Annotated in this window: 174 protein-coding genes, 1 tRNA gene and 2 riboswitches (2 of these 177 cut by a window edge); of the genes, 84 read left to right on the plus strand and 91 right to left on the minus strand. The window is 63.8% G+C overall.

Annotated features, from left to right (window positions below; translation table 11 throughout):
• The 4 genes in view from ACFT1A_RS04365 to mptB are tightly spaced (at most 47 nt apart) and all read right to left on the minus strand, a layout consistent with a single transcriptional unit that may run on beyond the window.
• Positions 1 to 612 carry the start of a hypothetical protein gene (locus tag ACFT1A_RS04365; protein ID WP_378446119.1) on the minus strand. 783 nt of this gene lie to the left of the window's left edge, so 612 of the gene's 1,395 nt are visible here — the first part of the coding sequence; the start codon lies at positions 610 to 612; its stop codon lies off the left edge, out of view.
• Positions 613 to 659: 47 nt separating this feature from the next.
• A complete protein-coding gene (locus ACFT1A_RS04370; RefSeq protein ID WP_378445966.1) occupies positions 660 to 1,499 on the minus strand; it encodes an ABC transporter permease in 840 nt (279 codons plus the stop codon).
• Positions 1,500 to 1,513: 14 nt separating this feature from the next.
• A complete protein-coding gene (locus ACFT1A_RS04375; RefSeq protein ID WP_378445967.1) occupies positions 1,514 to 2,455 on the minus strand; it encodes an ABC transporter ATP-binding protein in 942 nt (313 codons plus the stop codon).
• Positions 2,452 to 4,206: a polyprenol phosphomannose-dependent alpha 1,6 mannosyltransferase MptB gene (gene mptB / locus ACFT1A_RS04380; RefSeq protein ID WP_378445968.1), complete on the minus strand. Its 1,755-nt coding sequence runs from the start codon at positions 4,204 to 4,206 to the stop codon at positions 2,452 to 2,454. The genes ACFT1A_RS04375 and mptB overlap by 4 nt, the downstream gene beginning before the upstream one ends.
• A 130-nt stretch (positions 4,207 to 4,336) precedes the next feature.
• On the opposite strand from mptB, the gene ACFT1A_RS04385 reads away from it, so the two are divergent.
• The 8 genes from ACFT1A_RS04385 (at position 4,337) to ACFT1A_RS04420 (ending at position 25,627) form a co-directional block, all read left to right on the plus strand.
• Positions 4,337 to 5,083, plus strand: coding sequence for a metalloregulator ArsR/SmtB family transcription factor (locus tag ACFT1A_RS04385; protein WP_076948451.1), 747 nt, complete (start codon positions 4,337 to 4,339; stop codon positions 5,081 to 5,083).
• 185 nt (positions 5,084 to 5,268) lie between these two features.
• On the plus strand, positions 5,269 to 6,729 hold the full coding sequence (sufB, locus tag ACFT1A_RS04390) for a Fe-S cluster assembly protein SufB (protein WP_317552895.1): 1,461 nt from the start codon (positions 5,269 to 5,271) through the stop codon (positions 6,727 to 6,729).
• Complete coding sequence (gene sufD, locus ACFT1A_RS04395; RefSeq protein ID WP_230815581.1) at positions 6,729 to 7,949, plus strand: Fe-S cluster assembly protein SufD; 1,221 nt, start codon at positions 6,729 to 6,731, stop codon at positions 7,947 to 7,949. Before sufB ends, sufD begins: the two co-directional genes overlap by 1 nt.
• Positions 7,950 to 8,011: 62 nt before the next feature.
• Positions 8,012 to 8,827: a Fe-S cluster assembly ATPase SufC gene (gene sufC / locus ACFT1A_RS04400; protein ID WP_378445969.1), complete on the plus strand. Its 816-nt coding sequence runs from the start codon at positions 8,012 to 8,014 to the stop codon at positions 8,825 to 8,827.
• A 5-nt stretch (positions 8,828 to 8,832) separates the two neighbouring features.
• Positions 8,833 to 10,098, plus strand: a complete 1,266-nt coding sequence (locus ACFT1A_RS04405; protein ID WP_003944865.1) for a cysteine desulfurase — start codon at positions 8,833 to 8,835, stop codon at positions 10,096 to 10,098.
• A 3-nt stretch (positions 10,099 to 10,101) separates the two neighbouring features.
• A complete protein-coding gene (gene sufU, locus ACFT1A_RS04410) occupies positions 10,102 to 10,602 on the plus strand; it encodes a Fe-S cluster assembly sulfur transfer protein SufU (protein WP_214886594.1) in 501 nt (166 codons plus the stop codon).
• On the plus strand, positions 10,599 to 11,021 hold the full coding sequence (locus ACFT1A_RS04415; RefSeq protein ID WP_003944963.1) for a metal-sulfur cluster assembly factor: 423 nt from the start codon (positions 10,599 to 10,601) through the stop codon (positions 11,019 to 11,021). Before sufU ends, ACFT1A_RS04415 begins: the two co-directional genes overlap by 4 nt.
• 338 nt (positions 11,022 to 11,359) lie before the next feature.
• Entirely contained in the window at positions 11,360 to 25,627 is a 14,268-nt protein-coding gene (locus ACFT1A_RS04420; RefSeq protein WP_378445970.1) for an amino acid adenylation domain-containing protein, read from the plus strand.
• A gap of 1 nt (position 25,628) precedes the next feature.
• On the opposite strand, the gene ACFT1A_RS04425 is transcribed toward ACFT1A_RS04420, so the two are convergent.
• Positions 25,629 to 26,486: a Ku protein gene (locus ACFT1A_RS04425; protein ID WP_378445971.1), complete on the minus strand. Its 858-nt coding sequence runs from the start codon at positions 26,484 to 26,486 to the stop codon at positions 25,629 to 25,631.
• 140 nt (positions 26,487 to 26,626) lie between these two features.
• Here ACFT1A_RS04425 and ACFT1A_RS04430 point away from each other — a divergent pair, with 140 nt between their 5' ends.
• Positions 26,627 to 27,598, plus strand: coding sequence for an alpha/beta hydrolase (locus tag ACFT1A_RS04430; protein ID WP_378445972.1), 972 nt, complete (start codon positions 26,627 to 26,629; stop codon positions 27,596 to 27,598).
• Between the two features lie 14 nt (positions 27,599 to 27,612).
• On the opposite strand, the gene ACFT1A_RS04435 is transcribed toward ACFT1A_RS04430, so the two are convergent.
• Positions 27,613 to 28,743, minus strand: coding sequence for a lycopene cyclase family protein (locus tag ACFT1A_RS04435; RefSeq protein ID WP_378445973.1), 1,131 nt, complete (start codon positions 28,741 to 28,743; stop codon positions 27,613 to 27,615).
• Between the two features lie 10 nt (positions 28,744 to 28,753).
• Positions 28,754 to 29,539 (minus strand): SDR family oxidoreductase, encoded by a 786-nt coding sequence (locus tag ACFT1A_RS04440; protein WP_378445974.1) that lies wholly within the window; start codon positions 29,537 to 29,539, stop codon positions 28,754 to 28,756.
• A gap of 129 nt (positions 29,540 to 29,668) precedes the next feature.
• On the opposite strand from ACFT1A_RS04440, the gene ACFT1A_RS04445 reads away from it, so the two are divergent.
• A complete protein-coding gene (locus ACFT1A_RS04445) occupies positions 29,669 to 31,300 on the plus strand; it encodes an ABC-F family ATP-binding cassette domain-containing protein (protein WP_020907739.1) in 1,632 nt (543 codons plus the stop codon).
• 60 nt (positions 31,301 to 31,360) lie between these two features.
• On the opposite strand, the gene ACFT1A_RS04450 is transcribed toward ACFT1A_RS04445, so the two are convergent.
• Both ACFT1A_RS04450 and acnA read right to left on the minus strand, forming a co-directional pair.
• On the minus strand, positions 31,361 to 31,927 hold the full coding sequence (locus tag ACFT1A_RS04450; RefSeq protein ID WP_214886600.1) for a TetR/AcrR family transcriptional regulator: 567 nt from the start codon (positions 31,925 to 31,927) through the stop codon (positions 31,361 to 31,363).
• 180 nt (positions 31,928 to 32,107) lie between these two features.
• Positions 32,108 to 34,909, minus strand: coding sequence for an aconitate hydratase AcnA (gene acnA, locus ACFT1A_RS04455; RefSeq protein WP_378445975.1), 2,802 nt, complete (start codon positions 34,907 to 34,909; stop codon positions 32,108 to 32,110).
• A 455-nt stretch (positions 34,910 to 35,364) separates the two neighbouring features.
• Between acnA and ACFT1A_RS04460 the strand changes: the two genes are divergently transcribed.
• The 8 genes from ACFT1A_RS04460 to ACFT1A_RS04495 all read left to right on the plus strand — a co-directional run bounded on the left by ACFT1A_RS04460 (position 35,365) and on the right by ACFT1A_RS04495 (position 44,099).
• Entirely contained in the window at positions 35,365 to 35,973 is a 609-nt protein-coding gene (locus ACFT1A_RS04460; RefSeq protein ID WP_378445976.1) for a DUF6676 family protein, read from the plus strand.
• A 451-nt stretch (positions 35,974 to 36,424) separates the two neighbouring features.
• Positions 36,425 to 37,972 (plus strand): NlpC/P60 family protein, encoded by a 1,548-nt coding sequence (locus ACFT1A_RS04465; protein WP_378446120.1) that lies wholly within the window; start codon positions 36,425 to 36,427, stop codon positions 37,970 to 37,972.
• 152 nt (positions 37,973 to 38,124) lie between these two features.
• Positions 38,125 to 39,321, plus strand: coding sequence for an AAA family ATPase (locus tag ACFT1A_RS04470; RefSeq protein ID WP_378445977.1), 1,197 nt, complete (start codon positions 38,125 to 38,127; stop codon positions 39,319 to 39,321).
• Positions 39,318 to 40,310, plus strand: a complete 993-nt coding sequence (locus tag ACFT1A_RS04475; protein ID WP_378445978.1) for a DUF58 domain-containing protein — start codon at positions 39,318 to 39,320, stop codon at positions 40,308 to 40,310. Before ACFT1A_RS04470 ends, ACFT1A_RS04475 begins: the two co-directional genes overlap by 4 nt.
• The gene (locus tag ACFT1A_RS04480; RefSeq protein WP_378445979.1) at positions 40,307 to 41,287 is read left to right on the plus strand and encodes a VWA domain-containing protein; all 981 of its coding nucleotides are present in this window, start codon (positions 40,307 to 40,309) and stop codon (positions 41,285 to 41,287) included. Before ACFT1A_RS04475 ends, ACFT1A_RS04480 begins: the two co-directional genes overlap by 4 nt.
• 70 nt (positions 41,288 to 41,357) lie before the next feature.
• Positions 41,358 to 42,107 (plus strand): 3-oxoacyl-ACP reductase FabG1, encoded by a 750-nt coding sequence (gene fabG1 / locus ACFT1A_RS04485; protein ID WP_007727875.1) that lies wholly within the window; start codon positions 41,358 to 41,360, stop codon positions 42,105 to 42,107.
• 57 nt (positions 42,108 to 42,164) lie between these two features.
• The gene (gene inhA, locus ACFT1A_RS04490; RefSeq protein WP_003944803.1) at positions 42,165 to 42,962 is read left to right on the plus strand and encodes an NADH-dependent enoyl-ACP reductase InhA; all 798 of its coding nucleotides are present in this window, start codon (positions 42,165 to 42,167) and stop codon (positions 42,960 to 42,962) included.
• Between the two features lie 84 nt (positions 42,963 to 43,046).
• Positions 43,047 to 44,099, plus strand: a complete 1,053-nt coding sequence (locus tag ACFT1A_RS04495; RefSeq protein WP_378446121.1) for a ferrochelatase — start codon at positions 43,047 to 43,049, stop codon at positions 44,097 to 44,099.
• Between the two features lie 11 nt (positions 44,100 to 44,110).
• Here ACFT1A_RS04495 and ACFT1A_RS04500 read toward each other — a convergent pair whose 3' ends face one another.
• A complete protein-coding gene (locus ACFT1A_RS04500) occupies positions 44,111 to 44,719 on the minus strand; it encodes a transcriptional regulator (RefSeq protein WP_378445980.1) in 609 nt (202 codons plus the stop codon).
• A gap of 106 nt (positions 44,720 to 44,825) precedes the next feature.
• Entirely contained in the window at positions 44,826 to 45,167 is a 342-nt protein-coding gene (locus ACFT1A_RS04505) for a metallopeptidase family protein (RefSeq protein WP_003944783.1), read from the minus strand.
• Between the two features lie 77 nt (positions 45,168 to 45,244).
• Here ACFT1A_RS04505 and ACFT1A_RS04510 point away from each other — a divergent pair, with 77 nt between their 5' ends.
• Both ACFT1A_RS04510 and ACFT1A_RS04515 read left to right on the plus strand, forming a co-directional pair.
• Positions 45,245 to 45,736 carry a hypothetical protein gene (locus ACFT1A_RS04510; protein WP_378445981.1) on the plus strand — a complete coding sequence of 164 codons (492 nt, stop codon included), beginning with the start codon at positions 45,245 to 45,247 and terminating at the stop codon, positions 45,734 to 45,736.
• A 238-nt stretch (positions 45,737 to 45,974) separates the two neighbouring features.
• The gene (locus ACFT1A_RS04515) at positions 45,975 to 47,684 is read left to right on the plus strand and encodes an enoyl-CoA hydratase-related protein (protein WP_378445982.1); all 1,710 of its coding nucleotides are present in this window, start codon (positions 45,975 to 45,977) and stop codon (positions 47,682 to 47,684) included.
• Here the strand turns inward: ACFT1A_RS04515 and ACFT1A_RS04520 are convergent.
• On the minus strand, positions 47,674 to 48,465 hold the full coding sequence (locus ACFT1A_RS04520) for a hypothetical protein (RefSeq protein WP_378445983.1): 792 nt from the start codon (positions 48,463 to 48,465) through the stop codon (positions 47,674 to 47,676). The genes ACFT1A_RS04515 and ACFT1A_RS04520 overlap by 11 nt on opposite strands.
• Positions 48,466 to 48,532: 67 nt before the next feature.
• Between ACFT1A_RS04520 and ACFT1A_RS04525 the strand changes: the two genes are divergently transcribed.
• The 3 genes from ACFT1A_RS04525 to ACFT1A_RS04535 are packed head-to-tail and all read left to right on the plus strand — an operon-like array spanning position 48,533 to position 51,117.
• Positions 48,533 to 49,360, plus strand: coding sequence for a DUF3097 domain-containing protein (locus ACFT1A_RS04525; protein ID WP_378445984.1), 828 nt, complete (start codon positions 48,533 to 48,535; stop codon positions 49,358 to 49,360).
• 42 nt (positions 49,361 to 49,402) lie between these two features.
• On the plus strand, positions 49,403 to 49,834 hold the full coding sequence (locus ACFT1A_RS04530) for an NfeD family protein (protein WP_003944877.1): 432 nt from the start codon (positions 49,403 to 49,405) through the stop codon (positions 49,832 to 49,834).
• Positions 49,834 to 51,117, plus strand: coding sequence for an SPFH domain-containing protein (locus ACFT1A_RS04535; protein ID WP_378445985.1), 1,284 nt, complete (start codon positions 49,834 to 49,836; stop codon positions 51,115 to 51,117). The genes ACFT1A_RS04530 and ACFT1A_RS04535 overlap by 1 nt, the downstream gene beginning before the upstream one ends.
• 39 nt (positions 51,118 to 51,156) lie before the next feature.
• Here the strand turns inward: ACFT1A_RS04535 and ACFT1A_RS04540 are convergent, their stop codons facing one another.
• Genes ACFT1A_RS04540 through ACFT1A_RS04550 form a run of 3 tightly spaced genes read right to left on the minus strand, consistent with a single transcriptional unit; the run spans position 51,157 to position 53,083 of the window.
• A complete protein-coding gene (locus ACFT1A_RS04540) occupies positions 51,157 to 51,690 on the minus strand; it encodes a hypothetical protein (RefSeq protein WP_095970155.1) in 534 nt (177 codons plus the stop codon).
• A 54-nt stretch (positions 51,691 to 51,744) separates the two neighbouring features.
• Complete coding sequence (locus ACFT1A_RS04545) at positions 51,745 to 52,341, minus strand: hypothetical protein (RefSeq protein ID WP_378445986.1); 597 nt, start codon at positions 52,339 to 52,341, stop codon at positions 51,745 to 51,747.
• A gap of 31 nt (positions 52,342 to 52,372) precedes the next feature.
• Positions 52,373 to 53,083 (minus strand): TVP38/TMEM64 family protein, encoded by a 711-nt coding sequence (locus tag ACFT1A_RS04550; RefSeq protein WP_378445987.1) that lies wholly within the window; start codon positions 53,081 to 53,083, stop codon positions 52,373 to 52,375.
• 433 nt (positions 53,084 to 53,516) lie between these two features.
• Between ACFT1A_RS04550 and mutA the strand changes: the two genes are divergently transcribed.
• From mutA to meaB, 3 genes are read left to right on the plus strand one after another with little or no spacing between them, the layout of a single operon-like run.
• Complete coding sequence (mutA, locus tag ACFT1A_RS04555; protein WP_378445988.1) at positions 53,517 to 55,412, plus strand: methylmalonyl-CoA mutase small subunit; 1,896 nt, start codon at positions 53,517 to 53,519, stop codon at positions 55,410 to 55,412.
• The gene (gene scpA, locus ACFT1A_RS04560; protein ID WP_378445989.1) at positions 55,409 to 57,661 is read left to right on the plus strand and encodes a methylmalonyl-CoA mutase; all 2,253 of its coding nucleotides are present in this window, start codon (positions 55,409 to 55,411) and stop codon (positions 57,659 to 57,661) included. Before mutA ends, scpA begins: the two co-directional genes overlap by 4 nt.
• Before the next feature lie 16 nt (positions 57,662 to 57,677).
• Complete coding sequence (gene meaB, locus ACFT1A_RS04565; protein ID WP_378445990.1) at positions 57,678 to 58,697, plus strand: methylmalonyl Co-A mutase-associated GTPase MeaB; 1,020 nt, start codon at positions 57,678 to 57,680, stop codon at positions 58,695 to 58,697.
• 62 nt (positions 58,698 to 58,759) lie between these two features.
• Here meaB and ACFT1A_RS04570 read toward each other — a convergent pair whose 3' ends face one another.
• The 14 genes from ACFT1A_RS04570 to ACFT1A_RS04635 form a co-directional block, all read right to left on the minus strand.
• A complete protein-coding gene (locus ACFT1A_RS04570) occupies positions 58,760 to 59,707 on the minus strand; it encodes a sulfite exporter TauE/SafE family protein (protein WP_378445991.1) in 948 nt (315 codons plus the stop codon).
• Between the two features lie 233 nt (positions 59,708 to 59,940).
• Positions 59,941 to 60,975 (minus strand): nucleoside hydrolase, encoded by a 1,035-nt coding sequence (locus tag ACFT1A_RS04575; protein WP_378445992.1) that lies wholly within the window; start codon positions 60,973 to 60,975, stop codon positions 59,941 to 59,943.
• Positions 60,968 to 61,444: an OsmC family protein gene (locus tag ACFT1A_RS04580; protein WP_230815609.1), complete on the minus strand. Its 477-nt coding sequence runs from the start codon at positions 61,442 to 61,444 to the stop codon at positions 60,968 to 60,970. The genes ACFT1A_RS04575 and ACFT1A_RS04580 overlap by 8 nt, the downstream gene beginning before the upstream one ends.
• A gap of 31 nt (positions 61,445 to 61,475) precedes the next feature.
• Positions 61,476 to 62,777, minus strand: a complete 1,302-nt coding sequence (locus ACFT1A_RS04585; protein WP_378445993.1) for a CoA transferase — start codon at positions 62,775 to 62,777, stop codon at positions 61,476 to 61,478.
• 19 nt (positions 62,778 to 62,796) lie between these two features.
• Positions 62,797 to 63,678: a 3-methyladenine DNA glycosylase gene (locus ACFT1A_RS04590; protein WP_378445994.1), complete on the minus strand. Its 882-nt coding sequence runs from the start codon at positions 63,676 to 63,678 to the stop codon at positions 62,797 to 62,799.
• A 3-nt stretch (positions 63,679 to 63,681) separates the two neighbouring features.
• On the minus strand, positions 63,682 to 64,770 hold the full coding sequence (locus ACFT1A_RS04595; RefSeq protein ID WP_230815612.1) for a hemolysin family protein: 1,089 nt from the start codon (positions 64,768 to 64,770) through the stop codon (positions 63,682 to 63,684).
• Positions 64,763 to 66,145, minus strand: a complete 1,383-nt coding sequence (locus ACFT1A_RS04600) for a hemolysin family protein (RefSeq protein WP_378445995.1) — start codon at positions 66,143 to 66,145, stop codon at positions 64,763 to 64,765. The genes ACFT1A_RS04595 and ACFT1A_RS04600 overlap by 8 nt, the downstream gene beginning before the upstream one ends.
• A 311-nt stretch (positions 66,146 to 66,456) precedes the next feature.
• Positions 66,457 to 67,893 carry a GuaB1 family IMP dehydrogenase-related protein gene (locus tag ACFT1A_RS04605; protein WP_378445996.1) on the minus strand — a complete coding sequence of 479 codons (1,437 nt, stop codon included), beginning with the start codon at positions 67,891 to 67,893 and terminating at the stop codon, positions 66,457 to 66,459.
• A 3-nt stretch (positions 67,894 to 67,896) separates the two neighbouring features.
• Entirely contained in the window at positions 67,897 to 68,778 is an 882-nt protein-coding gene (locus tag ACFT1A_RS04610; RefSeq protein ID WP_378445997.1) for a DMT family transporter, read from the minus strand.
• A 4-nt stretch (positions 68,779 to 68,782) separates the two neighbouring features.
• Positions 68,783 to 70,285 (minus strand): DEAD/DEAH box helicase, encoded by a 1,503-nt coding sequence (locus ACFT1A_RS04615; protein WP_378445998.1) that lies wholly within the window; start codon positions 70,283 to 70,285, stop codon positions 68,783 to 68,785.
• 62 nt (positions 70,286 to 70,347) lie between these two features.
• Entirely contained in the window at positions 70,348 to 71,805 is a 1,458-nt protein-coding gene (gene gndA / locus ACFT1A_RS04620; RefSeq protein ID WP_378445999.1) for an NADP-dependent phosphogluconate dehydrogenase, read from the minus strand.
• A 217-nt stretch (positions 71,806 to 72,022) separates the two neighbouring features.
• Positions 72,023 to 73,993 carry a DEAD/DEAH box helicase gene (locus ACFT1A_RS04625; protein WP_378446000.1) on the minus strand — a complete coding sequence of 657 codons (1,971 nt, stop codon included), beginning with the start codon at positions 73,991 to 73,993 and terminating at the stop codon, positions 72,023 to 72,025.
• 261 nt (positions 73,994 to 74,254) lie between these two features.
• Positions 74,255 to 75,208: a M56 family metallopeptidase gene (locus tag ACFT1A_RS04630; protein ID WP_230815619.1), complete on the minus strand. Its 954-nt coding sequence runs from the start codon at positions 75,206 to 75,208 to the stop codon at positions 74,255 to 74,257.
• A 25-nt stretch (positions 75,209 to 75,233) separates the two neighbouring features.
• On the minus strand, positions 75,234 to 75,647 hold the full coding sequence (locus tag ACFT1A_RS04635) for a BlaI/MecI/CopY family transcriptional regulator (RefSeq protein WP_003944876.1): 414 nt from the start codon (positions 75,645 to 75,647) through the stop codon (positions 75,234 to 75,236).
• Between the two features lie 177 nt (positions 75,648 to 75,824).
• On the opposite strand from ACFT1A_RS04635, the gene ACFT1A_RS04640 reads away from it, so the two are divergent.
• The gene (locus ACFT1A_RS04640; protein WP_378446001.1) at positions 75,825 to 78,398 is read left to right on the plus strand and encodes a bifunctional lysylphosphatidylglycerol flippase/synthetase MprF; all 2,574 of its coding nucleotides are present in this window, start codon (positions 75,825 to 75,827) and stop codon (positions 78,396 to 78,398) included.
• A 10-nt stretch (positions 78,399 to 78,408) separates the two neighbouring features.
• Here the strand turns inward: ACFT1A_RS04640 and ACFT1A_RS04645 are convergent, their stop codons facing one another.
• The 3 genes from ACFT1A_RS04645 to ACFT1A_RS04655 are packed head-to-tail and all read right to left on the minus strand — an operon-like array spanning position 78,409 to position 81,805.
• Positions 78,409 to 79,260: an ABC transporter ATP-binding protein gene (locus tag ACFT1A_RS04645; RefSeq protein ID WP_020907760.1), complete on the minus strand. Its 852-nt coding sequence runs from the start codon at positions 79,258 to 79,260 to the stop codon at positions 78,409 to 78,411.
• Positions 79,257 to 80,348, minus strand: a complete 1,092-nt coding sequence (locus tag ACFT1A_RS04650) for a FecCD family ABC transporter permease (RefSeq protein ID WP_378446002.1) — start codon at positions 80,346 to 80,348, stop codon at positions 79,257 to 79,259. The genes ACFT1A_RS04645 and ACFT1A_RS04650 overlap by 4 nt, the downstream gene beginning before the upstream one ends.
• Positions 80,345 to 81,805 carry an iron ABC transporter permease gene (locus ACFT1A_RS04655; protein WP_230815749.1) on the minus strand — a complete coding sequence of 487 codons (1,461 nt, stop codon included), beginning with the start codon at positions 81,803 to 81,805 and terminating at the stop codon, positions 80,345 to 80,347. The genes ACFT1A_RS04650 and ACFT1A_RS04655 overlap by 4 nt, the downstream gene beginning before the upstream one ends.
• 202 nt (positions 81,806 to 82,007) lie before the next feature.
• On the opposite strand from ACFT1A_RS04655, the gene ACFT1A_RS04660 reads away from it, so the two are divergent.
• A complete protein-coding gene (locus ACFT1A_RS04660; protein ID WP_378446003.1) occupies positions 82,008 to 82,790 on the plus strand; it encodes a hypothetical protein in 783 nt (260 codons plus the stop codon).
• Between the two features lie 236 nt (positions 82,791 to 83,026).
• Positions 83,027 to 83,455, plus strand: a complete 429-nt coding sequence (locus tag ACFT1A_RS04665) for a PaaI family thioesterase (RefSeq protein WP_003945020.1) — start codon at positions 83,027 to 83,029, stop codon at positions 83,453 to 83,455.
• A gap of 68 nt (positions 83,456 to 83,523) precedes the next feature.
• On the opposite strand, the gene ACFT1A_RS04670 is transcribed toward ACFT1A_RS04665, so the two are convergent.
• Entirely contained in the window at positions 83,524 to 84,939 is a 1,416-nt protein-coding gene (locus tag ACFT1A_RS04670) for an NAD(P)/FAD-dependent oxidoreductase (RefSeq protein ID WP_378446004.1), read from the minus strand.
• Between the two features lie 443 nt (positions 84,940 to 85,382).
• Here ACFT1A_RS04670 and ACFT1A_RS04675 point away from each other — a divergent pair, with 443 nt between their 5' ends.
• Positions 85,383 to 86,147 (plus strand): ArsR/SmtB family transcription factor, encoded by a 765-nt coding sequence (locus ACFT1A_RS04675; protein WP_378446005.1) that lies wholly within the window; start codon positions 85,383 to 85,385, stop codon positions 86,145 to 86,147.
• A 421-nt stretch (positions 86,148 to 86,568) separates the two neighbouring features.
• Here the strand turns inward: ACFT1A_RS04675 and ACFT1A_RS04680 are convergent, their stop codons facing one another.
• A complete protein-coding gene (locus ACFT1A_RS04680) occupies positions 86,569 to 86,880 on the minus strand; it encodes a hypothetical protein (protein ID WP_378446006.1) in 312 nt (103 codons plus the stop codon).
• Between the two features lie 52 nt (positions 86,881 to 86,932).
• Between ACFT1A_RS04680 and ACFT1A_RS04685 the strand changes: the two genes are divergently transcribed.
• The 5 genes from ACFT1A_RS04685 to galE are packed head-to-tail and all read left to right on the plus strand — an operon-like array spanning position 86,933 to position 92,366.
• Positions 86,933 to 89,020, plus strand: coding sequence for a glycosyltransferase (locus ACFT1A_RS04685; RefSeq protein ID WP_378446007.1), 2,088 nt, complete (start codon positions 86,933 to 86,935; stop codon positions 89,018 to 89,020).
• Between the two features lie 47 nt (positions 89,021 to 89,067).
• Entirely contained in the window at positions 89,068 to 89,340 is a 273-nt protein-coding gene (locus ACFT1A_RS04690; protein ID WP_378446008.1) for a PqqD family protein, read from the plus strand.
• A gap of 7 nt (positions 89,341 to 89,347) precedes the next feature.
• Positions 89,348 to 90,226 (plus strand): hypothetical protein, encoded by an 879-nt coding sequence (locus ACFT1A_RS04695; protein WP_378446009.1) that lies wholly within the window; start codon positions 89,348 to 89,350, stop codon positions 90,224 to 90,226.
• A complete protein-coding gene (locus ACFT1A_RS04700) occupies positions 90,205 to 91,335 on the plus strand; it encodes a nucleotidyltransferase family protein (protein WP_378446010.1) in 1,131 nt (376 codons plus the stop codon). Before ACFT1A_RS04695 ends, ACFT1A_RS04700 begins: the two co-directional genes overlap by 22 nt.
• On the plus strand, positions 91,332 to 92,366 hold the full coding sequence (gene galE / locus ACFT1A_RS04705; RefSeq protein ID WP_378446011.1) for a UDP-glucose 4-epimerase GalE: 1,035 nt from the start codon (positions 91,332 to 91,334) through the stop codon (positions 92,364 to 92,366). The genes ACFT1A_RS04700 and galE overlap by 4 nt, the downstream gene beginning before the upstream one ends.
• Here the strand turns inward: galE and ACFT1A_RS04710 are convergent.
• Positions 92,338 to 93,384 carry a hypothetical protein gene (locus tag ACFT1A_RS04710; RefSeq protein WP_378446012.1) on the minus strand — a complete coding sequence of 349 codons (1,047 nt, stop codon included), beginning with the start codon at positions 93,382 to 93,384 and terminating at the stop codon, positions 92,338 to 92,340. The genes galE and ACFT1A_RS04710 overlap by 29 nt on opposite strands.
• Positions 93,385 to 93,911: 527 nt before the next feature.
• Between ACFT1A_RS04710 and ACFT1A_RS04715 the strand changes: the two genes are divergently transcribed.
• A complete protein-coding gene (locus tag ACFT1A_RS04715; RefSeq protein WP_378446013.1) occupies positions 93,912 to 95,045 on the plus strand; it encodes a diguanylate cyclase domain-containing protein in 1,134 nt (377 codons plus the stop codon).
• Here the strand turns inward: ACFT1A_RS04715 and ACFT1A_RS04720 are convergent.
• The 5 genes from ACFT1A_RS04720 to ACFT1A_RS04740 all read right to left on the minus strand — a co-directional run bounded on the left by ACFT1A_RS04720 (position 95,034) and on the right by ACFT1A_RS04740 (position 124,106).
• Positions 95,034 to 95,507, minus strand: a complete 474-nt coding sequence (locus ACFT1A_RS04720; RefSeq protein ID WP_003945009.1) for a DUF5709 domain-containing protein — start codon at positions 95,505 to 95,507, stop codon at positions 95,034 to 95,036. The two genes, ACFT1A_RS04715 and ACFT1A_RS04720, sit on opposite strands and share 12 nt — an antisense overlap.
• Positions 95,508 to 95,580: 73 nt before the next feature.
• The gene (locus ACFT1A_RS04725; protein ID WP_378446122.1) at positions 95,581 to 96,786 is read right to left on the minus strand and encodes a lipase family protein; all 1,206 of its coding nucleotides are present in this window, start codon (positions 96,784 to 96,786) and stop codon (positions 95,581 to 95,583) included.
• 80 nt (positions 96,787 to 96,866) lie between these two features.
• Positions 96,867 to 123,440 (minus strand): non-ribosomal peptide synthase/polyketide synthase, encoded by a 26,574-nt coding sequence (locus ACFT1A_RS04730; RefSeq protein ID WP_378446014.1) that lies wholly within the window; start codon positions 123,438 to 123,440, stop codon positions 96,867 to 96,869.
• Positions 123,440 to 123,571 (minus strand): hypothetical protein, encoded by a 132-nt coding sequence (locus tag ACFT1A_RS04735; protein WP_378446015.1) that lies wholly within the window; start codon positions 123,569 to 123,571, stop codon positions 123,440 to 123,442. The genes ACFT1A_RS04730 and ACFT1A_RS04735 overlap by 1 nt, the downstream gene beginning before the upstream one ends.
• A 178-nt stretch (positions 123,572 to 123,749) precedes the next feature.
• Positions 123,750 to 124,106 (minus strand): hypothetical protein, encoded by a 357-nt coding sequence (locus ACFT1A_RS04740; protein ID WP_192804714.1) that lies wholly within the window; start codon positions 124,104 to 124,106, stop codon positions 123,750 to 123,752.
• Between the two features lie 189 nt (positions 124,107 to 124,295).
• Here ACFT1A_RS04740 and ACFT1A_RS04745 point away from each other — a divergent pair, with 189 nt between their 5' ends.
• Positions 124,296 to 124,634, plus strand: coding sequence for an RNA polymerase-binding protein RbpA (locus ACFT1A_RS04745; RefSeq protein ID WP_230815631.1), 339 nt, complete (start codon positions 124,296 to 124,298; stop codon positions 124,632 to 124,634).
• Between the two features lie 379 nt (positions 124,635 to 125,013).
• Here the strand turns inward: ACFT1A_RS04745 and ACFT1A_RS04750 are convergent, their stop codons facing one another.
• Positions 125,014 to 125,337: a hypothetical protein gene (locus ACFT1A_RS04750; RefSeq protein ID WP_378446016.1), complete on the minus strand. Its 324-nt coding sequence runs from the start codon at positions 125,335 to 125,337 to the stop codon at positions 125,014 to 125,016.
• 69 nt (positions 125,338 to 125,406) lie between these two features.
• Here ACFT1A_RS04750 and ACFT1A_RS04755 point away from each other — a divergent pair, with 69 nt between their 5' ends.
• Positions 125,407 to 125,583, plus strand: coding sequence for a hypothetical protein (locus tag ACFT1A_RS04755; RefSeq protein ID WP_378446017.1), 177 nt, complete (start codon positions 125,407 to 125,409; stop codon positions 125,581 to 125,583).
• Between the two features lie 10 nt (positions 125,584 to 125,593).
• Here ACFT1A_RS04755 and ACFT1A_RS04760 read toward each other — a convergent pair whose 3' ends face one another.
• A complete protein-coding gene (locus ACFT1A_RS04760; protein WP_378446018.1) occupies positions 125,594 to 126,439 on the minus strand; it encodes a hypothetical protein in 846 nt (281 codons plus the stop codon).
• Positions 126,440 to 126,504: 65 nt separating this feature from the next.
• Entirely contained in the window at positions 126,505 to 127,479 is a 975-nt protein-coding gene (locus tag ACFT1A_RS04765) for a helix-turn-helix transcriptional regulator (protein WP_378446019.1), read from the minus strand.
• A 134-nt stretch (positions 127,480 to 127,613) separates the two neighbouring features.
• Here ACFT1A_RS04765 and ACFT1A_RS04770 point away from each other — a divergent pair, with 134 nt between their 5' ends.
• Positions 127,614 to 128,009, plus strand: coding sequence for a RidA family protein (locus tag ACFT1A_RS04770; RefSeq protein ID WP_378446123.1), 396 nt, complete (start codon positions 127,614 to 127,616; stop codon positions 128,007 to 128,009).
• A gap of 51 nt (positions 128,010 to 128,060) precedes the next feature.
• On the opposite strand, the gene lnt is transcribed toward ACFT1A_RS04770, so the two are convergent.
• Genes lnt through ACFT1A_RS04785 form a run of 3 tightly spaced genes read right to left on the minus strand, consistent with a single transcriptional unit; the run spans position 128,061 to position 131,874 of the window.
• On the minus strand, positions 128,061 to 129,629 hold the full coding sequence (gene lnt / locus ACFT1A_RS04775; RefSeq protein WP_378446124.1) for an apolipoprotein N-acyltransferase: 1,569 nt from the start codon (positions 129,627 to 129,629) through the stop codon (positions 128,061 to 128,063).
• A 37-nt stretch (positions 129,630 to 129,666) separates the two neighbouring features.
• Positions 129,667 to 131,301: an amidohydrolase gene (locus ACFT1A_RS04780; protein WP_378446020.1), complete on the minus strand. Its 1,635-nt coding sequence runs from the start codon at positions 131,299 to 131,301 to the stop codon at positions 129,667 to 129,669.
• A gap of 12 nt (positions 131,302 to 131,313) precedes the next feature.
• Positions 131,314 to 131,874 carry an FxsA family protein gene (locus tag ACFT1A_RS04785; RefSeq protein WP_378446021.1) on the minus strand — a complete coding sequence of 187 codons (561 nt, stop codon included), beginning with the start codon at positions 131,872 to 131,874 and terminating at the stop codon, positions 131,314 to 131,316.
• A 250-nt stretch (positions 131,875 to 132,124) separates the two neighbouring features.
• On the opposite strand from ACFT1A_RS04785, the gene ACFT1A_RS04790 reads away from it, so the two are divergent.
• Positions 132,125 to 132,784 (plus strand): hypothetical protein, encoded by a 660-nt coding sequence (locus ACFT1A_RS04790; protein WP_378446022.1) that lies wholly within the window; start codon positions 132,125 to 132,127, stop codon positions 132,782 to 132,784.
• Between the two features lie 62 nt (positions 132,785 to 132,846).
• On the opposite strand, the gene ACFT1A_RS04795 is transcribed toward ACFT1A_RS04790, so the two are convergent.
• Positions 132,847 to 133,506 carry a response regulator transcription factor gene (locus ACFT1A_RS04795; protein WP_003945024.1) on the minus strand — a complete coding sequence of 220 codons (660 nt, stop codon included), beginning with the start codon at positions 133,504 to 133,506 and terminating at the stop codon, positions 132,847 to 132,849.
• A gap of 77 nt (positions 133,507 to 133,583) precedes the next feature.
• Positions 133,584 to 134,747 (minus strand): sensor histidine kinase, encoded by a 1,164-nt coding sequence (locus tag ACFT1A_RS04800; protein ID WP_378446023.1) that lies wholly within the window; start codon positions 134,745 to 134,747, stop codon positions 133,584 to 133,586.
• Positions 134,748 to 134,785: 38 nt separating this feature from the next.
• On the opposite strand from ACFT1A_RS04800, the gene ACFT1A_RS04805 reads away from it, so the two are divergent.
• The 4 genes from ACFT1A_RS04805 to ACFT1A_RS04820 are packed head-to-tail and all read left to right on the plus strand — an operon-like array spanning position 134,786 to position 139,367.
• The gene (locus tag ACFT1A_RS04805; protein WP_378446024.1) at positions 134,786 to 135,553 is read left to right on the plus strand and encodes a TSUP family transporter; all 768 of its coding nucleotides are present in this window, start codon (positions 134,786 to 134,788) and stop codon (positions 135,551 to 135,553) included.
• Between the two features lie 30 nt (positions 135,554 to 135,583).
• Positions 135,584 to 137,104 (plus strand): TldD/PmbA family protein, encoded by a 1,521-nt coding sequence (locus tag ACFT1A_RS04810; RefSeq protein ID WP_378446025.1) that lies wholly within the window; start codon positions 135,584 to 135,586, stop codon positions 137,102 to 137,104.
• Positions 137,101 to 138,462 (plus strand): metallopeptidase TldD-related protein, encoded by a 1,362-nt coding sequence (locus tag ACFT1A_RS04815; protein ID WP_378446026.1) that lies wholly within the window; start codon positions 137,101 to 137,103, stop codon positions 138,460 to 138,462. The genes ACFT1A_RS04810 and ACFT1A_RS04815 overlap by 4 nt, the downstream gene beginning before the upstream one ends.
• A complete protein-coding gene (locus tag ACFT1A_RS04820) occupies positions 138,462 to 139,367 on the plus strand; it encodes a TIGR01777 family oxidoreductase (protein WP_378446027.1) in 906 nt (301 codons plus the stop codon). The genes ACFT1A_RS04815 and ACFT1A_RS04820 overlap by 1 nt, the downstream gene beginning before the upstream one ends.
• A 7-nt stretch (positions 139,368 to 139,374) precedes the next feature.
• On the opposite strand, the gene ACFT1A_RS04825 is transcribed toward ACFT1A_RS04820, so the two are convergent.
• Positions 139,375 to 139,755: a PPOX class F420-dependent oxidoreductase gene (locus tag ACFT1A_RS04825; RefSeq protein ID WP_378446028.1), complete on the minus strand. Its 381-nt coding sequence runs from the start codon at positions 139,753 to 139,755 to the stop codon at positions 139,375 to 139,377.
• A 203-nt stretch (positions 139,756 to 139,958) separates the two neighbouring features.
• Here ACFT1A_RS04825 and ACFT1A_RS04830 point away from each other — a divergent pair, with 203 nt between their 5' ends.
• Positions 139,959 to 141,614, plus strand: coding sequence for a GMC oxidoreductase (locus ACFT1A_RS04830; RefSeq protein ID WP_378446029.1), 1,656 nt, complete (start codon positions 139,959 to 139,961; stop codon positions 141,612 to 141,614).
• A 39-nt stretch (positions 141,615 to 141,653) separates the two neighbouring features.
• Here the strand turns inward: ACFT1A_RS04830 and cobN are convergent, their stop codons facing one another.
• Positions 141,654 to 145,274: a cobaltochelatase subunit CobN gene (cobN, locus tag ACFT1A_RS04835; protein WP_378446030.1), complete on the minus strand. Its 3,621-nt coding sequence runs from the start codon at positions 145,272 to 145,274 to the stop codon at positions 141,654 to 141,656.
• A gap of 63 nt (positions 145,275 to 145,337) precedes the next feature.
• A riboswitch (cobalamin riboswitch) is annotated at positions 145,338 to 145,424 on the minus strand.
• Between the two features lie 74 nt (positions 145,425 to 145,498).
• Between cobN and cobG the strand changes: the two genes are divergently transcribed.
• The 10 genes from cobG (at position 145,499) to ACFT1A_RS04885 (ending at position 152,753) form a co-directional block, all read left to right on the plus strand.
• Positions 145,499 to 146,641: a precorrin-3B synthase gene (cobG, locus tag ACFT1A_RS04840; RefSeq protein ID WP_378446031.1), complete on the plus strand. Its 1,143-nt coding sequence runs from the start codon at positions 145,499 to 145,501 to the stop codon at positions 146,639 to 146,641.
• Between the two features lie 19 nt (positions 146,642 to 146,660).
• Entirely contained in the window at positions 146,661 to 147,287 is a 627-nt protein-coding gene (locus tag ACFT1A_RS04845; RefSeq protein ID WP_007729839.1) for a precorrin-8X methylmutase, read from the plus strand.
• A complete protein-coding gene (cobJ, locus tag ACFT1A_RS04850; RefSeq protein ID WP_378446032.1) occupies positions 147,284 to 148,771 on the plus strand; it encodes a precorrin-3B C(17)-methyltransferase in 1,488 nt (495 codons plus the stop codon). Before ACFT1A_RS04845 ends, cobJ begins: the two co-directional genes overlap by 4 nt.
• 26 nt (positions 148,772 to 148,797) lie before the next feature.
• Positions 148,798 to 149,157 (plus strand): HNH endonuclease, encoded by a 360-nt coding sequence (locus ACFT1A_RS04855; protein ID WP_378446033.1) that lies wholly within the window; start codon positions 148,798 to 148,800, stop codon positions 149,155 to 149,157.
• On the plus strand, positions 149,154 to 149,558 hold the full coding sequence (locus tag ACFT1A_RS04860; RefSeq protein ID WP_378446034.1) for a hypothetical protein: 405 nt from the start codon (positions 149,154 to 149,156) through the stop codon (positions 149,556 to 149,558). Before ACFT1A_RS04855 ends, ACFT1A_RS04860 begins: the two co-directional genes overlap by 4 nt.
• 104 nt (positions 149,559 to 149,662) lie before the next feature.
• A complete protein-coding gene (locus tag ACFT1A_RS04865) occupies positions 149,663 to 149,914 on the plus strand; it encodes a hypothetical protein (protein ID WP_021344304.1) in 252 nt (83 codons plus the stop codon).
• A complete protein-coding gene (locus ACFT1A_RS04870; RefSeq protein WP_322742449.1) occupies positions 149,911 to 150,243 on the plus strand; it encodes a toxin-antitoxin system HicB family antitoxin in 333 nt (110 codons plus the stop codon). The genes ACFT1A_RS04865 and ACFT1A_RS04870 overlap by 4 nt, the downstream gene beginning before the upstream one ends.
• 98 nt (positions 150,244 to 150,341) lie before the next feature.
• Positions 150,342 to 150,581 (plus strand): PLDc N-terminal domain-containing protein, encoded by a 240-nt coding sequence (locus ACFT1A_RS04875; RefSeq protein WP_378446035.1) that lies wholly within the window; start codon positions 150,342 to 150,344, stop codon positions 150,579 to 150,581.
• A gap of 457 nt (positions 150,582 to 151,038) precedes the next feature.
• A complete protein-coding gene (locus ACFT1A_RS04880; RefSeq protein WP_378446036.1) occupies positions 151,039 to 152,070 on the plus strand; it encodes a transcriptional regulator in 1,032 nt (343 codons plus the stop codon).
• A 44-nt stretch (positions 152,071 to 152,114) separates the two neighbouring features.
• Positions 152,115 to 152,753, plus strand: coding sequence for a prevent-host-death protein (locus ACFT1A_RS04885; RefSeq protein WP_378446037.1), 639 nt, complete (start codon positions 152,115 to 152,117; stop codon positions 152,751 to 152,753).
• Between the two features lie 133 nt (positions 152,754 to 152,886).
• Here the strand turns inward: ACFT1A_RS04885 and ACFT1A_RS04890 are convergent, their stop codons facing one another.
• The 9 genes from ACFT1A_RS04890 to ACFT1A_RS04930 all read right to left on the minus strand — a co-directional run bounded on the left by ACFT1A_RS04890 (position 152,887) and on the right by ACFT1A_RS04930 (position 160,175).
• Complete coding sequence (locus tag ACFT1A_RS04890; protein WP_378446038.1) at positions 152,887 to 153,669, minus strand: alpha/beta hydrolase; 783 nt, start codon at positions 153,667 to 153,669, stop codon at positions 152,887 to 152,889.
• 201 nt (positions 153,670 to 153,870) lie between these two features.
• A complete protein-coding gene (locus tag ACFT1A_RS04895) occupies positions 153,871 to 154,389 on the minus strand; it encodes a DUF1990 domain-containing protein (protein ID WP_378446039.1) in 519 nt (172 codons plus the stop codon).
• A complete protein-coding gene (locus ACFT1A_RS04900; RefSeq protein WP_378446040.1) occupies positions 154,386 to 154,745 on the minus strand; it encodes a VOC family protein in 360 nt (119 codons plus the stop codon). Before ACFT1A_RS04900 ends, ACFT1A_RS04895 begins: the two co-directional genes overlap by 4 nt.
• A gap of 10 nt (positions 154,746 to 154,755) precedes the next feature.
• A complete protein-coding gene (locus ACFT1A_RS04905) occupies positions 154,756 to 155,397 on the minus strand; it encodes a ScbR family autoregulator-binding transcription factor (protein WP_378446041.1) in 642 nt (213 codons plus the stop codon).
• 160 nt (positions 155,398 to 155,557) lie between these two features.
• Positions 155,558 to 156,457 carry a HAMP domain-containing protein gene (locus tag ACFT1A_RS04910; RefSeq protein WP_378446042.1) on the minus strand — a complete coding sequence of 300 codons (900 nt, stop codon included), beginning with the start codon at positions 156,455 to 156,457 and terminating at the stop codon, positions 155,558 to 155,560.
• A gap of 166 nt (positions 156,458 to 156,623) precedes the next feature.
• Complete coding sequence (locus ACFT1A_RS04915) at positions 156,624 to 157,391, minus strand: cobalt-precorrin-6A reductase (protein WP_378446125.1); 768 nt, start codon at positions 157,389 to 157,391, stop codon at positions 156,624 to 156,626.
• Complete coding sequence (cobM, locus tag ACFT1A_RS04920; RefSeq protein ID WP_378446043.1) at positions 157,388 to 158,137, minus strand: precorrin-4 C(11)-methyltransferase; 750 nt, start codon at positions 158,135 to 158,137, stop codon at positions 157,388 to 157,390. Before cobM ends, ACFT1A_RS04915 begins: the two co-directional genes overlap by 4 nt.
• The gene (cbiE, locus tag ACFT1A_RS04925) at positions 158,134 to 159,417 is read right to left on the minus strand and encodes a precorrin-6y C5,15-methyltransferase (decarboxylating) subunit CbiE (protein ID WP_378446044.1); all 1,284 of its coding nucleotides are present in this window, start codon (positions 159,415 to 159,417) and stop codon (positions 158,134 to 158,136) included. Before cbiE ends, cobM begins: the two co-directional genes overlap by 4 nt.
• On the minus strand, positions 159,414 to 160,175 hold the full coding sequence (locus ACFT1A_RS04930) for an SDR family NAD(P)-dependent oxidoreductase (RefSeq protein WP_378446045.1): 762 nt from the start codon (positions 160,173 to 160,175) through the stop codon (positions 159,414 to 159,416). The genes cbiE and ACFT1A_RS04930 overlap by 4 nt, the downstream gene beginning before the upstream one ends.
• Before the next feature lie 30 nt (positions 160,176 to 160,205).
• Between ACFT1A_RS04930 and ACFT1A_RS04935 the strand changes: the two genes are divergently transcribed.
• A complete protein-coding gene (locus ACFT1A_RS04935; RefSeq protein WP_378446046.1) occupies positions 160,206 to 160,631 on the plus strand; it encodes a PPOX class F420-dependent oxidoreductase in 426 nt (141 codons plus the stop codon).
• On the opposite strand, the gene ACFT1A_RS04940 is transcribed toward ACFT1A_RS04935, so the two are convergent.
• Positions 160,632 to 161,768 carry a M24 family metallopeptidase gene (locus ACFT1A_RS04940; RefSeq protein ID WP_378446047.1) on the minus strand — a complete coding sequence of 379 codons (1,137 nt, stop codon included), beginning with the start codon at positions 161,766 to 161,768 and terminating at the stop codon, positions 160,632 to 160,634.
• A gap of 37 nt (positions 161,769 to 161,805) precedes the next feature.
• Between ACFT1A_RS04940 and ACFT1A_RS04945 the strand changes: the two genes are divergently transcribed.
• Positions 161,806 to 162,771 carry a 5'-3' exonuclease H3TH domain-containing protein gene (locus tag ACFT1A_RS04945; protein ID WP_378446048.1) on the plus strand — a complete coding sequence of 322 codons (966 nt, stop codon included), beginning with the start codon at positions 161,806 to 161,808 and terminating at the stop codon, positions 162,769 to 162,771.
• 4 nt (positions 162,772 to 162,775) lie between these two features.
• Here ACFT1A_RS04945 and ACFT1A_RS04950 read toward each other — a convergent pair whose 3' ends face one another.
• The 7 genes from ACFT1A_RS04950 to pafA form a co-directional block, all read right to left on the minus strand.
• A complete protein-coding gene (locus ACFT1A_RS04950) occupies positions 162,776 to 163,591 on the minus strand; it encodes a DUF4333 domain-containing protein (RefSeq protein WP_378446049.1) in 816 nt (271 codons plus the stop codon).
• A 52-nt stretch (positions 163,592 to 163,643) separates the two neighbouring features.
• The gene (locus ACFT1A_RS04955; RefSeq protein WP_378446050.1) at positions 163,644 to 166,355 is read right to left on the minus strand and encodes a DEAD/DEAH box helicase; all 2,712 of its coding nucleotides are present in this window, start codon (positions 166,353 to 166,355) and stop codon (positions 163,644 to 163,646) included.
• A 48-nt stretch (positions 166,356 to 166,403) separates the two neighbouring features.
• Positions 166,404 to 167,432 (minus strand): twin-arginine translocase subunit TatC, encoded by a 1,029-nt coding sequence (gene tatC, locus ACFT1A_RS04960; protein WP_378446051.1) that lies wholly within the window; start codon positions 167,430 to 167,432, stop codon positions 166,404 to 166,406.
• A gap of 73 nt (positions 167,433 to 167,505) precedes the next feature.
• Positions 167,506 to 167,781 (minus strand): Sec-independent protein translocase subunit TatA, encoded by a 276-nt coding sequence (gene tatA, locus ACFT1A_RS04965; protein WP_378446052.1) that lies wholly within the window; start codon positions 167,779 to 167,781, stop codon positions 167,506 to 167,508.
• Between the two features lie 134 nt (positions 167,782 to 167,915).
• Positions 167,916 to 168,893: a helix-turn-helix transcriptional regulator gene (locus ACFT1A_RS04970; RefSeq protein ID WP_378446053.1), complete on the minus strand. Its 978-nt coding sequence runs from the start codon at positions 168,891 to 168,893 to the stop codon at positions 167,916 to 167,918.
• Entirely contained in the window at positions 168,893 to 169,903 is a 1,011-nt protein-coding gene (locus ACFT1A_RS04975) for a helix-turn-helix transcriptional regulator (protein WP_378446054.1), read from the minus strand. The genes ACFT1A_RS04970 and ACFT1A_RS04975 overlap by 1 nt, the downstream gene beginning before the upstream one ends.
• A 110-nt stretch (positions 169,904 to 170,013) precedes the next feature.
• The gene (gene pafA / locus ACFT1A_RS04980) at positions 170,014 to 171,372 is read right to left on the minus strand and encodes a Pup--protein ligase (protein ID WP_230815667.1); all 1,359 of its coding nucleotides are present in this window, start codon (positions 171,370 to 171,372) and stop codon (positions 170,014 to 170,016) included.
• Between the two features lie 144 nt (positions 171,373 to 171,516).
• On the opposite strand from pafA, the gene ACFT1A_RS04985 reads away from it, so the two are divergent.
• Positions 171,517 to 172,935, plus strand: a complete 1,419-nt coding sequence (locus ACFT1A_RS04985; RefSeq protein WP_378446126.1) for a phosphatase PAP2 family protein — start codon at positions 171,517 to 171,519, stop codon at positions 172,933 to 172,935.
• An 18-nt stretch (positions 172,936 to 172,953) separates the two neighbouring features.
• Here ACFT1A_RS04985 and prcA read toward each other — a convergent pair whose 3' ends face one another.
• From prcA to dop, 4 genes are all read right to left on the minus strand, one after another.
• Entirely contained in the window at positions 172,954 to 173,721 is a 768-nt protein-coding gene (gene prcA, locus ACFT1A_RS04990; protein WP_378446055.1) for a proteasome subunit alpha, read from the minus strand.
• The gene (gene prcB, locus ACFT1A_RS04995) at positions 173,718 to 174,596 is read right to left on the minus strand and encodes a proteasome subunit beta (protein ID WP_230815669.1); all 879 of its coding nucleotides are present in this window, start codon (positions 174,594 to 174,596) and stop codon (positions 173,718 to 173,720) included. The genes prcA and prcB overlap by 4 nt, the downstream gene beginning before the upstream one ends.
• The gene (locus ACFT1A_RS05000) at positions 174,593 to 174,787 is read right to left on the minus strand and encodes a ubiquitin-like protein Pup (RefSeq protein ID WP_003944925.1); all 195 of its coding nucleotides are present in this window, start codon (positions 174,785 to 174,787) and stop codon (positions 174,593 to 174,595) included. The genes prcB and ACFT1A_RS05000 overlap by 4 nt, the downstream gene beginning before the upstream one ends.
• Before the next feature lie 148 nt (positions 174,788 to 174,935).
• Complete coding sequence (dop, locus tag ACFT1A_RS05005) at positions 174,936 to 176,435, minus strand: depupylase/deamidase Dop (protein ID WP_378446056.1); 1,500 nt, start codon at positions 176,433 to 176,435, stop codon at positions 174,936 to 174,938.
• Positions 176,436 to 176,493: 58 nt separating this feature from the next.
• Here dop and ACFT1A_RS05010 point away from each other — a divergent pair, with 58 nt between their 5' ends.
• Complete coding sequence (locus tag ACFT1A_RS05010) at positions 176,494 to 177,051, plus strand: NUDIX domain-containing protein (RefSeq protein WP_378446057.1); 558 nt, start codon at positions 176,494 to 176,496, stop codon at positions 177,049 to 177,051.
• 50 nt (positions 177,052 to 177,101) lie between these two features.
• Here the strand turns inward: ACFT1A_RS05010 and ACFT1A_RS05015 are convergent, their stop codons facing one another.
• Both ACFT1A_RS05015 and arc read right to left on the minus strand, forming a co-directional pair.
• Positions 177,102 to 177,779 (minus strand): TIGR00266 family protein, encoded by a 678-nt coding sequence (locus ACFT1A_RS05015; protein ID WP_230815672.1) that lies wholly within the window; start codon positions 177,777 to 177,779, stop codon positions 177,102 to 177,104.
• 119 nt (positions 177,780 to 177,898) lie between these two features.
• Positions 177,899 to 179,674, minus strand: a complete 1,776-nt coding sequence (gene arc / locus ACFT1A_RS05020) for a proteasome ATPase (protein ID WP_003944870.1) — start codon at positions 179,672 to 179,674, stop codon at positions 177,899 to 177,901.
• 195 nt (positions 179,675 to 179,869) lie between these two features.
• Here arc and ACFT1A_RS05025 point away from each other — a divergent pair, with 195 nt between their 5' ends.
• The gene (locus ACFT1A_RS05025; protein ID WP_214886669.1) at positions 179,870 to 180,394 is read left to right on the plus strand and encodes a hypothetical protein; all 525 of its coding nucleotides are present in this window, start codon (positions 179,870 to 179,872) and stop codon (positions 180,392 to 180,394) included.
• Positions 180,395 to 180,459: 65 nt separating this feature from the next.
• Here ACFT1A_RS05025 and ACFT1A_RS05030 read toward each other — a convergent pair whose 3' ends face one another.
• Positions 180,460 to 181,383 carry a tRNA (adenine-N1)-methyltransferase gene (locus ACFT1A_RS05030; protein WP_378446127.1) on the minus strand — a complete coding sequence of 308 codons (924 nt, stop codon included), beginning with the start codon at positions 181,381 to 181,383 and terminating at the stop codon, positions 180,460 to 180,462.
• Between the two features lie 138 nt (positions 181,384 to 181,521).
• On the opposite strand from ACFT1A_RS05030, the gene ACFT1A_RS05035 reads away from it, so the two are divergent.
• Both ACFT1A_RS05035 and ACFT1A_RS05040 read left to right on the plus strand, forming a co-directional pair.
• Positions 181,522 to 182,412: a RecB family exonuclease gene (locus ACFT1A_RS05035; protein WP_378446058.1), complete on the plus strand. Its 891-nt coding sequence runs from the start codon at positions 181,522 to 181,524 to the stop codon at positions 182,410 to 182,412.
• A gap of 1 nt (position 182,413) precedes the next feature.
• Positions 182,414 to 183,223, plus strand: coding sequence for a thioesterase family protein (locus ACFT1A_RS05040; protein ID WP_378446059.1), 810 nt, complete (start codon positions 182,414 to 182,416; stop codon positions 183,221 to 183,223).
• A 46-nt stretch (positions 183,224 to 183,269) separates the two neighbouring features.
• Here the strand turns inward: ACFT1A_RS05040 and hisG are convergent, their stop codons facing one another.
• The 6 genes from hisG to metH all read right to left on the minus strand — a co-directional run bounded on the left by hisG (position 183,270) and on the right by metH (position 190,593).
• Positions 183,270 to 184,121 carry an ATP phosphoribosyltransferase gene (gene hisG, locus ACFT1A_RS05045; protein ID WP_095970083.1) on the minus strand — a complete coding sequence of 284 codons (852 nt, stop codon included), beginning with the start codon at positions 184,119 to 184,121 and terminating at the stop codon, positions 183,270 to 183,272.
• Between the two features lie 97 nt (positions 184,122 to 184,218).
• Positions 184,219 to 184,482 (minus strand): phosphoribosyl-ATP diphosphatase, encoded by a 264-nt coding sequence (locus ACFT1A_RS05050; RefSeq protein WP_003944933.1) that lies wholly within the window; start codon positions 184,480 to 184,482, stop codon positions 184,219 to 184,221.
• Between the two features lie 59 nt (positions 184,483 to 184,541).
• The gene (locus ACFT1A_RS05055) at positions 184,542 to 185,402 is read right to left on the minus strand and encodes a pseudouridine synthase (RefSeq protein WP_378446128.1); all 861 of its coding nucleotides are present in this window, start codon (positions 185,400 to 185,402) and stop codon (positions 184,542 to 184,544) included.
• Between the two features lie 57 nt (positions 185,403 to 185,459).
• Positions 185,460 to 186,320, minus strand: coding sequence for a rhodanese-related sulfurtransferase (locus ACFT1A_RS05060; protein ID WP_378446060.1), 861 nt, complete (start codon positions 186,318 to 186,320; stop codon positions 185,460 to 185,462).
• Positions 186,321 to 186,332: 12 nt separating this feature from the next.
• Positions 186,333 to 187,031: an HAD family hydrolase gene (locus ACFT1A_RS05065; protein WP_378446061.1), complete on the minus strand. Its 699-nt coding sequence runs from the start codon at positions 187,029 to 187,031 to the stop codon at positions 186,333 to 186,335.
• On the minus strand, positions 187,024 to 190,593 hold the full coding sequence (gene metH / locus ACFT1A_RS05070; protein ID WP_378446062.1) for a methionine synthase: 3,570 nt from the start codon (positions 190,591 to 190,593) through the stop codon (positions 187,024 to 187,026). Before metH ends, ACFT1A_RS05065 begins: the two co-directional genes overlap by 8 nt.
• Positions 190,594 to 190,761: 168 nt before the next feature.
• Between metH and ACFT1A_RS05075 the strand changes: the two genes are divergently transcribed.
• The 6 genes from ACFT1A_RS05075 to ACFT1A_RS05100 all read left to right on the plus strand — a co-directional run bounded on the left by ACFT1A_RS05075 (position 190,762) and on the right by ACFT1A_RS05100 (position 201,158).
• Complete coding sequence (locus tag ACFT1A_RS05075) at positions 190,762 to 191,616, plus strand: PAC2 family protein (protein WP_223257810.1); 855 nt, start codon at positions 190,762 to 190,764, stop codon at positions 191,614 to 191,616.
• The gene (locus ACFT1A_RS05080) at positions 191,613 to 192,776 is read left to right on the plus strand and encodes an MFS transporter (protein WP_378446063.1); all 1,164 of its coding nucleotides are present in this window, start codon (positions 191,613 to 191,615) and stop codon (positions 192,774 to 192,776) included. The genes ACFT1A_RS05075 and ACFT1A_RS05080 overlap by 4 nt, the downstream gene beginning before the upstream one ends.
• A gap of 146 nt (positions 192,777 to 192,922) precedes the next feature.
• Positions 192,923 to 194,008, plus strand: a complete 1,086-nt coding sequence (locus ACFT1A_RS05085; RefSeq protein WP_378446064.1) for a hypothetical protein — start codon at positions 192,923 to 192,925, stop codon at positions 194,006 to 194,008.
• A gap of 33 nt (positions 194,009 to 194,041) precedes the next feature.
• Positions 194,042 to 195,547 carry a TIGR02677 family protein gene (locus tag ACFT1A_RS05090; protein WP_230815680.1) on the plus strand — a complete coding sequence of 502 codons (1,506 nt, stop codon included), beginning with the start codon at positions 194,042 to 194,044 and terminating at the stop codon, positions 195,545 to 195,547.
• Complete coding sequence (locus ACFT1A_RS05095; protein ID WP_283304761.1) at positions 195,544 to 196,986, plus strand: TIGR02678 family protein; 1,443 nt, start codon at positions 195,544 to 195,546, stop codon at positions 196,984 to 196,986. The genes ACFT1A_RS05090 and ACFT1A_RS05095 overlap by 4 nt, the downstream gene beginning before the upstream one ends.
• On the plus strand, positions 196,983 to 201,158 hold the full coding sequence (locus ACFT1A_RS05100; RefSeq protein ID WP_378446065.1) for a TIGR02680 family protein: 4,176 nt from the start codon (positions 196,983 to 196,985) through the stop codon (positions 201,156 to 201,158). The genes ACFT1A_RS05095 and ACFT1A_RS05100 overlap by 4 nt, the downstream gene beginning before the upstream one ends.
• Positions 201,159 to 201,215: 57 nt before the next feature.
• Here the strand turns inward: ACFT1A_RS05100 and mshC are convergent, their stop codons facing one another.
• A complete protein-coding gene (gene mshC, locus ACFT1A_RS05105; RefSeq protein ID WP_378446066.1) occupies positions 201,216 to 202,457 on the minus strand; it encodes a cysteine--1-D-myo-inosityl 2-amino-2-deoxy-alpha-D-glucopyranoside ligase in 1,242 nt (413 codons plus the stop codon).
• Between the two features lie 10 nt (positions 202,458 to 202,467).
• Positions 202,468 to 204,657, minus strand: coding sequence for an MMPL family transporter (locus tag ACFT1A_RS05110; RefSeq protein WP_378446067.1), 2,190 nt, complete (start codon positions 204,655 to 204,657; stop codon positions 202,468 to 202,470).
• A 30-nt stretch (positions 204,658 to 204,687) separates the two neighbouring features.
• Between ACFT1A_RS05110 and ACFT1A_RS05115 the strand changes: the two genes are divergently transcribed.
• Positions 204,688 to 205,149 carry a MarR family winged helix-turn-helix transcriptional regulator gene (locus ACFT1A_RS05115; RefSeq protein WP_378446068.1) on the plus strand — a complete coding sequence of 154 codons (462 nt, stop codon included), beginning with the start codon at positions 204,688 to 204,690 and terminating at the stop codon, positions 205,147 to 205,149.
• Here the strand turns inward: ACFT1A_RS05115 and ACFT1A_RS05120 are convergent.
• The 4 genes from ACFT1A_RS05120 to ACFT1A_RS05135 are packed head-to-tail and all read right to left on the minus strand — an operon-like array spanning position 205,146 to position 208,211.
• Complete coding sequence (locus tag ACFT1A_RS05120) at positions 205,146 to 205,952, minus strand: SCO1664 family protein (protein ID WP_378446069.1); 807 nt, start codon at positions 205,950 to 205,952, stop codon at positions 205,146 to 205,148. The genes ACFT1A_RS05115 and ACFT1A_RS05120 overlap by 4 nt on opposite strands.
• A gap of 4 nt (positions 205,953 to 205,956) precedes the next feature.
• Entirely contained in the window at positions 205,957 to 206,556 is a 600-nt protein-coding gene (locus ACFT1A_RS05125) for a DUF3090 domain-containing protein (protein ID WP_030537532.1), read from the minus strand.
• Between the two features lie 55 nt (positions 206,557 to 206,611).
• On the minus strand, positions 206,612 to 207,307 hold the full coding sequence (locus tag ACFT1A_RS05130) for a histidine phosphatase family protein (RefSeq protein WP_378446070.1): 696 nt from the start codon (positions 207,305 to 207,307) through the stop codon (positions 206,612 to 206,614).
• 58 nt (positions 207,308 to 207,365) lie between these two features.
• On the minus strand, positions 207,366 to 208,211 hold the full coding sequence (locus ACFT1A_RS05135; protein WP_378446071.1) for an undecaprenyl-diphosphate phosphatase: 846 nt from the start codon (positions 208,209 to 208,211) through the stop codon (positions 207,366 to 207,368).
• A gap of 228 nt (positions 208,212 to 208,439) precedes the next feature.
• Here ACFT1A_RS05135 and ACFT1A_RS05140 point away from each other — a divergent pair, with 228 nt between their 5' ends.
• The 5 genes from ACFT1A_RS05140 (at position 208,440) to ACFT1A_RS05160 (ending at position 213,179) form a co-directional block, all read left to right on the plus strand.
• Positions 208,440 to 209,375 (plus strand): aldo/keto reductase, encoded by a 936-nt coding sequence (locus tag ACFT1A_RS05140; protein WP_003946175.1) that lies wholly within the window; start codon positions 208,440 to 208,442, stop codon positions 209,373 to 209,375.
• Positions 209,376 to 209,467: 92 nt separating this feature from the next.
• Positions 209,468 to 210,154, plus strand: coding sequence for a heme oxygenase (biliverdin-producing) (locus ACFT1A_RS05145; protein WP_378446072.1), 687 nt, complete (start codon positions 209,468 to 209,470; stop codon positions 210,152 to 210,154).
• Positions 210,151 to 211,158, plus strand: a complete 1,008-nt coding sequence (locus ACFT1A_RS05150) for a hemin ABC transporter substrate-binding protein (RefSeq protein ID WP_378446073.1) — start codon at positions 210,151 to 210,153, stop codon at positions 211,156 to 211,158. Before ACFT1A_RS05145 ends, ACFT1A_RS05150 begins: the two co-directional genes overlap by 4 nt.
• A 138-nt stretch (positions 211,159 to 211,296) precedes the next feature.
• The gene (locus ACFT1A_RS05155; protein WP_347873118.1) at positions 211,297 to 212,319 is read left to right on the plus strand and encodes an iron ABC transporter permease; all 1,023 of its coding nucleotides are present in this window, start codon (positions 211,297 to 211,299) and stop codon (positions 212,317 to 212,319) included.
• Positions 212,316 to 213,179 (plus strand): heme ABC transporter ATP-binding protein, encoded by an 864-nt coding sequence (locus ACFT1A_RS05160; protein ID WP_378446074.1) that lies wholly within the window; start codon positions 212,316 to 212,318, stop codon positions 213,177 to 213,179. The genes ACFT1A_RS05155 and ACFT1A_RS05160 overlap by 4 nt, the downstream gene beginning before the upstream one ends.
• Here ACFT1A_RS05160 and ACFT1A_RS05165 read toward each other — a convergent pair.
• A complete protein-coding gene (locus tag ACFT1A_RS05165) occupies positions 213,160 to 213,582 on the minus strand; it encodes a hypothetical protein (RefSeq protein WP_378446075.1) in 423 nt (140 codons plus the stop codon). The two genes, ACFT1A_RS05160 and ACFT1A_RS05165, sit on opposite strands and share 20 nt — an antisense overlap.
• Positions 213,583 to 213,765: 183 nt before the next feature.
• Between ACFT1A_RS05165 and ACFT1A_RS05170 the strand changes: the two genes are divergently transcribed.
• The 3 genes from ACFT1A_RS05170 to ACFT1A_RS05180 all read left to right on the plus strand — a co-directional run bounded on the left by ACFT1A_RS05170 (position 213,766) and on the right by ACFT1A_RS05180 (position 216,185).
• Positions 213,766 to 214,791 (plus strand): hypothetical protein, encoded by a 1,026-nt coding sequence (locus ACFT1A_RS05170; protein ID WP_378446076.1) that lies wholly within the window; start codon positions 213,766 to 213,768, stop codon positions 214,789 to 214,791.
• On the plus strand, positions 214,791 to 215,039 hold the full coding sequence (locus tag ACFT1A_RS05175) for a DUF5703 family protein (protein WP_007733391.1): 249 nt from the start codon (positions 214,791 to 214,793) through the stop codon (positions 215,037 to 215,039). Before ACFT1A_RS05170 ends, ACFT1A_RS05175 begins: the two co-directional genes overlap by 1 nt.
• A gap of 75 nt (positions 215,040 to 215,114) precedes the next feature.
• Positions 215,115 to 216,185: a quinone-dependent dihydroorotate dehydrogenase gene (locus ACFT1A_RS05180; protein ID WP_378446077.1), complete on the plus strand. Its 1,071-nt coding sequence runs from the start codon at positions 215,115 to 215,117 to the stop codon at positions 216,183 to 216,185.
• A gap of 58 nt (positions 216,186 to 216,243) precedes the next feature.
• On the opposite strand, the gene ACFT1A_RS05185 is transcribed toward ACFT1A_RS05180, so the two are convergent.
• Entirely contained in the window at positions 216,244 to 216,780 is a 537-nt protein-coding gene (locus ACFT1A_RS05185; protein WP_378446078.1) for a YbhB/YbcL family Raf kinase inhibitor-like protein, read from the minus strand.
• A 65-nt stretch (positions 216,781 to 216,845) separates the two neighbouring features.
• Positions 216,846 to 218,198 carry a M20/M25/M40 family metallo-hydrolase gene (locus ACFT1A_RS05190; protein WP_378446079.1) on the minus strand — a complete coding sequence of 451 codons (1,353 nt, stop codon included), beginning with the start codon at positions 218,196 to 218,198 and terminating at the stop codon, positions 216,846 to 216,848.
• A gap of 118 nt (positions 218,199 to 218,316) precedes the next feature.
• Here ACFT1A_RS05190 and ACFT1A_RS05195 point away from each other — a divergent pair.
• The 7 genes from ACFT1A_RS05195 to ACFT1A_RS05225 all read left to right on the plus strand — a co-directional run bounded on the left by ACFT1A_RS05195 (position 218,317) and on the right by ACFT1A_RS05225 (position 227,322).
• Positions 218,317 to 218,402, plus strand: a tRNA-Leu gene (locus ACFT1A_RS05195).
• 108 nt (positions 218,403 to 218,510) lie between these two features.
• Complete coding sequence (locus ACFT1A_RS05200) at positions 218,511 to 220,052, plus strand: SDR family NAD(P)-dependent oxidoreductase (RefSeq protein WP_378446080.1); 1,542 nt, start codon at positions 218,511 to 218,513, stop codon at positions 220,050 to 220,052.
• 206 nt (positions 220,053 to 220,258) lie between these two features.
• Positions 220,259 to 220,690 (plus strand): universal stress protein, encoded by a 432-nt coding sequence (locus tag ACFT1A_RS05205; protein ID WP_347872800.1) that lies wholly within the window; start codon positions 220,259 to 220,261, stop codon positions 220,688 to 220,690.
• 44 nt (positions 220,691 to 220,734) lie between these two features.
• On the plus strand, positions 220,735 to 221,985 hold the full coding sequence (locus ACFT1A_RS05210; protein WP_378446081.1) for a saccharopine dehydrogenase family protein: 1,251 nt from the start codon (positions 220,735 to 220,737) through the stop codon (positions 221,983 to 221,985).
• Between the two features lie 152 nt (positions 221,986 to 222,137).
• The gene (locus ACFT1A_RS05215; RefSeq protein WP_378446082.1) at positions 222,138 to 224,321 is read left to right on the plus strand and encodes a malate synthase G; all 2,184 of its coding nucleotides are present in this window, start codon (positions 222,138 to 222,140) and stop codon (positions 224,319 to 224,321) included.
• A 158-nt stretch (positions 224,322 to 224,479) separates the two neighbouring features.
• Entirely contained in the window at positions 224,480 to 226,174 is a 1,695-nt protein-coding gene (locus tag ACFT1A_RS05220) for a substrate-binding domain-containing protein (RefSeq protein WP_378446083.1), read from the plus strand.
• Positions 226,174 to 227,322 (plus strand): metallophosphoesterase, encoded by a 1,149-nt coding sequence (locus ACFT1A_RS05225; RefSeq protein WP_378446084.1) that lies wholly within the window; start codon positions 226,174 to 226,176, stop codon positions 227,320 to 227,322. Before ACFT1A_RS05220 ends, ACFT1A_RS05225 begins: the two co-directional genes overlap by 1 nt.
• Positions 227,323 to 227,344: 22 nt before the next feature.
• Here the strand turns inward: ACFT1A_RS05225 and gcvP are convergent, their stop codons facing one another.
• Together gcvP and ACFT1A_RS05235 are read right to left on the minus strand one after the other, a co-directional pair.
• Positions 227,345 to 230,203, minus strand: coding sequence for an aminomethyl-transferring glycine dehydrogenase (gcvP, locus tag ACFT1A_RS05230; RefSeq protein WP_378446085.1), 2,859 nt, complete (start codon positions 230,201 to 230,203; stop codon positions 227,345 to 227,347).
• A 53-nt stretch (positions 230,204 to 230,256) separates the two neighbouring features.
• Positions 230,257 to 230,386: riboswitch (glycine riboswitch) on the minus strand.
• A gap of 232 nt (positions 230,387 to 230,618) precedes the next feature.
• A protein-coding gene (locus tag ACFT1A_RS05235) for a MerR family transcriptional regulator (RefSeq protein WP_021344354.1) crosses the window boundary here: on the minus strand, positions 230,619 to 230,686 show its 3' end. It continues 487 nt past the right edge of the window; 68 of the gene's 555 nt are visible here — the last part of the coding sequence; the start codon falls outside the window, past its right edge; its stop codon occupies positions 230,619 to 230,621.

The following is a 230,686-nucleotide window of genomic DNA, read 5'->3' on the forward strand; positions in this document are numbered from 1 at the left end:
GAGAGCGATGCTGTGCGCGATTCGATCCGTGCCGACATACCCGACGGTGCCGTGCCCGGTGGCGAACCAGACATTGCCTTCCCAGTCCGGAGCGAGGCCGGTGACGTTGTCGTCGGCGGCAACCGCACCACTGAGATCGACGGCATCGGCGAGTTCCAGCCGCCAACTGCCGTCCGGATTCTGAGCGTGGGAAATGCGGACCAACTGACGATTTCCGTCGACCGCGACGAGGCGGTTCTCGTTGTCCAGGTAGGCGTAGACGCCGCCGAGGAGACTGCCCTTCGCGAGCGGCAGTTGCGCTACGGATCTACCTAACGGCGTGGCGTCGGCCTTCGGATCGATCAAATGGATGGTCGGGATCTGGCCGATCATCGTCGTGCAGAGCGAGACGATCATGCCGTCGGAACCCTGCAGGACCGTCGGGCAGGCGGCCATCATCGGGAAGGCGGTCACTTCGTGGGGGCCGGTTCCGGGTCCGGGCAGCGGAGTGACGTCGGACGAGCCCGCGTCACCGTGCATGGTGGAGGTACCGACGGGACCGAGGTACGGATTTGCAGGTGCGAGTGGACCGGACACCGAGGGAGTCGCCGTTGCGGGTCCGGCACACAACATCACTGTTGCGGCCACACAGCCGACGATCTGAGCTGTCCGTCGTGTACTCACGTGAACTTGAACCACCTTGCTGCGCAGACACCGGCCACCGCGGCCCAGATGAGAAGTACGAGAATCGAGAACCAGTCCATCGAGGTGTCGAGGGCCGCTTCGAGAGCGTGTGCGAGAGCACCGGACGGAACAATGCGCACCAGCGTGTGAACAGCGGTCGGAAGTTCGCCACTGGCGAAGACCACACTGCCGATGCCCACCATGATGAACCACAAGACGTTGGCGAGAGCGAGAACGATCTCCGCTCGCAAAGTGCCGCCGAGCAGCAGTCCCAGCGCTGCAAACGTGACAGTACCGATGGCAATGACCACTGCGCCGAGTACCAGTTCGGCGAACGACGGACGCCACCCCAACGCCAAACCGATAGCGCCGAGCAGCAATGCCTGCAGTGCCACGACGATGATGACGGCGGCGCTCTTGCCTGCGATGATTCCCCACCGCGGCAGCGGCGTTGCACCGAGTCGCTTGAGCGCGCCGTATCGGCGATCGAATCCGACGGCGATGGCCTGTCCGGTGAACGCCGTCGACATCACGGCAACCATCATGACACCAGGGAGCACGGTATCGACCCGAGAATCGCCCAAATCGCCGATCGGAAGTAAACACAGTCCGATGAGCAGGGTGATCGGGATGAACATGGTCAGCAGCAATTGCTCACCGTTGCGGAGCAGAAGAGTCAGTTCCAGTTTGGTCTGCGCCGCCAGCATGTCGGCCGCCGAACTGGGGCGGGGATCCGGCGAGAAAGTGCCCGGTTCGAAGCGGTTCTCGGCGAGCCGGCGTTCCCTGGCTCCGTTGGCAGTCCCACTGTTCTGGCCGTTCGCTGCTGTTTCGTTCATGACCTTGATCTCCGTCATCCCCTCAGTTCCCGGCCCGTCAATTCGAGGAAGACGTCTTCCAGACTCCGTTGATCGACGCGAATGTCGTTGATCAGCACGTCCTGATCGGCACACCACGTCGCGACTGTCGCCACGGTTGCCGGATCGATTGCACCTTCGACGACGTAGGTGCCCGGGTTGGATTCCTCGACGCGGAACCCGGCGAGTGAGCCGGCCAGCGAGTCGAGGCTCAAACCGGGAACCGTCGTCAGACGGAGTTGGCCTTCAGCGCCCTTGCTGGTGACCTCGGCCGGCGTTCCCGACGCGACGATCTTGCCGTGGTCGATGATGACCAGTTCGTCGGCGAGCGCTTCGGCCTCGTCCATGAGGTGCGTGGTGAGCAGGACGCTGACGCCGTCGCGGCGCAGAGCGTCGATGAGTTCCCACACGAGTAGACGTGCCTGAGCGTCGAGTCCAGCGGTGGGTTCGTCGAGAAATACCAACTCGGGACGGCCGACAAGCGCGCACGCCAGGGACAGTCGTTGCTGCTGGCCGCCGGAAAGGCGACGGTAGGGCGTCTTGCGCGCATCGGTGAGGCCGAGTTTGGCAAGGAGCCAGGCGGGATCGAGTGGGTCGGCAGAGTATGCGGCGACGAGGTCGAGCATTTCTCCGGCCTTGGACCCGGGGTATGCGCCGCCGCCCTGAAGCATGACGCCGATTCGCGAGCGGACTTCACCGGAGTCGGCGATGGGGTCGAGACCGAGCACTCGAACAGCGCCGGCATCGGGGGTGACAAACCCTTCGCACATCTCGACGGTGGTTGTCTTACCGGCTCCGTTTGGGCCGAGCAGGGCAACGACCTGGGCCGTCTCGACAGTGAGATCGATACCGTCGACGGCTCGAACACCGTCGAAGGACTTGACGACACCCTGGATCTGTACCGCCGGCGTCGACGATCTGGAGGCTCTCGAGGTCACGGGGAATCAGCGTAAGCCCCCGCCGAGTTGTCTTCGTCTACCGGTCCGCCTTTCGTGATCTCCGCTACTGGCTTGTCGCTACGCCAGGGGAGTGAATTGCGGGTGAAGACGATGAGCGTTCCGGCGGTGAGGATGGTCGCGATGACGGCCTGCACGATCATGAACGGAAGATATTCGGCGCCGTTCGACATCAACATGACGCTGACGATCGAGGTGAACACCACAGCGGGGATGCGGAAAATCGGCGCGGTGGCCCAGGCCGCGAGCGGAAGTATCGCCCACAGCAGGTACCAGGGCTGAACGACCGGGAACAGGAGAACGATGGCCCCGAGTGCGATGCCGAGTCCACCGACCGGGTGAATGCGGCCCATGTATACCGAGATCATCATCCGCGCGGTGATGAGAATGGCAACCAGGTACGCGATCGGCCGCGTGATCGTGAGGATTGCCGTCGTGTGATCGCCGAGTCCGAGCAGTACACCGGCCAACCCCGTGCCGACGCCCAGCAGCGTCGGGATGGACATCCAACTCCGGACCGCCGTAGCGGTGTCGAGGGTGTTGATCCAACCCATGCCGAGCCCACTGGCCGAGCTGATGACAAACGTGACGACGGCGGCAACGATGCCCAGGAGAATCGCGGCTCCCGCCAGGGCTTTCCAGGTGCCACCCCAACGCCGGGCCAGAGCCATGCCGACAAATCCGAGTGCAAGCAAGGACGGAATTTTGACGGTCGACGACAACGCGATCAATCCGGATCCCGCGATGAGATAGAACAGTGCCCGCCCACGGATGGGCCCGGACCCTTCGACTGCGCGGAGGGCGATCTCGATTCCGGCGAGCATCAACCCGAGCATGAGCGCTTCGTTGTGGATGCCGGCCACCAAGTGGAAGAGCAGCAGCGGGTTCGCGGCTCCGAGCCAGAGTGAGCTGACGGCGGAGACGCCGCATCGCTTGGCCAGTCGAGGTATCGCCCACACGATGAGCGCGACGCCGGCCAATGCGAGCAGGCGGTGCAAGAAGATTCCGGCCACGATGTTGTCGCCGGTCAGTGAGCTGATCCCGCGTCCCAGCCACAGGAAGAACGGCCCGTACGGAGCCGGCGTGTCCCGCCAGATGGTCGGAACAGTGCGGGTGAGAACGTGGTCGACGCCCAGTGCCGCCTTGGGGCCGATGGCGTACGGATCGAGTCCGCGGGCCGCGATTTCGCTTTGTGCCAGATACGAGTAGACGTCGCGGCTGAACATCGGCGGTGCGACGGAGAGCGGCAGGATCCACAGCAGGAGTGTGCGGTCCAACTGAGAGCGGGTCATGCGCCGCGGTGCGCCGGATCGGCTGCGTATGTCGCCGACGGCGAATCGGCCCATCATCAGCCAGGCGAGAACGACGAGCACCGTTCCGGTCATCGTCATGGTGAGCGAGACCGTCGGCATACGTCCGGGAAGGCTGAGGACTCGAAGGCCGGCGGTCGGATTCTGCAGGACGGGTTGTGCGCCGGCGCCGAGCGCGCCCACTGCCATCAAGACCGCGCCGGTCGCTCCGAATCGACGGATACCTCGCAGTTGCGCGGTTTCCTTCGCGTTCAGGCCCGGGCGCTCGCTTTCGTCGCCGTGCAACACCGCGGCCATGCTCTGCCGGGGAGCGGAACCGAAAGGCCGAACGCCGATCGTGGAAAGCGCGAGTGCCTTGGGTTTGTCCAGCAGGATCGCGCGCGCCGATCGCGCGGTCGTCGTCTTCTCGGGGGTCTGCGGCACACCAGGCAGCGTAGCGGCTCCATCCAGCTGGACAGACAAGCACAAACAACGTGCGCTGTCCGGATATTCCCGAATGTAATGCAGGTTGCCCTTAGTAGACCTGCGAAAAGAATTCGGTCACACTTGTGTTGTGAAAAGAAATGCGTCAGACCCTCGAAGCAAGGAAGTTGCAGGTCAGCCCACTGTAGCGACCTCGCCGAGTGCTGCCGCAAATCCGGTGACGGTGAGCGTCGAAGGCCAGACCCGGGCCGCAGTGGTCAAGCTGCTACTCGAAGAAGGCCCCATTACGGCCTCCGAAATCGGCACACGCCTCGGTTTGAGTGCCGCAGGTGTCCGACGTCACTTGGACGCCTTGATCGAGTCCGGTGAAGCACGAACGGCTTCGGCGGCGTCGCTGCGCCAGCGCGGACGCGGTCGACCTGCCAAGCAGTTCCAGATCACCGCGACCGGCCGCGGGCGCCTCGGCCATACCTACGACGATCTGGCGGGAGCCGCGATGCGGCAACTCCGCGAAATCGGCGGGGACGCGGCAATCGAGGAGTTCGCCAAGCGTCGGGTTCAGGCCATCGTCGGAGACGTCGAACCGGCTGATCCGACAGATGTGGACAACGTCGAGGCGACAGCGGACGCAATCGCCGAAGCCTTCAATGCGGTGGGGTTCGCAGCGTCGACCCGGCCGGTAGGCAACGGCGTGCAGATCTGCCAACATCACTGCCCGGTTTCCCATGTGGCAGAAGAGTTTCCGGAACTGTGCGAGGCAGAGCAGCAAGCATTCCGGCAGTTGCTCGGAACGCATGTCCAGCGCCTGGCGACCATCGCCAACGGTGACTGCGCCTGCACGACGCACGTGCCCCTCGTGTCCACCGGGAGTAGATGACCGGACCACAGTGTTCTACAGAGCGTTGTTCTACAGAGCGTTGTTCTACTGAGCGTTACCCCAGAGCAGCGTTCGAATAGAGATTTTTCAGCTAGTTCCTCAAAGTCAGAACTGCTCGACCGCAGCGACCAGCCCTCGCTGAGACCGAGCAGCCGTCAAGAAACAAGACTCCGGAAGGAGCTCGCATGACCGTCACATCAGACCAGGCGACTACCACTGCAGCTGCAGGCACCGAGCCGCTCACGCAGGAAGAGACCATCGCGTCCCTCGGTCATTACGGCTACGGCTGGTCCGATTCCGACGAAGCCGGAGCCAGCGCGCAGCGCGGGCTCTCCGAGGCTGTCGTGCGGGACATCTCGGCGAAGAAGAGCGAGCCGGAGTGGATGCTCGACATCCGCCTCAAGGCTCTGCGCACTTTCGACAAGAAGCCGATGCCGAACTGGGGCTCCGACCTCGAAGGCATCCACTTCGACAACATCAAGTACTTCGTGCGCTCGAGCGAGAAGCAGGCCGAGTCCTGGGAAGACCTGCCCGAGGACATCAAGAACACGTACGACAAGCTCGGCATCCCCGAGGCAGAGAAGCAGCGCCTGGTTGCCGGCGTCGCAGCTCAGTACGAGTCCGAGGTCGTCTACCACTCGATCCGTGAGGATCTCGAGCAGCAGGGCGTCATTTTCCTCGACACCGACACCGGCCTCAAGACGCACCCGGAGCTGTTCAAGGAGTACTTCGGCTCGGTCATTCCGGCCGGCGACAACAAGTTCTCCGCACTGAACACCGCTGTGTGGTCGGGCGGCTCGTTCATCTACGTTCCGCCGGGAGTCCACGTGGACATCCCGCTGCAGGCGTACTTCCGCATCAACACCGAGAACATGGGTCAGTTCGAGCGCACCCTGATCATCGTCGACGAAGATGCCTCCGTGCACTACGTCGAAGGTTGCACCGCGCCGATCTACAAGTCCGATTCACTGCACTCGGCGGTTGTCGAGATCATCGTGAAGAAGGGCGGCCACTGCCGTTACACGACCATCCAGAACTGGTCCAACAACGTCTACAACCTGGTGACCAAGCGCACCAAGGTCGAAGCCGGTGGATCGATGGAGTGGATCGACGGCAACATCGGTTCCAAGGTCACCATGAAGTACCCGGCCGTCTGGCTGATGGGTGAGTACGCCCGCGGTGAGGTTCTCTCCGTTGCGTTCTCCGGCGAGGGCCAGCACCAGGACACCGGCGCCAAGATGCTCCACCTCGCGCCGCACACGTCCTCGACCATCATCAGCAAGTCCGTCGCCCGTGGCGGTGGACGCGCGTCGTACCGCGGTCTGGTGCAGGTCAACAAGGGAGCCCACGGCTCCAAGTCGACCGTCAAGTGTGACGCTCTGCTCGTCGACCAGATCAGCCGAAGCGACACCTACCCGTACGTCGACATCCGCGAGGACGACGTCACCATGGGTCACGAGGCCACCGTTTCCAAGGTCAGTGACGATCAGCTCTTCTACCTGATGAGCCGCGGACTGACCGAGGACGAGGCGATGGCCACCATCGTGCGTGGATTCGTCGAGCCCATCGCGAAGGAACTCCCGATGGAGTACGCGCTCGAGCTCAACCGCCTTATCGAACTTCAGATGGAAGGGGCTGTGGGTTAGTGACCACGCCAGAGACCGGAGTCATCGGAGCTGTTGCCGGGGAGAACCCGACCGCTCCTGTAAAGGGTGCAGCCACCGGCTCACCCATCACGAACAAGGGCGAGCAGTTCTCGTCGTTCGACGTCAACGCATTCGAGGTCCCGGGCGGACGCGACGAGATCTGGCGGTTCACCCCGCTGCGTCGTCTGCGCGGATTGCACGACGGCAGCGCAGTTGCCAACGCTCAGGTCACCGTCGAGGTGGACGGTGGCAGCGACATCACCGTCGAGACCGTCGGCCGTGACGACGAGCGTCTGGGCAAGGCTGGTGTTCCTGCGGATCGCATTGCAGCGCAGGCATATTCGAGCTTCGAGACTGCGACGGTCATCTCGGTTGGCGCCGAGGTCGAGGTCGAGAAGCCCGTCGTGGTCACCATGACCGGCCCCGGAGTCGACAATGTCGCCTACGGACACACCCAGATTCGTCTGGCGCAGTTCGCCAAGGCGACGTTCGTCATCGACCAGCGCGGCAGCGGAACCTTCGCGGAGAACATCGAATTCGTTCTCGGTGACAGCTCGCAGCTGACCGTCGTGGCCATTCAGGACTGGGCGGACGACGCAGTTCACGTGACGTCACACCACGCTCGCCTGAACCGCGACGCAGTGCTCCGGTACACCTCGATCAGCCTGGGCGGCGACCTGGTTCGCCTCTCCGCGACCGTCAAGTACGACGGACCGGGCGGCGACGCGGAATTGCTGGGCCTGTACTTCGCCGACGCCGGCCAGCACCTGGAACAGCGTCTGCTGGTGGATCACAGCCAGCCCAACTGCAAGTCCAACGTGGTCTACAAGGGTGCACTCCAGGGTGATCCCGGATCCGGCAAGCCCGACGCCCACACCGTGTGGATCGGCGACGTTCTCATCCGCGCCGCAGCGGAGGGCACCGACACGTTCGAGCTCAACCGCAACCTGGTGCTCACCGACGGCGCTCGCGCCGACTCGGTTCCGAACCTCGAAATCGAGACCGGTGAGATCGTCGGAGCCGGCCACGCAAGTGCAACGGGACGTTTCGACGACGAGCAGCTGTTCTACCTGCGTGCTCGCGGTATCCCGGAGGATCAGGCGCGTCGTCTGGTCGTACGTGGGTTCTTCCACGAAATCATCAACAAGATCGCTGTTCCCGAGGTGCGCGATCGCCTCGAAGCCGCGGTCGAAGCCGAACTCGCAGCAGTCGGCTCCTGACCGCCCTGGCGGCGACACCACCCCGTCGCTACGCTCGCCCCGCCTCATCTTGAAGGAATTTCATGTCTACCAGTGACAACACCACCACACCGGCCATCTCGGTCCTCGAGGTTCGTGACCTGCACGTCGAGGTTGCCAACTCCGACGCCAACGCCGAGCCCATCCAGATCCTCAAGGGCGTCGACCTGACGGTCCGCTCCGGCGAGACCCACGCGATCATGGGCCCCAACGGCTCCGGCAAGTCGACTCTGTCGTACGCCATCGCCGGTCACCCCAAGTACCAGGTCACCTCCGGTTCGATCACCCTCAACGGTGAAGACGTTCTCGCGATGAGCGTCGACGAGCGTGCACGTGCCGGACTGTTCCTGGCCATGCAGTACCCCGTCGAGGTTCCCGGCGTCTCCATGTCCAACTTCCTTCGCACCGCCGCTACGGCAGTGCGCGGCGAGGCTCCCAAGCTGCGCCACTGGGTCAAGGAAGTCAAGGAAGCCCTCAGCGAGCTCGAGATCGACCCCTCGTTCATCGAGCGCTCGGTCAACGAAGGCTTCTCCGGTGGTGAGAAGAAGCGCCACGAGATCCTGCAGCTGGGCATGCTCAAGCCGAAGATCGCGATCCTCGACGAGACCGACTCCGGCCTCGACGTCGATGCCCTGCGCACGGTCTCCGAAGGCGTCAACCGCTACAAGGAGCGCGAGAACGGCGGAGTTCTGCTGATCACGCACTACACGCGCATCCTGCGCTACATCAACCCCGATTTCGTCCACGTGTTCGTCGCCGGCCGCATCGTCGAGTCCGGTGGACCGGAGCTGGCCGACGAGCTCGAGACCAACGGCTACGTTCGTTTCACCGCGGACACCGCAGCTACCCAGGGAGCGTAATCACGATGACCACCTCGGTGCGCGAGCTCGACGTCACAGCGGTTCGGGCCGACTTCCCGATCCTGGCGCGGACCGTGCGCGACGGAAAACCTTTGGTGTACTTGGATTCCGGTGCTACTTCGCAGCGACCGGTCCAGGTTCTCGATGCCGAACGGGACTTCCTGACCACGTGTAACGCGGCAGTACACCGGGGTGCTCATCAGCTCGCAGAAGAGGCGACGGACGCGTACGAGAATGCTCGCGCCACCATCGCTTCCTTCGTGGGTGCGGATTCGGACGAGTTGGTGTTCACCAAGAATGCCACCGAGGCCCTGAATCTGGTGACCTACGTTCTCGGTGACGATCGCTTCGACCGTCACGTCGGTCCTGGCGACGAAATCGTCATCACCGAACTCGAACACCACGCCAACCTTGTTCCCTGGCAGGAACTTGCACGCCGAACCGGTGCGACCCTCAAGTGGTACGGCGTCACCGACGACGGCCGGATCGATCTCGATTCGCTGGAGTTGACGGACGCGGTGAAGGTCGTCTCGTTCACCCACCAGTCCAACGTGACGGGTGCGATCGCACCGGTGGAGGAATTGGTGCGACGAGCACGCGCTGTCGGTGCACTTGTCGTGCTCGACGCGTGCCAGTCGGTGCCTCACATGGCAGTCGACTTCCACGAACTGGGAGTGGATTACGCGGCTTTCTCCGGCCACAAGATGCTCGGACCTTCGGGTGTCGGCGTCCTTTACGGCCGTCGTGAGCTGCTGGCAGCGATGCCGCCGTTCATCACCGGCGGCTCGATGATCGAGACGGTCACCATGGAGGTCAGTACCTACGCGCCGCCGCCGCAGCGTTTCGAGGCCGGCGTTCCGATGACCTCACAGGTGGTCGGACTGGGCGCTGCCGTGGATTACCTGAACACCTTCGGGATGGACGCCGTCGCCGCGCACGAGCACGTGTTGGTGGAGGCTGCGCTCGAGAAGTTGTCGGCGATCGAAGGTCTGCGCATCATCGGACCGCAGACGTCCGAGAACCGTGGCGGTGCGATTTCCTTTGTCGTGGACGGTATTCACGCCCACGACCTCGGCCAGATCCTCGACGACGAGGGTGTCGCGATCCGCGTCGGTCACCATTGCGCGTGGCCGCTGCATCGTAAGTTCGGCGTGGCTGCGACGGCCCGCGCATCGTTTGCGCTCTACAACACCACCGCGGAAATCGACGTTCTCGTAGCGGCGATCAAGCGTGCGCAGGAATTTTTCGGTGTCGCAGGGGAGTTGAACTGAATCATGCGCATGGAGCAGATGTACCAGGAAGTGATCCTCGATCACTACAAACATCCGCACGGCCGCGGGCTCCGCGAGCCGTTCGGCGCCGAGGTGCACCACGTCAACCCGACGTGTGGCGACGAGGTGACGTTGCGCGTCCAGATCTCCGAGGACGGAACGGTCTCCGACGTCTCGTACGACGGACAGGGCTGTTCGATCAGCCAGGCGTCGACGTCAGTGCTCAACGACCTCGTCATCGGGATGCAGGTCACCGACGCACTGAAGACGGTGACGGCGTTCAACGAGATGGTGAGCAGTCGAGGCACCGTCGAGGGGGACGAGGACGTTCTCGGCGACGGCATCGCCTTCGTCGGCGTCTCGAAGTACCCGGCACGCGTCAAGTGCGCCTTGCTCGGATGGATGGCATTCAAGGATGCTGTAGTCCAGATTGTCGACGGCGGTGCAGTCACGACGGCGGACAGCAGTGAATTGGTCGACACGACTGAAGGACAGGGATCATGACCGAGACACAACCAGTGCAGGACGCCGAGGTCGGCGCTCCGGTGAATCCGAATCCCGATTCCACTGCGGAATTCGGTGGCGCACAGGGCAGTGGCACTGTTCCGTCGCCTGAGCGACTCGACGAACTCGAAGAAGCGATGCGCGACGTCGTCGACCCCGAACTGGGAATCAACGTCGTCGATCTCGGCTTGGTCTACGGACTCTTCGAAGACGACGGCGTCGTCACGATCGACATGACTCTGACGTCGGCGGCGTGCCCGTTGACCGACGTGATCGAGGACCAGGCGCGCGGCGCACTGGTGCGTAGCGATCTGTGTACCGACATGAAGATCAACTGGGTGTGGTTGCCGCCGTGGGGACCGGACAAGATCACCGAGGACGGACGCGAGCAGCTGCGCGCACTCGGCTTCACGGTCTGACGAGTAATCTCAGCACGATCAACTGAATAGATTTCACCGGAGCGTCGGTGCCCGTTCGTCGGGTACCGGCGCTTCGGTTTGTTATATAGGGCCGTTTTAGCCATGATATTCAGGACAATAGTCCCAAATGGTTGTTTGATGAATATTTGCTGGAAGCTGACTGATCGGTAACATCGCAGCTGATTGTCACGATGTGATCTCCGGCGGGCGATTTGCCAGTTTCCACCCGAGCTTTTCAATGTATTCGTCTGATTTCGACGTGCCCCGATCAGTTCGAAGCGTCCTGCGGGCGCATATACCTGTTTGCATCATGATCAAGTTGTAAGAGGGAGATTCGTGTGGATGGCAGTCCCGACCGAGGAATCGTTTCCGCAGCTCGTCCGGACGACGAAGTCACCTTCCCTCTTTCTGCCGCGCAAATTTCCCTACTTGTCGCACAACAGCTTCGACCCGAGATACCGGTCAGCATCGCTCAATACGTCGATGTGGACGGCCCGCTCGACATCGACCTGCTGACCGCTGCCAGTAAGCAGACCGGCCGCGAGATCGGTTCCGGATACCTGCGCCTGGTCGAGGTCGACGGGGTCGCGCGTCAGTGGCTCGATGTCGACATGGACGATTCCCTCGACGTGGTCGACCTGCGCACCGAATCGGATCCGGAATCGGCGGCGCGCGAATGGATGCGGCGCGAGCACACCGCCGCCATCGATCCGTTCACCGATCGCCTGGTCAGGCTCGCGGTCCTGATTCTTCGCGACGACCATTCCTACTGGTACAGCCGCATCCATCACGTAGCCCTCGACGGTTTCGGTGCGATGTCGATGATGAACCGCACGGCCGAGATCTACACCGCCGCCGTACGGGATCTGCCAGTTCCCCCAGTGGTAACTGCGCCTCTCGAGGCTTTGGTGAAGGCTGAGTCCGACTATCTGGGCTCCACGCGGTGGGAGCGCGATCGCGACTACTGGACTACGAAGATGGCCGACAAGCCGAGCGGAACCTCGCTCGCGTCCTCGACCTCTCCGTCGCAGGCGTGGTCACGGCTGCGGTCGGCGACGGTGCCGGAAGAACTGCGAAGCTCCCTCGAACGCCTTGCCGAAGCGCACAACGTGACGACGTCCTCGGTGGTGATCGGCGCTCTGGCCGCCTACCTCGCCCGGGCGATCGGAACTCGCGATGTCGTGCTCAGCCTCCCGGTCTCGGGGCGGACGACAAAAGCTGCTCGCAGGTCCGGCGGAATGATGTCGAACGTCGTCCCGCTACGCGCGAGCGTCGACCCCTACTTCGCAGTGGGGGATTTGCTTCGTGAGGTGAAGCTCGAACTCACCGGTGCACTGCGTCATCAGAAGTACCGCCACGAGGACCTGCGACGCGTCCTCAACGCCGGTGATCACAGTATCGCCGACGGCCGCGGCTTCCACGGACCGCTGATCAACCTCATGCTGTTCCACTCCGGAATCACTCTCGGCGACGCGCACGGCGAACTCCACGTGATCTCGACCGGGCCGATCGAAGACCTCTCGGTCAACGTCTATCAGACTTCCGCGGCCGAAGAGATCCAGATCGACTTCGCCGCGAATCCAGACCTCTACACCGATGAGGACATTTCGCGTCACCATCGACGGTTCCTCGACTTCCTCGAATTGTTCTGTGCCGCAGAATCGGGAACTCGATTGATGGACATCGACCCGGACGCCGCGGGGAAGTGGATCGCAGAAGTACAGCACGCCCGCAACGTCGAATACTGGTCGTCGACATTGTCGAACCCGGCCGAGGAGCTGGGGTTGCCGGTCGTCGCCGGAACCGGTCGAACGTCCACGCCCCTCCAGATCGAGGCAGACCTCTGCCGCCGCCTCGAGACGATGGCGACGACGATGAACACGAGTCTGTTCGTGCTGTTCCAGTCTGCGATGACCGGACTGCTGCGCCGCGTCGGTTCGGCCGACGAGGTGTCGATCGGAGTCTCGGTTCGCGGATACGGCGCCTCGAATCCGGACGACTTCGTCTCGATGTTCGCCAATCAGCTGGTGCTTCGCTCGACGGTGTCGAACACCATGACGCTCACCGATCTGGTCGGCGCGGTGGACACCGTCGCGATCGACGCCTTCGAACACGCAGACATTCTTCTGTCTTCGGTGACCGCCGCCCTCGGCGACGGTCGATGGGTGGAGACGGGCCCGTTGTTCCGGGCGATGGTCTGCTTCGAGGAACCGCTCGATGCACACCCGAGATTTCCGGGACTCATGGTCGGTGCGCCGATCGGGTCCGACCTCGCGACAGCTCCGGAACTGTTTGTCTCCCTCGCGATTCCGACGGGTGAGCATGCCGACTTCGATCAGCCGATTTCCGGGGTTCTGGATTGGCTCGGCACGAAAGAGCAAGCCGACGACCTCGCCGACCGCTATCTACGAATCTTGACCGCAATGGTCAGTGCACCGCAGTCTGTGCTCGGCGCTGTGGACTTGCTCCGCGCGGACGCGCGCCAGGCGCTCGTACCGCCCGTTCTGCCGACCACGCCGGTCCGAACGCTCTCCGACATCTTCGCCGACCGTGTTCGCGCGACCCCTGACGCGATCGCCGTCGTGGGCGACGAGCGAGTGTCGTACCTCGAACTCGATCGACGATCGAATCGGTTGGCGCGCAAGCTCGTCGATCACGGTGTGCACTCCGAGTCGCTGGTCGGAATCATGCTGCCGAAATCCGTCGACATGATTGTCGCGGCTGTCGCGGTGCTGAAGGCCGGCGGCGGATATCTCCCGCTCGATCGTGCGCACCCGGCCGAGCGATTGGCGTATGTGGTCGAGGATGCGCAACCGGTGTGCATCATTTCCGATTCCACCTTCCTGAACTCCGATGTGACGGTCGTCGGAGTCGACTCCGACGAGTACTCCGGTGCGAGTCTGGAAACCGATGAGCGCCCGCGTGCGCACGGAGCCGACAATCTGGCGTACGTGATCTACACCTCGGGGTCGACGGGTCGACCCAAAGGCGTCTCCGTCACCCATGCCACCGTGGTGCGATTGTTCGAGAACACGCACGTCGAATTCGGATTCGACGGCAGCGACGTGTGGACGATGTTCCACTCGTTCGCCTTCGACTTCTCGGTGTGGGAACTGTGGGGCGCGCTGCTCCACGGTGGAACTCTGGTGCTGGTCGATCACGAAGTCGCACGCGACCCCGATGCCTTCCGAGCGCTGGTTGCTGCGGAAGGTGTCACGGTGCTCAATCAGACGCCTTCGGCCTTCTACCAGTTCATCGAAGCGGACCTTCGGGCCGATTCACAGACTCGGCTCCGGTTCGTGATCTTCGGTGGCGAAGCGTTGGACCTGCGTCGACTCGGGCGCTGGTACGACAATCACCCGGGCTACGACAATCACCCGAAATCCGGGCCCGCGCTCGTCAACATGTACGGCATCACCGAGACGACGGTGCACGTCACGCATCTCGAACTCGACCGACCGAGCGCGAGTTCGGTTACCGGCAGCCGGATCGGTGACGCGATCGACGGACTTCGTGTGTACCTGCTCGACGAGCATCTCTCGCCGGTCCCGGTGGGAATCGCGGGGGAGATCTACGTCGCGGGCGGTCAACTCGCCCGTGGTTATCTGGGCCGACCCGATCTCACCGCGGGCCGGTTCGTCGCGGATCCGTTCAATGCCGGCGGACGACGGCTGTACCGCTCCGGCGACCGTGCACGCTGGATTGCGCCCGGACAACTCGAGTACCTCGGGCGCGGCGACGCACAGGTCAAGATCCGCGGATTCCGGATCGAACTCGGCGAGATCGACTCCGTCATCCTCAGCGCGCCGGGAATCGACGACGCCGTGACCGTCGTGGCTCCGACGCCGGCCGGTGGCGCTCTGGTGACGTACGTGACGGCTTCCGGCGCCGTGGAAGTCGACGTCCTCCGCGCCCACGCCGCCGAAGTCCTCCCGACCTACATGGTTCCCGACGCCTTCATGGTCATCGATTCAATTCCGTTGACCACCAACGGAAAACTCGACCGGCGTGCGCTGCCGTCGCCGATCCTGGCCTCCACCAAGGTCTTCCGGCCTCCGACGACACCGATCGAGGGCAAGGTTGCCGCGGTTCTGGCTGACATCCTGGGTAGTGGACCGCTCGGACTCGACGACAATTTCTTCCATCTGGGCGGAAACTCGCTGGTAGCGACGACGGCGGTGGCGCGCTTGACCGAAGCTACCGGGGTTCGGATGCCGCTGCGTGCTCTCTTCGATCACCCCACGGTGTCCGGGATCGCGGCGACCGTCGAGCGTGCCGCACAGACGCCGGACGCCGACGGTATTCAGGTAGTGGTCAGGCCGGCGGTACTACCGCTCGCTCCCGCGCAGCAGCGACTGTGGTTCCTCAACCGTGTCGCACCGGAATCAGGTGCCTACAACATTCCGCTGGCGGTGTCGCTGCGCGGCGATGTCGACGCCGACGCATTGGGCGCCGCGATCATTGACGTGGTGACCCGCCACGAGTCACTGCGCACCGTGTTTCCTCAGATCGGGGACAACGCAACGCAAAAGGTTCTGGGCCTCGGCGAGGGTATCGCGGGACTCGAGTCGATCGAGGTGGAACGTGAAAGCCTCGAGCGAGTGATCTTCGAATTCTCTTCGGCTGGTTTCGATCTGGTTCGCGAACGCCCGGTGCGCTACCTGCTGATCACTGTCGCCGACGACAAGGAGGGCAGAGACGAGGAAGCCGTCCTCGTCGTAGTTCTGCATCACATGGTGGCCGACGGTTGGTCACTCGCGCCGCTGGCCGCCGACCTCACCGGCGCCTACGCGGCCCGCGTCGGCGGCAACGGACCACAGTGGGCACCCCTTCCCGTTCAATATGCCGACTATGCGCTCTGGCACCGGGAACACCTCGGTGACGCTACATCCGCCCAGTCTCTTGCCCGCTCCCAAATTGCCTTCTGGAAGCAGCGCCTGGCGGGAGCGCCCGAGCAACTCCACCTGCCGACAGACCGTCTGCGCCCACTCGATCCGTCCATGCGCGGAGCCGGCGTCGACATCAGGATCGGCGCTTCCACCCACCAGAAGCTCGTTGCGCTCGCCGCGGATCACGACGCCACTACATTCATCGCGCTGCACGCGTGCTTCGCGCTCCTTCTGGCCCGCTACAGCGGCACTGACGACATCGTCGTCGGAACACCGGTGGCTGGACGAGGGGACAGGTCTCTCGATCTGCTGGTCGGCATGTTCGTCAACACCCTTGCCTTGCGGACCGTCGTCGATCGTGATGCACCCTTCGGGGAGTACCTCGCGCAGGTCAGAGCCGTCGATGTGGATGCCTTCGACAATGCGGACGTGCCGTTCGACGTCGTCGTGGACGCGCTCGAACTGGACCGCTCGTCCTCGCATCACCCGGTCTTTCAGGCGGCCATCACCTCGCGGATAACCACCACTCACACAGCCGAACTCGCCGGAGTGTCGATGACGGCGCGGGCGGTGGAGACGGGGCTGACCAAGTTCGATCTCGAACTCACCGTCACGGAGCGTCGCGAGGGCGGGTCCGCAGCGGGAATCGATGCCACGTTCACCTATTCCACCGATCTGTTCGACAAAACGACCGTCGAAGCGTTGGCGCGTAACTTTGTGACACTCGTGGAATCAGCAGTGTCGGAACCGACTGCACCGGTTGGCGGCCTTCGTGTACTCGGCGCCCGGGAGAGCGCCGTGATTTTGCCGCGGCGCGGTGACCTCTCGCTCGGCGAATCGACCTTGGCGCAGATCCTGGGCGAGAGCGCGCTGGCCCATCCCGACACGATCGCCCTCGAAGACTCCGAGCGGTCACTCACGTACGCAGAGTTGGAGCGCCGATCGAATCGGATTGCTCGATACCTCATGGACCTGGGCGTCGGCCCCGAAACGCCGGTCGCGCTGGCCGTCGCCCGATCGGTCGACTCGGTGCTCGCAGTCTGGGCGGTCACCAAAGCCGGCGGCGTTTTCGTCCCGGTCGATCCTCGCTATCCCGCAGATCGCGTTGCGCACATGCTCGAAGATTCGGGGGTGCGCATCGGAATTCGGTCCGCCGAGGTTGCGGCTGGTCCGGCGGTCGGCGGGAACGTCGCGGTCTGGATCGACCTCGGCGACGCGGACACCGTTGCAGAATGTGCCGCCTACTCCGATGCTGCGATCGACGAAGCGGACAGAACGGGATCGATCTCTGCGGCCTCGGCTGCCTACGTCATCTACACGTCCGGCTCGACCGGAGTGCCGAAGGGCACCGTCGTCACTCACGCGGGTTTGGTCAATCTTGCTCGCGAACAACAGGATCGGTACCGGATCACCGCTGATTCGCGGACTCTGCATTTTGCGTCGCCGAGCTTCGACGGCGCCGTACTCGAACTTCTGCTCGCCGGTTCGACCGGCGCGACGATGGTGATCGCACCCGCCGACATCTACGGAGGGGAGGCATTGAGCGAGTTCCTCCGAAGCCGCGAAGTCACTCATGCCTTCATCACTCCGGCTGCTCTGGCGACCGTCGATCCGGCGGGCGTGACGGCACTGGAATGCGTCGTCGTCGGCGGCGATGTGTGCACTCCGGAACTGGTCTCGAGCTGGGGCAACGGGCGCAGACTGCACAACGGATACGGTCCGACCGAAACCACCGTCATGGTCGCCATCAGTGATCCACTTTCACCGGGCGAGCCGATCACCATCGGCGGCCCCATCCGCGGGATCGACGCCGTGGTGCTCGACGCCCGGCTGCAACCGGTCCCCATCGGCGGCGTCGGCGAGCTGTACATCGGTGGGCCGGGCCTCGCGCGTGGCTACCACCTCCGGCCTGCACTGACGTCGGATCGTTTTGTCGCGCATCCGTACTCGACGCCCGGTGCCCGGATGTACCGAACCGGTGATCTTGTCCGCTGGACCAAGGACCTCACCCTTCGTTACGTCGGCCGTAGCGATCATCAGCTCAAGATCCGCGGGTTCCGCATAGAACTCGGCGAGATCGACGCTGCCCTGATGGATTCCCCTCTCGTACACTTCGCGACGACAATTCCCGTCGAATCTGCTGCCGGCACCACCCTGGCGTCGTACGTACTGCTGAACGGACACGCTGATACCGAGTCGCTCTTTGCCACCCTCGCCGAGACGCTGCCGCGCTACATGATTCCGTCGTCGATCACCCCGATCGACACGATTCCGCTGACCCCGGTCGGCAAACTCGATCGCAGAGCACTACCGACGCCGATTCCGCGCGAAATCCTCGGAACGGGTCGTGATCCGGAGCCCGGGCTCGAACGAACCGTCGCCGACATCTTCGCCTCGCTGCTCGACGTATCCGAGGTCCGGGCCGCCGACAGCTTCTTCGATCTCGGAGGCAACTCCCTCGTCGCGACGCAGGTGTCCGCACGGTTGAGCGCAGCGACGGGGTTCGCCGTGGACGTGCGTTCGATCTTCGAAGCGCCGACCGTCGAAGCTCTCGCTGCGCGTCTGGCGGCGAACGCCGAAGAATCAGACGATCGACCTGCCCTGAGCGCCGGTGCTCGCCCGGACCGCCTGCCACTCTCCGCTGCACAACAGCGACTGTGGTTCGTCAATCGCTTCGATCCGCAGTCCTCGGTCTACAACATCCCGTTCGCGATCCGGATCACCGGACACATCCTCGGCGATGCACTCGAAGACGCACTTGCGGACGTCGTCGCACGCCACGAGGTACTTCGAACGATCTACGTCGACAGCGCGGACGGCCCGAGCCAGGTCATCCGGGCGCTTTCCGACGTGCAGTTCTCCATCGAGCAGTATGTCGGCTCCGAAGGAGTCGACGCGGCGACGACGGAGTTTGCGGCGCGGGGGTTCGATCTCGGTTCGGATCTGCCGATTCGGGCACTGCTCGTGCGCGAGGACGCCGATGCTCACGTACTGGTCGTCGTCATCCACCACATCGCCTTCGACGGCTGGTCTCTGACTCCCTTTGCCACAGATTTCATCGCTGCTTACACCGCGCGCGTTGTCGGAGATGCACCAGTTTTTGCGCCGCTCGACGTGCAGTACGCCGATTACGCGCTATGGCAGCAAGACTCGCTCGGACAGACCAATGATCCTGAGTCTCTGGTTGCCCGCGAGCTGACGTTTTGGACAGCTGCCATGGCGGGTGCCCCGGACGAGGTACTGCTACCCGTGGATCGCGCGCGCGGATCTGTCACCACCAACGCTGTCGGATCGGTCCCGATCGTCATCGACGCGGCGACGGGGGAGCGACTCGGCGCCCTGGCGCGGCGGAGTGGTACGACGCAATTCATGGTCGTACACGCGATCCTGGCGGTTGTTCTCGCCCGTCTCGGTGCAACCGACGACGTGGTGATCGGGACTCCGGTAGCGGGCCGCGGGCGACCCGAACTGGATTCCCTGATCGGGATGTTCGTCAATTCGGTACCGCTTCGCACACCGGTCGATCATCGAGCGTCGTTCACCTCTTTGCTCGAGGTGGTCCGCGATCTCGACCTTGCTGCTTTCGCGCACGCCGAGCTGCCCTTCGAGGTGCTCGTCGACGCCCTCGATCTCGACCGGTCCACCACACGGCACCCCCTGTTCCAGGTCATGCTGTCGTACCACCAGAATCTGCTCTCGCCGCAGGTCACGGTCCACGACGCGCATCTAGAGGCGCAGCCACTCGAACCGTCCGTCGCGAAGTTCGACCTCGAGTTCACCCTGCTGGCCGGCGATTCCGAGAACACGGAGATCACCGGATCGCTCAGGTTTGCCGAGGCGCTCTTCGACACCGTCACCGCAGAATCGATCGCCGCCCGTGTGCAGTCTGTGGCCCGCGCCGTCGCCGCCGAACCGGACACGGCGATCGACGACATCGAATTTCTCAGCACCCTCGAGCGGGCGTCGCTGATGCCGGTTCGCGGTCCGGCGTGGACAGCCGCGCGTACCTTGGCCGAGATCTTGACGCGGACTGCTACCCGCTCAGGCGAATCGGTGGCCCTTCGATCCGGTGACACCACCGTGCTCTACCGCGACCTGTTCGCCCGTGCGTCTTCGCTTGCCCGGCGCTTGACCACCGAGGGGATCGGCGCCGAAGATATTGTGGCAATAGCCATTCCGCGTTCGATCGACTCGATCGTCGCGCTGTGGGGCGTCGCCTTGACCGGTGCCGCGTTTGTTCCGGTCGATCCGCGATACCCCGCCGATCGAATTCTGCACATGCTCACCGATTCGGGAGCCACCCGCGGAGTGACGACGGAAGCGGTGATCGAGTCGCTGCCTCGCCCGGTTCCGTGGATGACGATGGGCGGCATCTACGGCGACGGGGTCGGGCAGCCGATTCCGGCCGCACCGATCCGAATCGACAACCTCGCCTACATCATCTACACGTCCGGATCGACGGGAAAGCCCAAGGGCGTCAGCGTCACTCACCGTGGTCTGAGCGCATTGGCCGCCGAGCAGACGGCGCGCTACGGCATCTCGGCGCAGTCGCGGACGCTGCACTTCTCTTCGCCGAGTTTCGACGCATCCATCCTCGAACTGCTGCTCGCCGTGGGTGAGGGCGGGGCGATGGTGATCGCAACTCCCGACGTGTACGGCGGCGAGGACCTCGCGAAACTTGTCACCGATCACCAGGTGACCCACGCGTTCATCACGCCGGCTGCACTGGCCTCGGTCGATCCCACCGGGCTGGACGTCTTACAGTCGATCGTTGTCGGCGGTGAGGCCTGCTCACCCGAACTGGTCCGCAAGTGGGCACCCGGTCGCCGGTTGTTCAACGGATACGGGCCGACGGAAACCACCGTCATGGTGTGCATCAGCGATGCCCTGACGGCGGGGGAGACCGTGACCATCGGCGGACCCGTCCGCGGAGTGTCCGCGGTGGTTCTCGACGGTTCCGCTCGGCCGGTTCCCGTCGGGGTCACCGGTGAGCTCTACATCGCCGGCCTGGGACTTGCCCGCGGCTATCTCGACCAACCCGCCTTGACGTCGACGCGATTCGTGGCGGCGCCGTTCGGTCCGGCCGGCACCCGCATGTACCGGACCGGAGACCTGGTTCGGTGGACGCCGCACGAGACGCTCGAATACGTCGGACGCTCTGATCATCAGGTGAAAGTGCGCGGATTCCGCATCGAACTGGGCGAGATCGACTCCGTGCTCAGCGCATACCCCGGCGTCGAGTTCGCGGTCACCGTGGGCGTGAACGCAGCCTCCGGTGAGACGATGTTGGCGTCGTACGTGGTACTCGGCACGGAATCCGTCAAGGTGGACGAGCTGTTGAGTCACGCGCGCCGCTCGCTCCCGGCCTTCATGGTGCCGTCGGCGGTCACCCCGATCGAGCGCGTTCCGCTCACCCCCGTCGGGAAACTCGATCGAGCCGCGCTGCCTGCGCCGACACTGCGTTCGTCCGAACGAAGTGTCGAGCCGCTGATCACCGAGACCGAATTCCAGGTCGCCGGCGTCGTGGCAGAACTGCTGGGAATCGAACAGATCAGTGCGTCGGACGGCTTCTTCGAACTCGGTGGCAACTCCCTACTCGCCACCAGACTGGCTCAGCGCCTCGGGGAGTCCCTGGGTAGGCAGATCCCTGTCCGAATGCTGTTCGAGCACCCCGAAATTCGGGAACTTGCAGCCGCACTCGACACTTCCGCCGAGGTAAAGGCACTTCCTCCGATCGCCGTTGCCGATCGCCCGGACCGGATTCCGCTTTCCTACGCGCAAGCACGCATCTGGTTCCTCAATCAGATGGATCCCAGCTCGCCGGCCTACAACGTCCCCGCCGCGATTTCGCTCGACGGTGCTCTCGACGTGCCGGCTCTCGAAGCTGCTGTCCTCGACGTGATCGAAAGACACGAGATCCTGCGCACGGTGTTCCCCGACTCCGACACCGGTCCACACCAGGTGATCCAGGACGCGTTCACCTCGCTGGAATTCGGAAACGCCGGCACCCGCGAACCGGCAGAGCTCGCCCGAGAATTTGCGTCGCGCGGATTCGACGTCACAACCCAAGCCCCCGTTCGGGCACTTCTGCTCGAGTCGACACCGCAGCACCACACTCTTGTCATCGTGATCCACCACATCGCGGCGGACGGGTGGTCGATCGCCCCGTTGATGAAGGACGTGCTCACCGCCTACGTCGCGAGAAGTTCGGGGCACGCCCCCGAGTTCACGCCCCTCGAGGTGCACTACGCGGACTTCGCGATCTGGCAGCGGGAAGCGCTGGGCGCGGTGAACGAATCCGAGAGCGTGCTCGGGGCACAGGCGTCGTACTGGCGGGAGAAGTTGCGGGGAGCACCCGAGCTGATCGACCTTCCCAGCGATCGGGCTCGCCCGCTCACCCAGTCGTTGAGCGGTGCCCACGCCGCGGTCTCGCTCCCGGCGCACACCCGGATCGCGGTGGAGGCCGTTGCCGCCGCGAATGCGGCGACGCCGTTCATGGTGTTGCACGCTGCATACGCGGTGCTGCTGGCCAGGCTCAGCCGTAGCACCGACATCGTGATCGGATCCCCGGTCGCCGGGCGCGGACACCGAGTTCTCGACGACCTGGTGGGGATGTTCGTGGGCACGGTAGGGCTGCGTACGACGATTGACCCCGGATCCACTTTCGTCGACGTCCTGCGTACAGTCCGGTCCGTCGACCTCGACGCGTTCGCCCACGCGGACATTCCGTTCGAGCAGGTCGTGGACGTCGTGGCGCCGACCCGGACCACCGACCGTCATCCGGTGTTCCAGACGATGATCTCGTTCCACGGCGCTCATCCGACGGCGTGGGATCTCCCGGGACTTACCGTTCGCGCCCACGAGATCACACCGGACATCGCCAAGTACGACCTGCAGTTCACCGTTGTCGAACAGACCGCGGAGGAGGGCGGTGGCTACGCGGCCTCCCTCACCTATGCACAGGACCTCTTCGACGCCGACACGGCGAACTCGTTTGCGGTGATGCTGGAAACGATCGTCGAGGCACTGACCGCCCAGCCCTCCGTCGTCGTCGGTGACGTGGACCTCGTGGGACATCGTCGGCGCGCGCTGTACGGACGTCCGGCCGGCGATGCTCTGACCTTGCCGGAACTGCTGCTTCGCGGCGCCGCCGATCCGCATTCCCTGGCACTTGTCGACGTCGCCGCATCCACCACGCTCACGTACGGCGAACTCGACCGCCGCTCCGACGCGATGGCGTTTGCACTGATCGCTCGCGGAATCACTCCGGAAATGGTTGTGGCACTGGCGCTTCCAAGGTCAGCCGACTACGTGATCGCGCTCTGGGCCGTGGCGAAAGCAGGCGGTGTGTTCCTTCCCGTCGATCCCGCGTATCCCGCCGAGCGGATCGAACACATGCTCACCGACAGTGGGGCAGTCCTCGGTATCACCAGAGGCCGGTATCTGGCCGAACTCCCGGATGTCACGTCGTGGATCGAACTCGACGCGGCCGAATTCACCGCCGAAATCGAGGCCGTCCATTCCGAGACTCTGCCCGACGCGCCACTCGAGCTCGACAATCCGGCCTACCTGATCTACACCTCGGGCTCGACCGGAAAACCCAAGGGCGTGTTGGTCACTCACGCCGGACTGGCAGCGTTTGCCGACGAACAGCGTGAACGCTTCGGGGTCACCACACACTCCCGCGCTCTGAGCTTCGCCTCGACGAGCTTCGACGCTTCGGTTCTCGAGCTGTTGCTGGCGTTCGGCGCCGGCGCAACGATGGTGATAGCGCCGCCGACAATTGTCGGCGGCGTCGAATTGCACGAATTGCTCGACGAGCAGGCAATCACCCATGCGTTTGTGACTCCGGCCGCGCTGGCAACTGTCGATCCCGCTGGACTCGACCATCTCGAAGCCGTAGTCGTCGGCGGCGATGCGTGCTCTGCCGACCTCGTATCTCGGTGGGCCCCGGGGCGTCGAATGTTCAACGCGTACGGCCCCACCGAGGCAACCGTCGCGGTCACCGTCAGCGATTCGCTCGCAGCGGGGGAGCCCGTGACGATCGGCGGTCCGATCCGCGGCGTGGACGCGATGGTTCTCGATTCCCGCCTGCACTCGGTCCCCGGCCGGGTCGTCGGTGAGCTCTACGTCAGCGGAGACGGTCTCGCCCGCGGGTACCTCGGCAACCCCGCGCTGACGGCGACGCGGTTCGTCGCCGACCCGCACGGACCCGAGGGCGCTCGGATGTACCGAACCGGGGATCTTGTGCGTGAAGATCGTGCGGGGTCGCTTGTCTACCTCGGACGCGCGGACCACCAGGTCAAGGTGCGAGGGTTCCGGATCGAACTCGGCGAAATCGATGCGGTGCTGGCGTCGGAGGCGTCTGTGCATTCGGCCGTGAGCGTGGTCGTCGGTGAAGGTGGCGACGCTCGGATCGTCGCGTACGTCGTCCCGGCCAACGGGGACGTCGACGCCTCCGCGTTACGCCGCCACGCAGCCATATCCCTGCCTGCGCACATGATCCCGTCCGCTGTTGTCGCGATCGACGCAGTCCCGACCACACCGGCCGGCAAGCTGGACCGCACCGCTCTCCCTGCTCCCCTCTGGGAGTCGCCCAGTGGACGCGGCCCGGAAGGCAGTGACGAGATCGCGATCTGCGCTGCTTTCGCGGAGGTACTTGATCTTGCCGACGCCGACACCTTCGCCGATTCGAGTTTCTTCGAACTCGGCGGAAACTCACTCATGGCAACGCGTTTGGTCGCTGCCATCAAGGAACGCACCGGCCTGACCGTCCCCGTCGCGTGGATATTCTCCGACCCGACTCCGGAGGCATTGGCGCGCAGACTCTTCGAACTCGAGGAAACAGTTGTGACAAGTGACGCGGATACGTCCGCACTTGCAGTAGTTCTGCCACTGCGGCCGGAAGGCCGCGCCGAGCCACTGTTCTGCATCCATCCGGCCATCGGATTGGCCTGGTGCTACGGGGCGCTCGATCGTTACGTCGATTCGAGCCGGCCGCTGTACGGCCTGCAGTCGCCGGTCCTGACGGACCCCGAATTCCGGGCGGAGCTGATCGAGGACTTCGCGGCGCGGTACGTCGAGGAAATCCGCGGCGTCCAGCCGCACGGTCCGTATCACCTGCTGGGGTGGTCGATCGGCGGATTGATCGCCCATGCGGCGGCGGTGCAGTTGCAAGCAGCCGGTGAGAGCGTCGCCGACCTGATTCTGCTCGACAGCTTCGTTCTCGAAGACCCGACGATGGCAGGTGCGCAGCCTTCTCTCGCCGAACTGATCGGCGGGTTGGGGATCTCGGTGCCGGACACCGACGAGCGCGATCTGACACCCGAGGACGCCGAAGAACTCTTGCGCGGAGCCATCGGCGATCATCCCTTGGTCTCGAGCGAGCGGATCGAGCGACTGTTCGAGGAGTACTCGGCCGGCGCCGAGCTGGCTCACCGCTACCGTCCGGGCAAGTTCGTGGGCGATCTGCTCTTCTTCTCGGCACAGACCGACACCTTCGACCCACTGCGGACTGCGTCGGCGTGGCGCCCGTTCGTGGCCGGGGTGATCATCGACCGTCCGGTGCCCACGTCACACGCCGAGATGTTCACCGAAGCAGGGCTGGACGCTGTCGGACCCGTGATCAACCTGGCAGTCGGAACGGGCCGTCACGCCGCCCCGGACGTCGACGCGGAACTGGATGCTCTGATCGAGGTTCAGGACGTGCGCGGCTGACTCAGGCGCGCTTCTTCGCTCGCGTCTTGCTTCCACTCGTTTTGCCGGCAGGGGTTTTGCTTGCGTTCGACTTGGCTTCGTCCACACTGCGCTGGAGCGCGGCAACCAGGTCGACCACTTCGGCGTCGGTGCCTTCCTGATCGACCTCGGCGGCAGGGATGACCTTCTTGCCGCCGTTCTCGATCATCTCGTCGAGCAACTGCCGCAGTTGGAGTTGGTAATCGTCGGTGAACTCGGTCGGATCGAAGTCGCCCGCCATGCTCTCGACGAGCGTCTGCGCCATCTTCAGTTCCTTGACCTTCGGCTTCTCCACGTCGTCGAGGGAGGGGAACTCTGCGGCGCGAACTTCGTCAGGCCAGAGGAGGGTCTGGATCACGAGGACGCCGTCGCGGGCGCGCATCGCGGCCAGACGCGTCTTCTGCCGCAGCGTGAAGTGCACGAGTGCTGTTCGATCACTCTCGGTGAGCACAGTCGAGAGCAGGACGTACGCCTTCGGTGACGCCGAATCCGGTTCGAGGAAGTAGCTCTTCTCGAACAAGATCGGATCGATCTGATCGTTCGGCACGAATTCCAGCACCGGAATCTCGTGCTTCTCGGCGGCTGGGAGCTTGTTGAAGTCCTCGTCGCTCAGGATGACCCGTGACCCGTCCTCCGAGTCGTACGCCTTGTCGATGTCCGCGAATTGGACCGTGTTGCCGCACTCGGAACACACGCGGTTGTACTTGATGCGGCCACCGTCTTTTGCATGGACCTGGTGAAATCGGATGTCGTGGTCCTCGGTCGCCGAGTACACCTTGACCGGAACGTTGACCAGACCGAAGGCTATCGAGCCTTTCCAAATCGAGCGCATGTCTCCCATGATGGTCGCCGCCGGCCGTTTGCGCGAGGCAAACGCTCTCGGTTGATCCCGAACCGTTGTGTCCGGGTGGGCCGGTTCGGGGCGCAGCGAGCGGGTATCCGCTCCGAGAATCCGACTCGCACACTTGGGGGCATACTCCGATGAGTATCCGAACCTTCCGTCGACGCGTCACCGCTGCGCTGGCGATTTCACTGGTTCCACTGCTGTTCGCACCTTGGCCCGCAACAGCCGAACAGGCACGCACCGTCAGGGTCACCGTTCATTCGGATGCGATGGACCGCGACATACCACTCGAGGTGATCCTTCCCGCCGACACCAGCGCCCCACGCCCGACGCTGTATCTGCTCAACGGCGCCGGCGGTGGCGAGGACAGTGCAACGTGGGAAGGACGGACGGATGTCCTGGACTTCTTCGCCGACAAGAACGTCAACGTCGTGACGCCGTTGGAAGGAGCGTTCAGCTACTACACCGACTGGCAGAAAGACGATCCCGTACTCGGACGCAACAAGTGGCAGACATTTCTCACCCGCGAACTACCGCCAGTGATCGACGCGCAGTTCAGCACCAACGGGGTCAACTCCATCGCGGCGATCTCGATGACGGCGACCTCGGTTCTCAACCTCGCGATCTCAGCCCCAGGGCTGTATCGCAGTGTCGGTGCCTACAGCGGGTGCGCGGAGACTTCCACCCCGCCAGGGCAGGACTACGTGCGGCTGGTGGTCGGCGCGCGGGGAGGCGCTGACCCGACAAACATGTGGGGACCGTTCGACGGTCCCGGATGGCGCGAGAACGATCCCGTCGTGAACGCGGAGAAACTGCGAGGAACCGAACTGTACGTCTCCACCGGTTCCGGGCTGCCAGGTCCACACGAAAACCTTCAGGCACCCGATGTGAACGGAAATCCCGGAGCGCTCCTGAATCAGATCATCGTCGGCGGCATCATCGAATCCGCGGTCAACGGGTGCACGCACGGACTGGCGGACCGACTGAACGCTCTGGGCATCCCCGCGACCTTCGACTTCAAGCCGACCGGAACACACTCGTGGGGTTACTGGCAGGACGACCTACACAATTCCTGGCCGATGATCGCCGGCTCGATGGGAACGCAGTAGTCGGTCCAGAGTGCTCACCTCAGAAACGGCGCGCGCATCAACGTCTTTCGGACGTGCCACGGTGATGACCGAAACAGGGATGCCATCACCTTCGCCGTCGCGGACGCGTCCCGCCGATCGGACAGGTAGGACCGCTGAGCCTCGATCGGTAGATCGAAGAACGTGTCGAAAAATGTCGCGACCTCGCCCGAGTCGAGGGAGAGAAGTGCATTCAGGCCAACGCGGCGAAGGGCAGACACCGCCCTGGCCGACTGCGGCCAGAGTGCCGCGTTGGGATCCCCACCGTCGGCGATTGCTTTCGCGACAGCGTCTGCCTCGGCGAGTGAGGAGGCAACGCTGTATCCGGTTCCAGGATGCATCAAACCGCCTCGCCCGCCGAACCGGAGGATGCCGTCCGGTGCGGACCCCCTCGGGCCTTCGACCGCAAAACGGACTCGCTCGACCGGCGCGTCGACGGGCACTTCGCAGCCCCGATTGTGAAGTCGGGTGCGCAGACGTGCTTCGAGTTCGCGGAGCCCCAACGCCGGCCGGCCGACGAGGCAGGTCTCCTCGAGGAGAACTCGCTCGTGATCGAGTGGGACCGCATAGAGGAACGACGGGGCGTCGGCGTCGGAAGTGCCGTTGTCTCTTCGCCAGTCCATGAACCAGGCTTCGCCATCGCCCAGAATCGGATAGGCCAGGGCGCGGTCGACGATCACTCCGAAGGCGGTCTGCTGCGCGGTTGTCACCGTCAAATCGGTGCCCCTGGCATCGATGACGATGGATCCCGTCAGCTGCGATCCGTCCACGCACACGACGGTGGTGGGGGACAGTGTTCGAGCGCTCAATGCTCTGAACTGCATGGAAGCATCAGAGAGAAATGATTGCAGTAACGGTGTATTCAATACGCAATATGCGCGATCAAGCGTTTTCTGTCCATCGGTCCACACGCTCGGACGTTGAATCCGGCTCGCGATCACCTCGTCCGGCAGCCACGACGGCAGCTCGTCCGCCCACGCCGAATACGTCGGAGTCCACACCCGATGGGGATGCGGATCGACAACGACGACGGTGAGTTGCCGGGCGATACAGCGGGTCGCGAGTGCCCGTCCGGCCGGGCCACCACCGACGATCACCACGTCGGCGGAGGAGTTTTCTGTGCTCACGACCGGCGCACTACATCGATCCCGTTGCGAGCAGACCGCCGTCGACCCGCACGGTTTCGCCGGTGATCCACGCCGCCGCGTCGGAGACGAGGAAGCCGACCAGGCCGGCAACGTCTTCGGGAGTGCCGAGTCGTTTCATCGGGTAGCCCGCCGACGCCTTGTCCTCGCCGGCAGCGACCAAGGCCGCCGCAAACTGTGTCTTGACGATCCCGGGAGCCACGGCATTGACACGAATCTTCGGTCCCAGTTGCCAGGCCAGTTCTTCCGTCAAACGGATGAGCGCAGCCTTCGACGCGCCGTACGCGGCGATCACGCCCGTCGATCGGATCCCGGCCACGCTGGCCAGATTCACAACCGCCCCACCGTGTTCTCCCATCCATGCCCGATGCGCTTGTTGGACGTAACCGAGGGCGGCAACCACGTTCACGTCGAAAATCTTGCGCACGGCGTCGAGGTCCGCCTCCATGAGCGAACCGAAGACGGGATTGATGCCGGTGTTGTTGACCAGAATGTCGAGTGAACCGAATTCGGAGACGGCGCGGTCGACGGCGCCGGAGCGGGCTTCGGCATCGGCAGCGTTGCCCGCGAATGCGACGACCTTTCCGCCGTGACCGAGAGCGGACAGTTCTGTTGCGGCGGCCTCGAGGGGCTCCGGCTTGCGGGCGGTGATCAGGACGTCTGCGCCGCGCGCGAGGAGTTCGGCGGCGACAGCTTTGCCGATCCCGCGACTTGCGCCGGTGACGATGGCGGCGCGGCCTTCGAGGTCGCGAGGACGAGTGCTGTTTTCGCTAGTCATGTCCCGAACGTTAGCGGACTCACACGCTGCTGGTCGGAACGACCGTCAGGTCACGGTAAAATCGATAGTTCTTGTGTCTGAAGTCAGGCATTGTTTACCCGTATTCGTCGTTTTTCCTGAGGAGTTTGCTTGATTACCGCCACTGACCTCGAAGTTCGTGCCGGTGTCCGCACCCTTCTCACGGCTCCCGGGCCCTCGCTGCGCATCCAGCCGGGCGATCGGATCGGACTCGTCGGACGTAACGGAGCCGGAAAGACGACCACACTGCGCATCCTGGCCGGTGAAGGTGAGGCATACGCGGGAAGCGTCGTACGCACCGGTGAACTCGGATACCTCCCTCAGGACCCCAAGGAGGGTGACCTGAGCATCCTCGCCAAGGACCGGGTTCTCTCCGCGCGAGGCCTCGACACGATGCTCCGCGAGATGGAGAAGCAGCAGATCCTGATGGGCGAGGTGCTCGATCAGGAATCCCAGGATCGCGCCGTCAAGAAGTACGGCCAGCTCGAGGATCGGTTCTCGGCCCTCGGCGGATACGAAGCCGAGAGTGAAGCCGCACGAATCACCAGCAGCCTCGGCCTCGAAGACCGCATCCTCGGACAGCCGCTCAGCACATTGTCCGGTGGTCAGCGTCGTCGCGTCGAATTGGCACGAATCCTCTTTGCCGCCTCGGACGGCAGCGGTGCCCGCTCGGACACGACGCTGCTCCTCGACGAGCCCACCAACCACCTCGACGCCGACTCCATCACCTGGCTGCGTGGATTCCTCCAGAACCACGAGGGTGGACTGGTGGTCATCAGCCACGACGTCGATCTGCTCAACGACGTCGTCAACCGCGTGTGGTTCCTCGATGCCGTCCGCGGTGAGGCCGACGTCTACAACATGAACTGGAAGAAGTACCTCGACGCACGCGCCACGGACGAGCAGCGTCGCCGTCGCGAGCGCGCCAATGCCGAGAAGAAGGCCGGCGCGCTGCGGATTCAGGCTGCGAAGATGGGCGCGAAGGCAACCAAGGCCGTCGCCGCGCAGAACATGGCGAAGCGAGCCGACAAGTTGATGGCGAACCTCGACGCAGAACGCGTCTCGGACAAGGTGGCGCGGATTCGGTTCCCCGAACCCGCAGCGTGTGGCAAGACTCCACTGATGGGCAAGAACCTCACCAAGGTGTACGGCTCGCTCGAGATCTTCACCGGTGTCGATCTCGCGATCGACCGTGGGTCTCGTGTGGTCATCCTCGGACTCAACGGTGCGGGTAAGACCACGCTGCTCCGCATCCTCGCGGGCGCCGAGAAGGCGGACGCGGGCGAGCTGATCGCCGGTCACGGACTCAAGGTCGGATACTTCGCTCAGGAGCACGACACCCTCGACGACGACGCATCCGTGTGGGAGAACATCCGCCACGCCGCGCCGGACACAGGGGAGCAGGAACTGCGTTCGCTGCTCGGTGCCTTCATGTTCACCGGCCCGCAGCTCGAACAGCCGGCCGGAACGCTCTCGGGTGGTGAGAAGACGCGTCTGGCTCTGGCCGGTCTGGTGTCGTCGGCCGCCAACGTTCTGCTTCTCGACGAGCCCACCAACAACCTGGACCCGATCTCACGCGAGCAGGTGCTCGACGCGCTCCGCAGCTACACCGGCGCCGTCGTTCTGGTCACTCACGATCCGGGTGCTGCCGAGGCACTCAACCCCGAGCGCGTCATCCTCCTGCCCGACGGCAACGAGGACCACTGGTCGCAGGAGTACCTCGAGCTGATCCAGCTCGCCTAACCCCCTGTGAGTGGTTAGGGAGTCCCCGCACTCCTCAACCACTCACAGGGGCGAAGCCCCTCAATCCCTTCGCCGCACAGACTCCTCGACCAGGTCGAGAACAGCCGAAAGGTTGTCGACGCCGTGGCCGGAGGCGATTCTCGCGACCAGGCCGTCCATCACCAGATCCAGATACCCGATCAGGATTTCGGTGGGAACGTCGTCCCGCAGCCGGCCGGCCGATTTCTGTCGGGCGAGGCGCGCACTGGTCGCTTCCGTCAGTTCTGCGGAGCGCTGCGACCATTTCTCACGGAAATCGGCGTCGTTGCGTAGTCGACGCGCTATCTCCAGTCGCGTTCCCAGCCAATCGAATTGATCGGGCTGCGCGAGCATGTCCCGCATGACCTGGACGAGGCCCTCTTCGGCGACGACATCGGCCATCCGGCTCGCATCCTCGCTGGCAAGCGCCAGGAACAAGCCGTCCTTGTCCTTGAAGTGATGAAAGATCGCTCCCCGGGACAAACCGGTGACTTCTTCGAGACGGCGAACTGTGGCGCCGTCGTAGCCGTATTCCGCAAAGCAGCGGCGGGCGCCGTCAAGGATCTGACTGCGCCGTGCCGCGAGATGGTCTTCACTGACCTTGGGCACGGGCATCCCTCCTTTGTCGGGTTGCCTGTGAGCATTTTCGGCTGTAGGCGCTGAATGTCGACTCAGTGCACAAAGCGCTCACGACCACCGATGAAACATGGTTCGCCTTCCGGCGAAAGTGGTCGTGAGCGCTTTGTGACCCGTCATGGGCCGAAAGTGCTCACAGGCACGTAGTGCCTACTAGCCCCGGATCATGTTGCGAAGCACGTACTGCAGGATGCCACCGTTGCGGTAGTAATCCGCTTCGCCGGGGGTATCGATGCGTACGACTGCGTCGAACACGACCTTCTCGCCGTTCTCGCGCGTCGCCGTGACCTTCATGGTCTTCGGGGTGACGCCCTCGTTGAGCTTCTCGACGCCTTCGATGTCGAAGGTCTCGGTGCCGTCGAGCTTGAGCGAACCTGCGGACTCGCCGACCGGGAACTGCAGCGGGACAACGCCCATGCCGATGAGGTTGGAGCGGTGGATGCGCTCGAACGACTCGGTGATGACGGCCTTGACGCCGAGCAGGCTGGTGCCCTTGGCTGCCCAGTCACGCGAGGATCCGGAGCCGTACTCCTTGCCGCCCAGGACGACCAGCGGGATGCCGGCTGCCTGGTAGTTCTGCGACGCGTCGTAGATGAATGCCTGCGGTGCGCCTTCCTGCGTGAAGTCGCGGGTGTAACCACCGGAGACGTCGTCGAGGAGCTGGTTGCGCAGACGGATGTTCGCGAAAGTACCGCGAATCATGACCTCGTGGTTACCGCGACGCGAGCCGAGCGAGTTGTAATCCGCACGCTCGACGCCGTGAGAGTCGAGGTACTGCGCAGCGGGGGTACCGACCTTGATCGGACCTGCCGGGCTGATGTGGTCGGTGGTGACCGAGTCGCCGAGCAGCGCGAGGACGCGGGCGCCCTTGATGTCCTTGACCGGAGCCGGATCCATCGTCATGCCGTCGAAGTAGGGTGGCTTCCGCACGTAGGTGGAGTTCACGTCCCACTCGAAGGTGTCACCCTTCGGGGTTTCGAGGTTCTGCCAGCGGCTGTCGCCCGCAAAGATGGTTGCGTACGACTTGCGGAACATGTCCTGGTCGATCGAGGACTTGATGGTCTCTTCGATTTCCTGCGTGGACGGCCAGATGTCCTTGAGGTAGACGGGGTTTCCGTCGGTGTCGTTACCGAGCGAGTCGGTCTCGAAGTCGAAGTCCATGGTTCCGGCGAGGCCGTAGGCAATCACGAGCGGCGGGGAAGCCAAGTAGTTCATCTTGACGTCGGGGGAGATACGTCCCTCGAAGTTACGGTTACCCGAGAGCACCGCGGTGACCGAGAGGTCGTTGTCGTTGATCGCCTTGGAGACTGCCTCGGGCAGCGGTCCGGTGTTACCGATGCACGTGGTGCAGCCGTAACCACCGAGGTAGTAGCCGAGCTTCTCGAGGTACGGCCACAGGCCGGCCTTCTCGTAGTAGTCGGTCACGACCTGCGAACCGGGAGCCATGTTGGTCTTGACCCACGGCTTGGTGGCAAGGCCCTTTTCGACGGCGTTACGTGCGAGCAGTGCAGCGCCGAGCATGACCGACGGGTTGGACGTGTTGGTGCAGGACGTGATGCCGGCAACAACGACGGCGCCGTGGTCGAGAACGAACTCACCGGCGTCGGACTTGACGACAACCGGCTTGCTCGGACGGCCTTCTGCACCGTTGGCAGCGGAGAGAACGTCGACTGCTCCGTCGTCGGCAAACGACAGAACTGCGGGGTCGGAAGCCGGGAAGGATTCCTCGACTGCCTCGTCGAGCTGGGTGTGCTCGGTCGGGTAGTTCTCCTCCACGTAGTTGTGGATGTCCTTGCGGAACGCAGTCTTCGACTCCGACAACAGGATTCGGTCCTGCGGGCGCTTCGGGCCGGCGATCGAGGGAACAACGGTTCCCAGATCCAGCTCGATGTACTCCGAGAAGACGGGTTCCTTGTCGGGGTTGTGCCACAGGCCCTGTTCCTTGGCGTACGCCTCGACGAGAGCGAGCTGCTCGTCGCTGCGGCCGGTGAGGCGCAGGTATTCGATGGTCTCGGCGTCGATCGGGAAGATCGCTGCGGTGGAACCGAATTCGGGGCTCATGTTGCCCAGCGTTGCGCGGTTCGCGAGCGGAACCTCGGCAACACCGTTGCCGTAGAACTCGACGAACTTGCCGACGACGCCGTGCTTGCGGAGCATCTCGGTGGCGGTGAGCACGACGTCGGTTGCGGTGACGCCGGGCTTGATCTCACCGGAGAGCTTGAAGCCGACAACGCGGGGGATCAGCATGGAGACGGGCTGGCCGAGCATTGCTGCCTCGGCCTCGATGCCGCCGACGCCCCAGCCGAGCACGCCGAGGCCGTTGACCATCGTGGTGTGCGAGTCGGTGCCGACGCAGGTGTCGGGGTAGGCCTGTCCGTTACGGGACATGACGGTGGGAGCCAGGTATTCGATGTTGACCTGGTGAACGATTCCCATTCCCGGGGGGACGACCTTGAAGTCGTCGAATGCGCCCTGGCCCCAACGGAGGAACTGGTAACGCTCGCCGTTGCGCTCGTATTCGAGGTCGACGTTGCGCTCGAGTGCGTCGGCCTGGCCGAAGACGTCGAGGATCACCGAGTGGTCGATGACCATGTCGGCGGGGGAGAGCGGGTTGACCTTGTTCGGGTCGCCGCCGAGGGTGGTGACGGCCTCACGCATGGTGGCGAGGTCGACGATGCAAGGAACGCCGGTGAAGTCCTGCATGATCACGCGGGCAGGCGTGAACTGGATTTCGATGCTCGGCTCAGCTGAGGGATCCCAGCTCGAGATGGCGCGGATGTGATCCGCGGTGATGTTGGCACCGTCTTCGGTGCGGAGAAGGTTCTCGGCGAGAACCTTCAAGGAATAGGGCAATTTCTCGGTGCCGGGGACAGCCGAGAGGCGGAAGATCTCGTAAGAGTTCTCACCGACCTCGAGGGTTCCCTTGGCTCCGAATGAATCGATACTGGTGCTCACGTCTGCTCCACTCGTCTATGAGGGTCGCTACCGACGGGGCTGTGTCGGCAGCTGAAGCGAGGTACTTCGGCTGGTAGATCCTCCGTAGCTCACGCCAATCGCACAGTTCACGTGAGAACTGTCCGAACATCGGAGCTGCAGTAGAACCTGTCCTGACCGGTGGTACCTCTCGGTCCAAGTCTAACAGTACGCTTGTCCTGTGAGAATTCAGGGCAAGTTGACCGAAACAATCTTCATGCAGACTGCGGGCCTGCGCAACGCAGGCTTGGCTGGGTGACCGCACCCACAGTTGCCACTCGGGCGGCACGCGCGGCCGTTGTGTGTGACGCCGGGTGGCAGTCGACCTGAAGTAGGGTGCAAGCAGGCCCGTCGCGGGTCGGCCGCCGACAAACGACCTCGGACCAACTCCCCGCAACTCAGCGGTGGACGGAATCCGAACAGCACCCGGATGAGAGATGTCTGCTCCTACCAATCACGCTTTCGCGCCCGTGCACGTGAAGTCCCCGTCGCACACCTCTGTTCCGTCGCACACCGCAGTTCCGTCGGACGTCGATCTCGACGACGTATTCGCGGATCTCTCGACGGACGGCGTCTCCGCCCCCGAGTCCGATGTTGCCGGGCTGACCGCGGTGGTGACCGACGCTCGCGAACGTGGTGTCGACTTGAGCGTCGTCGTCGTCGATGCGAATCCGGGCCGGCCGTCCGATCTTCGGGACCTGGCCACGACGGTCGGCAAGTCCGAAGGCGGCACGGTCCTTGTTCTGAGCCCGGACTGGATGGGCAGCTACAGCGACTCGATCTCTCGCGTTCAGCTCGAAACTGCACAGGACCGATCATTCGGTGAAAGCGCGAGTGTGACCGCGGACCGTTTCTCGCACGAGATCGTGGCGCCTGGTCCGCCGTGGACGTTGTACACGGTTCTTGTCATCGCCGTGGTGGCGGTAATTGCCGGAATTACCTTTGCCGTCAAGTGGCGGCGAGAGCCGGAAAATACGCAAACCAGACATATCGCTTCTACTTCAGAGATTGCGACATCTTCCGACCACCGGGCCGATTCCGTCTGACCTTGGTCCTTTTGCGAGATTTTCAGTAACTCGTCGAAAACAGGTACTCACCGCTGTTTGCGGTGAGTACCTGCCCTTTTTGGTGCCCGCATGCCGTTCGACCAGCTCAAATACCGTTTGTGTTATTTGTGGCTAAAGTTTCCAAAGAACGCTTGAGTGTCGTACGGTACAACTGGCACTTTTTGGGGAAGAAGTGTCGCAGACAGGCTGATGTTGTTCGACGCGTACTTGTCGGTTGCCTTGTTCTCGAGGTTCCGGCGGTGGCGTTCTTACGGCACGTCCGTGTCAACCGTCAGCTCTCGGGCTGTGGGCGACCGGTGCTTGGTCTGCGCATTCCCTCCCCGCACGGATCGGCGACCCAGCGGGCCGTGGCGTTACACGCGAGGGAGAGTTATTTGTGAGGCAAGTAACACGTGGCGGCAAGTCCCGTCGTGGTCCTTCCCGTAAGTCGATGCGCCTGGCGCAACTGGTCATCGGGTTCGGCGTCGTCGGATCCCTGATCGTCGGAACGCCGGCCATGTCCTCGGCCGTACCGCCGCCGCCTCCGAATCCGAGTGACTCGGACATCGCCGCGGCAGATTCGCAGGTCTCGTCGAGCGTCGGCACCGTCAGCGCGCTCATCAATCAAGTCGCATCGGCCAACGAACAGTTGTCGGCACTCGACAACGAAGTTGCGATCAAGCGTGAAGACGTCAACAAGACTCTCGTGGATCTGCAGAACGCCCGCGGCGCCGCAGACTCCGCAGCGCAGGCCGTCGGAGTCACCAAACAAGCTCTCAAGGACGCGTCGGCGCAGATCGAAGTCGCTCAGACGGACTTCGACAAGTACGCACGCTCGAGCTACGTCAAGGGCACCAATACTGCGTCGATCTCGTCGTTCCTCGACGCCAAGGGGCCGGGCGACGTTCTCGACCGTGCCCAGGTCCTCAAACTTCTCGCCAATACCCAGAGCGCAGTGCTCGACGGTCTCCAGCGAGCACGTACCGAGCAGGCGAACAAAGACTCCGCGACCCGCCAGGCCAAGCAGCAGGCCGACGCCGCAGCAGAGGTCGCCGCGCAGCTGAAGGATCTGGCGGAGCAAGCGATTCAGATCGCGCGCAACGCCCTCGATCAGCAGGTAGCCAAGAAGGCGTCGATCGAAGCCGAGCGTAACTCCGCTCAGGCTCAACTCGACGCCGCCCGCAATGCCGTCGCCGGCTTGCAAGGGCAACGCCAGGCGTACGCGACGTGGGACGAACAGCGCCGCGCCGAGGAAGCTCATCAGAAGGCTCTCGAAGCCGCTGCCAAGGAAGCAGCCGCTCAGGCCGCAGCCCGTGCCGCTGCCGACCAGGCAGCCAAGGACCGAGCTGCAGCACTGGCAGCAGCCCAGCGTCCGCACACCGCTGTCGAAGACCCGACTCCGACCGTCATCCCGGACGACGACGACACCTGGACTGACGAAGAAACCGGGACCGACGAAGAAACAGGCACGGACGAAGAGACCGGCACCGACGAGGAAACGGTCACCACCCCCAAGCCCACCACCCCCAAGCCGACGACGCCGAAACCCACCACGCCGAAGCCTTCCGTCACCGGAAGCGCTGCAATCGAATCGGTCATCGACCGCGGGATGTCTCAGCTCGGCGTGCAGTACGCCTGGGGCGGCGGCGACGAGAACGGTCCGACGCGAGGCATCCGTGACGGCGGCGTCGCTGACAGTTACGGCGACTTCAACAAAGTCGGGTTCGACTGCTCCGGCTTGATGATCTACGCCTTCGCCGGCATCGGGATCTCGCTGCCGCACTACACCGGCTATCAGTACACCGCGGGCACGCAGGTTCCGTCCTCGGAGATGAAGCGCGGCGACATGATCTTCTACGGCCCCAACGCCAGCCAGCACGTGGCGCTCTACCTCGGTAACGGGCAGATGCTCGAAGCACCACAATCCGGTTCGAGTGTCATGGTCTCCCCGGTTCGCTGGGGCGGAATGACGCCGTACGCCGTCCGACTGGTGTCCTGACGGTCAGAGGAAATTGTCGCTGACACCCGCATAGTCAGGAGAAGTATCAAGTTCCCGACGTGGTGTTACGGCATCGAGCGCAACTACCTGGAATAGTTGACGGGGAACACGTTACTGTCGGTACTTTTCTAGGTGAAAGCGATGGATTCTTGGTGACCTCACGTGAAGATTCGGTCGGAACGGTCGACGTAAGCAAGGCGGGCGGAAGTGCGGACGGAGCAGCACCTTCCCTGACAGCCGACGTTCAGACCTTGGAACGAGCGATCTACGAGGTCAAGCGAGTCATCGTCGGGCAGGACCGGCTTGTCGAGCGCATTCTCGTCGGTCTCCTGGCCAAGGGGCACGTCCTCCTCGAGGGTGTCCCCGGCGTCGCCAAGACGCTGGCCGTCGAGACTTTCGCGAAGGTCGTCGGTGGTTCGTTCTCCCGCGTGCAGTTCACCCCTGACCTGGTGCCCACCGACCTCATCGGTACGCGCATCTACCGTCAGGGTCGCGAAGAGTTCGACACCGAACTCGGACCCGTCGTCGCGAACTTCGTCCTGGCCGACGAGATCAACCGCGCCCCGGCCAAGGTGCAGTCCGCGCTCCTCGAGGTGATGGCCGAACGCCACGTCTCGATCGGTGGCAAGCGGTACCACATGCCCGATCCGTTCCTGGTGATGGCGACGCAGAACCCCATCGAGAACGAGGGCGTCTATCCGCTCCCCGAGGCGCAGCGCGACCGCTTCCTGTTCAAGATCCTCGTCGATTACCCGACGGTGGAGGAAGAACGCGAAATCGTCTACCGGATGGGCGTCGCAGCTCCGGAGCCGCACCAGATCCTCGGTCCGGAGGAGTTGGTCAGACTCCAACGCGTCGCCAGCAACGTCTTCGTCCACCACGCCCTGGTCGACTACGTGGTCCGAGTCATCGCCGCTACGCGCACGCCGCGTGAGGTCGGACTCGAGGACGTCGCAGGCTGGATCGCCTACGGTGCCTCACCCCGTGCGACGCTCGGCATCATCGCCGCGTCGCGGGCCCTCGCACTCGTCCGAGGCCGCGACTACGTCGTGCCGCAGGACGTCATCGAAGTGATCCCGGACGTGTTGCGTCACCGTCTCGTTCTCTCGTACGACGCCATGGCCGACGAGGTGACTCCCGACGCCGTCATCGCCCGGGTACTGCAGACCGTCGGACTGCCGCAGATCGCCGCGCGACCGGTTCCCACCGTTCCCGGACCGCCCCAGCAGGGCGCACCGCAAGCACCGCAGTTCAACGCACAGGGCGCCGTCAATCCACAGGGCACAGCTAATCCGCAGGGCAACGGCGCGCCGATCGCGACCGCTGAGACGATGAGTCGCCCGCAGTGACCGAAGGCCGCGACGGTGGCCAGGCGACACCCGCCGGATCCACCGGTTCTCCGCCGTCGTTCCGATCCGGCGAGCTCAGTGATCCCAAGCTCACCGCTGCGCTGCGCACCCTCGAGCTGACGGTTCGTCGCCGCCTCGACGGTGTGCTGCACGGCGACCACCTCGGTCTGATTCCCGGCCCGGGTTCGGAACCGGGGGACGCTCGCGAGTATCAGCCGGGCGACGACGTGCGGCAGATGGACTGGTCCGTCACCGCCCGTACGACGCACCCGCACGTGCGTCAGTCGGTCGCAGATCGTGAGCTCGAGACGTGGCTCGTCATCGACCTGTCCGCGAGTCTCGATTTCGGGACGGGCGGATGCGAGAAGCGTGACCTGGTCGTCGCCGCGGCCGCAGCGATCACCCACCTGACCAGTTCGGGAGGTAATCGCGTTGGCGCCATCATCTCGACGGGCGCACAGACAACACGAATTCCGGCCCGTGGTGGGCGAATTCACGCACAGGCGATGCTCCGTAAGATCGCGACGACCCCGCACGCTCCGGACGGGGTACGTGGCGATCTGGTCGGGGCGATCGAAGCGCTCAGACGCCCACAGCGTCGGCGCGGACTCGCGGTGGTCATCAGTGACTTCCTCGGGCCGATCGACTGGGAACGCTCGCTGCGCGCCATTTCGGGACGGCACGACGTGCTCGGCGTCGAAGTGGTCGACCCGCGTGACCTCGAACTGCCCGACGTCGGCGACGTGGTGCTCCACGATCCGGAGTCCGGTCGGACGAGAGAATTCACCACGACGCCGCAACTGCGAGCCGACTTCGCCAGAGTCGCCGCTGAGCACCGCGTCGAGGTCCGACAAGCTCTACGTCGTTGCGGCGCACCGCTGATGTCTCTGCACACCGACAGAGACTGGATCGCCGACGTCGTGAGATTCATCTCGGCACGCCGCCACAGTTATGGTGCCGGCGCCGGAACTGGGGGCGTTCGTTCGTGAGTCTTTCTCAATTCACCGCACCGTGGTGGCTGCTGTTCCTCGCTGTCATCGCCGCGTTGGTTGTCGGTTACGTTTTTGTCCAGAAGCAGCGTGAAAAGCACACACTTCGGTTCACGAACTTCGCGCTACTGGAGAAGGTCGCGCCTTCGCGGCCCGGGCGGTGGCGTCATATTCCGGCGATTCTGATGGTCGTCGCGTTGGTGTTCTTCACCGTCGCCCTTGCCGGTCCGACGGCAGACAAGAAAGTCCCGCGAAACCGCGCCACCGTGATCCTCGTGATCGACGTGTCGCTGTCGATGCAGGCCACCGATGTCGAGCCGACGCGATTGGCAGCAGCGCAGGAAGCAGCCAAGTCGTTTGCCGACGGTCTCACTCCTGGAATCAATCTCGGGTTGGTCGCATTTGCCGGAACCGCCTCGGTTCTGGTGTCGCCCACCACGAATCGTGACGCCACAAAGGTCGCCATCGACAACCTCAAGCTCAGTGAGCGGACGGCGACGGGCGAAGCGATCTTCACCTCCTTACAGTCGATCGACACGCTGTCGGCTGTTCTCGGTGGCAGCGATCAGGCGCCACCGGCGCGCATCGTGTTGCTGTCCGACGGTAAGCAGACCGTTCCCGAGAACTCGGACGATCCGCGGGGTGGGTTCACCGCAGCCCGTCAAGCCAAGGACAAGGGCGTTCCGATCTCGACCATTTCCTTCGGAACGACATACGGACGCGTCGAGATCGAAGGGGACCGAATCCCCGTCCCGGTCGACGATGCGTCGTTGAAAGAGATCGCCAACCTGTCCGGCGGAAGTTTTTTCACGGCATCGAGCCTGGAAGAACTGCGCCAGGTGTACGACACGCTCGAAGAGCAGATCGGTTTCGAGACGACTCGAGGCGACGCGAGTCGACCATGGTTGATCCTCGGCGTCGTGTTCGCGACCGCAGGTCTGACGATCGCCCTGGTACGCAGGCAGCGTCTGCCTTGATCGAGAGCAGTTCCGAATTGTCCAAATACCGCTGGTACGCGGCCCGCAGAGAATTGATAGGTTGATCGCCATGTCTACCCCTCCCACGACAGTGGTTTCCGAACGGACCGTCACCACACCGCGCTCGGTGCTCGTCACCGGCGGCAACCGCGGAATCGGCTTGGCCGTCGCTCAGCGACTCGCTGCAGACGGTCACAAGGTAGCCGTCACGCATCGCGGTTCCGGTGTCCCTGAAGGTTTGTTCGGCGTTGTCTGCGACGTCACCGACACCGAGTCGATCGACCGGGCGTTCAAAGAGGTCGAGGCACACCAGGGCCCGGTCGAGGTCATCGTCGCCAACGCCGGCGTCACCGACGACACACTGATCATGCGGATGAGCGAAGAGCAGTTCACGAGCGTTGTCGACGCAAATCTGACCGGAACCTTCCGCCTCTCCAAGCGTGCGACCCGTTCGATGCTGCGCGCGCGTTTCGGACGGTTCATCTTCCTCGGTTCGGTGGTGGGTCTGGCAGGACAGGCCGGCCAGGTCAACTACGCCGCGTCCAAGGCAGGCATCGTCGGTATCGCGCGTTCCCTGACCAGGGAACTCGGCTCGCGCTCGATCACCGCCAACGTGGTCGCTCCCGGATTCATCGAGACCGACATGACGGCCGCCCTGGGCGACGACGTCAAGGACAAGGCCACCGAGTTCATCCCGTTGCAGCGGACCGGAAAGCCGGAAGATGTTGCAGCAGTTGTCAGTTTCCTCGCCTCGGACGATTCGGCATATGTCTCGGGTGCGGTCATCCCCGTCGACGGCGGACTCGGCATGGGGCACTGACCCGCTTTTTCGAACACGCACACCTTTCTCGTACGTCTGAAATCAGGAGGACATCTCATGGGCGGTTTGCTCGAGGGTAAGACCATTCTTGTCACCGGCATCATCACCGATTCGTCGATCGCGTTCCACGTGGCCAAGGTCGCGCAGGAGCAGGGCGCAAAGGTGCTCATCACCGGGTTCGATCGTCTGCGCCTCATCGACCGTATCGCCCAGCGCCTACCGCAGCCCGTGCCGCCGGCAATCTCGCTCAACGTCCAGAGTTCGGAGGATCTCGCCTCCCTCGCCGAGCGTGTTCGCGAGCTGGCTCCCGAGGGTATCGACGGCGTCGTCCACTCGATCGGCTTTGCCCCCCGTTCCTGCCTGGGAAGCCCGTTCATGGACGCGCCGTGGGAGGACGTGGCGGTCGCACTCGAGGTGTCCGCATACTCGTACAGCGCGCTGGCCAAGGCGTTGCTGCCGGTGCTCAACGACAACGCGTCCATCGTCGGTATGGACTTCGATCCGGCACGCGCAATGCCGTTCTACAACTGGATGGGCGTCTCCAAGGCGACGCTCGAGGCCGTGAACCGCTACGTGGCCAAAGAGGTCGGCGTTCGTGGCATCCGCTCGAACCTGGTGTCCTCCGGCCCGATCAAGACCCTGGCCGCCAAGGCCATTGCCGGTGACAGCACCGGTCCGGGCGCGGAGTTGGACAAGCTCAACACCGCATGGGACGGCGCTGCGCCCATCGGCTGGGACGTCGACGATCGCGAGCCCGTGGCCAAGACCGTCTGCACCGTCCTCTCGGATTGGTTGCCCGGCACGACCGCGTCGATCATCTACGTCGACGGCGGCTTCCACGCGATGGTCGGCTAGTAGCACTAGTTCTACTACGCAGGTGAGTACCCGGGTGACCCCCGCCGAACGGCATCGCGCAAGATTGAACTCATGACCGTAAGTATGGACATGCAGTTCGATGCTCTTCTCGTTTTGTCGTTCGGCGGTCCCGAAAAACCCGAAGACGTACGACCCTTCCTCGAAAACGTCACGCGCGGTAGGGGAGTGCCGGCGGAGCGCCTCGACGCCGTCGTCGAGCACTACATGCATTTCGGTGGGGTTTCACCTATCAACGCGCTCAATCGGGACCTGATCGACCGGGTCGAGGGTGAACTGGCAGCAGCCGGCCTGGACTTGCCCGTGTACTTCGGCAACCGCAACTGGCACCCGATGGTCGAAGACGCCGTTGCCAAGATGCGCGAGGACGGTATCCGCAACGCCGCCGTGTTCGCCACGTCGGCGTGGGGCGGTTACTCCGGGTGTCGGCAGTACCACGAGGACATCGCCCGTGCCCGTGAGGCGGTCGGTGACGGCGCACCGACGCTGACCAAACTTCGCCAATACTACGACCATCCGCTTGTCGTCGGCGCATTCGCCGACGGGGTCCGAGCTGCCCGCGCCGAGTTGCCCGAAGCGACTCGCGATACCGCGCGCCTGGTGTTCACAGCGCATTCGGTACCGATTGCCGCAGACCGCAATGCGGGTCCGCCGACGGAGGGCGGAAACCTCTACAGCCGACAGGTCGCCGAGGCCGCGAAGCTTGTTGCCGAAGCCGTCGGCGTCGAAGATTTTGATCTGGTGTGGCAGTCGCGATCTGGCCCGCCGCAGGTTCCGTGGCTGGACCCTGACATCTGTGATCATCTGGATACGTTGTCCGCCAAGGACGTTCGCGCTGTGATCGTGTGCCCCGTCGGTTTCGTCTCCGATCACCTCGAAGTGGTGTGGGACCTGGACACCGAGGCCAAGGACAAGGCAGCCGAACTCGGGATGGATTTCGTTCGTGCAGCGACACCCGGCCGCGATCAGCGTTTTGCGCAGCTGGTGCCCACGCTCGTTCAGGAACTGGCCGAGGCCGAGCAGCCACTGCGACTGGGGGTCGAGCCGCTGCTCGGCTCGACCACCAACGGACGCTCGTGCGCAGTGAACTGCTGCGCGGCCGTTCAGCGTCCCCGCTGACGGCCCGACGCTCAGGTGTTCGGCTGCTTGAGCTTTCCGCAGGGCCCCGGAACGGTGGACGTGCTGCGCGAGGTGAGGAGCGTCTCGACGATCTGTCGGTCTTCCGGGCTCAGTGACGGGTCGATGTAGTTGAGTTCGGGCGCTCCCAGTTCGCGGACTCGTCCGGCGAGGGTCGCGACAAACGAGACCCGTTCCTCGTCGTCGTCGTTGACGTCGTGGATCTGCAGAACCGACACCGGGAACTTGCGGAGCGTCACGGGCAGGAAGCGGGCGCTCAACACGTGGTCGACGTTAAATCCGGCCCATTGTCCCTGGTTGGCTTCCACGCATTCGGCGTCGGAGTGAATTGCGCTCTCGCCGATGTACTTACGGGCGGGCAGCATCTTCTTCGGTGCAAGTTCGGATGCGCCTTGCTGAAGGACGGGAAAGTCGCCGTCCGAGTACAACCACGGTTGGTTGGCCATCGAGATCAACCGGCCGGCGTCCAGATCCGGGAGATAGCGAGACTTGAGGAGAAACGCGACGCTGTCGACCGAGATGCCCAACAGTTCGGCAGCCTTCTGTCGGCTCATCGCAAACGTCGGGGCATTCTTCGGGGCGATCTGGATCAAATTGACCATGCGAACTCCTGTGAGTGTTCAATTGTTGCGGGCTTGGTACAGCTGACATGACAATTCGCGGATTATCAACCTCTAGCTGATTTCCGACTTGTAGATGAGTCGGTTGTCACCATCCGAGTTCGCGCAACCGGGGATCCCCGATCCCGAAGTGGTGTCCGATCTCGTGGATCACGGTTCGGCGAACCTGCTCGATCACCTCGTCTTCGGTGCTGCAGATCGCACAGATGGCCCTGCGGTAGATCGTGATGCGGTCGGGGAGTACGCCTGCATACGTGGTGGTTCTCTTGGTCAGCGGGATACCTTGATACAGCCCGAGTAGCCCTGGTCGTCCTCCTTCGAGTTGAACGGTCACCGCGACATTGGCCATCTCCGCACCCAATTTGGGCGGCAGACTGTCGAGCGCCCGTTTGACCATGTCCTCGAACTGACTGTCGTCCACGTCGATCATCTGCCCATTGTGCGTGCGAGGGTGGGATCCGGGTGTGTCCATGTGGAAACAGTGCAGCTTACGGCTATGTTCATTGCGTGGCCGAAGACCTCTATCACCGTTACGAATTCACATTCATCGTTCAGATGCTGACAGTCTCGCAAGAGCAGGCGATCGAAGAGAGCTTGGGCGGAAGAGTCGAGGATCGACGTGGGTTGCAGTTGCTGACGCTCACCTCGGAGGGCATGCGCGCAGCGACGACGGCCATCACCGTGGTGGACCAGTTGGTCGCCGCGGGGGTGCGCCCACAGCGGACACATCCTGACCTGGTGTCACGCCAGGACATTGCCGACCGCGCGGGCGTGACTCGGCAAGCCGTCGGACAGTGGGTGCGAGGGGTCCGGCAGGCCGCTACTCCTTTTCCGACTCCGTACAACTCGGTGGCCGGTGGTATTTGGTTCTGGGGCGATGTCCTGGATTGGTTGCGCCGTCAGGGCTACAGCCAGGACACCGGTCTGCGCTACCCGACGCTGGACGAACATATTCGAATCGACCGCCACATCGCGATCAATCACAAGCCCGGGCGTTGACCAGGCGAACTGTTTGCTTGAAAATAGCTATTGAAACAAACCGACGGTAGGTATAAAGTCCCTAAATACCTCAATCAATCTATCGGTGCGTCGGCCCGGCTCTGGGGGGAGCCGGGTCTGCGCTGCGGATACTCGAGCATGCGAGCAGGAATCCATGGTTTCAACCCCCGAAGTCACACCGATGCCCACATCCGCTGCCCTCGCGACTTCTGTGGCCACTGCGGGTGTAGGAGCTACGGTGAAGCTACGCGAAGGTGGATCGGCCAAGGGGCGCTTGCGGGCGGCCACCGCGGCGCTGTTCCGGCGCTCGCGCCCACACGTCGCTTCCGCGCCGCCGTTGAGCGTGCTTCTCCTCGTCACCTCCGACAACGGTCTTTCTCAGCGGGCCGCTCTGGTTCTTCGGGAGGCAGGACACCAGGTCCGCACCTCCGTCGTAGCCGACGCAGAAGCGGCGCTGGCCGCAACGGCGGCCGGGGATTTCGATATCGTCATCTGCCCATTTCTGAAAGCCTATGTACCGGAATCTATTTGGCAGCGGTGGACGACGATCATCATTCACCCCGGCCCACCCGGAGATCGCGGACCGTCGTCGCTGGACTGGGCAATTGCAGACGACGAACCGATCTGGGGAGTCACCGCATTGCAGGCCGCCGAGGAACTCGATGCAGGAGCGGTGTGGGCGTGGCGGACCTTCGAACTTCCGAGCGGGGCAACCAAATCCTCGGTGTACAACGGGGCGGTCACCGACGCGGCGATGGAGTGCATCGCGGAGGTCGTCGAGCATTTCCGTACTCCTGATTTCCAGCCGATCCCGTCCGAGCGGGTTGCCAGGCCCGTGGCATCGGCCCGATCGAGGCCGAGCATGAAGCAGTCCGATCGCGTGTTCAGTTGGGCGGAGGACGCATCGAGCATCGTCCGCGCCGTCAACGCCGCCGACGGTTTTCCCGGCGTCGCCGTTCAGCTCGGGCTCGACCGTGTCTACGTCTACGACGCTTTCCTCGACACCCACGTCGATGCGGCACCCGGCACCATCGTCGAGTACTTCCACCAGGCAATACGTGTTGCTACCGGTGACGGTTCGGTGTGGATCGGACATGCGCGGCTCGTCGGTGCGGGCAATGTCAAACTTCCGTCGACCGCTGTCGTGCGGCCGGACGTGTTCGTTCCGCAGGTCTGGGAGAGCCGTTATCCCGAGACCGACTATCACCGGGACGGCGATATCGGATATCTCTCGTTCCGCTTCTACAACGGCGCGATGAGTACCAAGCAATGCGCACGCCTGGTGGCCAGGCTGCGCTGGGCGATCGCGCAGGACACCAAGATCCTTGTCCTGACGGGCGACTACGACAGATTCAGCAACGGCATCCACCTCAACGTCATCGAGGCGGCGTCGGATCAAGCCGGAGAAGCGTGGGCCAATATCAAGGCCATCAACGAGATCGCGAAAGCGATAGTCACCTGTACGGAGCAGGTTGTGGTTGCGGCCTTCACCGGCAACGCCGGCGCCGGCGGGGTCATGCTCCCGCTCGGAGCCGACGTAGTCGTGGCCAGGGACGGTGTGGTTCTCAATCCTCACTACGCCACGATGGGCCTGTTCGGCTCGGAACTGCACACGTACACACTTCCGGCCCGCGTCGGCGAGGAGCAGGCACGCAGCCTGCTGACCGAATGCAGTCCTATCGGTATCCGTCGAGCCTTGGACATCGGACTGGTCGACGCGATCGGCCCCAGGCGGCCGGATCTGTTCGAGGCGTGGCTGGACAAGGTCGCCGTCGACTTACTCGAAGGAGATCGCGTGGAATCGATGCTGGAGCGCAAACGTCTTCGGCTGGAACGTGATCCGGTGCAGCCCTACGAGGAACGTGAACTCGAAGAGATGAAGATCGACATGTTCGGTGACCGCAACGGATTTGCCGAGAAACGCCGGAACTTCGTGCTCAAGCTCTGATCGACACGCTGTTGGCCGAAGCAACACGGGCGATGCGGACGACGTCCCACAGTCGACGCAGCAGGTCTTCACGCGTCTGCGCGGTGGACACGCTCGGTGCCTGGTTGGTCCCGGCCGACGCGGCGACGGCAAGAATTGCTGCCACGTTGTCGGCGGTGTCGATCACCTGCAGATGCCGCGGCGACAGCGTCGACGGCCAGCGATACCCGGCCTGCGCCTGCAGTGCTTCGGCGACCAGGGTGCGCGCGTCGCTTCCGGGCATACCCGTGGCAACAGTCGGAAGCCCGCCGAGGATCTCCGCTGCATCCCGAACAGCTTGACGCAGTTCGTATTCGGCTTCGCGGAGCCCGATCGTTTCGGCGCTGCCCGCCACAGTCGGGATGGAGAAGACCGTCCACCGCAAGACGTCCGGGCCTTCCTTCGACGGCACGAGGCCGACTCCGGGTTTGCCGACGGCGCCGATTTGTATCCCCTCACCCGCGTTGATCGCAGCGCGAGCGAACTCAGTTCCCGTAGGCAGGCCTCGCACGTCGCCGGCCGTGGGAAGGACCAGGCGGACTTCGGCGGCCTCCGAGCGCGCGATTTTCAGCAGCGTGGAGATACCGGATGCCGTGAGACCCGGCCACTCGAGATCGTGGCGGACTGCGGTTTCCGCATCGGCGGCCCCGATCAGGTGCATCGGTGCCCACGCGGCAAGGGCGTCGATGACGTCGTCCGGCGCAGCGTCGCCGGCGAGCCATGACGCTGCCCACACGGTGAGGGTTGCGCTGGGAGAACTCATGACCGTGAAGTTTAGTTCGGCGTGGCGAGATGCGCGGCCCCGGCGTTGTGACCTAGCGTGATCCGGCGTGAGCGGTGGCAACGGATACGGTGACATTTTTGCGGGTCATACCCGTAAACAGAAGCGCGTGACGCCCGAAGTGGCGGCCGAACGTGATCTAGTCGTCGAGGATGCGGCGACGGGATTCTGCGGGGCGGTAGTCGGTTTCGAGCGCACGTACGACGGCGATTTCGTGCGCCTCGAGGACGGGCGTTCCCGGACGCGGTTGTTCGCGATGCGCGAGGCGGCTTTCCTCGTCGACGGCTCACCGGTCACCCTCGTCCGGCCTGCACCCAAGCCCGCGTCCACCAAGCCCGCACGGTCGGCTTCGGGTTCGACGCGAGTCGAAGGCTTGCGTGCCCGCACGGCACTGCCCAGCCGGATCTGGGTGGAGGGAGTGCACGACGCGGCCCTCGTCGAGCGGGTATGGGGTCACGACCTTCGTGTCGAAGGTGTTGTCGTCGAACATCTCGAAGGACTCGACAATCTGGGGGAGCGGCTTGCCGAATTCGGTCCAGGTCCCGGCCGCCGCGTCGGGGTCCTGGTCGACCACCTGGTCACCGGTTCCAAGGAAACCCAACTGACGCAGGGCCTCGGACCGAACGTGCTGGTGACCGGTCACCCGTACATCGACGTCTGGGAGGCAGTGCGCCCCAAATCCGTCGGTATCGCAGCCTGGCCGAAGATTCCGCGCGGGGAGGATTGGAAGACGGGAATCTGCCGCGAACTCGGTTGGGGTACCCCTCAGGAGGGCTGGCGACGGGTCTACAACTCGGTGGAGAGCTTCCGCGATCTGGAAGCTCCGTTGATCGGCGCCGTCGAACAACTTGTCGATTTCGTTACCGAGCCGAACTGACGTAGCGGCGGCCTGGGTCACACATTCTGGTTAGATGGTGTTGTGGCTGCACTAATTTGGCTGATCGGAGCACTTGTGCTCGCCGGGGCCGAGGCGTTGGTGGGGGATTTCTTCCTGCTGATGCTCGCCGGTGGGGCGCTCGCTACTGCCGGTGTCAGTGCTGTCACCGACTTCCCGGTGTGGGTCGACGCCGTCATGTTCGGAGTTTTCTCCGCCGCTCTGGTCCTGGGCGTGCGACCGATCATGTTGCGTCGCTTCGGTAGTCCGCCGCCGACCCCGACCGGAATTCAAGCACTCGAAGGTAAGCACGCTCTGGTTCTGGAAGAAGTAGGCGAGCATTCCGGGCAGGTCAAGTTGGACGGCGAGGTGTGGACTGCCAGGCCGTACGACACCACCGAGGTGTACCCGCCGGGCACCAAGGTGACGGTGATGGAAATCAACGGCGCAACAGCAGTCGTCTGGAGGGGACCTTAATGGCAGCACTCATAGTGCTCGGTGTGTTGGTGCTATTCGTGATCTTGGTGGTCGCGAAGTCGGTGGCACTGGTACCGCAGGCAGAAGCCGCGGTCATCGAACGGCTCGGCAGATATTCGAAGACGGTGTCCGGTCAGCTGACGTTCTTGATCCCGTTCGCCGATCGCGTGCGCGCCAAGGTGGATCTTCGCGAGCGCGTCGTCTCCTTCCCGCCGCAACCGGTGATCACCCAGGACAACCTGACACTGTCCATCGACACCGTGGTGTACTTCCAGGTCACCAATCCCCAAGCTGCGGTGTACGAGATCAGCAACTACATCGCTGCCGTCGAGCAGTTGGCAACCACGACGCTGCGAAACGTCGTCGGCGGAATGACTCTCGAAGAGACGCTGACCTCGCGTGATTCCATCAACGGTCAGCTTCGCGGTGTCCTCGACGAGGCAACCGGTCGCTGGGGCCTGCGAGTGGCCCGCGTCGAGCTCAAGAGCATCGATCCGCCGCCCTCGATCCAGGAGTCGATGGAGAAGCAGATGAAGGCGGACCGTGAAAAGCGCGCCATGATTCTGACGGCTGAAGGTCACCGTGAGTCCGCTATCAAGACCGCCGAGGGTGCAAAGCAGAGTCAGATTCTTTCTGCCGAGGGCAACAAGCAGGCGTCGATCCTGAACGCCGAGGGCGAGCGTCAGTCTCAGATCCTTCGCGCTCAAGGTGACCGCGCGGCCAAGTACCTGCAGGCCCAAGGCGAGGCCAAGGCCATCGAGAAGGTCTTCGCCGCCATCAAGTCCGGTAAGCCGACTCCGGAATTGCTTGCATACCAGTACCTTCAGACGTTGCCGCAGATGGCGCAGGGGGATGCAAACAAGGTCTGGCTCGTACCCAGCGACTTCGGTGACGCACTGAAGGGATTTGCGAAAACGCTTGGCGCGCAGGGACAGGACGGTGTTTTCCGTTACGAACCGCCGGCCGCCGAAGAGAATCTTCCCAACCCTGAGGACGATTCAGCGGAGGTGGCAGAGTGGTTCGAGACAAAATCCGACCCGGCCATCGCAGAAGCAGTGCGCGCCGCTGAAGTTGCTGCGCGCACACCCGTCGAAGATCCGGCAGCTGCAGTCAGGCACCGCCGTGAAAGTGCGCCCGAGCAGCCTGGATTCACCGATCCCGCGCTACCGCAGCAGGGTGAAAATCCGTGGCCCGGTCAGCTTCCGCTGCCGTCCGAGCGTGAAGAATTCCAGCAGAAGTACCCGTACCAGGGTCAGCCGCCGGAAGGCGGCCAGCGCCAGTAGTCACCTTTCGTAGTAGTAATCGGGACGGGCACTCATCACCTACGTGATGAGTGCCCGTCCCGTTCCACATACAGCGATCGCCCAGAGGACGCTGACGAAGGTTCCCATGATGAACTGCTCGGAAGCGTGCGGTTCGCGAAGTTCCGGGTACCGTGCGAGTCCCTTGACTGCCAAGACGATCGCGATGCCTTCCGGCCAGGTCGCGAGAATCGACGCCGCTACCGCGAGTCGCTCGAGTATCCCGATCACACGTCCACCGCGAAGAGGTCCGGCATCCGGTGCCGGGCTTCCGTCCGGTTGGCGGCGGGCGATCTTGAAGGTGGCGAGCACCAACGGTGCGCCGGCCGTGGCGGCGGCAAGTACGCACAGGACAAGCGTCGCCCCGAGTGCAAATCCGGTGACCGGGCTCGTTCGGGTCGATGCCAGCGCGGCAACACCGAGCGCTGGTAGAGCCACCACGGACGACGCCCATTCGGGCACTTCCAGTCGACCACGACTGAGCGGTCCCAGCGCCGCTGCAACTGCTGGTGCGGCGGCGGCGACGGCGAGTGCGATCAACGCCAGAACGACCATGTATCCGAGCCCCCTGCTGTGTCGACGAGTTGTACTGGTGCGAGCGTGAGCAGTCTAGGGCTGGAGTCTGACCAAAAGCCGTTCTGCGAGTCTGCGCCCGGCGAGTTCTGCGTGCCATCCGGCGGTCAGGAGTCGCTTCGACATGGCCTGCTTGGTGATTCCGAGTTGGGTGGCCGCGCTGATCTGAGTGAGTCCGATGTCCATCAGAGCGATGGCTTCGCGCCCGTCCTTCGTCTGTCTCGTGACAATCGTGCCGAGCAAGGTGAACGCGGCGTCGACGTCGGCGGCAAGTTCGTCGCGCGATCTGTCGGCCGGTGCCTGCTCGACGGCTATTTTGGCCGGCGCTCGCTTGGCGCGCTCGACGGCGACCCGCGCAGCTTCGAACGCCGGCCCGCGTCCGGCGCGAGTCTGCCGTGGGAGAGGCTGCTCGACTGGGCCGATCCCGATCCCGACACTCCAGTGTTCGCGCCGAATCAGCTCCAGTACGACGGGGACGAGCAGTGCCGGGTCGTCGGTGACCGCTTGAATCTCGTCGCCTGCAGTGCGCTCGAACGGTCGAAGGAGTTTGTACCCGGACAGTGCACCGAGAATCTCCCCGACGCGATCGACATCCCGTCGGCTACCTCGTTGATCCACCGTCAGTACGAACATTAGTCAATGTTATGTAGTTGACTTTCAATAGTCAATCGTTTTGGGTTGACTCGATCAAATCAATCTCTTGAGGTTGACCTGTGTCGATGGTGGTTTCGCTCAACGGGGGCTGGCGGCGAGCGTCGAACACCAGACCGGCGATGCCGATTGCAATACAGACCCCCGAGAGGATCAGGAGACGAGGATCGGCTTCGCCGGAGAGTGCATCGCCCAGAACGACGATCCCCACGGTGCCGGGCAAAATGCCGACAACGGTGGCAAGGACGTAGGGCACGATCCGGATCGACGAAATGCCGCAGCAGTAGTTCACCACCGAGAAGGGGACGAACGCGATCAAGCGCAGAGAGCCGACGGCCAGCCACCCCCGCTTCTCGATCCGCTCGTCCACCCGCCGGATCGTCGGACTCGAAATCCGTTGCCAGACGACGTCGCGGCCGATGGCGCGCACCAGGTAGAGGGCCAGAACAGCGCTCACGGTCGTCGCCGCCACCGTAAGGGCGATGCCGGTCACCGAACCGAAGAGAACGCCCGCGCTGAGGGTGAAGACGGTGCGCGGGAACGGCGCGACGGTGACTATCGAATGAACCAGGAAGAACACGAGGGGAAACGCGGGGCCAACCGAGTCCGCCCACTCTCGCACCTGAGACACCGTGGGATGTGGGGCGAGGAGGGCTGCGAGGAACAAAGCGAGCACTACCAGGACTATTGCGATCAATCTTCGGTCCAGCAGGCGTCCCATCACAGGTCACAAGGCTACCTGTGAACGGTGAACCGAGTCGCTCGCGCGCTGGGAACGGTGTGCCGACGACCATCCCGAATGCCGGAAATTCACGTGCTCCAGGCGACAATGAAAGCTGAGCTGTGACGAAAACCACTACGCTTTCCAGGTGGTCCACACCTGCAGTCCCGGCCAGTGAAACGAACTCGCGAGTAACTCACATACATGCTGAACAATCGCTAGGTAAGGACCAGTTGCAGGTGCCCGAATCACTGAACACGCACGCCGGCGGACCGGTCGGGAAGTGGTCGTGAACGGCGTCGTGAACGGCACTGTGAAGAACCTGACGTGATCCTCACGATATCTGAGCTCAGACGCGGGTTAGCATCACAGAACTAACGAACAATTCCGATTATCGGTACAGCGCTCACGCTAAAAATGAGAGGGAGCGGACACAGTGTCATTAGCTTCAGAAGCCGAGGCTGTCGAGCAGGCATACGCGGAGTGGCAGCGCTCCGTAGCCGGTGTGCTCGCCAAGTCCCGCAGAGTCGATGCGGCAGAACTGGGCCCCGAGCCCCAGAAACTGCTCGAAACCGTCACCTACGACGGCGTCACTGTCGCACCGCTCTACAGCCCACGCGACGAGCGTCCCGAGCAGACCCTGCCGGGCACGTTCCCGTACGTGCGGGGTGTCGATGCTCACCGTGACGTCAATGCCGGCTGGTTGGTCTCCGCTGCATTCGGAACCTCCTCCGCAGCCGAGACGAATCGCAGCGTCCTGGACGCCCTCGAAAACGGCGTCAGCGCACTCTGGTTGACGGTGGGCGGGGGCGGCGTTCCGGTCACCGACCTCGCCGCTGCGCTCGAGGGCGTGCTTCTCGATCTCGCGCCGCTGACGCTCGACGCAGGCGCGGAGGCCGGCGATGGCGCCCGCGCACTCTTCTCACTCCTCGACGCGCGTGCCGAAGCCGGTGACGGCGTCAGCGATCGCGCCGGTATCCGCATCCACCTCGGTGCCGCTCCGCTGACCAGTTCGTTTTCCGGCTCAGCCGACGTCGAACTTGCCGACGCCGTCGAGTTGGCTGCCCTCGCTGCAGCTCGCGCGGAAACCGTGCACGCGATCACCGTCGACGGCACGGCGTTCCACAACGCCGGTGCCGGGGATGCCGAAGAACTCGGAGCCGCGATTGCCGCAGGTCTCGAATACCTCCGCGCACTCACCGCTGAGAGCGGCCTGACCATCGGTGCTGCGTTGTCGCAGTTGGCTTTCCGCTACTCGGCAACCGACGATCAGTTCCAGACCATCGCGAAGTTCCGTGCCGCACGTCTCGTGTGGGCACGTATCGCCCAGGTCTGCGGAGCTTCCGATTTCGGTGGAGCGCCCCAGCATGCGGTCACCTCCGCCGCGATGATGGCTCAGCGTGATCCCTGGGTGAACATGCTGCGCACCACCCTCGCCGCATTCGGCGCCGGTGTCGGCGGAGCAGACGCGGTGACGGTTCTTCCGTTCGACGTCGCGCTTGCCGACGGCACCCTCGGCGTCAGCAAGTCGTTCTCCTCACGCATCGCCCGAAACACACAGTTGCTCCTGCTCGAAGAGTCGCACCTGGGCCGTGTCCTCGATCCTTCGGCCGGATCCTGGTACGTCGAAGACCTGACACAGCAGATCGCCGCCACCGCGTGGGAGTTCTTCCAGGAAATCGAAGCAGCCGGCGGATATCTTGCTGCACTCGAAGCGGGAATCGTCTCCGGTCGCATCGCGGCCACCAAGGCCAAGCGCGACTCCGACATCGCACACCGCAAGACCACGGTCACCGGTGTCAACGAGTTCCCGAACCTCGGTGAAACCCCGCTGTCCGCCGAAGCAGTCGAGCCCGGTCAGGCCGTCGCCCGCTACGCAGCTGCGTTCGAAGCGCTTCGCGACCGTTCGGATGCGTTCCTCGACGCCGGCGGCGCCCGTCCCACTGCGCTTCTCGCGCCGCTGGGCTCGGTCGCAGAACACAACGTGCGCACCACGTTTGCGTCCAATCTGCTCGCTTCGGGTGGCATCGACGCAGTCAACCCCGGCCCGCTCGAGGTGGGCGCCGAGGCTATCTCAGCAGCCGTCAAGGCTTCTGGTGCCACCGTCGCCGTGCTGTGTGGCACGGACAAGCGTTACGGCGAGAGTGCCGCAGCAGCCGTCGCCGAACTTCGCGCTGCCGGTATCACCAAGGTGCTGCTGGCCGGCCCGGAAAAGGCAGTCGCAGACGCGACCGGCGATTCTCGCCCGGACGGATTCCTCACCGCCCGCATCGACGCAGTGTCGGCTCTGACCGAACTGCTCGACTTCATCGAGACGGGAAGCTCCAAGTGACGACACGAGAGGTCAAGCACGTGATCGGCAGTTTCGCCGAGGTCCCACTCGAGGACCCGCAGTCTCCGGCACCCACACCGCCGTCGGTCGAGCAGACACAGGCGCTCATCGAAGAGGGCGCCAACGCCAACAACTACGCCGCCGAGCAGGTTGTCTGGTCCACCCCGGAAGGCATCGACGTCAAGCCGGTGTACACCGGCGCCGACCGCACAGCGGCCGCCGAGTCCGGTTACCCGCTCGACAGCTTCCCGGGCGCTGCGCCGTTCCTGCGTGGTCCGTACCCGACCATGTACGTGAACCAGCCGTGGACCATTCGCCAGTACGCCGGCTTCTCCACTGCCGCCGAGTCGAATGCGTTCTACCGTCGTAACCTCGCGGCTGGCCAGAAGGGCCTCTCGGTCGCCTTCGACCTCGCCACCCACCGCGGCTACGACTCCGATCACCCGCGCGTTGCCGGTGACGTCGGAATGGCCGGTGTCGCAATCGATTCCATTCTCGACATGCGTCAGCTCTTCGACGGGATCGACCTCTCGCAGGTGTCGGTCTCGATGACGATGAACGGTGCCGTGTTGCCGATCCTCGCGCTGTACGTCGCAGCGGCAGGTGAGCAGGGTGTCACTCCGGACAAGCTGGCCGGAACGATCCAGAACGACATCCTCAAAGAGTTCATGGTTCGTAACACCTACATCTATCCGCCCAAGCCCTCGATGCGGATCATCTCGGACATCTTCGCGTACTCCAGCGCGGAAATGCCGAAGTACAACTCCATCTCCATCTCGGGCTACCACATCCAGGAAGCCGGAGCGACGGCCGATCTGGAACTGGCATACACCCTCGCCGACGGCGTCGAGTACATCCGCGCCGGCCTCGACGCCGGGATGGACATCGACAAGTTCGCGCCTCGCCTGTCCTTCTTCTGGGCCATCGGCATGAACTTCTTCATGGAGGTCGCAAAGCTCCGCGCCGGACGCCTCCTGTGGGCCGAGCTGGTTGCCAAGTTCGACCCCAAGAGCGCCAAGTCTCTGTCGCTGCGTACCCACTCGCAGACCTCGGGTTGGTCGCTGACCGCGCAGGACGTCTTCAACAACGTTCCGCGTACCTGCGTCGAAGCCATGGCAGCCACGCAGGGACACACCCAGTCGCTGCACACCAACGCTCTCGACGAAGCCATCGCTCTGCCGACGGACTTCTCCGCGCGTATTGCCCGCAATACCCAGTTGCTGCTGCAGCAGGAGTCCGGCACCGTTCGCCCGATCGACCCCTGGGGCGGCTCGTACTACGTCGAGTGGCTCACCAACGAGCTCGCCAACCGGGCACGTAAGCACATCGAAGAAGTCGAGGAAGCCGGCGGAATGGCTCAGGCCATCAACGAGGGCATCCCGAAGCTGCGCATCGAGGAAGCTGCCGCTCGTACGCAGGCGCGCATCGACTCCGGTCGTCAGCCGTTGGTCGGCGTCAACAAGTACGTTCCCGACGAGGTCGATACCATCGAGGTTCTCAAGGTCGAGAACTCCAAGGTGCGTAAGGAACAGCTCGAGAAGCTGGTTCGTCTTCGCGCAGAACGTGATCCGGTAGCCGTCGAGGCTGCACTCGCCGACCTCACGCGCGCGGCAGCGTCCACCGAAGGCGGCATGGAGAACAACCTCCTCGCACTCGCCGTCGTTGCGGCCCGCGCCATGGCTACCGTCGGCGAGATTTCCGACGCCCTCGAAAAGGTGTACGGACGCCACCAGGCGGAGATCCGCACCATCAGTGGTGTGTACCGCGACGAGGCAGGATCGGTGAGCAACATCAGCAAGGCGATGGAATTGGTCGAGAAGTTCGCCGAGGACGAGGGACGTCGTCCCCGCATCCTCGTTGCGAAGATGGGCCAGGACGGTCACGACCGTGGCCAGAAGGTCATCTCCACGGCCTTTGCCGACATCGGATTCGACGTGGACGTCGGACCGCTGTTCCAGACCCCCGAAGAGGTCGCCAACCAGGCGGCCGACAACGACGTCCACGTAGTCGGTGTGTCGTCGTTGGCAGCCGGTCACCTCACCTTGGTGCCGGCGCTGCGGGAAGCTCTGGCTGCGGCCGGTCGTCCCGACATCATGATCGTCGTCGGCGGCGTCATCCCGCCCGGTGACTTCGACGAACTCTACGAAGCCGGCGCTGCTGCCATCTTCCCGCCCGGCACCGTCATCGCCGACGCCGCCAGCGGATTGTTGGAGAAGCTCTCCGCCCAACTGGGTCACGACAACAGCTGAGAAGGGGTCACTGAAGATGGCACGTCAGCCCATCGACACGCCGTCGCCAGCGGCAAGGCCATCAGTTGATTCTCTCGCCGAGGCGGTACGTGGAAATCAACGTGCCGGCCTCGCTCGGGCGATCACCCTCGTCGAGTCCACTCGCGACGACCACCGGGCTCTAGCGCAGCAGCTTCTGCTGAAGTTGCTGCCCGAGGCCGGGGGAGCACACCGGATCGGCATCACCGGCGTCCCCGGCGTCGGCAAGTCGACGTTCATCGATGCGCTCGGAATGTACTTGCTGGAGAAGGGGCATCGGGTTGCGGTGTTGGCGGTCGATCCGTCGTCCACCCGCACCGGTGGCTCCATCCTCGGCGACAAGACGCGCATGGCTCGCCTCACGGTCGAGAAGAACGCATACATTCGTCCGTCACCGACGTCCGGCACCCTCGGCGGTGTTGCAAAGGCAACCCGCGAGACCATCGTGCTTCTCGAGGCTGCCGGTTTCGACGTCATCCTCGTGGAAACGGTGGGCGTCGGGCAGTCCGAGGTCACCGTCGCGAACATGGTGGACTGCTTCACGTTCTTGACCCTCGCTCGTACGGGCGATCAGTTGCAGGGGATCAAGAAGGGTGTACTCGAACTCGCGGATCTGGTCGCGGTCAACAAGGCCGACGGCAAGCACGAGCGCGAGGCGAAAGGCGCGGCCCGCGAACTGGCCGGAGCGCTGCGCCTGATCTACCCGCACGACGCGATCTGGAAGCCGCCCGTCATCACGATGAGCGGCCTCGAAGGTATCGGTCTGGACGAGTTCTGGGGAACTGTCACCAAGCACCGTGAGGTGCTCACCGAAGCGGGGCAGTTCGAGGAGAAGCGCCGACAGCAGCAGGTCGACTGGACCTGGACGATGGTCAACGATCAGCTGCTGCGCAGACTCTCCAGCAACGATCGGGTGCGTGCGATCCGGGCCGACGTCGAGCAGAGCGTGCGCGACGGTTCACTGACTGCGGCTTTGGCTGCGGGGCGGATTCTTGACGCGTTCGACGGAAGCAACTAAAGGCGAAAGCAGGAAATCCCGGGTATCCCAGCGCGGATACCCGGGATTTCTTCTGTGACGAGTTATCGTTCGCGCTTGGCTGCAGGCTCGGTGAGTTCGGTCTCGACCGCGAGTTCGACTCCCGTGAAGTCGCCTTCTGCTTCGGCCGGGGTGAGCGTGGACCGCTTCCACGCGTAGAACAGCAACGCTGCCCAGGCGGCGATGATGGTGAGGTATCCGGCCACCGTGACCGCGCCGGTGATGTCGAAGGATTTGAACAGCTTCTGCGCGTTGGTCAGCACGATCACGCCGCCCACTGCCGTTCCGAGCAACGTCGCGGGCACGCGGCTGACCAACCACGCCGCAAACGGTGCTGCGATCACACCGCCGAGAGCGAGACCGGCAACAACGAGGAGGTTTCCCATCGACTCGTGACCGAGCCCGATGAGAAATCCCAGCGAAGCAGCGGACGCGACCAGGAACTCCGACGCGCTGACCGAGCCGATCACCGTGCGCGGTGCGGTCTTGCCGCGGGAGAGCAGTGTGCTGGTGGTGATCGGACCCCAACCGCCGCCGCCGGATGCGTCGATGAAACCACCGAACAGCCCGAGCGGAGACAGGAAGCGAGCGGTGTGCGGGGTGGTGCGAGCATTCGCGACAGCTGGTGGACGGACCGAAAAGCGAAGTGCCACATAGATACCGATTGCCAGCAGAATCGTCGCCGTGATGGGGACTGCCGCTTCGGTCGACAGACCCGAGAGAACGGTGGCACCGATGAATGCGCCGACAGCGCCGGGCACGCCCAGCTTGGCGACCAGCTTCCAGTCGATGTTCTTGAACTTCCAATGCGACACACCCGAAGCGAGGGTGGTGCCGACCTCGGCCAGGTGAACCGCGGCGCTGGCCTGAGCCGGACCGAGCCCACCGATCATCAGCAGAGTGGTTGCGGTGACACCGAAGGCCATACCGAGGGCGCCGTCGACGAGCTGGGCGCCGACGCCGACAAGGGTGAACAAAAGAAGGTTGAACATGAGAAGACAGACTCCGAGCGAAGAAGCGACAAAGTCAGGGGTGCAGGCAGCGAGAAATCGCCGCTCAGCAACACGCCTGATCGAAGCATGCGCTACGACGAGTGGGCCAGAACGCCATCAATCCGAGCGCAAATGCCGGGGAGGCATCGTGGCTGGAAATCTGCACGTCAGGGTCCTTCGGTTCTCGTTCGTTGGTGTTCTGTCCATGCGAGCATAGCCGGTGCCGCGCTCGATCAACCCACGGCGCGGGCGTAATTTCCCACTCGGTGGACAAGTCGATCGAAAAATTCCGCCGGATCGGTGCTGACGGCGATGTCCGCGTTTGGTTCGCGTTTCCAGTGTCCGACCCAGTCCGCGATGGTGGTTCCGATCAAGAGTGGGCTTTCGGTTTCGACGTCTACCGTTGCCGGTTTCAGGGTCGCCAGGGTCGGGTCGAGCGCGACGGCAGCCGCAAAGGGGTCGTGCATGTGAGCAAGAAAGCCCTGGTCGTACTCGCGATGGAACTCCATGTAGAACCGGATCGCGTCGGACATGTGCCGGATCACGCTGTTGGAGGCGGAGCTGCGGACATCGGGGCCGTCGTCAGGAGAGATGATCTCTTCCGGGGTGCTCCCGGCAGCGTCGGCGAGCCGACGCACATGTTCTGGAAACATCTCGATGGATTCGGTGACGTTGAGGCCGCAGATGATCGGACGTCGGTGCGCGGGCACTACCGAGAACGCGTCGAACACTTCCTTGGCGGCGTGCGGATCGACCGAGACGTTCCACTCCGCAGTCGGCGTCGTGTTGCCCGGATAGTTGAACGACCCACCCATCACGACCAGTCGTTTCAGCAAAGAGGGAAGGTCGGGTTCGCGTCTGATCGCCAGGGCCAGATTGGTGAGCGGTCCCGTCACCAGTCCGGTGAGTTGTCCGGGGTACTCACGGACGAGATCCACCCAGAGGTCCGTGGCGGTACGAACCGAGAGCTCACGACCCGAATCAGGGAGCACGGCATGCCCGATCCCTTGCGGACCGTGAGTCTCCTCGGTGGTGCGCAACGGAATGACCAGTGGCTCGCGGGCACCGAGTGCAACTTCGATGTCCGGGGCCCCGCAGAGTGCGAGCCAGTTCAGGTTGTTGGCCGCGACCTGTTCCACGGGAACGTTGCCGGCGGTACTCGCAATTCCCACGATCTCGGCCTCGGCGCTGGCGAGTAGGTAGAGCAGTGCCAGCGAGTCGTCGATACCGGTGTCGACGTCGACAATGAGCTTGTGCACATCACTCATCGGTGGCCACCAGGATCGTCGGCGAGTGCAGGACCGGGAAGTTCACCGACCGAGCGATGAAGCACTTCGTGTGTGCCGGGCCGTGAAGATCCTCGGCCGTCTCGACCATCGACGCGTCGGCGACCAGCACCGTCGGATTCAAGGTCACTTCGATGAACTGCCCACCGCCGTCGGACTCCTCGATCATGCTGCCGACCGGCTGATCGCTGTAGTCGAGGACAACCACACCGGCGGCCGCTGCCAGGCCGAGGTACCAGAGCATGTGGCACTGGGCGAGCGAGGCTACGAGCAGTTCCTCGGGATTCCACCGCTGCGCGTCACCGCGGAACGAGGGATCGGAGCTACCGAGAAGCTCCGGCTTCCCGACCGCGGATATTGCGTGATTGCGCGAATATGCCTGTGTGCTGGACGTTCCGGATCCCAGATCGCCCGTCCACTGGAGGTCGAGTGTGTAGGTATGTGACTTCACAGGTCCATCTTGCCCTGAATGTGCCGTTCCCTCAGTGAGCCCACTCCGCCGGATCCGATCCCCACGAATGTGCCGTTGAGGGGTAGTCCTCGAACTCTGCCAACGCGGGTCGTGCGGTGGTCACGTCTCCGTGGTTGACAACAGCATCGAAGCCGGGGGCCGTCGGCAGGCCGGGGTGGATGGTTCGCCCCGGCGCGTCCAGCAGACGGGTGCAGGTACCTGCCAGCGACACGTCGACAGCGCGGCCTCGGCCGTCGTGCGAGCGCATTGTCAACGCGTCGAGGATCCCTGCTGCAAGGAAGTACCCGCTCGCGTGGTCGAGTGCCTGTGCGGGGAGGGTGCCGGGTTTCTCTCCACCCTCGAGGAACGAGATACCGGACGCGGCCTGCACGATGCTGTCGAAGCCGCGCCGATCCGCCCACGGACCTTCCCAACCCCATGCGCTGACACGCCCGTGAATCAGGTGCGCGGGAAGATCTTGCCCGATGAGCGCTTCGAGTGCACCCGGCCGGTAGCCGGTGACCAGCACGTCGGCAGTTTCGAGGAGTTCGCGGAACGCTGTCGCACCCTGCGAGGATTTCAGGTCGAGAAGCGCCGACCGCTTGCCCTGGCCACTGTCGAGGTGCTGCCATCCGATTTCAGGGATCGCCGGGGGATCGATCCGCAGAACTTCGGCGCCGACCAGCGCGAGGGCACGGGTCGCGACCGGGCCGGCGATGACGCGGGTCAGGTCGAGAACGCGTGGGCGCGTCGGAAGTGCGCGCGGTTTCCCCATCTCGCGTGCTCGGATGGATACCAGAGGCGCAGACCGCGCGGCTGCACACTGCTCACTCAGGCGCCATTCGGTCTCGGTACGCACGCGGACCGCGATGGCACCGACCTCTGCGGCTTGCTGTTCGATATCGATAGCAGAGAGTTCGGATATACGTTGCGCCACTGCTTCTTTGGACGATCCAGGTTCGAGTTCCAGAATGGTGAGCAGTCGGTCGCGATGGTGCGGATAGTTACCGTGCGTGCGGACCCAACCGTCACGGGCGGCGAAGAATCCCGAGTACTCGGAAAACCCGTTGATCGGTTCGCCTCCGGTGCGGAACAGGCGATCGCTCGAAAAGGACGCGGCGATGCGCTCGGGATTCAGGGTCCAGTGCCCGGATCCTCGATCAATCGCAGAGGCGAACGCCGCAACCGAACCCGCAGCGAGGTCGAACACCGGCAAGTGCGCCGCGAGAAAGCCCGCCGCGTCCGGGCATTCGATGTGCCCGCGCCGGTCGTCGGTATGCACCCCGACGTCGCGTTGGTATTCGTCGAGATAGAACCCGTACCCGTGATCCATACGACGCCTTTCGGGCAGTTCAGTGGTCGAGAAGCTCCCGGCACTTCTTTGCCAGCGTATCGCGGAGCGGCGCAGCACGATCCGCCAAGTGCTGTTGCTGACGCACGTATTCGGCGCGTCCGGCGGGAGTTTCGATGCGAATGGGGGAGTACCCGTACTCGGCGAGGTCGTAGGGGCTCGCGCGCATGTCGAGTTCGCGGGCCAGGAGCGCGTGTTCGAAGCACCGCATCACCAGAGCCGAATCGACGAGCGGCAACAACTTGAAAGACCACTTGTACAGGTCCATACCGGCGTGCAGGCAGCCCGGCTGCTCGTGGTCCGCCTGAGTCTCCCGGGCAAGGGGGAGCGAATTCTTGGGGGCCGCGTCCGGCGTGAAGAACCGGAACGCGTCGTAGTGCGTGCACTTGAGCGGCAAGGATTCGACGACCGCGTCGGTACCCGAGAATCCGAGCCGCAGCGGCACGGATTGGTGCCGGATCGCATCCTCGCCGCCGCGATAGACCATCGCCCATTCGTGCAGGCCGAAGCAGCCGAGCACAGCGGGCCGCGCAGACGTCTGGTTCAACAGATTCCACACGAATTCGACAGTGTGACGACGCCGCTCCAACACTGAATCGTCGACCGTCGCGGTACCCGAATCGACGCGGTACCCGGAGAAGGCTGCGTATTCACCGGCATTCTCGAGCGCGACTCCGTAGCCGGGGTGCCAGCGCCGCAGTTGCGCGGGCTTGAAGTTGTAGTACGTGAAGAGGAAGTCGTGCACCGGGTGCGAGATACCGGCGCTACGACGCGCTCGGTGCGGCTCGACGAGCTTCTCCACCTCCTCGAGGTGAAGTGCCCGCCGAGCCGTCCACTCGCTCTGCGCGAGTGCGAGTGCGAGTGAGTGCACCGAACGTGTCATCGATCAGCTGTTTCGTTGTCCGGGAACAGCATCCGTGCCGCGGTGCGTGCCGTCGCGAACCGTGCCGACGTACTCCTCGAGGAGATCCTCGAGCGCGACGATACCGATCACCACTCCGTCAGCGTCGGTGACTGCGCCGAGATGCGAGCTGGCCCGACGGAGGCCGGCCAACGCTTCGGCCAGCGGCGTGCTGAGCGGAACGATGGGCAGCGGGCGAATATCCGACGTCGGAACGACGGTGTCCGGTCCGGCGGCTTCGTCCAGAACCTCGTCGAGCACGTCCTTGAGGTGCACGTATCCAGCCAGGGAGCCGTCGCTCGCCCGCACCGGGTAACGCGAGTATCCGGTCTCGATGACTGCACGCTCGATCTCACCCAGTGTTGTTCCCGACGGTGTGAGGGGAATGGTCCGAACCTTGTCGAGGGTGATCAGAACCTCGGACACCGTGCGATCGGTCGATTCGAGAGCCTGCTTCAACCGCCGGTGTTCTTCGGCGTCGATCAGACCTTCGGATCGCGATTCACCGATCATCGCGGACAACTCCACGGCAGAGACCGTGACGTCGAGTTCGTCCTTCGGCTCGACGCGCAGGAGCTTCAGCACGCCGTTTGCGCACAGGTTGTAGAACGCGATGATCGGGCGGGCGATCTTGATGAAGGCCAGATGCACGGGAACGAGCAGCATGGCCGTCTTCTCGGGGCCGGCCAACGCGATGTTCTTCGGAACCATCTCGCCGAGCAGGATGTGCAGCACGACGACGAGCGAGAGCGCGATCGCGAACGAGATCGGGTGCAGCAGCCCGTCAGGCAGACCGACGGCTTCCATCGGCACCTCGAGGAGGTGCGCAATGGCAGGTTCGGCGACCTTACCCAAAAGGATCGAGCAGATCGTGATACCCAGCTGAGCCGCCGCAAGCATCAGCGACAGGTTCTCACCGGCCTTGATGACTGTGAGTGCCCGCTTCTTGCCTTGCGCGACCAGTGCCTCGAGACGATCACGGCGAGCGGAGATCAGCGCGAATTCCGCGCCGACAAAGAATGCGTTGCTCGCGAGCAACACGACGGTCAGGAGAACGCCGAAGAGGTTATTCATCGTCGGACTCCTTCTTGTCGTGGTCGGCGGATTCGGGTTCGACGTCCGCCGGGACCGGTGTGATGGTCACTCGGTCGATACGACGGCCGTCCATGCTGGTCACTCGGGCGATCCACTTTCCGCGGGAATCCCCGGACGAGTCCACGTCGGGCAACTCCACTTCGTCACCTTCCTCGGGGATGCGCCCCAATTCGGTGAGCACCAATCCGCCGAGGGTGTCGTAGTCGCCTTCGGGCGCGGTGTATCCGGTAGCCGAAGTGACCTCGTCGATACGCAGGAGACCTGAGCACGACCATCCGTCGCCGACGCGTTGCACGTCCAGCTCGGGCTCGTCGTGTTCGTCGCGCACATCGCCGACGATTTCCTCGATGAGGTCTTCCATCGTGACGATGCCCGCAGTTCCGCCGTATTCGTCGACGACCAGAGCGACCTGCATGCCGTCCGAGCGGATCCGCTCCATGACGGTGTCACCGTCCAGGCTCGACGGCACGACCGGAACACGTTGAGCCAGACTGTCGACTCGCGTCGTGCGCCTGCGCTCGGCGGGAACCGTGAACGCGTGCTTGATGTGTACGACGCCGACCGTGTCGTCGAGATCGCCGCGAACGACCGGGAAGCGCGAGTAGCCGGTCCGCGACGCCGTCACGATCAGGTCTGCGACGGTGTCCGAGAGTTCCAGCGATTCGATCTTCACTCGCGGGGTCATCAGTTCTTCTGCGGTGCGGTCACCGAACTGCAGCGAACGGTCGACGAGCATCGCCGTGCCCTTGTCGATGGAGCCGCGCTGCGCGGACGTCCGCACGAGGGATCCGAGTTCCTGCGGTGAGCGCGCCGAGCGCAGTTCCTCCGCGGGTTCGATGCCCAGGCGTCGCACGATCCAGTTGGCAGTTCCGTTGAGACCGTTGATTGCCCACTTGAAGATCAGCGAGAAGCCGGCCTGCAGGCCCGCCGTTGCACGGGCGGTGGGCATCGGCTTGGAGATTGCGAGGTTCTTGGGTACGAGCTCGCCGAAGATCATCGAGAACGACGTCGCGAGTACCAGCGCCAAGATCAAAGACGTTGTCGAGGCAGCGGATTCGCTGAGTCCGACGGCCTTTGCAACCGGTGTGATGAACCGCGCCAGAACGGGCTCGGCCAGGTAACCGGTGATCAGTGTCGTGATCGTGATGCCGAGTTGGGCACCGGAAAGCTGGAACGAGAGAGTCTTGTGCGCGTGTTGAACCTGGCGCGAGCGTCGGTCGCCGTCGCGAGCGGCTTCGTCGACGGTACTGCGCTCGAGCGCGGTCAGTGAGAATTCGGCCGCCACGAAGAGGGCGGTGCCTGCAGTCAGCGCGATGAAGCCGAAGAGGCTGAGAATGGTGAAAACGATGTCCATGTGTCATCGCCACCTGAGTTGTGCACGGGGGCCGCCGGGTTTGTCTCCCGGCTCGCTAGAGGAGCCCTCCGAACCGGCGGAATCAGACGATTCCTCGGATAAAACGACGGGTGTAGCGCCGGGTAAGTGTGTGGGTGCCTCGGGCACCGGGTTCCTCTCGTCAGAGCCGAGGATTTCTCGGCTGTAGCGGGCTCGGTCGGGTCGCCGAAGGGCACCCGACCGAGTTTTGTTTTCTGTTTACGGAACCAATGATACCGGCGGGTGCGCGGGAGTAGGGACCCGAGCACCCGCCGACTGTCACAGAACCCTGTTCACCAACCTGACGGAAGCGGCCGTCCTTCGGCGAATCCGGCAGCGGACTGAACACCGAGAACTGCCTTCTCGTGCAACTCTTCGAGTGAGCGCGCCCCCGCGTACGTGCAGGTACTGCGCACGCCGGAACAGATCTGATCGATCAGGTCCTCGACACCCGGGCGCTCGGGGTCGAGACGCATCCGCGAACTGGAGATGCCCTCCTCGAACAATCCCTTACGGGCGCGATCAAAAGCCGTTTCTGTGGCTGTGCGAGCGGCAACGGCGCGCTTGGACGCCATGCCGAAGCTCTCCTTGTACGCATTGCCCGCCTGATCGACCTTGAGGTCGCCGGGGGACTCGTACGTGCCGGCGAACCACGAGCCGATCATGACGTTCGACGCGCCCGCTGCGAGGGCGAGTGCGACGTCGCGGGGGTGGCGTACTCCGCCGTCGGCCCAGACGTGCTTGCCGAGCTCACGTGCCGCTGCGGCACATTCCGCGACGGCCGAGAACTGTGGGCGTCCGACGCCGGTCATCATGCGCGTCGTGCACATAGCGCCCGGCCCGACTCCGACCTTGACGATGTCCGCGCCGGCCGCGATCAGATCGCGGGTGCCCTGTGCCGACACCACGTTGCCTGCGACCAACGGGACGCCGAGGTCGAGCGCCTTGAGAGTGGTGAGCGCATCGATCATTCTCTGCTGGTGACCGTGCGCCGTGTCGACGACGATCACGTCGGCACCGGCGTCGACGAGTGCCTTTGCCTTCGCGCCCACGTCACCGTTGACACCCACCGCCGCAGCAACTCGGAGTGCGCCCCGATCGTCGACTGCGGGATCGTAGATTCCCGCACGAATCGCACCGGTACGGGTGAGGACTCCGGCAAGAGTGCCGTCTTCGTTGACGATGACCGCCAGCGGATCATGCTTGGCTTCGAGGAGTTCGAACACCTCGCGAGGTGTAGCGGTGACCGGGGCGGTGACGAAGTCGGTGATGGCGACCGAGCGCAGACGCGTGAACCGGTCGACGTCCGCGCAGGCGGCCTCGGTGACGACACCGAGCGGCTTACCGTCCTCGACCACCACGACGGCGCCGTGAGCGCGCTTGGGCAGAAGCGCCAGCGCGTCGGAGACGGCGTCGTCGGGGCTCAAGGTGACCGGCGTATCGGCGACGAGGTGGCGGCTCTTGACGAATGCCACGGTCTCGGCGACGGCTTCGGTGGGGACGTCCTGCGGAATGATGACCAGCCCGCCACGGCGGGCAACTGTCTCGGCCATACGGCGGCCGGCCACTGCGGTCATATTGGCGACGACGACGGGAATGGTGGTTCCGGATCCGTCGGAAGAAGTGAGATCGACGTCGAACCGGGAGGTGACCTCTGTCCGGTTAGGGACGAGAAAAACGTCGTCGTAGGTCAGGTCGTATGGGGGGCGTTGCCCTTCGAGGAACTGCACGTTTCACGAGCTTACCGTCGATTCCGCCGCAGCGCCCTCGGTATCGCGTGCCTGTGAGCGGGAGAGGGCGATCGTGGTCATGATCATGACGGCGACAGCACACCCGATGAGAGCAATTCCGGGGCCGTCGACGCGTAGGCGTTCGTCCAGAACCGTCATCCCCAAGAAGATGGCCGCAATCGGCTCGCCGATCGTGAGAGCGGGCAGCGACGCCGACAGCGGCCCGACCTGGAATGCACGTTGTTGCAGGTAGACGCCGATCGCGCCCGAGGCGATCAGAGCCCACGTCTGCCAGGCCGAAATCACCCCGACGACGCCGTGTCCGAGTAGGTCGGTGACGTACTTGGTGAATGCGACCGCAACGCCGTAGAAGATGCCGGCCGCGGAGCCGAGAAGCAGTGCGCGCCAGCCACCGTCGAGTTTGGACAAGCCGCCGATGGTCGCGACCACGGCGACTGCGACCGTGATCGTCAGGGGCACAGCCCAATCGGGCCAGGGAGCATTGCTGTCACCCTCGGTGGGATCGCCGACCACGAGGAAGATCGCCAACGAAATCGCGAGCATGATCGCCAGTGACCACGTCGAACGGGTGATGCGGATTCCCGAGAATTTGGCCGAGAGTGGCAGCGCGAACAGCAGTGAGGTCACGATCAGCGGCTGAACCACCAACACCGAACCCAATGACAGTGCAACGGCCTGCATGACGTAACCGCCGCCGTCGCCGATCAATCCGGCCCACCACCGAGGGCTCCGAATCAGCGACGCCACCAGCGCCTCGCCCTCGGGAACCGCCGACGCTGCCCGCTGCTGAGCGACGGAAGCGCACGCGAATAGCAGTGCGGCGACGAGTGCGCAGAGAACCGAGATCAGTGGAAGATCACCCATGTCCTCAGTGTGCGCGCTTGCCCGCCCGATTTCCGGCAGACGGCTTTCCTGTGCCCGGTGCACCCCGCCGCGGCGTCAGGCCCTTGGAGGCCAAACGTTCCGAACGGGTCGGGACCGGGGTGCCGTCGGCCCGGATCTTCTTCACACTCTTGGGATCGGTGACGCGCCGCGAGGAGGCGGCTCGCTTGTCGCCGTCCTTTTTCATGCGGCCACCGGCAGCCGTCCGACCTGCGGTGTCGTGTTCCTGGCGTCCACGCTTTGCGGTGTGCTTGACGGCGACGGTCGTATCGGGAGCCTCGACCGGAATGCCCGTCGGCTCCATTGCTCCGGTGATACGCGTGAGTTCCAGATCGTCGGGGCGGACCCGCACACCGTGAACCTTGATACCTGCCTGCTTGGTCAACTTCTCGACCGCGTCACGTTCTTCGTCGGTGACGATGGTGACGACGACGCCCGATTCCCCGGCGCGTGCCGTCCGGCCGGCGCGGTGCAGGTAGTCCTTGGCCTCGGCCGGGGGATCGACATGAACAACGAGGGTCACGTCGTCGACATGGATTCCGCGGGCCGCGACATCAGTGGCGACCAGGACGGGGGTTGTTCCGTCGGAGAACGACGCGAGGGTCTTGGTCCGGTTGTTCTGCGTCTTACCGCCGTGCAGAGCGCCGGCAGAGACACCGATCAAATGCAGCTGCTGCGCAAGCCGATCCACGCCGTGCTTGGTCTTGACGAACATGATGGTCCGCCCCGCGCGCGAAGCGATATGTGCGACAACGGATCTCTTGTCGTCGCGGTCGACGAAGAGCAGGTGATGCTCCATCGTCGAGACGGTGGCAACCGGGGGAGCAGTCGAGTGCGACGCCGGATTGCGCAGGTAACCCGCGACCAGATCGTCGACCTTGCCGTCGAGGGTTGCCGAAAAGAGAAGACGCTGACCATCTTTCGGGGTCGTGTCGAGAATCTTCGCGACCTCGTCGATGAAGCCCATGTCTGCCATGTGGTCGGCCTCGTCGATGGTCGTGATCACGACGTCGTCGAGCACGACCGACTGCTGCTCGAGCAGGTCGAGTAGACGGCCGGGAGTGGCGATGAGCAGGTCGACGCCCCTGGTCAAGATGTCGGCCTGGCGCTTGATGGGAACACCACCGACCGCGTTGGCCACACGCAATCCGATCTCGGTAGCGGCGTCGTCGAGTGCTTTGTGAATCTGGATCGCAAGTTCGCGGGTGGGAGCGAGCACCAAGCCGCGAGGACGATTCCGCTTGCTCGCCCCACCCTTGAGGCGCACCAACATCGGAAGCCCGAAGGCCAAAGTCTTTCCGGAACCCGTCGCGCCGCGCCCGAGCACATCCCGGCCGGCAAGGACATCGGGGATGGTGGCCGACTGAATGGGGAAGGGGGCATCGATGCCGCTCCGGCGCAACGCATGCACCATCAGGGCGGGGATTCCGAGGTCGACGAACGAACGCCCTTCGGTCGAGGTGGGCGAGTCGATCGTCGATTCCTGCATTTGTCCAGGCTACCGGGTATCGGTAGACGCAGATAACCGCATCTACCGATACCCGCTGTGAATCAGGCCTCGATTTCGCTGCGGTCACCGCTCCACAGCGTGTGGAACTTGCCGGGCTTGTCGATGCGCTCGTAGGTGTGCGCGCCGAAGAAGTCGCGCTGACCCTGTGTCAGGGCGGCCGGCAGACGCTCTGCGCGCAGACCGTCGTAGTACGACAGCGAAGACGCGAACGCCGGTACCGGAATGCCGAGCATCGTCGCGGTGGCGACCACACGGCGCCAGCTGTCGATGCCCGCCTCGATGGCCTCGCGGAAGTACGGCGCCAGAATCAGGCTCGGCAGGCTCGGATCCGCGTCGAACGCGTCCTTGATGCGGTTGAGGAACTGCGCACGGATGATGCAGCCGCCGCGCCAGATCGTTGCCAGGTCGGCAGGCTTGAGGTTCCAGTCGTACTCGGCGCTACCGGCAGCGATCTGGTCGAAGCCCTGCGCGTACGCCACGATCTTCGACGCGTACAGCGCGGCCTGGATGTCAGCGGCGAACTGCTCGGCGTCAACCGGCTTGTCGCCGAGCGAACCCGAAGCCAAGCCCTGCGCCTGGGCTGCGGCGCGCTGATTGCGGCTACCGGACAGTGCGCGAGCAAACACGGCCTCGGCGATACCGGTGACCGGCACGCCCAGATCCAGAGCGGACTTGACCGTCCAGCGGCCCGTGCCTTTCTGCTCGGCAGCGTCGACGATGACGTCGACCAACGGCTTGCCGGTCTCGGCATCGACCTGACGGAGCACCTCGGCGGTGATCTCGATCAGGTAGGACTCGAGCGTGCCCTTGTTCCACTCGGTGAAGACGTCGGCGACCTGACCGGCGTCGTAGCCCAGCGCGTCACGGAAGAGGTTGTACGCCTCACCGATGAGCTGCATGTCGGCGTACTCGATGCCGTTGTGCACCATCTTGACGAAGTGACCGCTGCCGTCGGGGCCGATGTGCGTGCAGCACGGTGTGCCGTCGACGTGAGCGGAGATCGACTCGAGAAGCGGGCCGAGAGCCTCGTACGACTCCTTCGGGCCGCCCGGCATGATCGACGGACCGTTGAGTGCGCCTTCTTCGCCGCCGGAGATACCAGCGCCGACGAAGTGCAGACCGCGGGCGCGGATCGCGGCTTCACGGCGGATCGTGTCCGTGTACAGCGAGTTACCGCCGTCGATGATGATGTCGCCGGGCTCCATGGCGTTCGCGAGCTCTTCGATGACAGCATCCGTCGGAGCGCCGGCCTTGACCATGATCAGGACGCGTCGCGGCTTCTGCAGCGCGGCAACAAACTCTTCGACGGTCTCGGTGCGCACGAAATCGCCCTCGGAACCATGCTCGGCGATCAAAGCATCGGTCTTGGCGATGCTGCGGTTGTGCAGGGCAACGGTGTGACCGTGGCGGGCGAAATTGCGGGCAATATTCGAACCCATGACGGCCAGGCCGGTGACGCCGATCTGAGCTCGGGGTGATTCGGTGCTAGTGGTTGACATGCTTACAGCTTTCCCTCTCGGTCCGCGGCTGTGAAATCCTGCGCTGTGCGCAGCCGAAAACTGTGCGGCCGCGACGCGCGTGAACATCAGACCGTGCATACAAAACACGGATGCAGATCACTTTAATTGCAGTGACCTGCATCCGTCTCGATACAGCTTCCGGCGCAGCCGGAAGGTTCTCAGTGTTCAGTTGTCGAGCCGCAGCTCAGCGCAGGTATTACCGCTGATCGCGCTTCGGGCCGTCGAATCCGTCATAGCTACGACGGTCGGTGCGGCTGCGGAAGCCACCACCGCTGGTCGAGGCTGCGCGGTTGTCGCCGCCGTCGCGGTTGCCCTGGTATCCACCGGATGAGCGGTTGCCCTGGTATCCGGTCGAGGGGCGGCTGTCGCGGTCTCCGTAGGACGGACGGCTGTCGCGGTTGCCCTGGTATCCACTGCCACCGGAAGAGCGGTTGCCCTGGTAGCCGCCGCGGCTCTCGCCGTCACGGCTTCCCTGGTACCCACCGGAAGAGCGGTTGCCCTGGTATCCGGTCGACGGACGGCTGTCGCGGTCTCCGTAGGACGGACGGCTGTCGCGGTTGCCCTGGTATCCACCGCTGGAGCGATCACCCTGGTAGCCACCCGAAGAGCGGTTGCCCTGGTAGCCGCCGCGGCTCTCGCCGTCACGGCTTCCCTGATATCCACCGGAAGAGCGGTTGCCCTGGTATCCGGTCGAGGGGCGGCTGTCGCGGTTGCCTTGGTATCCACCGCTGGAGCGATCACCCTGGTAGCCGCCGCGGCTCTCGCCGTCACGGCTTCCCTGGTACCCACCCGAGGAACGGTTGCCCTGGTATCCGCCGGAAGAGCGGTTGCCCTGGTATCCGCCGCGGCTTCCGCCACGATCGCCGAAGGAACGCTCGCCACGAGAAGAGCTCTCGCGCAACGGTTCTCCGGTCGGCTTCTTGGCGCCGGTGATACGAGTCAGTTCAGCAGAACCCGGGGTGACGGGAACGGCAGCGGCATTGACGCCGGCCATTCCGGTCAGACGCTTGAACTGACGCTTCTGGTTGGGCAGCACGATGGCGACAACGGTGCCCTTCTCGCCGGCGCGAGCGGTACGACCCGCGCGGTGCAGGTAGTCCTTGTGATCAGCCGGGGGATCGACGTGAACGACGAGGTCGATGCCGTCGACGTGGATTCCGCGCGCTGCGACGTCCGTTGCGACGAGGACCGGGGTGCGGCCGTTCTTGAAACGCTCGAGGACGCGGGTGCGCTGGTTCTGAGCCTTGCCGCCGTGAAGCGACTCGGCAGCGATGCCGACTGCGCGGAGGCGGTCGGTGATTCCCTCGCAACCGAGCTTGGTGCGGGCGAACATGATCGTGCGTCCGTCGCGGGCACCGATCTCGGCGAGGACGGAATCCTTCTGGCCGCGGTCGACGAGGAGGACGTAGTGCTCCATCGTGTCGACGCTCGCGCGGCCGTCTTCGGTGGAGTGCGTGACGTGGTTGGCCAGGAACTGACGAACGAGCGACTGGACCTCACGGTCGAGGGTTGCCGAGAACAGCAGGCGCTGTCCGTCTGCGGGGGTCTCACCGAGGATCGAGCGAACCTCGGGCAGGAAGCCCATGTCCGCCATCTGGTCGGCTTCGTCGAGTGCGGTGATTTCCACCGAGTCGAGGATGCAAGTGCCCTGACGCAGGTGGTCGCCGAGACGACCCGGGGTGGCGACGAGGACGTCGACGCCGCGGCGGAGCTGATCGACCTGCTTGGCGAACGGCGTTCCACCGACAGCGGGACGAACCGTGAGTCCGAGTGCGCCGGCGTAGGAGTTGAGGGAGTCGACCACCTGGAAAGCAAGCTCACGGGTGGGGACGAGCACGAGTGCACGGGGACGCTTGGCGGCCGGGCGATCCTCGTGGCGCGAGAGGCGGGTCAGCATCGGCAGGCCGAATGCGAGGGTCTTACCCGATCCGGTCTGTGCGCGGCCGAGAACGTTGGTTCCGGCGAGCGCGTCCGGGATGGACTGCGCCTGGATGGGGGACGGGACGGTGATGGAGTTGCGCGCCAATGCGGCAACAAGCTGCTCGGGCAGGCCGATCTCGGCGAAGGTGATACCCGGCTCGGTGGCGACTGCTTCTTCGGCAGCGGGGGTGTTGACGGTGGTGTCTTCGATGTTCTCGGAAGACGACATTTGGACAGCGTTGGTCACGCGGAAACCTCTCCGGACTACGGGCACGTCGCGGAGCGGAAGAAGCCATGCTGAAATACACGACACAGTTCGCAAAGGGACGAGCCAGGGCACATGTCACCTGGCAATCCGAACGCATACTGCGGGGAATTGGGCTGTGTGCCGTTATATGTTGACGGACCACGATGGTGGCCGTGGTCCACTCTACGCCACCGGCTAGGTCGAAGTCAGGTAACCCCGCCTGTGACCTGCACTACTACACGTGGTTGCGCTGGTCAAGACTCAGTAGGCGTTGAAAAGCAGGCGAAGTTCCGTGAGCCAGGGCACTGCCACAGCCACGGTGGGTACCACGAGAATGGCGACCGCCCCCAGATACGCAAAAATCGCAATCCGGGGATCGGCATCGTCAGCCGAGAGGCGCTGCACTCGAATGAGCGTTGACGGACCGCCCGCTGCCATCGCTCCGCGCGGTGCGGTGGATCCGGCACACGCGACCAGGGCTCGTGCCAGGGGAGTCGGTCCGGTAGCGCGGACTGCCGAATCGTCGGCGAGCAACTCCACCAGGAGCTGTACGGATCCGAGAGCCGACTTGCTACGGACGAAACGGGGGAACGCGTGGTTGACCGCGGTGAATGCCTCGAGGACGAGATCGTGACGAGCCCGCAAGTGCGAACGCTCGTGCGTCAGGATGGCCTTGACCTCGGCATGATCGAGGTTCTGCAAGGTGCCTTGACTGAGAACCACGCGTTGACGCAGACCCGGAAGGCAATAGGCGATCGGTTCGTCGACGTCGAGCACTCGCAGGTCGGGTGTGCGTTCGACCGAGGCGGGCATGGCGCAATCGTCGAGTAGGTCAACCAACACACGGTGACGTGCACGGCGACGCCTGGTCCTCACGGCGACCTGAATGACCGAGAAGATCAGCTTTGCGCCGATCAGAAGCGTCAGGGCAAAAACAACCACGTACAGAATCCACAGCGGCAACCCGAGGGCATCGATCTCGGCCGTCGGAGCCGTCGTCGGCCTTCCGTCAGCGCCGGGAACGAGCAGCTGGCTGGCAATGGCCAGGCCCGAGCTGAACGCCGACAACACCGCAGCGATTGCGACGGCTTGCCACAGAACCAACGCCGCGCGGGGAGCGCGGTAAGGCCACGTCGAGCGGCTCAGGAGTGCGGGTACCGGACCGGCCAGCAACAAGGCAAGCAGTCCGAAAACCAGTGCAGTAGTGGCGTTCATGTCCTACACATCATGCACGACGAATTCAGTTCGGCCTAGAAATTCCGGGCTGCGCAGCCTTTTTCGCGGACTCGCGCACCTCGAGGGCAGCGAGCGCTTCGCGGAGAGCATCGGCTTCGTCGGCATTGACCTGGCCCACGAAGTGAACGAGTGCCGCAGCGCGACCGCCGGACTCCGGAGCCTGGGCGAGAGCGTCGACCATCAGGCTCGCAACCAGTTCTTCGCGCTTGTTGACGGGAAGATAGCGATGCGCGCGATCGTCACGTTGCTGAATCACCAGATGCTTCTTCGCCAGGCGCTGCAGAACGGTCATGACCGTCGTGTACGCCAATTCGCGATGCGTCGCGAGTGCTTCATGCACCTGTCGCACAGTTTGCGGTTCTGATGTGGACCACAAATGATCCATCACCGCGCGTTCGAGTTCACCTAGACCTGCCATTCTTCGATTCTACGGACTTCCACGACGAAATACGTACTACTGGTAGTAGTAACCGCCTTGGTGGGGGTGTGGTATTGGCCATAGTGATCTGCATGACGGTTACGGTGGTGATCGCAGAGAGAAATGCCCGATACTGAGCAAGCCCCCAGTCGATCCGCAGAAAGTAGCCGCACGTAGATGACGATCGACAGTTCGCCGGGCACCGAAGAATCCACATCACGGGCACGGGCAGTCGCGCAGAAAGCTGCCGACATCGTTCGTTTCGGCATTCGCGACGCACCGTTGACGGTCGTTCTACTTCTCACCATGTGGATCCTGGGCGCTGCCACGGGCAGCCTGGTGCACGGACCGTCCCGCGATCTCGAGCACGCGATCGGCGCGGGAATGGGCTCGATCCAGCACGGACGCATCTGGACTCCGCTCACCTCCGCTCTGTGGGCGGGAAACCTGCTCGGGTACATCGGTGCGAGCGTGCTCCTGATCGCGGTCGCTGCGCCCCTCGAGCGGCGCATGGGGACGGTCAAGCTCGCAATTGCCGGAGCGAGCACCCAAATCCTCGGTGTGCTCCTCGGACTCGGCTGGGCATCGTTCGCGAAGGTGTTCGACTCCAACTGGGGATTCCGCCTACACGTCGGCTCCGCTGTCGGCGCGAGTGCATGGATCGTCGGCGCCGTCATGGCCGCCAGCTCGAACATGGGCACACTGTGGCGTCGACGCATCCGCGTCGGAACCCTGGCTTTGACCATCACCTTGGCCCTGTTCAGCGGCCAACTTCAAGATGTCATCAGGTTCTTCGCCGCCGTCGTAGGTCTGGTGATCGGCCAGTGGATCGTGGGACGGTCGGCTCGCGGTGAGCGAATCGCCGGGACCCAGCGGGAGGGCCGCGTCCTCGTGGCCATCGTCGTGGCGGCCAGTGCGATCGGCCCGATGATCGCCGCACTGTCTCCGCAAGCGGTAGGTCCACTTGCCGTCCTGCGTGACCTCTTCCGCGGAGTTCCGTGGACGGTGGCCGAGGTTCGAGAACTGTGCGCCGAGTCCGCGTCGGACCCGGATTGTCGACGAGGTCTCCTCGAGCTCAGACTCTCCGGTATCGGGCCGACCCTGCTCTCGCTGATGCCGTCCATTTTTGTCCTGGTGCTGAGCGACGGGCTTCGGCGTGGCCGCAGATTCGCCTGGATAGCGACGGTGTGCGCTCAGGTTGTCCTGCTCGTCCTCTCGATCGGGAACTTCGTCATCAGGTTCGTCGACGCCGTGGACAGCGACAGTCTCTTCTACGGAATCAGCGATCCGAACGTGTACCGGACACTAGTGCCGTTCCTGACGCCGCTGTTCGTGCTGATCCTCTTGATCTCCACACGCCGATACTTCGACGTGGCGGCCCCGGCCAAGACATACAGACGCTTGGGCGTCGCGATCGTGACGTTGCTCGGGGTCCTCGCCGTGATCTACGTGGGCGGCGGAATGCTCGCCAGGCACGGGTTCGACCGCGAGCCCACTGTCACCATGCTGCTCGCGGACTTCCCGCAGCGCCTCGTACCGCCGGTGTACCTGCAGTTGATCGACCCGCGCCTGCTTCCCGTGGACATCGAGTCGACGTTGCTGTTCGAGTGGACCGGCGTCGTGTTCTGGGGCGTTGCTGCCGTGCTGGTCTTCGTGAGCTTCCTCAAGCCCGTCAAGACCGCTGATCCGAAAGCCGCCGAACGTGCGCGATCGATGTTGCTCGCCGGCACCGGCAGTCCGTTGTCGTGGATGACGACGTGGAAGGGCAACACCTACTGGTTCAGTGCAGACGGTTCGAGCTATGTCGCCTACCGCGTCATCGCCGGAGTCGCACTCACCACCGGTGACCCGGTCGGTCCTCCTGATCGGATGCGCGCAGCGATCGAGGGGTTCGCCGAGTTCGCGTCGTCGAACGGGTGGATTCCCTGCTTCTACTCGGTGACCGACGACGCGCGCACCATTACCGATTCCATGGGCTGGAGCGGCCTACAGGTCGCCGAGGAAACAGTGCTCGATCTGGGCGGAATCGCGTTCACGGGCAAGCGGTTCCAGGACGTGCGCACGGCACTGAATCGGGCGAAGAAGTCCGGGATCACGGCCGAGTGGATTTCCTTCCCGCACGCGCCTCTCGCGATCAAGGATCAGATCGTCGCGATCTCGGAAGAGTGGGTAGCGGACAAGGGGATGCCCGAGATGGGCTTCACTCTCGGCGGGCTCGACGAGGTCGACGACGAGGCGGTGCGCTGCCTGATCGCCGTCGACGAGGATCGCACGGTGCACGGTGTCACGTCGTGGCTGCCGGTGCATCGCGACGGCCAGGTCGTCGGCTGGACCCTCGACTTCATGAGGCGACGCTCCGAAGGGTTCCGGCCCGCGATGGAGTTTCTCATTGCTTCTGCCGCACTGAAATTGGAGGAGGAGGGTGTCGAGTTCCTCAGTCTGTCCGGTGCACCGTTGGCAACAATCGCCGCCGACTCCACTACGGACACAGCCGAACCTGAGGCCACGACCTTCTCGGCGATGATGGACAGCGTCCTCGATCTACTCGGTCGCACACTGGAACCGGTGTACGGCTTCCGATCGCTGCTGGCCTTCAAATCGAAGTTTCAACCCCGATACGTACCGATGCACATGACATTCGCCGATCCGGCCGCGCTACCGAGCATCGGCAACGCGGTCGGGCGGGCATACCTGCCGACCGTGTCGATCGGTCAGGGATTCAAACTCGTTCGGACGATTCTGGGTCGCTGATTCGCGATCTTCAGGCGGGCTTGGCAGGCCCTCCGACAGCGCCGAAGACGTGTCGGGTGCCGATCGGGACGATCAGGGGACGATCCGAGACCGGATCGTCGATGACTGCAGCTTCGAGACCGAACACCTCGAGCAGAAGTTCCGCGGAAATGATGTCCTTGGGGACGCCCGAAGCGACGACGGCGCCGTCTCGCATCACGATCAGATGATCGCTGTACCGGACTGCGAGATTGAGGTCGTGCAGAACCATCACCACGGTGCGCCCCATTTCCTCGTGGAGTTGATCCACCAGGTCGAGGACTTCCATCGAGTGCGCAAGGTCGAGGTACGTGGTCGGCTCGTCGAGGAGCAGGATGTCGGTTCCCTGGGCGAGAGCCATCGAGATCCAGGCCCGCTGACGCTGGCCGCCGGACAATTGATCGACCGGCCGATCTGCAAGGTCCGAGACTCCGGTCAGCTCGAGTGCTTCTGCAACCTCGCCCTCGTCGTCCGCAGACCACTGCCGAATCCACGACTGATGCGGGTGGCGTCCACGTGAGACCAGATCGGCGACGGTGAGCCCTTCAGGCGCTACCGGCGTCTGGGGGAGCATGCCGAGGACCCGCGCGACTTCCTTGGTCTTCATCGAACTGATCGCCTTGCCGTCGAGAATGACCGATCCACCCTTGGGCTTGAGTAGACGGCCCAGCGCGCGGAGAAGTGTCGACTTGCCGCAACCGTTGGGTCCGATGACCGTCGTGATCACGCCGGTGGGGATCTCGAGATCGAGCCCGTCGACGATGATGCGATCCCCGTACCCGAGCGTCAGATTCTGCGCGACGAGACGCGAAGGAGCATCGGTGGACTGGGCGATGGTGGTCATGCTGTGACCTTCCGATTGTTACGAACCAACAGGTAGAGCAAGAACGGACCACCCAGTGCGGAAGTCACGATTCCGACGGGGAGTTCCACAGGCAGAATTGTTCGAGCGATGACGTCGCTGCCGACCACCAGTACAGCACCGGTCAGCGCGGAAGCCACGATGGGCGGGCCGGCAGAGCGCACCAGACGCATGGCGACCTGTGGCGCAGCCAGGGCGACAAAGCCGACCGGACCTGCTGCGGCGGTTGCGATGGCGGCCAGCGCCACGGCGGAGAGCAACAGTTTGGCCTGCGACGATTGCAAGCGAACACCGAGTGAGGTGGCGTTGTCGTCGCCCAACCGCAGCGCTCCCATGGTGAACGAGGCGATCACCGCGTAGCCACCGACCAGCGCGACAGCGATGGCTACCGGCCACATCTGATTCCAGGTGGCACCGTTGAGCGAACCGTTGAGCCACACCTGTGCTCGGGAAGCATCGTTGATGTCCGCCGAGATGAGGAGCCATCCCGTCGCTGCCACGAGCATGGCGTTGATGCCGATGCCGATCAGGATGAGGCGGAACCCCTCGACGCCTTTACGCCATGCCAAGGCGTAGATCACCACTGCTGTCAGCAGTCCGCCACAGAGGGCCGCCAACGGAATCCCCAGTGTGGCAAGCAGTCCCACGAACGACCCGCCACCGCCGAGCACGATGAGAGCAACTGCGGCAGCGCTCGATCCCGCCGTGATTCCGAGGATGTCGGGGCTGGCGAGGGCGTTGCGAGCAATCGTCTGGGTGACCGCACCGGCAATGCCGAGTGCCATACCGATGAAGAGTGCGGTGAGCGAGCGAGGAAGTCGGAGGTCGAAGACGATCAGGTTCTGTGTCTTGCTTCCATTGCCCAGCAGGACGGAAATGACATCGGGGATCGAGATCGGATAGTCGCCACGTCCGATGTTGATGCAGAGCAGAAGGAAGAGTGCGACCGCGAGTGCAATGCTCACCGACACCGCGAGTGGACGGTAGACCAGCGAGAATCCACCGATACGAATCGACTTACGGGAGGGGACGGTCCGGGGGAGCACCCGGAGTTCTTGCTTGAGCGTCACAGACTTGCCAACTTCCTGCGGCGTACGAGAGCGATGAAGAACGGGGCGCCGAAGAGGGCCAGGATGATTCCGACCTGCAACTCGCCGGGGCGCACGACTACGCGACCGATGATGTCCGCGGTGATCAGCATGACCGCACCGAGCAAGCCCGCGTATGGGACCAGCCAGCGGTAGTCGGGTCCGGTGATGGCCCGGGCCACGTGGGGGACCACCAATCCGATGAACGCGATAGGTCCACACGCTGCAGTCGCGGCGCCGGTCAGCAGGGTGATCGCGATGATGCCGAGTGTGCGACTGAACGCGATGTTCGTTCCCAATGCTTTTGCGACGTCCTCACCCAGGCTCAGGACGTTGAGACCAGGCGTACTTGCCAGGGCGATGACCAAACCGAGTATCAGGAAGGGGAGGACCTGCCAGAGAACGTCGAACCCGCGACCGGACACCGACCCGACCACCCAGAAACGGTAGGCGTCCAGGCTGGTCTGGTCGAGGATGATCACGGCATTGGTCATGGCTTGCAGGAAGAACGCGACGGCTGCGCCCGCCAGAGCCAGACTCAGAGGACTTGCGCCGCCGTTTCCGATGGAGGACAAGCCGAAGACGACGATGCTGGCGACGAACGATCCTGCAAACGCGAACCAGAGGTACTGACTCGGTGCGGTGAAGCCGAAGAGATAGATCGCCATGACTACGAAGAACGCCGCGCCGGCGTTGAGGCCGAGTAGCCCGGCATCTGCCAACGGGTTACGTGTGTGTCCCTGGATCAGGGCGCCGGCGATACCGAGTGCGATGCCGACAACAAGACCCAGGATGGTCCGCGGAGCACGCAACGTTCGCACGATGATGTCCGTCTGGGTGCCGTCCGAACTGAAGATGGCGTGGAAGATCTCGGCAAACGTCAGCGGCCGAGCGCCCACCGCGATGCTCGCGAGCATGACGAGCGCGAGAAGTACCGTGAGCACCGCGAGACCGATCAGCCGGCGTCGACGAGTTGCCCCGACGCTGTTGTCGCGCGCGAGTTCCTCGAACCCTTCTTCGCGCGCCGTGCTTTCACGGACCACCTCGATACCGGTTCGATCGAACGGCCTGCGCAGAGCCCGGCGAACACCGATGGGCTGCTTTGTCTTCGCGTCTCGCGTGACCAGGCCTACCCATCCCTTTCCCGAGGTCCGGCCCGTGGCACCTTCGCGGAATCCGAGGTTCCACACAAGGAGACCGACGGCAATGGCTATTGCCGTCCCACCGAACACGGCGCGGTCGGCTTCGCCGCCACCGTTCTCGTCTCGGAGCGACTGAACGATGTACCAGCCGACGAGCAACGGAAGCAGGAACACCCCCGCGTCGAAAATGCCAGCTAGAACACGCATTCGGACAGGAGCCGGGCCGCGCGGCACTATGCGCCGTCCGTACGTCTCGCTGGGTCCTCGGGGATGTCCGTTCCCGAGAGGTTTGATCATCGTCACTGGCGGTTCGAGCTCCTGGTCTTTGTGCGCAGGGAATTCGCATCTTAGGTTACGGAACCCTATGTGGGTGTGCTCCCCGCGGGGCAAGTTCCTGTGAATATGCGGTGCCCAGCGTCACAGTTCTTTACTCTTGAATTATGGTGAGGCTAACCTACATTAAGAACCACAAGACAACTTCGGCCGATTGGAGTGCACGGTGACAATCACCTTGACCACCCAGCATGCGGATGTTCGTGAATTCGAACTCCGGTCGAACGCATTGAGCCGCACCAGCGTTCGCCTACGAGCACTCAACCCTGACTATCCGCGTGTCTATGCGGTTGCCGCCATGGCAGGCGAAGGTAAACGGCGCTGGTGGCAGCTCAGTGAAGGCTTGTGCGGGGATCGGGTGCAACAGATGTTCGCCCGTTCACTTCAGGATCTCGACAGCGCTGAAGCTGCCGCGATACAGGTTGCGACGTCGCTCATTCATGCCGTGGTCGGCAGAGTTGCCGCATCCATCGTCTCCGAGGGGTCCGCCTGGGACCCGGGGCTCGAGAACCTGTTCATCCACATGGACAGCGACGGCGGAATCGACTGGGCAGGCGTGCTCGACGAAACGCTTCGTGTGGCACCCAGCGGGCGAGAGTTCGGAAGTGACGGCGTCGTCGACATGCCGTGTGAAGAGGCGCTCCTCATCTGGACTGCGCACCGTTGCCTGACGTCGCTGCGCGCCATCTACGACGCCGTGGCCAGATGTGCGCCCGTCGACCAGTTCAGATTCTGGGGACTGGTGGGGGAGTCGATCCTGGGTGCAGCTGCCTATGTCCCCATTCTGGCCGGTGAAGGCGAATCGGTAGCGCAGCGCCGTGGACAGGGCCTGCTCGACGCCTTTGTCGCAGCCGGGTTGCCGGTTCGCGCGCGCCGCAAGGTCTCGCTGCGCCCTCGCTGGAACCAGTTCGACGAAGGGCTTGCTAAATTAGGTCAGCCTTGCCTATGATTGTGGAACACCTCGCGGAGAGTTACACACCGCGAGAGTGGCGAAACTGCCGGACCGCGCCGGAGTCCTGAGGGCTGCAGAGACTCCCGGTCCTTCCCACGGCGGGTTTCACATCGATTGATGTGAAACCCGCCGGTTCTTTTTCCAGACCTGATTCCAAGCTCGAGTTACCTCTCGTGTAATCAAGTAGGGAGTGGCAGCCACACCGGCGCCGGAGAATCACAGATGGAGATGGCATGGTCGACACTGCTGAGACCGCAGAGATGATGAAACGGCTCGGAACGGGCTTCGACGCCACCATCGGCCTGGAATACACCGAACTGAGCCCAGATCGTGTGCGGGCGCAATGGACGGTCAAGCCCACGCTGCACCAGCCCGCAGGGATTCAGCACGGCGGCGTGTACTGCTCGGTGGTGGAGTCTCTCGCCAGCGTCGGTGGCACCGTGTGGCTGGGCGAGCGAGGCCACGTGGTCGGCGTCAACAACAACACCGACTTCCTGCGTGCAACGAGGGAAGGCACACTCACCGCAGAAGCCACCCCGATTCATCGCGGACGCACTCAGCAGCTCTGGGAGGTTCGCATCACCGACGAGAACGACAGACTCGTCTCCAAGGGACAAGTTCGCCTCGCGAACATCACCGAGGTGGCGAAGATCGGAAACTGAGAACACGGGAAAGGGCGGCAGTGGAGTTGAACTCCACTGCCGCCCTTCGCCGTTCAGTCAGGTACTGATCAGCCGGCAGCCTTCTGTTGCTTGCCCGCGGTCGTCTTCGACTCGCCGTTGGAAGCGCTGTTGGACTCCGTCGCTTCCTTGTTCTTCTTCTCCAATTCGCCCATCGCGTTTCGCGCGAAGACCTGCTGCTCGGTGGACGCCATCTGTGCACGGCCACGCCCGAAGAACGTCACAGCCCATGACAAGAGCGTCGAGGCGCGCGAACGGAACCCGACCAAGTACAGAAGGTGAATTGCCAGCCAGGCAACCCATCCGATGAAGCCACTGATCTCGAGCTTGCCCACCTTGGCTACCGCGCTGAAGCGCGAGATCGTTGCCATGCTGCCCTTGTCGAAGTACTTGAACGGAACTCGCGCCGAGGGGGACTGACCATTCAGTTCCGCCTTGATCTGCTTGGCCGCGTACTTGCCGCCCTGCATGGCGACCTGAGCCAAACCGGGAAGCTTGTCGAGCGACATCATGTCGCCGATGACAAAGACATTGGGGTGTCCGGGAAGCGACAGGTCAGGATTGACCATCACGCGGCCGGCGCGGTCGGTTTCTCCGCCGCTCTGCTCTGCGAGCTGCTTGCCGAGAGGGCTCGCCTGAACTCCGGCAGACCACACCTTGCACTGCGACTCGATACGGCGAAGCGTGCCGTCCTTCTCCTTGATGATCAGACCGTCGTTGTCGACGTCGGTGACCATCGCGTCGAGCTGGATCTCTACGCCGAGCTTCTCGAGGGTCTCGGCTGCCTTACGGCTGAGCTTGCCGCCGTACACGGGCAGGACTGCAGGAGCGCCGTCCAGGAGCACAACACGTGCCTCACGCGGATCGATCTTGCGGAAAGCGCCGTCGAGCGTTCGGCGGGAAAGCTCGGCGATCTGTCCGGCCAACTCCACGCCGGTGGGGCCGGCGCCGACCACGACGAAGGTCAGCAAGCGCGCGCGCTCGGCAGGATCGTCCGACAGCTCGGCTTGTTCGAACGCGCCGAGGATACGTCCGCGCAGTTCGAGGGCATCGTCGATTGTTTTCATACCCGGGGCGAACTCTGCGAACTGATCGTTACCGAAGTATGACTGACCGGCACCTGCTGCCACGATCAGACTGTCGAATGGCGTTACCGTGACGCGTTCGAGCAGGCGCGAGGTCACAGTCCGGTTCTCGAGATCGATCGTCTCGACTTCACCGAGCAGTACCTGGGCGTTCTTCTGCTTGCGCAGCACGAGCCTCGTGGCGGGAGCGATGTCCCCGACCGAGAGGATGCCGGTGGCAACCTGATAGAGGAGTGGCTGAAACAGATGGTGGGTTGTACGCGCGATCATCGTGATGTCGGCATCGGCTTTTTTGAGAGCCTGAGTGCCGAACAATCCTCCGAAGCCGGAACCGATCACCACTACGCGGTGGCGGTGCGGTTCAACCGACTGGATGCTCATTCCGTACTCCTCGAGTTCTAGGCGACAGTCCTACGGTAGTCCCACCGCGGCCGAGCTTCTCTGCGAGCAGCCCGTCGAACGCAGCTGGGTCCGAATCGATCAAGCGGCCCCGGAGGTGATCACTCCCGATGCGATCGGCTTCGCCGAACCGGGGGTGATCACCACTTTGTCGAGGTGTCGGCTACTGGCGGACCGACAAGATGAACAGTGCGATGCAGCCGCCGACGAAAACCAGGATCGACAGGGCCACCGACGCATACCCGACACCTACTCCAATTGCTGCCCAGTCCATGTGCCCAACCTCTCGTGTACTGCGATCCGGGATTCAGATCACATCTGCCTAGTGACATCACACCTCATTGATCCCTACTTCCGAAACCCGGCACGCCCAACCATTGACATGCAAGTAAATGCTTGCATATTGTGAGTTTGTGGTCGACCGAATGAATGCAGTGTTCAAAGCTCTTGCCGATCCGACGCGGAGGCTTCTTCTGGACCGCTTGTTCGTAGCCAACGGTCAGTCGCTCGGAGATCTGTGCGAGAGCCTCGACATGAGCCGCCAAGCTGTCACGCAGCACCTCACCGCGCTCGAGGAAGCAAATCTGATCAGCACGGTTCGGCAGGGGAGATCCAAACTTCACTATCTCAATCCCGTTGCGCTCGAAGAAATTCGAGAGCGATGGATCAACAAGTTCGAGGTACCGCGCCTGAATGCGCTCAGTGCCGTCAAAAAACTCGCGGAGGAAGCCATGACCGACAAGCCCAGTTTCGTGTATGTCACCTACATTGCCAGTACAGCCGAGAACGTCTGGAAAGCGCTCACGGATGCACAGGCGACTGCCGAGTATTGGGGACACAGCAACGTCTCCGATTGGCAGCCGGGATCGACGTGGGAGCATCGCCGGATCGACGGCTCGAACATCGCGGATGTAGTCGGCACCGTGGTCGAAAGCAATCCACCGTCGAGGTTGGTCACCACCTGGGCCGATCCGAACGGCGAACCAGGCGTCGACATATCGCGGGTGAGTTTCGACATCGAAGCCTTCGGCGCGATCGTGCGCCTGACCGTCAAGCACACCGATTTGGCGGACGAATCGGCTCGCATGGAGGTAGCGGGCGGATGGTCGGCGGTGCTGTCGAACCTGAAGTCCTATCTCGAGACCGGAAACACGCTTCCGGTGGCGCCGTGGGAGATGCCGGTCGGTTGACGGTTGGCAACCGGGGCAAACGAGCCCCCTGAACAGGAGGAGGTCGCCGTACTTTTGTCCGAACTGTCGGCCCAGTCCAGTCTCAAGTTCGCATAACCGTCAAAAATCGGCGCGTTCAGTCTGTAAAGTTGCCAGATGGATGCTAGCGTTTTCCCCGACATCGAGTGAGGACGACCTCGTCTCGGACGCATGGGAGAAACACTATGGGCGGCGACGCTTTTCAGAATGTTCCGGTTGATCGACGCAAGTTCGTCAAGACAGTTCTGGCGGCCTCGGCGGTAACTGTGCCGGTCGTGACGTCGATCAGCCTCGGTGGTGCGGCGCCGGCCTTCGCAGCCGGTGACACGCCGAATCTTTCCGGAGCGCCCAGTCGTGGCCAGCAGAATCCGAATCAACCAGGCGGTGAACAACCAGGCGGGAATCAACCCGGTGGCAATACGCCGGGAGGGAACCAGCCGGGCGGAAACGAGCCGGGCAACCCCGGATCTTCAGGAAGTTCAGGATCGTCGGGAAGTTCGGGGTCCTCGGGTAGTTCCGGGAGTTCGGGATCGACTGGAAGTTCCACAGGCTCTGGATCAACTGGTAGCTCTTCAGGTTCGGGTGGAACGACGACCGCAAAGCCCACCGGGCCCACAGAGCCGACGGAGCCGACCGTCCCGACTGTGCCAACGGTGCCGACCACTCGCACCGAGCCGACCCTCCCGACGGTCCCGACCAAGCCGACGAATCCCACGGAACCTACGTAACCGACAAGACGCGACTGGTTCCGAGGGAGCACACCGACGATGACAGAGTTCGACGTCGCGCTACACCGCGCTCTGAAGAAGTTTCAGAGCGCGGGGTCAGTTCAGGTGAAGGAGACGCCTCCACACGGAGAACCGGCCGATCTGACTGTCGCAATCGCGACCTACGACGATTTCGACGGGGCGTACTTCACGATCCATTCGATCCTGGTCCATCATCGCGAGATTCTGGACAGAGTCGAATTCGTCTTGTTGGACAACAACCCCGAAGGGTTGCCGGCACCGATGCTCGAATCGTTTGCCGGGTACATCGATCGATTCCGCTACATTCCGTTCACCGACGTTCGATCCACGGCAGTGCGGGATGTCCTGTTCCGCAAGGCAACCGGGAAGTACGTCCTGGTCCTCGACTCCCATGTGATCCTGGCGCCGGGATCCTTGTCGGCGTTGTTGGCGTATTTCGATGCAAATCCGGACACCGACGATCTGATCCAGGGACCGATGCTCTCCCAGGATTCCTCGCATATCGCGGCCACCCACATGGACCCACAATGGCGCAACGGAATGTTCGGCTCCTGGGGTGTTGATCCGCGCGCGAAGCAACACCCCGACGTGCCTTTCGAAATTGTCATGCAGGGCCTCGGCTCATTTGCCTGCAGGCGCGAGGCGTGGCCCGGATTGAACTCGCATTTCACCGGATTCGGAGGTGAAGAGGGGTACATCCACGAGAAGTTCCGAATCAACGGCGGCAAAGTCGTCTGCCTTCCGGCATTCGGTTGGCACCATCGATTCGAGCGCCCGGCAGGTGTCCCGTATCGAATAAATTGGGAAGATCGTGTTCACAATTACCTGCTCGGTTGGAGTGAAGTCGGTTGGGACCTCGGCTCACTCCATCGTCAGTTCTCCAGGTACCTCGGTGATTCGTATCCCGAGATTCGCCGCCGTGCCGAACTGAACGTCCAGCGACCGGAACTGATTTTCGGTGGGGTGATCGTTCTCAGCGATGACAGCCGAGTCGCTCCGTGGCGTTCATGCCTGGCCGAGGCCGAGTCGATCGAACTGACCGTTCACCGTGCGATTCCGTCGCAAGAGGACGGTCCGGATGTGTGGAGGACGGCGTCCGCGTTGCTCGCCGGAATCGACAAGGCAATTCTGCTGGGATGGAAGTCGGTGGTTTTCCTGGACGAGGATCGCGTGATCGAACCAGCCCTCGCGTACAAACTGCGGAACATAACCAACGATCTCCCCACCGAGGCCGATACGGCCGTTATCCACGCACACGGCGACAACCTGCCCGGGGCCACACTGATTGTTCGCGCGGCGGCGTACCGAGCCCTGCGGGACGAACTCTCTCGTCTCATCGACGGACCCGCGCCGACCGACTTTTCACTGGCGGCGTATCTGCTCGAGCGGGGCGCAGTCGACGTTGTGCTCAATCGTCCCCTGTCGCCCGCCCGGTCAGTGGGAGAACATAACCCGGATATCGAGGATTCGAACTCGGAACTCGGCGTTGTCGTCGTTAATCTCGACCTCGACATCGACAGATGGAAGGCGTCCTGGCATAGATTCATTCGCCTGCCGGGCGTAGCCGCGGTGGAGAGGGTCTCAGCTTTCGAGGACATGCTGAATCAGGAAGCGGCCTTTGCCGTCTCGTGGCGTCGCGCGGTCTCTCGGGCGACCGAGAATGGCTGGGATTCGGTCCTCATCGCAGCTGACGACGTCAGTTTGCTCGATGCGGCTGCCTCGATCCTGGACCATGCACGCGAAGAGCTCGATCACCGCGATTGGGATGTCGTCCAACTAGGACACGACCCGAAATCGAGGGACGGAGCTCTGCTCGACGGTTCGGCACTCTTGCGCACCAGCCCCGAGAACCGTGGTGTCCACGCCGTTCTCGTCCATTCGCGCGCCTTCGAGCGAATTCTCGACGAGATTGCGGATCCGGAGTCAGATCCCGAAGCATTCGGAAAATGGGCGGGTCACTACCGAACTCTGGGCGACTACCTGGTGGATGCGAGTGCCGGGGGAGCGCTCACGTGCCTGACGGTGGCACCCGGAATCGCCTCCACACGCAGTCTGATTCGTTCGGGCGCAATCGAATCCGAATACTCACGACGCTTCGCGCTGTGAGACCACCACCAAAACGAAAATCGGATTCGCTGAATCAAGGAGATATCTTGACCGAACTACTCGAAGATGTGAGACCGCAACGCTCTCAGACGGTGGAGAGCAACGATCTCACCGACGGGGTTGTGCTGTACGACAGTTCCAGCGAGGTTGCCCATCACCTCAACCCGGTCGCGACGTTGGTGTGGGAACTGTGTGACGGCCGGACCGTCAGCGAGATCGTCCAGGCTGTGGCAGAGGTGCTCGAGATCCCTGACCACGACGCGCAGTCGGTAGTCACCGAGACATACGGACAGCTGAGCACCTCGCGTCTGCTGGTGTGAGAATTCCGTGATCGGGAACGACGTACCGCACTTCCGGGCGCACTACCTGTGGGTTGACGCGATTGTGCGCGGTTTCGGCATACCAGAGGTCGGCGTCGTCGAGCATCGGATTGCCAGCCCCTGGCCTGCGGACAACAACGTCGACGTTCGGATTCAGCGGAATCGCGCGACATTCGGTCGCTGGGACGTCACCATCGAATCGACCATCGGTGGGGGCAATGAAACGCTGATCGGTCTGGACGGTCTACATCTCGCGGAGAACGTGTATCGGACGGTGCACCGGGATGTCATGACAGCCGCACAGGCCCAACAGTGGACACGGCTGCACGCCGCTCTGGTCGACTGCGACGGTGTGAGAGTGGCGATCGCCGGGCATTCCGGGGCGGGCAAGACAACCTTGGCGCTCGCCCTTGCCCTGCGGGGTGCTCGACTACGCGCTGACGAAGGCGTCTTCATTCGTGGCACCGACGCTGTGGGCCTACCGCGGCGGGTTCACCTCAAAGCCGGTACGTTCGACGTCCTCCCGGAGATCAAAGCGCACGATTCGCTGTATCTTCCGTACGTCCCGCCGGTGTGGGCGTTGGACCCGTCAATCTTGCCGGCTGAACCGAACGTCGACTCGGCGATTCGCGGAATCGACCTGGTGCTGATCCTCGACGGATGGGACGAGGGTCCGACTCGACTCGCTCCGATGCCCGTATCCCAGGCGATACAGTCGCTGGCCGAGCAATCCGCATTGTGGTCCGACAATCACGGACTGACCCTGAGAAACATCGCTGCCCTACTATCGAATGCCCCGTGCTACAGACTGATTCGGCACCACGGCGACACCGGCGCGGACACTGTGGAGGAACTGGTGGCGTCATGCGTGACACCCGGTATCTGATTTCCATGTTGGAACCCGAGTGTGGGGCCGACGTCATCCGCTTGTGTTCACAGCAGGATTGGCCCAGAGTCATCGACGCCGCTGCAAGGCACAAGGTGTTGCCGCTGCTCGCCTCCCGAGCAGTCGAGGCCGGCTTCGCATCGGTCCTGCCTGCGAGCTTCGCGGAAATGCTGTCGGAATCCTCGGCCACCGCATCGAGTCCGGAATTGACGCTGAGCCTTGTCCATCACCGAAACACCATTCGGATCTCGGACCTCGACGCGCAGCGAGTGGAACTGCAAGAGTTGTTACACAGCAACGGATTTCCGACGGTTGCGCTGAAGGGTGCCGCCCTTCTCGAGCGAAATGTCTGGCCGAACCCGGCAGCACGCCGGATGACGGACATCGACCTCTTGGTCGTCGACCCTGCACACGCCGTTCCGGCCAACGAAGCGATCCTCGATTTCGGCTATCGAATGGTCCGCCCCGACGAAGTGGACTCCGACGCCATCGATCACGACGATCATCAGGAACCGGCACTACTTCGCGACGACCGTCATGGCTCCGTCGAAATCCATTCGCACTTGCTTCCGCGGTTCGCCCGTCACGCATTGACCCGAGAGGCCGCGGTCCGAGGAATCAGCGCAGAGGCGAAAGGATCCCGGCTTGCGATTGCCGACGTGACTCTGCACGTCATCGCTCACGCGCGGCTGGCCGATCGGGCCTTGATTCGAGCCGATTTGTCGATGAACAGCGTTTTCGACGTGGGGTACCTGCTCGCTTCCGAACCGGCACTCGCTGTGACGCTATCTCGGCGCCAGTTGCCACGAGATGTCCGTCGGGCGGTGAACGTCCACTGGGCCGCCGTGGAATCGATCTTCGGCGTGAGCACCGGAGTGAGCACCACCTCCGCGCGTTGGTGGTGGCGATGGACGTTGTGGTTGGCCGATCGCCCACGTCTGCACTCTCTCTACCGCGACCTGGTTATGGTGCCGCTCTTTCTCGACCGTGATCGGCTCTCGATCCGGGACGGGCGGGACCTACGGGGATGGGACTTGGCGCGCGCACGCGTGTCTCACTTCGTCCGTCGTGCGAGGACTGCTGTCGAAGATGCCGGGGGAGCAGCATGAAAGTCCTGATTACCGGCGGAGCGGGATTCATCGGAAGCACCGTGGCGTCGAAGTGCGTCGACGCCGGGATCGATGTCGTGATCCTCGACAACCTGCTGACAGGCCGTGCCGAATTCGCCCATCGATTCCCGTTCTACTGTGGCGACATTGCGGACGACAAACTACTCGACAAGATATTCACCGACCATCCCGATATCGGTGCCACAGTTCATTGTGCTGCTCTGATCGTGGTCGGAGATTCCGTCAGTAGCCCGGCGCGGTACTACGAGAACAACGTCTCCAAATCACTGGCGCTGGTTTCGAGTGTCCTTCGGAACGGGTGTGGGCGCTTCGTATTCAGTTCCTCTGCCGCGGTGTACGCGCCGGGCGAGGGCGGGTGTGTCGACGAATCCTCGCCGATCGAACCGCAGAGTCCCTACGCGCACAGCAAAGCTCAGTTCGAAACCATGCTCGACGACATCGTGGCAGCAACAGATTTGTCGGCGATATCTCTCCGATATTTCAACCCGGTCGGAGCAGATCCGGAACTGCGAAGCGGAACACCGTCGGCACACCCGACGCACGCACTCGGAAAGCTCTTCGAATCATATTCGACAGGAACACCTTTCAAAGTGACCGGGACGGATTGGCCGACGCGCGACGGGTCCGGAGTGCGTGATTACGTTCATGTCTGGGACCTTGCAGATGCTCATGTTCGAGCACTGCAACGGTTCGACCGGATCACCGCCGATTCATCGGGAATGACTGTCGTCAATCTGGGCAGTGGGCGGGGGACCACGGTGTGGGAGCTGGTTCGCACATTCGAGAATGTGCTCGGTGAAGATATCGACGTGGTCGTTGCCGACCGACGCACCGGTGACACTGCCGGCGCTTATGCGTCGAACGACCGTGCGTTGCGACTACTCGGGTGGGTTCCGACATTCACCCTGGAACAGGGGATCGAGGACACCGCACGGTGGCTGGCCGTGCGATCCCACCTGCTGAATTCGGTGTCGCCGAACGTCACCCTGTCGGGTCGTCGTCGAGGGTGATGTTGTTGCTGCGTAGCCAGAAGGTGGTGTCGGGATTCCACCCGGCGAGCACGGTGGCACCCGAGTTGGCCGACAGCGGTATCGCGATGCCTGGAGTGGTCAGGTACGCCATCATCGTCAGGTGGACGGCGTCGTAATCGTCGGCCACCGAGACCCAATCCGGGATGAACCAGTTGCGGAATTCACCGGTCGTGTCGTACCACACGGAGCGACGTGAAGCGGGCACTGCCAGGGGATAGGTGTCGACCAGTTTCGCCCAGTCCGATGGACCGGCGATTTCATAGATGCGGGGCGTGCCATGGATCCTTACAGGCTGCACCCGAGCCTCGTTCGACGAGCTGTCTTCTTCGAGAAACACTCCGAGGGCTCCGATACCGTCGCGAGCCCTGGTCGTTTCAGTTGTGCCGTTGGCAAAAGGGGTGGACCACCATTCGCCTCCGATATGACGGTCCGGATCTGCGTTCTGATACTCCAGAAACTGACGTTCGGTAGCGAGCGCCTCAGCGCGCCACTGTTCGAGGCCGTCTTCCGTACGGTAAATCCGCACGGGTAAGTCCGACCAGCCGTAGATGGGATTTCGCTTCTCAACCAGATGCTGGTTCAGGAGGTCAATCGGCTCGGTCCACCAGGCAGAGTGCGGCGAGGCGAGAAGGGCCCGGGCAATCGGCCGCAATGCCGCAATGACCGCGGGGCGCACGAAGATCACGTCTTCCTCGTCGGGCGGCTCCCAGTAGCGCGCAAAATCGACGGCATACGCGAGACAGTGCAGAATCTCGAGTTCCGACATTTCGGTGATTGCTCGGACGTCAACAGCGTCGAGTACTTCGAGCGCATGTTCGGCGAGTTCCGACATTTCGGTGATTGCTCGGACGTCAACAGCGTCGAGTACTTCGAGCGCATGTTCGGTCGATTGAGGCCAATGTCTACCGGAGCGTGCGCCGGCGTGGCTCGCGTACCCGACGTTGGCGCAGAACCGACGACCACGCGGTGAGCCGAGGACGAGCGCCACAGAATCCATGTGGATAAAGCTAGCGGACGAGTTGACGGGGGACGTTCGAATATCCATTACTTGACATAATGTAGATTATCGGCAAATTGTCGACCTGGCGATATTCGGCTTACGTGCCGTTTCTTGCATTCGTCTTCGACGTCGCCTGCCCATGTCGATCTGTGGGTTTCATCTGCCGTCTGTTCACACATTTCCGTCCGAGATCACTGACTGCCTTGGGCTTACTTGATCTGATCATTGCGACTCGACTGTCGTTGGCCGAGTCGCTACCGATCGACATCTGGCTTCGCCGGCGACTGCGGCCACGCCGAGTGGCTTAATTGCTCACGAAGCAAGATCGTCCAATAAGCGCTCTGATGTGGAGTGATGTTGATGAATGCGGTTCGCCCACTTCCGACCACCCGCCCTCAATTCGTCACTGTGACGTATTAAGGGCGACAGGCTGGACGCGAGTGCAGGTCCATTGTCATTGCCACGGACTACTATCGCCGCATGTGTTGTATTCGACCGGCCGCTTCTCATGGTCAGTGGCCGCGATGAGCGACACACCCAAGGTCGTGCACCGGTGGCTCGCAGTGCCAGACCAGTTCGACCGATTCACGCGATTCTTGCGCGACAACGGAATTCTGATGCCGACTCGGATAGGCATCGGCGTATTGGTTTTCCTCCTGGGTGTCACGATTCTGCTGAAGCGACTGGGCACCCACTCGGTACAGACCATCGGATTTCCGTTGGACGTCGTCGTCGCAGTGCTTGTGATGATCGGTGGAATTGCCCTGCCTGTCATTGCGACCAGCCGTGAAAGGTCGTATTTCTTAGTCGTTTCCGGGGACTTCGCTATTGCAGTGATCGTGCTGGCCGAGGCGAATCCGGATCAGCGATTGCTCGGATGTCTCGTCTTCGGGCTCGTCGGCTCGTATGTAGCCTTCTTTCACAACCTTCGAGCCCAACTGTGGCACCTCCTGTGGTCCGGGGCGATTATCGTTGTCGCCAGCATCGGGGTTTTCACGGACGCGCCTTCGTCAGCCTCAGACGTACTGGGACGCATCGCCTTTGCCATCCCTGTCATCACTGTCATACCGGTCGTCACACAGATTGCGCTGGCGCTCCTGAGCAACGACGCACAAAGCTCCGAACTCGATCCATTGACGGATCTGCTGAATCGGCGTGGACTGGCGCGGCGGACTTCCGAACTCCTACAGGCGAAATCCAGCCTCGATCAGTCTTTGCTGGTTGTGGTGATCGACATCGACAATTTCAAACACTTCAACGACACCTACGGTCACGACGTGGGTGACCGCGTCATCTTGCGGACCGCGTATCGACTCCACGACTGGGCCAGATCGGACGCAGCGATCGCTCGTATCGGCGGAGACGAGTTCGTCGTCGTTCAGATGATGCCGTTGCCCTATGTCGGCGACTTGCTCGCGCGGATTCACCCCGTCATGAACTCCCCTACGGGCGAACCGCTCTCGACGACGAGCATCGGCATAGCCGTACACAACGGCGGCTGGCCGGACGTGCAGGCAGCAGAAAGCGGCCTGCACGATCTACACCGCCTAGCCGATTCAGCGATGTACGAAAGTAAGAGGTTGGGCGGAAATCACGTTCATTCCATCGTCCTCACCGATCAGCAGCCACAACAGGTCGGCGGTCGTTCAGTCCTCTGAGTCGTCGATCAGATGCATCGCGGCTTCCTCTGCCGACGCTGCGCCGCCGTCGATTCCGACGTCTCCGGCGATGAGTTCGCTTTCCTCGTCTTCGTATCGGCCCTCGTCTTCGGCAACGAGACGCCCGACGCGGCGGTTACCCACTTCGTCACCGTTCGGGAATTCTTCTTCACGTTCGAATTCGTCGGCATCGGCGGGATCCTTCAGCGGATCACCCAGCGACGCGTACGGATCGGGTTCTTCCTCGGCCAGGCGCTCGTCGAGGGTCTCCCCCGCGGATTCCTCGCTGCCGGTCAACCCGTGGGCATCAAGTCCCAGTGGGCGTTCCGGTGGTGAGATTCCCTCGTCGAGAATGTCGTCGACGCCTCGATCGATCAGAGTGTCTTCAGGTTGAAGCTGGTCGTCGGGATCGAGACTGTAATCGCCATTGCCGGCCGCGCCGGTGTCATCCGTGTCGCTCATGCACTCAACGATGCCACGGGCACACGGAGTTGGCCACGCGCCGCGCCTGCTCGATACATCACGCCGGAGATCTTCAGCACGACCGTGGCGCGGGCATTCCGTCGAATCTGTCCTGCAGATACTCGAAAGCGGTGGGCAGACCGAGGACAGCGGTGGTGAGGTGGTCCGGGCTGGGGAACAGTTGGGATTGAATCGTTGCTCCCGCGGCGCAGTACCTCGAAATGGTGTTGACCACCGAATCGATGGGAATCAGCACGTCGTCGGGCGTGTGCCATTCGAACACGGGGGCGGTCGGTACTCCTGGATAGAGTTCGACGCTGTTGTCGTCCATCACCTTTCGCACTTCAGGACTGGACAACAGGGAAGTCGACGTCGACACCTGGGAAGCGCTGCGCCCGGCGCCGACTCTCAGGATGTCGTTGGTGCAGGCATTGGTGAGTTCGGACCGCATCGACCGACCGAGGTCGTTGAGTTGGTTACCGAGTGGCAAGAGGTCGGGATACTCCCGCTCGAGGCCCATCGCTGCGGCGAAGGCGAGACCGAATGCCGGGTGCGGATCTTGCCCGAGCCCATTGGCCATCTTGGACAGATTCATCGGAACGCCGCCTTCGGCAACACCTACGAGGTTGACCTCGGGTGCGTAGGTCGGCGCCAGTGCAGCTGCCCACGCGGTGGCCATACCGCCACCGGAGTATCCAGCGATGCCGACTGGGCTGGCGCCGCTACGCAATTCGGGGACTTTCTGGACGGCGCGTATGCCGTCGAGCGTGATCTGTCCGCCCAGTCTTGCGGCGCCGTATGCGCTGTTGGGTCCGAGATGGTCGGGAAGCGCGATAGTCCATCCGCGCTGCAGAGCGACGTTGAGGATGGGTGCTTCACGGATGACGATGTTGGGATCCGATGCGTAGAGCGCTCGCGACGGCGCACAACCCGTTCCGAGTGCGTTGACGATGTGCTGATAGGAGAGCAGGGGGCCGTCCTGCGTTTGATTCGGCGGGACCAGGATAGTGCTGACCGCGGCAATCGGCTTGTTCTCGGAGTTCGTGGACCGATAGCTGACCTGCCAGATCGCGACGCCCGGAAAAGTCATCAGATCGGGGGCTCGCCGTACGGAGATCGGCGTGCCGGCACTCCCCTCGGCTGCTGCTTGCGAATAGAACGGGTCCGGGTCCGGTGCGGGATACGCGGGATCTGCCTGTGCAGTCCACCCGGAGAGCAGTGTGGCGGTCAGCGCCGCGGCAGTCAGCATCGATCCGGTAAACACGCGTTTGGTTCGCAGTTTCAACGTTTTCCCCTCGTCCGGACCCACGCGGGATCCATCACCCTGTGTGTTTCACTCATACCCATGTCGAACCTGGTTCAGACACCCCACTGAGCGATAACTTCTCGCAATCGTACAGCTATGGACATCGCCGGTGTCGGTTCGATCATCTGGTTGTGTTCGCAGTCGACTTCGACGACGCGGATGTCGCCCGAAACGAAGCGGCGCCATTCGGCCACATCGTGTCCGTTTGCGGTAGATCTTCCGGCTACGAAGAACTCGATGTCTCCGGAGTGAACCGGCGGTTGGTGCTGATTCGTCAATTCGACGGAGTGGGAGTAGCCGCGACTGATCCGCTCCAGATGCTCCGCTTCGATTCCGATCCCGGCACCCAGGGTCCGCTCCAGCAATTTCGCCGCTTCTTCGAAAGTCTCGACTGTCTTGGATCCCGCAGGCATCGCGAGCCCCGCCAGTAGTTCGGAGACCGAGAGTTCAGCGGGCTGATCGGAATCCGACGACGGATAGCTGTCGAGGATCGACAGCGTCACGTCACGTCCGCTGCGAGTGAGATTGTGCGCCACGGCGTGTGCGATGACGCCGCCGAGCGACCAGCCGGCCAGATGGATCGGGCCGGTCGATGCCACGGCTGCAATGCGATTCGCGTAGTCGTCGGCGAGTTCGGTCAGCGAGTCGAAGCTGGGCCCGCCGCTCAGTGACGGTAGCTGAAGACCGTATACGGGTTGATCCAGCTCGAGGTGCTTGACGAATTCCGCGTAGCCCCACGACAATCCGATACCTGGATGGACGAAGAACAGTGGTGCGCGATCGGATCCGGCGCGCAGCGTGATCATCGGAGCGAGCAGATCCGACGAATCATCCGGCGAGTGTGCGTCCATTCCGTCGGCCGCGCGGGCGACACCGCCAGGCGTCGGATCCAGGAACAGTGCCTGCAACGGCACTCGCATCCCGAGGCGCTTCTCGAGTTCGATGGTGATCCGGGTGGCCACGATCGACGTTCCTCCCAGTTCGAAGAAGTCGTCGTCCACGCCGATGTGCTCGTGACCGAGCACGGTCTCGAAGATGTCGACGACCGTTCGTTCGGTGCCGTTGGTCGGCGGTGCGTACGGGACCGTACGACGCTCGAAGCTCGGCGTGGGCAGTGCTTTGCGGTCCAGCTTGCCGACCGGTGTCACCGGAATACGGTCGACGACTACGATCGCGCCGGGAACCATGTGCGCAGGTAGGCGAGAAGACAGGTGGCGTCGGAGCTCCCAGTCGTCGACGGTCTGTCCATCCACGGGCTGGATGTAGGAGGCGATCATCGTCTCCCCCGACGGCGCTTCGTGCCCGAGTGTCGCGGCGAAGTAGACGGAGGGGTGTGCCATCAGGACGGAGTCGATTTCGCCGAGCTCGATGCGGAATCCGCGGACCTTGATCTGGAAGTCGCTGCGGCCCAGGTATTCGAGGGTGCTGTCGGAGCGCCAGCGCACCAGGTCGCCCGTGCGGTACATCCGCTGGCCTGGTTCGCCGAACGGATCGGCGACAAATCGGTCGGCGGTGAGGTCGGGACGATTGTGGTACCCGCGGGCGAGTCCGGGGCCGGTCACGTACAGCTCCCCGATGACTCCCACGGGCACGGGCTTGAGGTGCCCGTCGAGGACCAGGCCGGCAAAGCCGATGGCGGGACGACCGATGTTGATGTCCTTGCCCGGTCGCATGGGTTCACTGACGCTGGCCTGGATCGTGGATTCGGTGGGTCCGTATCCGTTGAACATGCGACGGTCTCGGCCCCAGATGTCCACGAGTTCGGGTGGGCAGGCTTCACCGCCGACGGCGAGCACGCGGAGTTCTGGCAGCGCGGAGCTTTCGATGGAGCTGAGCGCGGTCGGTGTGATGAACGCGTGTGAGACGTGTTCGTCGGCAAAGATTTCAGCCAACTCGGATCCGCCGAAGACGGTGGGTGGGATGACGACGAGGCAGGCGCCACTGCCGAACGCCATCATGAGTTCGAAGACGGAGGCGTCGAAGCTCGGTGATGCCAGGTGCGAGATCCGCGAGTACGGCTGGACGTTGAATCTCTTGTGTTCTTCGGCGTTGAGGTTGGACAACCCGAGGTGGGTGACGATGACGCCCTTCGGCTTTCCGGTCGAACCCGAGGTGTAGATCAGGTACGCGGGATGCCCGTGATGCAGGGGGATCGTGCGGTCGCGATCGGTGATCGCGGCGACGTTCTGGCGCTCGATCTCGTCGACGGTCTCCGCTTCATCGAGGACCATCCACTCGACCGTGTCGGGAAGTTGACTGCGGTGAGCGTCGTCGGTGATGCCGAGTACGGCCCGCGAATCGTCGAGCATGTGGTTGATGCGGTCGTCGGGATAGTTCGGGTCGACGGGCAAGAATGCTGCCCCGGTTTTCGTGACCGCCCAGATGGCGACGATCTCCGCGGCGGACCGCGGCAGACCCAAGGCCACAAAATCTTCGGGTCCGACACCGCGCCGGCACAGCGCTCTCGCCAGCTTTGTCGATTCCTCGTCGAGTTCGCGGTAGGTCATCGACCTCTCGCGACTCGAGAGGGCTGGGGCATCCGGGTTCGATGCGACTGCTTCGGCGAGGATCTCCGGCCACACCCGCGCTCGAGTCGCGGCTGCACCGGATGCCGGCACCAGAGCGGCTGTTTCGTCGGCGGCGAGGATACCGATGTCGGCGATACGTGTTGCCGGTTCACGCCCGACAGCGCCCAGGATCAGGCGAAGTCGGTCGGCAAACCGCCGAATGGTGCCGGGTTCGAAGAGATCTGTCGCGAAGTCGAAGGCGGCGGACATCCCGGCAGGGGCGCCGGTCTCGTCGAACTTCTCGTCGACGATCAGCTCGAGGTCTTCCTTCGCGAATTTGGTTTCCACGGTCAGCCCGTCGATGTCGAGGCCGGGCAAGTGGAAGTGCGCGGGTTCGTTGTTCTGAAGTTCGAGGGCTACTTGGAACAGCGGCGAGTACGACGTGGATCTGGTCGGGTTGATCACGTCAACGAGCCGCTCGAAAGGTAGATCCGAGTTCTGGAATGCGGCCAGATCGATTTCGCGGATGTGTTCCACCAGTTCGGCAAACGTGATGTCGGGATCGACGCTGGTTCGCAGGACCAGCGTGTTGACGAACATTCCGACGAGGTGGTCGAGCGCTGCCTGACCGCGGCCGGCGATCGGGGTGCCGATGGTGACCTCGTCTGCGCCGGACAGTTTCGACATCAGCACGGCCAGTGCGCCGTGCAGTGCCATGAACATCGTGACGCCGTGGGACCTGGACAGGTCCGCGAGCGCGCGGTGAGTGTTCGCGTCGATCTCGAAGGTGAATCGGTCACCGTGGAAGGTCTGTTGCACGGGCCGCGGGTGGTCGGTGGGCAGAGCGATGACATCGTCGAGTCCGGCGAGTTGCTCACTCCAGTAGCGCAATTGGCGGCTGATGACAGATTCCGGATCGTCTTCCGATCCGAGGACCTGATGCTGCCACAACGTGAAGTCCGCGTACTGCACTTCGAGTGGTGCCCACGTGGGCTCGGTTCCGGCCGTACGCGCCAGATAAGCCGCCATGACGTCGCGTGCGAGCGGCGCCATCGACGAACCGTCGGCGCAGATGTGGTGGACGACGACAAACAGAATGTGAACGGGTTCGTCGGTGTCGAGTCGGAAGAGTGCCACGCGCAGCGGCAGGTCGACCGACACGTCGAAGCCGGTGGTGGCGAGTCGTTGCATGCGCTCTGCGAGGTCGTGCTCCCCCAACGTCATTTCACGGACCGGAGGTATTGCCTCGTCGGCGGTGAGGACTTTCTGAATCGGATCGCCGCCGACGGCGGGGAACACGGTCCGCAGTGTTTCGTGGCGCTCGACGACGTCGGCGATCGCCTGTTGCATGGCGGTGACGTCGAGGTCACCGGTAAGGCGCACTGCCAGTGGGATGTTGTATGCGGCCGATCGTGTGTCGAATTGGTTGAGGAACCACATGCGCTTCTGCGCCAATGACAGCGGGACGTTGCCGACGCGCTCCATGGGAGTGAGCGGCACGGTGCCGACGGCAGTGACGGCGCTGGAAAGCCGCTCGGCGAGCTGGGCGGTCGTGGGCGATTCGAACAGCACGCGTACCCCGACGTCGATGTCGAGAGCGGAGTTGAGCCGCGAGACGACGCGAGTGGCGATCAGCGAGTTGCCGCCGAGTTCGAAGAAGTTGTCGTCCATCCCTACTCGCTCGACTCCGAGTACATCGATGAAAGCGTCGGCTATCCGACGTTCGAGGCTGGTACCGGGGGCCCGGAATTCCACCGCGGTTCCGGTGAACTCCGGGGTCGGCAACGCTTTTCGGTCGAGCTTGCCGACCGCGGTGCGCGGAAGCTCGTCGACGATCATGATGCTGGCCGGAACCATGTGCGACGGAACGCGGCCGGCTAGATGCGCGGTGATCTCGGTACCTGTCAGCGTCGATCCTTCCTCGACGGTGAGGTAGGACGCGAGGACTGTTGCTCCGGCCGGTCCGTCGACGCCGAGTGTCACGCAGTTCGTGACAGTCGCCATTGCGGTGATCTGGGCGTCCACCTCGCCGAGTTCGATACGGAATCCGCGAATCTTGACCTGGAAGTCGCTGCGCCCGACGTATTCGATGGTGTGATCGCTTCGCCAGGAGGCGATGTCCCCGGTGCGGTACATCCGGTCACCGGGCTTGCCGAAGGGGTCGGCGACAAATCGCTCACCGGTCAGACCGGGACGCCGGTGGTATCCGCGAGCCAAGCCGATTCCGGCGATGTACAGCTCACCGGGAGCTCCGACGGGTACCGGTTGCAGGCGCGAATCGAGGATCATCTCGTGCACACCGCGGATCGGGCCACCGATAGTGATGGGTGCGCCCACCGTCATGGGTTCGCTGATGTCTGCCATGACGGTCGTCTCGGTCGGGCCGTAGGCGTTGACGAATTCTCGTCCGGGAGCCCACAGACCGACGAGATGCGGTGGCAGTGCCTCTCCCCCGACGACGACGTGCCGGAATTCGTCCAGGCCGGCCGGGTCGACGGTGGCGAGTGCCGCTGTGGTGACAAACGCATGAGTGACGTGTTCGCGACGGATCAGACTTGCCAGTTCGGCTCCGCCGTAGATGTCGGTCGGGACGATCACCATGGTTGCTCCGACACCGAATGCCTGCAGGTACTCGAAGATGGCTCCATCGAAGCTCGGGGTGGCGAAGTGCAGGGTCCGAGAGTGGTGATCGGCGTGGAATCGGCGTTGCTGATCGAGTGCGAAGCTGTCGAGTCCGGTGTGGGTGACGACTACTCCCTTGGGTCGTCCGGTAGATCCCGAGGTGTAGACCACGTAGGCGGCGTTGTCCATGGCCACCGGTGCGAGCCGTTCGTCCTGGGCGATCGGGAGGGTGCAACTGGTGGCGACGTCGTCGTCGAAGGCTTCTTCTCCGAGCACCAACCAGGACACGATCGGTGGCAATGTCTCGATGGCGTCGACGACGGTCAACCCGAACAGCACTTCGGAATCGCTGAGCATGTGTTCGATTCGGTCGGCCGGATAGGTGGGGTCGACGGGGACGAAAGCTGCGCCGGTCTTGGCGACCGCCCAGACCGCGAGAACCGATTCGATGGACCGTTCGATGCCGATGGCAACCGACGTTTCGGGTCCGGCGCCGCGGCGGATCATGGCTCTGGCCAACTGGTTCGAGCGCCGGTCGAGTTCGGCGTAGGTCATGGAGCGATTGCCGGACGAGAGCGCGATGCGGTCGGGATATGTGGCGGAAACGTCGGCGAGTATCTCCGGAAGCGTTCGAGCGGAGCGACCCGGGGATCCGAAGACCGGCGCAAGATCGCGGCTTTCGAACTCGGTGAGTACCTGCAGGCGGGCGAGCGGCTGATCCGGTGCAGAGGCCAGATGTTCGAGGACGATGCCGACGCGCTCGGTGATCTTCGCTACTTCGCGCGCCGAGAAGTGTGTGGGCAGGTACTCCATTTTCAGATTGAGTGTGTGACTTTCCGACGCGACCACGGCGATCGGGTAGTGAGCCGAGTCGCGTCCGTCGATGCCGAGAACGTGCATACCCGCGATGTCGGTTTCGGCGGTCAGGGCTGCCTCGTCGACGGGATACGACTCGAACACCGTCAGTGTGTCGAAGGATCCGGCGGCGCCGACTGCTCCCGCGATGTCCGACAGACCGATGTGGTGGTGGTCGAGCAGTGCCGCCTGCTCGGATTGGACGCGAATGGCCAGTTCCGCGAGGGTTTCTCGGGCGTCGAGGCGGACTCGCACCGGGACGGTGTTGATGAACAGGCCGACTATCGATTCCACCCCGGACACCTGGGGTGGGCGTCCTGAGACGGTTCCGCCGAAGACGACGTCGTCGCGGCCGAGGAGTTCGGCGAGCACAATTCCCCAGGCCACTTGGACCAGGGTCGCCATGGTCAGACCGCGGCTTCGCGCGAATGCCCGAAGAGTCTCGGCTCGTTCGGTCGGCAGTGAGTACGAGTGAATGTCACTCGCCACGGTTTCGGCGGCGGTGCTTGCCTGCGAGAGTTGGGTGGATGTGTCGACGCCTCGTAGCGCTTCCTGCCACGCCCGCAGCGAAATTTCGGGTTCCTGCTTCGAGATCCAGGTGAGGTAGTCGCGATACGACTGAACTCTGGGCAGAATCTCGGGGTCGCCGTCAGTTGCGTAGAGAGTGAGCAGGTCTCGAAGCAACAGCGGAGTGGACCAGCCGTCGAGCAGGATGTGATGGTTCGTCACGACGAAGCGTGCCGCGTCCGGTCCGTTTCGCACGAGCATGAACCGGATCAGTGGGGCTGTTTCCATGTCGAAACGCTCAGCGCGATCACTCTCGAGGAGCTGAGCGAACGCGAGTTCGCTGTCCTCGGCCCCGGACAGGTCGATTTCGGTCCAGCTGATCTCGACTCCGGACCGGATCACTTGCAGCGCCCGACCTCCTGGCGCGGAGACAAATCCCGCGCGCAGGCTCGGATGACGATCGACCAAGGCCTGCGCGGCGCGGCGCAATCGCGGCGCTTCCACCAGTCCCCCGAGCTCGAGGGTCAGTTGCACCATGTACGGGTCGATTTCTGTTTCGTCGAACTGGGCGTGGAAGAGCATGCCCGATTGCAGAGGTGACAGTGACCAGATGTCGGTCAGGTCGGGGAATCTGCGCTCGAGTTGCTCGATGCTCTGCTGGTCCGCGGTGACGAGATCGAGATCGGTGGGCGTGAGCTCACGCTCGGAGTGTTCGTCGACGTACGAACTCAGCGCGCCGAGTGCAGTGGCCCAGAGCTCCGCCAGTTCGGTGACTTCAGCCTCACTGAGGATGCCGCGGGGGAAGGACCAGGTAGCCCGCAGAATGGGACCGCGTGCGGTGTCGGTGGTGACGGCGTTGATGTCGAGTACCGACCCGGCAGCAAGCTCTCCGCTGTGCGCTTCGTCGAGTGTCACTTCGGAGATCGGCAGCCACGGCACTTCGCCGTGCTCGGGATCCGAGCCGGCAAATCGTCCGAGGTAGTTGAACGAGATCTGCGGTGTGGGCAGCTCCCGCAGGTCTTCGTTTCGATCGAGGTACTTGAGCATGCCGAAACCGATTCCGTTGTCCGGAATGTCGAGCAGCGTTTCCTTGACGAGCTTCACGGCCGAGGCCGCGGTTGTTCCACCGGACAGAGCATCGACGACGTCGAGTCCGGTCAGGTCGATCCGCACGGGGAACAAGGTGGTGAACCAGCCGACCGTGCGCGAGAGGTCGGCACCCGGTGCGGCGTTCTCCTCGCGGCCGTGTCCTTCGAGGTTGAGAAGCACTTCGCCGCTGCGCTGTCCGCGCGATCGACGCCAGGCGGTGACGGCAATCGCGAGAGCTGCGAGCAACCCGTCGTTGACCGAGCCCCCGAAATGTTGAGGCACCGTCGAGATGATGTTCTCGGTCACCGTGGTCGGAACGTCGACGCTGACGCGGTCGACAGTGGAACCGATGTCCATGGCGGGGTCGAGTCCGCGCGTTCCGAGCGGTGGCTCGTCGGCCCGCATTCTCGACCACAATTCGATCTCGTCACGTCGATTCGCGGCGGTCTCGGCGAGGGCTGTCGCCCAACGGCGTATCGACGTTCCGCCGGGCGGAAGCATCGGCGTTTCGCCGTCGAACGCCGAGGCGTACGCGGTGACCAGGCCGGGGACGAGCATTCGCCAGGACACACCGTCGACCGCGAGGTGGTGAAGGACCAGGAGCAACCGGCCGGCCTCGGCCTGGTTTCCGTTCGCGCTGACGGGATCCAACCAGAGTGCGCTGATCATCTTTCCGTGCTCGGGATCGAGACGGCTGGATGCGTCCTGCATCGCGGCTTCCGCGGCGGCCACGAATTCTTCGCCGCTGGTGGACACGATGGGGGTTCGGCGCAGGACGTCGGAGGCGGCGACGGTGCCGGGTTCGCGGATCTCGAGTTGGTGAGTCGCGGTGTCCAGACGCGCTCGCAGTACATCGTGACGATCGAGGATCGTTTGCAGTGCGCGCTCCAGCGCGGGGCCGGACACATCGGCTGGCAGTGCGATGAGCGCACTCTGGCTGTAACTGCGGATCGTGCTCAGGTCTCCGCGACTGCGTTCGACGAGCCACTCCATGATCGGAGTGAGCGGTAGGGTGCCGACTCCCCCGCCGGGTAGCTCCGCGAGAACCGGTGCAGCTTCCGCTGATTCGACGAGGAGGACCTTCGTCAGGCCGGCAACCGTCTTCGCTTCGAAGACGTCCCTCGGCGTGAAGATGAGGCCTGCGGACTTCGCCCGTGAGACGAGTTGGATCGACATGATCGAATCGCCGCCGAGACCGAAGAAGGAATCGTCCACTCCGATACTGCCCCGCCCCAGCACTTCCGCGAACAGGTCCGCGAGGACCGCCTCGGTAGCGGTGGCCGGTGCCCGCGTCGCCTCCGTTGTTCCCACGACGGCGAAGTCCGGTGCCGGGAGGCCGCGTCGGTCGAGCTTTCCGTTGACGGTCAGCGGAAGTGATTCGAGGACGACGATCGCGGTGGGCACCATGTACTCCGCGAGTTCGACGGAGACGTAGTCGGTCACCGTCGCGGAATCGACGGCACTGCCTGTCTCGGCGACCACGTACCCGACGATCCGGGGTGAGGCGCCGTCGGTGCGCACGAGCGCCACGGAGGCCGCGACGCCGGGGCAGCGGAGCATCGAGGCTTCGATCTCTCCGAGTTCGATGCGGAAACCACGCACCTTCACCTGGAAATCACTGCGGCCCACGTACTCCAACTGCCCCGCGTCGTTCCACCTCGCCAGGTCCCCGCTCCGATACATTCGATCCCCCGAACTACCGAATGGATCGGGAAGGAACCGTACCGAAGTCAATGCGGGTTTCCCGAGGTATCCCCGAGTCACCTGATCACCGGCGACGTACATTTCGCCGACAACGCCTGGTGGTACCAGGTTCAGTCGCCGATCGAGTACGTAGACGGACAATCCTGGTACCGCTCGCCCGATGATGCTCGCCGACGCGTGCTCGCTGTCGTTGCGGTCGAGCGCGATTCGACTGACGTGCACTGTCGTCTCGGTGATCCCGTACATGTTGACCAGCGTCGGCGCCGTGTCGGCGCGCCGGTCGTACCACTTGCGCAATTGGCCGAGATCGAGAGCTTCACCACCGAAGACGACGTAGCGCAGTGCAAGGTCGGGGTCCGCGCCGCTGGGTGTGTACGCGCGGTCGGCTTCGGCGAGTTGGTAGAAGGCGGTGGGTGTTTGGTTCAGCACCGTCACTCGCTCGCGGCGAAGCAGTTCGTGGAACATGTCGGGCGATCTGGTCGTGTAGTAGTCGACGACGACCAACCGGCCACCGTGCAGCAGCGGACCCCACAGTTCCCAGACGGAGAAGTCGAATGCGTACGAGTGGAACATCGTCCACACGTCCGAGTCGTCGAACCCGAACGTGGGGGACGTGTTGTCCATCAGAGTCAGGACGTTTCGATGGCTGACCTGGACACCTTTGGGGCGCCCTGTGGATCCGGAGGTGTAGATGACGTACGCGACAGCGTCGGGCAGAAGTGGTGTCGTCCGGTCCGCGTCGGTGATGCGATGTGGCGCGGAGTGATCGAGGCGTACGGCGATCTCCGACGATCCGAGTTCGACGATGTCGATGCCGGATTCGATGATCTCCGACGGCAGATCGTTGCGGAAGTCTCCGGTCGTGACCAGGCATACCGGCCGCGCGTCGTCGAAGAGGAATCGCATGCGCTCCGCCGGATAAGTGATGTCGACCGGCAGGTATGCCGCGCCGGTCTTGATGACGGCGACAAGGGTGAGCACGAGGTCGGTCGTTCTGGGCATCGCAACGGCCACCACGGATTCCGGACCGATACCGCGATTGATCAGAAGCCGCGCCAGGCGGTTCGCACGCCCGTCCAGTTCGGCGTACGTCATTGCGCCGTCGCTGTCGTTGACCGCGGTCGACGACGAATGCGCTGCAACAGCCTCGAAGAAGCGGTCCGCGATGTTGTCCGCTGGAGCCGGTTCGGCGTGAGTGTTCCACTCGGTCAGCATCTGTCGACGCTCGTCGGCGCCGACGACGTCGATGTCGCCGGTAGGAGTCGACGGGTCTCGGGAGACCGCCGCGAGGAGGGTGATCAGCCGGTGTGAGAACGATTCGATCAAATCACCGTCGAACAGGTCTGTGGCGTAGACGAATTCGGCGTCGATACCATCCGAATCTCCGTCCGCGTCGTACCGTTCGGTGACCGCGAGTTGGAGATCGAACTTGGCGACAGGAAGGTCGAACTCGACTCCCGAGACCGACAGCCCCGGCAGTTCGAGTTGCGGTAGTGCGTTGTTGCGGAACTCGATGAGTATCTGGAACAACGGAGTGTGTGACGTCGAGCGTTCCGGGTCGAGTGCGTCGACCAACCTTTCGAAGGGCAGGTCAGCGTGTTGGAATGCACCGAGATCACCTTCACGAACCTGGGCGAGTACGTCCTCGAACGATGCGTCGGGCGTGATCTGCGTTCGAAGCACAAGTGTGTTGACGAACATTCCGACCAGGTGATCGAGTTCGGCCTCTCCGCGGCCGGCGACGGGTGTACCGATGGCGATGTCCTCGGTTCCGGCCAGACGCGCTGCGAGCACCGCCAGCGCTGCATGTATGACCATGAACATGGTGCTGCCGTGCTCGCGTGCCAGGTCGGTCAGCGCTCGATGAATCTGCGGTGAGACAGCGAACCGGTGCACCGAGCCCGCCATGGAGGGCTTCGCCGGACGCGGGAACGACGTCGGCAGCGCGATCGGTTCACCGAGTCCCGCGAGACGGTCCTTCCAGTAATCGAGCTGACGGGTCAGGGCGGAGTCCGGATCTTCTTCGGAGCCGAGTACCTCGTGCTGCCACAACGCGAAGTCGCCGTACTGCACGGCCAGTTCCGACCAGCTCGGCGCGCTGCCGGCGCTGCGGGCCGCATATGCCGCTGCCACGTCCACGGCCAGGGGGTTCATCGAGAACCCGTCGGCGACGATGTGGTGGACGACGATCACGAGCACGTGTCTGTGTGTGTCCCCGTCCACGCGAAGGACTGCGCAGCGGATGGGGACATCCGCCGAGGCGTCGAACCCTTCCGAGGCCAATCCGAGAATTCGATCGGAAACTTGTGCAGCAGCGACGATCTCCGGTTCCAGGATCGGCATGACCGCCTCGGCGGAGACAACCTGCTGTACCGGTTGTCCGTCGATCGAAGGGAACTTCGTCCGCAAGCTCTCGTGGCGGCCCAGTACGTCCGCTACGGCCTCCTGCAATGCGGCGAAGTCCAGATCGCCGTCGAGGCGCACGGCCAGGGGAACGTTGTAGGCCGGTGACGTCACGTCGAACTGGTTGAGGAACCACATCCGCTTCTGCGCCAGCGACACGGGCAGTGGGTCCGGGCGAGACCGTCGAGTCAACGGTGGTCGGGGGTTTTCGCCGCGGCCGACACTCTCGGCCAGACGAGAGAGCTGCCGAACTGTCGGAGACTCGAACAATCCTCGTACGCCGATGTCGGTGCCGAGGAGCGCGTTGACGCGGGCGATGACGCGCGTCGCGGTCAGTGAGTTTCCGCCGACGTCGAAGAAGTGGGTGTCGATACCGATCGGGGTCACTCCGAGCACGTCCTCGAAGACGCCCGCCACCAGTCGTTCCAACTCGGTGGTCGCTGCCGTGAACGTTTCGGCATCGGTGTCGAAGCGAGGCTTCGGGAGAGCAGTCCTATCGACCTTGCCGACGCCGGTGAGTGGCAGTTCGTCGAGCACGACGACGCTCGCGGGCACCATGTGTGCCGGCAGCACCTCTCGAGCCGCTGCCCGGATGTCCTCGGCGGTCACGGGGTGTTCGTCGTCGCAGACGACGTACGCCGCCAGAGCCTGCTCGTCCGACGGTCCGCGCACCGCCAGCGTGACCGCGTACTCGACGCCCGGCAGCTGACCCAATGCAGTGTCGACCTCGCCGAGTTCGATGCGGAAACCGCGGATCTTGACCTGGAAGTCGCTGCGTCCGAGGTACTCGATGGTGCGATCACTGCGCCAGCGCACGACGTCGCCGGTGCGGTACATCCGCTCCCCCGGCTCGCCGTACGGGTTGGCGACAAACCGTTCGCTCGTCAGTGGTGAGCGCCCGTGATAGCCACGCGCGAGTCCGACTCCCGCCACATACAGCTCCCCGGGAACACCGACAGACACCGGTTGGAGTCTGCGATCGAGGACAACCTCGCTGAATCCTCGGTTCGGCGGCCCGAGATAGACCTTGTCGCCGGCCGGAATGGGGTCACTGAGATTGCAGGAGATGGTGGTTTCGGTGGGACCGTAGACGTTGACGAACGATCTTCCCGGCGCCCAGGTGCGCACCAGGTCTGCCGAGGGGGCCTCGCCGCCGACCGTGATGGTGGTCAGTTCGTCGATTCCCTCGGGATCCACCGATGTCAGGGCCGCGGGCGTGATGAAGGCGTGGGTGACGTGTCCGTCCCGGAGAACGTCGGCAAGTTCGGTTCCTCCGTAGACGGTGGTCGGAGCTACCACCAGTTCGCCGCCGACCGCAAAGGCGAGCAGATATTCGAGAACTGACGCATCGAAGCTCGGTGAGGCGAAGTGCAGTGCGCGCGAATTCTCCGTGAGACCGTAGCGATGGCGCTGTTCGTCGGCGAAGTTCTCGAGGCCGGTATGGGTGACGACAACACCCTTGGGTCGGCCGGTCGAGCCCGAGGTGTAGATGAGGTAGGCAGTGTTCTCCAGCCGGGTGGGTCCTCGGCGCTCGTCCTCGCGTAGCGGTGCCGTGGACACTCCGGAGAGCCGAGCGATGCTCGACGGGTCGTCGAGTTCGAGCCACTGCGTCGCACCAACTTCGCCGGGTCGGTGGGCTGCAGTGGTCAAACCGAGCGAGGATGCCGAGTCCTCGAGCATGAACGAGATCCGGTCACTCGGGTAGCGCGGATCGATCGGCACGAAGGCGGCGCCGGTCTTGGTGATCGCCCAGACGGCTGCCACGGATTCGAAGGAACGTTCCACACAGATCGCCACCCGTGAGTCCGGGCCGGCACCTTCGGAGATCAGCACGCGTGCCCACTGATTCGAGGCCTCGTCCAGTTCTCGGTAGGTCATCTTTCTCTCACCACAGGACAGTGCGATTCGTTCGGGGAATCTGCTCGCCGTGTCCTCGAAGATGCGAGCGAGTGTCCTGACCGAGCGCCCTTGCTTTCCTCGCGCGGGAACCAGTTGCTGCACTTCGGAATCCGGCATCAGACGCAATTTTGCCAGCGGAAGATCCGGTTGCGCGGTGATCAGTTCGAGGGTGCGCAGCAGCCGGTCCGCAATCGCGTCGATGTCGTGATCGCCGAGGACTCCCGGGAAATACTCGAACTTGAGCCGCAAGCGTCCGTCTGCTGCGGAAGCGACGATCGCGAGCGGATAGTGCGCCGCGTCCTCGGCATCGTGGACGTCGAGGACGTGCATTCCGGCGATGTCCGTGCCGGACGAGAGTCCACCGCGGTCGACGGGATACGACTCGAAGACAGTCAGGGTGTCGAATGATGCAGCGCCCCCTACTGCCGATGTGATGTGGGAAAGACCCACGTGGTGGTGATCGGACAGCCGCGCCTGCTCGGTTTGGACACGAACACACAGTGCTGCCAGAGACTCTCGCGGGTCGAGGCGAACTCGCACGGGGACGGTGTTGATGAACAGGCCCACCATCGACTCGACGCCCGGAACCTGGGGTGGGCGTCCGGAGACCGTTCCACCGAAGACGACGTCGTCGCGGCCGAGGAGTTCGGCGAGCACGATTCCCCAGGCCACCTGGATCAAGGATGCTGTCGTCAGACCGCGGGAGCGGACGAATCCGCGCAGGAGTTCCGTCTCACGTTCGCCGAGCGCCGTGGTGGTCGAGCGTGAGGTTGCACCGTCCTCGTCGACTGCGTGGGTTCCGGTGAGCAGTGTCGGATCGTCGAGTCCGCGAAGCGCTTCGTCCCAGGCCTCGATCGACTTGCTCTCGTCGCGAGTGCTGATCCAGCTCAGATAATCCCGGTACGGATGCGCACGCGGGATGGCGCTGTGATCACTGTCCGTGGCGTAGAGGGTGAGTAGATCGCGGACCAGCAGCGGCATCGACCATCCGTCGAGGAGAATGTGGTGGTTGGTCAGGATCAACCGGTATGAGTCGTCACTGGTTCGCAGAAGCAGGAACCGCAGGAGGGGCGGTGTGTCCATGTCGAAGCCGCGCACCCGATCCGCATGGAGGAGTTCGCGTATCTCGGTTGCCTGTTCGGTGGGAGCCAACGGAGAAATGTCGATCTCGGTCCACGGCACATCCACGGCGGCGCTGATCACCTGCACCGATCGCCCACCGATGTCGGTCGTGAACGCAGCGCGTAGGTTCTCGTGTCTGTCGAGCAGCGCCTGCGCGGCACGGTGCAACCGGGACGCGTCGACGCCGTCGAGTTCGAGTGTGAGTTGGACGGTGTACGCGTCCACGGTGTGTTCTGCGTATCGGGCATGGAACAGCAGTCCGGATTGCAGCGGTGAGAGGGACCAGATGTCGGTCAGCGTCGGGAACTCGAGCTCGAGGCGATCGATGGACTCCTGGTCCAGGTCGATCAGGTCGATGTCCGACGGTGTGAGTCCACCGCGTTCGCTCTGCTCGGCGTACGTGGCCAGAGCGCGCAACGCCTGTACCCAGAGTTCTGCGATGGCGCGCGCATCACCGTCCGCCAGCACGGCAGTGGGATAGGCGATAGTGGCGCCGATGTGCGGTGCACCCGAGATTTCGGTGGTGACGACATTGACGTCCAGTACCGAACCCACGGGCATGTCGGACTGAGCTGCCGCTTCCAGATCGACGTCACGGGCCAGTGCCCAGTCCCCCAGTGACTCTCCGGCTTCGGTGCCGGAAAAACGCCCCAGATAGTTGAACGAGATCTGCGGTTGGCGGAGGTCTTCGAGTTCCGTTCGGCCTACCTCGTCGAGGTAACGCAGAACTCCGTACCCGATACCGCTGTCCGGAACACCCAGTAGCTCTTCCTTGACGCGCTTGAGCACCACCGCGGCGTCGGGGCCGCTGCTCATCACGTTCGCGATGTCGATGTCGGCGAGGTCGATCCGCATCGGGAAGACGCTCGTGAACCAGCCGACGGTGTGCAGCACATCCGCTCCGGGGACCACGTGAGCTTCGCGTCCGTGGCCCTCCATCGAGACGAGCACGTTGTCGGTTCGTATGCCTTGTGCCTGCCTCCACTGCGTCAGTGCCAGCGCGAGAGCAGCAACGAGGCCGTCGTTGACGGATCCACCGAACAGCGCCGGAAGCGTGGTCAGGACTGTTTCGGACAGTTCGACGGGTACGTCGGCGACAACTCGGCCGACCGAATCGAACGTGTCGAGCCTCGGGTCCAGCGGGCGGGTTCCGATCAGCGGATCGGCACCTTCGAGTATCGAACGCCACCTGGGCAATTCGACTCTTCTATCGGGCGCGATGTCGCGGAGCGCGTACGACCAACGACGAACCGACGTGCCCGAGTACGAAGGCTCCGGTTCCTCACCTGCATCGATGCGGTGGAATGCCGACGCAAGTTCCGGTACGAGGACGCGCCAGGAGACACCGTCGACTGCGAGGTGGTGGATCACCAGGAGCAACCGGCCGGTGTTGCGCACGCCGGCCAGCCAGACGACACGGACCATCACACCCCGGCTGGGGTGCAGTTCTCGGCGTGCACCGCCCAGGGCGTCGACGATCGCCGCGTCGAACGCTGCGGTGCCCGGCTCGGCCTCCACCTCGAGTACCTGGCAGATGTCCTCGGCTGCAACAGATCCGGGCTCGTCGACGACGAGCCTGCGCTCGCCGTCGAGTTCGAGGCGCGCGCGAAGGATGTCGTGACGATCGAGAACAACTTGAAGAGCCGCGGTCAACTGCTCCACACTGCGAAGCCCGTGCGGCGCATTGAGAAGAGTCGCCTGGGAGAACGAATCGAGCCCCTGGAGATCGGAGCCGAGCCGGTCGAGCCACCACTGAGCCACCGGCAACAAGGGCACGTGGCCCACGCCGCCTCCGGGAAGTTCCTCGAGAACCTCGGGTTCGTCGTCCTTGGTCGACGACAGCAATACCGCAAGACCGGCGACCGATTTCACCTCGAAGACGTCACGCGGGGTGAACACGAGTCCCGCGTCGCGGGCGCGGGCGACAAGCTGAATCGACATGATCGAATCGCCGCCCATCGAGAAGAACGAGTCGTCGACGCCCACCGATTCGACACCGAGGACGTCGACGAACAGGGCGGCCAGCGTGCGCTCGGTATCGGATTCGGCTGCCCGTGAGCGTGCCTGGGTTACCCGGAAGTCGGGAATCGGCAATGCTCGACGATCGAGCTTTCCGTTGGCTGTCATCGGAAGTTCGTCGAGCACGACCACCACTGAGGGAACCATGTACGGGGCAAGAGCCGAACCCGCGAACGCGATGACAGCCTCGGGATCCACAGTCTGAGCGTCGCTGGCAGGCACTACATATCCGACGATCCGTGCGGCGCCTCCCTCACGTTCGAGCGTCGTCACCACGGAATGTGCAACGCCGGGATAGCGAGCCAGAACTGCCTCGATCTCGCCGAGTTCGATGCGGAATCCACGAATCTTGACCTGGAAATCGCCACGGCCCTGGTACTCGAGTTCTCCGTTCTTGTTCCACCGGGCGAGGTCGCCGGTGCGGTACATCCGCGTACCGGCACCGCCCGTGGGATTGGGTACGAACCGTTCGGCGGTGGTGCCCGCGCGGTTGCGGTAGCCGCGGGCGAGTCCATCGCCGCTGACGTACAACTCCCCCGTCACTCCGACCGGGACGCGGTGTAGGCGATTGTCGAGAACCCACGCGGTGATGCCTGTCGACGGCCGTCCGATGGTCACCCGATCGGTCGGTGACATCGGCTCGGTGATGCTGGCTACGACCGTCGATTCGGTCGGTCCGTAGGCATTGATCATGATCCGGTGATCACTGACCCAGGCAGCGACGAGATCGGGCGGGCAGACGTCGCCGCCGGTTCCGATGCAGACCAACTCGTCCAGTCCACTCGGGTCGACCGTGGCAAGAGCGGCTGGCGTGATGAAGGCGTGAGTGACGTGTTGATCGGCGATCAGGCTCGTCAGTTCGGTTCCGCCGATGATGCTTGGTGGAGCGATGATCATCGTGGCCCCGGCACCGACCGCCATGAGTAGCTCGAGAATCGAGGCGTCGAAACTCGGTGAGCTGAAATGCAGCGTGCGGGAGGTCGACTCGACTCCGAAGCGACTGCGCTCCTGCTCGGCGAGCGCCGAAAGCCCACGGTGAGTGACCATGACGCCTTTGGGGACGCCGGTGGAACCGGAGGTGTAGATGACATAGGCCGGATTGTCGACAGACGCGGTTCCCAGCAGTTCCGAAGCCTCTATCCGGTGATCACCGGTCTGTTCCAGGGTCGCGAGGATCTCGGCCTGATCGAGCAGAATCGCGTCCGCCTCGTTCGGGACGACACCGGCATGCTCGGCGGTGGTGAGAACGACGCCCGATCCCGAGTCGTTGATCATGTGGTGCACACGATCGACGGGATACGCCGGGTCGACGGGTACGAACGCAGCGCCGGTCCGAGCAACCGCCCAGATCGCCACCACGGATTCCAGGGAGCGCGGCAATGCCAGAGCGACAACGGATTCCGGGCCGGCCCCGCGGCTGATCAACAGTCTCGCGAGCCGGTTGGCGCGGCGGTCGAGTTCGGAGTACGTCAGATGTCGGTCGCCGAAAACCAGCGCGGTTCTCTGCGGTTCGCCAATGTAACTCCGCTCGAGCAACGTCGAGAAGTGAACCTGCTCGGGAAGTTCCGGTGCGAGGGTGCGGATCGTGTCGAGATCGCTCACGAGATCGATGTCTCCGACCGGTGTGTGCGGCGATTCCGTCACGGCATCCAGAATCCGAATCAGATACCGAGCAAAACCGTCGACGGTCGCCTCGTCGAACAGCGCTCTCGCGTAGGTGAACCCGGCCTCGATGCCCGCCGGCTGACCGTCCTCGTCGAAAGTCTCGGCCAGAGTGAGCTGCAGATCGAAATTCGAGACGGCGGATTCGAGTTCGAGAACTTCGACGTCGAGATCTGTCAGACGAACAACTGGTCGAGCGGTGTTCTTGAACTCGAGCATCACTTGGAACAGCGGTGAATGCGACGTCGACCGCTCCGGAGCGAGCGCATCGACGACGCGCTCGAAGGGGACGTCTGCGTGAGCGAAGGCGTCGAGGTCGGTGCTGCGAACCCTGGCCAGGAGATCGGTGAAGGAGGCCGAGGGGTCCACGTCGGCGCGCAGGACCAATGTTCCGACGAACATGCCGACCATCGGATCGAGCAGGGCATTTCCGCGCCCGGCGATCGGTGAGCCGATCGTTATGTCTTCCATGCCGGACAATCTGGCCAAGAGCGCTGCGTAGGCGGCGTGAATCGCCATGAACATACTGCTTCGATGTTCGATCGCGGTTTCGCTCAGACGACGGTGGATGCCGGCATCGATGTCGAACCGGACGACGCCACCCGAGAGATCCTGCACACGCGGACGCGGACGATCTGCAGGAAGCGCAAGAAGCTCAGGCACACTTGCCAGCTGACGTGTCCAGTACTCGAGCTGACTGGCGAGCGTACTGTCCGGTTCGTCGATCCGACCGAGCGCCCGTTCCTGCCAGATCGCGAAGTCCGCGTACTGGACCGGGAGCGGAGCCCAGTCGGGGCTCGCACCTCGATGTCTGGCCGAATACGCGCTCATCACGTCGAACGCCAACGGTGCCATCGAGAATCCGTCGGCGCAGATGTGATGGACGACCACAGCCAGGACGTGATCTTCGGCGTCGACCTCGATCAGTTCGGCCCGGATCGGCGGGGCCTGCGTCACGTCGAAGCCCGTCGAGGTGACGCGCTCGATCTCCGTGAGTACCGCTTCGGCGTCCGCGCTGACAACCGGCATCGTGCCCAACGCTTCACCGGGTTCCACGATCACCTGCGCCGGCACTCCCTCGATCATGGGAAACAGCGTGCGCAGCGATTCGTGTCGAGCAAGTACGTCGGTGATCGCGCTCTCCAACGCGGCAACGTCCACCCTGCCTCTGAGCCTGATCGCTATGGCGACGTTGTATGCCGCGGACGTGACGTCGAATTGATTGACGAACCACATGCGCTTCTGTGCCAGCGACAGCGGAATCGACTGTGGCCTCGGCAACGCTTCGAGCCGAAGGACGGCCGGTCCCCCTCGCGCCGTGGCGCACTCGACCGCCAACTGAGCAACGGTCGGCGCGTCGAACAACTCTCTGATCGACAAGTTCAGCGACAGCGAATCGTTCACTCGCGCCACGGCGCGGGCAGCGACGAGACTGTTCCCGCCGATCTCGAAGAAATTGTCGTGCACACCGACGGCACCGGATTCCAGGAGTTCTTCGAAGATCGACGCCAACTGGGCTTCGATCGGCGTTCGCGGCGCCAGATACGTCTGCGAGCTGTCGAAGCTGGGCGCGGGCAGGGCCTTCCGATCGAGCTTGCCGGTCGAGCCGAGTGGGAACACGTCGAGGTCGATGACCACCGCCGGAACCATGTAGGCCGGGAGGAGGCCTCTCAACTCGGTGCGCAGGCTGTCCGTGTCGATCGAATTCCCGGCTTCGGCGATGACGTAGCCGACGAGACTGTCACCGACCACATTGTCGTGATGGACGAGAGCAGCAGCTTGCGCGACACCTGTGAGCCTCAGCAATGCTGCTTCGACCTCGGCGAGTTCGATGCGCTGGCCGCGGATCTTCACCTGGAAATCGCGTCGGCCGACGTAGTCGAGTAGCCCGTCGGCGCGCCATCGGACGACGTCGCCGGTTCGGTACATCCGTGCGCCCGCCGGGCCGTACGGATCTGCAACGAATCTGTCGGCAGTGAGGTCACTACGCCCGAGGTATCCGCGCGCCAGTTGCACTCCCGCCAGATACAACTCGCCGTGCACGCCGACCGGGACGGGGTGCAGCCTTCCGTCGAGGACATAGAGCTGGGTGTTCCACACGGGCGCACCGATGGGAACTGTGACGGTCATGTCTGGGGTGAATTCGGCGGCGCTCACGTCGACGGCCGCTTCCGTGGGTCCGTACAGGTTGAACAACCCTGCAGGACTCAGACGAGTGAACGCCTCCGCTGTGGTGGGCACAAGAGCTTCACCACTGCAGAACACCTGGCGCAAGCTCGCGCACTGCTCGGGAGACGCAACGGCGACGAATTCCGCGAGCATCGACGGTACGAAGTGCGCCGTCGTGACTCCCTTTTCGGCGATCAACGCCGACAGGTATCCAGGATCACGGTGCCCCTCCGGTTCCACGATCACCAACTGCGCGCCGGTCTGCAGGGGCCAGAAGAGTTCCCACACCGAAACGTCGAATGTCACCGGAGTCTTGTGCAGCACCACGTCCGACGCGTGAAGTGGATACGCGTCCTGCATCCACAGAAGGCGATTGACGATCGAACGGTGCGATACTGCAACGCCTTTCGGTCGACCGGTCGATCCGGACGTGAAGATCACGTATGCAGCATTGTCCGGACGGAGGGGCGCGACCCGATCAGCGTCCGTGATCGGCGCCGTCGTGGGAACCGGATGATCGACATCGACGTCGACGATCGGCACTTCTGCGGGAAGAGCGCCACGGTCCTGGGGTCGGCTCAGCACGCAGATCGGTTCCGCGATGTCGAAGACGTAGGCGATGCGCTCGGCAGGATGATCGGGGTCCACCGGGACGTATGCCGCACCGGCACGGATCACGGCGTGGACGGCGATCAGCAGTTCGGCCGACCGGCGAATCGACACCGCGACGCGCATGTCCGGGCCGACGCCGCGGCCGATGAGGGTTCTGGCAAGTTCGCTCACCCTCGCATCGAATTCCGCATACGTCAGCGTCCGCTCACCGAAGATCAGCGCGGCCCGCTCGGGTGTCCGGGGTGCCTGCTCCGCCGCCAGGTCGGCCAGAGCGGTGATCGGTACTACGTGCTCGGTGGAATTCCAACGCTCGAGGACCAGTTCCGCCTCGCCCGGGGCTGTGAGGTCGACGTCGCCGACGACGGATTCCGGGTCGGCAGCTACCGCGTCGAGGAGCATCGTGAAGCGATCGGCGAGGCCCGACATGGTGTCCGAGTCGAACAGTTGGCTGGCGTAGTTCAACTGGCCGTCGAGATGGTCGCCGCGGTCGGTCAGAATGACCTGAAGATCGAACTTTGCTGCACCCGTGGAAAGTTCGTCAACCGTGACGTCGAGTTCGGGCAAGGTGACTTCGGTGGGAGCGGCGCCCTGCATCACCAGCATGACCTGGAACAGCGGCGCCTGGTTGTCGGCGAGGGACTCCACGAGTACGTCGTACGGCACTTCGGTGTGCTGCAAGGCCGCCACGTCGACGTCGCGCACACGGGTGAGAACGTCGCCGAAGGTGAGTCCCCCGTCGAGAACCGTCCTCAGCACCACCGTGTTGACGAACATTCCGACAACGTCGTCGAGGGCTCGCTCGCTACGTCCGGCCACCGGGGTGCCGATCGTGATGTCGTTCGCTCCACATTCTCGGCTGAGCAGGACGGCCAGCGCGGCGTGGATCACCATGAAGACGCTGACATCGCTGCGCGCCGCGATCTCGCCGACCCGGCGGTACGTCGCGGAGTCGATACGGAAATCGAGATCGTGACCGCGCAGCGAGACACCGGCCGGCCGCGGATGATCCATCGGCAGTTCCGCAAGCTCGCCGCGTTCGGTGAGCGTGTGCGACCAGAACCGCAACTGCTCGGCGAGTATCGAATCCGGGTCGGACGCTTCGCCGAGCGCTCCGCGTTGCCATTCGCTGAAATCGCCGTACTGCACTTCCAGTGGCAGCCACGCCGGTACACGTCCGCTCGCCCTCGAGGCGTACGCGACCATCACGTCACGGGCCAGCGGGGCCATCGACAGGCCGTCCGCGGCGATGTGGTGCACGACGAGGACCAAGGTGTGTTCGAGTTCGTTCACTTCGAGCAGAGTCGCGCGGATCGGCACCGATTCGCTGACGTCGAATCCCGTTCGCGCCAGTTCGCTCGCTCGTACGGAAGCCGCTGCGGCAGGAACGGTTTCCACCTCGAGGTGATCGAACATCTCGTCCACACCGAGAACGTGCTGTACCGGACCGCGAGCGCTCTCGGGGAAAACGGTCCGCAAGACCTCATGCCGGACGATCACGTCCCGCAGGGCGGCGAACAGGGCATCGACGTCGAGAGCGCCGGTCATTCTCACCGCGATCGGGATGTTGTACGCCGGCGAGTTCGGATCGAGTTGATTGGTCAGCCACATTCGTTGCTGCGCCAGAGATACCGGTATCCGATCAGGGCGATCGATACGCGTCAGTGCAGGCGCGCGGGTATTCCGCGAGTCCGCGAGGTCGGCGCGTGCAGCCAGAGCGGAGACTGTCGGTGCCTCGAAGAGGTCGAGAACGCTCAGCGTCGTCCCGAGCGCTCCGTTGACCCGGGACACGACGCGGGTCGCGATCAGCGAGTCACCGCCGAGGTCGAAGAAGCTGTCGTCCGCTCCCGCCCGGGTGATGCCGAGCAGATCGCAGAACACCGCCGAAATCCGCTTCTCGGTCGAGGTCTCGGGTGCACGGTATTCGGCCGAGCCGCCCGCCGAATCGATGTCCGGCAACGCCTTCCTGTCGATCTTTCCTGCCGGAGTCAAGGGAATGGAATCGAGTACGACGATCCGCGACGGAACCATGTGAGCTGCCAACGAGGATCCGGCGTGGGCGATCAACTCGGAGTTGTCGATGTGTGTACCCGCAGCCGCCGTGACGTACGCCGCCAACAGTGTTTCCCCGCTCGGGCCCGCAACTCCGGCGGCGACGGCCTGGGCGACGCTCGGATGGCGGCGCAGTACGTCGTCGATCTCACCGAGTTCGACGCGGAAACCGCGGATCTTGATCTGGAAGTCGCTACGGCCGAGGTACTCGAGTTCACCGGCACCGTTCCACCTCGCGAGGTCGCCGGTGCGGTACATACGTTCTCCCGCAACACCGTTGGGGTCGGCAACAAATCGTTCGGCCGTGATCGTGGCACGCGCGTGATACCCGCGCGCCAGACCGATGCCGCTCACGTAGAGCTCGCCGGCGACACCGATGGGCACCGGCTGAAGCCGTGAGTCCAAGAGGACGGCCGCGGCGCCGCGCATCGGCTTTCCGATGGTGACGGGAACATCGCTGCTCAGCGGTCCGGTCAGGGTGGCGACGACGGTGGTTTCGGTCGGTCCGTACGCGTTGAACATCGAGCGTCCGTGTGACCACTGATCGACCAGTGCGGGCGAGCAGGCGTCGCCGCCGGTCACGACCACCCGAAGATCCGGCAGGCCGGCGGGATCGACGGTTGCGAGCGCGGCCGGGGTGACGAAGGCATGTGTCACCCGGCCGACGCGCATCACCTGGGCCAGTTCGTCGCCGCCGTACACCGTCGGTGGCGCGATCACCATCGTTGCTGCGCCGCCGAAGGCAAGGAGAAGTTCGAGGACCGAAGCGTCGAAGCTCGGCGAAGAGAAATGCAGTGTGCGGTCTCCCGGTTCGACTCCGAACCGGTCTCGCTCCTCGTCGGCGAAGCTGCTCAGCCCGCGGTGACTGACCACCACGCCTTTGGGGACACCGGTCGAGCCGGAGGTGTAGATCAAGTACGCCGGATCGTCGTAGTGCACGCGTGAACGACGTTCGGCATCGTCAACCGGTGCATCCGAGCAGTCGGCGTTCAATTCGTCGAGAAGAAGCCAATCCACCGAGTCGGCGAGCCCGCCGTGGTGCTCCCCCACGCTGATTCCGACAACAGCTCCCGAATCGGTGAGCATGTGCCGAATACGGTCCTCGGGGTAGTGCGGATCTATCGGGAGGAAAGCTCCGCCGGCCTTGGCTACCGCCCACGTCGCGGTCACGGATTCGATCGACCTCGACAATGCCAGGGCGACGTAGGTGCCGGGGCCAACCCCGCGGGCGATCAATTCGCGGGCGAGCTTGTTCGACTCGGCGTCGAGTTCCCGGTAGCTCACCTCACGACCGCCGAACACGAGCGCTGGGGCATCGGGGTTCACAGCTGCGGCTCGGCGGAGGATGTCGGGGAGGGTCAGCGGGTCGGACGCGACCTCTCCCCGTGCCGGTACCAGGGACTCACGTTCGAACTCGTCGAGGAGATCGAGGTCTCCGATCGGCGTTTGCGGGGCTGCGGCTGCGCCGGAGAGGACCCACACCAGTCTCGAGAGGAAACCTCGGACCGTGGAATCGGCGTAGTGCTGTGCGGAGTACGCCACCTCGAGGGCATTGGCGTCCGCGTGGACCTCGATCGCCACGTCGAGGCCGGCTATCGTCGTCTCCCGCGATCCGTCGTTGAGACGGACGTGCAGCGCGGGCAGCTCGGGGACACCTGTCGCCGATCGAATCAGCAACGTATCGTGTTCTTGCGCAAGTGAACCCACGAATTCATCGAACGGTGCTGCCGGATCGACCTCGCAGCGTAGGGGCAAGGTCCCCAGCTCGGTCCTCGTCCCGATCAACACGTCCCGGCGCTCGGTCGATCTCGACAGCAACGCAGCAAATCCCGCATGGACAACGTCAAAGAGCGAGACACCTTCCGAGCGTGCGAGTTCGGCGACCGCAGGATCGAGCGGGACGCTCAGTCGATTCGTACCGGTCGGCTCCGATTCGGCGTCGATTCGCCCGAGATCCAGTGTCTCGAGGCCCAGGGTCGAGCCCTCGTCGGCGTCCCCCAGGTATCTCGCCCAGAACCGCTCGTGTTCCCTCCGCTGTGCACTGCGTGCTCCAGCCTCGGCACTTGCCGGATGAATCCGGTTCATCGGCGTACCGGCGGGCGCTGCTGTCAGTTCAGCGACCAACTCGGTGAAGGCTCGGTGGTGATCAGCCAGTTCGTCGTGACCGTAGCGATTGGGGTTGCCACGAAAATCGATCAACGTCTGGGCCGGATCGCCGCTCTGGTACACGTTGACCAGGAGATCTTCGACCGGCCCCGACGTGACGATGTGGAACTCGCCGGTCAGTGATCCCAGCGTGATCTCCTGCCGGAAGAGCATCACATTCATCATCGGACCGGACAGACGCGCGTCGCCGACCGCCAGGCCTGCATCACGCCGGATGTCCTCGAGACTGCACCGCTGATGACGAAGCGCACCGAGAAGTTCGAGTTGAACCCGCCCGACCAGATCGTCGACGCTTTCGCCTGGGTCGACGTGGATGTGAAGCGGCGCGACGTTCACCAGCATGCCGCCCGACCGTTGCAGCGGCGCCGTGGTCCTCGCCGAGACCGGCAGGTTGATCAGAACGTCGTCGTAGCCGGTGTTGCGGGACAAGTAGCACGCCAGTGCCGAAATCAGCACCGCCGCCGCAGTGGCACCGGAACGTGTATTCCACTCGTCCAACGCGGCAAGACTGTTCGCCGACATCGCGGCACTGACGAGTTCACTCTGCGCGGTCGGCGGTCCCTCCCGCGTGGCCAACGTAGAACCGTGTTCGACGCCGGACACACGCTGGGCCCAGTATTCGCGGTCGGCGTCGAATCGGCTTGATTCACGGTACTTCTGGTCGAGTTCGGACAGTGTCGTGACGTCGAGCGCCTTGTTCACCGCAGGCTCTCGACCCTCGACGGCGGCGGTGTAGATCGCCGCGATCCGATTGACGATCGTCATTCCACTGTATCCGTCGAGTGCAACGTGGTGAATCCTGGTGTACCACAGGTAATCTCGATCACCAGTTTGGAGGATTGTCATTTCGACAAGGCGATCGCGCGTCAAGTCGAGCGTCGTCGCGTAGTCGTTGTCCATCCACTCCGACGCCGCGAGCCTCGGATTCTCGCGCTCACGGAAGTCGAAGTAATCGATGCCCGGATCGATCGTGAAGTCCACGATCTGGCACGGTTCCCCGTCCGGGTACATCAACCGCAGAAATGGCGATTCGAACTCGTGGGCAGCCTCCACCGCAGCGCGGCTGAGCAGTTGCATGTCCAGGTCCCCGTGGAATTCGATGTACTGCGCGATGAAGTACGGGACCGTCGGGTGAAGCTGCTGCGCGAACCACATGCTGCGCTGCACGGCCGAGAGAGGAAACGCCCCGGCCGGCAGACTCCGTGATCCGGTCAGCGGATCGATCCTCTTGTCGGTATCCATCACGACCACCCCCACACAGCGTTACCGCGATCAGCGGTGCCACGATCGGCGTTGCCACGATCAGCGCTGGGAACTGTGGTTCGGGGATTGAAGAGAAACATCGCACCGCCTCGATATCGAGTGGAAACCATGTGGCGATCCTGCGAGAGCGCAGCCGAAGGTCATCGACCTCGACGAAGGGTCGCTTCGAAGTCCGAACCTCCCCGAAGGTCCGAACTCAGGATCAGAATTTGTCGTCGTCAGGCGTCAGGCGCACCGCAGTGCTGCGGTGCTCAACGCAAGGCTAGAAACCGGTTGCCCACACCTGCTTCACCGGAAACGTTCGGCTTCGCGGGCAAGTTCGGTCAACCGTTCACACAACTGTGTGAGTTCCGAACTTTCGGCGCCCTCGGCAACAGCTGTCGCCACATCTTCGGCGGCGCAGCGGACCTCGAACATCCGATCCACCAGTTCGACAGCCTCGACGGCGGTCAAGATGACGGCGTCAGCCGGGATGGACGTGCCTTTGACAGCACTGCGTTGTTCGTAGGCGCGCTGGCGACAGGACTGGCTGCAGTACCGGCGACGACGACCCACTCCCGTTACCGCGACCTCGCGGCCGCACCACACACACGGGTTTCCGGAACGCGCAGTCTGCGGTGATCCGACGCGTGTGCTCTCAGCCATGAGTCGACACTGTACTCGAGATTCGGACGCCTTCGATGAACGCGCACGGTACCCGGTAAGATGGAGAGGTTGCGTCTTCTCGCCACACGGGAACCAATCGGGTGCTCGTGGCGTTGTAGATGAGTGTGAGCGTCTACTCCCCAAGTCAGGGCGCCCACCAGCGGTGACGAACGAAGAGAGGACACCACCATGGCAGATCGCGTACTTCGAGGTAGCCGACTCGGAGCTGTGAGCTACGAGACCGACCGTGACCATGACCTCGCGCCCCGTCGTATGGCCAAGTACAAGTGCGAGAACGGCGAGATCTTCGACATCCCGTTCGCGGACGAAGCCGAGATCCCCGGTACCTGGTTGTGCCGTAACGGCCTCGAAGGCAGCCTCATGGAGGGAACTGCTCCCGAAGCCAAGAAGGTCAAGCCTCCCCGTACCCACTGGGACATGCTTCTCGAGCGTCGCTCGGTCGAGGAACTCGAAGAGCTCCTCAAAGAGCGTCTCGACTTGCTGAAGGCCAAGCGTCGCGGCGCATGAACTAGCACTTCGATCAAGACCGTCCGGTTCTACACCGGGCGGTCTTTCTCGTTCTTCGGGGAGTGATCGTTCACAAGTCGACGTCATACTTCGGCCCTTCTTCGACGTGGCAACTCCAGATGCTTCGCCCTACTGAAAGATATTTCAGTACAACGTCATTCAGCATCCAGGCGCACTCGCGAGCCGACAGTGCGCGAATGCTGGATTCGCGCTGGAGAACCATCGGCACTGCTTCGTGCACCAGTGTGAGCTGTATCCCCCACCCTGCGACACACCAAACTTCGGTGCACCAAACTTCGATACGGCATGAAACTTCGATACGGCATGAAACTTCGATACGGCATGGGGACACCTCGGATACGGTGTCGAAATGAGACCGTCAGGAATGTTTGTCGGCGCGGGCACACTGCTTCTCCTTGTGGGCTGCGGAAGTGCCGAGTCCCCGGTGCTGGGCTCCGCCCCGGCTCCCCCGACAGCCGATCTTTCGATGCTCGAGCCGGCGACCTGCCTCGCCGACAATCTCGGCGCGTCGCTCGGCACCGGAGTGCTCGTTTCCGAACCGAAATCGATCCCCGACGGATTCACCCCCACTCACGTGATCACTTGCGACTTCGGTACTGATGGCAATGACAATGGCGATGGCGATGGCGATGGCAGGGGCGATGGCAGGGGCGATGGCACGATCGGTTGGGTCGAGCAGCATCGTAGGGGCGATCTGTCGGCGGTACTGTCCGCCTTCAGAGTGCCCTCCGACCCTCGGGATCCTTCTTGCATGACAGACCAGCTAGTTCCGCCGACCGTGTGGCTTGTGGACGATCAGGGGTACGGTATGCGGCCGCTCGTTCCCCAGGGCACATGCGGCCAGTACAAGTGGGATGCGATCGAGGCGGTCAACACTCTGCCGGTCACCGAAACAATCGTGCACCGGGTTTCCGTCGGCGCGCGATGACTGCGACCTTCTAGTCGACCGTGAATCTTCGCATCGCCAGATATCCGAAAACGCCGACCAGGATCAACGTGACGCCTGCGGTCACGGAAACGGAGTCGGTCACCAGCCCTGCGATTCCGGTCACGGCTATGAACACCGGCAGAAAGTCGAACAGTCGGAAAATCGACTGCGGGGGTTCGGTATCGAGGCCCTGCGCCTGAGCGGCCTTGTTCGGCGCGTACTCGGGGTACCACTCGGTGAACGAGATCGCGAAGAAGGTTCCGAGCAACTGCAGAATCCATCCGGTCCAGAAGTTGTCACCGTCGTGCAGCCGTGCATCTCCGAACAGGCCCACCGCAGCCGACCAGGTGAAGGCGAGCGCCCATACTGCCGTGATGACGTAGTTGATGCGCAGAAACAAGGGCGTCGTCCAATACTCCTCGGGCGTCGACTCTTTCGCGTACTGCAAAGTGAAAGGATTGCGGAGCAGGATCGACCCGAAGGCGAAGACCACCAGTGCGATGTTGGTCAGTTCGCCTCCCCAGAGTTCGAACCACCGAATCGTGTTCGCCGACGCGAGTAACCCGATGGCCGCCAGAACGCCGAAGAACGCGACGTCGAAGACCTCCAACAGCTTCACGGTGCCACCGCGCCGGTGACTGGCCGCCAAAATCAGCAGTGACAACCCCAGCGCGGCAGCTGCGGATTCCTCGAACCTTCCCGGCCCGGAGAGTAAAGACAGCAGGATCCACGGCGACAGGCCCGCGAGCGGTGATTGCAGAACCGCATCGACCACGCTCGTTTTACGAACTGCATTCTGTCGCTCGGCTTTTTCGGGCTCGGTCTTCTGTGGCTGGGTCTTCTCGGGCTCGGTCACGGAACGCCGCCTTTGCGCTGGAACGGGTGGCACAGCGAGTACCCGCGAAGACGGCCCCTGAAGCGTCAGGACGAGTCGCGGTAGCTTTCCGCCACTGCGGCGGCGCGGCTCAACAGGGCAATGCGCAGCGACTGCGGGGCCAACGCCTCCGCATCGACGCCAAGCTGCCACAGCGCCCATTCGGCATGTCGCGAATCTTGGAAGGTGACCTCCATCCGCAGCCATCCGTCGTCTCCGGCATTTACGGCATGCACGCCCAGCGCGGTCTCTACCAACTCCTCCCTGCGTGCCGGATTCAGCCGCAGCCGCACGGCCACCTGGTCTCCGCCCGCCCGAAAGCGCGTACTGCGTTCCTGCCAGATCTGTTCGAGATCGACACTGGCCGGCCGCTCAGCGAGTTCGGCGAGTTCCTCTGCGGCCAGAATCCGAGACAACCGATAAGTCCGGTCAGCGCCAGAGGTCACGGTCAACAGGTAGCCTTTGCCGCGCACCGTGACCAGGCCGACCGGATCCACCGTGCGCCACTTCGGCGCCCGGTTCACCGCTGCGTAGTGGATCCGCAGCTTGTGCCCGGCAAGCACCGCACGCCGGACCTCGATCAAGATCGCGTCGGGCACTTCCTCGGTGACTTGTCGCCGTGAGAGCAGATCCTTCTCGGGGTCGATCAGAAACCGCTGGGCGGCAATGTCCGCGAGAACTCGATTGCTTTCGGGTAGCGCGTCGACGACCTTGCGCATGGCTGAAGCGAGCTCCGAGCCGAGTCCGAAAACCTGCTCGCCACGCGCCGATCCCGCGGTCAGCAGTGCAAGTGCCTCGTCGTGGTTGAGTCCGGTCAGTTCGGTTCGGAAACCGGGTAGCAGCGCGAAACCTCCGTTTCGACCGCGTTCGGCGTAGACCGGTACCCCGGCCGCAGACAAAGCCTCGATATCGCGCAACACAGTACGTGTGGACACCTCCAACTCACGTGCCAGTGCGTCCGCGGACTGTCGGCCCCGTTGGCGCAGTATCAGCACGAGCGAGACCAACCGATCAGCGCGCATTCCGAAAATGTACCGAAATACATGACATAGGGTGTCGTGATTTATTGACAGGCTTCTTCCACGACGGTGGAGACGGGGGCTGTCGAGCCCTCGCCCATACGTTTTTCGAACAATCGAATGGAGTCGACGTGGCAATGGAGCGAACGGCAGTCAACCCGGTGACGTGGTCGGCGGAAATGGGATTCAACCAAGGTGAAATTGTCTCCGGGCAGACTCGGACCCTGTTCATTTCAGGCCAGACGTCGATGAGCGAAGACGGTCGACCTCGGAATGAAGGCGACATGGCTGCGCAAGTAGCGCTCAGCCTCGACAACATGGAGGCAGTGCTCGCCGAGGCCGGCATGGGTCTGGCAAACCTGGTCCGTCTCAACGTCTACACCACAGATGTGGACCTGTTGTTCTCGCACTACGGCATGTTGGCCTCACGGCTGGCCGCCGCCGGGGTCGCACCAACCACGACGATGCTCGGCGTGGTTAGGCTGGCAATCCCGGGTCAAATGGTCGAACTCGAGGGGACTGCCGTCGCGTGATGCGGCCTTCCCTGTTTTCCGTCCCTGTTGGTGGGGAGTGATTCCCGAGGCTCAGGTTGCTACCGTCTTTTCGGCAGGTAGCTCGGCCTTGTCCCGGCGTCTGGCGATCACTGCCAAGGCAATCGCGCCGACAGCGATGATGCTGAGCACGATTTCCGGCGCCGGGCCTACTCGGGTGGCGAGGGTGATGCTGGTCGAGAGCGGCACCTTCGCCACCAGTGCGGCAGGCACGAACAGTTCGGTCTGCGAAGTCACCGCGCCGTCGGGACCGATGATCGCGCTGACACCACTGGTCGCAGCAACGACCACCGCGCGACCGTGCTCGACTGCCCGCACGCGCGACATCGCCAGCTGCTGATACGTCATCTCGGTGTCGCCGAACGTGGCGTTGTTGGTGGGTACCGCGAGAAGTTGTGCACCGTTGCGGACCGACTCCTGGAAGGCTCGGTCGAACGCCACCTCGTAACACGTTGCGACGCCGATGGGTACGTCCGCTGCGTGGACGACCCCGTTGCCTTCGCCGGGCACGAAGTTGCCCGCGCGATCGGCATAGGACGAGAAGTTCCGGAAGAAGCTCCGGTAAGGCAGGTATTCGCCGAACGGCTGGATGATCTTCTTGTCGTGTTGTTCCTGAGGACCATCCGCGCCGTCCCACACGATCACCGAGTTCGTGGTCGTGCGATCGGCATTGACGAGTACGGTGCCGACAAGAATCGGCGCCCCGATCGCTTCGGAGGCTCGGGTGATGTCGGCCGCGGCATCGGCGTTTCGCAGGGGGTCGATGTCCGAGGCGTTCTCCGGCCAGATCACGACGTCAGGCTGATCGATGCGGCCCGCGTCCACCTCGGCGGCAAGTTTCACGGTTTCGCTCACATGATTGTCGAGGACCTGCTTGCGTTGCGAATTGAAGTCCAAGCCCAACCGCGGAACGCTTCCCTGAATCGCCGCGACGGTGATCGTTCGGTCGCCGGAATCCATGGTGGCCAGGAACGGCGACGCCACAAGGGCAATGATCACGGGCACGAGGGCAGCGGCAACAGCTCCGAAGAATCCTCGGTCCCACCGCTTGACTGCGACAGCGACGGCAATTGCTGCCAAGCCGGTACCGGTCAGGGCCACCGCGAAACTGAGCAGCGGCGCACCGCCGACACTCGCAAGGGGAAGGAGCCACCCTTCGGATTGACCGAATGCGAGCCTGCCCCAGGGAAATCCGCCGAAAGGAACGCTGGAACGAAGCCACTCGGTGAGCGTCCAGGTCGCGGCAATCCACAACGGTGCCCACGGCAACCTCGCCACCAGGACAGCGAGCAACCCGAACAGTCCGATGAACAACGACTCCACCGCGGCCAACGCGATCCACGGGACCGCGCCTACGAACACACCGATCCACGGAAGCAGCGGCACCAGGAATCCGAGACCGGCTAGGTACCCGTAACCGAAGCCGGCACGCAGGCGAAGTCCGCCGCGGCCGAAGTTGGTCAAGACACACGTCAGAAGAGCGATCCCGACGGGCGCCAAGAACCACAGTGGGCGGGGTGGGAACCCGGCAAAGATCAGGAATCCACCTGCGGCTGCGTAGAGCGAACGCAGCCATGCCGAACCGGTGAGCACAGCGTTCACGCGGGAGCGATCGTTGCCGGGCGCCTCGGCGCTGCGCTCACTCACTCGTCGAGCTGCGCTGATAGACGACGCGTCCGCGATGCACGGACTCGATGCAGACCGGAATCGGCGCATCTTCCGCCAACCTCGGCAGAGCGGGTACTCGCGAGCGCGGATCGGTGGACCATCGCTGAACCGAGTCGGCCGGTGCACTCACTTCGAGTTCGCCTGCCTCCCACAACACGTAGGACGCCGGCGCGCCCGGATTGAGCGTTCCCGCGGCGCCGTCCCGCACGCCGCCCGCGCGCCAAGCACCGCGTGTTGCTGCGGAGAAGGCCGCACGCGGCGAGATCCCACTTCCGTCGGTGCGGTGCTGAACAGCGGCGCGCAGCATCGCCCACGGCTCGATCGGGGTGACCGGCGCATCGGAACTGAATGCGAGTGAGACGCCCTTACCGGCAGCGGGTGCAAACGGATTCAGAGCTGCCGCGCGGTCGAGGCCCAGACGTGTCGCGTACAGGCCGTCGGTGCCGCCCCACAGTGCGTCGAACACCGGCTGGACACTCGCGATGACGCCCAAGGCGGCAAAGGTTTCCGCGTCGGCCATCGACATCATCTCCGCATGTTCGAGGCGGTGACCCAGCGCGGCGACCTTGGGGCCACCCAGTTCGTCGGCCACTTTCCGGAACGCGGCAGCTGCCGACGACACGGCGCCGTCACCGATGGCGTGGAATCCGGCCTGGACACCCGCGAGGGTGCAAGCCCGGATGTGTGCGGCGATCGCGTCGACGTCGAGGTAGGCGTTTCCCGTCGAATCAGGTTGGTCTGCATAGGGTTCGAGCAACCAGGCGGTGTGTGAACCGAGAGAACCGTCGATGAAGAGATCCCCGCCGAGTCCGTGTGCACCGGTCTTGTCGAGGAGCGCGCGCGCGTCCTCCTCGCTGTCGACGCGTTCACCCCAGTAGCCCCGAACCTCCACGCCGTGATCGTGGGACAGGAGTTCCTGAAAGTCGGTCAATCCCGAGATGTCCGGTCCCCCGCACTCGTGAACGGAAACGATTCCGCGTGAGGCGCAGAGATCGAGCGCAGCGGTACGAGCAGAAGCGCGCTGCGTTTCCGTCAGCAGATTCCGAGCGGCATTGCGCGCCAGGTGGTGTGCGTCGAACGTCAACGGGCCCTCGGCTGAGTATCCAGCGGTGTCGGCGAGGCCGGAGATGCCGTCGCGCAATGCGCTCGAGCACGCGGCCGAGTGAACATCGATCCGCGAGAGATATACCTTGCGGCCAGGTGCCGCGGCGTCGAGATCTGCGGTCGACGGCGGCGTCTGCTCGGCCCACTCGGTGTCGTCCCAACCGTGTCCCCAGATGACTGCGTCGGGATGGGCAGTTTCGGGGTTCGCGGCTGCGAATGTTCGTACTCGCGAGAGGCATTCGTCCAGAGAGTTCGCGCCCACGAGATCGAGGCCGACGAGATTGAGTCCCAGTGCGGTGATGTGGACGTGGGTGTCGACGAACCCTGGAGTGACAAACGCACCGCCCAGGTCTTCGATCTCCGCGGCGGGGTGCAACGCCCGTCCGGCGCGCTCGTCGCCGACCCACACGACGGTGCCGTCGGTGATGGCGATCGAGGTCGCGTCAGGTGCAAATGAACTGTAGATCCGGCCGTTGACCAGCAGACGAGTAGTCACGAGCACCCAGTCTGCCTGTTAGTACTGCGGCCCCCGCGAACGGGTGGGTGTATCCGTGTCCAGAATCTCACCCTCGAGGACCAGTTCCTTGCCGTTGCTGGCTACGTACTCGGTGGTTTCGGGTGTCTCGACGATGATCTCGCCGTCGATCACCTCGCCGTTTCGGCGCATCCGCGCCGCGTAGCCGACGGTTCCGGCAAAGGCGTCACCACCGGCAGCAAATGCTGTTGCGCGCTTGCCTGCCAGGAGGACGGCAAGCGGGCGCAGTGCCCAGCGGGTCGGCGGAATCAGAAGCAGCAGGCCCAGAACGGAAGTCACGAGTCCGGGCACGAACATCAACGCGGAGCCTGCCGCGACCAAGGCGCCGTCGGCGACCGCCAGTGACGGCGATCCCTCACCCCGCGTGGCCTTACGGAATCCGTCCATGACCCGTCGCCACTGCGAACGCATGAGGATCAATCCGACAAGCGATCCGGCGAGAAACAGCAGCACGGTCCAGGCGACACCGATGGCGTTGCCCACGATGACCAAGGCTGCGATCTCGACGATCACGTAGAGGAGGAATACGGCGGCGATCATGACGTCCCCTTTCAGACGGTCTACCCGTTCAACGCTCGAGGGGCCGGTTTTTCTCCCGACAACGATGTAGACCTGCAAAACAGACGGGTGCCGTGAGTCACATGGGGCCTCTGCGGGGCGCCGTCGGCTTGCCTGGCGTTAACTAACGCTCCGCTAACGATTCTAAACCTCAAGTTGACGTTGAGAGTCTGGACGTGGTCAAGTCACTTCGGGCCGCATTTCCCGGCCTCATGAAATGAAGGAGCCCGACATGAGCCGACTCCCCGGCAAGACACTCGCCCGACGCATCCCGGCTGCCCTCGCCGGCACTGCCGCCGTCGTGGCACTCACCGCCGGCAGCACGATGATGAGCGCCGGAACCGCCACCGCAGAACCGGTTGCACCCGAAGGTATTGCTGCGCTGATCGCCCAGGCCGCAGCCATCTCCCCCGAAGCGTCCGCCGCTGTCCAGCAGCTGATCGGCGCGGCAGGGGCCGACCAGATCACCGCAGCCCTCGATATCCCCGCCGTCGGCGTCACGAAGCCTCAGTCGTTCATGTACCCGGCACCGACGATCGGGTGCGGCATCGCCGGCGAGCCTGTCACCGTCACGCTCAGCTCCGCGCAGGCCGGTCCGAACTTCCCCTTGCCGCCGTGGGTCGAGGCCGATCACCTTCGTTTCCAGGCAATCCCGGGTTACGTGGGCATCCCCAAGACATCAGGGTTGAGTGTCGCCTGGATCAACGTGGGCACGTTCAAGGGCGGCATCGTCCCGTTGGACGAGAAGTTGCCGGTACTCGATACGCCGTTGCTCTCGAAGGTCGTCGACACCGGTGACGGCAAGGTATTTGCCGCACTGTTCGGCAATGTCGACTACGCCGACGGAAAGTCCTGCATCGTGCTCCCCACAGTGGGCGCCTTCGATGCCTGACCAGAGCGAAGCGCTCGATGCCTGACCAGAGCGAACCGCTAGCCGCTTGACAGGTGGCCGGCCTACGCGCCCGGAGTCACCAATCCGGTCTCGTAGGCCAGCACCACCGCCTGCACACGATCGCGCAGGTCGAGTTTCGTGAGAATGCGTCCGACGTGCGACTTGATAGTCGATTCGGACAGGTACAGCTGCTGTGCGATCTCGATGTTCGACAGGCCAGTGGCCACGTGTCCGAGGACTTCGCGTTCGCGTTCGGTCAGGACGTCGAGAACAACCGGATCGCGTCGCGGCGCCGGACCGTCCACGATGAACCTCGACAGCAGACGACGAGTCACCTTCGGGGAGACAACCGCATCACCGGCCGCCACGCTGCGGATGGCCGACACCAGATCCTCGGGCGGGGTGTCCTTGAGAAGAAAGCCGCTCGCTCCGGCTCGCAGGGCGCCGAGCGCGTGTTCGTCGAGATCGAACGTCGTCATCACCAGGACTCGCGACTCGATCCCGGAGGCAAGAATCTGCTCCGTGGCTTTCACTCCGTCGACAATCGGCATCCGCACGTCCATCAACACGACGTCAGGCTTCAGCGCCACCGCCGCTGCGACCGCCGCGGCTCCGTCGCCGGCCTCACCGATGACCGAGATGTCTTCATGTGCTTCGAGCACCATGTTCAGGCCCATCCGCATGAGTTCCTGATCGTCGACTAGCAGCACGGTGATGGGCACGGCGTAAACCTATCGGGCCTGAGACGTCGGTGCCAACGCGATTGCTCCGACACCTGGTTACAGAGACATCGCCTGGATCAGTCGTGGATCTCGAGTGGTAGTTCCGCATAGACACGCCAACTGCCGTCGGGGCGTCGTCCGGTCTCGAGTGTCCCGTGCAGTACCGCCACCCGCTCGCGCATGCCGACCAGTCCGTTCCCCGAACCGTGAGAGAAGGTCGAACTCGACGTTCCGTTGTCGACCACCTCGAGCAATACCGCGGTCTCGGTGCGGCGCACGGTGACTCGTGCCTTCGGATTTGCGCCGGCGTGACGGAGGACATTGGTCAGGGACTCTTGGACGAGGCGATGAATGCCCAGGCTGACCGACGGACTGACGTCGTCGAGTTCACCGGTCAGCTCGAGCCGCACGCCGAGTCCGGCGGCACGCATCATCTCGACGACCTTGGCAATACCAGCCGTTCCGTGTTGCGGCATCGCGTCGCTGCTTACCTCGGTGCGCAGGAGCGAGACGGTCCGGCGAAGTTCGGCAAGCGCGTCGCGTCCGGTGCTGGAGATATTGCCCAGCGCCTTCTTGGCCAACGCCGGATTGGATTCGACCGCGTACGACGCTCCGTCCGCTTGAACGATCATCACGCTGACCGCGTGGGCAACGACGTCGTGGAGCTCGCGGGCGATCCGGGTTCTTTCCGTGGCCACCGCATCCTCGGCGCGCCGATCCCGTTCGTACTCGGCCACTTCGAGTCTGGCTGCCACTTCCTCGTCGTACGCGCGCCGCGCGCTCAAGAACTCGGCGGTGATCCAGGCGAGCGCATAGAGCAGCGTCGCGATGATGATCGTGAGGATCACGTCTTGACGGATCACGAGCAACGAGAGAGTCATGTCGAGGGCCAGGAAGCACGCGAAGATTGCCCCGGTGCGCCGATCTACGTACGCAACGAGTGTGTAGAGCGAGACGCCGAGTGCCAGCAGTCCTGGATGTTCCGCAGCCGGGTCCCCTGTCGCCCACATCATCAGGGTCGCGAAATACGACATGGACAATATGGCCGCTGCGGAGGTGCGGGGAAATTTGCGACGCCATACGACCGGCAGGCAGATCAGAAATCCGACGACGAGCTGAGGCCATCGTTCCTCGCGAGGTGAGCTCACGAACGTGACAACTTCGAGCGCGAAGAACACGAGCGCCAGAGCGCTGTCCGCGATCATCGGCTTTCCTCGCAGCCACAGGCTGAACCTCCGCATGTGCTCAAGAGTGTCACAGCTGTGAAAGAGTCACCGCCGTGGATATTGCTGATTGGGGACTGCTGATGACGGCAGCGACGGCGGCGGGTTGGGTGGACGCCGTCGTCGGCGGCGGCGGATTGATTCTGTTGCCCGCGCTCTTTCTGGTCGCGCCCCAATTGACCCCGCAGGCGGCCCTGGCCACCAACAAACTCACGGCCTTCACCGGGACGAGCGCCGCGGTGTACACGTTCTCCCGGCGAATCCCGATGGAGTGGCGGCAGCTGGCTCCGGCAGCTGCCTTGGCTGCGGTGACAGCCGCGTGCGGAGCGGCGGCCGTTTCACTGATCGACAAGAAGTACTTCATTCCGATCGTGATGGTCGTCCTCGTCGCCGTCGCCGTCTTCGTGACCATGCGTCCGACGCTGGGCACCACCATCGCCACTCATCGTCCGACGCAGCGCAGGACCGTTCTCGTCCTGCTGCTCTCCGCCGGACTCATCGGCCTCTACGACGGTCTGCTCGGACCGGGCACCGGCACGTTCCTCATCGTCAGCTTCGCGACCTTCCTCGGAACCGAATTCGTCCGCAGCGCAGCGATGGCGAAGGTGATCAATCTCGGTTCCAACTTCGGGGCGCTCGCGTACTTCGCCGTCACCGGACATGTCTGGTGGAGTTTGGGTTTGGCGATGGCAGTCTGCAACGTTCTCGGCGCGGTCATCGGTTCGCGGATGGCGTTGAGCAAGGGATCGGGGTTCGTGAGGATCACGCTGTTGGTTGTCGTGATCGCCATGGTGATCCGCCTCGGATGGCAGCAGTTCGGCTGAGATCGGCGGTCGTCGACTAGCGTCGTGTGCGTGACCGTCACCCGAGATGTCGATGCAGATTTCCTCGCCCTCCCGCTGCGAGCCGTCGCCGACGCGGCGCTGTCGGCAGCAAGAACCGCCGGAGCCCAGCACGCCGACGTTCGTGTCCACCGCGTGCTCACACAGTCGATCAGGTTGCGCGACGGCGTAGTTCAAGCCGTGTCCGACGGAGACGAGATCGGGGTCGCCGTCCGCGTGATCGTCGACGGCACCTGGGGGTTCGCCTCCCACGCCGAGGTGTCCCCTGACGTCGCGGCTGCGCTGGCGCGCCAAGCCGTCGAAGTTGCGAAGGCATTGCGCTCGCTCAATCGTGATCCGGTCACCCTCGCCGACGAGCCCGTCTACGCCGACGCGACGTGGGTGTCGCCGTACCTCGAAGATCCTTTCGCGACACCGACGTCCGACAAGGTAGCTCTGCTGGTCGACTATTCCGGGCGGCTTCAAGCCGCTGACGGCGTGGATCACGTCACGGCGAGCGTCCTCCAGGTCAAGGAACAGACCTTCTACGCGGATCTGGCCGGTTCGTCGATCACCCAGCAACGGGTGCGTCTGCACCCCGAATTCGAAGCCACAGCCGTCGACAAGTCGGCCGGCAGCTTCGAATCGATGCGTACCTTGGCTCCGCCGGTCGGGCGCGGATGGGAGTATCTCGGGGCGGAGAGCACGTGGAACTGGGGCGACGAGCTCGCCCGGATACCGGAGTGGCTGGCCGAAAAAACGAAGGCACCGACCGTCGAAGCGGGCCCGACCGACCTCGTGATCGATCCGACCAATCTGTGGCTCACAATCCACGAATCCATCGGACATGCCACCGAATACGACCGGGCAATCGGCTACGAAGCGGCCTACGCCGGTACGTCGTTCGCGGTGCCGGACAAGCTGGGAACGCTGAAGTACGGAACATCGCTCATGCACGTGACCGCCGATCGAAACCAAGAGCACGGTCTGGCCAGCGTCGGATTCGACGACGACGGCGTCGCCGCTCAGCGGTGGGATCTGGTCGCCGACGGAACACTGGTCGGGTATCAACTCGATCGCGTGTTCGCACCGAGGCTGGGACTGACGCGTTCCAACGGATGCTCGTACGCAGACTCCGCACATCACGTTCCCATCCAGCGTATGGCCAACGTCTCGCTCTCCTCCGACCCTCACACGGACACGTCGACCGAAGACCTGATCTCACGAGTCGAGAACGGCATCTACGTCGTCGGTGACAAGTCCTGGTCGATCGACATGCAGCGCTACAACTTCCAGTTCACCGGTCAGCGGTTCTTCAAGATCCGTGACGGAAAGCTCGACGGTCAGGTGCGTGACGTGGCATATCAGGCGACGACAACAGATTTCTGGGGCTCGATGGAAGCCGTCGGCGGAGAGTCGACCTGGCGACTGCAAGGCGCATTCAACTGCGGCAAGGCGCAACCCGGTCAGGTTGCGGCGGTCAGCCACGGCTGCCCGTCCGCTCTGTTCCGCGGAGTCAACATCCTCAATACCCGTTCGGAGGCTCAGCAGTGATCGATCCGCAGCAGGTCGTCGAGCGTGCACTGGCCGCGAGGACGGTAGACGAATCGTTGGTGATCGTGACCGACGCGAGTGAAGCGTCGCTCCGGTGGGCCAACAATTCGATGACCACCAACGGAGTCTCACTGTCCCGGACGTGGACTGTGATCTCGATCGTGCGCGAAGGTGACATCGCGAAGGTGGGCACCGTCAGTTCCAGCAGTGTCGATCCGGAGCAGATCTCCGCGCTCGTGCAGGCAAGCGAAGAAGCTGCTCGCACAGCCACTCCCGCCGACGACGCATCCGACTTGATCACCCAATCGGCGGCGGAGACCGACTGGGACCTGCCGCCCGACTTGACCGACATCGGTGTCTTCGCTCAGTTGGCTGCCGACCTGTCGAAGGCCTTCGACGGCGGCGACCAGTTGTTCGGCTTCGCCCACCACCAGTTGCACACCACCTGGCTCGGAACCTCGACGGGCGTGCGACGCAGAACGGCTCAGGCCACCGGCTCAGTGGAAATCAACGGCAAGCGCGGCGACGCGAGTGCCTGGGTCGGATCCGGAACTGTCGATTTCAGCGACATTTCAATACCGAAGCTCTTGTCACAGTTGACCACTCGACTCGACTGGGCGGGCAATTCCGTCAGCCTGCCCGCCGGCCGCTACGAGACGATTCTTCCGCCATCTGCTGTGGCGGACCTGATGATCTATCTGATGTGGACCATGGAGGGCCGCGGCGCCGAAGAGGGGCACACCGCACTTTCCTCCACCGGTGGCACCCGGATCGGCGAGAAACTCGGTGCCTTGCCACTCACGCTGACCTCCGACCCCGAGGCCGAGGGCTTGCAGTCCGCGCCGTTCGTGATCACGACGTCGTCGAGCGAATCCGTCTCACTGTTCGACAACGGCATGGAGATCGAACCCGTCGACTGGGTCCGAGACGGGGTTGTCAATGCGCTGGCATACCCGCGCCACGCTGCCCGAGAATTCGGTCGACCAGTCGCAGTTCCCGGCGACAATCTCATCCTGACCGGTGGTGACGACACCTCGATCGAGGACATGATCGCAGGTACCGAGAAGGGACTGCTGCTCACGACCCTCTGGTACATCCGCGAGGTGGATCCCACGACGCTGCTGTTGACCGGACTCACGCGTGACGGTGTGTATTTGATCGAGGACGGCAAGATCGTCGGCGCCGTCAACAACTTCCGTTTCAACGAGAGCCCCCTCGATCTCCTGCGACGGGTCACGGAGGCGGGCCGAACCGAGATCACGCTCCCCCGCGAGTGGAAAGACTGGTTCACTCGAACGGCTATGCCGCCGATGCGCATTCCCGATTTCCACATGTCCTCGGTCAGTCAGGCGCAGTGATGGCGAAGGTCGTGATCGCCGGCGGCACCGGCGCTCTCGGCCGCCGGATCTGCGACGATCTCGCCGGCCGCGGGTACGACGTCGTGGTCCTGACTCGGTCACCGCAACCCGGCAGGCACAGGCAGGTTCAGTGGGACGGCGTCACGGTGGGCGACTGGGCAGGAGAACTCGACGGCGCCGCGGTGATCAATCTGGCCGGAGAGTTGGTCGATCGCCGACCCACACCGGCAAACATCGCACTGCTCACCCGCTCCCGAGTCGATCCGACCCGTGCGCTGGTCGAAGCGTCGAAACTACTGCCGAGCCCTGTTTCGGTCTGGATCCAGGCGAGCACGCTCGCGATCTACGGCGATGCGGGTGAGTCCCGTCTGGACGAGGATTCTCCCCTCGCTGACGGGCCGCCTCAGATGACCGACGTCGCCAAGGACTGGGAGGCAGCGGTCGAGGGCGCCAACACGTCTCGAGTAGTGATCCTGCGGACCAGCGTCGTGTTGGAGAAGGGCACACCGGCGCTCGAGCGACTGCTGTTGCTCGTGCGTTTCGGCCTGGGCGGCCGCGTTGCCTCGGGTAGGCAGTGGACGAGTTGGATTCACATCGAGGACTGGCTGTCGATCGTGCGTTGGGCCCTCGAACCCGATTCGGCCGCCTCGGGTGTGGTCATCGCGACTGCCCCGGATCCTGTCCGAAATTCAGAACTGATGGCCGGGCTGCGCAAGCACCTTCACCGGCCACCTGCCCCGCCGACACCCGCTTTCATGGTCCGCCTCGGCGCGTTCCTGCTGCGCAGCGACGCGGCCCTGGGCCTGACCGGTCGACATGCCGTGTCGAAAGTGTTGACGGACAACGGCTTCCCATTCACCTATCCGCAGTTCGACACAGCCTTGGATGATCTGCTCGGCAAGTGACGCCGGGTCAGGCCGAAGTGATGGCAAGGCCGATCGTTCCGGTCTTGCCGCGGCGAAGGAGACTGCCTTTCATGGTGATCCAGCCGAGGATTCCGTACCGACGTGCTATCGCGTCGCGAGCATGATCGGTGCCCGGTCCGTCGAGGATCTCGGCGACGGCGGCAACCGGTTCACCCTTGGGATTTCCCCGAGCGTCGCACGCAGCAACGGTGACCGACGGGTTTCGCCTGATGCGCTTGACCTTGTAGGAATCGGTGACTGTCCACATCAGGAGCTTGTCGCCGTCCGGCGCGGCCCAGAGCGGAGTCGCCACCGGCGTTCCGTCCTTGCGGAAGGTCGTGAGTAGGACGTACTTGGCCTCGGAGACACGCTTGAAGTCGGGGTTCACTCCTCGAGGATAGGTGCGAGCGCCTCCCGCTGAACACCGACAGGCTTCCGCGACTATCTGGCGACTGCTCGTCCTCGACTGAACTTTGCCTCCTATGCACGTTTTATCCGGTTTCAATAGGCATTTGACACACCGTTTCGTCCCCAAACTCCATCTCGAGTTATTCTGAGGCAAACCGTCGAACTGGGGAGTCGAACTTACACATGCAGCGCCGTGACATGCAGCGTCGTGACTTTTTCAAAGCGGCCGGGGTGGGAGTGGCAGTTGCAGCCGCGGCACCGCTCATGTCGACGTCGATAAGCCACGCAGCCCCCGCACCTCTGCGGGCGCTACCGATGGGTGCTGATCACTACCGCGCGCTGGTCCCCGAGTTGTTCGTACCCTCGCCTACTCCCCCGGAGCATTCCGAAGCCATCGTCATCGGCTCCGGATTCGGCGCAAGCGCCACCGCCCTCAGGCTGGCGCAGAGCGGCACCCAGGTCACCATCCTCGAACGCGGACTTCGGTGGCCTCACGATCCGCAACGGGAGATTCACACCTCCGACATGCTGGCCGACGGCCGCGGAGTTTTCCGGCGAACATCGTTCACCAACCTCACCGGACTCCCCGTGGCGTGCGACTACTTCAGCGGCGTCCTCGATGCCACCGACTACGAACACATCTCGGTCTGGCGCGGCGCTGCAGTCGGCGGTGGGTCCATCGTCTTCACCGGCGTGATGATCGCCCCCGAGCGCCGATTCTTCGACGCGGTCTTCGGCAACTCCCTCGACTACAACGAGATGACGGCAACGTGGTACCCCAAAGTGCGCAAGATGCTGCGCCTGAGTCCGTTGCCCGAAGACATCTACCAAACCCCGAACTTCGGTCACTCGCGCCGCTGGGATCAGGACGCTCGCCGTGCGGGCTTCGATCCGCAGCGAATCGACGGGATCTGGAACTGGGACGTCGTTCGCGCTGAGCTCGCCGGCCGCACCCGCGCGTCGGCCACCGCTGGTGACAGCAACATGGGCAACTCCAACGGGGCGAAGTTCGACCTCACGCAGAACTACATTCCCGCCGCCGAAGCCACCGGACGAGCCAGCGTGTGTTACGGACATCAGGTGCTCGCAATCAGTCGCGAACGCGATGGACGATACGTCGTCGACGTCGAATCGACGGATCCGACGGGCGGCGTTCTGGCGCGCAAGACTCTCACGTGTGACCGGTTGTTCCTCGGCGCCGGCTCCATCGGCACGTCCGAACTGTTGGTACGCGCCCAGGCGACCGGCGCGCTGCCGAACCTCAACGAACACATCGGCAAAGGCTGGGGAACCAACGGCGACGCCGGAATGGTGCGCTCGTTCGGCTTCAGCGACGGCAACGCACAGGCCGCGCCGTCGGCGTCGCGCATCGTCGACGAGTCGGGAATGCCGCTCTCCCTCGAGAATTGGTACGTTCCCGGCTTGCCCGTGAACATCGGCATGCTCGGAACCTTGGGTATGACTCTCGACTCACAGCGCGCCGACTTCGCTTACGACGGCGGCAACGATCGGGTCGTGTTGAACTGGCCGAAGAACGGCAACGACGCCACCGTCGAGGCCCTGCGCGCCGTTCAAAACAAGATGGCGTTTGCCGGGACCACCCTGCCGTCCGCGTTGCCGTTCGCGAAGGACGTCAATTCCTCGTTCACCGCACATCCCCTCGGCGGTGCGGTTCTGGGCAAGGCCACCGACGGCTACGGGCGAGTCAAGGGCTACGACGGTCTGTACGTGATGGACGGCGCCGCAATTCCGGGAAGTACCGGCACTGTCAATCCGTCACTGACCATTACGGCTCTGGCCGAGCGGAACGTCGCTCAGATCATCAAGTCCGGACGCTGAGACACTTCAGCGCCCGGACCCGCCGGTGATCTTCGAGATCTACTCCCCCTCGAGTTCGCCTTCGGTTTCGAGGTACACCTGACGCAAGCCGTCGAGTGTCTTCTGCTCGGGGTGCTCCCACATGTTGCGCTCGGCGGCTTCGAGGAGTCGCTCGGCGATTCCGTGCAGGGCCCACGGGTTCGACTGGGTCATGAACTTCTGGTTCTGCTCGTCCAGAACGTAGGTCTCGGCGAGCTTCTCGTACATCCAGTCCGCAACCACGTTGGTGGTGGCGTCGTAACCGAAGAGGTAGTCGACCGTTGCCGCCATCTCGAATGCACCCTTGTACCCGTGACGGCGCATGGCGTCGAGCCAGCGGGGATTGACGACACGCGCCCGGAAGACGCGGGCGGTCTCTTCCGAAAGTGTGCGTGTGCGAACCGATTCCGGCCGGGTGCTGTCCCCGATGTACGCCTCGGGTGACTTTCCGGTCAGCGCGCGCACGGTGGCAACCATGCCGCCGTGGTACTGGAAGTAGTCGTCCGAATCGGCGATGTCGTGCTCACGCGTGTCGGTGTTCTTGGCCGCCACGTTGATTCGACGGTATGCGCTGCGCATGTCGTCGGCTGCCGGGATTCCGTCGAGCCCACGGCCGTACGCGAAGCCGCCCCAGTTGGTGTACACCTGGGCGAGGTCGTCGTCACCGCGCCAGGTCTTGGAGTCGATGAGTTGCAGCAGGCCGGCGCCGTAGGTTCCGGGCTTCGAACCGAAGATGCGGGTGGTCGCACGCCTGGCGTCGCCATGCTCGGCAAGGTCGGCCTGCGCGTGAGCGCGCACGTAGTTCTGCTCGTCCGTCTCGTCCAGCGCCGCCACCAACTGAACAGCGTCGTCGAGCAATGCGAGCACATGCGGGAACGCATCACGGAAGAATCCGGAGATGCGGACGGTGACGTCGATGCGCGGTCGGCCCAGTTCTTCGAGATCGATGACTTCGAGGTTGACCACGCGTCGGCTTGCTTCGTCCCAGACGGGGCGAACACCGAGGAGCGCAAACACTTCGGCGATGTCGTCGCCGGAGGTACGCATGGCGGCGGTTCCCCACACGGACAGACCCACCGAGCGCGGGTACTCGCCGTGATCGGCGAGATAGCGAGCAGCGAGCGACTCGGCCATGGCCTGACCGGTCTCCCACGCCAGACGCGACGGAACTGCCTTGGGGTCGACCGAGTAGAAGTTGCGACCGGTGGGAAGCACGTTGATCAGGCCGCGCAGCGGCGAGCCGCTCGGACCGGCGGCGATGAAACCGCCGTCGAGCGCATGCAAGACCTGCTTGATCTCGTTGTTCGTCTGCCGCAGACGCGGAACCACTTCGGTGGCGGCGAACTGCAGGATCTTCACGACGGTCTCGTCGTCGCTGAGGTCTTCGGCGGCAGCGGGTTTCCAGTCGGCGTCGTACATGCCGCGAACGAGAGCGTGCGCCTTTTCCTCGATGTCGTCGACACGGTTGCGGGACTCGTCGCCGTCTTCGCTGAGCCCGAGGGCCTCACGCAGACCGGGAACGCTCTGTTCGCCGCCCCACATCTGGCGGGCACGCAGCATCGCGAGTACCAGTTCGATTTCGGCGTCGCCCTCGGGAGCGCGGCCGAGAATGTGCAGGCCGTCGCGGATCTGGACGTCCTTGATCTCGCACAGCCAACCGTCGACGTGCAGGAGCATGTCGTCGAAGACGTCTTCTTCGGGACGCTCCGCGAGGCCGAGGTCGTGGTCCATCTTGGCTGCCCGCATCAGCGTCCAGATCTGCTGGCGAATGGCCGGCAGCTTGGACGGGTCCAGTGCGGAGATGTTGGAGTGCTCGTCGAGCAGTTGCTCGAGACGGGAGATGTCGCCGTAGCTTTCGGCGCGGGCCATCGGTGGGATCAGGTGATCGACGAGCGTCGCGTGGGCACGACGCTTTGCCTGTGTTCCTTCACCCGGGTCGTTGACCAGGAAGGGGTAGATCAGCGGCAGGTCGCCCAGGGCTGCGTCGGTGCCGCAGTTGCTGGACATGCCGAGTGTCTTGCCCGGCAACCATTCGAGGTTGCCGTGCTTGCCGAGGTGCACAACCGCGTCGGCGCCGAATCCACCAGCATCGGGCGTCGCCGCGATCCAGCGGTAGGCCGCAAGGTAGTGATGGCTCGGCGGCAGATCCGGATCGTGGTAGATCGCGACGGGCTTTTCGCCGAATCCCCGGGGCGGTTGGACCATGAGCACGATGTTGTTGAATCGCAGTGCCGCGATGACGATTTCGCCGTCCGGATCCTGCGAGCGGTCGACGTAGAGCTCGCCGGGCGCTGTGCCCCAATGCTCTTCGACGCCGCTGCGCAGCTCTTCGGGCAACGTGGCGAACCATTCGCGGTACTTTGCTGCCGAGATTCGGATCGGATTTCCCTCGAGCTGCTCGGCAGTGAGCCAGTCGGGATCCTGGCCGCCGGCCGCGATCAGGGCATGGATCAGCGCGTCGCCGTCCTTCGCCGCCAGGCCGGGAACTGCGTCCGGACCGTCGACCGGACCGAGGTCGTAACCGGCAGAACGCATTTCAGTGAGCAGGTCGATTGCGCTCGCCGGAGTATCGAGACCGACGGCGTTGCCGATGCGGGCGTGCTTGGTCGGGTACGCCGAGAGCATCAGAGCAACGCGACGCTCGGTGGTGGGAATGTGGCGCAGCTTGCCGTGACGGACCGCGATCCCGGCGACACGGGCAGCGCGCTCGACGTCGGGGACGTACGTGGACAGTCCGTCCGAGTCAATTTCCTTGAAGGAGAACGGGACGGTGATGATGCGGCCGTCGAACTCCGGCACCGCGACCTGGGTCGCGACGTCGAGTGGCGACAGTCCGTCGTCGTTCTCGTCCCAGGTGGCGCGGCTACTGGTCAGGCACAGCCCCTGCAGGATCGGGACGTCGAGAGCAGCGAGTGCGGCAACATCCCAGGCTTCGTCGTCGCCACCGGCGGACGCCGTCGCGGGCTTGGTGCCACCGGCAGCAAGAACTGTCACGACCATGGCGTCGGCGCGGCGGAGAGTGGTGAGAAGTTCGGCTTCTGCGGTTCGTAGTGATGCGCAGTAGATCGGGAGCGCGGTGCCACCGGCCTCGGCGACGGCGTCACACAGCGCCTGGATATACCGGGTGTTACCGGCCAGGTGCTGAGCGCGGTAGTACAGAACGGCGATGACGGGACCGGTCGCCGAGTCGAGATCGGGCGCGAAATCCGCGATCCCCCAGGAAGGCAGGTGTGCCGGCGGCTCGAAACCGTGACCGGTGAGCAGGACGGTGTCGGACAGGAAGTGGTGCAGCTGTGCCAGATTCTGCGCGCCGCCCTCGGCCAGGTAGTTGTGGGCCTCGGCAGCGACGCCGGCGGATACCGTCGAGCACTCCATCAGGTCGGCGTCCGGTGCGTGCTCGCCGCCGAGCACGACTACGGGGAGTCCGGAAGCGAGGACCATCTCCAAGCCGTCCTCCCAACTGCGACGGCTGCCGAGGATACGAACGATCACGAGATCGGCGCCGTCGAGCAGCGGCGGCAAGTCTTCCGAGACCAGCAGGCGCGAGGGGTTGGCCCAGCGATAGGAGACGCCGTCGCCGGCTTCCTGGCTGGCGCGGGCGCTCAGCAGATCGGTGTCGGACGTGGAGAGCAGAAGAATCACGGGTGAAGCCTTCCTGGGGTTTCGCGCCCCGTGGCACAGATCTGTCATCGACGGCGGTTGAGGGTCTGACTCGTGTTTCCGAGCGGAAACACATTCCGTTCGAAAGAACACTCACAGTGGCGCGACCGCACCGGACTTTCACCGGTTTCCTCAACTGCCGTCACTGGTGGTGGTGATGCTACCGGTCCGCAGAAGGCACTCATGACAGGTCGTACCCTGGAGCCATGCCCACGGACCGTTCACAGCCAGACGCGTGCCCGGGTGCACTGCAAGTTCACCACGCCGCCGACGGCGCACTGGCACGCGTGCGCCTCCCCGGCGGCATCCTCAACCCGGCCCAACTCCAGACGCTTGCAGACGCGGCGCGCGATCTGGGCAACGGGCAGATGGAACTCACCTCGAGAGGCAACGTTCAGTTGCGCTCGGTCTCGGATCCCGAAGCCTTCGCGGCGCGCATCGCGTCGGCCGGTCTCCTGCCGTCAGCGACGCACGAGCGAGTACGCAACATTCTCGCGTCCCCACTGTCCGGCCGTATCGGGGGCGTCGCCGACATTCGTGAACTGGTCCACCGTCTCGATTCGGCCATCCAAGCGGATCAGGCATTGGCCGATCTGCCGGGGCGAACCCTGTTCACCCTTGACGACGGGCGCGGAGACATCACCGGGCTGCGGGGCGATTTCGGACTCCATGCGCACAGCGCCACCGAGCATTCCCTGGTGCTCGCCGGTCACCACACCACTCACCGCGTACACGCAGATGACGCCGTCGAATTGCTCCTCGAGGCGGCTCGATCGTTCCTCGACGTTCGCGACAAGCACTGGCGCCTGGCCGAGGTTCCGGACGGAATCGAGCGCACCCTCGAGCAGTTGGGCCTGAGCGCCGAGGCCATCGTCGAGCCAGACCTCACGCCTGAAGCGCGGCCCACCATCGGCTGGCTCGAACAGCGAGACGGAACGGTTGCCCTGGGCGGCGGCCTGCGATTCGGGCTGCTCGAAGCGCGGCTGGCCGAGTTCCTCGCCGCCGTCGACAAGCCTGTCGTCGTGACGCCGTGGCGATCGGTGCACATCTTCGACCTCGAGGAATGGGCGGCCGAACAGGTAGTCCGAGTGCTTGCCCCCATGGGGCTGATCTTCGACGAGAACTCGCCGTGGCTCGACGTCACCGCGTGCACCGGAAGTCCGGGATGCGAGAAGTCACTCGCCGACGTGCGCACCGACGCGATCAACGCCGTCGAGCAAGCAGAGCTACCCGTCGTCGGACGGCAGCACTGGGCCGGGTGCGAGCGCAGTTGCGGACGTCCCCGCGGGGACGTAGCGGATGTGGTTGCGACGGGTGACGGTTACCGGGTGAATCCGGCCAATCGGTGATGCCTCTATCGTGTGGCACATGATCGAGTACATCCGTGACGGCGCGGAAATCTATCGCCAGTCCTTTGCCACCATTCGGGCCGAAGCCGACCTGAGCCGTTTCCCGGCGGATGTCTCGCAAGCTGTAGTTCGCATGATTCACGCAAGTGGCCAGGTCGATCTCGTCGACGACGTCGCCTTCACGCCCGGAGTCGTCTCGGCCGCGCGTGCCGCTCTGCGCGACGGCGCGCCGATCTTCTGCGACGCCCAGATGGTGGCGGCCGGCATCACACGCAAGCGTCTGCCCGCCGGCAACGACGTCATCTGCACCCTCGGCGATCCTCGGGTTCCCGTGCTGGCGTCGACCATCGACAACACTCGCTCGGCCGCTGCCCTCGAACTGTGGGGAGCCAAGCTCGAGGGCGCTGTTGTCGCGATCGGAAACGCACCCACCGCACTGTTCCATCTCCTGAATCTCATCGAAGCCGGAGCGCCCCGTCCCGCCGCGATCGTCGGAGGTCCGGTCGGCTTCATCGGCGCTGCCGAGTCGAAGGAAGCTCTCATCGAACACGCCAGCGGAATCGATCATCTCGTGCTCCGCGGCCGACGCGGCGGCAGCGCGATCACTGCGGCGGTCGTCAATGCGATTGCGAGCGAAGTCGAATGAGCGCAGGCAAGCTCTGGGGTGTCGGAATCGGCCCCGGTGATCCCGAACTGGTGACTGTCAAGGCCGCCCGCGTCATCGGCGAGGCAGACGTCGTCGCGTTCCACTCTGCGCGGCACGGCAAGAGCATCTCCCGCGGCGTTGCAGCGCCGTACATGCGCGAAGGGCAGATCGAAGAACACCTCGTCTACCCCGTCACCACCGAGACCGTTGATCATCCCGGCGGATATAAGGGCGCGATGGACGAGTTCTACGAAGCAGCTGCCGAGCGGTTGGCAGTTCACCTCGAGGCCGGTCGAACCGTCGCGTTGCTCGCTGCCGGCGATCCGCTCTTCTACAGCTCCTACATGCACATGCACAAGAGGCTGGCCGATCGCTTCGACGCCGAGGTGATTCCCGGTGTCACCTCCGTCAGCGCGGCATCGGCTGCACTCGGAAAGCCGCTGGTCGAGGGTGAAGAAATCCTGACGATCCTGCCCGGCACGTTGCCGCAGGCCGAGCTGACCAGGCGGCTCGAGGGAACCGACGCCGCTGCCATCCTCAAGCTCGGACGCACGTTCCCGCCAGTCCTGCAATCGCTCGCGGATTCCGGCCGCCTCGGCGAGGCCCACTACGTCGAGCGCGCGAGCACCACACGTCAACGCGTCGAATCTGCTGCCGACGTCGACCCGGACGGAGTTCCGTACTTCTCGATCGCCATCGTTCCGAGCCCGTCGAACAACCCGCGACCTGCAACCGAGTCTCGCGGCGAGGTGGTCGTGGTCGGACTCGGACCGGGCGATACCGCCTGGACCACACCTGAAGTGGCGCATGAGCTTTCGTTGGCCACCGACCTCGTCGGCTACGGCCCTTACGTCGATCGCGTGCCGACGCGTCCAGGTCAGCGTCGCCATTCCAGCGACAACCGCGTCGAAGCGGAACGCGCCGCGATGGCGCTGGACCTCGCGAAGAACGGCGCCCGCGTAGCTGTCGTCTCGTCGGGAGATCCCGGCGTATTCGCCATGGCTGCAGCAGTTCTCGAAGTTGCCGCCGAAGACCAGTGGAGCGGCGTCCCGGTCCGCATCCTTCCCGGCATGACGGCGGCAAACGCTGTCGCCAGTCGCGTCGGCGCTCCCCTCGGGCACGACTATGCGGTGCTCTCCCTGTCCGATCGCCTCAAGCCGTGGGATGTCGTCGCACGCCGGATCTCGGCAGTTGCAGCCGCGGACATGGCATTTGCGGTCTACAACCCGGCGTCGAAGTCCCGGACCTGGCAGGTCCAGGCCATGAAGGACCTCATGCTCGAGCACCGCTCCCCCGAGACTCCCGTTGTCATCGGGCGCGATGTTGCAGGCGCCGAGGAATCCGTTCGGGTCGTTACCCTCGGTGAACTCGAGCCTTCCGAGATCGACATGCGGACTCTGCTGATCGTCGGCTCCTCGATGACGACGGTCGTCGAAACCGGTTCGGGCCGTCAGGTGTTCACCCCGCGGCGCTACCCGGAGTGAACACCGCACGGCGATAGCATGGCGTCATGCCCGTCAACCGGACCCGGAAAGCCAGATACGCGCGCAAACGCAAACGCCGAATGGATCTGGTGGAGCACGACCTGTCCGTCGAGCAGTGGTCCGCGCTCAAAGCGGCCTGGGGTGGCTGCGCGTACTGCGGCGAGCCGGACGAGTCGCCGCAGCGTGACTGTGTGCTGGCGATCTCCCGCGGTGGGCGCTACACGCTCGACAACATCGCACCGGCGTGCCGCTCGTGCAATGCGAGCAAATGCAACAGCGAGGTCACTCTCTGGTTGCGGCGCAAGGGGTATGACGAGAAGGCCTTCCTCCTGCGCCACGCGGAGATAGGTATGGAGATGAGGGCGCAGTTCTCGGAGCAGTCGTGACGACTCCGCACGAGTTGCGCCCGATCCTCGACGAGTTGATGGAGTTCGAACCTCTGTTTCACCGAACTCGAGTAGCGATGTCACGAGACGAGTTCGATGCGGTCGTCGACCCGGAGTTCCGGGAGATCGGAGCCTCCGGTGCGCGATACACCTGCGATTACGTGCAATCGGTAGTCGCGAGCCGGCGACTCCGCGGCGAAGTGAACGACGCCGCCGAACTCGGGTGGACGGTTGACCGGCCAGCGCTGAGCCGGATCGCGCCTGACACGTATCTGGTGACGTACCGGCTGGCGCAGGCGCATCGTGTCACCGAGCGATCATCCATCTGGCGGTTCGCCGAGAATCGATGGAGCGTGTTGTTTCATCAAGGCACAGTCGTCGAAAGTGGTTTGGAAGCGTGAACAGCTCCACCTCCGCCTCGGGAGAGAGAATTGCACGGTGTAGGCACTTACACCTTGCGCACTCCGCTGACCCACGGTGATACTAGATGCAGTATCAATATTGCATGGGGAAGAGAGACAAGCTGCTCGCGCAAATGCGGACCGCGCCGCAGAACGTCACCTACGACGAACTGTTCGCACTCTGCATCGATGTCTTCGGCCAGGCCAGGCAGAACGCTGGGTCTCACGCCAAGTTCCAGACGCCGTGGCCGGGACCACGCATCAACATTCAAAAGGGTTCGGGCGGTAAGGCCAAGCAGTACCAGGTAGGGCAAGTTCTGGCAGCAATCGAACGCATGGAAGGAGAATCGCCGTGATCCCCGCAGTGGAGCACTACACATACCGAGTCGAGTGGTACGAACCCGACGGAGAGTTCCTGGGAACCTGCACGGAGTTCCCTGGCCTGTCGTGGCTCGCGGATACCCAAGCAGCCGCGCTCGACGGCATCCGTACAGCGGTGGCCGAGACGCTCGAGGACATGGCAGAGACAGGTGAGCAGATCCCCGAACCGCTGAGCGAGCGCGGATATTCGGGCAAGTTCCAGGTCCGGATCACCCCGACTTTGCACCGCAAGCTGGCACGCGCCGCCGCCGAGGAAGGGGTTTCCCTCAACGCGTTGATCTCCGAACGTCTCGCGTCCGCGTGATCGACGGGGTACCGAGGGATCGTCGATCTCGCAGTAAGCCCAAGAGTTGGAGCGTGTTATTCCAATCAAGTCGCAGAAGTTGAAAGGGGTCTGGAAGCATGAACGAATCGACCCCCAACTCCACCATTCCGCTTTGGATGGACATCACCTTCACCGCCTTCGTTCTTGCCTGGATCTTCATCACGATTAGCGCGCTCGTGGCGATCGTGCGCACTGACTTCGAACGCTCGGGCGGCAAATTCTGGTGGTCGGCACTGGTGATCGCGGTGCCTGTACTCGGTGCGCTCGTCTGGTTACTGTTCGGTCGACCCCCGCGTGACTCCAGGTCCCGAACCTGATCTACACCGACGGCCCGGCAGTAGTCTGAGTGCGGTCCGATGCAAACGCTCTGCGCGCATCAAGGGAGAGCAGTGAGATGAGACCGCTTCGATACTCGATTAACGTCACCCTCGACGGCCGCTCCCAGAGGGGTCGGTTGGAATGCCGAGCTCATGCAAGGGTCTGCGCGAGCGCATCCAGCTCGAGCTTGTCGATCGCCACGAGTTCCGGTCGGGCGCAGTCGCCATGCGATACCAACCAACGCAGGTATCGACTCGAGTACTCAAGTAGCTGCGCACATTCAAACAATCTCGGTAACACTGGCGCTTACCTCCGCATGCCGCTCAACCTTTGTGCTGCCCACGAGCGGGGTATGGCGAGGATGCGACACATATGGCAGCGCCGAGATCGAGTCAGCACCGGCTTGTTCGGTGTTCGGTATTGACCGAACACCGAACAAGCTGAGACGATACACACGTGAACAACAAAGCTTCCGCCGTTGAGGCTTTCGTGATCGACGCCTTCGCAGAATTGGGCATCGACGCCCAATCGCCCATCGGCGAACCCGACACCGGCATCGACCTGGTTCTTGATCCAGACGGCCTTGCCGTCCCGATCCAGATGAAGTATCGGTCCCTGGTCACCGACCAGGTTGCCGAACGTCTTCTCACCGAAAACCAGTCCCCGGAGACGACATTGTTCGTCGTATCCGACCGACTCACCGAAACCGCGCGCAGAATCCTTGTCCAGCGACGCTGCGGCTACCTCGACCTCCGCGGACGCCTCGCCCTACGCACAGGCAGCGTGGTCATCGACGCCGAAGTCAAAGCGCTCCAGAAACGACTTGAACGGTCGGAAGCACTCAGTGGCAAGGCAGGCCTCGAGGTCGCAGCTTCAGTACTCATGCGTCCCGAGCGAACTATCGCGGTGCGTGAGCTCGCGCGGGAGTTGGGCCGTTCCCCCAGCACGGTCTCGGAGATACTCGCTGCCCTGCGCCGCGACAATTTCGTCGACGCGAAGAACATGCCGACGAGCACCGACCTGTTCTGGCAGGTCGCCGAGCGCTGGCCGACACCACGCGTTCATCTGGCCGCGCTCCCGTCCCCGGGCGATGCAACTTTGGTGCGACCGCTGCGGCTCAATCTCGACACTATCGAGAACGAACCGGGTTGGGCTTTGACCGACTCCGCTGCTGCCGCTATGTACGGCGCGCCTTTGGCATTCCGCTCAGACCAAACCCTCGACTTCTTCGTCCCCGACTCCTCGATCGTCCGGCGCGCTACTACCCTGCTGGGAACTGCAGCCTCTGCTATGCAGGCGAAGGCCACCTTGCGGGTCGCGCCTGTACCCGCGGTCGTAAACCACCGCGTCGATTTCGACGCCAACCCGCTCGAATGGCCCCTCACACATCCGTTGTTCGTCGCACTCGATCTCGCCCAAGACGCCGGACGCGGCCGGGAGATCTTGGACGCATGGACACCCGACGACCGGTGGACCCGTGTCTGGTAGCCGAGTTACGTTTGCCGGTGATGCGATGGCCGCCGTAGTTCAGGGTGTTGTCGAGGTCCGCGCACTGCTCGGCGGGCCACCTGTCATCGTCGGCGGACTCGCTCGGCGACATCCCCCAACTCGAAGTCCTGCGTGCTGCCGACGGCGCCCAGGCTGTCGAGCCGGCAGCCGTTCTACTTCCCACGCCATACGGGTCAGTGAAAGTAGACGTGCTCGAAGTCCGTCAGATCGAGATCGACCACCCCAGCGACGATCCTGGTGATCGTCTCCACGCTTCAGCGCACGCGTGGGCCAACGACAGCGCCAGTGACATGACCATTGCGGTGATCCGGGCCCACAGCAATATCGTCGAGGTCACCACGCCAGTCGCCGAGCCAGGTCCACTGATCGCGATGAAACTTCAGGCGGTGATGAATCGTTCCGGAGACAAGCAAGGCACTGATCTTCTCGACATCGTGCACCTCGCGCTGGACGCAGCCACCCGGCCCGCCGCGATGGCGCAAATCAGCTCCATCGACACTTCCATTGCCCGCGACATCGCCCTTCACGTCGATCTGTGGTTCAAGGAGAGGCGAGAGCAATCTCTCCAGCGGATCCGAGCAGCGGGCGACCGAGATATCGCCACCGACGACCTCGATCTGGTCGCCGAATTGCTAACTGATGCAACAGATCATCGACGCTGACGGCGATCGTAGTCTACTCACCGAGTGGGGTGTTCTCCCGGTTGGTCAGCGTCTAGTGGGTCGGGGTGGTCACGGCGGATTGGTCGGTCCCGTATCGGCGTCCGACACCGCCGGGCGCCGATACGTGTTCACGTCAGCTCACGGAAGCGCCAACGCTCCCGCCGAGGTGGCGAGCGAAGAACCGTGCCGAACTGTCGCGCTCGTAGGCGGGCACCGGATAGTGCCTGCCCGAATAGGCGTGCAGTGTCTTCTCCTCCGAGCCGAAGGCATCGAACAACGCGACCCCTGACGCGCGGTCGTAATCCTTGTCGTCCCAAGGGATCCGGTACTCGACCGGGACAGTAAGCCTTCGTGCAGCCTCGAGGAGGAAGACGTCGACAAAAACTCCACCGAAGCTCACGGCAGCGATCCTGGGTTCGACCGGGGCCAACATCAGCCCGGTCACGACCCCTAACGACACGCCGCCGAAGCCGATCGGAGCATCGGCGTTGATCTCGGGCAGCGCTTGCAGGGCGTCCAGGGTCGCCTGCCATTCGGGCACTGCACGCTCCGCCAGCGACCGGTTGTACTCGACGATGATCGGGGCGATCGGCTCGCGGGCCGCCCGGGCCTGATGGATCGCCTCAACCCACTGTTCATCCTGTGTGTTCCGCAGCCGGTCGCCATGTCCGGGCGCGTCGATCGCGGCGACCGTGAACCCGTGCGAACTCACGCTGTGGAGCGCACTGGCAACCAATCCTGGTGCCTTCTTGTGCATGCCGCCGGAGTGCCCGGACAGCAGTAGTGCTGATGCGACAGATCCGGATGCGGGTGACCAGAGGACACCGGTGATGTCGTCCAGAACGAAATGGCGTTCGACGACACCGTTCGACGTTGTCTCGGAAATGAATTCGATGGTCTGAGAATTGGATTGCATGGTGTTACCTTTCGGGATTGCCTACGCGAGGCGCTCCCGGCGACACCTACGTCAATCGCCGATCCGTGAACACGAGTGGGAGCACCCACATGGTTACTGCGTTCATGGGTCTCACCTCCTGGCGTGTTGTCACGGTCTCGCACAAGCTATCAACCCGAACCGAAGCCCGTCCAATCATTTTCCGACCCACCGATCCGAGGGTCATACTCGTGATCGGTCGACGCTCTCGCGGACGGCACGGATGTAGCGGCGCGTGACAAACGCCTGTACTCGACGTCCGATCGGAGCGCCGAGACGCACCCACCACGTTCCAGGCTTGGAGAACGCCACGATCTCGATGCGAACCTCTTTGCTGCTCTCGTCGAACTGGACGACAAACAGTTCTTCGCCGCATTCGGGGTGGCCGGCGCGGGTTCCGTACGCGAATCCCTTGCGATTGGGTTCGTCGATGACGTAGACGATTCGAACTGGGATCGACACCGGACCGAGTCCGAAAGTCGCATCTTGACCCGCCGCCGCGGTCGGGGCTGCCGCCCGGACGGTCAAACCAGCTCCGCGGTGCATTCCCCAATTCGAGACGGTCTTGGCTGCGACCTCGAAATCCTCACGTCCGAATCCGACCGTCGCACTCTCGTGAACGTGGTGATAGCCGGCGGGGAGAACGCCGGACGTTGCGCCCACCTCGAGGTACGTCAGCCCGCCCGGGCCGGAAGCCGTCATTGGTCGCGTCGGTGGCTGAGGATGTTGATCACGTGGCCATCAGGGTCGGCAGCGAAGAACCTGCGCACACCCCACGGCTCCTCGGTGACGGGATAGACGATGGTGTCGCCGCGCTGCACCGCGGCCTCGTACGCCGCGTCGAGATCGTCCACCTCGACGGAGACGTCCGGTACTACGGGCGCGTGAGCGTCGTGCGTCATGACGCTGATCTGCAATGACGGATCCGTCGGCGAAGCCAACGTCACGATCCAGCCGTGATCCATCACAACTTCGAGGCCCAGCACTTCGGTGTAGAAGCGCTGCGCGGCCTCGAGCGAACTACTCGACAGATCCGAAACAATCCGCGTGACGGTCATGTCCCGCAGGCTACGCCGCCGCCGGAGTCCACCGCGACTTGACGAGGCGCTCGATGTCGCCGGAAAGTTCGTCGCTGACGATCCCCGGAAGCAGGATCTGCCACATCTCGTCGACGCGATCCGGAAGATCCGAGCGTCGGGTGAGAACGTTCGAAACCAGCTGTACCCCGGTGAATGCCGAGGGCATGAACCTGCCGAACGATTCTGCACTGACCGATTTTCGGATTTCACCTTGCGCCTGAGCTCTGGCGGTGAGATCGGTGATTGCCGAGATCCATTCGGCGTACGGTTCCACCGGCCCCTCGTACGTGCTCAGTTCCAGCGTGAGGCGAATGCCCGCGCGAACGATCGGCTCGTCGACAATCTGGCGTGCCATTTCGTGCGTGAGCATGATCATCTGTTCCAACGGGTCCTTGCCCGTCGCGGAAATCGCCTGCACCGATTCGATCGAGAGTCGATGCTGTTCGGCAATGATGAATTGCGCGAGCTCGTCCTTCGACGCGAAATGGAAATACAACGCGCCCTTGGTAGTACCGGCCCCCGAGACTATGTCGGCCATGCTGGTGCTGCCGTAACCAGTCTTCTCGAACTGCGCGGCCGCGCCGGCAACGATTTGCTGCCGAGTCAGCTCGGCGCGTGCTTGCTTGACCACTGAAACCCTCTCGTCCCTCCAAAGGCCCCCACCCAGCAAACCCCACGGTTCGCGCCACACTCCAGCTATACCCAGAAACTTCGCAATTGCCCCACATTACCAGTGCTCCTTCTGCTGCATCAATTCCGAATGCAACAAAAGTGCTGGTCAGACGTCCGATTTAGAGGGAATCTCCTCTCCCCAACGTACTTTCGTCAACCCGCGCACGGTCCACCAACTCTCCGACGAGGAGCGTCAACTCCATCATCTGGTCGGTGATTTCCTCACGCAACTGCGTTGCATCTGCTTCGGAAATCGCGCCGGACTTGGTATCGAAGGACATCAACAACTCGATATTGGTGCGCAGCGCAGTCAACGGAGCCAGAAGGTCCTGGCCCGCTTCGGTGATCAGACTTCTCTGACGTGCCCGCGATTCCGACAACGTCCCGAGCATCCGATTGAAACTAACTGTCAACGACGCCAACTCGTCGTCACCGGTCACCGGGATCGGCGCAAGATCATCCGTTTCGGCAACCCGCCGCGTCGCCGCAGTGAGTCGCGCAACCGGCCGTAATCCTGTGCGAGCCACCGCATCTCCGGCAGCGTAGGCCAGCGCGATCCCAGCAGCACCCAGAGCCGCCAACACCACCGCAAGCCGCTTGAGCACCGAACGTGTCGGCCCCAAGGATTGGGCGACAACCAAAGTCTGCCCGGCAACCGAGGGCTCGACAAGAATTCGATACGCGTCGACGGTTGCGATTGTCTGCGACGAATTGCCGTCGGCGATCGACCTGATGGCGTCCGCGCTCGTGCTGAACGGCGGCAGACCCGGAGTTGCCGTCACCAAAGCACCGTCAGCAGTGAGAAGCCCCACCGCCTGGATAACCGCTGTATCCGCGCCGGCCGTCAATCCCAGAACCGGTGTGACACCGCCGAAATTGACGGTGTCGGTGATCGCATCACTCGTGCGCTCGAGTTGCCGGTCGACGTTGCCCTGCAAATACGCGTTGAACACGATGTACACCGCCGACGCCGACACGATCACCGCGATCGCCACCAGGCCTGCGGTCAGCAATTTCACGCGGGCATGGAGCGTCCGCACATGAATTCCCGATGGTTTTCGACGGCTCATTCCGGGAACCGACACTCTCATGCGCGGTCCCGCAGTGCGGCGTCGAAAGATCCCAACATCCCTCCAGTATGGGCACGGAACCTTAGACGAACCTGAAGCGAACGCGAAGCTCGCCTCATGGCCCCGATCCCCCGCCGAAAGCCGTGAGCCAGTTCACCGCCGCGGCTTCGGTGTCGAATGCCTGGGCGGCCGCCGGGATCGGCGGTCGCTCGACGACGATGACCGGGATCGACAGTTGCCTGGCTGCGGCGATCTTTGCGTACGTCTGCTCGCCGCCACTGTTCTTGGTGATCACGACGTCGATGCCGTGAGTTCTCATCAGGTCGACTTCTGCTTCGACGTCGAATGGGCCACGTGCGAGCAGCAATTGCGAGCGAGGCGGCAAGGTCCCAGAAGGCGGATCGATCGAGCGCACGAGAAACGAGACGTCATTCACGCGGTCGAACGCCGCGACACCTTGCCTCCCGATCGTCAAGAATGCGCGTGAGCCGAGCGTCGGCACCAAGTCTGCGGCGTGATCGAGATCGCGTACCGGAAACCACGTGTCGCCGGGACGTTCACGCCATGGCGGGCGTCGGTACATGGCATACGGAACGGAATTCGCGAGGCACGCTTCGAAAGCATTTTGAGTGATGCGAGCAGCAAACGGATGCGTGGCGTCGAGCACTGCACCAATATCATTGGCCGACAACCACTCCGAAAGCCCTTCGGCTCCCCCGAACCCGCCGATACGCACTTCGCCCTCCGGCCAGCGAGGATCACGAACCCGGCCGGCCAGCGATGTAACAACCTCGAGGTCGGCTGAACCGGCCAACCGAGATGCGATCGCTCGGCCCTCGCCCGTGCCTCCGAGTAGGAGTACGCGACGACTCGTCGGGGTCAGTGTGTGCTTCTCTCACGCGCCGCCGAGTAGAGGTAGCTGTCCGGAAATCCCTCCGCCGTCAACACTCGGCCGACGATCACGACGGCTGTCTTCGTGATGCCGGCCGCATGAACGAGTTCGACGATCGTCTTCAAAGTGCCTCGAACAACGATCTCCTCGGGCCGCGAGGCGAAGGCGACCACCGCAACCGGGCAGTCCTCGCCGTAATTGTCGGCCAACTCGGATGCGATCTGTTCGATGCGATGAGCGCCGAGGTGGACCACCATCGTCGCGCCGCTGCGGCCGAGGGACCGCAGATCCTCGCCCTCCGGCATTGCCGTCGACAAGGTGGAGACTCGGGTGAGAACAATGGTCTGCGAGACGCCTGGGACAGTCAGCTCACGCCCCAGCGCGGCTGCTGCCGCGGTAAATGCAGGAACACCGGGAATCATGTCGAAATCGACTCCTGCGGCGTCCAGACGACGAGCCTGCTCGGCCACCGCACTGAAGATCGACGGATCACCGGAATGCAGGCGCGCGACGTCCAGTCCGGCCGAATGCGCTTCGACAAGGATCGCGGTGATCTCGTCCAGGCTCAGGCGAGCAGTGTCCACGACCTGAGCGCCTACCGGGCACCACTCGAGCAACTCCGCTGGAACAAGGCTGCCTGCGTACAGGCACACCGGGCTCGCCGCGATGATGCGCTGCGCGCGGACAGTGATGAGATCTGCCGCACCGGGGCCCGCACCGATGAAATGGACGGTCATTGTGTGGATTCCTCCGGCGTATCTGTGTCTGCGCCTGCAGACGGCTGACTTTTTGTGACGGACCATTGGACCACCGGAAGTTGCGGTCGCCAAACGTTGAACGTGCCCAAAGGCTCGGCGCGCTGCACCTGAAAGCGTCGCAGTGTCCCACCATGGCGACTCATCCAGCCGAGCAGCAACGACTCGGACTCGGCGGTCACGGCGTTGGCGACCAGACGGCCACCCACGCTCAACTGTTCCCAGCATGCATCGAGCATTCCCGGTTGCGTGACGCCGCCGCCGACGAACACCGCATCGGGTCGGCGGATCTCATCCGCAAACGCCTCCGGCGCAGCCCCTTTCACGTTCAACGCTGGAACGCCGAGATTGCGCGCATTGGTGCCGATCTGTGCAACGCGGCTAGCTACCTTCTCGAATGCTGTTGCGCTACAACGCGGGTGGGTCCTCATCCACTCGACCGCAATGGTTCCCGAACCGCCGCCCACGTCCCAGAGGTGTTCTCCCGGCGCCGGAGCGAGCGCACACAACGTCAACGCACGGATCTCCTGTTTGGTCATCTGACCGTCTCCGATATAAGCAGCATCCGGTAGACCCGGGATTCGAGTCAGCCGTATCGGAATCTCCGCCGAGATGCACTCGACGGCGAGAACGTTCAACGCGTCCACGTCCTCGTCCGCGTGATCCCACTCGTCTGCGACGGTGACGGTCCGCGATTCGTCGGCTCCACCGAGCTGGGCCAGCACGGTCACGATCGATCGACCGAACCCCGCGCCGGACAACAGCCTCGCCACCTCCCCCGGAGTCGAGCGCCCGTTGCTCAGAACGAGCAGGCGCGCACCGTCGGTCACGGCGGCCAACACGGTCGCCGAGTCTCGGTTGACCAGGCTCACGACGTCGATCTCGGCCGATGCCCATCCCATCCGCGCGCTCGCCAATGCCACCGACGACGGGTGGGAAATCACCCGCACGTTGTCCGCGCCGAGCAGCCGCACCAAAGTCACCCCGATCCCATGGAACATCGGGTCACCGCTCGCGAGTACACACACTCTGCGATCGGCGCTCTCGGCGAACATCGACGGCAAGGCCGGAATCATCGGAGACGGCCAGGTCAGTCTGGTGTGCGCTCGCCGTGCCCCGAGATGTGTCGTCGGGACCAAGTCCAACTGGCGAGGTGACCCCATCAGGACCTCCGCGCCCAGAACCGCGCCCTTTGCGCTCTCGGACAGCCCTTCCCAGCCGTCGGCACCGATACCGACGATCACCACCGGGTGTGTGGTCATCGCGGCATCCGGCGCCAGATCGTCTGAGGCAGAAGCCGCATGACGAAGAACACCGGCTGCAGAATTCGCGGTACCCACACTCGCGTCGCCCCGGAATTCAGTCCCCGTACGACGGCGTCGGCGACCTGCGACGGGGTGCTCGACATCGGGGCAGGCGACATTCCCTCGGTCATCTTGCCGGTGACAAAACCGGGCCGTACCAGCATCAATTGGACACCCGAACCGTGCAGTGCGTCGCCGAGGCCACTGGCAAACCCGTCCAAGCCGGCCTTTGCGCTCCCGTAGACATAGTTGGCGCGGCGAACCCGAACGCCGGCGACGGACGAGAACACCACGATTTTTCCGCTTCCCTGTCGGCGCATGATCTCCGCGAGGTGAGTAAGGATGCTGATCTGAGCCACGTAGTCGGTGTGCACCACTGCTACCGCGTGCGCCGCGTCGGATTCGGCACGCGCCTGATCGCCGAGAATTCCGAAAGCCAGCACGGCAACCGAAATCCGGCCGTGCTCGGCGACCACGGCGCCGAGGAGGTCTCCGTGAGTGTCCACGGCGTCGGCGTCGAACTCGACGGTGGAGACGTCGATCGCGCCGGCGTTCTCGAGCATCTGCTTCTGCTCCGACAGCTCTCCGCTGCGTCTGGCAGCCAGAACGATGTTGCGGCCCGGCGCGAGCCTCACCGCGATCTCGAGGCCGATCTCACTTCGTCCGCCGAGGAGCAGCACTGTCTCGATGTCATTCACGTTCGCACCCGCAGTCACCGCTCCAGTGTCCTGGATTACCGTCGTGGCATGACGCTCACCCCCTCCACCACGCCATCGTCGCAGCAGACTCTCACCGAAGACGGGTTGAAGTTCGTCGGCGAATACCACCTCGCGACACTCACGACGTTGCGTCCGAACGGCACCCCGCACGTCGTCGCCGTCGGATTCACCTGGGATCAGGAAGCCGGAAAGGCGCGCGTGATCACCAGCGGTGGTTCGCAGAAGGCGATCAATGCCGCCCGGGGTGGATACGCCGCCGTCAGTTCGGTCGACCGTGGCCGCTGGCTCACGCTCGAGGGGCCGGCACGCGTGCTCACCGACGCGGACTCCGTGGCCGACGCCGTTCGGCGTTACGCCGAGCGGTACCGCCAGCCACGGGTCAACCCCGCGCGTGTGGTGATCGAAATCGACGTCACACGCATACTCGGGTCCGCGGCGTTCAAGGAAAGCTGATCAGTCGAGGACCGTCAGGCCGTGCGGACGGTTGTTGAACGACTCGCAACCGTCGGCGGTCACGACGACGATGTCCTCGATACGGGCGCCCCAATTGCCGCGGAAGTAGATTCCCGGTTCGATGCTGAACGCCATACCTTCGACGAGTTCGATGGTGTTGCCCTCGACGATGTAGGGCTCCTCGTGCACGGACAACCCGATACCGTGACCGGTGCGGTGGACAAATACCTCCGCAAGACCCTGTGCGGCAAGCACTTCGCGGGCGGCAACGTCCACGGATTCTGCGGATACTCCCGGCCGCACCGAATCGACAGCAGCCTGTTGCGCCGCTTCGAGTACCGCGAACTGTGCTGCTACCTCGGCGGACGGCTGCCCCATGCTGTACGTGCGGGTGGAGTCCGAGTTGTATCCAGGCTCGACCGGTCCACCGATGTCGATCACCACGACGTCACCGCTCTCGATCACCCGGTCCGAAACCTCGTGGTGCGGATCGGCACCGTGTGGGCCCGATCCGACGATCACAAACGCGGCCTCGGTGTGCCCCTCTTCGAGGATCGCGGCCGAAATCGCCTCACCTACTTCGTCTTCCGTGCGGCCGACGATCAAGAACTCCGCCATGCGAGCGTGAACCCGATCGATCGCCGCACCAGCCCGTCGCAACGCCTCGATCTCGGCGTCGTCCTTGACCATCCGCAATTCACGCAACACTCCGGTGGCGAGGATCGGCAACGCACCCAACGTGTCTGCGAGCGGGATCAGATGCAGCGCGGGCATCGCATCGGTCACCGCAACCTTGGCGCCGGCCGGAAGTTGCGCCGCCACAATCGCATACGGATCGACGCCGTCGACCCAGTCGAGGACGGTCAACCCGAGATCGCCCACCGCCGATTCCTTCAGCGACGCCAACTCCAAGCGAGGAAGCACAACGGACGCCTTCGCCGTGTCCGCGGCGATGACCAACGCGGTCAAGCGCTCGAACGAGTCAGCCCGAGAACCCGTCAGGTACCGCAGATCCGGACCGGGAGTCACCACCAGACCGTCGAGACCTGCTGATCGAGCCAACTCGGCGGCACGAGCGATACGTGCGCCGTACACGGCGCTGGAGAATCGGGAATCCTGTTCGGCTGGAGACGTCATGGCTTACAGGTTAGTGCCGACTGGCAGGATGGTGACCATGAGTGGGCCATTGCTTCTCCTCGACGGTGCCAGCCTGTGGTTTCGTGCGTTCTACGCACTGCCCGAGTCATTCGTCGACCCCGACGGCAGACCTGTCAACGCGGTGCGCGGATTCACCGACATGGTTGCTTCCCTGATCACCAAACACCAGCCGAGTCGTCTCGCGGTGTGCCTGGACTTGGATTGGCGACCACAGTTCCGCGTCGACGCCGTTCCGACGTACAAAGCGCATCGCGTCGAGGAAGGCTCTGACGGTTCGTCCGAGGAAGTTCCGGACACGTTGACACCTCAGGTCGACATGATCATGGACGTGCTCGCAGCAGCGGGTATCGCGACGGCGGGTGCTGTCGGCCTCGAAGCCGACGACGTGTTGGGAACGCTTGCCGCTACCGAGCGCGAGGATCTCACCGTCGTCGTCAGCGGTGACCGCGACCTTCTGCAGGTCGTCACCGACGAGTACGTGCCCGTTCGTGTCCTCTACGTCGGCCGCGGTTTGTCCAAGGCGGAACTGTTCGGACCGGTCGAGGTCGCCGAGAAGTACGGGGTACCCGGAGACCGTGCGGGCGAGGCATACGCCGAACTCGCGGTACTGCGCGGAGACGCCTCCGACGGTCTACCCGGCATCAAGGGTGTCGGTGAGAAGACTGCGTCGACGCTGATGCTCCGCTACGGCTCGCTGGCCGGACTTCGTGCGGCCGCGGCTGACCCCGAATCCGACATGGCCAAGGGAATTCGCGCGAAGCTCACCTCACCAGAGGCAATGGCATACCTCGACGCTGCGTTGCCGGTGGTACGAGTCGTTCGCGACGCGGACGTTCAGTTTTCGAAGGACGACCGACTCCCGGCGACCCCCGTCGATCCCGCACGCTTCGAGGAAGTGGCCGCTTCGCTGAACATCGAACGCTCGGCCGGCCGACTTGCCGCCGCGCTGAAGGCTGCGGCGGCAGGCCGTTCCGACCAGTAGAGCGTCAGCTCGGGCGGCTGACCTCGTACGTGCCGTTGTCGTCGACAAACGTCACGGTCACGTTCGACTTCACGCCCGCGATCGAGAGCGTGCAGGTGAACTTGTTGCCTGACTTGACTTCCTGGTCCGCGGGGCACTGAACATTGCTCACGTTCTTTGCCCCGTAGGACTCGGTGACGATCTTCTCGACGCCGGCCTGAGCCGCGCTCTGATCGAGTGTGTTCTTGCCGAATACACCGAACACCAGGGCAACCACGACAGCCGCCAGAACAACGAGAACACCGATAGCACCGAAGATCAGGGGCTTCTTCGACTTACCCGCCTGGTTTCCGGGCGCACCGGGACTCGGGAACGGCTGAGCCTGGTTCCACTGGTTCTGTTGTCCCGGAGCTTGGCCGGGTGCTGTGGCGCCCCACGCCTGCTGAGGCGCGGCAGCAGGAGGCTGACCCCACGCCTGGGTTGCATCCGGTGCCTGCTGTTGCCCGGGCTGACCCCACGGCTGAGCCGGAGGTTGTTGCTGAGGCTGGCCCCACGGCTGTTGCTGACCAGGCTGCCCCTGGCCTGGTTGCTGGGGCTGGCCGTACGCAGGCTGACCACCCGGCTGACCAGGCTGACCGTAGGCAGGCTGGCCCCAAGGCTGTTGCTGACCGGGCTGCTGTTGCGGCTGACCCCACGGCTGTTGCTGGCCGGGCTGCTGACCAGGCTGCTGTTGTCCGCCCGGCTGCTGGGGATTCTGCCCCCACTGCTGCTCGTTCGGCTGCTGCTGATCACCAGGACCCCATTGCCGATTCGGATCGTTCGGTCCGTAAGGCCCGCTCATGTTCGCCTCCCACTCGAAATACCAGTCTGCGAATCAAACCACATAGTTGCGGTCATGCTGCGTCGACAGCAACTACCCCGCGACGAATCGCAGCTACCGCCCGCGCCGCGGTCTTCGCCACGTCGGCGTCCGTCGATGTCAGTCGGACCTGATCGAGGAGATCGATCACCTGACGACACCACCGGACAAAATCACCCGCAGACAGCGCGCGGCCTTGCACTCCGGCTGCGATCAGAGCGTCGACCAGCGAATTTTCACTAGCCCAGTGGTAAACGGCAGTGACGAATCCGAGATCGGGTTCGCGCGTCGGCGGCAGTTTGTGGCGAATTTCGTCCGACCGCAGTTCACTCCACAGTCGTTGAGTGTCGTTGAGCGCGTGACGAAGTGCCGCAGTCGGCACCCGATCGACCGTGTCGCCGTCTCGACGTGATTCGTAAACCACCGAGGACACGACTGCTGCCAGTTCGGCCGGGCTGAGACCTGTCCACGCACCGGTCCGCAGGCACTCGGCGACCAGAAGGTCGCTTTCCGAATAGATGCGACTGAGTCGTCGTCCGGATTCGGTGACTTCGGGCGCTGCTTCGGCAGTCATGTACTCACGCTCTTTGAGTAGCGCGATGATTCGGTCGAACGTGCGCGCCAACGAGTTGGTGGTGGCCGCGGCCTTTTCCCTCATCGCCTGTGTTTCGCGGGCCAATCGGTTGTAGCGCTCACTGATCCGGCTCAGATGTTCGCGATCGGGCCAGCTGTGGCACGGATGCGAGTGAATAGCGCGTCGCAAAGTAGCGACCTCGGCGTCTTCGGACGCGCCCGCCTTGTGACGCTTCTTCCGCCGAGGGGCGCTGATTCCGGTGCTACGCAACGCCGAGGCCAGATCGCGCCGAATCCGGGCGGTGTGGTGATCTACATGCTTGGGTAGGCGCATCTTTCCCAGGACCTCGGCTGCTTCCGGGAAATCACTCGAGGAGAGTCGGCCGGCCCACTGATCGGCAGTCAGAACCAGCGGACGGGGGTCTTTCGGATCGTTGTCGGGGACGAGGACCACGGCCACTCCGGAATGACGACCGATGGGAATCGCGATCACGTCACCGCGGGTGAGTGCACGGAGGGACTCCACCGCATCTTCGCGGCGATCCTCGCGGCCCTTACGTTCGAGCGCCCGCTCGCGCGCACTGAGCCGCTCACGCAACGACGCGTATTCGAAGTACTCGCCGTCTGCACCACCGAGTTTCTCCTGCAAACCCTTCAGTGCTTCTTCGTTCCGCTCGATGCCACGCACCAGGCCGACCACCGAGCGGTCCGCTTGGAACTGAGCGAAGGAACGCTCGAGCAGCTTGCGTGAATCGGCCGCTCCCATGCGCTCGACGAGGTTGATCGACATGTTGTACGAGGGGCGGAACGAACTGCGGAGCGGGAACGTCCGTGTCGACGCCAAACCGGCGACATCCGTCGGCTCGACCCCGGGCTGCCACAGGACCACAGCGTGTCCTTCGACGTCGATACCGCGTCGGCCGGCTCGGCCGGTCAGCTGCGTGTACTCGCCCGGCGTCAGTTCGGCGTGTGACTCACCGTTGTACTTGACCAGGCGTTCGAGCACCACCGTGCGTGCCGGCATGTTGATACCGAGCGCCAACGTCTCGGTCGCGAAGACTGCTCGCACGAGGCCCTTGACGAACAGTTCCTCGACTGTCTGGCGGAATGCCGGCAGCATGCCCGCGTGGTGGGAGGCGAGACCGCGTCGCAGTGCCTTGCACCAGTCCCGATATCCGAGGACTTCGAGATCTTCCTCGGGTAGTTCCCCGGTGTGCTTCTCGATGATGGTGTCGATCTCGCGAACCTGCTCCGGCGAAGTGAGATCGAGTCTGGACCGCAGGCACTGTGCAAGTGCCGCATCACAACCGGCGCGGCTGAAGATGAAAGTGATCGCCGGGAGCAGTCCGGACTGATCGAGTTGAGCGATGACCTCAGGTCGCGGCAAGGGCCGGAAATCGTTGGAACTCTGGTAGCTGCCACGCCGTCCACGGCCACGCGGCTGCCAGCTCTCGACGCGTTCGAGCGCCTGACGCTGCTTGACGTGGCGAACCAGATCCTGGTCGACGAGTACGGTCTTCGGCCCAGCGGCGGGATGACTACGACTGTCGAAGAGATCGAAGATCCGTCGACCGACCATGATGTGCTGCCACAGCGGGATCGGCCGCGTCTCGTCCACGACCACGGTGGTGTCGCCGCGGACGGTTTCCATCCAGGCGCCGAACTCTTCGGCGTTGCTCACGGTCGCCGACAAGCTCACCAGGCGAACATCCTCGGACAGGTGCAGGATCACTTCCTCCCACACCGCCCCGCGGAACCGGTCGGCCAGGTAATGCACTTCGTCCATGACGACGTGCGAAAGCCCGCGCAGTGCCTCGGAGTTGGCGTAGAGCATGTTCCGCAGGACTTCGGTGGTCATGACGACCACCGGTGCGTCGGAGTTGATGCTCGAATCACCCGTCAGCAGGCCGACCTCGCTCGCGCCGTAGCGCTCGACGAGCTCTGCGTACTTCTGATTGCTCAATGCCTTGATCGGCGTCGTGTAGAAACACTTGCGGCCGGCCGCGAGAGCCAGGTGGACAGCGAACTCGCCGACCACGGTCTTGCCTGCGCCGGTTGGTGCACAGACAAGGACACCGTGGCCCGCTTCGAGCGCAACGCATGCCTTCACCTGGAATGGATCGAGTTCGAACTTCAGGCTGGACGCAAACGTGCTCAGTTCACTCTTGTTCATAACCACCTCGTCAGGGTTTCATACGCCGCCGACGTGGTGGCACGGCGCTCAGAGAGTGTCAGTGAAATCCTGGCCTGGTGCGTTGTCGCCGGCGGTGTCGGATTTCTTCGCGGCCGGAGCCTTGGGCTTGGACTTACGTCCGAACAATCCACTCGATTCGGCCTTGGGTTTGGTCGGATTGTCGAAAGCCTCGTTCAGATCGGACGGAGCCGAGATGGAGGAAGCTTCCTCGTCGGAGATTGCTCCCCAGTCTTCACCGGATCGCTTGGCCTTACGTTTGTCGTTGAGGCGAGCGATCTGGACCGCGACCTCGAAGAGAAGCGTCAGGGCCAATGCGAGCGCCAGCATCGAGAACGGATCCGAACCCGGGGTGGCAACTGCGGCAAAGACGAACAGCCCGAAGATCAATCCTCGACGCCAGGCCTTCAAACGCTCGTACGTCAGAATGCCGGCAAAGTTCAGTACGACCACGAGCAACGGAATCTCGAAGCTGACACCGAAGATCAGCAGCAGATTGATGATGAAGCCGAAGTACTCCGAACCACTGAGCGCGGTGATCTGGACGTTGTCGCCGATGGTCAGGAGGAAGTGCAAAGCCTTTGCCACGACGAGGTACGCCAGGATCGCGCCGAGGATGAACAGGGCAGCACCGGCGGTGACGAATCCGACCGCGTATCGACGTTCCTTTGCGTAGAGGCCCGGGGTGATGAATGCCCACAGTTGGTACAGCCACACCGGGCAGGCAAGGACGATACCGGCGGTGAGCGCCACTTTGAATCGCAGCATGAACTGCTCGAACGGCCCGGTCGCCAGCAATCGGCACGCGTCGTCGGTGCTGAGGTTGGCGCGACTCTCGGACGGAAGCTCGCAATACGGTCCGCGAAGCAGGTCGCCCAGGCTCTCGAAGCCGAGTATCGAGTGTGAGTACCAGAAGAAGCCGAACGCCGTGGTGATGATCACGCCGAGGAATGCGAACAACAAACGAGTCCGCAATTCGTACAGGTGGTCGACCAACGACATGGTGCCGTCTGGATTGACCTTCCGCTTGCGGTTACGCGGGTCTAACGGAATACGCACTGTGCATCCTGGTCTTGGTCAGCAGACAACCGGGGTGAACGAATATTTCACCCCGGCTAGAACGCAGTGTGTACTAGAGCGGCTTGACTTCGGTCGGCTGCGCAACAGGTGCTGCTGCACCGTTTGCGACCACCGCGGTGTTGGCCGTCGGCAACTGTGCCGGAGCAGGCTGTGCGACCGGCGCGCTTGCAGGCGCCGAATCGTCGTTCTGCATTTCCTTGACTTCGCTCTTGAAGATGCGGAGGGAACGACCCAAACCGCGTGCTGCATCGGGAAGCTTCTTCGACCCGAACAGAATTACGACGACAACAGCGACAATCAGCCAATGCATCGGCTGCATTGCACCCATAACGACCTCCCATGATCAGATTCCTCGATGCTACCGGACACAACCGGCGCTCGGAGCTGTCAAAGCACTTACTTCAGCTACCTTTTACCTGTTTGTTTCCTGCGAACTCACTGAGGGTGAAGTTTCCTGAAGTTTTACGAACCGATTACGTCGTACGCGTCGAGTGCCGCAACGGCCCGATCGTGTACTTCGGAGACCAATTCCGGCGGATGCAGGACCCGAACACCCTCACCGAACCCGAGGACCAGCCTTGCCATCCATTCGAGAGTTCCGAAACTCATCGTCGCCTCGACCGACCCGTCGTCGTTCACGTGCACGACGTCCATCGGGTAGTAGTCGAGCATCCACACCCATTCTTTGGTGATGAACAACCGTGCTTCCGGAAGCGAACCGTCGCCGCTGAACAACTCGAGATTCGAATCCTCCTCGAGGGCTTGTGGCGGAGGATCGGCAGGTTCGTCGAGTTGGACTGCTGCGTCGATCCGATCGAATCTGAACAACCGCACCCCCTCGGCTTGGCGACACCAGGCCTGGAGGTAGCTGTAGTTGTCGACCAACACGATACGAACGGGATCGACGATGCGCTCCGAGACCGCGTCTCGCGAAGCCGAGTAATACGTCAATCGAAGGGCGGTCTTGTCAGCGAGCGCGGCTCTGACCGTCGCGGCGATCGGGTCTTCGGCGATATCCGGAGCCGGCGAAGTACTGCGATCTTGGCCGACGGCTCGCGCCGCGGCCGAGCCTGCTGCGTCCTCGATCTTCGCGATAGCGCGCTGGGCCGAAGACGGATCGACCATGCCCGGCATTTCCACCAATGATCGAAGCGCGATCAGCAATGCAGTCGCTTCCGTGGAGGTGAGGCGCAACGGGCGATCGATTCCGGCCGAGAACGTGACCTCGATGCTTTCCTCCGAGAAGGACAAGTCGATGAGATCGCCCGGACCGTAGCCGGGCAGTCCACAGACCCACAGCTGATTGAGGTCGGTCATGAGTTGCGTGGTGCTGACACCGAGTTCCTCGGCAGCCTCGACGGGACTGATGCCCGGATTCGCGATGAAGTACGGCACGAGGTTGAGCAGCCGCGCCAACCGAGATGACAGTCGATTGCTCATCAGTTCTCCCCCTGTCCGTCATTGCCGATGATCGGGCTCGCCGCGGCGCGCAGCTTCGCGACGACTTCCGCACGCAAATCCGGTGGGTCCAACACCAGTGCATCCACCCCATGTCCGGCGATCAACCGAGCGGTCCACTCCCAGGATCGGACGGGGATGGACAGCACGCTGCCGTCGCGATCGGTCAACCGCCGATCGGACGACGCCGTCGCAAGCCGGCGAAGCTCGTGTGCGCGACCGTCTGCGACCCACACCGTAGCGGTCCCGGTCACCACGCCCGACCCGGTCACCCGGTCGACGACCTCGCGAAGATCGACACCCTCGGGTTTGTGGACCGATCCGGCGGGCCCGAACTCCCTGACGTCGTCACCGATCCGGGAGAGCCGGAAGGTTCTCACCGCATCACGGTCGACGTCGTGCCCGACCAGGTACCACTTGCCGTTGTGCGTGACGACGCCCCACGGTTCCACAGTGCGTTCGGTGAACGGTTCGTTCAATGCGCCGCGGTGCTGAAAATGAACTGCTCGGCCGGCGTCGACCGCTGCAAGCAGCTTTCCGAGGGCGGGCTCCGAGCCGCGGGTGCGTGCGGGAATCGCAGTCACCGGTGCGGCACTGACTTCTGCGTCGACCTGCACGCCGGCTGCTCGGAGTTTGAGCAGCGCACTCTGGGCTGCCGAAATAAGTTCCGGAGATTCCCACAACTGCACTGCGACGGCGACGGCCGCAGATTCCTCGCTGGTGAGGTCCACGTCCGGAAGCTCGTAGGCATTGCGATTGATCCGGTACCCCTCGACCGTCGAGAACCGTCCTGCCAGACCGGTTTCCAAAGGGACACCCAGGTCACGAAGTTCGTTCTTGTCGCGCTCGAACATGCGACTGAACGCTTCGTAGTTCGCGGAATCGTTGTACCCGGCCACACTGTCGCGGATTTTCTCCGCCGTGAGGAACTGTCTGGTGGACAGCAATGCGATCACCAGGTTCATCAACCGCTCGATTTTTGATGTCGCCACGCCGAAATCCTAGTGGCTATCCGATAACCGAACGCGCGCCGGACACTTTCGTGCCCGGCGCGTCGCCGCAAAACAGACCTGCCGTCTTGTACATCTCGAAAATGAGTGACCTACATCGAAGCGATCAAACGCTCGACACGCTCGTCGACAGAACGGAACGGGTCCTTGCAGAGCACAGTTCTTTGCGCCTGATCGTTGAGCTTGAGGTGAACCCAGTCGACCGTGAAGTCCCGGCCGGCGGCCTGGGCTGCGGTGATGAAGTCCCCCCGCAGCTTGGCGCGGGTGGTCTGCGGCGGATTCTCGACGGCCTCGTCGATCGTCTCGTCCTCGGTGACCCGCTTGACCAAGCCTTTGCGCTGCAGCACGTCGAAGACGCCGCGGCCACGTTTGATGTCGTGGTAGGCCAAGTCGAGCTGCGCGATCTTGGGATCGGACAGATCGAAGCCGTGACGGTCCTGGTAGCGCTGGAACAGCTTGCGCTTGATGACCCAGTCGATCTCCGTGTCGACCTTCGCGAAATCCTGAGCTTCGACGGCGTCGAGGGTACGACCCCAGAGATCGACAACCTGCTCGACCTGCGGGTCCGGTTCGCGGTTACGCAGATGTTCGACTGCCTTGGAGTGGTACTCGCGCTGAATATCGAGAGCACTGGCCTGACGTCCACCGGCCAGCCGGACAGGCTTCTTGCCGGTCACGTCGTGGCTGACCTCGCGAATGGCACGAATCGGGTTGTCCAGGGCGAAATCGCGGAACGAAACTCCGGCTTCGATCATTTCGAGTACGAGTGCTGCAGAACCGACCTTGAGCATCGTCGTCGTTTCGGCCATGTTGGAATCGCCGACGATCACGTGCAGACGGCGGTACTTCTCGGCGTCCGCGTGCGGTTCGTCGCGAGTGTTGATGATCGGGCGCGAGCGAGTGGTCGCCGACGAGACGCCTTCCCAGATGTGTTCCGCACGCTGCGAGAGGCAGAACGTCGCAGCCTTCGGTGTCTGCAGCACCTTGCCGGCGCCGCAGATCAACTGGCGCGTGACGAGGAACGGCAACAAGACATCCGAAATCCGGGAGAACTCCCCGGCGCGCGCGACGAGGAAGTTCTCGTGGCATCCGTACGAGTTTCCGGCCGAGTCGGTGTTGTTCTTGAAGAGGTAGATGTCGCCACCGATCCCCTCCTCGGCGAGTCTCGCCTCGGCGTCGATCAGCAGTTCTTCGAGCACACGCTCACCGGCTCGGTCGTGATTGACCAACTGGATGAGGCTGTCGCACTCGGCCGTCGCGTACTCCGGGTGCGAACCCACATCCAGGTACAAGCGGGCTCCGTTGCGGAGGAAGACGTTGGAGCTGCGACCCCACGACACGACACGACGGAAGAGGTAACGAGCAACCTCGTCGGGGCTCAGTCGCCTGTGCCCGTGAAAGGTGCAGGTAACGCCGAATTCCGTCTCGATACCCATGATTCGTCTCTGCACACTTCGACAGTACAACCAGAATGCGAGGTTCACCCCTGTACTTCGATCGCGTCGTAAGTCACGACTCGACAACGTCGGGCGGCGGCATAGTGTGACGGTGTGAGCCTTATTCGCCGAAAAGTTGTCCGAAGCGACGTCAAAGTCATGGAAAGCACTGGAGCACTGCGCCCTTCCGTGCTCGACCCGACCATGCGGTTTCTCTCCAGAGCGGCCGATCACGGCGTTTTGTGGATGGTCGTCGCCGCCTTGCTCGCGCTGATCGGTGGCCGGCCCAGGAGGGCCGCGGCACGTGGGATGCTCGCACTTGCCGGTTCGAGCGCGCTGGCCAACGGCATACTCAAGCCCCTGTTTCCCCGGCGGCGCCCACCGGCGCGTGTCTGGCTGAGCCCGAAGCGAGGAGTCGACATTCCGACGTCGTCCTCGTTCCCCTCCGGTCATTCGTCATCAGCGGCGGCATTCACCGCGGCAGTGGCCATGGAATCCCCGGTGGCGGGCGCGGCCATCGCACCATTGGCCGCAGCGGTCGCGTACTCACGCGTTCACAACGGAGTGCACTGGCCGTCCGACGTGTTCGCCGGCCTCGCGGTTGGCGGCGCAATCGCTGCCGGCACACGACGTTGGTGGGCGGTGCGCGACGAAGAGCCAGCCGAACTCGGACCCGAGTGCGTAGTTCCCGCACTCCCTCGGGGAGAAGGCTTGTTGGTCTTCACCAATCCGGGTTCCGGCTCCGAGGACGACGGGATCGTCGAATCGATTCGAGAATCACTACCGGCAGCGGTCATCTACGAATTCGACGCCGACATCGACTTCGACATGCAGATCGACGCCAAGATCCCCGAACTCTCGCCGAAGGCGTTAGGCGTATGCGGAGGCGACGGAACAGTGGTCACGGTCGCGACCGCGGCAACAAAACACGACCTACCCCTTGCGGTTTTTCCCGGCGGAACGTTGAACCATTTCGCCCGTGACGTCGGCGCGGTGAACGTCGAGGAGACCGCGCAGGCAGTCGAGTCCGGGCAGGCCGCATTTGTCGACCACGCTGTGGTGCGCACGGATTCCGGCGTGACTGCACGCTTTCTCAACACCGCCAGCCTGGGTGGATACCCGGACGCCGTGCGGCTGCGGGAGAAGTGGGAACCGCGATTCGGGAAGTGGCCGGCCGCGGGCGCCGCAATGATCCGTGTTCTCGCGGCGGCGGAGCCGATGACTGTCACCATCGACGGGAAGCGGAGCACCATCTGGATGCTGTTCGTCGGAAACGGGCGATACTCCCCCGCTGATCAGGTGCCGATGTCGCGTCCGGAGATGAACCGTGGACTACTCGACGTCCGCTATCTGCGCGCGGACAAGAAGTTCTCGCGCTCACGTCTTCTGTTTGCGGCTGCCACAGGAACATTGGGCAGCTCGCGGGTCTACGTTCGTGAACTCGTGTCGTCGATGTCGGTGCGGGTGGCCGATTCACCGGTAGCCATCGCCACCGACGGTGAAGTGGTGGCAGACGCGCGCCGGTTCGATTTCGACACCGAACCGGGCGCGGTGGCCGTCTACAGAATCACGCAGTAACTCCCAGACCTGCAGTAACTACGAGGGTGCGTCGCCCTTAGCCGGCGGCGCATCCTCAGTCGCTGCCGGAGCTGGAAGCATCTCTTCCAAAACCGTTCCAGCGATTCGTTTGAACGCGCGGCGTGGACGGTTGCTGTCGAGGACGGCCACCTCGAGCGCACTCACATCGAGTGTTCGTGGTTCCGCCTCAGTGGTTCCGGCCGGTGCCGGGCCACCCTTTTGAAGCGCCCCTACCGCGATCCGCACTGCGGATTCGAGGTCGAGGTCTCGCTGGTACGACTCACGCATCGCCGTCACGATCGGTTCGGTTGTACCGCCCATGACGACAAATTCCTGCTCGTCCGCGATGGAACCGTCGTACGTGATCCGGTAGAGCTGAGCCGGCGTACTGCTTCCGAAGCGGCCGATCTCGGCAACGCAGATCTCGACCTCGTACGGCTTGGGCTGCTCGGTGAAGATCGTTCCCAACGTCTGCGCGTACGCATTGGCGAGGGAACGCCCCGTGACATCCCGACGGTCGTACGAGTACCCGCGCATGTCCGCGTGCACGATGCCCGCACGGCGCAGATTCTCGAACTCGTTGTACTTGCCCACTGCAGCAAATCCGAGACGGTCGTACAGTTCGCTGACCTTGTGCAGCGCCCGCGACGGATTCTCCGCGACAAAGAGAACTCCGTCGCGGTAGGTGAGAACGACGACGCTGCGTCCGCGGGCAATTCCTTTGCGCGCCAATTCCGAACGATCGCGCATGATCTGTTCGGCTGATGCGTAGTACGGCATCGTCATAGCGCAGACTCCCCTTCCGGACTCGCGGTCGCAGTGCGAGCCGCGACGATCTCCCTGGCAATCTCGGCAGCCCGCGTGGTCGACAACTCCACCGCGCCGGCGGAGGTGATGGTGACCGCTGTCGGATAGATCCCGCGTGTCAGATCGGGACCACCGGTAGCCGAATCGTCATCTGCTGCGTCGTACAGCGCTTCGACTGCGAATCGAAGTGCAGTGTCCTCGTCGATTCCCGGGGAATACAGCTTCTTGAGCGCCGATTTTGCGAACAGAGAACCCGACCCGACTGCGTGATATCCAGCGCGCTCCTCGTATCGCCCACCGACGACGTCGTAGGAGACGATCCGGCCGGCCGTTGACGGATCGACCGCGTCCAAGTCGTAACCCACCAGCAGCGGCACGACCGCCAATCCCTGCATCGCTGCGCCGAGATTTCCGCGAACCATCGACGAAAGTCGATTGGCTTTACCGTCGAACGTGAGTGGGACGCCTTCGATCTTCTCGTAATGTTCGAGTTCGACTGCGAAGAGCCGAACCAGTTCGATTGCGATCCCGGCCGTTCCGGCGATACCCGCAGCCGAGTAATCGTCGGTGACGTACACCTTCTGCACGTCACGGCTGGCGATGAGGTTGCCCATCGTCGCTCGGCGATCACCGGCGAGCAGAACACCACCCGCATAGCTGATCGCGACGATGGTGGTGCCGTGCGGAGCTACGTCTCCCCCGCCCATGACAACACCTCCTGTGTCGGCGAAGCGGTTCTGCGGAAGGTGCTCCGGCGCATGCACCCGAAGGTATTCCGAGAATGACGACAGATTCGAGCCGAAGCTCAACCGTGTGTCCCCGTCTGTGATCCGGGGCGCGCGATCCACCGTCACTGGCCGCCCTTCTGGACATAGGCGCGGACGAAGTCCTCGGCGTTCTCTTCCAACACGTCGTCGATCTCGTCGAGCAGGTCGTCGGTTTCTGCAGCCAGCTTCTCGCGACGTTCCTGGCCGGCACTGCCGTCGCCACCAGTGGTTTCGTCGTCTTCGCCGCCACCGGCACGCTGCGTCTGTTCTTGAGCCATCGCCGTCGACCTCCTTGTGTGAAGGGAGCTCTCGCGAGCATCCTGTTCGGCCCAGCAGAGTCGGTAACTGATCCCGCTCGGACCTTCACCCTACCGAGCGGCACCGTCAGGTGTGGAGAGACGCGACGGCGAGCCGCATCGGCTGATTTCAGTGAGTGAGCTGATCAACCAATTCCGCGGCGCTGTCGACGGAGTCGAGCAACGCTCCGACGTGCGCTTTGGTGCCTCGAAGCGGCTCGAGGGTGGGGATTCGGATCAACGACTCGCCCCCGAGATCGAAGATGACCGAATCCCAGCTCGCAGCCGCAATATCGGCACCGAATCGACGTAGGCACTCGCCGCGAAAGTATGCGCGAGTGTCGGTGGGAGGGTTCATGACCGCGTCGAGAACCTGCTGTTCGGTGACAAGCCGCTCCATGGAGCCTCGAGCAACCAGGCGGTTGTACAGCCCCTTGTCGAGCCGCACGTCGGAGTACTGCAGATCCACCAGATGCAACCGCGGCGCCGACCACGCGAGTCCCTCACGATTGCGGAAACCTTCGAGCAGACGCAGTTTGGCCGGCCAGTCCAGGATGTGCGCGCACTCCATGGGATCGCGCTCGAGGAGGTCGAGAACCATCGCCCACTTGGCGACGATGTCGTCCGCTCGCGGATCACGATCGGTCTCACGGTCCAGGAACTTCGAGACACGCTCGAGGTAAATACGTTGCAGCGCAAGTCCTGTCAGTTCACGTCCGTCAGCCAGCGCCACGGTCTTGCGCAAAGTCGGGTCGTGGCTGATGTGGTGGACAGCGGTGACCGGACGTGCCAGTTGCAGATCGGTGAGGTCGACACCAGCCTCGATCAGGTCGAGTACCAGCGCCGTTGTTCCCACCTTGAGGTACGTCGACATCTCCGCGAGATTCGCGTCGCCGATGATGACGTGCAGCCGGCGGTACTTGTCCGCATCCGCGTGCGGTTCGTCGCGGGTGTTGATGATTCCGCGCTTGAGCGTGGTCTCGAGGCCTACCTCGACCTCGATGTAGTCCGATCGCTGCGAAAGCTGGAATCCGGCCTCGTCGCCGGACTGACCGAGACCCACACGACCGGAACCACAGATCACCTGCCGGGACGCGAAGAACGGCGTCAAGCCGGTCACGATCGAGGCGAACGGGGTGTCGCGCGAGCACAGGTAATTCTCGTGCGTGCCGTACGAGGCACCCTTGCCGTCGACGTTGTTCTTGTACAGCTGCAGCCGTGGCGCACCCGGCACGCTGGATGCGTGCCGCGCAGCAGCTTCCATCACTCGTTCGCCGGCCTTGTCCCAGATCACTGCGTCGAGCGGGTCGGCGACCTCGGGGGCCGAATACTCGGGATGGGCGTGATCGACGTACAACCGTGCCCCGTTGGTGAGAATCATGTTCGCGGCGCCGATCTCGTCCGCGTCGATCACCGGTGCGGGGCCGCTCATTCGCCCCAGATCGAAGCCTCGGGCGTCACGGAGCGGAGATTCGACCTCGTAGTCCCAGCGTGTGCGCTTGGCTCGTGGCACGCCTGCTGCGGCGGCGTAGGCAAGCACCGCCTGGGTTGAAGTGAGAATCGGATTCGCCGACGGCTCACTGGGTGAAGATATTCCGTATTCGACCTCGACACCGATGATCCGCTGCATGACACAAGAGCCTATGTGATTGAGGCGCGGCGCCTACAGGCGTGGCACAGTTGGAGGAATGCACCAACCTCTCACCGCAGACCTCAATCCCGCGGACGAGGTAGTCGCCGTGTACGACCGGACGGGTAATCCGATCGGCCGAGCGTCACGTTCCGTCGTCTACTCGGGCGGGCTCTGGCACGCGAGCGCAGGAGTCCTCGTTCGCACCGGGGACGGTTCGCGGATCTACGTCCATCGCCGAACCGACACGAAGGCAGTGTTCGGGGGCTATCACGACTGTCTTGCCGGAGGTGTCGTGGATCCAGGTGAGACGCCGCAGGAAACTGCGATCCGTGAAGTCGGTGAAGAGCTCGGAATATTCGGAACGGCAGATCAGCCACTCCAACTGACGGAGATCGCTCGAAAATCCTGGGACGGCGAGTGGAACAACTCTCCGCTGCGCTGTCACCTGTTTGCGTTCGAACTCAGGTACGACGGTCCGATGGCTCATCAGCCCAGCGAGATCGCCGAAGGTTGGTGGTGGACGCCGAAAGAACTCGGCGCCCACCTGCAAGACCCGTCATGGCCGTTCGTTCCGGACTCACGCGCTCTGCTGGCCGACTATTGCTGGAGTTGAACACCACTGGGGCTGAACAGCACTGGAGTTGAACACCACTGGGACGGTGATCAGCCCGGGGTGATCGCCGAGAGCCACGCCGCAAACGCACTGGGGTTGCGGGTCTGCGCGAGAACGCGTCCGGGGCCGGTGAAGTCGAAGACAAATCCTTCGCCGGACTTCATCGACTGAATGGTGCGTCCCTGAACGGCGCGCCGCATGTTGAAGTTCATTCCGAGGTCGTAGGCGACCACGTGACCGGTGTCGATCGTGATCGTCTCGCCCGGCTGCAAGTCGATGACGTCGATCGCGCCGTAGACGGCCAGCACTACCTCACCGTCGCCACTTGCCCGCAGGCCGAACCCGCCCTCACCGCCGAAGAGGTTGGACATGCCTCCCCATTTGGACTCGACCGTGACGCCGTAGGAGTTGGCCAACCAGGTTCCACGGTTGAGGAAGAACGGGCGATCGGACGTGATGGTCAGCGGGATCAGATCGCCGGGAAGAACGCCCGTCACATCGACCCAACCACCTTGCGGCGGAGCGGTATACGTCGTGACGAAAAACGATTCTCCACTGAGCATCGACCGCTTGAGGCCTTGCAGGACGCCGCCCTGCGCCTTCGCTTCGAGAACCACGCCGGCAGAATGCGCGAGCATTGCCCCGCTCTCCACGCGCAGCGGTTCGCCGGGCGCGAGGTAGCAGCGAGCGACTGTGGACGACGGATTGTGTCGAAGATGTATCTGCACGGCGGGACTCTAAACCAGCGCGACCGACCGGTCCAATCGCAACGGAGGGAACAGCAGCGACGCACCGATCGGGCCGACGACTCTCGAGGAGTGGCCGGCCCGATCGGTGTTGGTTTTCGCTACAGGTACTGGCCCGTGTTCGACTCCGTGTCGATCGCGCGGCTTGCACTGGCGTTCTTGCCCGTGACGAGAGTGCGGATGTAGACGATCCGCTCCCCCTTCTTGCCCGAAATACGTGCCCAGTCATCAGGATTGGTGGTGTTGGGCAGATCCTCGTTCTCGGCGAACTCGTCGACGATGGAATCGAAGAGGTGCTGCACACGCAAGCCCGGAGCACCGGTGTCGAGCACCGACTTGATCGCGTACTTCTTGGCGCGGTCGACGATGTTCTGGATCATCGCACCCGAGTTGAAGTCCTTGAAGAACAGAACTTCCTTGTCACCGTTGGCGTACGTGACCTCGAGGAAACGATTCTCTTCGCTCTCCGCGTACATGCGATCGACGACGCGAACGATCATCGCCTTCAAGCATGCAGTGCGATCTCCACCGAACTCGGCTAGGTCGTCCGCATTGATCGGCAGACCGTCCACCAGGTACTTCGAGAAGATGTCCTGAGCAGATTCCGCGTCGGGGCGCTCGATCTTGATCTTCACGTCCAGTCGGCCCGGACGCAGGATGGCCGGGTCGATCATGTCCTCACGGTTGGACGCACCGATGACGATGACGTTCTCGAGCCCTTCCACGCCGTCGATCTCGCTGAGCAACTGCGGAACGACCGTAGTCTCCACGTCGGAGGAGACTCCCGAACCACGGGTACGGAAGATCGAGTCCATCTCGTCGAAGAAGACGATCACCGGAGTACCCTCGGACGCCTTCTCGCGAGCACGCTGGAAGATCATCCGAATGTGACGCTCGGTTTCGCCGACGAACTTGTTCAGAAGTTCCGGGCCTTTGATGTTCAGGAAGTAGGACTTGGCGTCTTTGCTGTCCTGACCGCGGGCTTCGGCGATCTTCTTGGCCAACGAGTTGGCGACTGCCTTGGCGATGAGCGTCTTACCGCAACCGGGAGGACCGTAGAGCAGTACTCCCTTCGGCGGTCGCAGCGAGTACTCGTGAAACAGGTCCTTGTGCAGGAACGGAAGCTCGACGGCGTCACGGATCTGCTCGATCTGACGACCGAGACCGCCGATGTCGTCGTAGTGAACATCCGGAACTTCCTCGAGAACCAGATCCTCGACCTCGGCCTTCGGGATGCGCTCGAAGGCGTATCCGGCCTTGGTGTCGACGAGCAACGAGTCGCCGGGACGCAGTTTTCTGGTCGGAGAATCAGCGTCGTACGCGATGATGTCGGCTTCGGGATCGGCGAAGACGGCCGCCAACGGTGCTGCGAGCCAGACGATGCGCTCTTCGTCGGCATGCCCGACCACCAGCGCGCGCAGTCCGTCGTCGAGTACCTCACGGAGCGTGCTGATCTCGCCGACCTGCTCGTAGGTGCCCGCCTCGACGATGGTGAGTGCCTCGTTGAGGCGAACCGTCTGTCCGAGGGCAAGGGTGTCCGTGTCGATGTTCGGTGAGCACGTCAATCGCATCTTGCGACCGGACGTGAACACATCGACGGTCTTGTCCTCGTGTACCGAGAGAAGAACTCCGTAACCGCTCGGCGGCTGACCGAGTCTGTCGACTTCTTCACGAAGTGCGATGAGCTGCTGACGGGCCTCCTTGAGGGTGTCCATCAGCTTGCTGTTTCGGATGGACAGCGAGTCCACCTTCGACTCCAGCTCACGCACCTGCTCCGGCGATTGTGCGAGTTGTCGGCGCAGTACCTGTGCTTCCACTCGTAGCGCGTGGAGTTCTTCTGCTGCCGCAACCGAATCCGGGTTCTCTGTCGAGCTCATGTGCGTCTCCTCCCAGTGCGATCCATCAACGCTACCGGCATAAGGCCCCAACTGTCGCCAGACACGGTGCGCGAGTGCGAATTCACACCCGCACGGGGACCGTGCCGACTGGTCTCGAGCCAGAATTTGGTCATGTTAGCCTTGCCTACAAGATGGAGACAGCGCCTGTCTCTCTTTACAACGAAAGGTAACGCTGTGATCATCCGCAAGACTCTCATCAGCGCTTGTGCCGTCGCTGCCGTCCTGACCATGGGTGCATGCAGCTCGGACGACAACAAGGATTCGACGGCTGCCAGCTCGACTTCCGCCGCCGCCTCGAGCACCACGGCCAAGTCCTCGGCTTCCGCCACGACGTCAGCTGCCGCTGCCGCAGCGGCTCCGACGGCCGAGGAGCTCAACGCTTCGCTGGTCGCTCTGATCGATCCGGCCAAGCCGATCGAGGAGAAGACCGCTCTGGTGGTCGACGGAACGAAGCGTCAGGCCAACATCGAGACGATGAGTGCTGCGCTGGGCGGTAACCCGGCCTACGCGATCACGTTCAACGTGGACAACGTCAAGGTCGACGGTCAGACCGCAACTGCAGACGTCGCCGTCGTCAGCCCGCACGGCGCCGCACCGGCCACCCCGTGGACCTGGGAGCTCGAAGACGGATCCTGGAAGCTGTCCGATACCTCGGCTTGCGTGCTCCTGGAAATGGGCCGCGCTTCCTGCACCGCATAAGTTTCAGGCAACACGAAGAGCGGCGATCCGGATACCGGATCGCCGCTCTTGTTGTTTTCCAGTGACTACTTGGCTGCGGTATTCGAGCCCTTGCCCGCACGCCGCTGGGGCTTCGGGGTGACAGTTCCTTCGGCCAGACGACGAGCGCTCACGAGGAACGCGGTGTGACCCTGCATCCGGTGCTCGGGGCGCACCGCCAAACCGACGACGTGCCAACCGCGCACGATCGATTCCCACGACCGGGGCTCGGTCCAGCATTCCTGCTCGCGCATCGCCTCGACGACCTTCGAGAGCTGAGTAACGGTCGCGACGTAGACGATCAGAACGCCGCCAGGCACGAGCGCCTTCGAGACGGCGGGCAGGACGTCCCACGGAGCCAGCATGTCGAGTACGACGCGATCGACCTTGCCGCCGTGCGCTTCCGGATCGAACTCCGCGAGATCGGCGATGGTCAGTTCCCAGTTCGGGGGACGCTCCCCGAAGAAGGTCTCGACGTTGCGGACCGCGTGTTCGGCGTGATCGTCGCGGACCTCGTAGGAGATGACCTTGCCCTCGGGGCCGACAGCACGCAGCAGGGAACACGTCAGTGCGCCGGAGCCGGCTCCTGCTTCGAGCACGCGCGCTCCGGGGAACACGTCGCCCTCGTGGACGATCTGAGCCGCGTCCTTCGGGTAGATGACCTGGGCACCGCGCGGCATGGAGAGCACGTAGTCCACCAGTAGTGGACGCAGAGCGAGGTAAGGCGTGCCGTTGACCGACTTGACGACGCTGCCCTCGTCGGCACCGATCAGGTCGTTGTGAACGATTCCGCCCTTGTGGGTGTGGTACTCACGATTCGCCTCGAGGACGATCGTGTAGTGGCGTCCCTTGCCGTCGGTCAGCTGGACGCGATCGCCGACGCGGAACGGTCCCGACGGCCGCTTACCCGGCGCGGTGAGATCAGCGTCTGGAAGCTCTGGTTCGGGAATCTCGGCGACAGCGGACTGCACAACCTCATCCACTTCGGTCGTGACTTCTTCTGGTTGCAGCTCGTTCGCCATGCGCAGATGATCCCTGTTCGCTTGTTTCCGGTGTCCTCGCCACCGGCTCCGACGGAGTTGTCGGACCAACCGCATAGCCTGCCAGGTGTGAGCTCTGTCGAATTGCCAACCCCCACTCCAACGGGTGCCACATCACACGAGCGCCCGCGTAGTCGGCCGGCGCTCTCTCCGTCTCGGGCGGGTGACTACAAACAATGCCCCCTGCTCTATCGGTTTCGAGCGGTCGACAGAATTCCGGAAACACCCACCAGAGCGCAGGTCAGAGGCACCGTCGTACACGCGGCACTGGAAGCGCTGTTTGCGCTCCCGACCGGTCACCGGGTTCCCGATCGCGCAGCCGAACTCGTCCGGCCCGCGTGGGAACGTGTCAGTGCCGAGTCTCCCGAGGCCGCCGATCTGATTCCGGACGACGAGCTGGACGCGTTTCTCGGTGAAGTCGGCAAGCTCGTCGCGACCTACTACACGCTCGAAGATCCCACTCGATTCGATGCCGAGGCATGCGAGGTGTACGTCGAGACCGAATTGGACAACGGCGTTCGACTCCGCGGTTTCGTCGACCGGATAGACGTTGCACCGACGGGCGAGGTGCGGGTGGTCGACTACAAGACCGGGAAGGCTCCTCGTGAGTTCACCGAGTCCAAAGCGCTCTTCCAGATGAAGTTCTACGCGCTCGTACTGCTGCGCACTCGCGGAATCGTTCCCGCGCAACTGCGCCTGATCTACCTGGCCTCCGGCTCGATTCTCACGTACGCCCCGGACCACGACGAGCTGATCAGATTCGAACGAACCCTCTCCGCCATTTGGAAGGCGATCCTCGCAGCAGGTGCGACCGGAGACTTCAGACCCAAGCCTGGCAAACTGTGCGACTGGTGCGATCACAAGTCACTGTGCCCCTCGTTCGGCGGAACACCACCGCCGTATCCAGGTTGGCCGGATCTGTTGAGCGCCGAACCTGTTGTCGCAAAGGAGAATTCATAACATGACGGACAGTTCGTACTACCGCTACCTCGGAACGACGGAGGAAGGGCACGAGCGGTTCGCGAGCACGCAGGCAACTGTCAGCATCTGGGGCCCGACGCTGCAGCACGGCGCTCCCCCGTCGGCGCTGTTGGTACGAGCCCTCGAGCGGTGCGGTGCGCGCGACGAGACCCGTCTGACGCGTGTCGTCGTCGAGATTCTCGGACCGATTCCGATCGCCGACCTCGAAGTCCGGTCCTGGATCGAACGACCCGGTCGCCGTATCGAATTGATCGTCGCCGAACTGTGGGCGACCACCACCGACGGATCTGCACGCGCTGTTGCACGAGGGACGGCATGGCGGATGGAGACAGTGGATACCGGTGACGTCGTCCACGTTGTCGATCCCCCGCTCGAACCCCGCGACAGTGGAACCCCGGGCGTTCTCGAGGGTCTCTGGAGCGTCGGCTACCTCAAGACCCTCGACTGGTCCTGGATTGCTCCGATCGGGTGCGTGGGCACCGGAAAGGTGTGGGCACGCCCCAAGCCCGAACTGGTCGAGGGCGAGAAGATGTCTGCCCTCGAGCGCTTGTTCGCGGTGGCCGACATCTCCAACGGCGTCGGCGCCAAGCTCGACCCGGAGCACTGGACGTTCCTCAACACCGATCTCACGGTGCATATCTTCCGCGTGCCCGAGGGCGACTGGGTCGGTGTCGCCGCCGAAACCACAACCGGTCCGGACGGCGTCGGCATGTGTGCGGGTGTGCTCTACGACGAGCAGGGTGCCGTGGGCCGTATCGCCCAGACTTTGCAGATTCGCGCCCGTCCCTGACTTCCAGGAACGGGCGCGAATGCGCGTAGATCTATTCAGGCAGTGATCAGAAAGCGCGTACCGAGCGGATGTTCGACGCGAGGATGGCCTTGGCACCGAGTTCGGCCAAGGCATCCATCACCTGGTTGTGTCCCTTGATCGGGACCATCGCGCGAACCGCGACCCAGTCAGGATCGGCCAACGGTGAGAGCGTCGGCGACTCCATACCGGGGGTCATCTTGATGGCGTCGTCGAGGATGGTGCGCGGGCAGTCGTAGTCGATCATCAGGTTCTGCTGAGCGAAGACGATTCCGCGTACGCGTTCGATGAGCTGGTTGCGGGCGGGATCGTCCTGCGGAGCGCCGGTGCGCTCGATCAGGACACCCTCGGAATCGCAGAGCGATTCGCCGAAAGCCACGAGGTTGTGTTGACGGAGAGTGCGACCCGATCCGACCACGTCGGCGATCGCGTCGGCGACACCGAGCTGAATCGAGATCTCCACGGCGCCGTCGAGACGGATGACGGTGGCGTCGAGTCCGCGATCTGTGAGGTCCTTGCGGACGAGGTTCGGGTACGACGTCGCAATACGAAGGCCGGACAGATCCTCGACCGTCCAATCCTTGCCGGCCGGTGCTGCGTAGCGGAACGACGAACGGCCGAAGCCCAGCGACAGACGCTCGGACACGGGAGCTCCCGAGTCGCCGGCGAGGTCGCGACCGGTGATGCCGAGATCCAGTTCACCGGAGCCGACATAGATCGCAATGTCCTTGGGGCGCAGGAAGAAGAACTCGACCTGATTGGCAGGATCGAGGACCGTCAGATCACGGGAATCGGTGCGTCGACGGTAGCCCGCCTCGCTGAGAATCTCGGCGGCTGACTCGGACAGTGAGCCTTTGTTGGGAACTGCTACGCGCAGCATGGTGGATGTCCTTTCGGAAGGTGTGGTTGACGTGAGACGACGTGAATCGGAAGCCCTGGACGAGCGAAATGGCGAACATCTCGCTGGTCAGCTCCGATCACAGATGTCGGTACACGTCCTCGAGGGTCAGTCCGCGACCGACCATCAACACCTGCGTCCAGTACAGCAGCTGGGAAATTTCCTCGGCTAGCTGCTCATCGCTCTGGTATTCCGCAGCGATCCACACTTCACCGGCTTCCTCGATGACCTTTTTGCCCTGCGCATGCACACCGGCGTCGAGGGCGGCGACAGTGCCGGACCCCTCGGGGCGAGTAGCAGCACGCTCGGTCAATTCGGCGAACAAGGATTCGAAGGTCTTCACGGGTAGACATTCTTTCACGAGGACGGAAGCGGTTTTCACACGCCCACGAACAGCGGTGTTCACAGCCCTGCGTCGAGGCTGCGCGAACTGACGAACCTGCGGGTCTGCCCGGTGATCGGATCCGGGTACTCCAGCGCCCGCGCCAACAATCGCAACGGCGTGGAGAAGTCGCCGGGCACCGCGGGGAGGTACTGGGGGTAGTAATTGTCGCCGACGATCGGGATACCGAGAGAGTTCAGATGCAGGCGAAGCTGATGGGTCCGGCCGGTCCGTGGGAGCAACTTGTATCGCCCAAGTGTCCGGCCGACAGAGTCGGTGATCACCTCGATCAGTTCGATCGAGGTCTCACTGTTCGGCTCACCCGCGATCTCGGTGGCCGTCATCTCGCCGTGAACCTTGTTGATGCGACTGCGCACTGTGCGCGGGAAAGTCAGTTCCGGATCGAAGCCTGCAATCGCCTCGTATTCCTTGACGATCCGCTGCTCGGCAAAAAGTTCCTGGTACGGCCGTCGTAGGTCCGGTGTCATGGTGAACACGATGACCCCCGCCGTCATCCGGTCGAGGCGGTGAACTGGCGCAAGATCCGGAAGATCCAGGTCGCGACGCAGTCGCACGACCGCGCTTTCGACAATGTGTGCTCCCCGCGGAATGGTCGCCAGGAAGTGTGGTTTGTCGATCACGAGAATCAAGTCGTCGCGGTACAGGATCTCGATCTCGTGCGGGACCGGAATCTCGGGAGCTGGTTCGCGGTAGAAGTACACGAAACGGGTCGGCGGATAAGGCGTTTCGCCGGTGATCTTGCGCCCGTGCTCGTCGACGACATCCCCGGCGTTCACGAGGTCCGCCCACAGATCCCGCTCCCCCGGATTTTCGGCGATCAGGTGCTCGAGAACGGTACGCGCGGACGACTCGGCCGGCATCCGCAGCCGATCCGGCCCGAGACCGTTTCGGATCGGCAACGGAGCCTTGGGCACTGCTCAGTCCTGCTCGAGGTCTGGTGAACAGCTTTCGCAGAGCAATTCGAGGGTGCGACCGTCACCGTCGATCCGATTGCGGAACCGCGGCGTCGGAGTACCGCAATCGACACAGACGCCGAGCGTCTTGGCTTCGGATGAGAACTCGATGTTCATCCGCTTGTCGAACACGTACAAGGAACCGTCCCAGAGACCGCGGTCGCCGAAAGTTTCGCCGTAACGGACGATTCCGCCGTCCAACTGGTAGACCTCGTCGAAGCCACGTGAGCGCATCAGTGAAGACAACACCTCGCAGCGCACTCCCCCGGTGCAGTAGGTGACCACGGCTTTGCCCTTGAGATGGTCGTACTTGCCGCTGTCGAGTTCGTCGACGAAATCGCGAGTGGTGGCCACGTCCGGAACCACTGCATCTCGGAAACGGCCGATCTCGGCTTCGAACGCATTGCGCCCGTCGAAGAACACGACCTCGTCACCGCGACTGTCGACGAGTTCGTGTAGTTCTTTGGGCGCCAGGTGAACTCCGCCGCCGACTACACCGTTCTCGTCGACCTTCAGCTCGTCGGGGGCACCGAACGTCACGATCTCCGACCGAGCCTTGACGCTCAGGCGAGGGAAATCGTCGCCGAGTCCGTCCGACCACTTGATGTCAGCGGTGCGGAACGGCTCGTAGCCACGCGTACCTCGGACGTATCGCTTGACATCCTCGATGTCTCCGCCGACCGTCGCATTGATCCCGTGAGGCGAGACGATGATCCGACCCGTCAAGTTGTTCGACTCCGCGAGGCTGTGCTGCCACAGCTTGATCGCTTCCGGGTCCGCCAAGGGCGTGAACTGGTAGAAGAGAACAATTTTCGGAATAGCCACAGCAAATCCAGCCTAACGTGCCGCGCTCGAGTGAACGTCGTGAAGATCGTGAATGGACAAGTCCACCAGGGACTCTCGGAACACGCGGCCAGGACCGCCCAGGACGTCGACCTCACACGGAACGACGAGCACCGCGCAACCCGCGGCGCTAGCCGACGCCGTACCGGTCGGTGAGTCCTCGATCGCGAGGCACTGCGCCGGCTCGAGTCCGAGCAGATGCGCGCCGCGCAGGTACGGATCCGCTGCCGGTTTCCCGTTGGGGACCTCGTCGCCGCACACCGAGTGGTCGAAGAACTCACGGCCGAGCATGCCGAGTGCCCGATCGACCAGAACTCGCTCGGTGTTGGTGACCAGTGCAGAACGCAGTCCGCCGTCACGCACGGTCGACAGAGCATCGCGAGCGCCCGGTCGCCAGGTCACGCCGTCCTCGAACAGATCGCCGACGCGGGTGTACATCCAGTCCTTCGCCTCGGCGATGGCATCGGGATGCTTCTCCAGGCCGAGCGCGTCGAACACCGTCGCCAGGGCGAAGGGGCTCGACGCACCGATGACGGCGATGCGAGTCGCTTCCGTCATCGGTCCGCCCAGGCGTAGGGACAGCTCACGTAGCGCGATGTCCCACAGCTTCTCCGAATCGAGCAGGGTGCCGTCCATGTCCCACAGGACACCACCGAGGGTCGTTTCGGATACTTCTGTCAACAACTCAGACATTGAAATACTTTGCTTCCGGGTGGTGCAGGACAAAAGCGTCAGTGGACTGCTCGGGATGCAGCTGCAGTTCCTCGGACAGTTCGACGCCGATCCGCTCGGGTTCGAGCAAAGCAACCAACTTGGCACGATCCTCGAGGTCCGGGCACGCACCGTATCCGAACGAGTAACGAGCGCCGCGGTACTCGAGATCGAAGTACCCGGCAACCTCGGTCGGATCCTGCTCCGCGACGGTGTGGCCCTCGGGAAGCACAAGCTCTTCACGGACGCGTCGATGCCAGTACTCGGCCAGAGATTCCGTGAGTTGGACGCCGATTCCGTGTACTTCGAGGTAATCGCGGTACGAGTTCGACGCGAACAACTCGTTGGCGAAGTCCGCGATCGGCTGACCCATCGTCACCAGTTGGAACGGAAGCACGTCGACCTGGCCGGTGGCTTCGGCGTCCTTGCGCGAGCGGACGAAGTCCGCGATGCACAGGAAGCGGTCGCGGTGCTGACGCGGGTAGGTGAACCGGAACCGTTCGGGTGCATCCGGTTTCGGCTCGGTGAGCACGATGACGTCGTCGCCCTCCGAGATCGCCGGGAAGTACCCGTACACAACCGCGGCGTGCGCGAGGATGCCCTCGGACGTCAGGCGATCGAGCCAGTATCGAAGCCTCGGACGGCCTTCCGACTCGACCAGTTCCTCGTACGTCGGACCGTCGCCCTTGCGCTGACCGCGAAGACCCCACTGGCCGAGGAAGAGAGCGCGCTCGTCGAGCAGGCCCGAGTACTCGGACAGCGAGATTCCCTTGACGATGCGCGAACCCCAGAACGGAGGTGTCGGCACCGCAATGTCGGTGGCAACGTCGGAACGCTCCGGCAGGATGACGGGAACCGCTGCAGCCTTACGCTTTTCGGCGATTCGCTTGGAACGCTCGTGACGGGCTTTACGCTCGGCCGCCTTCTCACGCGCTGCGATGGCCTCCGGGCTGTCCGGCGCTGGGCCGCCACCACGCTTGGTCGTCATGATCTGGTCCATCAAGTTCAGACCCTCGAAAGCGTCGCGGGCGTAGCTGACATCGCCCTCGTACACCTCCTGCAGATCGTTCTCGACGTACGAGCGCGTCAGCGCCGCACCGCCGAGCAGAACCGGGAACTTCTCGGCGACACCGCGTGCGTTGAGTTCCTGCAGATTCTCCTTCATCACGACAGTGGACTTCACGAGCAGTCCGGACATGCCGATTACGTCGGCCTTTTTGTCCAACGCGACGTCGAGGATGGTCGCGATCGGCTGCTTGATGCCGATGTTGACTACCTCGTAGCCGTTGTTGCTCAAGATGATGTCGACCAGGTTCTTGCCGATGTCGTGAACGTCGCCCTTGACGGTCGCGATCACGATACGGCCCTTGCCGTCCTCGTCGGTGGCTTCCATGTGCGGTTCGAGGAAAGCAACCGCAGCCTTCATGACCTCGGCCGACTGCAACACGAACGGCAGCTGCATCTGACCGGAGCCGAACAGCTCACCGACGGTCTTCATGCCGGACAGCAAAGTCTCGTTGATGATGGCCAGCGGCGGCTTGATCGTCATCGCCTCGGTGAGGTCGTCGTCGAGGCCGTTGCGCTCACCGTCGACGATGCGACGCTCGAGGCGATCGAACAGCGGAAGTCCCGCGAGTTCCTGTGCGCGGGACTCACGCGCCGATGCAGCCGAAACGCCCTCGAAGAGAGCCATCAGCTTCTGCAGTGGGTCGTAACCCTCGCGACGACGGTCGTAGACCAGGTCGAGTGCGGTTTCACGCTGCTCGTCCGGAATGCGGGCCATCGGCAGAATCTTGGACGCGTGAACGATCGCCGTGTCCAGACCGGCCTCGGTGCACTCGTGCAGGAACACCGAGTTGAGGACCTGACGTGCGGCCGGGTTCAAACCGAACGAAATGTTGGAGATACCCAGGGTGAAGTGCAGTTCCGGGTAGGCGGCCTTGAGCTGACGGATAGCTTCGATGGTCTCGATGCCGTCGCGTCGAACCTCTTCCTGACCGGTCGAGATGGGGAAGGTCAACGCGTCGACGATGATGTCGGACTCGGCGAGTCCCCAGTTGCCCGTGATGTCCTCGATCAGACGCTTGGCGATGGCAACCTTGGTCTCGGCGGTGCGAGCCTGGCCTTCTTCGTCGATGGTCAGGGCGACAACGGCCGCGCCGTGTTCCTTGACCAGCGTCATGATCTTGTGGAAACGCGATTCCGGGCCGGCGCCGTCTTCGTAGTTGACGGAGTTGACGGCGCAGCGGCCACCGAGGTGCTCGAGACCGGCCTGCAGCACGGCAGGCTCGGTGGAGTCGAGCATGATCGGGAGCGTCGAGGACGTCGCCAAACGGCTTGCCAGTTCTGACATGTCGGCGGCACCGTCGCGGCCCACGTAGTCGACGTTGAGGTCGAGCATGTGTGCGCCGTCGCGGGTCTGGTCCTTGGCGATGTCCAGGCACTTCTGGTAGTCCGCGGAGAGCATTGCCTCGCGGAAAGCCTTGGAGCCGTTGGAGTTCGTGCGTTCGCCGATCATCAGGATGCTGGCGTCCTGCTCGAACGGCACCGCGGAGTACAGCGAAGAGGTGCTCGGCTCGTGGATCGGAGTGCGCTGGGCCTTCTCGACCTGGCGGACCGCCTCGGCCACCGCGCTGATGTGCTCCGGTGTCGTTCCGCAGCAGCCACCGACGAGACCGAGTCCGAACTCGGAGACGAAACCACTGAGGGCTTCGGCCAATTCGTCGGCGGTCAGCGGGTACTCGGCGCCCTTGGGGCCGAGTTGCGGCAGGCCGGCATTGGGCATGACCGACACCGGCAGCGTCGAGTACTTGGAGAGATGTCGGAGATGTTCACTCATCTCGGCCGGCCCGGTGGCGCAGTTCAGGCCGATCATGTCGATACCGAGCGGCTCGAGTGCCGTCAGCGCCGCACCGATCTCACTGCCCAGGAGCATCGTTCCGGTTGTCTCGACCGTCACGTGCGTGATGATCGGCAACCGCAGTCCGAGTTGCTCCATCGCGCGCTGGCTGCCGAGGATTGCAGCTTTCACCTGAAGCAGGTCCTGGCAGGTTTCGACGAGGATGGCGTCGGCGCCACCGTCGATCATGCCGAGCGCAGCTTCGGTGTACGCGTCACGAAGGACTGCGTACGGTGCGTGTCCGAGACTGGGAAGCTTGGTTCCCGGCCCCATCGAGCCGAGTACGAATCGGGCCATTCCGTCGCGGCCGGGTCCCATCTCGTCCGCCACTTCGCGGGCGAGAGCAGTGCCTTTTTCCGAGAGTTCGCGGATCCGGTGAGAGATGTCGTAGTCGGCGAGGTTGGGCAGGTTGCAACCGAAGGTGTTGGTCTCGACGGCATCGGCACCAGCGGCGAAGTACGCACGGTGGATGTCTTTGAGCACGTCGGGACGGGTGTCGTTGAGGATCTCATTGCACCCCTCGAGGCCGAGGAAGTCGTCCAGGGTGAGCTCCGCGGCCTGCAACATGGTGCCCATCGCTCCGTCGCCGATGACAACGCGCTGTTTCAGCGCATCAAGCAGGGCAGAGTTAAATGGGGCAGACATGCCGTCCAGAGTAGTGGGCGCACCGACAAGCTCTGGCCGTAGGCTGGGTGGGTGAGTCCAAGTGAGTTCCCCGTCACTCCCGACGGCCCGGTCGATTTCGACGATTCCGCGGCCTTCGAGAGTCCTGACGGCTTTGCCGTCGACAGCAGCGACCGCCTCGAGGGCGACATCCCTGTCCTACGTGATCCCATCCTCGTTGCAGCTTTCGAGGGCTGGAACGACGCCGGTGACGCGGCCAGTGGTGCGGTCGAACATCTCGAGTTGATCTGGGATGCCCAGCCGCTCGCCGAACTCGATTCCGAGGACTACTACGACTATCAGGTCAACCGTCCCACGGTCCGTCAGGTCGACGGAGTCACCCGCGAAATCGTCTGGCCGGCAACACGTTTGTCGGTCTGTTCGCCTCCTGGCAGCGAGAGCGACATCGTCCTGCTGCGCGGGATCGAACCCAACATGCGGTGGCGCAGCTTCTGCGAAGATCTGCTCGAATTGATCGACCAACTGAACGTCAAGACCGTGGTCATCCTCGGTGCACTGCTTGCAGACACTCCGCACACACGCCCGGTCCCGGTCACCGGCACCGCGTACAGCAGCGAATCCGCCGCCCGGTTCAATCTGGAACAGACCCGCTACGAAGGACCGACAGGCATTACCGGAGTCCTTCAGGACGAGTGCGTTCGTGCTGGTGTACCCGCTATTTCGTTCTGGGCAGCGGTTCCGCACTACGTGTCGCAGCCACCCAACCCGAAGGCCACAGTGGCCCTCCTTCAACGCGTCGAGGATGTTCTCGACATCGAGGTCCCCCTCGGGGAGCTCCCAGCTCAGTCGGAGGACTGGGAGGAAGCGGTCAACGAAATGACCGCGGACGACGAGGAAATCGGCGAATACGTGCGCACCCTGGAAGAACGGGGCGACGCCGAAACCGACATCAGCGAAGCCATCTCCAAGATCGACGGCGACGCCATCGCCGCGGAATTCGAGCGCTACCTCAGACGGCGAGGCCCCGGCAGCTTCGGACTGTGAGCAAGAACACTCCAGAGGAAGAAGGCGGAAGTACACAGCGCCCCGTGCGTCTCCGGCTTCAACTGATCGCGCTGTACGCCGGCGGGTTCCTCGGCCCGTTCGGCGGCGGCGTGGTTGCTTCGATCCTCCCCGAGATCGGTGACGATCTCGGGGTCGGGCCGTCGGCGGCCGCGTCCTCGCTCACCGCGTACCTGCTCCCCTTCGCCGCACTGATGTTGGTGTCCGGGACACTCGGGACACGGTGGGGCAAAGTCCGGACCGTGCGGATCGCATACGGGGTCTACGTCTTCGCGTCGTTGGCGTGCTTCCTCGCCCCGACTCTCGAGATCTTCCTGGCTGCCCGTGTACTGCAGGGCTCGGCGAACGCATTCACCACACCGCTACTGCTTGCTTCGTTGGCGGCCGCAACACCGCAGGCCCGACTGGGCCGAGCGCTCGGAGCCTTCGGCGCTTTCCAGGCTGCTGGGCAGTCGTCAGCTCCGTTGATCGGCGGCCTCGCGGCCGAATTCGACTGGCGTCTGGCCTTTCTCGTCATTGCTGTGGTCGCAGGCATCCTGGGAGCCGTCGGGCTCCCGAAGTCCGAAGCGCCGACGGCAACTACTACCGCACGCCTACGCGATGCACTGCGCCCCGAAGTGCTCCGGATCGGCATCGCTGCACTGCTCGGCTGGGGCGCCCTCGGTGGGCTGAGCTTCCTGCTTGCCTTCCGCTTCGAAGACGAGTTCGGACTGTCCCCCACCGTCCGCGGCCTACTGCTCACCGTTTTCGGTGTGGCCGGCATCCTCTCGGCCCGACGCATCGGAATCCTCATCGATCGCATCGGCGCACGGTCCTCCGTGATGATCGGCGCCCTGGGCGGTGCAGTTCTGGTGTCCGTCGTCGGCCTCGCCGGCTTGGTGCCGGTGATCGCGATCGCATGGTTTGTCGCAGGCGTCGCGAGCCAGTTCGTCCTGGTAGGCGTCAACGCGGCGGTACTCGGCTCCGAGGGGCCCAACCGCGGCGGCGCCGTGTCGGTCGTGCAAGCGATGCGCTTCGGCGGCGCTGCCCTTGCTCCCCTGGCCCTGACACCGATCTACGACTCTTCGCCTGCTGCGAGTTTCCTGATCCCCGCGATACTGCTCGCCGTCGTCGCTCCCCTGGTGATGCCGAAGCAACGCTGATCGGTCTTGGCCGGTTTCGTAATTTTGTCGTGCGAATGGTGAGGTGTGTGGGGAAAAGAGCCACCGTTGTCTGGTGACCGACCATCTGACCAATATTCGGAAAATTTCGTGTTTCCGTCAGCGACAGATATTGATACCATTGGAACATGAGCGAATCTGAGTCGGAACCGGAACGGCCGATCGACATTTTTCGGCGATCGGTTGCCGTCATCGAAGAAAATTTGCCTCCTACCTGGTCTTTGTCGACACAGCGCTCCCCCGACCTGTCCGAGGCGCCGCTCCGCCTCGACCTCCGCTCCCCTGACGGCGCGGTGGCCAAATTCGGCGTGTACGCCGCTCACGGTGTCCTGAGCAGCGACGTTCCCGGTATCGCCGACCGCTTCCCCACCGGTCAATCGGGCTTCGTGTGCGCAAAATATCTGTCCGAGCCGGTCCGCCGGCAGCTCGATTCCCACGCGATCTCGTACGCAGATGCCACGGGCAACGTGTCGTTGACCGCAGATCGACCCGCCGTCTGGGTTCGCGGACGCGGAGCCGATGCCGATCCGTGGCGGGGGCCCGGACGTCCCTCAGGACAGCTGACGGGCGATCCGTCAGCTCGCGTCGTGCGTGCGCTTGCCGATTTCGCGGCGCCACTGGCGATCACTGCCTTGGTGCGCCTGGCCGGTGCGTCGACGGGAGCAACCTATCGGGTGGTTCAGACACTTTCGGATCGCGAACTGGTGACGCGTCTCCCCCGCGGCGGAATTGGCGACGTCCGCTGGCCGAAGATGCTTCGTGAATGGGCGGCTGAGGCCGGGGCCAAAGCACCAACGCCTCACGGCTTTCACGCGCCGGACGGGTTGGAAGCACTCTTCGACCAACTGCGTCAGCTCAGCGGTCACATCTATGCCGGTACCGCTTCGGTGGCCGCGGCGCCCTTTGCTCGGTACGCCCCCACCCAACGCGCACACTTCCATGCCGACAACGTCGACCAGTTCGCCGACGCTCTCGGCCTTCGCCGCGTGGAATCCGGCGGTGACGTGTGGATCACCGCTCCCCTCTCACCGTCCGCGTTCGATCGATCACTCACTCGCGACGGCATCCGCATCGTCGCGCCGAGCCAGGCGTTCGCTGATCTTCTGGTCGGCCCGGACTCCGACGAAGCGGCAGCCGAGCACCTGCTCACGTGGATGATCGAGAACGAATCACAGTGGCGACGCGCCGCATCCCCTGCTACGGATCGCCCGTAGGAAAAAGAGGGGGCGTCTCTCGCCTACCCTGTCATGGTGGAAGAAACGAGTGCGCCCGATTACGCCGCGTACGCCGACACCAATCGACTGAAGCTGTTTTCGTTCACGATCGCGGAAAAACGGGCCGAGTACCTCTGGGTGCTTCGTGCCTTCGACCATGCTCGGGCCAACTACACCGTGCTGCTGCATGCCGGAACCGTCGCGCACATCCTCGAGAAGATCGGCGGCTCGGATCCGGCCGCCGACCTGTCGGCAGCAGAGGTCACTCCCCTGTTGGATCAGCTCCACGTGTGGGAGATCCTCGAGCGCAGCTACGACGGCACCCGTGCAGCGACGCTGGCCGAGTACCGTAATCGCCACTTCGTCTACCAGTTCGGTCAGGCCGGATACCAGGTCTATCGATCAGTCGAGGACGTTCTTGCCGCACGCCTGGACTCGGCGTCGCTCTCTCGTCTCGCTCTGGCGGACCTGCTCGCAGACATGTCCGAACTCGCGGAAGCCAACCGAAGCTCCGACGGCGATCTGATCTTCCGCAAGCTCAAGCGCCTCGACTCGACGCTCTCCGACATGGCCGATCGAGCCGCGCACTTCTATCTGACCCTCGGCGACTTGGTGCGGACCACGGAGATCACTCCGCAGGCTTTCCTCACGCACAAGGACGCTCTGCTCACCCACATGCGCGAGTTCAGCTCCGATCTGGCGCGCTACGCCCCGAAGCTCAAGGAAGCGATCGAGCACGTCGAATCCACCGGTGTCGATCGCATGATCCGCCTCGCCGCCGCCAGTGACGAGCGGGTGTTCGTCCCGATCGCCGAACGCGAAGACGACTGGGCTGCGCGTTGGCGAGGATTGACCGCCTGGTTCGTCTCCGCGGAATCGGGGATCAGCGAATCCGAACGCCTGCGTGAAGGCACGATGAGTGCGATCGCCGCGGTTCTGGCGCTCCTTCGCCGCGTCACGGAGACCCGTCGCGGCGGCGTCAGCCGTGAGAGCCAACTCAGGCACCTCGCCGGTTGGTTTGCCGCCACCCCGTCCGAAGACGCAGCTCACGCTCTGTTTCAAGCTGTCTTCGATCTCGGCCGACCCCGCCACTTGTCGATGGTGCATCCGGATGCCGACATCATTTCGCACTCGCGTTCGTGGTGGGAAGCACCGCCGGTGGAGATCGCGCGGACACTCGCCGAAACCGGCCGGCCCCCCTCACCCGGGCTGCCGAGCAAGGTTGCCCGCAACGACGGCAGCATCCGCCGACTGCGCGAAGAGCAGTTGGCGGCGCAACGTACCCGCAGCGCCGCCGCGCAATCTCTCGCGTCGAACGGTGTTTATCAACGCGAACTCAACGAGCAGGAGACCGAAGTTTTGCTGAGTCTGCTCAATGCAGCACTGACCGCGCGCGTTCCGGTGGTGGGACGCGTCAAGAGTTCCACCGGTAGCGAGAACGGGGTGAAGCTCACGCTCAGTCCCTCGGACGGTTCGACCACCATCAAGACTGCTCGCGGACGTATGCATCTCGACGGTATCGAGGTCAGTGTTCGATGAGAGCTCGCGAGATCACGCCCCTTGCCCTCGATTCGTACCAACGAGCGGCGCGTGTGATTCTGTCCAATCACCTGATCACCTCGACGTACCCGGATCGAATTGCGTTGCCGCTCTTGCGCCGTTGGGCCACCGAGCTACGTGACGACTTGCTGGAGCTGTTCGGATACCGCCTCGAGGTGACGGAGACCACCGCGCGCCTGTTCACGGTGTCGGATCGGCTCAACCCGTCTGCACCGGCCAGAACTGCCTCCGAGCGAACTTTCGATCGCACGCGCTACGCCTATCTGGCGTTGTGCCTGGCAGCTCTGGGCCGCGCCGGAAACCAGATCACGTTGTCGGAGTTGGCCGATCACGTCGCGGCTGACGCCGCGCAGGTCGACGGCGTCGAACTGTCCACCGATCGTGCGTCGGACCGCGACGCCTTCGTCGATGCCGTCGGCTGGCTCGGTGTCCGGGGCGCCATCGCCCTCGCCGACGGTGACGCAAACGGCTGGGCGTCCAATCCCGAAGCGGGAGAAGCGCTCTACGACATCGATCGTTCCGTCGTCGTGGCCCTGTTCCGTCCGCCGCGCGCCCTGCAGCACCTGCACTCCATCCGCGGGCTGCTGGCGGCGGAGACCTCGAGCGCCTCCGAGGACGACGGAATTCCCGTGGACGCGAAAGAGATCGGACGCCGAGTGCGTCGGGCACTCGTCGAGCGCCCGGTCGTACTGGCCGGCGAACTCGATCAGCACGAGTTGATCGCGTTGGCGCAGCCCAAGACCGCGTCGGAAGTCGAACTCCTGACGGGGTTGGTGGCCGAGCGTCGCGCCGAGGGAATCGCGATGATCGATCCCACCGGTCGACTCTCCGACGTCCGTTTCCCGAGCACCGGAACGATCGCTCAGGTGGCACTTCTCCTGGCCGGCGAGATTGCCGACCGCGTACTCGACGTCGACGCTCCCGAACTGCCGAAACTTCCGATCCCGCACGTGTCGGACGATCACCTGATCGAACAACTCGATGCCGCCATCCCTGAGGCTGGAATCTTCGAGGACCTCGCCGACGAGGAAGAAGAATTCGCGCTTCCTGCCGGCGAACCGACCGAGCCACCGGAACCCGTCACGTACCCGAAAATCGACGACGACTGGCTCGCTGACAAGGTCACCGAGTTGGTGGACCAGTTCGGGCGAACCTTCGCGGCGCAGTGGCAGGCCGATCACAACGGACTGCGCAAGCAGGCGCTCGGGTTGTTGCAGCGTCTACGCCTGACGCACGTGGTCGACGGCGGAGTTCTGGTCTTGCCCGTGTTGGCCCGGTACCGAGACGTCGTGGTCTCCGTGCGCGAGCGCGACCCTCAGATCGACTTCGCGGTGGACAACTCCGCACCGGATCCGGTCGACGAATTCGGCCCCGAACCTTCCCCCAACGGCGAACTATCAGAGGTAGAGAACGTATGAGCAACGCCCGCTTCCGACCTACTCGGGCTGGAATCATCAACCTCTGGGATTACCGAGACCAAGAGTTCTCGTTCGCCGACGGTCGACTGGTTCTGCGAGGACCCAACGGATCCGGCAAGACCAAGGCCCTCGAGGTCCTGTTCCCGTTCGTCTTCGACGGCCGCATCGAACCGCGGCGCCTCAACCCGTTCGCCGGTGAAGAGCGCACCATGAAGTCCAACCTGCTCTACCGCGGTCAGGACAGCGCGCACTCCTACGTGTGGATGGAGTTCTGCCGCGGCTCACTCGAAGATCCCGAGTCGGTGACCGTGGGAATCGGTATGCGTGCAACACGCACCAATGACAAGGTCACTCGCTGGTACTTCGTCGCCGACGGCCGCGTCGGGGTCGACTTCTCGCTGATTGGCAACGACGATCGTCCCCTGACCAAGAAGCAGTTGGCCGAACAACTCGGCAGCGATTCCATCACCGACCGACCCCTCGACTACCGCACTGCCATCGACGCGCGGATGTTCGGTCTCGGTGTGCAGCGTTACGACCAGCTGATCAACCTCATTCTCACGCTTCGCCGCCCCCAGCTCGCGAAGAACCTTGACCCGAAGGGCCTTTCGCAGGCACTCACCGACGGTCTCCGTCCGCTCGACGACCAGCTGGTCCTCGAAGCTGCGCGTTCGTTCAGCGACATGGAAGAGGTCGGCCGGGCGCTCGAGGGGCTGGCGGCAGCCGATCAGGCGGCGCAGAGTTTCATCGGGGTCTACACCAAGTACCTGCGTCAACAGTCCCGCGGAGAGATCGAACAGGTCAGCACCCGCCTCGCAGCGGTCACCAGAGGTGTTGCCGCCATGGACGAGTCCTCGCTCGCCCAGACCCGCAGCCGCGAGGCGCGGGCAGCTGCCGAGGAACGCTTCAACCTGGCCGAGCAGGCACTCGAGAACGCGCGCGCCAATGTCGAAGCACTGCAACGCTCGAGCGCGTACGAAGGCAAGCAGCAACTCGACGATCTCGCCCAGGCCGTCGCGACGCTGAAGCTCTCGACCGAGCAGCAGGCAGACAAGTCACGGAAAGCGCAGGCCGCACTCGCACAACGCGGCGACGAAGCCGACAAAGCCGCATCGTCGGTCAAGCGTGCGGCCGAAGCACTCTCGCGCGCCGAGGACGAACTGCAGGCAGCAGCCGAGGACGCCGGCATCGTCTGGACTCCCCTGCCCGACGGCTCACGCAGTGACCAGATCACGGCCGCCGTCCGTGGCCATGCCGAGGAGCGTGACGGTGACGTACGCGTCGTCCGCACCGCTCTGGCGACCGTCGAGAAGGCGGCGACCGAACGAACCCGGGCCGAAAACAGCTCTCGCCGTGGACAAGAGCTGCTCGAAGCGTCCAAAGCGGCTGTGCTCGAGGGCGAAGCTGCCGTGGAACTCGCACGCAGTCAGTGCGCCAGTGGGCTGCGCGCGTGGTGGACCGATCACTCCTCTCTGTTCTCGGCTGTCGGCGCCGACACGTCGCTTTTCGAGGCTCTCGACGCAGCGCTCGCCGAGGTCGGCGACGAGGACGCGCCGGCGCTCTCCGCAGTTCTTGCCGAGCACACCGAGGCCGGAACCGAGACGCTGCGCGAGCGTCGTCGCGAAGCAGAAGCGGAAATCTCTGCTTCACACGCCTCCATCGCGGCTCTCAAATCCGAGCGCAAAGCCGTCTCGGCGGAACACGACGACGCTCCGCCTGCCTTCCACGCACGCACCGACAACCGCAGCGAACTCGGGGGTGCACCGCTGTGGCAGCTGGTGCGCTTCGCCGACTCCGTCGAACCGGACGTGGCCACAGGTATCGAATCCGCACTCCAGGCGGCAAATCTGCTGGACGGCTGGGTCTGCCCGGACGAGAAGATTCCCGATCACGTCAGCGAGCAATTCCTGACCGCTCTTCCGGTCAAGCAGCGCCCGAAGGGACGAACGCTGGCCGATGTCCTCGAGGTCGAAGGCAATGCCGACGTACCCGACGCTCGGGTACAGGACATTCTCGCGTCGATCAGTCTCGTCGAGGCACCGGGCGACTGCGACGCAAGCGTCGCGATCGGCGTCGACGGCCGCTTCTGGCAGGGCGTCGCACGTGGCCGGCACGTCAAGGCCGACGCCGAGTACATCGGTACGACAGCACGGGCGCGTCGACGCGAAGCTCGGATCACCGAGATCGACGCGGCTCTGGAAGAGCTTGCCGGCGCAGTCGATGCAGCCAAGGCACTGGTGGCGCAGACCAACGAGCAGCTGAGCCGGATCAACTCTGCGGCAAAGGAATTGCCGAAGACCGGTTCGATCCTGCGCGCACTCAAGACCGTCACCGAATCCGCCGGTGCTCTCCGCACTCGCTCGGAGGCCACCGAAACAGCGCAACGCGAACTCGACGCGGCGATCGCCGATCTCGCAGCGAAGGAAAAGCAACTCCGGGCGACGGCGTCGCAGCACCGGACGCCGCACGTCGGCCGTGAACTGGACTCCCTCGCCGCAGCGATCCGGCACTTCGAGAAGCAGGGCGAACTGGCGCTGCGCTGCCGGCGCGAGCACGCCAAGGAAGTCGAACTCGAGCGCGAGTCCCGCGACCGCCTCGACGAATCACGGGCCAATGCCGAGGAATTCGCCGAAGAAGCCGCCATCGCCGAGGAGAGTCTGCTCCAGCAGGTGCAGCGTCTCGAGACGCTCCGCGACACTCTCGGTGCCAGCGCCGAGCAGATCGATCTCGACCTGGCAAAAGCACGCGCGAAGATCGAAGAATGCAAGGTCGAGCAGCGTGCTGCGCGAAAGGCGTACGACGCTGCAGTCCTCCAGATCGGCACGGCAGAGGGTGCATACAACACCGCTGTCGAGACGTTACGTCACACCCTGACCGAAACCCGCAGTGATGCAGAGCGACTCGCGCCCTACGCTCGTCCCGACCTGCTGGAATTGTTGGGCGTCAAGGAGCACCTGAGCTGGCCGGCCAGTTCGGCGGCGTGGATGAGCCCCGATCAGTTGGTCTACCGCATCCAGAACGAAGATCGCAGCGAGGACGCGGCGCACCCGCCTGTCCTCCCCGAAGACGTCGACAAGTTGTACCGAGCGCTCGAGGCTGCGACCTCGGCGGTCCGCGTCACCGACGGCGCCCGCAAGGCAACCCGCACGGCACTGACCTCGGCGCTGCAGGACTTCGACGCGCAACTCGCCGCCGCCGGACAGGACTACCGCCTGCAGTGGGATGCACCGGACGGACTGACCGTCGTACGTGTGCAGGACGATCAGGGCTATTCGTCGATCGGTGAATTCGCGACGCGGATCCACGACGCTCGCGGCGATCAGGAGCAGTTGCTCACCGAATCCGAGCGTCGCATTCTCGAAGATGCCCTGCTGACCGGTTTGGCTCAGCAGATCCACGAGCGCACCGTCGACGCACGAGAGTTGATCGCACAGATGGGCACCGAGATGCGTGAGCGTCGCATGTCCTCGGGCAACACCATCGGCGTTCACTGGGTGCTGGCCGACAACCTCGACGACAGCTCGCGGGCGATCTCCAAGCTGCTGGATCGAGATGCGTCGGCCCTCGGGGTTGACGAACTGGCGACTCTGCGAGCGCATTTCGCGACCCAGATCCGCACCGCCCGCGCCGCGCACCCCGAACGCTCGTACCCGGAGATCCTGTCCTCGGCGCTCGACTACCGGCAGTGGCGTGTGTTCTCGTTCACCCTCATCAGCGGTGAGGGCAAGGAAGACCGGCTGACTGTCGCGCGGCACAGCGCACTGTCCGGTGGCGAGCAGTCCGTCTCGCTGCACCTTCCGCTCTTCGCTGCGGCGCACGTCATGTTGGACTCGGCCGACCCGCACGCCCCACGGCTACTGGCGCTGGACGAGGCTTTCGCCGGCGTCGACGACAACGGTCGCAGCGAGCTTCTCGGCTTGAGCGTTCAGTTCGATCTGGATCTCTTCATGACCGGCTACGACCTGTGGATCACGTACGCGGACGTGCCCGGTTGTGCGCACTACGACCTTGCGCACTCCACTGCCGAGCAGGCAGTCAGCGCCGCACTGCTGGTGTGGTCCAACGGTGAGTTGCTCGCCGAGCACGACGGAACGGATCTGGCGCGGGCGCTGGGCTCGCCGCTGCGGCGCCGGGTTCCGACCCCAGCCGAGGGTGCGTTGGACTACGCCTAGAAACTGCTGTGCGCCTTTATTAACCGCCCGCGGTTAATAAAGGCGCACAGCAGGACTTCAGCGAAGCGAAATACCCAGCAACGCATCCACGGCATCGGCGAACTCGCCGGGTGCCTGTGCGTCGGATCCGCCACCTTCGATTGCGCGGCGTGCCCAACCGTCGAGCGCGTCGAGAGCCTTCGGGGTGTCGAGGTCGTCGGCCAGGTGCTGACGCAACCGTGCGACGGTGTCGGTGACGGACTGTGCGGAACCGAGGGCCACTGCCTCCCGCCACACCTTCAGACGCGACTGAGCATCCTCGAGGACCTGTTCGGTCCACGCGCGATCCTGGCGGTAGTGGCCGGAGAGCAGTCCGAGTCGGATTGCTGCGGGGTCCACGCCCTCGCCGCGCAACTTGGAGACGAAGACCAGGTTTCCGCGACTCTTCGACATCTTCTCGCCGTCGAGGCCGATCATGCCGGTATGCACGTAGTGCCGTGCGAAACGGCGATCGCCCGTCGCCGATTCGGCATGCGCAGCCGAGAACTCGTGGTGCGGGAAGATCAGGTCGCTGCCACCGCCCTGGACGTCGAAGCCGGAGCCGATTCGGTTGAGCGCAATGGCGGCGCATTCGATGTGCCAACCTGGGCGTCCCGGCCCGAAGGGCGAGGGCCACGAGGGCTCGCCCGGACGCTCCGCACGCCAGACAAGTGCGTCGAGCGGATTGCGCTTTCCGACGCGATCGGGATCTCCGCCGCGTTCGGCAAAGAACTTCTCCATCGTCGCGCGGTCGTAGCCCGACTCGTAACCGAACTGCTCGGTCGCGTCGGCGCGGAAGTAGACGTCGGGGAACTCGGCGTCGTCGACGACGTAGGCGGCGCCGGACGCCACGAACTTCTCTACCAACTCGACTACTTCGTTCACCGACTCGACGGCGCCGATGTAGTCCTTCGGCGGTAGTACCCGCAACGCTTCCATATCCTCACGGAAGAGTGCCGTCTCACGCATGCCGAGGACCATCCAGTCCTCGCCGTCGCGATTGGCGCGCTCGAACAGCGGGTCGTCCACGTCGGTCACGTTCTGGACGTAGTGGACGTCGTGTCCGGCGTCACGCCAGATGCGGTTCACGAGGTCGAACGTGAGGTACGTGGCCGCGTGACCGAGGTGGGTGGCGTCGTACGGGGTGATGCCGCAGACGTACATCGTCGCCTTCTTGCCCGGCGTGACGGGACGAACCTGACGGTCGGCTGTGTCGTACAGCCGCAACGGCGGCCCCTGACCGGGAACGGACGGGAGTGCGGTATCGGACCAAGACTGCATGCTGCCGAGCCTAGTGGAGGCTGCTCTGAGGCTCGGAAGGTGCTGGCTGATCCTGCTCCGGTTCGGGCGTCGACGCGAGCTTGCTCGGCCACCAGATCTTCTGACCGATGTCGTAGGTCAAGGCCGGTACCAGCAGAGATCGGACGATCAGGGCGTCGAGCAGGACGCCGAACGCCACGATGAACGCGATCTGCGCGAGGAACAACAGCGGGATGACCGCCAACGCCGAGAAGGTTGCTGCCAGAACAACTCCGGCAGAAGTGATCACCCCGCCGGTGACTGTGAGTCCCCGCAGAGCTCCCGCGCGAGTGCCGATCTTCAGCGCTTCCTCCCGCACCCTCGTCATGAGAAAGATGTTGTAGTCGATTCCCAGCGCCACGAGGAACACGAATGCGAACAGCGGAACCACCGGATCCGCGCCGGGGAAGCCGAAGACGTGGTCGAACACCAGCGACGAAATGCCCAGTGTCGCAGCAAACGAGAGCACAACGGTGCCCATGAGGAGCAGCGGCGCCAGAAGCGAACGCAGCAGGAGCGAAAGAATGACGAACACCACGATGATCACCACCGGAATGATGAGAGTTCGGTCACGAGTCGAGGTGGTCTTCGTGTCGAGATCGGTCGCTGTGACGCCACCCACCAGTGCGTCGGCGCCGTCCACGGCGTGAACTGCATCACGTAGACGGACGATCGTGTCTTCGGCCGCGAGTGAGTCGGCAGCGTCAGTCAGCGTCGCCTGCAGGGAGACTCGTCCGTCGACAACCAGAGGTGATCCCCCGTTCTGGACGACACTCACATCACTGACACCGTCGACGCGACTTGCTGCCGCGACCGCATCGACCTGGTCGGCATTGGCGATCACCACGGCCGGCGACCCTGAACCGGCGTCGAAGTGCTCACCGAGAATCTCCTGGCCTGCAACCGAATCGACGTCGAGCAAGAAGATGTCGGACGAAGAGACACCGCTGGCCTTGAACTGCGGCATCATCAGCGCGAAGATCACCAACACCAGCGTCGACGCCACCCAGAAGCGTCGCGGATGCCTACCGATTCGAGCAGCGAGCCCGGCCCAGAACCGATGATCGTTCGCCTCGTCGTGGTGCTCGCGGTCGGCGTCGAACTTCGGCTTGGTCGGCCAGTAGGCAGTTCGCCCGAACAACACCAGCACTGCCGGTAGGAACGTCATCGACGCGAGGAAGGACGCAGCAATCCCGATGGCAGCCACCGGACCGAGTCCGCGGTTGGAGTTCAGGTCGGAGAGCAACAGGCACAGAACGCCCGCGATGACCGTTCCGGCGGACGCTGCGACGGGTTCGAGCGTCGCGCGCCACGCGGTACGCATCGCCGCGTACTTGTCCTTCTCGATCCGCAACTCCTCGCGGTAGCGCGAGACCAGGAGCAGCGCGTAGTCGGTGGCGGCGCCGAACACGAGGATGAACAGAATGCCCTGGCTCTGACCGTTCAAGGCGATGACGTCTGCGTCCGCGAGCAGATATACGAGCAAGCTCGACAAACCGAGGGCGAAGATCGCCGAGAAGATCACGACGAACGGCAGGATCGGGCTCCGGTAGACGACGATCAGAATCAAGATCACGACGGACCCGGCGACCAACAACAGCAATCCGTCGATGCCCGCGAATGCTGCCGAAAGATCCGCAACCTGCCCCGCGGGTCCGGTCACCTTGACCGTGAGTCCATCAGGGCTCGATTCCAGCGCCGTGCGCAGCGCTTTCACACTGTCCTTGACCTCGAGTGTGCTGTCGACCGGCAAAAACATCTGCAGTGCTTGGCCGTCGGCTGACGGGATCGGCGGCGATGACGCGTCACCGAACCCCTCGGTGCCGACGAATGAATCGACGGTCTGGGACAGGAAGGTGGAGTCCGAGGGCTCGAGTCCACCCGATCGTTCCGCCACGATGATGGCCGGCACGAAGCGTGTGTCCGTGAAGCTTTCTTGAAGCTTCGCCACCTCGGTGGCTTCGGCTGACGCGGGCAGGAACGAGGTGTTGTCGTTCTGCTGCACCGTGCTGAGCTTTCCGGCGAACGGCCCCCCGAACCCTCCGATTGCCAGCCAGCCGATCACGAGGAGAGCTGGCACAATCCATCGAAGGCGACGAACAGGACGATTTTGTACTGGTGTGCTCACTGGGTCTCCAGGGATCGGCAACAGAGAGGACTTACCGACTATTTTGTTCAGCATGCTGAGTAATTGCAAACGGAAGGCAAAAACATGAGCAGCGACGGCCTGGACGACTGGCCCACCGGCCGACTGTTGTCCACCGCTGCACGCCTGGTAGAGCACTCGTGGGAGAAGGTTCTGCGGTCTCAGGACATGACTCACGCGGGTCTCATCGTGCTCCATTCGATCGCTGGTGGACCGGCGTCGCAACGCGACATCGCGAAGAATGCCCGGGTCACCGATCAGACGATGAGTCGCACGATCGACCGTCTCGAACGAGCGGGCCACGTCACCCGAGACACCGATCCGCGGGACGAGCGTCGGCGCGTGATCGCGATAACCGACGCCGGCCGACTGACGTACGAGCGACTACTGACGCTCGAGAAGGAAGATGCGGCGTTGACCGTCGGGGTCGGGGATGTCGCCGCACTGCGAGAACAACTACTGCGATTGGTTCGCTCACCCGGATTGAAGACGGCAACTCGCGAACAGCAGGAAAATTCGGGCGACTAGAAAGCGGGCCAGGGAATCGTTCGATGGCCGTTCGGCTCAGGCATCACAGCGGACTCTGCGAACTGCATCGCCCGCACCGCCAAAGCCACGATCTCTTCCTCAGTGATCAGTTCGGACAACTCGTCGCCGAGACCCCCGTCGAGAGTTGTCGCGAGTTCGGCGACGTCGGTAATCAAGGCGCCCGGTACGGGCTGTCCGGCCCACCCCCACAACACGGTCCGCAGCTTGTTCTCCGAGTGAAGACAGATTCCGTGATCAACGCCGTACACCGAGCCGTCGACGCCCTCGAGGGCGTGACCACCCTTGCGGTCGGCATTGTTGATGAGGACGTCCAGAACGGCCATTCTTTGCAGCCGCGGATCGTCCGCATGGATGAGGGAGACGGGTTCGCCCTCCGAGTCGAAGGCCTGCAGAACCTCGAACCACCCTGGTGGAACATTGCCGGGACTGCACAGGTCGACCATCTCGAGGCCGCCCGATCCGTCCGCGCGGCGATCGACGGTGTCGATCCACCGCTGCACCATTCCTGGACCGAAAGGACCGTCCCGCAACACTGTTCGCGGAATCACTCCCCAGCCCAGCGCCTCGGACACTCGGTACGACGCGACCTCACGCCCCGCCAGAGTGCCGTCCGGGAAATCCCACAGGGGGCGTTCCCCACGCACCGGCTTGTAGACCACACGGGTGGACTGCTCCCCCAGAGTCGACTCGCACACCAGCGTGGCGTTGCTCGCCGTGGTGATCTGACCGATCAGAGTCAGATCACCCTCGAGCAGAACGTCCGGCACTCCGGGTTCGGCCACGACGTCAGACCTCGTCGTCGTCTGCGTCGTCGATCGCAAAACCGAAGGACTCGCCGCGCCGGTATCCGTTGGTGCGGATGCACACGTGCCCCTCAGGCGCCAGCGGCTCACCACACAGCGGGCATGGCGCGCGTCCCGCCGCGATGACGCGTTCGGACCGCAGCGAGAATTCGCGCGCTTGCTCAGGTGTCAGAAACACACGGACCGCGTCCGGACCGTCGTCGGCGTCGTCGAGGACAACCGATTCGTCGAACTCCGTCTCGCTGACGGCAAGCAACTCCACGACGACCGCGCCGGCATCGGCGTCCCAGCCGAGTCCCATCGTGCCCACCCGGAACTCCGCGTCGAGCGGAGTGACCAACGGGCTGAGATCGGAGACGTCGTCGGCTTGCGGCGGAACCTCGGTTCCAAACCGGCGATGTACCTCTTCGAGGAGTAGGCCCATGCGGTCGGCGAGGACCTGAACCTGCTGCTTCTCGAGCAACACACTCACCACCCGTGCTTCGTGCACGGCCTGGAGATAGAAAGACCTGTCACCGGGTTCGCCCACCGTTCCTGCGACAAATCGGTCAGGAGTGCGAAATACGTGAATCGCGCGCGACATTGCACCTCCTCGAGTTCGAGCAGAACATCACTGAGTACCCATTATCCGTCACAGCTCACGCACCGACCTCTCCGCCGGGGACGGACTCCTGCGCAGGAGCCGAGCCGTTGGTCGCGGCCTTCGCTGCACCGATCGCTGCGAGCACGTCTCCGGTGTCGTTGACCCGCAGTACGAACGGCAGAGTGGCCGTGTATCGAATCACGCTGACCGAAGCGGGCTCGGCGACGATGCGCTGGAACGAATCGAGGTGCATCGCAAACGCGTCGGCGAGAACCGATTTGATGACGTCACCGTGTGTACACGCGATCCAGACGACGTCTTTGCCGTGTTCTTCGGCCAGCCGTGCGTCGTGCTCGCGGATCGCGGCAACGGCTCGCGCCTGCACCTGGGCCAGTCCTTCACCGCCCGGGAACACGGCACCGGAAGCGTGGCGCTGCACCACTTTCCAGAGCGGTTCCTCCAGCAGTTCCTTGAGCGGGCGGCCCGTCCAGTCGCCGTAGTCGACCTCGATGAGGCGATCCTCCACCAGCGGGGTCAGACCACGGTCGACGGCAATGGGGCCGACCGTCTGCTCGCACCGCAACAGCGGCGAGCGGACGATCTCCGCGATGTCCAGACCGACCAGCCGATCGACGACGCCTTCGGCCTGTTTCCGGCCGTGATCGTCGAGTTCCACACCCGGCGTTCGACCGGCCAGGGTATGGGCAGTGTTGGACGTCGACCGCCCGTGCCGCAGTAGGACAACTGTCATTCCACAACCCTAATGGGGCGGTGGCCGCACGGACGGGTGGTCGACGTCGAAACGGACCCTATGTCGCGGACACGACCCCTGTGGCCAGCAACGCAAGGACGACTACGCCGAGAGCGATTCTGTATCCGACGAACCAGTACATGGAGTGATCGACAACAAATCGAAGCAGCCAGGCGATCGCTGCGTAACCGACCGCGAAGGCGATGACGGTTGCCACCAGCAACTGCGGACCGCTCGCGTTCAGACCCTCACCGGCCGGCTCGAAGGCATCCGGGAGGCTGAACAAACCGGAGGCGAGAACTGCCGGAATCGCCAAGAGGAACGAGTAACGGGCTGCGGCCTCACGGGTGAGTCCGAGGAAAAGGCCGGCACTGATCGTGCCACCCGAACGTGAGACACCCGGGATGAGCGCGAGCGCCTGAGCCGAACCCATGATGATGCCGTCGCGCGCTGTGAGCGTTTCGATGGGCCGAGTCTTGCGCCCGTAGTACTCGGCAGCGGCGATGACAAGCGCGAACACGATCAACATCGTGGCGATCAACCACAGATTGCGTGCGCCGGTACGGATCTGGTCCTTGAAGAAGAAGCCGAGGATGCCGACCGGAATGGTGCCGATGATGACGTACCAACCCATGCGGTAGTCGAGATCGCCCCGATGCTCGGCGTTGAACACACCCCGGAACCAGGCAGTGATGATCCTCACGATGTCGCGCGCAAAATAGATCAGGACTGCCAGCTCGGTGCCGAGCTGGGTCACCGCGGTGAAGGACGCACCGGCGTCACTGCCGAAGAATATCTCCGACACGATTCGCAAATGTCCGGAAGACGAGATGGGCAGGAACTCGGTCAATCCCTGCACGAGGCCCAGGATCACGGCCTGGAGCCAGGTCATCGCTTCGCCCATCACTCACCGATCCCGGCTGATTCGAATGGGGTTACTGCACACAGGTTTCGTGTGTCGGGTTCACGTTTCACCGGCGCCACGCTACCGGTGCTCACTGCAGCGCGCCGCGCCCGGCACGTCCGTGTCCGAATACCCCGACTCGAGGCGAGCGCCCACTAGTCTGCACGTGGTGAGATCTCTCGGGTGCCGCACTTGCGCACACGAGTCGGGCGCGAGATGCAGGCGGTTATGAAGCACAGATCTGTCGGAACGAGCGGACTTCGGGTCTCGCGACTTGGGCTCGGCACACTGACATGGGGACGCGACACGGACGGCGACGAGGCTGCAGCGCAGCTGCTCGCCTTCGCCGAGGCCGGCGGAACCTTGGTCGACACCTCGCCCGCGTACGGCGCCGGTGCGGCGCAACGGATCCTCGCCGAGTTGCTCGACGACGTCGTTCCGCGTGACGAACTCATCATCAGCTCGAGCGCCGGCATCGATCCCACTCCGATCGGCACCGATCGCGTCGACTGCTCGCGGCGCGGATTGCTCCGCCAACTCGACGCGACTCTTCGTGAACTCGGAACCGACTTCCTCGACATGTGGCAGGTCGCAACCTGGGATCCGCTCACGCCCGTCGACGAGGTTGCAGCAACCCTCGACTACGCGGTCTCGAGCGGCAAGGTGCGGTACGTCGGGGTGCGCGGTTACCTCGGCTGGCAGCTGGCGACGGCCGTCGGAGCCGGTGGCGCAACAACACTCGCCGCGACGCAGGCCGAGTACTCACTGCTCGCACGCGGCGTCGAGGAAGAATTGTTCGCAGCGGCCGCCCATCACGGTGTCGGAGTGTTCGCCGCCGTACCCCTCGCGGGCGGCGTGTTGACCGGCAAATACCGCGACGGCATCCCGGTCGACTCCCGCGGCGCCGACGAAGCACATTCACAGGATGTTCAGAGCTACCTGACCGATTCCTCGATCCGGGTGGTCGACGCCGTCGTTACCGCCGCCGACGGTCTGGGTACTTCCCCACTGGCGGTGGCACTGGCCTGGGCGCGCGATCGTGCCGGGGTGGCCAGCGCCGTCGTCGGTACGCGTGATCTCGCCCAGTTGACAGGAGTACTGGCAACCGAAGAATTGGAACTGCCGAAAGCGATTGCCGCGGCTCTCGACGACGTGAGCGCTTAGTTCGTCCCGCTGATCGAAATACCGAAGGTATCGTCTTGGCGAGGGCAGGCTAACCTAGTAGGCAACGCTTTACTACAGCCTCAGGAGAATCCATGACCACGCTCGACGCAGACAGCCTTTCCGCAGACGCAGGCCCCGCCTTCTCCGAACGAATCAAGACCGAGACGGACGCAGCGCACCGCGAGACCGAGCAGTCGCGTTTCGTGGGTGCTCTGCTCGGCGGTGAGCTGACCACCGCAGGCTATGCCGCTCTCCTGGGGCAGACCTACCTCGTCTACACCAGCCTCGAAGAGGCCGGCCGCACACACGCCGACAACGAGTTGGTCACTCCGTTCCTGTCCGAGGATCTGCTGCGGGTGGCTTCACTCGAGGCCGATCTCGAATTCCTCGGCGGACCGAACTGGCGCGACGAACTCGTGGCACTGCCGGCAACCGAGCGTTACATCGCCCGGCTGAAGGAGGTGGCGTTCGACTGGCCCGCCGGCTTCGTCGCACACCATTACTTGCGCTACATGGGCGATCTGTCCGGCGGACAGATCATCCGCCGCATGCTCGAGCGCGCCTACGGATTCGAGACCGACGGACTTCGCTTCTACATCTTCGAAGGCATCCCCAAGCCGAAGCCCTTCAAGGACGATTACCGCTCGAGTCTGGATGCACTGCAGATTCCTGCGGAGGAACAGCAGCGTTTCATCGACGAGGTGAATCTGGCGTACCGCCTCAACGGCGACCTGTTCGCCGACCTCGAAGGCGACATCGAGAGCTACCTCGTCAAATGATGAAGCGCTTGGCCGCGGCGGCACTGGTCGCAGCAGCCGGTTTCGGTCTGGTGGCTTGCGGTTCCAGCGACAATTCCACGACATCTCAGGGTGCCCGGACCGCGGTACTCGAAGATTCCAGCCCGGTTCCCGTCTCCGACAACCCGACCGCGACACTGCCCGTGACGGTGAAAAGCTTCGACGGCGTCGACGTGACCATCACGGACAACAGCCGGATCGTTGCGGCCGACCGCTACGGGACGCTCGCGACGACGACGGTGGCGCTCGGCCTCGGTGACAATCTTGTCGGCCGCGACACCGCAGCCAAGTTCCCCGCAATCGCAGACGTGCCGGTTGTCACGGTCGGCGGCCAATCGCTCAACACCGAGGCGATCCTCGACCTCGATCCCACGGTGGTTCTCACCGACACGAGTATCGGGCCCAAGAGCGTCCAGGATCAGTTGCGCGCCGCCGGTGTTCCGGTCGTCTTCTTCGATCCGACCCGAACACTCGAAGGTGTGCCGGGGCAACTCCAGGCCGTCGCCGACGCACTCGGCGTCCCCGCACAGGGCGCGGCGCTGGTCGATCGGACCGAATCGGAGATCTCTGGGGCTCGTGATCTGGTCCCCACCGAGGGCGATCCACTGAAGATCGCGTTCCTCTACATGCGCGGCTCGGCCATCACCATGATCGGTGGTGAAGGGTCCGGAGCAGATTCCTTGATCGAGGCACTCGGCGCCACCGATGCCGGAACCGCCTCGGGCATCACACAGCAGTTCGTGCCCATCACCAGCGAGGCGCTCATCGCCGCCGCGCCGGACGCCCTGCTCATGATGACGGACGGGTTGGCGTCGATCGGCGGTATCGACGGCCTCGAAAAGGTCCCTGGCATTGCTCAGACACCGGCCGGAAAGAACAAACGAGTAGTCGACATGGAGGACGGAGTGTTGCTCAGCTTCGGGCCGAACACCGGACGTGTCATGGCGGCACTTGCCGAAGCGATCTACGAGCCCGGTGGATCGTGAGCAGAGATTTGTGAGTGCTGATTCGTGAGTACAGAAACAGATAGTTCCGACGCAGGTAAGACTGGGTCCGCAGCCGAGGATTCACACGACGTCAAGGGCGCCGACAAATCGGCATCTCGCCCCGCGTCGCGGTCGCGGGTGAGTGCGGTTCTGATCAGCTTGACTCTAGCTCTGGTGATCGTCGCAGTGCTGTCGGCGTGCATCGGTCAGGTTCCGACGTCACCACTCGAGGTTTTGGGCAGCATCCTGCACCGCATCGGGCTCGATCTCGGTCCGATGCCCGCCCATCCCAGTGGTGAAGTGACCTTGTGGGAGGTTCGTTTCCCCCGCGTCGTGCTCGCCATCTGTGTCGGCGCGGCGCTGGGATGTTCCGGTGCGCTTCTGCAAGGTGTGTTCTCCAATCCGCTGGCCGAGCCCGGAGTGATCGGAGTGTCCGCGGGTGCGGCGGTCGGCGCGAGCGCTGTCATCGTCGTCGGCGGCACGTTCGTGGCCGGCTGGGCTGTAGCTGCCGCCGCGTTCGTCGCCGGACTGGTCACCACCGCTGCGGTGTATCTGCTCGCTCGGCACGAGGGCAGAACCGAAGTGGTGACGCTGGTGCTGACCGGCGTTGCGATAAACGCGTTCGCCGGCGGTCTCATCGCCTTCTTCACCTTTGTCGCCAGCCCGTCTGCTCGCGATCAGATCGTGTTCTGGCAACTCGGCTCACTCAACGGTGCTTCCTGGAACGCAGTCCTGATCGTGGCCCCGATGACCGTCGTCGGGATCGCCGCGACCATGATGATCGCCCCACGTCTCGACCTGCTGGCGCTCGGTGAACACGCGGCCCGTCACCTGGGCGTCAATGTCGAACGGCTGCGCCAGTTCGCGGTTCTGATCGTCGCTCTCCTGGTCTCGGCGAGTGTTGCCTTCACCGGCATCATCCTCTTCGTCGGTCTGGTCGTTCCGCACCTGATGCGCATTCTCGTCGGACCTGGCCACCGCGCGCTGATTCCCGCGAGCGCCCTTGCCGGCGCACTGGTTCTGCTGGTCGCAGACCTCGGCTCGCGGTCGCTGATCGACAACGCGGACCTGCCACTCGGAATGCTGACCGCTCTGGTGGGTGGACCGTTCTTCTTCTGGCTTCTCCGACGCACTCGCGCACAACAGGGCGGGTGGGCATGAGCAGCCTCGTCCGAAACTGGCGCGAACTCTTCGGCCGCGTCACCCCCGAACCGGAGAGCCCTGGCGTCGGTGATGTCACTCTCGAGGCGTGCGACATCACCGTCGAGCGCGGTGGTCGGCACATTCTCGAAGGTGTGTCCATCGAGGTCCGCGCCGGAGAAGTCGTCGTCCTCGTCGGACCGAACGGCGCCGGTAAGTCGACACTTCTTGCGGCGTTGGCCGGTGATCAGCCCGTCATCGCGGGGCGGGTGGACGTCGACGGCACCGACCTCACACATTGGTCGCCGATCGACATGGCGCGCCGACGCGCGGTGCTCCCCCAGAAACACACCATCGGATTTTCGTTCAGTGCTCGCCAGGTCGTTCGCATGGGCCGCGCACCCTGGGCCGGAACTCGCCGAGAAGACCGCGACGGCGCTGCCATCACCGCGGCGATGAAGACCTGCGATGTCGAGGGGTTCGCCAATCGGCCGTTTGCCGTGCTGTCCGGTGGCGAGCAGGCGCGAGTCGCACTTGCGCGGGTACTGGCGCAGGAAACGTCGACCATCCTGCTGGACGAACCGACGGCAGCACTCGATCTCGGACACCAGGAGGCGGTGATGTCCGTGGCGCGCGCCCGCGCTGCGGACGGCGATGCCGTCGTCGTCGTGTTGCACGATCTCGCGTTGGCAGCGGCGTACGCGGATCGGATCGTCGTGCTCGAAAACGGCCGCATCGCCGCTGACGGTCCCCCGGAATCGGTGTTGCACGAAGAACTTCTGACCCGCGTCTACGGTTATCCGGTCGAGGTGTTCCCACATCCGAAGACCGGAGCAACCCTGGTGATCCCGCGCCGAGAATTCACCGAACAGAATCGATGATCGATCCCAGCCTGCTGAGGACGGCTCTCACCGTCGGCAGGCTGCGACTGTCGGCCTCACGAACTCCGTCACCGGAACCGGGCTGTGACCAATCAGCCTCCGTCGAGAGAACTGCGTCGCGGACCACACCGGCGATGCTTCGCTCGTCGGTCAGATCGATATCGGTCACCGATCGCTCGGCCGTAGCAATGACATCCGACGGGGTTGGCACACTGTGCTCGCAGTATTCGCCGTAAACCTCGACGAACAACACGCTCTTGCGTACGCGAAACGCGAAAGTTCGACCGTCGGACCTGCCGAAACCGTGTGCGTGAGCGCCGACGGTGAGGTCCTCGATCTCGAAGCCCGGCCGCGCCGGTTCGGGCGACTGCGCGCCGGAATCGGTGGGTTCTGTGGGAATCACAATGATCTCCTCGGTGATTGCAGCGTCAACCGCAATCGCTGTTCGTACGGTATCGCGTCAAGGGTGTGAGCGGAATGGTCGGTAGTTCCTCGACGCGATGAACGGCGCCCGACTGCGATCAGGGATGATCGATGACAGTCGCACTGCGTGAAGAACAGATGACAAGAAAAAGAGGAACTACACATGGCTCGCCTAGGGATCCGCACCACTGCAGCAGCAATGGGGGCGGCGGTTCTGCTGGTCACAGGATGTTCTTCCGGAGATGGCGGAGACGACCTCATCACGATCGATCCCGCAACGGCCGCGGTCTCGCCGGCCACCACCAGCACCCCGGACGGCGTGGTTCACCCGTATTCAGGTCTGATCGATTCCATCACATTCGACCCGATCACGCGCAGCGCTGTCCTGGTCGCCGGCAACCCCCGCTCGGTGCTGGTCGTTCCTGCGGACGGCTTGTCCGGCGCCGACCCGGCCTCGACAGGTCGTCCGATCACCCTGAATTCGGACGTGCGCGACGTCTCGATCGCCGCTGACGGCAACGCGCTGCTGTCGATGGATCGCCAGGTAGTGAAGCTGAATCTGACTTCGGGCGAACAGACGTCCATCCCGGTCGACGGCCAGGCAAACTCCGCGGTCGAACTCACCGACGGCCGCATCGCGATCGGTACGGACAATGGTTCAGTTCACATCGTCGACCCGAAGACCGATCAGTCACAGAAGGTTTCGGGATTCGCATCCGTGGACGAACTCGCGGTGACCGGCGACAACCTGAGCGCCCTCGATCACCGTCAGACCTCGCTGACGGCGATCAACCTCGAAGACGGCAAACTCGGCGTTGCACTCCGTGCCGGTGAGGGTGCGACCCACCTGGCCACCGATCGCTTCGGGCGCATCCTTGTCACCGACACCACCGGCAACGAACTGCTCGTCTTCACTGCCGATCCGCTCCTGATGCACCAGCGCTACCCCGTCGGCGAGTCGCCGTACGCCGTTGCCTACGACGAGACCGCGGATCGAGTGTGGGTCACGCTGACCGCAACCAACGAGGTAGTCGGCTTCGACCTGTCGTCCGGCATCCCTGTAGAGACCGGACGGTTCAAGACGGTGCGACAGCCGAATTCGTTGGCCGTAGACTCTTCCAACGGCAATCTGATCGTCGGATCGGCAACCGGTGACGGGCTGCAGGTCATCCCGTCACGGGAGAACTGATGGAAAAGCGTGCGCGCGGGATCCCCGCGCAGTGGGAAACGTCGGACGACAAGTTCGACTACGTGCCACTCCGGCTACCGCCGAACGTTTCGCGGGTTACCGCGTCGATGCGGCTGGCGATCTCCGCCGAGTTCGGCGGGTGGGAACTCTCCCGCGTTCGTCTCTACCCCGACGGCAGCCGACGTGTGCTTCTCAAGCGCAAGAAGACGCCGCTGCACGTGACCGATCCGGACGGCATTCAGCACTGATCGTTCGAGATACGAACAGGATCCGCCGCCGTCGAAGCCGCTGCCAACATCACACCACCGAAGAGCTGGAGAATCGTGTACCAACTGCTGCTGAGCCTGATGTTCCGGGTACCACCGGAACGCATCCACCACATTGCCTTCACTGCGATGAAACTGGTGACACGGTTCGCTCCCCTTCGCTGGCTGGTCTCGAAAGTTCTTGTCGTCGACGACCCGGTTTTGCGCAGTCAGGCTTTCGGTCTGACGTTCACCGCACCTCTCGGTCTGGCGGCCGGATTCGACAAGGACGCCACCGGAGTCGACGCCTGGGGCCCGTTGGGCTTCGGTTTCGCCGAGGTCGGAACGGTGACGGCCCAGGCTCAGCCCGGTAACCCCGCGCCGCGTCTGTTCCGGCTTCCGGCCGATCACGCTCTGATCAACCGGATGGGCTTCAACAACCACGGCGCCGGTCATGCAGCCAACTTCCTGCGGCAGCGCCGCGTCACGGTGCCGATCGGTGCGAACATCGGCAAGACCAAGATCGTCGAAGCCGCCGACGCCGCTGCCGACTACACCGCCAGCGCGCAGCTTCTCGGACCGCTGGCCGACTTCATGGTCGTGAATGTCAGCTCGCCGAACACTCCCGGACTCCGTGATCTACAGGCCGTCGAATCACTGCGCCCGATCCTGCAGGCCGTGCTCGACACCGTCAGCGTGCCGGTACTGGTGAAGATCGCTCCCGATCTCTCCGACGACGACGTCGACGCCGTCGCCGATCTGGCCGTCGAACTCGGACTTGCCGGAATCGTCGCGACCAACACCACGATCCGCCGCGACGGTTTGAAGACCCCGGACGCCGAGGTAGCTGCACTCGGCGCGGGTGGGCTTTCCGGCGCACCGGTTGCCGAGCGCTCGCTCGAGGTACTCCGGCGCCTGTACGCCCGAGTGGGCGACAAGATGACCATCATCTCGGTCGGCGGTATCGAGACGGCCGATCAGGCGTGGGAACGGATCCTCGCCGGCGCGACGCTGGTGCAGGGATACACCGGCTTCATCTACGGCGGACCGTTCTGGGCTCGCAGCATCCACAAAGGCATCGCCAAGCGCGTGCGCGCGGCAGGCTTCTCGTCGATCGCGCAGGCTGTCGGAGCTGAGAACCCTCGCTAGAAACTGCTGTGCGCCTTTATTAACCGCGGGCGGTTAATAAAGGCGCACAGCGGGGTGACTATTCGACCTCGAACGTCCCGGTCAGGGTTGCACGCGCAATCGCGTGATGGAACACGTTGAAACCGAGGAACGCCGGCGACGAGTCGGCAGTGACACCGTCGAGCGTCTCCACGTCGAGGGCATGCACCGCGACGATGTAGCGATGCGGACCGTGTCCGGGAGGCGGGCCTGCACCGATGAAACCGAACCCGCCGCCGTCGTGGCGGAGCGTGACGGTTCCGGCAGGCAGGACACTGCTGTCGGCCGCGCCGGCACCGGCCGGAAGTTCGGTGACGGAAGCCGGAATGTTCGCCACGGCCCAATGCCAGAATCCCGACGCCGTCGGTGCGTCCGGGTCGAACACCGTCACGACAAAACTCTTCGTCTCGGCCGGAAAGCCCGACCACGAGAGCTGCGGTGAGATGTCTTCGCCACCGGGAACACCGAAGGCACCACTGGCCTGAGCAAGCTTCAGCGGCTGGCCGGCAGTGATGTCGTCACTGGTCAGCTCGAAACTCGGCAACTTCGGCAATGGTTCGTACGGATCGTGCGCCATGCGAATCCTTTCTGTGACAAGAGAGCTCGATGTGAGTCGAGCTCACGGATCTATCCACGTGCTCGTCAGGAATTGAGCAGGAAATGTTCCAGAACACGTGTCCCGAACAGTAGTGCGTCCACCGGAACTCGCTCGTCGACGCCGTGGAACAGCGCGCTGAAATCCAGCTCGGGTGGCAACTGCAACGGTGCGAAACCGAAGCAGCGAATGCCGAGTTTCGCGAACGCCTTCGCGTCGGTTCCACCGGAGAGCATGTACGGAACTGTGCGAGCCTCCGGGTCGTGGGCGAGAATCGCCTCGTTCATGGCGTCGACAAGGTGGCCGTCGAACGTCGTCTCGTACGAGTCCAGCTTGGTGATCCACTCGCGGGTCACGTCGGGACCGATCAGTTGGTCCACCGTTCGCTCGAATTCGGCCTGGCGCCCCGGCAGCACGCGGCAGTCGAAGACCGCCTCGGCCGTCTGCGGAATGACGTTCGCCTTGTAACCGGCCTTGAGCATCGTCGGGTTCGCGGTGTCACGGAACGTCGCCCCGATGATGTTGGCGATCGTGCCCAGCTTCGCGAGGGTCCCGTCGATGTCGGGTGATCCCGGATCGAAGTCCAATCCGGTCTCTTCGCCGACGGCGGTCAGGAACTCCGCGACGGAATCGGAGATCACGATCGGGAACTGGTGGGCAGCCAGCCTCGAGACCGCGCCGGCGAGTGTGGCGACCGCGTTGTCGTCGTGGAGGAAGGAGCCGTGCCCGGCGCGTCCCTTGGCGGTCAGACGCATCCACCCGAGACCTTTTTCCGCAGTCTCCACCAGGTAGAGGCGGCGGTCGGTTCCGTCAGGTCGCGGAACCGTCAGCGAGAAGCCGCCGACCTCACCCAGGGCCTCGGTCACTCCCTCGAACAGATCCGGGCGATGCTCGACCAGCCACTGGCATCCGTACTTTCCGCCGGCTTCCTCGTCCGCCACGAAGGCGAACACCAGATCACGCGGCGGTACGACGCCTTCCGCCTTGAACTGTCTGGCGAGGGCCAGGATCATCCCGACCATGTCCTTCATGTCCACGGCGCCGCGCCCCCAGACGTAACCGTCCTGGACGGTGCCGGCAAAGGGGTGCACGCTCCAGTCGGCGGGCTCGGCCGGGACGACGTCGAGGTGACCGTGAAGCATCAGCGCGCCGCGACCCGACTCGGCTCCCTTCAAGCGAGCAAAGACATTCCCGCGGCCAGGTGCACCGGACTCGACGTATTCCGTCTCGTAACCGACTTCTTGAAGCTGCGCGGCAACCCACTCCGCGCACGCACGCTCGCCTTTGGTGGTTTCGAGTTCTCCCGTGTTCGAGGTGTCGAAGCGGATGAGAGAACTGACCAGTTCGACTACTTCAGCTTCGGCTCTGCTCGGATTCGGATTAATCGGGGTTGTGGTCATTCCACTTTCCTACCATCGAATCAAACGACGCGGGGGACCGGAATGCCCCGCAACCTGGCGATTTGGGGCAGCTGAGCTAATCGGATACTCTTTCCCAGCACCGAGAAATCGGGGCCGAGTCCGAGTGGCGGAATGGCAGACGCGCTAGCTTGAGGTGCTAGTGTCCTATTAACGGACGTGGGGGTTCAAGTCCCCCCTCGGACACTCTGTGTTGAGACAGACAGGAAAAGCTCCGGTTCATCGAACCGGAGCTTTTCTCGTAATTGGCGAAGTTCCCGAACCAGGGAACAGTCCGCGCGAGCGGCGATCGAGATGGAACAGAAGTTCGAAGTGGATACAGACACCAAGAAGTCGGATGCACTGCAGGCAGATTCGCTGGAAACAGCCGATTCAGAATCTGCTCGAGCCGAACTCACCGGACTCGACCCCTCAGAACTCGAAATCTGCTTGAAGGTCCTTTCCGAAGCCGCCGAACTCGACGACGAGCATCCCGACTCGATCACCATGCAGCGCGCTGTCGGCCATCTGTTCAAGCGACTCAAGAAGAAGCGCCGCCTCGCTTCGCGCGCAGCCGTCAACGAAGCCGACCGCCAAGTGGTCGCCGCGACGGCCACCGGTTCACCCGATCGCATCGACGACGAAACCGCCGGCATTCCGATCAAGTCGAACACCGCGGGCGCTTCCGCCGGCACGCTCATCAAGGCGCGGCCGTGCTACATCTGCAAGCAGCGCTACACCGCAGTCGATGCCTTCTACCACCAACTGTGCCCCGATTGCGCTGCCACCAGCCGCAGCAAACGTGACGCCAGCACCGATCTGACCGGCCGACGCGCACTACTCACCGGCGGCCGCGCGAAGATCGGCATGTACATCGCTTTGCGCCTGTTGCGTGACGGTGCGCATCTGACCATCACGACGCGATTCCCCAACGACGCGATCCGCCGATTCAAGGCGATGGAGGACAGCAACGACTGGATTCATCGTCTGCGCATCGTCGGCATCGACCTCCGCGACCCCGCCCAAGTTGTTGCACTCGCGGATTCTGTTGCCGCACAGGGTCCGCTCGACATCCTCATCAACAACGCCGCACAAACAGTTCGACGCTCCCCCGGTGCTTACGGCGCTTTGGTGGACGCCGAATCCGGCGCACTGCCTGCCGGTGAACTGCCCGATGTCCTCACCTTCGGCAAGACGAGCGACGCTCACCCCGCTGCTCTGGCTGGATCGCTGTCGGACGTCGCGAGCATCACCTCCGGAAATCTCTCGGCCGACGCGGTCAGTTCGCTCGCTCTCGTCGCCAAGTCGGCGTCGCCCGATCGCATCGAGCAGGGCATCGCCATCGACGCCGGCGGACTGCTGCCCGACCTCGCGCACACCAACAGCTGGGTACAGACCGTCGAAGAGGTCGATCCGATCGAGCTTCTCGAAGTCCAGCTCTGCAACTCGGTGGCGCCCTTCATCCTCGTTTCGCGCCTGCGCCCGTCGATGGCCGCGGCCGCGGCGCGACGCAAGTACGTCGTGAACGTTTCCGCCATGGAGGGTCAGTTCAGCCGCGCGTACAAGGGCCCTGGCCACCCGCACACCAACATGGCCAAGGCAGCACTGAACATGTTGACCCGCACCAGCTCCAAGGAAATGCTCGACGACGGCATCCTCATGACCGCCGTCGACACCGGCTGGATCACCGACGAACGCCCGCACTTCACCAAGATGCGTCTGGCCGACGAAGGTTTCCACGCACCACTCGACCTCGTCGACGGTGCAGCCCGTGTCTACGACCCCATCGTTCAGGGCGAGCTGGGCGTCGACCTGCACGGCTGCTTCCTCAAGGACTACAAACCCTCGCCGTGGTGAAGGGCGGCACCGCCGCGGTGGTGATGGGCGGCACCGCCGCGGTGATGACGGGCGGCACCGCCGCAGTGGTGACAGGCGGCACCCAGCCGCCCCGATGTGGCGATCTCGTCACCCCCAAACTCCCGTGTCGAGTAGCTCATTTCAGGTAGAGCACAGCATTGCAGGCGATAATGGACTGCGAACCTGCTCACCGACTCGGAGGAACCATGACGATCGCCGTCGTACACAAGGACAGCCCGGAAGGCCGCGCCGCAATCGTGGCCGCTGCACGGGAATCCGTGGGTCGAAGCGAAGAACTCCTGGTTCTGCACGTCCTGGACGACGTCAACATCGGAGACACCGTCAGCATCGGAAACACCGAGGATGATCGGGCCGCTCTTCGCGGCGAAATTCAGTCGGCGCTCGACGCCGGTGGATTCTCGGAGACGAAGTGGGATCTGCGCACCACCGAGCACGACGGCGATCCAGTGACCGCGCTTGTCAACCTGGTGCACGGCGCGGGTGTCGATCTCCTGATCGTCGGAACGCGCCGGATGTCCCCCATCGGCAAGTTCCTGCTCGAACGCCCGCTGCAGCGCCTGTTGCTCGAAGTCGAGGCTCCGATCCTCGTCGTCAAGGAACCCCTCCCCGCCGAGTGACCGCGGTCACATCCCTTTCCGGTACTCGTTTGTAGGCTGGCTCCATGACTGGAACCTCGCCCGCCCGAGAACTCGACATCATCGTCTACGGAGCGAGCGGCTTCGTCGGAAAGCTACTCGCCGACTACCTGGTCAAACACGCGCCCGAAGGCACGAAGATCGGCCTCGGCGGCCGCTCACTCGAGAAGTTGGCAGCCACCCGCGCGGATCTGGGTACCGCCGCTGCCGATCTCCCCCTGATCATCGCCGACGCCGACGACGCAACAGCACTGAATGCACTCGCACAGCGGACCCGGGTCGTCGCCACCACGGTCGGTCCTTATGCCAAGTACGGCCACGCTCTAGTTCACGAATGCGCTGCCGCCGGAACTCATTACGTCGACCTCACCGGCGAGGTGCTGTTCCACCGCGAAAGCATCGACGCCAACCACGACCTGGCCGTGTCGACGGGTGCCAAAATCGTCCATTCCTGCGGATTCGATTCCATCCCTTCCGATCTCGGAGTTCACGTCCTGCACGAGAAGGTCGCCGCTGACGGCGCCGGCGAGCTCACCGACACCACCCTGGTGGTCACGGCCCTGCGCGGAGGCGTGAGCGGTGGCACGATCGATTCGCTTCGCAACCAGATCGACGTGTCGAAAGACGATGCGCGCCTGCGGAAACTCGCCGCCTCGCCGTACTCGCTGAGCCCCGATCGTGATCGGGAGCCCGAACTCGGACGCCAGAGCGACGTGAGCGTGGTCGACGGCAAGAAGATCGATCCGTCAGTGAAGGGGTGGAAGGCACCGTTCGTGATGGCGTCGTACAACACACGAGTCGTCCGTCGCAGCAATGCGCTCCGAGAGTGGGCGTACGGCAAGAAGTTCAAGTACAGCGAGGTGATGAGCGTCGGCTCTTCCGTCGTGTCTCCGGTGATCGCGGGCGGGGTGGCGGTCGGCCTTGGTGCGCTGGTCGCCGGACTCGCCCTACCCCCGACGCGCTTCCTTCTCGACAAGGTATTGCCTGCTCCCGGAGAGGGCCCGAGCGAGAGCACCCAGAAGAAGGGTCATTTCACGCTCGACGTGTTCACCACGACCACGACCGGCGCTCGATACACATCACGAGTGAAGGCGAAGGGCGACCCGGGATACAGCGCGACGGCGGTGATGCTCGGTGAATCTGCATTGTCATTGGCGAAGGACCACAAGGATCTCCCACAGGCCGCCGGCGTTTTAACTCCGGCGACAGCGCTCGGCGACGTCCTGGTCGAGCGTCTACGCAAAGCCGGTTTCGAGATTTCCGCGCGCAAACTCTAGACAGAACGAATTTCACTTGATCGTTTCAGCTCTTCGCGCCCGATTATCGCAGCTCAGGGCGCGGGCAGCGGTGGGAATACTCCCAGGTAACATTGATGTTGGTTCATGGCATCCATATGTGGTGCTCCGCTTTCGGAAAAGTGAGGCTATTCATGACTGAGCGCGTTCAGGTCGGCAGTCTTCAGGTTGCCAAGGTTCTCTACGACTTCGTGGTCGAGGAGGCTCTTCCCGGCACCGGTGTAGACGCCGAAACGTTCTGGGCCGGCGCCGACAAGGTCATCACCGAGCTCGCACCGAAGAACCGCGACTTGCTTGCCAAGCGTGACGATCTGCAGGCTCAGATCGATCAGTGGCATCGCGATCACGCCGGCGCTCCCATCGACGCCGCCGCGTACAAGGCGTTCCTGCAGGAAATCGGCTACCTCCTGCCGACGCCTGCCGAGTTCTCGGTCACCACCACGAACGTCGACACGGAGATCACCTCCACGGCCGGCCCGCAGTTGGTCGTCCCGATCCTCAACGCGCGCTTCGCACTCAACGCGTCCAACGCCCGCTGGGGTTCGTTGTACGACGCGCTGTACGGCACCAACGCCATCTCGGAGGAGAACGGCGCCGAGAAGGGTTCCGGCTACAACAAGGTCCGCGGCGACAAGGTCATCGCCTGGGCGCGTGAATTCCTCGACGCCGCAGCACCTCTCGCGTCGGGATCGCACGCAGATTCAACCAAGTACATTGTCGACGGCAGCGAACTGAAGATCACGTTGGCAGACGGTACTGTCACCACGCTCGCCCAGCCGGAGAAGTTCGTCGGCTACCTCGGCGGGAAGGACGCACCGACGAGCATCCTGCTGCTCAACAACGGGTTGCACGCCGAGATCCAGATCGATGCATCCTCGCCGATCGGCAACACCGACGCCGCCGGCGTCAAGGACGTCGTTCTCGAATCCGCCGTCACCACCATCATGGACTTCGAGGACTCGGTCGCCGCTGTCGACGCCGACGACAAGGTTGTCGGTTACCGAAACTGGTTGGGCCTCAACCGCGGTGACCTGTCCGAGGAGATCAAGAAGGGTGCCAAGTCCTTCACTCGTACGCTCAACGGCGACCGTAAGTACACGGCCGTCGACGGCAGCGAACTCAGCCTGCACGGTCGTTCACTTCTGTTCGTCCGCAACGTCGGTCACCTCATGACCAACCCCGCGATCCTCGACGCCGACGGCAACGAGGTTCCCGAGGGCATTCTCGACGCTTTGATCACCAGCACCTGCGCAGTCCACGGCCTGTCGATCAGTGACGCCAACGGCCCGCTCGACAACAGCCGCACCGGCTCGATCTACATCGTCAAGCCCAAGCAGCACGGTCCCGAGGAAGTTGCCTTCACCACCGAACTGTTCGGCCGCGTCGAGCAGGTCCTCGGGCTTCCGGAGAACACGCTCAAGGTCGGCATCATGGACGAGGAGCGTCGTACGACGGTCAACCTCGCTGCCTGCATCAAGGAAGCCGTCGACCGCGTGGTGTTCATCAACACCGGCTTCCTCGACCGCACCGGCGACGAGATCCACACCTCCATGGAAGCCGGCGCGATGGTGCGCAAGGCCGAGATGAAGAAGCAGAAGTGGATCGGCGCCTACGAGGACTGGAACGTCGACACGGGACTGGCCTGCGGTCTGCAGGGCAAGGCTCAGATCGGCAAGGGTATGTGGGCCATGACCGAGCTGATGGCTGACATGCTCGAGCAGAAGATCGGCCACCCCAAGGCCGGCGCCAACACCGCGTGGGTCCCTTCGCCGACCGGCGCAACGCTGCACGCGACGCACTACCACCGCGTCGACGTGTTCGCTGTTCAGGACGGACTGAAGGGTAAGCCGCGCGCGAGCGTCGACGACATCCTGACCATCCCGCTCGCTCCCAGCACCGACTGGACGGACGCGGAGAAGAAGGAAGAGCTCGACAACAACTGCCAGTCCATCCTCGGTTACGTCGTCCGCTGGATCGACGCCGGCGTCGGCTGCTCCAAGGTTCCCGACATCCACGATGTCGCGCTCATGGAGGACCGCGCCACCCTGCGCATCTCGAGCCAGCTGCTCGCCAACTGGCTTCGTCACGGCATCGTCAGTGAAACCGACGTCGTGACTGCGCTCGAGCGCATGGCACCGGTTGTCGACCGTCAGAACGAGGGCGACGCCGAGTACCGCAACATGGCACCTGATTTCGATTCCAACATCGCTTTCCAGGCCGCCAAGGAACTCATCCTGGAAGGCGCGAAGCAGCCCAGCGGATACACGGAGCCGATCCTGCATCGCCGCCGCCGTGAGTACAAGGCTGCCAACGCCTGATTTCACCTCCCTGAACTCGAAGCTGAACCCGAACAGCCTCGGCACCGCTCCGGTGTCGAGGCTGTTCGCGTAGGCCCCGAAGATTCGTCACTAGACTGGCCGAGGACACAAGTCCGTTCAAGAGACATTCTTCGAGTGACCGAGTTAGGGCAAGGTACGTGGGCGAACATCGCGGCGGGTCAGGCGCCAGAGGTATCAGCAAGGGGCCGATTCTCGTCGTCGTGCTGATCGCCTTGATCGTGGCGGGCTTCTTCGGGTGGAAGGCCCTCAGCAACCGGATCGACGATCAGGGGCAGCAGGCAGCGGGCACGTGCGTCGAAGGTAACAAGACACTCGACGTCACCGCGGATCCCTCCATCGCACCGCAAGTCGAGGAATTGGCCAAGCGGTACACCCAGACCTCGCCGGTGGTACGCGATCACTGCATCGCCGTCGCGGTACACGGTGCACCGTCCTCGTCCGTCTCGACGGCACTCGAGACTGGTCCGGCGGCTGCCTGGGACGACGCGGCCCTGGGACCGCGTCCCTCGCTGTGGATCCCGACGAGTTCGTTCGAGCTCACGCCGTTGGCCGGCAAGGCGGTGATCAACGGTGATCCTCGCTCGCTTGCGAGTTCCCCGATCGTTCTGGCCGTCAGCCCCGAGACCGCGGCAGCATTGGACAGCGCGGCGTCGGCCTGGAAATCGCTGCCAACGGATGTGACACTCGCCCTGCCGGTCGGTAGTACCGAAACCTCCATGGCGGCACAGGCAATCGCCGCCGACGTCGCCGATGCGGGTACCGGTCCGGTCACGACGGATCAGGCAAAGTCCGCTCAGGTCAACAGTGCGCTCAGTGCGCGTGCTTTGCAGTTCCAATCCTTGCCTGCTCCTCCCGCATCCACCGCCGAAGCCCTCGGAGCCTTGAGCGCCGGAACTCCGGATTCGGTGAAAGCCGTTCCGGCAACGGAACAGTCGATAGCGCAGAGCGCGAACCCGGCGATGACGACGTACTCCCCCGCCGGCGCAACGCCCGTCGCGGACTACCCAGCGGTCATCACCTCGGGGAGCGGGATCGACGAAACCGCGTCGCGCGCAGCGGCGCAGTTCGCCGATTTCATGCGTGAGTCCAGCCAGTCACAGCTGTTCGTGGGCGCCGGTTTCCGGGTCGAGGGTCAAGAACTTCCCGATCTCGGCGCGGTGTCCGCAGCCAAGATCTCGTCCACGTTGACACCGGCTTCCGCCGAAACCGCAGCGGCACTCGGTGACATCGTCGCCAACCCGGTCTCTCCACGTAGTGCCACCATCCTGATGGACACGTCGGAGTCGATGGGCACCGACGACGGTGGCAATACCCGCTTGGCGAACGTTGCTGCGGCATTGAATACTCAATTAGGTCGCAGCCCTGACGCGTCCGACATCGGCCTTCGCGAGTTCAGCACCAACACGGACGGAAGACCGTCCGAGCGCATCCTGGTTCCGGGTGGTTCACTGTCCGAACCGAATCGGCGCGCCACGATCACCGATTTCCTCAACGGGCTTCGCTCCGGCGGAAAGACCTCCAAGTATCCGGCGCTTGCCAGTTCGTACAAAGCTGCGGTGGACGGTTTCGACGCGGGACGGGTCAACTCGGTGTTGCTGATCACCTCGAGTACGCCTGACGAGTCCACTACGACGCGAAGCGAGTTGCTCAGCGCGATCGCCGCTGCGGGCAATCCGTCGCGTCCGGTACAGGTCGACGTGATCGTCGTCGGTTCAGGCAACGACGTCTCCACGCTCCAAGACGTGTCGGACAGGACGGGCGGAACATTGGTTCGCGTCGATTCGACGTCCGACCCGGCACTCGCCGCCGCCGTGACGAAGATGCTGTCCTGATGGGGCGCGTAGCGGTTTTCGCGGTTCTCCTCGCTCTTCTGACGTGGTTCCTGCACCGCAGGCTCGTTCGTGCCACGGGCATGCCGAGACGATGGGCTCGCCTTGCCGACACTGTGCTCGTCATCTTGGCGGTCTCGACGGTCATCGGGGTCGGCAGCGGCGAAATCTTCCCGACCTCGTGGGCGCGACCTGTCGGATTCCTCGGATGGGTCTGGCTGGCCTCCTGGCTGTACCTGATTCCAGGACTGCTCGTGATCGGTCTGTTCGCCGGGATCAGTCGTCTGCGTGCACGCCGCACGGACACTACCGCCGAGGTCGACCCGTCCAAGCGTCGTACGTTGCAGTTGGCCACAGCGGCAGTCACTCTCGCGGCGTTGGGCACCGCCGGATACGGCGTCTACGAGGCTTCGAACCCGAAGGTCTCCCGAATTCGGGTGCCCCTGGCACGCCTGCCCGAGGGCTTCAACGGATACCGGATCGCCCTGATCACCGACCTGCACGTGGGTCCGGCCCGCGGGGTCGACTTCACTCGTAAGGTGGTCGAGATCGTCAACGCACAGAACGTCGATCTGATTGCGATCGGCGGGGACCTCGTGGACGGCACCGTCGCGAAAGTTGCACCCGATCTTGCTCCGCTCGCCGATCTTCGGGCGCCGGACGGAATCTTCGGGGTCAGCGGCAACCACGAGTTCTACGCCGACGACGGCGGCAAGTGGCTCGACGTCTGGGAAACCTTGGGGATCACCACGCTTCGCAACGGCCGCGCCTCGATCCAGCATGACGGCGACACCATCGACGTCGTGGGCATCCACGACTACACCTCACCGGCCCCGTACGAGCCGAATCTGACAGCTGCCCTCGCGGGCCGCGATCCGAATACGTTCGCCTTGCTTCTCGCGCACGAACCCCGCCAAGCGATCGAAGCGTCCGAGATGGGTATCGATCTGCAATTGTCCGGGCACACCCACGGCGGGCAGATGTGGCCGCTGCGCTATCTCGTTCCGCTGCAGCAGCCGTCAGTGCAGGGTTTGGACAAGGTCGGAAACACCGTGCTGTACACGACGCGTGGCGCCGGGGCCTGGGGCCCTCCGGTACGCGTCGGCGCACCGCCGGAGATCACCGTTCTCGAACTCGTACGCGAGCGGTGATGATCTCCGGCGGGCACACGCCTTAGTTGCCCGCGAACGCTTCGATCGGCGGGCAGGAGCAGACCAGGTTGCGGTCGCCGTGTGCACCGTCGATACGACGCACGGACGGCCACACCTTGGGGCGAGCCTTGCCACGCGGAAAGACTGCGATCTCACGCGAGTACGGGTGATCCCACTGCGCTGCAATGCTTCCGGCGGTGTGGGGAGCACCGCGAAGCGGGTTGTCCTCCACCGTCCACTCGCCGGCACCGACGCGATCGATCTCGCCGCGAATGGCGATCATCGCTTCGCAGAACTCGTCGATCTCTTCGAGGTTCTCGCTCTCGGTGGGCTCGACCATCAGTGTGCCGACCACGGGGAAGCTCATGGTCGGGGCATGGAATCCGTAGTCGGCCAGACGCTTTGCCACGTCGTCGACGGTGACGCCGGTGTCCTTGGTCAACCCACGCAGATCGAGGATGCACTCGTGCGCGACCATACCGTTCTCACCGGTGTAGAGAACCGGGAAGTACTCGTCGAGTCGACGCGCGATGTAGTTTGCCGACGCGATGGCTGTCAGGCTGGCGCGGCGCAGGCCCGCAGCTCCCATCATCCGGATGTAGGTCCAGGTGATGGGCAGGATGGACGCACTGCCGTACGGCGCTGCCGAGATCGTGCCTCCACCACCGAGTTCGGGGGCCATCGGGTGTCCGGGCAGGAACGGGGTCAGGTGTGAGCGCACACCGATCGGGCCGACGCCGGGTCCGCCGCCGCCGTGCGGAATGCAGAAGGTCTTGTGCAGGTTCAGGTGGCTGACGTCGCCGCCGAAGCGTCCCGGACGAGCAAGGCCGACAAGCGCATTGAGGTTCGCGCCGTCGACGTACACCTGGCCGCCGGCGTCGTGTACCGCTGCGCAGATGTCGGAGATCTCGTGCTCGTAGACACCGTGGGTGGACGGGTAGGTGATCATGATCGCGGCGAGACGCTCGGCGTGATCGGCGATCTTCGCACGCAGATCGTCGACGTCGACGTCACCGTTGGGACGGCACGCGACAACCTCGACGCGCATCCCGGCCATGACAGCCGAAGCCGCGTTGGTGCCGTGAGCACTCGAGGGAATCAGGCAGGTGTCGCGGTGATCGTCGCCGCGGCTGAGGTGGTAGTTGCGGATGGCGAGCAGACCCGCGTACTCCCCCTGGCTACCGGCGTTGGGCTGGAGGCTCACGTTGTCGTAGCCAGTGACCGCGACCAGCCAGTCTTCGAGATCTTTGATGATCTTCAGCAGACCGGGCGCATCCGACGTGGGCGCGAACGGGTGGATCGCGTTGAACGCGGGCCAGGTGATGGATTCCATCTCGGCGGTCGCGTTGAGCTTCATGGTGCACGAACCCAGCGGGATCATGCTGCGATCGAGCGCAATATCCTTGTCGGACAGCGCGCGTAGGTAACGGAGCATTGCCGTTTCCGTACGGTAACGGGTGAAGGCTTCGTGCTGCAGGTAGTCGGAGGTGCGCTCCTGAGCAGCGGGAACCGAGTTGCCCTCTGCTTCGATGGCGACAACGGCGTCTTCGATGCCGAACGCGTCGAGCACTGCGAGGACGTGATCGGCGGTGGTGGCCTCGTCGCAGGAGATGCCGACGTGATCGGCGTCGACCAGACGCAGGTTGATCCCGGATTCCTTGGCCGCAGCGACAACGTCGGCCGCCTTGCCCGGAACCTGAGCGAGCACGGTGTCGAAGAACGAATCGTGGACAACGGTCACGCCGCCTTCGCGCAGGCCGTTTGCCAACGCGTGTGCGCGGGCAGCGACGCGCAACGCAATCGCCTTGAGCCCCTCGGCGCCGTGGTAGCTCGCGTACATCGCAGCGAGGATGGCGAGGAGCACCTGAGCGGTACAGATGTTGGACGTCGCCTTCTCGCGGCGAATGTGCTGCTCACGTGTCTGCAGCGCGAGGCGGTATGCCTTGTCTCCGTCGGCGTCGATCGAGACACCGACCAAGCGGCCGGGTAGCTGACGCGCATGCTTGGAGTGCACGGCCAGGTAACCGGCGTGTGGTCCGCCGTACCCCATGGGAACACCGAAACGCTGGGTGGTGCCGAAGCACGCGTCCGCACCGAGTTCGCCCGGCGAGGTGATGAGCGTCATCGCAAGGAGGTCGGCGCCGACGGCAACCAGTGCGCCGCGCTCGTGAGCTTCCGCGATGATCGAGGTGTAGTCGACGACCCGTCCCGAGGCTCCGGGAATCTGGGCGATGACGCCGAAGAAGTCACCTTCGGGAAGACCAGCGGTGAGGTCTGCGGAGACGATCTCGATGCCGAGCGGCTCGGCGCGAGTCTCGATGACGGCGAGGGTCTGCGGGTACAGATCGGCGTCGACGACGAATCTCGGGGACTTGCTGCGGTTCGCGCGGCGCAGGAGCGTCATGGCTTCGGCGGCTGCGGTGGCCTCGTCGAGCATCGACGAGTTGGCCAATTCCATGCCGGAGAGATCGGCGACCATGGTCTGGAAGTTGAGGAGGGCTTCGAGGCGGCCCTGGCTGATCTCCGGCTGGTACGGGGTGTACGCGGTGTACCAGGCCGGGTTCTCGATGATGTTGCGCAACAACACCGGAGGCGTCAACGTGTCGAAGTATCCGAGGCCGATCATCGACGTCGCGACGGTGTTCTGGGCGGCGAGAGCGGTCAGTTCGGCGAGTGCCTCGTGCTCTCCGACCGGCAGCGGCAGAGCGTCGAGTCCGGCAGCGATGCCGTCCGGTGCAGCGTCGAGGATGGCGGAAGGAACGGCCTTGGTTGCCAGTTCGTCGAGTGAATCGACCCCGACAAGTTCGAGGATGCGCGCGAGTTCCGCGGCGTTCGGACCGACATGGCGGTCGGCAAATATACGGCTTGCAGCGTCGATCACGACAACTCCCAGACAGATCGGAGGATCAGGACACACACCGACCTGCGGTGTGTTCCTCCCCCTCTGTCGCATGCTCGATTCCCGAGCGCCTGAGAGATTCGGTAGTGACCCGCCAAACGACGGAAGCCACAGCCTTTCCCCGTCGGCGGGTGGGTTGTCCCACCGCTTTCCAGAGGCGTCGGAGCCCGTACGGTCCTTGGTGCCTGAGAGATTGACGGGGAGGTATTGCTCCTTCGGCGCCCTGATCCCGCTCACCACTGGCCTTTGGAACAAAGACTGCAGCAAAGACTGCAACAAAGACTAGTTAGGTGAATCGGTATCCGAGGCTCTCCCGTACGCCGGCGACGCAGGCCCAGTCTAGTGGACCGAGGCGCCTACCTGCACCGTGGCATCCCCCAAAGAGATGTGACGTACGTTATCCGGTTTTGCGGCTGGCGCGATTCTTGCGTCGTGAGGCCAACTCGTCCTCCGGGTTGGGATCAC

Origin of the sequence: Rhodococcus sp. NPDC057135 (assembly GCF_042670865.1) — a bacterium.
Lineage (GTDB): Bacteria > Actinomycetota > Actinomycetes > Mycobacteriales > Mycobacteriaceae > Rhodococcus_F.

Excerpts from the sequence above, each read along its gene's own strand:
- ACFT1A_RS04370 (WP_378445966.1), bottom strand. The coding sequence starts at position 1,499 with ATGAACGAAACAGCAGCGAACGGCCAGAACAGTGGGACTGCCAACGGA.
- sufB (WP_317552895.1), top strand. The coding sequence starts at position 5,269 with ATGACCGTCACATCAGACCAGGCGACTACCACTGCAGCTGCAGGCACC.
- sufC (WP_378445969.1), top strand. The coding sequence starts at position 8,012 with ATGTCTACCAGTGACAACACCACCACACCGGCCATCTCGGTCCTCGAG.
- ACFT1A_RS04405 (WP_003944865.1), top strand. The coding sequence starts at position 8,833 with ATGACCACCTCGGTGCGCGAGCTCGACGTCACAGCGGTTCGGGCCGAC.
- sufU (WP_214886594.1), top strand. The coding sequence starts at position 10,102 with ATGCGCATGGAGCAGATGTACCAGGAAGTGATCCTCGATCACTACAAA.
- ACFT1A_RS04415 (WP_003944963.1), top strand. The coding sequence starts at position 10,599 with ATGACCGAGACACAACCAGTGCAGGACGCCGAGGTCGGCGCTCCGGTG.
- ACFT1A_RS04425 (WP_378445971.1), bottom strand. The coding sequence starts at position 26,486 with ATGGGAGACATGCGCTCGATTTGGAAAGGCTCGATAGCCTTCGGTCTG.
- ACFT1A_RS04430 (WP_378445972.1), top strand. The coding sequence starts at position 26,627 with ATGAGTATCCGAACCTTCCGTCGACGCGTCACCGCTGCGCTGGCGATT.
- ACFT1A_RS04440 (WP_378445974.1), bottom strand. The coding sequence starts at position 29,539 with ATGACTAGCGAAAACAGCACTCGTCCTCGCGACCTCGAAGGCCGCGCC.
- ACFT1A_RS04460 (WP_378445976.1), top strand. The coding sequence starts at position 35,365 with ATGTCTGCTCCTACCAATCACGCTTTCGCGCCCGTGCACGTGAAGTCC.
- ACFT1A_RS04465 (WP_378446120.1), top strand. The coding sequence starts at position 36,425 with ATGCGCCTGGCGCAACTGGTCATCGGGTTCGGCGTCGTCGGATCCCTG.
- fabG1 (WP_007727875.1), top strand. The coding sequence starts at position 41,358 with ATGTCTACCCCTCCCACGACAGTGGTTTCCGAACGGACCGTCACCACA.
- inhA (WP_003944803.1), top strand. The coding sequence starts at position 42,165 with ATGGGCGGTTTGCTCGAGGGTAAGACCATTCTTGTCACCGGCATCATC.
- ACFT1A_RS04495 (WP_378446121.1), top strand. The coding sequence starts at position 43,047 with ATGGACATGCAGTTCGATGCTCTTCTCGTTTTGTCGTTCGGCGGTCCC.
- ACFT1A_RS04500 (WP_378445980.1), bottom strand. The coding sequence starts at position 44,719 with ATGGTCAATTTGATCCAGATCGCCCCGAAGAATGCCCCGACGTTTGCG.
- ACFT1A_RS04505 (WP_003944783.1), bottom strand. The coding sequence starts at position 45,167 with ATGATCGACGTGGACGACAGTCAGTTCGAGGACATGGTCAAACGGGCG.
- ACFT1A_RS04520 (WP_378445983.1), bottom strand. The coding sequence starts at position 48,465 with ATGAGTTCTCCCAGCGCAACCCTCACCGTGTGGGCAGCGTCATGGCTC.
- ACFT1A_RS04535 (WP_378445985.1), top strand. The coding sequence starts at position 49,834 with ATGGCAGCACTCATAGTGCTCGGTGTGTTGGTGCTATTCGTGATCTTG.
- ACFT1A_RS04540 (WP_095970155.1), bottom strand. The coding sequence starts at position 51,690 with ATGGTCGTTCTGGCGTTGATCGCACTCGCCGTCGCCGCCGCCGCACCA.
- ACFT1A_RS04545 (WP_378445986.1), bottom strand. The coding sequence starts at position 52,341 with ATGTTCGTACTGACGGTGGATCAACGAGGTAGCCGACGGGATGTCGAT.
- meaB (WP_378445990.1), top strand. The coding sequence starts at position 57,678 with ATGGCACGTCAGCCCATCGACACGCCGTCGCCAGCGGCAAGGCCATCA.
- ACFT1A_RS04570 (WP_378445991.1), bottom strand. The coding sequence starts at position 59,707 with ATGTTCAACCTTCTTTTGTTCACCCTTGTCGGCGTCGGCGCCCAGCTC.
- ACFT1A_RS04575 (WP_378445992.1), bottom strand. The coding sequence starts at position 60,975 with ATGAGTGATGTGCACAAGCTCATTGTCGACGTCGACACCGGTATCGAC.
- ACFT1A_RS04585 (WP_378445993.1), bottom strand. The coding sequence starts at position 62,777 with ATGGATCACGGGTACGGGTTCTATCTCGACGAATACCAACGCGACGTC.
- ACFT1A_RS04590 (WP_378445994.1), bottom strand. The coding sequence starts at position 63,678 with ATGACACGTTCGGTGCACTCACTCGCACTCGCACTCGCGCAGAGCGAG.
- ACFT1A_RS04595 (WP_230815612.1), bottom strand. The coding sequence starts at position 64,770 with ATGAATAACCTCTTCGGCGTTCTCCTGACCGTCGTGTTGCTCGCGAGC.
- ACFT1A_RS04600 (WP_378445995.1), bottom strand. The coding sequence starts at position 66,145 with ATGGACATCGTTTTCACCATTCTCAGCCTCTTCGGCTTCATCGCGCTG.
- ACFT1A_RS04610 (WP_378445997.1), bottom strand. The coding sequence starts at position 68,778 with ATGGGTGATCTTCCACTGATCTCGGTTCTCTGCGCACTCGTCGCCGCA.
- ACFT1A_RS04615 (WP_378445998.1), bottom strand. The coding sequence starts at position 70,285 with ATGCAGGAATCGACGATCGACTCGCCCACCTCGACCGAAGGGCGTTCG.
- gndA (WP_378445999.1), bottom strand. The coding sequence starts at position 71,805 with ATGTCAACCACTAGCACCGAATCACCCCGAGCTCAGATCGGCGTCACC.
- ACFT1A_RS04630 (WP_230815619.1), bottom strand. The coding sequence starts at position 75,208 with ATGAACGCCACTACTGCACTGGTTTTCGGACTGCTTGCCTTGTTGCTG.
- ACFT1A_RS04635 (WP_003944876.1), bottom strand. The coding sequence starts at position 75,647 with ATGGCAGGTCTAGGTGAACTCGAACGCGCGGTGATGGATCATTTGTGG.
- ACFT1A_RS04640 (WP_378446001.1), top strand. The coding sequence starts at position 75,825 with ATGACGATCGACAGTTCGCCGGGCACCGAAGAATCCACATCACGGGCA.
- ACFT1A_RS04645 (WP_020907760.1), bottom strand. The coding sequence starts at position 79,260 with ATGACCACCATCGCCCAGTCCACCGATGCTCCTTCGCGTCTCGTCGCG.
- ACFT1A_RS04655 (WP_230815749.1), bottom strand. The coding sequence starts at position 81,805 with ATGATCAAACCTCTCGGGAACGGACATCCCCGAGGACCCAGCGAGACG.
- ACFT1A_RS04665 (WP_003945020.1), top strand. The coding sequence starts at position 83,027 with ATGGTCGACACTGCTGAGACCGCAGAGATGATGAAACGGCTCGGAACG.
- ACFT1A_RS04670 (WP_378446004.1), bottom strand. The coding sequence starts at position 84,939 with ATGAGCATCCAGTCGGTTGAACCGCACCGCCACCGCGTAGTGGTGATC.
- ACFT1A_RS04675 (WP_378446005.1), top strand. The coding sequence starts at position 85,383 with ATGAATGCAGTGTTCAAAGCTCTTGCCGATCCGACGCGGAGGCTTCTT.
- ACFT1A_RS04685 (WP_378446007.1), top strand. The coding sequence starts at position 86,933 with ATGACAGAGTTCGACGTCGCGCTACACCGCGCTCTGAAGAAGTTTCAG.
- ACFT1A_RS04700 (WP_378446010.1), top strand. The coding sequence starts at position 90,205 with ATGCGTGACACCCGGTATCTGATTTCCATGTTGGAACCCGAGTGTGGG.
- galE (WP_378446011.1), top strand. The coding sequence starts at position 91,332 with ATGAAAGTCCTGATTACCGGCGGAGCGGGATTCATCGGAAGCACCGTG.
- ACFT1A_RS04710 (WP_378446012.1), bottom strand. The coding sequence starts at position 93,384 with ATGGATTCTGTGGCGCTCGTCCTCGGCTCACCGCGTGGTCGTCGGTTC.
- ACFT1A_RS04715 (WP_378446013.1), top strand. The coding sequence starts at position 93,912 with ATGAGCGACACACCCAAGGTCGTGCACCGGTGGCTCGCAGTGCCAGAC.
- ACFT1A_RS04720 (WP_003945009.1), bottom strand. The coding sequence starts at position 95,507 with ATGAGCGACACGGATGACACCGGCGCGGCCGGCAATGGCGATTACAGT.
- ACFT1A_RS04730 (WP_378446014.1), bottom strand. The coding sequence starts at position 123,440 with ATGGATACCGACAAGAGGATCGATCCGCTGACCGGATCACGGAGTCTG.
- ACFT1A_RS04735 (WP_378446015.1), bottom strand. The coding sequence starts at position 123,571 with ATGGTTTCCACTCGATATCGAGGCGGTGCGATGTTTCTCTTCAATCCC.
- ACFT1A_RS04740 (WP_192804714.1), bottom strand. The coding sequence starts at position 124,106 with ATGGCTGAGAGCACACGCGTCGGATCACCGCAGACTGCGCGTTCCGGA.
- ACFT1A_RS04745 (WP_230815631.1), top strand. The coding sequence starts at position 124,296 with ATGGCAGATCGCGTACTTCGAGGTAGCCGACTCGGAGCTGTGAGCTAC.
- ACFT1A_RS04750 (WP_378446016.1), bottom strand. The coding sequence starts at position 125,337 with ATGCTGCTCGACCCAACCGATCGTGCCATCGCCCCTGCCATCGCCCCT.
- ACFT1A_RS04755 (WP_378446017.1), top strand. The coding sequence starts at position 125,407 with ATGACAGACCAGCTAGTTCCGCCGACCGTGTGGCTTGTGGACGATCAG.
- ACFT1A_RS04765 (WP_378446019.1), bottom strand. The coding sequence starts at position 127,479 with ATGCGCGCTGATCGGTTGGTCTCGCTCGTGCTGATACTGCGCCAACGG.
- ACFT1A_RS04770 (WP_378446123.1), top strand. The coding sequence starts at position 127,614 with ATGGAGCGAACGGCAGTCAACCCGGTGACGTGGTCGGCGGAAATGGGA.
- ACFT1A_RS04785 (WP_378446021.1), bottom strand. The coding sequence starts at position 131,874 with ATGATCGCCGCCGTATTCCTCCTCTACGTGATCGTCGAGATCGCAGCC.
- ACFT1A_RS04790 (WP_378446022.1), top strand. The coding sequence starts at position 132,125 with ATGAGCCGACTCCCCGGCAAGACACTCGCCCGACGCATCCCGGCTGCC.
- ACFT1A_RS04800 (WP_378446023.1), bottom strand. The coding sequence starts at position 134,747 with ATGCGGAGGTTCAGCCTGTGGCTGCGAGGAAAGCCGATGATCGCGGAC.
- ACFT1A_RS04820 (WP_378446027.1), top strand. The coding sequence starts at position 138,462 with ATGGCGAAGGTCGTGATCGCCGGCGGCACCGGCGCTCTCGGCCGCCGG.
- ACFT1A_RS04830 (WP_378446029.1), top strand. The coding sequence starts at position 139,959 with ATGCAGCGCCGTGACATGCAGCGTCGTGACTTTTTCAAAGCGGCCGGG.
- cobG (WP_378446031.1), top strand. The coding sequence starts at position 145,499 with ATGCCCACGGACCGTTCACAGCCAGACGCGTGCCCGGGTGCACTGCAA.
- ACFT1A_RS04845 (WP_007729839.1), top strand. The coding sequence starts at position 146,661 with ATGATCGAGTACATCCGTGACGGCGCGGAAATCTATCGCCAGTCCTTT.
- cobJ (WP_378446032.1), top strand. The coding sequence starts at position 147,284 with ATGAGCGCAGGCAAGCTCTGGGGTGTCGGAATCGGCCCCGGTGATCCC.
- ACFT1A_RS04855 (WP_378446033.1), top strand. The coding sequence starts at position 148,798 with ATGCCCGTCAACCGGACCCGGAAAGCCAGATACGCGCGCAAACGCAAA.
- ACFT1A_RS04865 (WP_021344304.1), top strand. The coding sequence starts at position 149,663 with ATGGGGAAGAGAGACAAGCTGCTCGCGCAAATGCGGACCGCGCCGCAG.
- ACFT1A_RS04875 (WP_378446035.1), top strand. The coding sequence starts at position 150,342 with ATGAACGAATCGACCCCCAACTCCACCATTCCGCTTTGGATGGACATC.
- ACFT1A_RS04890 (WP_378446038.1), bottom strand. The coding sequence starts at position 153,669 with ATGCAATCCAATTCTCAGACCATCGAATTCATTTCCGAGACAACGTCG.
- ACFT1A_RS04895 (WP_378446039.1), bottom strand. The coding sequence starts at position 154,389 with ATGACGGCTTCCGGCCCGGGCGGGCTGACGTACCTCGAGGTGGGCGCA.
- ACFT1A_RS04900 (WP_378446040.1), bottom strand. The coding sequence starts at position 154,745 with ATGACCGTCACGCGGATTGTTTCGGATCTGTCGAGTAGTTCGCTCGAG.
- cobM (WP_378446043.1), bottom strand. The coding sequence starts at position 158,137 with ATGACCGTCCATTTCATCGGTGCGGGCCCCGGTGCGGCAGATCTCATC.
- cbiE (WP_378446044.1), bottom strand. The coding sequence starts at position 159,417 with ATGACCACACACCCGGTGGTGATCGTCGGTATCGGTGCCGACGGCTGG.
- ACFT1A_RS04935 (WP_378446046.1), top strand. The coding sequence starts at position 160,206 with ATGACGCTCACCCCCTCCACCACGCCATCGTCGCAGCAGACTCTCACC.
- ACFT1A_RS04940 (WP_378446047.1), bottom strand. The coding sequence starts at position 161,768 with ATGACGTCTCCAGCCGAACAGGATTCCCGATTCTCCAGCGCCGTGTAC.
- ACFT1A_RS04945 (WP_378446048.1), top strand. The coding sequence starts at position 161,806 with ATGAGTGGGCCATTGCTTCTCCTCGACGGTGCCAGCCTGTGGTTTCGT.
- ACFT1A_RS04950 (WP_378446049.1), bottom strand. The coding sequence starts at position 163,591 with ATGAGCGGGCCTTACGGACCGAACGATCCGAATCGGCAATGGGGTCCT.
- ACFT1A_RS04955 (WP_378446050.1), bottom strand. The coding sequence starts at position 166,355 with ATGAACAAGAGTGAACTGAGCACGTTTGCGTCCAGCCTGAAGTTCGAA.
- tatA (WP_378446052.1), bottom strand. The coding sequence starts at position 167,781 with ATGGGTGCAATGCAGCCGATGCATTGGCTGATTGTCGCTGTTGTCGTC.
- ACFT1A_RS04970 (WP_378446053.1), bottom strand. The coding sequence starts at position 168,893 with ATGAGCAATCGACTGTCATCTCGGTTGGCGCGGCTGCTCAACCTCGTG.
- ACFT1A_RS04985 (WP_378446126.1), top strand. The coding sequence starts at position 171,517 with ATGGAAAGCACTGGAGCACTGCGCCCTTCCGTGCTCGACCCGACCATG.
- prcA (WP_378446055.1), bottom strand. The coding sequence starts at position 173,721 with ATGACGATGCCGTACTACGCATCAGCCGAACAGATCATGCGCGATCGT.
- ACFT1A_RS05000 (WP_003944925.1), bottom strand. The coding sequence starts at position 174,787 with ATGGCTCAAGAACAGACGCAGCGTGCCGGTGGCGGCGAAGACGACGAA.
- dop (WP_378446056.1), bottom strand. The coding sequence starts at position 176,435 with ATGCAGCGGATCATCGGTGTCGAGGTCGAATACGGAATATCTTCACCC.
- ACFT1A_RS05010 (WP_378446057.1), top strand. The coding sequence starts at position 176,494 with ATGCACCAACCTCTCACCGCAGACCTCAATCCCGCGGACGAGGTAGTC.
- arc (WP_003944870.1), bottom strand. The coding sequence starts at position 179,674 with ATGAGCTCGACAGAGAACCCGGATTCGGTTGCGGCAGCAGAAGAACTC.
- ACFT1A_RS05040 (WP_378446059.1), top strand. The coding sequence starts at position 182,414 with ATGACGGACAGTTCGTACTACCGCTACCTCGGAACGACGGAGGAAGGG.
- hisG (WP_095970083.1), bottom strand. The coding sequence starts at position 184,121 with ATGCTGCGCGTAGCAGTTCCCAACAAAGGCTCACTGTCCGAGTCAGCC.
- ACFT1A_RS05055 (WP_378446128.1), bottom strand. The coding sequence starts at position 185,402 with ATGCCGGCCGAGTCGTCCGCGCGTACCGTTCTCGAGCACCTGATCGCC.
- ACFT1A_RS05065 (WP_378446061.1), bottom strand. The coding sequence starts at position 187,031 with ATGTCTGAGTTGTTGACAGAAGTATCCGAAACGACCCTCGGTGGTGTC.
- metH (WP_378446062.1), bottom strand. The coding sequence starts at position 190,593 with ATGTCTGCCCCATTTAACTCTGCCCTGCTTGATGCGCTGAAACAGCGC.
- ACFT1A_RS05085 (WP_378446064.1), top strand. The coding sequence starts at position 192,923 with ATGAGCGAATCTGAGTCGGAACCGGAACGGCCGATCGACATTTTTCGG.
- ACFT1A_RS05090 (WP_230815680.1), top strand. The coding sequence starts at position 194,042 with ATGGTGGAAGAAACGAGTGCGCCCGATTACGCCGCGTACGCCGACACC.
- ACFT1A_RS05095 (WP_283304761.1), top strand. The coding sequence starts at position 195,544 with ATGAGAGCTCGCGAGATCACGCCCCTTGCCCTCGATTCGTACCAACGA.
- ACFT1A_RS05100 (WP_378446065.1), top strand. The coding sequence starts at position 196,983 with ATGAGCAACGCCCGCTTCCGACCTACTCGGGCTGGAATCATCAACCTC.
- mshC (WP_378446066.1), bottom strand. The coding sequence starts at position 202,457 with ATGCAGTCTTGGTCCGATACCGCACTCCCGTCCGTTCCCGGTCAGGGG.
- ACFT1A_RS05110 (WP_378446067.1), bottom strand. The coding sequence starts at position 204,657 with ATGCTGAACAAAATAGTCGGTAAGTCCTCTCTGTTGCCGATCCCTGGA.
- ACFT1A_RS05115 (WP_378446068.1), top strand. The coding sequence starts at position 204,688 with ATGAGCAGCGACGGCCTGGACGACTGGCCCACCGGCCGACTGTTGTCC.
- ACFT1A_RS05125 (WP_030537532.1), bottom strand. The coding sequence starts at position 206,556 with ATGTCGCGCGCGATTCACGTATTTCGCACTCCTGACCGATTTGTCGCA.
- ACFT1A_RS05130 (WP_378446070.1), bottom strand. The coding sequence starts at position 207,307 with ATGACAGTTGTCCTACTGCGGCACGGGCGGTCGACGTCCAACACTGCC.
- ACFT1A_RS05135 (WP_378446071.1), bottom strand. The coding sequence starts at position 208,211 with ATGGGCGAAGCGATGACCTGGCTCCAGGCCGTGATCCTGGGCCTCGTG.
- ACFT1A_RS05140 (WP_003946175.1), top strand. The coding sequence starts at position 208,440 with ATGAAGCACAGATCTGTCGGAACGAGCGGACTTCGGGTCTCGCGACTT.
- ACFT1A_RS05145 (WP_378446072.1), top strand. The coding sequence starts at position 209,468 with ATGACCACGCTCGACGCAGACAGCCTTTCCGCAGACGCAGGCCCCGCC.
- ACFT1A_RS05150 (WP_378446073.1), top strand. The coding sequence starts at position 210,151 with ATGATGAAGCGCTTGGCCGCGGCGGCACTGGTCGCAGCAGCCGGTTTC.
- ACFT1A_RS05160 (WP_378446074.1), top strand. The coding sequence starts at position 212,316 with ATGAGCAGCCTCGTCCGAAACTGGCGCGAACTCTTCGGCCGCGTCACC.
- ACFT1A_RS05170 (WP_378446076.1), top strand. The coding sequence starts at position 213,766 with ATGGCTCGCCTAGGGATCCGCACCACTGCAGCAGCAATGGGGGCGGCG.
- ACFT1A_RS05175 (WP_007733391.1), top strand. The coding sequence starts at position 214,791 with ATGGAAAAGCGTGCGCGCGGGATCCCCGCGCAGTGGGAAACGTCGGAC.
- ACFT1A_RS05185 (WP_378446078.1), bottom strand. The coding sequence starts at position 216,780 with ATGGCGCACGATCCGTACGAACCATTGCCGAAGTTGCCGAGTTTCGAG.
- ACFT1A_RS05190 (WP_378446079.1), bottom strand. The coding sequence starts at position 218,198 with ATGACCACAACCCCGATTAATCCGAATCCGAGCAGAGCCGAAGCTGAA.
- ACFT1A_RS05200 (WP_378446080.1), top strand. The coding sequence starts at position 218,511 with ATGGAACAGAAGTTCGAAGTGGATACAGACACCAAGAAGTCGGATGCA.
- ACFT1A_RS05205 (WP_347872800.1), top strand. The coding sequence starts at position 220,259 with ATGACGATCGCCGTCGTACACAAGGACAGCCCGGAAGGCCGCGCCGCA.
- ACFT1A_RS05210 (WP_378446081.1), top strand. The coding sequence starts at position 220,735 with ATGACTGGAACCTCGCCCGCCCGAGAACTCGACATCATCGTCTACGGA.
- ACFT1A_RS05215 (WP_378446082.1), top strand. The coding sequence starts at position 222,138 with ATGACTGAGCGCGTTCAGGTCGGCAGTCTTCAGGTTGCCAAGGTTCTC.
- ACFT1A_RS05225 (WP_378446084.1), top strand. The coding sequence starts at position 226,174 with ATGGGGCGCGTAGCGGTTTTCGCGGTTCTCCTCGCTCTTCTGACGTGG.